Below are 228,768 nucleotides of genomic sequence, written 5' to 3' on the forward strand. Positions count from 1 at the left end.
CGGCACGGGCGCGGGCCAGGGCGCGGTCGCCGGCGCCGTACGCGGCCAGATCGGCGGAGCCGTGCACCAGGTCGGCCACCCGTTCGGCGAGGGCGGCTCTGGCGGGCGCGATCCTGGCCGACCAGCGACGCGCGGCGGCGGCCGTACCGGCGGGCAGCGCCACGCCCGCCACGACCAGCCCCGCCACCAGGACCAGCGCCGCGACGGGCAGCAGGGTGAGGCCGATGACGACGGCGGCCAGGCCCGCGAGGGCGGCGGCCGTCGCGGGCAGGAGGCAGCGCACCAGGAGGTCCTGTACGGCCTCCGTGTCGTCCACCATCCGGCTGAGCAGGTCGGCGCCGCCGTGCCTGGGCCGCTGCGGCGGGATGAGCGCCTGGTAGAGGCGTTCGCGGGTGCCGGCCTGGGCGCGTAGGGCGACATCGTGGCCGGTGAGCCGCTCGGCATAGCGGAACACGCCCTTGCCGGTAGCGAACGCCCTGGTGGCCACGATGGCGACGCTCAACGCGGCCAGCGGCGGCTGCTCGGCGGCCCGCGTGATCAGCCACGCCGCAGCGGCGATCAGGCCGAGCCCGGCCAGATCGGCCGCCGCTCCGGCCAGCACGGCCCAGGTGAGCCGGAGTCCCATTCGCCGGTTCATCTCTCTCCCCTGACAGCCGTACGAACAGAGTGGTCGGCGAGCACCCGGCCCTCGTGGATGCGGACGACCCGGTCGGCCAGGTCGATCATGGCGGGCCGGTGCGCCACGATGATCGCGGTACGGTCCCGGGCCAGGTCCGCGGTGGCCGCCACCACGGCCGCCTCGCTGCGGCCGTCGAGCCGGGCCGTGGGCTCGTCCAGCAGCAGGACCGAGGTGTCCGGGCGGCAGAAGGCCCGGGCCAGGGCCACGCGCTGCCGCTGGCCGGCCGACAGGTTCGCGCCTCGTTCGCCCACCTCTGTGTCATAGCCGTCGGGCAGGGACTGGATGAAGTCGGCCGCGTGGGCGGCCGTGGCGGCCTGGCGTACCCGCTCCAGGGAGGCGGACGGGGCGCCGAGGCGAATGTTGTCGGCGACCGAGGTGGTGAACAGGTGCGGGCGCTGCGGGACGAAGGCCAGTCTGTCGCGCCAGGCGGTCAGGTCCAGGGCCCGCAGGTCGGTGCCGTCGACGAGGACTCTGCCTTCGGTCGGCTGGATGAAGCCCAGGATGAGGTGCAGGAGCGTGCTCTTGCCGCCGCCGCTCTCGCCGACCAGGGCCACGCGTTCGCCGGGCTCGATGGTGAGCGAGACGTGTTCGAGCGCGGGGTCGTCGCGGCCGGGGTAGCGGACGGTGACGTCCTCCAGGCGGATCAACGGCGCCCCGGAACCCGGCGGCGACGCGGACGCGCCAACGGCGGCCAGGTCGGGCGCGAGGGCGGAAGGGGCCGAAGACGCGGGGCCGGCGGAAGGGTCCGAGTGGGCGGGGTCCAGGACGGCGAAGGCCGCGTCCGCCGCCGCCACCCCCTCCATGGAGGCGTGGAACCGGGTGCCCATGGCCCGCAACGGCAGGTACGCCTCCGGAGCCAGCAGCAGCACCAGCAGCGCCGTCGTCAGGTCCAGCGACCCGCCCAGCAGCCGCAGCCCGATCGGCACCGCCACCAGGGCCAGCGACAGCGACGCGCACAGCTCCAGCACCAGCGACGACAGGAACGCCACCCGCAGCGTGCGCATGGTGGCGGCGCGGTGCGCGTCGGCCACCTGCTGGATGACCGTCGCCTGGTAGCGGGCCCGGCCGAAGGCACGCAGCGTGGGCAGGCCGCGTACGACGTCGAGGAAGTGCCCGCCGAGCCGCGACAGCGCGCGGAACTGCTGCTCCGTGACGGCCTTGGTGGTCATCCCCACGAGGGCGCCGAACAGCGGGATCAGCGGCAGCGTGACCAGCACGATGACCGCGCTCGCCAGATCGGCGGCGAACAGCCGGACGAGCACCGCCACCGGCACCACCCCGGCGACGGCGATCGCGGGCAGGTAGCCGGTCAGGTAGGCGTCGAGCCCGTCGAGGCCGCGTCCCGTGAGCGTGACCAGCTCACCCGAGCGGTGGCCGGCCAGCCGGGCCGGGCCCAGTTCCTGCAGCCTGGCCAGCAGGCGGTGCCGGAGGGCGGACTTGACGCCCGTCGCGGTACGGCCGGCGAAGATGCCCTGCGTCCAGGCGAGCAGCGCGCGTACGCCCACCACGGCGGCCAGGCCCGCCAGCGCCACGACCGTGAACCGGCCCGACAGGACCCCGGCCAGCAGCTCCGCCTGCACGAGCACGAGCAGCCCGGCCGCCATCGCTGCCGCGAAGGTGACGGCCAGGTGGCGGCGTACCGACTGCTCGGCCCGCATGAGCCGCAGGAGATCTTTGTGCACGAGCCCTCAAAAGAACGACGGGATCCGGACGGCGTTCTTACCAGGACGGAAAGTGCGCCACACCCATACTTGCGCGGCGACCACGATCGGCGCGAACGGCAGCGCCATGACACTGAGCACATTCAGCGTCCCGGCCGGCGCGGTGTGCTCCAGCAGGTACGGCATGCTGCCCAGGAGCACCCCGGCAGCGGGGAGCGCGGCCACCGCCCCCGACAGGGCCAGCGAGCGGCCCGAGCGGGTGGCGCCGGCCAGCCCGGGGGAGCGCCAGGCCAGGAACGTCCAGCCGTGGAAGGCGAACAGCAACGTCACCACCACGCCCAGCATCAACCCCACCGGGTTCAGCAGGGACGAGCCGAACCCGGTGGCGGCCGCGTACAGGGCCACGCCCCAGCCGAACGAGAGCCCCAGCGAGCCGAGGGTGATCATCGCATCCCAGAAGCCCCGCCAGGCCGTGCCCTCGGCCCTGCGGCGGAACCACAGCCCGGTGTCCCGCAGGATCCAGGACAGCAGCATGGCCACCACCACCGGATACAGCCCGAACAGCACCTCGCCCTCGAGTGAGGGATAGACACCGAACAGCACTCCGGCGACCGCCACCAGCCACACTTCGTTGGCCAGCACGAACGGGGCCATGGCCGCCACCATGCGGTCCCGGCCGGAGACCGACCTGCCCAGCACCGGCAGCAGGAGCCCGACCCCCAGGTCGAAGCCCTCCAGCGCGAAGTATCCGGCCAGCAGCAGGGCGAAGCAGGCGAACCAGATCAGTTCCATCTCACTCCTAGTAGGTCAGCGCGGGTTCGCGGACGGCGCCGAGGTCGAGGTCACGTGGCCCGCGCCGGACCACCCTGGCGATGAGGACGTAGTCGACGAGCGCCAGCAGCCCCAGCACGGCCGCGAAGGCGACCAGCGACCCCGTGATCATCGGCGGGGTGAGGCCGGGCGTCATGGCGTCGGCGACGGTGAGTTTCTCCCAGACCATCCACGGCTGCCGCCCCAGCTCCCTGGCCAGCCAGCCCATGATGGCCAGCACGAACGGCAGCGGCGTCATCAGCATGAGCAGCGGATGCGTCCACCGCCAGCGTGGCAGGAAGCGGATCAGCGGCAGCATCAGGAACAGCACGACGAGTGCGAGCAGCTGCCCGATCTCGATCATGAACCCGAGCGGCACCGCCCCCGAGTCGCCCTTGAACTTGCCGTCCTGGATGCCGGCGAACTGCGCGTAGCCGAAGCCGATGGTCAGGAAGATGCCGATCGAGGCCATGGTCACGCCCGTACGCAGCGACTTGGTGAAGAACTCCACCTCGGACGTACGGCGGCGCAGCTGGTAGGCGCTCGCCCCGACCAGCACCATGGCCCCGGTGAACAGCCCGGCCCCGATCACGTGCGGGAAGGAGAAGACCAGCGTCTTGTTCGTGAACAGCGCGCCGACGTCGACCAGCTCCAGGTGGTCGCCGCTGACGAGGGCTCCGGCCGGGTTCTGCAGGAAGGAGTTGGCCGCCATGATGAAGAAGGCGCTGGCGTACGCGGTGAGCGTCACGAGCCAGATGCACGCCAGGTGCGCCCCTTTGGGCAGCCGCCCCCAGCCGAAGATCCACAGGCCGAGGAACGTCGACTCCAGGAAGAACGCCACCAGCGTCTCCATGGCCAGCGGAGCACCGAAGACGTCGCCCGCGTAATGGGACAGCCCACTCCACGAGAGCCCGAACTGGAACTCCATCACCAGCCCGGTGACCACGCCCAGCGCGTAGTTGATGACATAGATCTGGCCCCAGAACCTGGTCAGCCGCTCGTGCAGCGGTTTGCCCGCCAGCACCCAGCGCGTGTGCATGATCGCCACCAGCGGCGCCAGCCCGAGCGTCAGCACGACGAACAGGAAGTGCAGGCTTCCTGTCACCGCGAACTGCAACCGGGCCAGTTCCAGCGCTTCCATGCGCCGACCCCCTTCATTGTGTCTGTCTACCTATAGACAGTCTACATATAGACGGCCTACCTGTAGACTGGCTACTCAATGAAGCGTTATCTAGGATCGGAGCCATGAACCCCGACGCGCTGCGCGGCCATATGGACGCTCTGCTGCTCTCCGTGCTGGAGCGCGAGCCGTTGCACGGCTACGCCATCATCGAGGCCCTGCAAGAACGCAGCGGGGGCGCGCTCAACGTGCCGACCGGCACCGTCTACCCGGCGCTGCGCAGGCTGGAGCGGATCGGCTACCTGGCCAGCGAGTGGGCCACGGTCGGCGGGCGCAGGCGGCGCACCTACCGTCTGACCGATTCGGGGCGGAAGCAGTTGGAAGGGGAGCGGTCGGCCTGGGCCGAGTTCGCGAGTGTGATCGGTGGCGTGCTGCAGCCGGGGGTCAGGCAGTCCGGCTGACGCGCAGGCAGCGGGTCGCGCCGTAGAGCTGCAGGCCCCAGAAGGCCGCCGTCACGAGGTTCGTGAGGACGGCGGGCAGGAAGGTCTGGGCGCTCTCCTGCATGTCGGCCCCATAGGAGAGCAGCAGGCCCAGCCCCACGGTCACCGGCAGCATCAGCCAGACGATGATTCCCAGCCACTTGGTCACCAACTGTGGCCTGCGGATCCACCGGGTGCCCCGGCCCAGTGCGAACAGCGACAGCCCGCCGTACAGGCCCGTGGACAGTTGCAGGATGTCGAGCCCCCGCGAGGCGGTGTCGTACCAGTCTGGCCTGGCGACCCAGGCGGCCAGGGCGGTGGTGGGGTAGAAGCGCCAGACCACCGCCCACATCAGCACGATGATCGGCAGGCTGATGAGCATCAGCAGGCCCAGCCGCCGGCCGGCCGCGGCGGTCAGCTCCCGCTGGTAGCTCGGCACGATCTCGCTGATCGCGCCGAACTCCCGCACCGCCAGCCGCTCGGCCTCGGCCCGGGCCAGACCCTCGGCCTCCAGCGCGTCGGCGGTGTCGGTCAGGCTGTCGTGCGCCTCGACGACCAGGTCGCGCTTGTGGCCCGGCGGCCCGCACAGGGCCTCGCCCAGTTCGGCCACGTAGTCGTCGATCTGCATGCCCCTTATCTTACGGAGGGAGATCCTCCTGTGTAATCAGGGATCCCCCCGATGCCTTGATATGTAGGGAAATTCCTACGTATAGTGGCCGACATGCACATATCCGCCGACCATGTGTTCACCGCGCTGGCCAGCCCGGCCAGGCGAGAGCTGCTGCGCCTGCTGCTCGACGAGGGCACGCAGCCGGCCGGGCGGCTGGCCGAACGCTTCGACATGAGCCGCCCCAGCGTCTCGGAGCATCTCAAGGTGCTCAAGGACGCCGGCCTGGTGGCCGAGACCCGGCGGGGCCGGGAACGGCTCTACCGGCTGGAGGCCGCGCCGCTCATGGAGATCCGTGACTGGCTCACGCCGTACGAACGCTTCTGGAGAGAGCGGCTCACCAACCTGAACTCCCTGCTGGACGAGATGGAAGACGACGATGCCTGAACCCACGACGCAAGATCGGCGCGCGATCCGGATGGACCAGTTCCTCGCGCATCCGCCCGCGAAGGTGTGGCGGGCCCTGACCGAGCCGGAGCTGGTGGCCCGCTGGCTCATGCCCAACGACTTCAAGCCGGAGGTCGGGCACCGGTTCACCTTCACCACCAAACCCGTGAAGCAGACCGACTTCGAGGGCGTCGTCTACTGCCAGGTGCTGGAGCTGGAGCCGGAGAAGAGACTGAAGATCAGCTGGACCGACGGAAAGAACGCCGACTGGACCGTCACCTGGCGCCTGGAGCCCGAGGGAAAGGGCACCAGGCTCTTCCTCGACCACGAAGGCTTCGACCCGGACGACGCGATGCAGCAGCTGGCCCGCAAGATCATGGACGCCGGCTGGCGCTCCTCCCATTTCGCGGCGATCGCCGAGGTCCTCGACACGCTCTAGGGGTGTACGGCGAGCTAGTGGTGTACGGCGGGCGGTGGGTCGGCGGCGCGCTCCGCGTGCGAGGTCGACGTCCAGAAGAGGGCGCCGACGGTGAGCGCCATCAGCAGGGCGAGCCAGGCCGCCGCCCGGCCCATCCGCATGCCGTACCCCCACAAAAGCCACGAAAGCGACAACAGCCACCGGCGACCCGCCTGGCGGCGCATCTCCATCGCCGCGAACGCGAAGTCGGCCGAGGTGTCGACGTCGTCGACCTGGGCGCGTAGCCCGGTGTAGAGGGCGGCCAGCCGGTCGGGCGCCGTCAGCCGATCGGGCCCGGCGGGCGGATCGAGCGCCGTCGGACGGTCGTGCGCGGCCGGATGACGAGCAGGGCTGTCGCCGGGGGTGGTCCAGCCGCGCATCGTGTGCTCGTCGGCCAGCGCGCTGCGCCGGGAGAACCAGCGCAGCATCGGCCAGCGCAGGCTCACCCGCACCCCTCGCGGAGTCAGCGCGAACGTGCAGTTCTTGACCCGGACCGCGGCCGGGCGGGCCAGCCCGGCGAACCGGCACCCCGACAGGTCGAGGCCGAACAGCGCCAGGTCGGCCGCGTCGACGTGGCGCAGCGAGGTCAGCGTGGACCAGCCGCGCCCGGTCACCATCGCGGGCCCGCGCAGCACCGCGCCCTCCAGGTCGGCCTGGGAGTCGGTGAGCCGGATCGTCGCCCCGCCGGTGACCTCGATCCGCCGCAGGTCCACCCGGCCGGACGCGACGGCCACGTCGAAGGCGCCGTCGGCGCGCGCCCGCGAGGCGGACAGCCGGCCGGTGGCCGAGAGATAGGCGTCGGCCGCGAAGTGCGCCGTGTCGAACCTGGCGTGGCCGGTGACCTTGCGGAAGGACAGCGTCCGGCCGAACCTGGCGCCGCGGAAACTCGCGCCGTCGCCCAGCATGGCCCCGTCGAACGTGGCGTAGCCGTCGAACCTGGCCCGCTCGCACGACAGCCCGTGACCGAACACGGCCTGGCTGAACAGCGCGTCCCGCGACATCACCGCCCGGTCCAGTGACAGGTGGCCGCGTACTCGGACGCCGTGGAACGACAACTCGCGGGCGAATCCGGCCCCGGCCAGCGACACGTTGCCCTCGAAGCGGGCGCCGAAGAACGATGCCAGCCGCTCGAACCTGGCGCCGTCCAGCGACACGTCACCGGTGAACGTCACGCCGGACAGCCGCACGTCACCGGTGAACGTGACCCGGTCCAGCCGGGCCCGGCCGGGTCTGCCGCCCGTCGCCTCGATGATCCTGGCGAGCAGTGGGCCGTTGATCGGCGTGCCGCGCAGGTCCAGCAGGCGTCCGGGGGTAATTTCGTCGAGTGTCACGGCGACTTCGTCTGGTTGCAGGTGTGCCAGGCATCGGTCGTACGGCTGGCGGGCGATTCCCATGCAGGCTGCCGAAGAGGCGCAGGTGACCCAGTCCATGCAGTCCTCATACCCGGTAGCACCCAATGTCAAGGTTGGATGATTTAATGTTCTGGCCACTTTCATGTGGAAATATGTGACCGCAATTAGCTCTAAAGTGCCGGTCATGCATGTTTTAAGCCGAGCTTTTCTCGTCGCGTTCGTCGTGGCCGCCGCCCTCCCCGCCACGCCCGCGCTCGCCACACCGGCCACGGCGTGTGACACACCGCCGAGCCGGCGGATCGCGGAGGTGCAGGGCGACGGCGACGCCAGCCCGCTGGCCGGGCAGACGGTCACCGTCGAAGGCGTCGTCACCGGCGACTTCCAGCGCGGTGACCAGCTGAGCGGCTTCTTCTTCCAGGACTCGAAGCCGGACGCCGACCCGAAGACCTCCGAGGGGCTGTTCGCCTACGCCCGCGACACGCTCAAGGACGTCGCGGTCGGCGACCGGGTGCTCGTGACGGGCAAGGTGACGGAGTACAACGGGTGGACGGAGCTGTCTCCGGTCACCGCGGTCGACGTCTGCGGCACCGGGTCGGTGGCGGCTCAGCCGTACAAACTGCCGGGTGACGGGCGGGAGCCCGTCGAGAACATGCTGCTCACCTTCCCGCAGCCGCTGACCGTCAGCGAGCACTACAACCTGGGCCGTTACGGCGAGGTCACCGTCTCCTCCGGCGGGCGGCTGTTCCAGCCGACGGACCGGCCCGGCGTGGACGCGGCGCTGAACGCGCGCCGCTCGCTGCTCATCGACGACGGCTCCAGCAGGGAGAACCCGGCCACCCTGCCGCCCATCGTACGGACCGGCGACCTGGCCGTGGGCATCACCGGCGTGCTCGGCTACGGATTCGGCACCTACCGCCTGCAACCCACCAAGCCGATCAACTACCACAACACCAACCCGCGGCTGCCCCGGCCGTTCCCGGTCGTGGGCAACGTCAAGGTGGCCTCGTTCAACACACTCAACTGGTTCACCACCCTCGGCTCGCGCGGCGCCACCAACGCCGAGGAGCAGAAGCGGCAGCTCGCCAAGCTGGTGGCGGCCCTGAAGGGCCTCAACGCCGACGCCGTCGCCCTCATGGAGGTCGAGAACAACGGCCAGACGGCGCTCCAGGCACTCGTGGACGCGGTCAACGCCGAGGTCGGCGCGGGTACGTACGCGGCGCTCCAGCACCCGTACCCCGGCACGGACGCCATCCAGGTCGCGCTGATCTACAAGCCCGCCAAGCTCACACCCGTCGGCGCGCCGCAGGCGTCGCAGGACGCGGTGTTCAGCCGGCCGCCGCTGATCCAGACGTTCCGCCGGACGGCGGGGGGCCAGCCGTTCACCATGGTCGTCAACCACCTCAAGTCCAAGGGCACCTGCCCGTCCAGCGGCCCCGACGCCGACCAGGGCGACGGGCAGAGCTGCTGGAACGCCACCCGCGTCAAGCAGGCCGAGACGCTGCTCGCGCTGGTGAAGGACCTGCCGAACCCGGTGGTGCTCGGCGACCTCAACGCCTACGGCGAGGAGGACCCGATCCACACGCTGGAGGCGGGCGGGCTGACCAGCGTGACCAAGAAGTTCGTGCCGGCACCGCTGCGGTACAGCTACCTGTTCGACGGACTGGCCGGAGAGCTCGACCACGCACTGGTCGGCCGGCAACTGCTCAAGCGGGTCACCAGCGCGACGATCTGGCACATCAACTCGGACGAGCCGCGCATCCTCGACTACAACACCGAGTACAACCCGGCGTCCCTGTACAAGCCGGACGCCTTCCGCTCCTCCGACCACGACCCGCTCGTCCTCGGCCTCACGCTGCCGGGCCGCTGACCCCTTCGTCACGGGCGGCCCGCACACCGCGCGGGCCGCCACGGACGTGATCCGGTCTTCTATCTGGTCCAGCATGGTGAGAAGACGCGACAACCGGGTGATCCCGGGTTGACGGAGCTCGGGCTTCTGCAGGCCGAGCGGCCTCCTGGACCTCGCAATAGAGATCGCTTCGGTGAGCCATCTGCGATAGAAACGCGGTGGCTACGCGAAGGCGACAACGGCATATCTCTCGTCCTGGATGGACCGTCCCCACAGAGCGGGATCGAGCAGTGGCTCGACGCGCGAAGTCCGTACCATCGGTCGCAGCGCCTGCATGAGCCGCTCGGCCTCGACCCCGCCCATCCACGGCATCCCTGCGGTTTCTCCTGGATAGGAGTGGTCCTCACTCGGTTCGGCAGTTGCCCAGCGGCCCTCGATGAGCACCAGACGCCCGCCAGGACGCAGCAGATCGACCCATCGGCGCAGCGCCTTTTCGGGGGCGGGCAAGGTCCACAGCAGGTGACGGGACAGGATCACGTCGAAGGACGTTCCCGCCTGCGCGGGCGGGCTGCTCGCGTCGCCTACCATCATCACGGCATCGAAGCCGGCCTCCGTGAGCTTGTGGCGGGCCTGTTCGACCATCAGCGGCGCCAGATCCACCCCGATCGGCCGGTGGCCCTGCTCGGCGAGGAGCAAGGACAACGAGCCGGTGCCGCACCCCAGGTCCAGGACATCGGCGGGTGAAGGAGGCAGCCACGAGCGCATGCGTTCTGCCCACGCCGCTCGGACATGGGGCTCCCGAAGGCCGTGATCGGCCTCTTCGTCGAAGGAAACGGCGGAAGCATCCCAGAACGATGCGATCAAAGCACTGTTTTCCGTCATCGGCAGATCATGCCAGCCGACACCGACAAGCGCCGGTGCAGCGGGAGCGTCAGGCGTTGTCGATCATGGCGACGGACACCTGCCAGAGGCGGGCGGCGGCGTCGGGGTCGACGGCGTATGACGCGAAGCCGCGCCGGAGTCCGGGTGTGTGCGGAGCGGCCGGTCGGCAGTCCTCGAAGTACTGTCCGGTCACGCCTTCGACGAGGGGTGAGGCGGCCAGGAGGGTCGAGGTGGCCGCACCCTGGGCGATGTTCTTGACCGTCACGCCGTCGCTGGATTCGGGCTCGAATGATGCGGGTGGGGCGGACATGTGCCGCGACAGGCCGGTGCTCCAGATGCGGCCGGGGTTGAGCGCGTTGACCGCGATGCCATCGCCGGCCCAGCGCCTGGCGGCTTCGACGGCGAACAGGATGTTCGCCGTCTTGGATTGGCTGTAGGCCTTCCACTCGTCGTACGGGTGGTGCTCGAAGTTGATGTCGTCCCAGATGATGTCCCCGTTGACGTGGCCCACGGAGCTCACCACGACGACGCGGGCGTGCCCGGCGGCCGCGAGGGCGTCGTGCAGTCCGGCGGTGAGGGCGAAGTGGCCGAGATGGTTGGTGGCGAACTGCAGCTCCCACCCCTCGGCGGTGCGCCGCTCGGGGGTGGCCATGATGCCGGCGTTGTCGACCAGGATGTCGAGCGGACCCCGCCATGAGGCGACGAAGGCGTCGATCGAGTCGCGGGCCGACAGGTCCAGGAACGCGACGTGCACGCGCGCGTTGCCGGTGGACGCCACGATGCCGGTGGCGACTCTCTCGCCCTCGGCGGTGTCGCGGACCGCGAGGGTGACGTCGGCGCCGGCCTTGGCGAGCACCCGCGCGGTCTCCACGCCGATTCCCGACGACGCTCCCGTCACGATGGCCTTCTTGGCGGACAGGTCGACGCCCTCGACGGTCTCCTCGGCGGTCGTGGCCGGTCCGAAAGGGGTCGTGACGTGGTCGGTGTTCATGCGGATGTTCCTTCGCATAGGATTAAACGGAGTCGGGTCCGGTTAGCTCCACTATAAGCGGACCCGGCTCCGGTTACATACTCCCAGGAAGCGATCAATGGCCGCGAAGGACCCCAGACAGCCCCGAGCCGATGCCCGGGCGAACCGTGAACGGCTCCTGCGGATCGCGACCCGCGCCTTTGCCCGCGAAGGTCCCGGAGCCTCGCTGAAAGGCATCGCGAAAGAGGCCGGCGTGGGCATCGGCACCCTGTACCGGCATTTCCCGACGCGAGAGGACCTCATCGAGGCCGCGCACGCGAGCGAGCTCGCGCGGGTCTGCGATTCGGCGGACGAGGTGCTCGGCACGATGCCCGCGGACGAGGCGCTACGCCTCTGGCTCGGACGATGGGTGGACTACCTGACCGCCAAGCACGGCCTCGCGCAGGCTCTGCGGCGCGCAACGACCCCGCCGGCCAGGCCATGCGGCCCAAGCCGCGGTGCCACGGCGGCGACCGGCGCGAACGCCGTCGCCTTCCCGGGCGCCAGGGTCCGTGCGCTCGACGCGGTGAGCCGGCTCCTCGACGCAGGGGTACGGGACGGCCTACTCCGGCAGGGCGTTGAGCCACTGGACGTCCTGGTCGCCGCGCACGGTGCGGCCATGGCGGCCCTGGACGCCGATCAGGTCGAACGTCTGCTCAACTACCTGCTGGACGCCCTGCGCGCCGGAAGGCAGGAGGGCGCGGAGAGCATCGGTGCCATGTCGCCGGCGGGTCCGGCGTCAAGCGAGACGATGGAGCAGGCGGCCGAAGACGCCTGAATCATCACACTCGATGGAGTATCCGTAGGTGATCGGCTGCTTGCCGGTGTGCAGCCTCTTCGGGAATCGGCGCATGTTCGTGCCATGCCTGAAGTCGGCGGGGATCGTCGCCCCCATCAGGTCGAACAGCCGGGCCAGGTCGGTCTCCGGATGGATCAGCACCGCGATCACGTTCGACGGCGTGCGTTTCCGGTCGAGGTAGACGACTATGCCTCGGTCGGGTTGTTCCAGCTCGCAGTAGTACTTCACCACGTGCGTGAGCTGGAAGCCGTATTCGCCGGCGACGGTGACGAGAGATCTCTCCAGATCACTCAGCGGATGTCGATCGATGCCCACAGCGCTTCCTCTCCGGACGGACGAGCCGGTGGAGCTGTTCAGGGAATCGATCTTCTGGCAGAAAGCGTGTGCCCACAAGCCCGTTCAGGACAGGTCGGACAGGTCGAGCACGAAGCGGTAGCGGACGTCGTTGCGCTGGAGGCGGTCGAGGGCTTCGTTCACTCGCGCTGAGGGGAGAAGTTCGATGTCGGCGGTGATGCCGTGCTCGGCGCAGAAGTCCAGCATGGCGGCGGTCGCGGGCCGGCCACCGCTGCCCGCGGAGCTGAGTTTCTTACGTCCTACGAGCAGTTCGGTGATCTGCACGGTGACCGGTCCGAGGTGGCCGACGTGGCTGAGCGTCCCGTCCATGGCAACGAGTCGCAGGTAGGGGCCGAGATCGTGGGGGGCGGAGATGGTGTCGATGACGACGTCGAATCGTTCCCGCGCGTCGGCCAGTTGTGCCGGATCCGTGGAGACGATGAGGTCGTGGGCGCCGAGTCGACGGGCGTCGTCGGCTTTGTCCGCCGAGCGGCTGATGGCCGTGGTGCCGGCGCCGAGTGCCACGGCGAGTTTGACCGCGAGATGCCCCAGGCCGCCAAGCCCCGCCACGGCGACGCGGGTGCCTGGCCCCACGCCGAGTGCGCGCAGCGGCTCCCAGACGGTGATTCCGGCGCAGAGCAGCGGGGCCGCGGCGGCAGGGTCGAGGCCGGCGGGGAGGAGGTAGGCGAACTGGTCGCGGACGACGTACTCGCGGGAGTAACCCCCCAAAGTGGTCGATCCGTCGTGGCGGTCGGTGCCACCGTAGGTCAGGGTCGGGAACTCGTGGCAGAAGTTCTCCTGGCCGACCCGGCACATGGCGCACACGCCACACGAGTCGACGATGTTGCCGACCGCGACCGGGTCGCCGGCGGTGAAACGGGTGACCTCGGACCCGACCTCGGTTACCACTCCCGTGAACTCGTGGCCCGGCACCAGGGCCGCGTTGCTCTCACCGGTATGGGCGTGAACGGCGTGCAGGTCGGTGTGGCAGACGCCGCAGTAGTCCACGCGTACCGCGATGTCGTCAGGACGCAGGTCGCGCCGTTCGAGAGACATCCGCCGCAGCGTCGTCGCGGGGCCGTCCGCTCGCCAGCCCACTGTGGTCCTCATGTCGACTCCTTTAAACAGACTGTTCGGTCTATTTGAGACTAGCCATGGGCCGACCGCTAAGCAAACCGACTGTTCTGTTTGATAGCCTGGCCGCATGGTCGATCAGCCTCTGACCTCCCGTGGCGTCGCGACGCGCGGTCGCATCCTCGACGTCGCGACCCGGGAGTTCGCCGAGTACGGGATCGCCGGGGCGCGCATCGAGCGGATCGTGGCCGCCGCACGCACCAACAAGGCGCAGCTCTACGCCTACTTCGGCAGCAAGGAAGGGCTGTTCGACGCCATCTTCTTCGGTTCGCTGGAGCGGATCGTGAACGTCGTCCCGATCGACGCCACCGACCTCGCGGACTGGGCCGTGCGCCTCTACGACGAATACCTCCGCCGCCCCGACCTCATCCGGCTGGCCACCTGGGCACGCTTGGAGCGACGCCCCGCCGGTCACCTCGTCGAGGCCGACGGTCTCAACGACCACAAGCTGAACGCGATCGCCGAGGCGCAGGCCGCGGGCATCGTCAGACCGGGTGACCCGTTCGACGTGATGGCCATGGTCATCGCGATGTCCATGGCCTGGTCACCGGTCAGCAACGTCTACGCCGCCACCGCCGAGGAGCCCCCGGAGCTGCACGAGCGGCGTCGCGCCCTGCTCCGCGAGAGTGTCAGGCGCGCCGTGACGACCGGTTCATGACCGCGTGGGTGTGACGTGGGCCGCCCGGGCTGTGGACATGGAATGCTGGTGGCGGGTACGTGGTTGACAGGTTTGCACCTTGAGATGACATACCGACTTCACTCGACGATACGAGGAGCCACTGGTGGCGAGCATCGAGGTAACCGAGAAGAACTTCAACGACATCGCCGACAAGGGGATTGTCCTGCTCGACTTCTGGGCCGAATGGTGCGGCCCGTGCAAGATGTTCGGGCCGATCTTCGAGAAGGCGTCCGACAAGCACGAGGACATCACCTTCGGCAAGATCGACACCGATGCGGAGCAGGCGCTCGCCCAGGGCTTCGACATCAGCTCGATCCCGACGCTCATGGCGATCCGGGACGGCATCGTGGTCTACGCGCAGCCCGGCGCGATCCCGGCGCCCGCGCTCGAAGACCTGATCAGCCAGGTCCGCGCCCTCGACATGGAGGCGATCAGGGCCGAGCTCAATGAGGAGCTGAAGAGCGCCGAGCAGAACTGACCGCACCACGAAGCCCCGCCGCATCAGCGGGGCTTTTCTTGTGCGCCTGCTAGGGCTTGCGGCCGACGCCCGCGTAGCCGACGTTGGTGGCGGCCTCAAGCAGCGGTTCGTCGGTGTCGGGGCGCCACTCCTGGGGGTAGACCAGGCCGGGCTCGGCCAGTTCGTAGCCGTCGAAGAAGCGGGCGATCTCCTCGGGCGTCCGGAGGTTGAGCGCGGCCGTCGCGCGCTCGTAGATCTCCAGCGCCTGCGGGGTGGTGTCCGGCTTGGCGTCCACGGCGTGGCTGACGACCAGGTAACTGCCCGCCGGACCGGCGTCACGGAGCCTGCCGACGATCCCGTACGCGGCCTCGTCGGGGAGGAAGTGCAGCACGGCCAGCATCAGGAACGCCACCGGCCGGCCGAAGTCGATCGTCTCGCCCAGGACCTCCAGCAGCGCGCCGGTGTCCCTGATGTCGGCCTCGACGAAGTCCACCTGCGCGCCCGTCAGCAGGGCCCGCCCATGCGTGCACACCACGGGGTCGTAGTCGACGTAGACGACATGCGCCTCGGGTGCGATCTCATGCGTGTTGCCCTGGGTGGGCAGCCCCGCGCCCAGGTCCACGATCTGCTCGATGCCTGACTCGACCAGATGATGTACGGCCCGGCGGAGGAAGGCCCGATTGGCCCTGGCGGACTCCCGGGTGCCGGGGAACAGCGTCAAGATCTGCTCGGCCGCGGCCCGGTCGACGGCGAAGTTGTCCTTGCCATCCAGGAAGTAGTCATACATCCGGGCGACGTTGGGCACGCTCGGGTCCACGCCATCCGGGGCCCTGTCCACGATCTCTCCCGAGAGTTGAGGATTTTTCACCTTTATCAGGGCGATCCTAGGAGATGGCGGCCGGGCATGACCGAAGAATGCTCTGGCAGCCCCGGGTCAACCAGGGCTGCCGGTCGTACTCAGCTGGAGCGGTAGAGCTCAGCCACCCGGAACGCGAGGTCGAGCGACTGGCCGCGGTTGAGCCGCGGGTCGCAGGCCGTCTCGTAGCGGCGCGACAGGTCGTCTTCGACGATCTCGTGGCCGCCGCCCACGCACTCCGTCACGTCGTCGCCGGTGAACTCGATGTGGATGCCCCCGGGATGCGTGCCGAGCGAGCGGTGCACCTCGAAGAAACCCGTCACCTCGTCGAGCACGTCGTCGAGGCGGCGCGTCTTGTGGCCGCTCGGCGCCTCCCACGTGTTGCCGTGCATCGGGTCGCAGATCCAGGCGACCTGCGCGCCCGCCGCGGTGACCTCCTTGACCAGCGCGGGCAGGTGCTCGCGGATCTTGGAGGCGCCCATGCGGGTGATGAACGTGAGCCGTCCCGGCTCGTTCTCGGGGTTGAGCTTCTCGACCAGCGCCAGCGCCTCGGCGGGCGTGGTGGTCGGGCCGAGCTTGACGCCGATGGGGTTGCGGATGCGGGAGAAGAAGTCGACGTGCGCGCCGTCGAGCTGACGGGTGCGCTCGCCGATCCAGACCATGTGCGCCGACACGTCGTACGGCTTGCCGGTCCGCGAGTCGATACGCGTGAGCGCCCGGTCGTAGTCGAGGATCAGCGCCTCGTGCGAGGAGTAGAACTCGACCGTGTGGAACTCCTCCGGGTCGGCCCCGCAGGCGCGCATGAACGCGAGCGCCTGGTCGATCTCCCTGGCCAGCTGCTCGTAGCGGCGACCGGCCGGGGACTCGCCCACGAAGTCCTGGTTCCAGGCGTGCACCTGGCGCAGGTCGGCGTAGCCGCCCTTGGTGAACGCGCGGGCCAGGTTGAGCGTCACGGCCGAGGAGTGGTAGGCCTTCAGCAGCCGCCACGGGTCGGGGTTGCGCGACTCGGCGGTGAAGGCGAACCCGTTGACCATGTCGCCCCGGTAGGCGGGCAGCTCCAGGCCGTCACGCGTCTCGGTGCCCTTGGACCGCGGCTTGGCGAACTGCCCGGCCACGCGGCCGATCTTCACCACCGGCACCTTGGCGGCGTACGTCAGCACGATCGCCATCTGCAACAGCGTCTTGAGCTTGTTGCGCACATTGTCGGCGGTCGCTCCGGCGAACGTCTCGGCGCAGTCACCGCCCTGCAGCACGAACGCCTCGCCTCGCGCGACGGCGGCCAGCTGCTCCTTGAGCTGGTCGCACTCGCCGGCGAAGACGAGTGGGGGCAGGCCGCCGAGCTCGGCGACGACCTTCTCGAGCTCGCTGCGGTCGGGCCAGTCAGGCTGCTGGGCCGCCGGCAGGGCTCGCCAGGAATCGAGTTCCTCGGGATTGCTCAGTGCGCTCACGACATACGAGGGTATGCTACCGGCTCGCGGTCGCCGACCCCGATGTCCACGTTGTGAGAACGGACCCGCGCCCGGACGGGCCGAGCGGGGTCAGCGTTCGGGCGTCATCACGTGCTCCGGGCGCACTCCCAGACCGAGGAAGCGACGGACCACCCCGCCGACCAGCGGATTGCGCGGCAGGTTGGCCGGGATGCGGGGCGGCGCCACCTGACCGTTGATCGTCGGGCCGATCAGCCGGTCCTGCGCCACACGCTGCACGGCCTGCGTGACCCTGGTGGGCAGCAGGCGGCGGCGCTGCAGCCGGTGCAGCAGAGCCTCCGGGATGGGCAGGCCCGCCCCCAGCGGCGCCGCCAGCAGATTGGCTGTGGCGACCGCGTCCTGCACCGCCAGGTTGATGCCGACGCCGAACATCGGTGACATCGCGTGCGCCGCGTCGCCGATGGCCAGGAACCCGGGCCGATGCCAGCGGCGGAGCCGGTTGATCGCCACGGTGAGCATGCTGACGTCGTCATAGCTCGTGATCTGTCCGATGCGGTCCCCGAGCCACGGCAGCAGCCGCGCCGCCGGCTGGCGGAACGCGTCGATGCCCCGCTCGGCCAGCCGGTCGAAGCCGCCCTTGGGAATGATGTAGGCGAGCTGCCAGTAGGTCTCCCTGTTGATGCCGACCATCATGTGGCCGGTCGAGATCCGCAGGAACGTCTGGTCGGGGTCGCTCTCGACCCGCGGCAGCCGGAACCACAGGACGTCCATCGGCGCGCCGAACTCCTGTGGCACCAGCCCGGCCGCCGCGCGCAGGGTCGAACCACGGCCGTCCGCGGCCACGGTCAGCTCCGCCCTGATCTCATGCTCGCCCGATTTATCGCGATATCGCAGCCCGCGCGCCGCGCCGCCCTCGCGGATCAGGCCGGTCGCCTCGGACTCCATGAGCAGGCGGAACGTCGGGTACTTCTGGGCCGCCGACGTGATGAGCTTCAGGAAGTCCCACTGCGGGACGAACGCGATGTAGTCGTACTTACCCGGCAGCCCACGCAGGTTCGCGAGCTGGATCGGCCCGTCGTCGGTTATCAGGGCCGCCCCGTACGCCTTGCGGTGGGGGAGCTTCAGGAACTCCTCCACCAGGCCCAGCTCGTCCAGCACCTGAAGGGTCGATGGATGGATCGTGTCGCCACGGAAGTCACGCAGGAAGTCGGCGTGCTTCTCCAGCAGGGTCACCTCGACGCCTGCTCTGGCCAGCAAGAGGGCGAGCATCGCGCCCGCCGGTCCGCCGCCCGCTATTACACAGGACATATTTCATCACCCGATGAGATTGTAGCTCTCTGTGGAGAAATGCATAGACCATCCGCCATCCGAAACGCCCGAGACGCCGAAGTAAGGGCGTGAACCCCCGAGCGACGTGGAGTGCGACATGAGCAAGGAGCTCCACACCTTCTCCGGCGCCTATGCCGTGCACGCGCTGCCGGACAGCGACGGGGTGCTGTTCGAAAAGCACATGAAGGAGTGCCCCGCGTGCCGGGCGGAGGTGCGGCGCCTGCGCGAGACGGCCGCGCTGCTCGCACTCGCGATCGCCGAACCACCGCCCGCCGCCCTGCGCGCCCGCGTCCTCGCGGCCGTCGCCGGGGTGCGGCAGGAGCCCGCCGCCCGGGTACGGCCGCTACCTGCCGACGACGCCCCCACCGTCTGGCACCCCCGCCGCCCGGGACAGACCCCGGCCGTGTGGGAGGCGACCCACCCTGCCGACAGCCCGCCTCCCTGGGACCCGACCCTCCACGACACGACCCGGCCGCCGGACGAAGCGACCGACCGCGACGCGATGGTCTGGGAGGCGGGACAGCCGCGTGATGAGACGCGGGCCGTGAGACGGCGGCCGGACAGCGCGACCGACCGCGACGCGAGCCGCCCGCCGGACCGCACGCCGGACGGCGCGGCGGTCCGCGAGGCGGTGTCTGGGGGCGGGGGCGGGCGGTCTCAGGAGTGGGCCGGGTCCGGCGATTCGGCCACGATCCGGGTCCTGTCCGAGAGCCCGGTGGTCCCCGAGGTCGCTGCTTCGGCCGGGGCAGTGGTCGTGCCGCTGCGGCGCTGGCGGGGGCGGGTGGTGGCGGGGCTGGCCGCGGTGTCCACGGCGGCGGCCATCGCGCTCGGCGTCGTGGTGTTCGACGCCCGCCGCGATCTGGGCGATCTCCAGGCCAGGGACGGCGAGGTCGCCGCGGTCCTGGCCGCGCCCGATGTCACGACCGTACGGCAGTCGATCACCGCGGGCGGCAGCGGCACCGTCGTGGTCTCGCGCGCCCGGGGGCGGATGGTGTTCACGTCGTCGGGCCTGCCCGAACTGCCGAAGTCCAGGGTGTACGAGCTGTGGCTGATGGGCCGCGACGGCATCCGCCCGGCGGGACTCCTGAACCAGCGCCCGGACGGCGTCACCACGCCGATGCTGGCCACCGCGGCCAAGGGAGACGAGCACATCGGCCTCACAGTCGAACCGGCGGGCGGCTCCAAGCAGCCCACGACCCAACCGGTCCTGTTCGCCGAACTCCCCACGGCCTGACCGCACCGCACGGGCCGAGCTTCTAGGGTGACGCCCAGTCGTACGGCGGGAGGCTAGGGACGCCCAGCCGTATGGCAGGAGATTAGGGGCGCCCAGCCCGTACGGCGGTCGCATGGGCCGTCCGGTCCGGAGGTGGAGCGTCGTCCGGAAACGATCATCCCGAAGTTATCGGCGATTCGTATAAGACGCCGGCTGAACAACGGGCCGATAATGCGGGGCATGCGTAGATCCGCGGCCCTGGTTCTTGCCGCCGCCGTCTTATACGTCCCCCCACTCCACCCAGCCAACGCAGCCGATGCGGTCGCCGCGCCCGGCGCTGCCACCGTCGTGCCGGTCCAGGTCACCGGCGCGCCCGCCAAACGGTTCAACCTGGTCATCATGGGCGACGGTTACACCGAGTCCGAGCAGGCGAAGTTCCAGGCCGACGTCGACCGGCACCTCAACGTGATGTGGTCCATCGAGCCGTACAAGTCCTATCGCGCCTACATCAACGTCTACCGGGTGGACATCGTCTCCGGCGAGTCGGGCGTCAGCTGCGACCCCGCGCTCACCTCGCCGAAGAAGACCACCCCGCTCAGCATGGGCTTCTGGGGCCAGTGCAACGCGAACAGCGTCCAGCGGCTGATCACCATGGACAACACCGCCGCCACCCGCTACGCGAACCTGGTCACCGGCACCACCACGGCCAACCGGCAGATCCTCGCGCTGGCCAACAGCGTGACGTACGGCGGCGCGGGCGGTTCCTACGCGACCGCGTCCGGCAGCAACTCCATGTCCGCCCTGATCAGCCCGCACGAGCTGGGCCACTCTCTGGGCGGCCTGCAGGACGAGTACGACTACTACCAGCGCGGCGTCCCGGGCGGCGCCTACACGGGACCCGAGCCCGCCTCCGCCCACCACACGCTGCTGACCGAGCAGCAGCTGCTCGACCAGAAGAAGAAGTGGTGGCGCTGGCTCGGCGAGCCCAGCGAGTCCGGCGGCCCGATCGGCCGCTACGAGGGCGGCATGTACTCCACCACGGGCATCTGGCGGCCGAGCCGGCATTCGATGATGAAGACGCTCGGCTACTACTACGACCAGGTGAGCCGGGAGGTGATGGCGCAGCGGATCACCGCCAAGACGACGGTGATCCAGGACGCCACCCCGTCGGACACGCCCGTCGGCGCGGACCGGGTGCTCTGGGTGGAGCCGATGCGCCCGAACGGCCACGCGCTCACCGTCACCTGGAACGTCGACGGCACGGACCTGCCCGATGGCAAGCCGGCCGCGCTCGACCTGCGCACCCTCGGCCTCACCCCGGGCACGCACACGGTCAAGGCGACGGTCACCGACCCGACGAACTTCGTCAGGGACCCGGCGATCCGCGCCGCGATGAGCGCCTCCCGCTCCTGGACCGTCGACACTTCGCTGACCACCCCGCCCGACGGCGTCACGGCCGGCATCGTCTCGTCCACGCCGGTGGACCGGCCGCTGGGCCGTACCGGCGTCGTGTACGTGGAGACCACGCACCCGGCCGCGAGCGTGCCGGCGGTCGCGTGGGCGCTCGACGGGAGGCGGGTCGGCGACGGCGACAGCGACCTGGACCTCGGCGCGCTGAAGCCGGCGGACGGCACGCACACGCTCACCGCGACGGTCGGCGGCCGGACGCTGACCTGGACGGTCGACGCCACCTCGCCGAAGACCGGCTACGAGCTGTCGCGGCCGCTCGTCAGGTCCGGTGACACCTACGTCTACAACGGGCCGTTCACGATGAAGCTGACCGGGACCGACGATCAGGGCGGTTACGTGGTCTCGGAGTCGAGGGTCGACGGGGACGGCTGGTTCAACTACTTCGGCTGGCCGACCTCCTCCGAGCTGCCGTGGACGTTCACCGAGGACGGCACGGTCATCGACTCCCTCGTGTACGGCAAGCTGCCCAGGGGACGGCACGCGATCGAGTACCGGTCGATCGACGGCGCGGGCAACTACGGCAAGGCCGGCAGCTTCACGGTCACCACGATCGCGCCGCCGCCCGCCTGCACCAGGACCGTCACCGGCGTCCAGCGCGGCCCGCTGACCATCGCCGACGGTGTCACCTGTCTGGACCACGCGCAGGTGAGCGGCCCGGTGACCGTGCGGGCCGGGGCCTCGGTGGTCGTCACCGGCGGTCGCGTCGACGGCGCGCTCGTCGCCTCGAAGGCCGCCTCGGTGCAGGTGCTCGGCGCGCGGGTGGACGGCGCGCTGACGGTCGACCGCGCCGGGGCGCTGGCCGTCGTGGGCGCCGACATTCGCGGCGCGGCCCTGCTGACCTCGAACGCGGCGCCGATCCTGTCGGGCACCACGGTCAAGGGCGCGCTCGCCTGTACGGGCAACACGCCCGCGCCGGTGAACCTGGGCGTACCGAACAAGGTCACCGGCCTGAGCGCCGGTCAGTGCGGGAAGCTAGCCGCGGGTCCCGGGGGCAAGTCCTACGAGGCGGTCGAGGACGTCCATGAGTGAGCTGGTGGCCAGGTCGCGGATCCGCGCGTACTCCGCCTCGGGGTACTGCCGCGGCCCGTTCTCCACCAGCAGGATCAGGTAGAGGTAGGCGCGGTAGAGGTCGAGCCGGGTCCGCGCGGCGGGGGTGAGCTCCACCGGGGTCACCTCGCGGTACCCGGCCAGCAGCGGGTCGTCCTCGCGCAGCTCGCCGAAGATGGTCGGTGTGACGAACTCGGCCAGCGGGTCGCCCCAGAACGCCCGCTCGTGGTCGATGATGGCCTGGATCTTGGGCGTCCCCGTGAGGTCCAGGAAGACGTTGCCCGCCCAGACGTCGAAGTGGACGAGGTGCGGCGTGGTCACCTCGTCCAGGACGGGCGCGGCGGCGGCCAGCAGCGCGCCGATCTCCGCGGCGGGCAGGGGGAGCGGCGTCGGATAGCGCTCGGTGTCGGCGAGCAGCGCCCCCACCATGGCCAGGTACGCCTCGCGCCAGGTGCCGCCGGTGATGGCCGCGTGCGGGTAGCCGAACACCTCGCCCGTCACGGCGTTGAACCTGGCCAGGAGGCGGCCCAGCTCGCGGCGGAGGCCGGCTTCGCCGTCCGGCCGCACGTCGTTCCAGGACACGCCGTCGAGCGCGCCGAGCAGCAGGTAGTCGCCGCCCAGCACGGGGTCGTCGAACCCGGTGCCCAGCAACGTCGCCACCGGCACGCCGGCGGTGGCGGCCAGTTCGTAGGCCGCCGCCTCCATCCGCAGCAGGTTGCGCTCGTAGCTGAGCTGGTCCAGCTCGGGCGGCGGCGACAGCTTGAGCACCACCTCGCGGCCGTCGTCGAGGGACAGCCGCCAGACCGCGTTGGCGTAGCCGTCGGTGAGTTCGGTGGATGCGGTCACGCCCGCGCCGAGCGCGCGCCGGGCGAGGTCGTCGAGCTCGGTGGGCGATAAACGCCGTTTCGTCCTGCTGTCCACGAGTCCTGATTCTGGGGTCAGGCGGCGCTGATCGTCCAGCTCGCCGCGTGCTCGCCGCCGGGCTCCAGCACCACCACGTCGGTGCCGGAGTTGAACGCGTCGGGCGGGCAGGTCATCGGCTCCACCGCCACGCCCTCGTAGCCGAGCTGCCCGCTGGTGCAGACCTGCACCCAGGGCAGCACGGCCGGGTCCCACGTCATGCGCACGCCGCCGACCCGGGCCTGCCCGGCCGCCAGCCCGGTGAACGCGTGGTCGATCACGTCGCCGTCGAGCGGCCGGGCCCGCCGGAAGTCGTACGGGGAACCGGACACGTCGTCGAGGGACCGGGGCAGCAGCCCTTCGTCGGTGACCAGCACCTTGGCGGCGGGCAGCTCCAGATCGTCGCCGAGCAGCCAGGGGTGGGGGCCGCAGCCATAGGGGGCGGCGGCGTCGCCTTCGTTGCGGGCGGTGACCGTGGTGGTCAGGCCGTGCTCGTCGAGCCGGTGCAGCACCCGCAGGGCGAGCGTGAACGGGTAACCGGCTGTCGGGGTGATCGTGTGCGCCAGCCGTACGAGCGCATCCTGCTCTTCCTCGACCTGCCAGTCGACGCCCGACACCAGCCCGTGCAGGGCGTGGCCGCGCTCGGGCTCGCTCACCGCCAGCTCGTGCGTCCGCCCGCCGAACGGGTAGCGGGCCCCGCCCACCCGGTTCGGCCAGGGGGCGAGGATGGTGCCCGCGAAATAGGGGACCGGGCCGGCGGCGGGCCAGCTCGTGATCAGGTCGCGCTCGCCGTGCCGGAGCGTTCTGAGTGCGGCGCCACGCGGGCTGATCTGCGCGGTGTATCCGCCGACGGCGAGCTGGGGCACGGAGGGATCCTCTCTCAGGGGTCGAATGGAGCATATCTCCTGGTCAAGCCGACTCCCGGCGCACCAGGTGGGTGTCGAGGATGACCACGGGCTGGCGGAGCACCTCGCCATTGATGCGCGCCACCAGCAGCCGCGCCATCTGGCGGCCCATCTCCTCGGCCGGCTGGTGCATGGTGGTCAACGGCGGGTCGGTATGCATGGCGATCTTGGAATCGTCGAACCCCACCACCGCCACGTCATCCGGGATGGACCGGCCCTCGGCCTTGAGCACCCGCATCGCCCCCACCGCCAGCGGGTCGGAGGCGGCGAACACGGCGTCTAGCTCCGGCTCGGCGGCCAGCAGCTCGCACATCGCCGCCGCGCCGCTCTCCTCGGAGAAGTCGGCGCCATAGGCCACCAGCTCCCGTGCGCCCGAGGTGCGCAGCGCGTCGTGGTAGCCGGCCAGCCGGTCGACGCCCACGCCCATGTCCTGCGAACCGGCGATCGTGGCGATGCGCCGCCGGCCGAGACCCTGAAGGTGCTTGACCGCCTGCCGGGCCCCGGCCCGGTTGTCCATGTCGACATAGCTGTACGGGCTGAGGCCGACGGGCCGGCCGCCCAGCACGGTCGGCACGCCCATCGCCTCCAGCCTGCCGGGCAGCGGGTCGGCGCCGTGCAGCGACAGGAGCAGCACGCCGTCGACGTGCTGCCCCGTCAGGTAGTGCTCCAGGCGTTCGTGCTCCTCCTGCGACTGGGCCATGGCCAGGATCAGCTGGAGGCCCGTCTCGGCCAGCGCCGAGCCGATGCCCCTGATGGTCCCGGCGAAGTAGGGCTCGTCGAAGACGCGCAGCTCGGACTCGGACACCACCAGCGCCACCGTGTCGGTGCGCCGGGTGACCAGTGCCCGCGCCGCGCGGTTGGGCACGTAGCCCAGCTCCTGGATAGCCTGCTGCACGGCGTCGCGGGCCTTCTCGCTCACGTTGGGCGAGCCGTTGATGACTCTCGACACCGTGCCCCGGCCCACCCCGGCTAGAGCAGCCACTGCCTCAAGAGTCGGTCTGTTCATGGCGCCTATTCTGCCGGATGATCTCCGAGTACCAGAGGGCGCTGTCCTTGAGTACGCGCCGCTGGGTCTCGAAGTCCACGTGCACGAGGCCGAAACGCTTGCCGTAGCCCCATGCCCACTCGAAGTTGTCCATCAGCGACCAGGCGAAATAGCCCTCCAGCGGCACGCCGGCGTCGATCGCGTCGCGGCAGGCGCGCAGGTGCTCGTCCAGGTAGGCCACCCGCTCGGCGTCGTGCACCCGGCCGTGCTCCAGGACGTCGTCGAAGGCCGCGCCGTTCTCGGAGACGACCATCGGGATGGCCGGATAGTCCCGCGCCACCCTGGACAGGACCTCCAGCAGGCCGCCCCGGTCGATCTCCCAGCCCATCGCGGTGACCGGCCGGCCGCCGTTGACGAACGACACGTGCTCGCTGCCGACCCAGGGCGAGCCGGTGTCCGTGGGCGCCGCCGCCGCCGATGCTCTGCCGCCTGGTGCTCCCGAAACCGTGAAGCGGCTGTAGTAGTTGACGAGCAGCAGGTCGATCGGCGCCTTGATGGTCGCCAGGTCGCCGTCCCGGATGAAGTCCAGGTCCATGCCGAGGTCGTCGAGGACGTCCTGCGGATAGCGGCCGGTCATCAGCGCGTCGAGGAAGAACCGGTTCTGCAGCCCGTCGATGCGCCGTGCCGCGTCCTGGTCCGCCTCGCTGGCAGTGGCCGGGGTGATCGCGTAGAGGTTCACGCAGCCGCCGACCCGCCGCGCGCCCATCGCCTGTACGGACAGACCGTGGGCGAGGTTGAGATGGTGCGCGCCCCTGATCGCGTTCTCCGGCTCGCGGCGCCCCGGGGCGTGCTCGCCCGAGGCGTAGCCGAGGAACGCGGTGCACCATGGCTCGTTGACGGTGCTGAAGGTATGCACGTAGTCCTTCAGCGCTTCGTGTACGGTCGCCGCGTAGTCGGCGAAACAGTAGGCCGTGTCGCGGTTGGGCCAGCCACCCCTGTCCTCCAGCGCCTGGGGCAGGTCCCAGTGATAGAGGGTCAGCCAGGGGTCGATGCCGTGCCGGCGCAGCTCGTCGGTGAGCCGCTTGTAGAAGTCGAGGCCCTTCTGGTTGATCCGGCCTGACCCTTCGGGCTGGATCCGGGGCCAGGAGACCGAGAAGCGGTAGGCGGACAGGCCCAGCTCCGCCATGATCTGGGCGTCTTCCCGGTACCGGTGGTAGTGGTCGATGGCCACGTCCGCGTTGTCCCCGTTGAGCACGCGGCCGGGAGTCTTGGCGAAGGTGTCCCAGATGGAGACGCCGCGCCCGTCCTCGTCGACCGCGCCCTCGATCTGGTACGCCGAGGTGGCCGCCCCGAACACGAACCCCGTGGGGAAGCGCAGCCCGATACGCGTCTGTTCCTCTTGTGTCGTCACGCCTTGACCGCACCTTCCATGAGTCCGCCGACGATCTGGCGGCCGAATGCGACGAATACTGCGATGAGCGGAATGATGGACAGCGCCGTTCCCGCGAAGATCAAGGTGTAGTTCGTGGAGAACCTCGCGTTCAGCGACGTGATCGCGATCTGCACGGTTGGATTGTCCGGGGTGAGCACGATCAGTGGCCACATGAAGTCATTCCACATCAGCATGAACGTGTTGATCCCCAGCACCGCCATGCCCGGCCGCACGGCCGGCAGCACGACGTTCCACCAGATCCGCAGGGTGGCCGCGCCGTCGACCCTGGCCGCCTCGACCAGCTCCATCGGCACCGCCTGGCGGGTGTACTGGGCCATCAGGAACACCCCGAACCCGTTGAGCAGGTACGGCAAAATGACCGCTTTGAGGGTGCCTGTCCACTCCAGGCTCACCATCAGCCGGTAGAGCGGCACCACGCCCATCTGCTGCAGCGGCACGGCCATCGTCAGCAGGACGAGCAGCAGCAGCACGTTCCTGCCCTTGAACGTCAGGCTGGCGAAGGAGAAGCCGGCCAGCGTCGAGATGATGACCACCGAGACGGTGACGACGCTCGCCACGATGAACGAGTTGGTCAGGCCGAGCAGGAAGTGGGCGTCCTCGTTGTTCAGCACCGCCACGATGTTCTGGCCCAGGTTGCCGCCCGGCAGGAACGGCGGCGGCACCGCCACCGCGTCGGCGTTGGTGCGCGAGGCGATGACCAGCATCCAGTACAGCGGGAAGGCGGACAGCACGATGGCCAGCGCCAGCATGACCCGGGTGATGAGGGTCGGCGACCAGTTGGTCATTTGGTGCCCCCGATCCGGCGCACGAACATGAAGTTGATGAACGCTCCGATGAGGATGAGCAGGAACAGCAGCCAGGCCGCCGCGGCGGCGTAACCGTAGTCGAACTCGCGGAAGCCCTGCTTGACGACGAACATCGCCACCGTCTGGAACTGCCCCTGCGACCCGCCGTCGACGTTGCCGTTGTAGAACGTGGTCGGCTCGGAGAACAGCGTCAGCCCGCCGATCGTGGAGTTGAGCACCACGAAGATCATGGTCGGGCGGAGCATCGGCAGCGTGATCTGCCAGAACTGCCGCCGCCGCGAGGCGCCGTCGATCGCCGCGGCCTCGTACAGGTCGCGTGGGATCGTCTGCATCCCGGCCAGGAAGATGATCGCGTTGTAGCCGGTCCAGCGCCAGTCGACCATGGTGGCGATGGCCAGCCACGACGGGATCCGCTCGGCCCGCCAGTTGATGGCGTCCACGCCGAACCAGCTGAGGATCCAGTTGACCAGGCCCCAGTCGCGGGCGAAGAGCTGGGTGAACACGACCGCCACCGCGACCACCGAGGTCACCAGCGGCAGCAGCACGCTCATCCGGATGGCCAGGCGCAGCCGGAACCGCTTGTTCAGCGCGTTGGCCAGGAACAGCGCCAGCAGCAGCTGCGGGACGGTGGCCAGGAAGAAGATGCCGACCGTATTGGTGACGGCGTTCCAGAAGTCCTCGTCGGCCAGCAGCTTGGTGTAGTTGCCCAGTCCGGTCCACTCCGTGGTCCCGGCCAGGTCGTAGTCGTAGAGCGAGTAGTAGAGCGTGAACGCCAGCGGGAAGAGCCCGAAGGCGGCGAACAGGATGAAGTACGGGGACACCAGGGTGTACGGCATCACCTTGACGTCCAGGCGGGAACGCCAGCGGCGGCCGGGCGGGTGGTGCCGGCTGGGCCGCACCGCCCGCGGGAGGGTGTCGATACTCATGAGTGACCTTTCGGCGGCAGTAGCCCGGCCCGCTCAGTGCGGGCCGGGCAGGGAGATCAGCCCGCGGCCTTCACCGCGTCGTCGACCAGCTGCTGCCAGGCCTTGCCGTAGGGGACCGAACCGTCGTCCATGCCCTGGATCACCGACTCGATGGCGTTCTTGACCTGGGCGTGCTTGACGCCGAGGAAGACCGGCTGCAGGCTCGACGCCGACTTGGCGAAGATCTCGCCGATGGGAGCGTTGTTGAAGAACTCGTTCTTCGCGCTCTGCACGGCCGAGTCCTGCTGCGCCTGCGTGTTGCTCGGCATGTTGCCGAAGTCGGTGAAGATGCTCGCCTCGGTCTGCGCGCTGGTCAGGTAGTCCGCCACCGCGGCGGCTTCCTTCGGGTGCTTGCTCTGCTTCGGCACGGCCAGCCAGGAGCCGCCCCAGTTGCCGCCGCCGCCGGGAACCGCGGCTACGTCCCACTTGCCCTTGCCGCCGTCGCCCGCGTTGCCGCTGACCACGCCGAGCATCCACGACGGGCAGCCGACCGTGGCGAACGCGCCCTTCTGGGTGCCCGCCGCCCACTCGTCGGTGAAGTTACGCAGCTTGGCGGTCAGGCCCTGCTGGCTCATCTTCGTGGCGAAGTCGAAGCCCGCCTTCACCGCCGGGTTCTTGTCGACGATGAGGTTGTTGTCCTTGTCGAAGTAGGTGACGTTGCCGTTCTTGGCCGCCTCCTGGTACAGGACCACCTGGTAGAGCGTGTTCGTGCCGTCGGCGAACTTGGTGTCCTTCACCTTCGCCTGGAACTGCTGGCCGACCTTCATGAAGGCGTCCCAAGTGGGCCACAAAGCACTGACCTTGTCCCGCTCGCTGGGCAGCCCGGCCTTCTTGAACAGGTCCGAGCGGTAGCAGATGCTCATGCCGCCGATGTCGGTGCCCAGGCCGAACAGCTTGCCGTCGGCGGTGGCGCCGTTCTCCCACTTCCACGCGGGGAAGTCCGCCTTGCGGGACTCCAGGCCGTATTCCTTCAGGTCGGCCCACCACTCGGGGTGCGCCTTGGCCAGGCCCATGCCGCCTTCGTCGATGCCGACCACGTCGCCCGCGCCGTTGCCGGCCTGCAACCACTGGATCATCTGCGGCCAGTACTGCTGCTCGAACTGGTCGGTGAGGTGCTCTTCCTTGATCTGGACGTCCTTGTGCTCGGCGTTCCACTTCGTGATGGCGTTCTTGTAGCCGAAGTTCGAGCCGCCGCCGAAAGTCTGCACCCGGATCGTGACCGGTTCGGCGGCCGCTGAGGAGGCAGGTGCGTTGCTGGCCGCCGGAGTGCCACCGGAGCTGCAAGATGCGACGGTCAGCGCCGCCGCCGCCAGGGCCGAGGCCGCGGCGAGACCGCCGCGACGGTTGCGGATCATCATGGTGGACCCCTTCTCGGGTGAATGGGTGGGGAGGTGCACCGCGGCACACGCTCCGGGCCGCGGTGGGAAGTCCTTGGGAGCGCTCCCACAAAGGGTGCACTTGCGGCCCTTGCCCGTCAATGCGCTGAAACGCAACCGTTACCTATGGGGCTATTTCTCGGTCTAGAAAGGGATTTTTGGTGATGAAGGGCGCAAAGAGCCGTTTGGGAGCGCTCCCATCACAAGGGACTCGTTTGTGTTTGCTTTCTGGGCATGTCGCCCATCCACTGCGGGCTTTTCTCGTAGTCACGGCCCTTGAGACGGTCGTACGGCGGGCCGGGGGCGGGTCAGCAGGCGGCGGCGCGTTCCTGGAGCAGGGTGCGTTCCCGGGTGTTGCGGGTCATGGCCGCCGCCCGCTCGAACTCGGCCCGCGCCTCTTCCGGCCGCCCCAGCTTGACCAGCAGATCCCCGCGTACGCTCGGCAGCAGGTGGTAGCCCTTGAGCGCCGGCTCGTCGACGAGCTGGTCCACCAGCTCCAGCCCGACCGCCGGACCGTACGCCATGGCGAGCGCGACCGCCCGGTTGAGCTCGACGACCGGCGACTGCGACATCCGCGCCAGCGCCGCGTAGAGAGTGGCGATGGCCCGCCAGTCGGTCTCCTCGGCGGTGAGTGCCCGTGCGTGACAGGCGGCGATGGCGGCCTGCAGCACGTACGGGCCGAGGTCGCCACCGAGGTCCTCGGCCTGCTGGAGCGCGTCCAGGCCACGGCGGATGAGCAGGCGGTCCCAGCGGCCCCTGTTCTGTTCCAGCAGCAGGATCGGCTCGCCGGACGAGCCCACCCGGGCCACCGCGCGCGACGCCTGGATCTCCATCAGCGCGACCAGGCCGTGCACCTCGGGCTCCTTGGGCATCAGCCCGGCCAGCACCCGGCCGAGCCGCAGCGCGTCCGCGCAGAGCCCCGGCCGCATCCAGTCGTCACCGGCCGTGGCCGAGTAGCCTTCGTTGAAGATCAGGTAGATGACCTCCAGAACAGACGACAGGCGGCCGGTGAGCTCCTCGCCCTGCGGCACCTCGAACGGCACCTGCTTGTCGGCCAGTGTCCGCTTGGCGCGGACGATCCGCTGTGCCACCGTCGGCTCCGGGACCAGGAACGCCCTGGCGATCTCGTCGGTGGTCAGCCCGCCGAGCACCCGCAGCGTGAGCGCCACCCGCGCCTCGGTGGACAGCACCGGATGGCACGCCGTGAACACCAGCCGCAGCAGGTCGTCCTCGATCTCGTCCACGCCGGGCAGCTCGGCCTCGGCGTCCGGCTCGGCCAGCTCGCGGCCGAGCTCGGTCAGCCTGTGCGCGTAGCGTTCCCGGCGGCGCAGCAGGTCGATGGCGCGGCGCTTGGCGACGGTCATGAGCCAGGCTCCGGGATTGCGCGGCACGCCCGACTCCGGCCACTGCTCCAGCGCCGCGACCAGCGCGTCCTGGGCCAGCTCCTCGGCCAGACCGAGGTCGCGCACCAGCCCGGTGAGGCCGGCGATCAGCCGAGCCGCTTCCATCCGCCAGACCGTCTCGATCGCCCGGTGTGTATCGGAAGCCATCACCTGGTCATAAGACCAGCCGACCCAAGATCACGCAAGCTGCTAGTCTTCGGCGGATCGCAGCAGCCGCTCCCGCAACAGCGCCTCGCGCTCGGCCGCCTCGGGGCTCATCGAGTCGTCCGGCAGGTCGGACGCGTCGAACACCTGCCAGACGTCCAGCCCGATCCCCTCATGCCCACCGGGCACAGGCACCCGCAGCGCCCATGCGATGGCCTCGTCCCGGGACTTGACCTGGATCAGCCAGAACCCGGCGATCAGCTCCTTGGCCTCGGCGAACGGCCCGTCGAGCACGGTCGCCTTGCCATCCTTGGTATAGGCGATCTGCGCCCCGTGGGAGCTGGGATACAGCCCCTCGGCGGCCAGCAGTACCCCCGCCTTGGCCAGGCTCTCGTTGTAGGCGCCCATCGCGTCGACGAGCTCCTGGCTGGGCAGTTCCCCGGCCTCGGTCGCCTCGTTGGCCTTCCCTACGATCATGAACTTCATCTGGATTGTGGCGCGGAGACCTGGTCCTTCAGGACCAGGAGAAGCGCCACCCCTCCTTTCGAAAACAGTATGGAAAGTCTCGGTCGCGTTCGGTAATGTGTGCGGTGGGTGAGGGCGTTGTGACAGGAGGTGCGCGATGGCGATCCGCCGCTCCGCCGCCAAACGCCACGGCCTGCCCACCGTCGTGCAACTGCGGCTCACGCCCACCCCGGCCCAAGCTGAGGCGCTGGCGGTGGCGGTGCTGTTGTGTAATGAGGCGGCCACCATTGTCTCCCGGCTGGCCTGGCAGCACCGTGTGTTCTCTGTGGTGGAGTTGCATCTGCTGGCCTATTACGAGGTGCGGGCGCAGGTGGCGGGGTTGGGTGCGCAGGCGGCGGTGCGGGCGATCGCCCGGGTCGCCGGCGTCTACGCCAACCGGCGCGCCACCAAGAAACGCGCTCACATCTTCCGGCCGCACGGCGCCGTCCCCTACGACGCCCGGCTGCTCAGCTGGAACCGTGACGCCCGCACGGTGTCGCTGTGGACGCCCACCGGCCGCGTCACCATCTCCTACACCGGCCGGCCCGAAGACCTCAAAGCCGTAGACGCGCTGCCGCTCGGTGAGGCCGACCTGATCTGTCGCCGCGGCGTGTGGCTGCTGCAGGTCGCCCTCACCTTGCCTAAGCCGGCGGTGCGGGAGCCGGTCGGTGGCTTCGTCGGGGTGGATCAGGGCGTGGCGAACCTGGCGGTCACCTCCGATGGCGCGGTGCTGCCCGAACCCGCGCTGGCCGGGCCGATCGGCGGCAACGGCCACGTCCGCACGCTGCGGGAACGGCGGCACCGGCAACGCCGACGGCTGCAGAAGAAGGGCACGTCGGCGGCGCGTCGGGTGCTGCGCCGCCTGTCTGGGGCGAGATCCTCCGCAACGGCACCGACGGCGCCGTCCTGCTCGGCTCCCCTGAAGGCGGCGGACACAGCGTCGACCCCGGGACGGACCTCCTCATCGACATCCAGGTTCTCTACCCAGACGAAAGCCCCGCCTGCGAACGCCTCATCGGCCTGAACGCCCAGCAACTGGGCTGACCCGGCGAGCAGGCAACCCACGCAGAACTCCCCGCGAAGCCGTGGCCTCGCGGGGGGATCGGCCGGGTGGGGGCCGGTCTTGCGTCAGATGTGCTCGGCGGGGTTCGCCGGGAGGTAGAAGTTCCAGCTGCCGTGTCCCTCGTGGGCGCCACCCGCGGGGCAGTGCCCGTTGTCGGGGCGACCGTTCCACCAAAGGGTGTAGCACTTGTTACAGAACCGCCAGTTGTCCTGCTGGGTCGTCGGTGACATGTCCCCTCCTGCGGTATCGAGAACCGGCGCGTTGTCCGGCCATCGCCAGTGTTGGAGGTGACGGGCGGACCCGTACATCCCCAAACTTGGGGGGTTACGGCCGGATAATGCGGTGTTCGGTGGAACGTGATGGCCTTTCGGCTGTTCCGAAACAACACGCCCGGGAAGACGCCGACGAGCGCTCGCCCAAAGGACGCGCGCTCGTCGACAGGAAAGCTTGTGGGGGAGAGTCGGGCCGGAGGGCTCGGGGAGTAGCCGTCAGCCGGTGTAGTTCGGGTATCCGTAGCCGACCACCTGGGACTTCGGCCGGACGCGCTGGGCGACCGTGCCGTTGCCGGTGTTGCCCTCGATCGTGGAGATCGTACCGTTGCCGTTGTCCTTGACGACGAATCCGACATGCTGGATGTCGTCCAGGCTCTTGCTGCCGCTCCACGAGAAGAACACCACGGCGCCCGGCTTCGGGGCCTGGCCCCAGCGGTGGTTCTTGGCGAACCAGCGGGCGTGCTCGACGGTGTAGGCGTCCCAGCCGACCATGCTGCGCGCGCCGGTGTGCGCGCCGACCCAGGAGACGAACATCGAGCACCAGGCGGCGTTCAGGTACTCCTGCCTGCTGCCGCCGTCACGCTTGACGGTCTCCAGGGCGCGCGGCGTGTTCATGTACCACTTCTGGAACTTGGTGCCGCCGCCGGCGGCGTCCTCGGTGGTGCCGACCTGGGCCTTGGCCAGGGCCAGGACCTGCGCGGCCGAGATCTTGGCCTTGGCCTGGACCTTGACCTCCGGGTGGTCCGCGGGCGCGGCGGCGTGCTGCTGAGTGCCGGAACTGATGGTCTCCGCGTGGGCGGTGGACTGCCCGCCGATGGCGGCGGCCGCGACGGCCACACCGAGGGCGGCCTGGGCGAAGGTCAGTTTGGGGGCACGGGTAAGACGACTCATGGCCATCGAGGGGGTTCTCCTTGCTTCCATGCCGCTTACCGGGTTAGCTGACGGGTTCGGGCGTGGAAGCTGCCCTACGGCACTGACGTGCCGATTCACCCCAAAGGACATGGGTCCCCGGTTCCGCACGAGGCGGATTCAGCGGTCACAGGACGATCCTGTGATACTTGCGCGATGGTCAGGCAAAGAACCGGACAAACAGGTACGTATGCCTTAGATGTCGTACAAGGTAATACATGGGGCAAGAGGATTACAAATAGCAAAACTCCTGGTCAGGAGAGTTGCCCCCGTGCATCTGCCAGAAGCCCCATCATGGCAAGGCTTTCGTCAAGTGGCATGATCGCGGATTCTTTACTTCCCGCGGCCACGGCGGCCCGCACCTCGCGGACTTCGCCGGCGTATCCGTTGTCCGCCGGATCGAGCACGAGCTCCTCCGTCTCCATCGACGGCCCGCTCAGCACGACCCGCTCCGGCGCCCAGAACGGCGCCTTGATGTCCGCGCGCATGCCGGTCCCCACCACGTAGGCGTCGTTCGCGTACGGGCCCAGCAGCGAGCACTCCACCAGAGCCCGCCGGCCGCCCGAATAGACCAGCACCCCGCCCGCCTCCGCGTCCACCCCCGAGGGCGCCAGCGAGCCCGTGACGTGCGCCCGCTCCGGCATCCCGAGCAGGAGCTGCGCCAGCCCGAACGAGTAGACGCCCAGGTCGAGCAGTGCCCCGCCGCCCAGCTCCGGCGCCCACAGCCGGTGCGCGGGGTCGTACGGCAACGTGAAGCCGAACGACGCCTGGACCGAGCGGATCTCCTCGAACCGGGGATCGGCGGCCACCCGCTGAATCAGCGGGTTGAACCGCATCCACATGGCCTCCATCAGGAAGACCCCGGCCTCGCGCGCGAGGCGTACCATCCGCTCCGCGTCGGCGACGGACGCGGCGAGCGGCTTCTCGCACAGCACCGCCTTGCCCGCCGCGATCGCCGCCTCGACCACCTCCAGGTGCTGGGCGTGCGGGGTCGCCACGTAGACCGCGTCGACGGCGGGGTCGGCGCACAACTGCTCGTACGAGCCGTACGCCGACTCGGCGCCCAGTTCCGAGGCCAGTGCCCGCGCGCGGCCGAGGTCGCGGGAGCCGACGGCGGCCACCCGCATCCCCGGCTCAGCCGCGATGACCGTGCCGACCCGCTTGGCGATGACACCCGTGGCCGCGATACCCCATGCGAAATTCTTCATGGGGGGAGATCGTAGGGAATCAACCCATCCAGTGGAAAGTGTCCGGATCGGGACCGATGCGGCCATCCGTCGTGTTCATGGCGCCGATCGCCGCCATGTCCTCGGCGTCGAGGACGAAGTCGAACACCTCGAAGTTCTCCTTGATCCGGGCCGGTGTGACCGACTTGGGGATCACCACGTTGCCGAGCTGGATGTGCCAGCGCAGCACGATCTGCGCGGGCGTCCTGCCGTACTTCTCCGACAGCACGGCCAGCGCCGGGTCGCCGAGCAGGCCCTGGCCCTGCCCCAGCGGGCTCCACGCCTCGGTGAGGATGCCGTTGGCCTCGTGGAACTCCCGCAGCCGCCGTTGCTGGAAGTACGGGTGCAGCTCGATCTGGTTGATGGACGGCGTGATCTCCGCCTCGTCGATCACCCGGGTGAGCGTCTCGACGGTGAAGTTGGACACACCGATCGCCTTCGCCCGCCCCTGACGGTAGATCTTCTCGAGGCCGCGCCACGCCTGCATGTACGTGCCGTGCTCCGGCAACGGCCAGTGGATCAGATAGAGATCCACGTAGTCGAGCCCGAGCCGCGACAGGCTCTCGTCGAACGCCTCCTCGGCCCGGCCGTGGTCGGGATTGAAGAGCTTGGTGGTGACGAACAGCTTCTCGCGCGGGATCCCCGAGGCGCGCACGGCACGGCCGACGCCCTCCTCGTTCCCGTAGGCGCTGGCGGTGTCGACGTGGCGGTAACCGACCTCCAGAGCGGTCGTCACGACCTGCTCGGCCACGTCGCTAGGCACCTGCCAGACGCCGAACCCGAGCTGCGGCACCTGTACGCCGTCCGTATTGAGTAGTAGCGAGTTCATGGTCTCCATTGTTCACGTGTCGTTTCTGACGGCTTAAGGCGGGCGGGCTAGCTTGAAGCGGTCGTTAATGGGCCACACCACGCGGGGAGATCAGAGTGGGCAAACAGGCGTCGGCCTGGGTGGAGTCCCCGCTCCAGATGCTGTGCGCCATCGAGGCCCACCGCGCTGGGCTGCTCGGGCCGGTCACCGCCGTCGTCCCGCGCGCCGGGCTGCGGGCGCTGAAGGCCACCCGCCGGGCGCTGTCCGATCTGGCGCTGCCCGAGGGGCTGGAGCTGGCCGAGCCGCGCGAGCGCATGCCGCGTTCCCCGCACGCCGTCGGCGACGCCTTCTCCGGGCGGGTTCAGCTCCGCTGGCTCGTGTCCCTTCCGGGCCGGATCGTGATCGTCGATGACGGGCTGGCCACGCTCCGGCTGCTCGAACTGCTGGCCGCCGGGCCGTACAAGCCGCTGTTGCGGGCGCGGGCGCAGCCGGGGAAGCTGCGTGCGGCGCTGGGGCTGGCGGCGGGGATCAGGCTACGCGCGAGCCGGGTGTCGGTCTTCACCGCGCTGCCGGTGTCCGACGAGCTGGCGCTGGCCGTCCGCGCGGCGGGCGTCGACCTGGTCCGCCACGACTTCGGGTGGCTGCGCGAGCAGCCGCTGGGCGGTCCCGGACCGGTCGAGCGGACCGTCGTGCTCGGCACCTCCCTGGTCAGGAACGGGCTGGTGCGCCGCGACCGCTATCTGAGCTGGCTGACGGACCTGGCCACCGAGGAGCCGCTCGCCTACTTCCCGCACCGCCGCGAGGACCCCGCGGACGTGGCGCTCATCCGCGAGCGGCCCGGGATCACCGTGTACGACGCCGGCGTGCCGGCCGAGCTGACGTTGCGCGGCCTCGACCCCAGCCAGCGGGTGCTCAGCCTGCCGTCCACCGCGATCAGCTCGCTGGGGGTGCTGCTCACGCCGCGCGGCGTCGCGGTCGAGCCGGTGGACGTACCGGACGATTGGTGGACCAGCAGGGCGGCTCCCGCCCTGCGTTCGCATCTGACCGGTGTGGCCGGGTGACCGGCACCGACCCCCGTCTGACCGGAACGTCTTGATGACCGGCCGCAACCCCTACCTGACTGGAACAACCGGGTGACCATCGTCAACCCGTATCCGACTGGAGTGACCGCGTGAGAGTGCTGGCCGTGGCCGACTCCGACTCGTACCTGAAGTGGGCGGCCTGCCTGCTCGGCGACCTGCCTCCCGGCTCTGGGACGGAGCTCGTCGTGGTGCGCACGCCGATCGCGCCGTCGCCCGAGCAGATCGCCGCCGCCGTGGGCGACCGCCCCACGCCGCCGCTGATGTCGGCTCGGGCGGTGCGGCGGCTGGCGGAACGTACGCGGCCGGACGCGATCATCGTGGCCTGTACGGGGCCGGTCGTGGACGTGCTGGTGGCCGAGGCGTTCGCCGGGCTGCGGCCGCGGCCGGTGCTCGTGACCGGGCTGCCGGGCATCTCGGTGCCCGCGACGGAGAAGGCGTGGCTGTTCCGCAGCGGCTGCGACCTGTTCGTGGTGCACAGCGAGCGGGAGGTGGCCGAGTTCGCCGGGATCGCCGCCGAGCTCGGCGGGGGAGGGGCGGTCGGGCTGGCCCGGCTGCCGTTCCTGCGCCCGCGGGCCGTGCGCGGCGGCGGGAACCGGGTGGTGTTCGCCACCCAGGCGAAGGTGCCGCGTGAGCGCGAGGATCGCGAACGCATCCTGCTGTCGCTGGCCGAGCTGGCCGCCCGCCGGCCGGACCTGGACGTGGTGGTGAAGCTGCGCGCCTTGGAGGACGAACGGCAGACGCACAACGAACGCCACCACTACCAGCGGCTCTGGCGCGAGCTCGGCGAGCCGGGGCGGGTGGCGTTCGAGGCGGGCTCGATGCACGACCAGCTCGCTCAGGCGGCCGGGTTCGTGACGGTCAGCTCGACGGCGGCGCTGGAGGCCATCGCGCAGGACGTTCCGCTGCTGGTGCTGAGCGACTTCGGTGTGAGCGCGGAGATGATCAACCTGGTGTTCGAGGGCAGCGGGCTGCTGGGCACGCTCGGCGAGCTGGCCACGGGCGGCTTCCGCGCCGCCGACGCCGGGTGGTGCGCGGCCAACTACTTCCACTCGATGGATCGCAACGACTGGGTGGGCCTGCTGGGCGGCTTGGTGACCGGTGGCCCCCGGGTCCCGGCCAGGTCGTTGCTCGACGGGCCCGAGCACGCCGCCGCCCGCCGCCGCGCCAGGATGCGCCTGGACGTGCACCCCACCGTGCTACGTGCCGGTTACCGGGCAAAGCGGCGGATGCGCCGATATTTGCGGGCGCTGTCCTAAGGGAGTGCCCTCGGGATGGGCTGCCCCGGCAGGGCGGGGCGTGCAGGGCGGGGCGTGCCCCGGCAGGGCAGGGGCGGGGCGCCGCCCGCCCCTGCCGGGTGGCGCCCCTCAGATGGCCGACTTGATCTTCCGGCGCAGCCGCGTCAGCGCGGTGGGCTTGGCCGTCAGGTCGAGGGTCTCCAGCCGCTTGCGCTTGAAGTAGCGCGGGTCGAAGTCGAAGTCCACCGGCCGCAGCTCCGGATACGTCTCCGCCTGCATGCAGTAGCCCACCGCCCGCACCAGCTCCCGCAGGTAGCCGCGCGGCGCCGGCTCGATGGTGCCGTCCACCGACATGCGGGGCAGCAGGGCGTCGACGATCGTGGCGGGCACCCGGTTGCTGTTCTCGTACGGGGCCAGCCGCTCCAGCACCAGCTCGGTGCCGAACGAGGCCACCGGCAGCCCGAAGAACCGCCCGGCCGTGACCAGGCCGGTCGAGAAGCAGCCCACGACCAGCTCGGGCCGGAGCGCCGAGAAGCACACCTCGGCGGGGACGCTCTCATCGGCCACGGTCAGCCGCACGTTCAGCGGCTCGGCGGCGGCCCTGAGCAACTGGGCGTGCCTGCGGCCGGCCGCCGGGTGGGGCTTGAACACCACGCTCGAGAAGCCGCGGGCGACCAGGCCGCGCAGCATCGACTCGTGCAGCGCCGCCTCCTCCTCCGGCGTGACGATCTCCAGCGCCGACAGGTACTGCCCGAGGATCATCGCCTGCCCGGCCAGCATGTCGGGCGCGGTCGTCGCCACCTGCCGGAGCACCGACAGGAACGCCTCGTCCGGCAGGAGCGAGGCCGGCACGTCGTACTCGCTCAGTAAGAGCGGCTCCAGCCCCGGCACCAGGTCCAGGTGCAGCAGGCGGGTGATGCGGCGGAAGATCTCGGCGGGCAGCGGGTCGCGCGTCGGGCCGTAGCTCATCAGGCCGTCTGAGTAGACGGTGATCGGGCAGTCGCGCACCAGCCCGGCGATCGTCCGGGCGGGCGGCACCGCGATCGACTCCAGCACCAGCTCTTCCACGTCGTCGAGCGCGAGCTGGGAGCGGATCAGCCGCTCCATCATCGGCACCTCGATGACGCGGGCCTTCCACTCCGACGGGTGCAGCGGCGCGATCAGCTCGTTCCACGAGTGGATCGCGTCGAAGCGGGAGCGCAGCACGGCGAAGCCCGGTGTCCGGTCCAGGGGGACGGTCACCTCGGGGATCGCCGCGTTGTTCGACACGATGAGGACCCTGCGTCCCTCGGCGAACCGGCCGTCGTCGATCCCGGCCGCCAGCGACATCGCCCCGAACAGCGTCGAGGCGTAGAAGACCGTGGTCATGAGTCCTCCCGTTCACGGCGGAGCCGGACGTGGGGGCTTGGGGGGAGGTCGGGCAGCAGCGCCCGCAGCGTGGCCTCGCGGTCCACGGACATGCGCGCCACCGCGTCCGCCACCAGGGCGGTGGGCAGCGCCCGTACCATTTCCGCGCCGCGCTCCTCGAAGCGGGCGCGCAACTGCGGGGTGAAGCGGTCGGCGATCTCCAGGTGGTGCGCGAGCAGCGCGCAGAAGTTGCGTACGGCCTTCGGCAGGAACTCCTCCTCAAGGTCCTTGAACACCAGCTCGAAGGCGTCGAAGAAGTGCAGCTGCCGCTCGTCGCCCACCCGCGTGAGCGACCCCGACACCATCCGCCGGTAGAACACCCCGGCCAGCGACACCACCGCGAACGTGGCCGCCTCCCGGTGCAGCCGCCAGATCCACGGGCGGTCCTCGGCGGTGTGCAGCGAGCCGGGGAAGTGCAGCAGGTCCTGCAGCGAGCGCCGGTAGACGCCGGCCCACGCGTAGGGGTAGTCGACCATGGTCCGCACGTTCGCGGGCAGGATCGCGTCCCGGGGGTCGAGCACCGCGTCCCGCCGCGCCAGCGGGGCGCGGTGCACGACCCGCTTGCGGCCCTCGACCTGCACGTGGTCGGCGCGTACGAAGTCGCAGCCGAGCCCGTCGATGGCCTCGACGAGCTGGGGCAGATAGCCGGGGGCGAGCCAGTCGTCCCCGTCCATGAACGTGACGTACCGGCCCGAGGCGGCCGACAGCCCCGTGTTGCGGGCGTCCGCGAGGCCGACCGGCGCCGGATTGCGCAGCACGGCAAGACCGGGCAGGTCGGCGCGGAAGTCCTCGACGATGTCGCCGGTGGCGTCCACCGACCCGTCGTCGACCACGATGAACTCGAAGTCGGGCCGGGCGTTGCGGCGGAGCGAGGAGAGCGCGTCGGCGATGAAACGCTCGCCGTCACGCACAGGAACGATGACGGACAGAGTGATCAAGATGGCGCTCGTCAGACGGTGACGCGGCGCAGGCGGGCCTTGGGCGCCTCCTCGCCGGGGAAGACGCGCTTGACGCCGTCGCCCATCGCCTGCTCGATGATCCGGATGTCGCGTACCAGGTGCTCCAGGCCGGCGGGCTCCAGCGACGCGGCGTGGTCGGAGCCCCACATGGTGCGGTCGAGCGTGATGTGCCGCTCCACGCAGACCGCGCCGAGCGTCACCGCGGCCAGCGAGATCTGCAGGCCGCGCTCGTGGCCGGAGTAGCCGACCGGCACGCCGTAGCGCTCCTTGAGGGTGGTGATCGTGCGCAGGTTCGCCTCCTCCGGCGGGAGGGGGTACGTGGAGGTGGCGTGCATCATGATCAGGTTGTCGGTGCCGAGGATCTCGACGGCCTGGTCGATCTCGGAGAGCGTGGACATGCCGGTCGACAGCATCATCGGCTTGCCGGTCGCCGCGAGGGCGCGGAGCAGCTCGTGGTCGGCGACGCTGGCCGAGGCCACCTTGTGCGCCACGACGTCCATCTCCTCCAGGAAGTCGATGGAGGGCACGTCCCACGGCGAGGCGAACCAGTGCAGGCCGCGCTCGTCGCAGTACTTGGCGATCTGGCGGTACTCGTCGTGGCCGAACTCGGTCCGCTCCTTGTACTCCAGGTAGGTCATCTCGCCCCAGGGCGTCTGCCTGATCTGGCTCTTCTGCGCCTCGGGCACGCAGATCGCCGGGGTGCGCTTCTGGAACTTCACCGCCTGGCAGCCCGCGTCGGCCGCCACGTCGATGAGCCGGCGCGCGAGGTCGAGGTCGCCGTTGTGGTTGATGCCGATCTCGCCGATGACGTAGACGGGCTCGCCGTCGCCGACCAGCACCTCGCCGACCGCCACCGGGCCGAACCTGGGACGCGGCTTGACCTCGGGGGCGGCGGGCGTCTCGGGCCGGGCCGCCACGACCCGGTCGCACAGCTCGCGGACCGCTCCGTCGCCGCCCGGCCTGGACAGCACGACCCTGGCGGCCGCGCGTACCCGCGGGTGCGCGTCGGGCACCGCGATCGGCCAGCCCACCTCGGCCATCGGGCCCAGGTCGTTGACGTCGTTGCCCACGTAGGCGACGCGGGCCGGGTCCAGGCCCTCGATCGTCAGCCAGTCACGCAGGACGACCCGCTTCTCGGCCAGCCCCTGGAGCACGGGGACGCCCAGCTTGCGGGCGCGGGCCGCCACGACCGGGTTGTGCTCGGTCGACATGACCAGCACCTTCACCCCGGAGCGGCGCAGCAGCGCGATGCCCATCCCGTCGGAGCGGCTGACCAGCACCATCTCGCGGCCGTCGGAGTCGACGTAGGCGCGGTCGTCGGTGTGGACGCCGTCGAAGTCGGTGATGACCGCGTCGACGTCGATCGGCTCGGGCACGTCCACGAACGGGGCCAGCGCGCGGGCCAGCTCCAGGTCCTCGGGCTCGTCGATCTCGATCGCGTGGCGCACGGGCACCGGCTGTACGGCGACGGTGCCGAAGAAGCGGTGGCCGTGCTCGCGCAGCCCGGAGGTGCGCATGACGTAGAAGGCGCCGTTCTCGCGGAACTGCGGCTCGCGGTCCTGCCTGCGCTGCCTGATCGCGGGGTCGTGGTTGATCCCGCCGCCGGCGGCGGTCCAGAGGAACTCGTGCGTGGGCAGGCCGGACACGACCGTGTCGGCCTCGCCGTCCAGCACCTTGCGCACGGCCGCCGACAGGTCGTCGGAGTCGATGAACGCGCTGGTGCACTGTACGAGGACGACCACCTCGGGGTCCTCGCCGAGCGCGTCGAGCGCGTGCAGCACCGCCGACTCGCTGGAGGCGGTCGCGCCGCTGAGCTCCTCGGGACGGTCCACGACGAGCGCGCCGGCCTCCTTGGCGGCCTCGGCGATCCCCGCGTGGTCGGTGCTGACCACGACCCGGTCGATCAGCTCGCTGCGCAGCGAAGCGCGCACGGCACGGGTGACCAGGGGAATACCGCCGACCGGCGCGAGGTTCTTCAACGGAACGCCTGCGGAACCTCCGCGGGCGGGAACAACGGCCAGGACTCGCAACGTGACTCCTCAGTGCTAACGGGTGGCATCCCGAAGCTAGAGGCGCGGATTGAACTGGCAGCGTCCCCCTAATTAACTTTCCGGGGGGATCCGGTAGAGCAGTTCTGGACGGCCCACCGCTCCGTACTGCGGCATCCGGACCGCCACCCCCAGCTCCACCAGGTGTTCCAGGTATCTGCGGGCGGTCACCCTGGAGACCCCGGCAGCCGTCCCCACGGCCTGCGCCGACATCCCCGCGGGCCGGCCGCGCAGCTCGGCGGCGACCAGGTCGAGGGTGTCGCGGGCCATCCCTTTCGGCAGCTCGGAGCGGCCGCGCAGGGTGCCGAGCACCCGGTCCACGTCGCCCTGGCCGACGATCTCGCCGGCCTCCTCCTTGAACCGGGCATAGCCGGTCAACTTCTCGTTGAGTGTCGCGAAGGTGAACGGCTTGAGCAGGTACTGGGAGATGCCCAGCGACACGGCCCTGCGCACCATGGCCAGATCGCGCGCGGAGGTGACCGCGATCACGTCGCACAGCAGCCCGCCCGCCCGTACGGCCCGGCAGACCTCCAGCCCGTGCATGTCGGGCAGGTACAGGTCGAGCAGGATGAGATCGACCGGCGTGCGCCGCAGGAACCGCAGCGCCTCCCCGCCCGAGCGCACCACGCCCGCCACCTCGAAGCCCGGCACCCGGTTCACGTAGATGCGGTTGGCCTCGGCGGTGATCTCCTCGTCCTCGACCACCAGCACCGAGATCATCGGACCGGCTCCGCCACGGGCTGGGGCACGGGCAGCCGTACGGTGAACACCGAGCCGTCCACCTCGATCGTGCCGCCCAGCCGCCGCACCGCCTGCCCGACCAGCGCGAGCCCCAGCCCGTGCCCGTCGCCCTTGGTGGTCCAGCCCTTCCGGAACGCGTCGGGCGCGATCAGGCCGGGCCCGTCGTCGGCCACCCGGATGAGGAAGCCGTCACGGCCGCCCCGCAGCAGCACCTCGACCCGGGTGGCCGCGTCGATCGCGTTGTCGATGAGGTTGCCGACGATGGTCACCAGCTCTCCGGGGTCGAGGCCGAGGTCGTCCAGGTCGCTGTCGTGGCTGATCACCAGCTCGCTGCCGCGCTCGGCCGCCTCGGCGCTCTTGCCCAGTAGCAGCGCGGCCAGGATCGGCTCGCGTACCGCGCCCATCACTCGGTCGGTGAGCTCCTGCGCCGCCCGCAGCTCGGCGGTGCCGAACGCCACCGCCTGCTCGGTACGGCCCAGCTCCACCAGCGTGATGACCGTGTGCAGCTTGTTGGCGGACTCATGGGCGGCCGACCGGAGCGAGTCGGCGAAGCCGCGCTCGGCGTTCAGCTGCCCGGCCAGCGCCTGCAGCTCGGTGTGATCCCGGACGGTCACCACGGTGCCGAGCCTGCTGGCCGCTCCGTTGACGGCCAGCACCCGGTCGCCGACCAGGTGCACGCGCTCCTGATCCGTGTCGAACAGCCCCGACAGGCCCAGCTCGTCCAGGTGCCGCCCTTCGGCGTCGGCGGGCAGGTCGAGCAGTTGCCGCGCGGCGTCGTTGCAGAGCGTCAGCGTGCCGTCCCTGCCGACCAGCAGCAGCCCCTCCCGTACGGCGTGCAGGACCGCGTCGTGATGCTCGTGGATGCGGCCCAGCTCGACCGGGCCGAGCCCGTGCGTCTGCCTGCGGAGCCGGGCGGTCACCAGCCAGGTGCCGACGGCGCCGAGGGCGAGCCCGAGCAGGGCGATGAGCCCGGTCCAGACGAGCTGGCCGCGCAGCCTGGCGCTCACTCGGTCGACCTTGATGCCCGCGCTGACCAGCGCCCGTATCGGGCCGTTCGGGCCGCCCGCGTGGACCGGGGCGACCGCCCGCACGGACGGGCCGAGCGTGCCGGTGTAGGTCTCCGTGAACGTCTCGCCGCGCAGCGCGCGGTCGATGTGGCCGAGGAACCGCTTGCCGATCTCCGCCCGGTTGGGGTGCGTGTAGCGGGTGCCGTCGGGCTTCATGATGGTGACGAAGTCGACGCCCGACTCGGCTTCCACCCGGTCGGCGTACGGCTGCAGCCGCGTGGTGGGCGACGGCTCGTCCAGGGCGGCCAGCACGTCGGGCGAGGCCGCCACGGCGGCCGCCGCCGACCTGGCCGCGCCCGCCGCCTCGGCGGTGACGAGCTGGTCCGCCAGCACGGAGACGAGCGTGGCGGCGCCCACCAGCGTGACGGTGACCACCAGCAGTTGCAGGAGCAACATCTGCCCTGCCAGGCTCCAGCGGCGCATCGTGGACCTCTCAATGAACGAAACTTACGCAATAGTGACCTGGATCACCACGGACCGCATAGTCGCATGGTTAGGACTTTCACTCATAGCGACCGGAGACCCTCCATGCGTGATCGCACTCGCTATCTCTACCTGGCCGTCATCGCGGCGGTCCTGCTCGGCATCCTGGTGGGATTCGTCTGGCCGGACGTCGGCCAGGCGCTCAAGCCGCTCGGCACCGGCTTCGTCAACCTGATCAAGATGATGATCAGCCCGATCATCTTCTGCACGATCGTGCTCGGCATCGGTTCGGTCACCAAGGCGGCCAAGGTCGGCAAGGTCGGCGGGCTCACCATCGGCTACTTCCTCATCATGTCCACGGTAGCCCTCATCATCGGGCTGCTGGTCGGCAACCTCATCGACCCGGGCTCGGGGCTGCACCTCACCGACGCCGCCAAGAAGGTCGCCGAGGGCGAGGCGGCCAAGGGGGGCGCCACCGATTCGGTCGACTTCGTGCTCGGCATCATCCCCACCACGGTGGTGTCGGCGTTCACCGAGGGTCAGACGCTGCAGACGCTCCTGGTCGCGCTGCTCACCGGATTCGGGCTGCAGGCCATCGGGCCCAAGGCCGCGCCGATCCTGACGGCCATCGAGCACATCCAGCGGCTGGTGTTCCGCATCCTCGCCATGATCATGTGGGCGGCGCCGGTCGGCGCGTTCGGCGCCATCGCCGCGGTCGTCGGCGCCACCGGCCTCGACGCACTCAAGAGCCTGGCCATCATCATGATCGCCTTCTACACCACCTGTGTGCTGTTCGTCGGGCTGGTGCTCGGCCCGCTGCTCTGGGGGGTGGCCAAGATCGGCCTGTGGCCGCTGTTCCGCTATCTGGGCCGCGAGTTCCTGCTGATCCTGTCCACGTCGTCGTCCGAGGCCGCGCTGCCGAGGCTGATCGCCAAGATGGAGCACCTCGGCGTGAGCCGTACCGTGGCGGGCATCACGGTGCCCACCGGCTACTCCTTCAACCTCGACGGCACCGCGATCTACCTGACCATGTCCACGCTGTTCATCGCCTCCGCCAGCGGGTCGCCGCTGCGCTTCGGCGAGCAGCTCGCGCTGCTGGGGTTCATGATGATCGCCTCGAAGGGCGCGGCGGGCGTGACCGGCTCCGGCATCGCCACGCTGGCCGGCGGCCTGCAGTCGCACCGGCCCGAGCTGGTCGACGGTGTCGGCCTCATCGTCGGCATCGACCGCTTCATGTCCGAGGCCCGGGCGCTGACGAACTTCGCGGGCAACGCGATCGGCACCGTGCTCGTCGCCACCTGGACGGGCGAGTTCGACAAGGCGCGGGCGGCCGAGGTGCTCGCCGGCAACGTGCCGTTCGACGAGGCGACGTTGCTGGACGAGGACGTGCGACCCGAACCGCCCGCGGCGGACGAGCAACGGGAGATGACGACGGTCTAGGGCTTGCGGCCGATACCCGCGTAGCCCATCCGCGCCATCTCCTCATCGAGGAACTGCGTCTCCTGGGGGTCGTTGAACGGCCAGCCGATCTCCGGCCCCAGGCCGCTCGCCAGCCCCGGCGGGATCAGCTCGAAGTCACCGAAGAACCGGGCGATCTCCGTGCCGGGGCGCGGGCAGAACGGCGCGTTCGCCTTCTGGTAGAACTCGCTGATCTTGGCCACCCGCTCCGGCACGACGTCGTTGCCGACATGCGAGATGGCCAGATAGCTGCCCGGCGCCAGCGCGTCGCGGTAGGTGGCCACGAACTCCTGCGGCTCGTCCTCGTCGGGCACCAGGTGCAGGAAGAACATCATGAGCACCGCGACCGGCCGGTCGAAGTCCAGCACGGACAGCACCTCGGGATGCCCGAGGATCTTCTCCGGCTCGCGGCCGTCGGCCAGCACCATGGTGACCTTCTCCGGGTCGGCCAGCAGGGCGCGGCCGTGCGCGGCGACCACGGGGTCGTTGTCGACGTACACCACGCGCGCGTCCGGCGCGAACCGGTGGGCGACCTCGTGCACGTTCTCCGCGGCCGGGAGACCGGATCCCAGATCGAGGAACTGGGTGACGCCCTGACGGCAGAGGTATTCGACCACTCGCCCGATGAACTTGCGGTTCTGCCTCGTGCCCTCTCTGACCTCGGGTAACACGCTCATGACCAGTTCGGCGAGCTCCCGGTCGGCCTTGAAGTTGTCCTTGCCACCAAGGAAGTAGTCGTACATCCGCGCCGCGTTGGGGATGTGCGGGTCCACACCTTGCGGCGCTTGTTCCGTCATGTCCCCATGATCCCGGACAAAGGGCACGTAAATCCACCGGTTCATGTCACAAGGCGAACGACGGTAGGTGGATCGTGTCACACGGCAGGCAGCCGCAGGACGAAGCGGGCGCCGCCGCGGTACTCCTCGGCGCGGATCTCGCCGCGATGCGCCACCGCGACGTCGCGCGCGATGGCCAGGCCCAGACCGGTGCCGCCGGCGTCGCGGCTGCGGGCCGCGTCCAGCCGGGTGAAGCGGTCGAAGATGCACTCGCGGTCCGTCGGCGCGATCTCCACGCCGTCGTTCTCCACGGACACGACGGCCATGTCCCCGCATCTGGTGACGACCACCCTGACGATGCTCTCGGCATGCCTCTGGGCGTTGTCCAGCAGGTTCGTCAGCACCCGGGCCAGCTGCATCCGTACCCCGTCCACCACGACGCCCTCGTCCAGCGCCAGCTTGACGGGCAGCGGGTCCTCGCGGCACGACAGCTCGTCGCGGACCAGGGCCGCGAGGTCCACCCGCTCCTTCACCACGTCCACACGCGAGCCGATCCTGGCCAGCAGCAGCAGGTCGGTGATGATCGCTTCGAGCCGGTCGGTGTCGCGCAGCGCGCTGTCCACCAGGGCGACGAAGTCGGTGTCCTCCGGGTAGAGCTGGGCGCTCTCCAACTGCGCGCGCAGCCCGGCGATGGGGGTGCGCAGCTCGTGCGAGGCGTCGGAGGCGAAGCGGCGCTGCTGGCACGCGGAACGTTCCATACGGGCCAGCGTGCCGTTGACGGACCGCGCGAGCTCGGCGACCTCGTCGTCCCCCGGCGGCTGGGTCACCCGGCGGCTCAGGTCGCTGGCGTTGACCTCGTCGAGCTCGGCCCGCATCGCGCCCACCGGTTGCAGGGCCCGGCCCATGGTCAGCCAGGTCGTCCAGGTGGCCAGGGCCATGAGCATGACGATCTGGGTGAACACCACGGTCTCCAGGAGCCGCAGGTCCAGGAGGCCCGGCGTGGTGCGCCCGGCGTACACGACGTTCGAACTCGGCGCCGGCGACACGCGTACGGCCGTCAGATGGATGCACATCCTCGGGATGCAGTTCGTGGTGCTGATGACCCGGTTGTCGGGCGTGGGCCAGACGTCGCTCAGCCGCGGCAGGTTGCGGGCCGCGTCGCTCGTCCCGATCACCTGACCGCCCGGGGCCACGACCTGGATCAGGTCGACGTACGGGTCGGGCAGCGGCATCGCCGCGCCCAGGGGGAGGTCGCCACCGCGTGACTCGACCGCCACCTGTTCGGCGGCGTCCCTGGTCTCCTCCCACACGTGGGCCTCGATCACGGACCTGGCCACGACGACGCTGCCGACCCCCGCGGGAATCAGTACCGAGGCCGCCACGGCGGCCGCCACGAACGTGACGCGGCCACGCAGGGACCTCGCCCAGACGCGTGACATTAAACGAGGCTACTAACGGTAAGTACCGCGATGAGGCGATCAAAGGGAAAATTTCCCCCATGGTCCACCCGCGCGGGCCGTACAGCCCGCACAGCCCGCGAAGGCCGTACGGGCCGCAGCCGGCCTCAGCGCTGGAGCCACACCGTGGTGTCGGGCGGGAGGGTGCCGTCGGCGGTGAGCGGGCCACTCGACAGCAGCACCTCGCCGGTCACCTCCACCGGCTCGTCGCCGGTGTTCAGGACGACGACCAGGCCGGGCGAGCGCTCGATGGCCAGCACGTCCTTGGGGGAGTCGAGCCAGGCCAGCGTGCCGCCGCCGAGCGCCGGGTGGGCCTTGCGCAGGCGCAGCGCGGCCCGGTAGAGGTTCAGCGTGGAGGCGGGGTCGTCGTGCTGGGCCTCGGCCGACAGCGGCGCCCACGACTCGGGGATCGGCAGCCACGGGTCCCGCCAGCCGAAGCCGGGAGCGGTGGTCCACGGGATCGGCACTCGGCAGCCGTCGCGGCTCTCGCCGCTGCGCAGGAACGCCGGGTCCTGCCGCAGCTCGTCCGGCAGGTCGAGCACCTCGGGCAGGCCGAGCTCCTCGCCGTTGTAGAGGTAGGCCGAGCCGGGCAGCGCCAGCATGAGCAGCGTGGCCGCCTTGGCCCGGGCCAGGCCGCCGTGCCGGGTGACGTGCCGGGGCTTGTCGTGGTTGGACAGCACCCAGGTGGTCGGCGCGCCGACCAGCTCCGCCTCGGCCAGCGCCTTCTCGATGACCGCGCGGAAGGACTTGGCGTGGAAGTCGGCCAGCAGGAAGTCGAAGTTGAACGCCTGGTGCAGCTCGTCGGGGCCGACGTAGCGGGCCAGCCGCTCGGGCGAGGACACCCACGCCTCGGCGACGGCCATCCGCCCGCCGGGGTAGGAGTCGAGGATCGGCCGCCACTCGCGGTAGATCTCGTGCACGCCGTCCTGGTCGAAGTACGGCACGCGCTCGTCGCCGAGCATCTCGGCCTGGCGGCCCTCCTTCGGCCCCACGTCGGGCAGCCCGGCGGCCTTGACCATGCCGTGCGCCACGTCGACGCGGAAGCCGTCCACCCCGCGGTCCAGCCAGAACCGCAGGATGTCGCGGAACTCGGCCCGCACCTCCGGGTGCTCCCAGTTGAGGTCGGGCTGTTCGGGGGCGAAGAGGTGGAGATACCACTGCCCGTCGGCGACCTGTGTCCAGGCGGGCCCGCCGAAGATGGACTCCCAGTCGTTGGGCCGGTCCCGGAAGATGTAGCGGTCGCGCAGCCCCGCCTGGAACCACGGGTGCCGGTCGGAGGAGTGGTTCGGGACCAGGTCCACGATCACCCTGATGCCCAGCTCGTGCGCGTCGTCGATCAGCCCGTCGAGGTCGGCCAGCGTGCCGAACATCGGGTCCACGTCACGGTAGTCGGCCACGTCGTAGCCGCCGTCGGCCATCGGCGAGGTGTAGAAGGGGCTCAACCAGATGGCGTCCACGCCCAGCTCGCCGAGGTAGCCGAGGCGCTCGCGCACGCCCGGCAGGTCCCCGATGCCGTCGCCGTTGGCGTCGGCGAAGCTGCGTGGGTACACCTGGTAAACGACGGCGTCCCGCCACCAATCGTCGTTGCCGAGCATTGCGGTCCTCCGGGGGAAATGTCCGTGATGTCTGGTGCAGGATGGCCTGCGTGGTTCTGTGGGGTCAAGCGTAAGTTGCGGAAAGTTGCAGATAACACCGTACTTCTCCCAGGAGACCAGGTGGCGAGGTCAAGGGAGCATCCAGCGCATCTGGATCAGGTAACGCTCTTTCGCAAGTTCTTCCAATTCTTGCAAAGACTCGCTAACGTCCCGGAAATATAAGCCGCGAAAGCGGTCAATAGCTCCCTCCGGACCTCAGGAGGTCCCATGCGCAAGCGAGCCCTGGGTGTGGCCGCTCTCACGTCCCTGGCATTAGCCGCCACGGCGTGCGGCGGTTCGCAGCCCGGCACCCCCTCCGCCGCCCCCAGCGGCTCCGCCACCTCGGCCTCGGCCCCCGCCGCCAAGGGCGGCGGCAAGCTCGTGATCTGGGCCGACCCCAACCGGGTCAAGGCGCTCAAGCCCTTCGCCGATCAGTTCGGCACCGAGAACGGCGTGACCGTCGAGGTGAAGGAGATCAGCAAGGACAACCAGCAGACCTTCTTGACCGCCTCTCAGCAGGGCAGCGGCCCGGACATCATGGTCGGCGCGCACGACTGGATCGGCAACCTGGTGCAGAACGGCGCCATCGACCCGGTCAACCTCACCGACGCGCAGAAGGCGGCGTTCCCGGAGATCGCCATGAAGGCGGTCACCTTCGACGGGCAGGTGATGGCCGCGCCGTACGCGGTGGAGAACATCGCGCTGATCCGCAACACCAAGCTCGCGCCCGAGGCCCCCGCGACGCTGGAGGACCTGGTCAAGCAGGGCAAGGCGCTCAAGGCCGCGGGCAAGGTCAAGGAGGTGCTCTGCCTGCCGGTGGCGCAGAAGGGCGACGCCTTCCACGTCTACCCGCTCTTCGCGGCGGGCGGCGGCTCGCTGTTCGGCACCACCGCCTCCGGCGACCCGGACCCGAAGAAGGTGCTGCTCGGCTCGCCCGACTCGGTCAAGGCGTTCGGCAAGCTGAAGGAGCTGGGGGAGAAGGGTGACGGCGCGCTCAAGACGTCGATCACCAACGAGAACTACGTCGCGAGCTTCGCGGGCGGCAAGTGCGCGTTCCTGATCTCCGGCCCCTGGGCCATGGGCGACGTGAAGAAGGGCGGCATTAGCTACGACATCACGCCCGTCCCGTCGTTCAAGGACGGCAAGCCCGCCACGCCGTTCGTCGGCGTCCAGTCGTTCTTCGTGGCCTCCAAGGGCAAGAACAAGACCCTCGCGCAGGAGTTCGTCGCCAACTACGTGACCAACAAGGACGTGGCCAAGGCCCTGTACGCGGCCGACCCGCGACCCCCGGCGCTGACCGAGGCGCTGCAGGAGGTCGGCGCGACCGACCCCGACGCCGGCAAGTTCATGGACGCGGGCAAGAACGGCCTGCCGATGCCGGCCATCCCCGAGATGCAGGCGGTCTGGGAGCCGTTCGGCATCGCCGAGGCGGCGGTGGTCAAGGGCGGCGACCCGGCCAAGGCCGCGGCGGCCGCGCAGAAGGCCATCGACACCTCGCTCAAGAACTGACGCCATGACCCTGGACGTGCGTGAGGCCACGGGGGCTCATGCTCCCCCGCGGCCCCGCCGCGAGATCACCACGGCTTTCCTGGTGAGCAGGATCGCGGTGCTCGCGGTGGCGGCGGCGCTCCTGGTGTACGCGGCGCCGCCCCTGGTGGCGGCCGGGTCGTGGCCCGCCCTGGCGATCCTCGGCGGCGCCACCGCGGTGATCGCCTACCTCTACCTGACCCGCCGGTTCATCCCAGCCAAATACCTGATCCCCGGCACCCTCTTCCTGATCGCCTTCCAGGTCTTCCCGGTCCTCTACACGGTGAGCACGGCGTTCACGAACTTCGGCGACGGCCACCGCGGCGACAAGACGGCGGCCATCACGGCGATCGAGACGGGCTCCGTGCGGCAGGCGCCCGGTTCGCCCGAGTACAGCCTGACCAGCGCGCTGAAGGGCGACAAGCTGGTCTTCCTCCTGGTGGACCCGGCGACCAAGCAGGTCCAGTCGGGCGACCAGGCCGGGCTCGCACCTGTGAGCGGCGCCCAGGTGGGCGTGACGGGCAAGGTGCTGAAGGCGCCCGGCTTCACCGTGCTGACGGCCCCGCAGGCGGCGGCCAGGGCGCAGCAGATCGCGGCGCTGGCCGTACCGACCCGGGGCGGGCTGATCAAGGCGAACGGGCTGAGCCGCGCGGTCGAGGGGCGGGCGGCGCTCGTCTACGACGCGCGCTGCGACTGCGTCCAGGGCGAGGGCGACCGGTGGACGGCCGACGAGGGGCAGGGCTATTTCGTCAACGCCAAGGGCGCGCACCTCGCGCAGGGCTGGCAGGTCAGCGTCGGCTTCGCGAACTTTGCCCGGGTGCTGACGAACCCCACGATCTCCGGCTACTTCATCGGTGTCTTCGGGTGGAACGTGGTGTTCGCGCTGGTGTCCGTGGCGTCCACGTTCGCGCTCGGCATGGCGGTGGCGCTGGCCCTGCACCACCCGCGCATGCGCGGCACCCGCGTCTACCGGATCGCGCTGATCCTGCCCTACGCGATGCCCTCCTTCGCGATGCTGCTGGTCTGGCGGGACATGTTCAACCGCGACTTCGGGCTGGTCAACCAGCTCTTCGGGCTGGACGTCGACTGGATGGGGCAGCCGTCCACCGCCCGGCTGGCGGTCATCCTGGTCAACCTGTGGCTGGGCTTCCCGTACATGTTCCTGGTGACCACGGGCGCGCTCCAGGCGATCCCGCGCGAGCTGACCGAGGCCGCCTCCATCGACGGGGCGACGCCGTGGCACGGCTTCCGCAAGGTGACGTTGCCGCTGCTGCTGGTGGCGCTCACGCCGCTGCTGATCTCGTCGTTCGCCTTCAACTTCAACAACTTCAACGCGATCGCGCTGACCAGCGAGGGCGGCCCGTTCCCGGCGGAGAGCCCGCAGGTGGGGGCCACCGACCTGCTGATCACCTACACCTTCCGGCTGGCGTTCGGCACCTATGGCGCGCAGTTCGGCTTCGCCGCCTCGATCTCGGTGTTCATCTTCGCGATCGTGGCGCTCATCTCCGTGGTGGCCTTCCGCCGGACCCGCAAGCAGGAGGAGGTCTACGCATGAGACTCGCGCTGCGGCACGTGTTCGTGCTGGTGGTGTGCGCGTTCGCGGTGTTCCCGATCCTGTTCGTGATCTCCGCGGCGATCAACCCGCTGGGCACGCTGGCCTCCACCGACCTGCTGCCGACCGGGGCCAGCCTCGGGAACTTCGCCGATCTGTTCACCTCCGACCGGTATCCGTTCGCCAGGTGGTTCCTCAACTCGACGTTCATCGCGCTGTCGTCGTCGTTCGCCAGCCTGCTGCTGTCGATGTTCGCCGCCTACGCCTTCAGCCGGATGCGGTTCCGCGGGCGCCGGGTCGGGCTGCTGGCGCTGCTGCTCATCCAGATGTTCCCGCAGTTCCTGGCCATCGTGACGATCTTCATGATCTTCACCAGGGTGACCGAGCTCTACCCGGCGTTCGGGTTCAACACCGTGTGGGGGCTCATGCTGCTCTACCTGGGCGGCGCGCTGGGCGTGAACACCTGGCTGATGAAGGGTTTCCTCGACACCGTCCCCAAGGAGCTGGACGAGGCGGCCACCGTCGACGGGGCCACGCACGCGCAGATCTTCTGGCGGGTCATCATGCCGCTGGTCACGCCGATCCTGGCGGTCACGGCGCTGCTGGCCTTCATCGGCACGATGAGTGAGTTCATCATGGCCAACGTCTTCCTGCGCGATCCGGAGAGCAAGACGCTGGCCGTGGGCATGTACGGGATGATCGCGGGGGACCAGCGGAACGCCAACTTCGGCATGTTCGCCGCGGCCACGCTGCTCACCGCCGTACCCACCGTCGGCGTGTTCCTATGGCTGCAGAAGTACATCGTCTCCGGGCTCACGGCCGGAGCCGTCAAGGGATAGGTCTCATTGCGCTTCCTCGGCGAGCCGCATCACGACGGCTCCGCTCTGTACGTCTCCACCCAGGCGCCGTCACCCGGCTCGACGGTGACGGTCCGGGTGCGGGCGCCCCTGTCCGCCGCGATCACCGGCGTGCACGTGCGTACGGTCCGCGACGGCGAACCCCGCTTCACCGCCGCGTCGGCCGCCACCCCCGGCGCTCTGGGTGGGTACGGCGAGACCGACGTCTGGTGGCAGGCGGACATCGTCGCCGCCAACCCGGTCACCCCCTACCGGTTCCTCCTGCACACCACGGGCGGACAGGCGTGGCTGACCGCGGCCGGGCTCGTCACGCACGACGTCACCGACGCCACCGACTTCCGGCTGGTCTGCCACGAGCCGCCGCCCCCGTGGCTGGCCGACGCGATCGTCTACCAGATCTTCCCTGACCGTTTCGCCAGGTCCAGGCCGATGCGGGAGCTGCCGGACTGGGCGCTGCCGCGCGACTGGGACCGCGATCCGGTCATCCCGTCGGGCCCCGGCACGTCCCGGCAGTTCTACGGCGGCGACCTCGACGGCATCGTCCAGCGGCTGGACCACGTACAGGCGCTCGGCGTGGACACCGTCTACCTGACGCCGATCTTCCCCGCCCGCTCCAACCACCGCTACGACGCCGCCGACTTCGACCGGGTCGACCCGCTGCTCGGCGGCGACGAGGCGCTGGGCCGGCTGGCAGGCGCGCTGCACGCGCGCGGCATGCGGCTGATCGGCGACATCACCACGAACCACTGCGGCCGCACGCACCCCTGGTTCACCGCCGCGCTGTCCGACGCGGGCGCGCCCGAGCGGGAGATGTTCTACTTCGATCCCGGCACCGGCGACTACGAGTCCTGGTACGGGGTCAAGTCGCTGCCCAAGCTCAACTGGAGCAGCGACCTGGTGCGTGACCGGATGCCGGCCGTACTGAAGAAGTGGCTGGGCCCGCTCGATGGCTGGCGCGTCGACGTCGCGAACATGACCGGCCGGCGCGGCCCCGACGACCACAACCACGAGATCGCCGCCCTGCTGCGGCGGGAGATCGGCCCCGGCGCGGCGCTCATCGCCGAACACTGCCACGACGCCGCACCCGACCTGGACCGCGACGGCTGGCACGGCACCATGAACTACGGCGGCTTCACCCGGCCCGTGTGGGCCTGGCTGCGCTCGCCCGAGCTGGACCTGGCGAACTTCCTCGGCGTGCCCGGCGGCGTGCCGTCGCGTGACGGGCTCCAGACCCACGCGACGTTCCGCACGTTCGCCGCCCACCTGTCGTGGCGCTCACAGGCGAACTCATGGCAGCTCCTCGACTCGCACGACTCGCCGCGCATCCGCACCGTGACCGGCTCGGCCGACCGCCACCTCGTCGCGCTCGGGCTGCAGGCCACGCTGCCGGGCACGCCGATGGTGTTCGCGGGTAGCGAGTACGGCCTGACGGGCGTGAACGGCGAGCACTCGCGCACCCCGATGCCGTGGGACCGCCCCGCCGACCAGGACCTCGAGACGCTGGCCGCCTACCGGGAGTTGCTCGGGCTGCGCCGGGCCGAGCCCGCGCTGCGCCACGGCGGGCTGCGGTGGTTGCATGCCGATGCGGACTGCCTGGTCTTTCTCCGGGAAACCGCCGCAGAGTCACTGCTAGTGTGCGCGCGTAGGGCGCCGGGCCGTGCCCTGCCGCTGCCCACCCGGGCGGCGGGTGTTTATAACGCTTCTGACACCGATGTGTTGCCAGGTGATGGCCCTTCGCTCCGTGTCTGGCGCCTCACGAGCTGACGCGCTAGCGTGGGCGCCCCATCGTTCAGATTTAAACTAGATAGTGGTGTGTTCGCATGAGGTTGCTCTCCGTGGCCGTCATCGCTTCACTCGTGCCCGGCCTGCCGTTACCGGCTCTGGCTCGTGCCGGCACCACCTACTACGTCGACTCGCGCGCGGGCGACGACGACGCGGCGGGCACCAGCGCCACCAAACCGTGGAAGTCGCTCGACAAGATCGGCGCGGCCGACCTCAAACCCGGCGACGCGGTCAGCGTCAAACGCGGCAGCAGATGGACCGGCTCGCTCACCCTCACCGCCAAGGGCACGGCGGCCAAACCCATCGTCATCCAGCCGTACGGGACCGGCCCCATGGCGAAGATCTCCGGCATGGACGGCAACTGCGTCGTCGTCAGCGGCGACCACTGGCGCATCAGCGGCCTGCGTGCCTCCGGCTGCCAGTGGGCGGGGTTCGAGCTGAGCGGCGACGGCAACGAGCTCGTCGGCGTGCAGGCCGACCACAACATCGCCGGCGTCCTGGTCACCCCCAGCGGATCCCGCAACGTCATCAGGGACAGCAGGCTCACGGCCAACACCCGGATGAGCGTGAACGACTCGGAGCCCGACAACGACTCCGGGGCGTTCGGCGTCCTGCTGAACGGTGACGACAACACGGTCACGGGCAACACCATCACCGGCAGCTACGCGCCGAGCGTCGACTACGGCTTCGACGGGGCGGCGGTCGAGATCTTCAACGGCGACCGCAACCTGATCACGCACAACATCGCCCGCGACAACGAGGCGTTCACCGAACTCGGCGCCCGCAAGGGGAGCACGGCCGCCGGGAACGTGTTCGCCTTCAACGTGGTCACCTCCTCACACAAGAATGGATCGTTCCTGGTCACCCGGGGTCCCGAGCACGTCGTCGGCCCGGTCACCGGCACCCTCGCGGTGCACAACTCGGTCTATCTGCCCGGACGGGTGACGCTCGGCTGGTCCTGCCACGGTGGCTGCTCCCCGTCGATACTCAAGCTGCGCAACAACGCGATCTCGGTCGGCGGCCAGGCCGGGTACGAGGACGGGAAGGGCGCCGACGACGCGGGCGGCGTGTACCTGGGGCGGACGTACGGGTTCAAACTGGGGCCCAAGTCGGTGAAGGCGGACCCCCGCTTCGTCTCCCGTACGGACCTCCACCTGCGGCCCGGCTCTCCGGCGCTGGGCCACGGGGTCCGGCTCGGCCCGGCGTGGTTCGGCCGGAGGTCGGCTGGCGCGGGCGTCGCCGGCCTGCCCGCCGCCCCGAACGCCGGCGCCTACCAGCGCTGAAACCCTTGCGTGATCGAAGGCCCGGGCCCCCGCCCGGGCCTTCGATTCTCATTTCTGCGCGTCGTGCTTGTCCTGCCAGATCTCCACGCCCGCGTCGTCGTAGCCGACGACCTGGAAGCCCTCGCGGTAGATGTCGCCGGTACGGTCATACGTCCCCGCGAACAGCTTGACGTCGAGGTTCCACGGGTCCGGCTGGGTGACGGCCGACACGGACCGGCCGTCGGCGAAGATCAGGGTGACCCGGGCGGTCTTCGCGCTGGCGAGGCCGAACCAGCGCTTGCCGTGGTCATGCAGCTCCACGGGGTACTTGTTGCCGCCGAGGTCGGTCATCAGGTGGCCGGGGCTGACGATATCCAGGCCGACAGCCTGTCCGTCCAGCTTCCAGAGCAGCGTCTCGCCCGGCACCTTGTAGAGATCCACGGAGAGACCCTCTGGCATCCGCACGGCAGGACCGATCGGCTCGGCCTCGGTCTCGGGGAAGAAGGCGGGTTTTCTGGTGGACCGTGATTTCGTCCGGCCCTCGGCGTCCGCGAACTCGAACGTCGTCACCGCCTTGCCCGCGGGTGCGGACACGGTCCAGATGCCCTGAGGAGCCCCCTTCGGGCGGTGAATCGTCCCGGTGACGCGGCCGCCACCCTTGATCACGGCGGTGACGCGGGCGACGTCGGCCGGCGCGGTTCCGTAGTACAGCACCACGCCCGTGGACGGGGCTGGGAACGACTCGGTCGAGCCCTGCTCAGTGGCCTTCCGGCCGTCGACCGGCTCGCCGCACCACTCCGTGCCCCCGCCTGCCCTGCTCTTGACGGCCAGGCAGAAGACAGTCCCCGACTTCCCCTTGGCGTACCAGAGGGACATGGGCCGATTCTCGGACGGGTTGTCGATCACCAAGCGGTCACCCAACGGGGTCAGGTCGTCTATCGCCCTCCGATGGCCGGCGCTGGGGTCGATGGTCCCGGTGGCGACACCGTCACCCTCCTGCCCGCCGGCGGTCGTCAGCGTGAGCGGCACGGCCACCGCGACGACGGCCACCGCCGCGACGAGTGCCTGCCTGCGCGTCCTGCGCCGGCGCGACCGCGCCACGACGTGGGTACGCAACTCGGAGGGCGCCTTCGGCGCGTGCTCGGCGGCATGGCCGAGTGTCGTCCGCAGGCGGGATTCCAACTGATCGGTCACAGGGAGCTCCCGTCGATCTCTGAGGGATGGGGTACGGCGGAACGGAGCTTGGCCAGGCCCAGCGACGCGTGGCTGCGCACGGTGCCCCGGGAGACGCCGAGCACGTCGGCGATCTCCGCGTCGGTCAGGTCCTCGTAGTAACGCAGCACGAGCACGGCTCGCTGCTTGCGGGGCAGGGCGCCGAGGGCCTGCCACAGGTCCTCTTCGATGCCGGAGGGCAGCACGTCGAGCTGGGCGGTCTCGGGCAGCGCCCAGTCGAGCCGCTCGCGTCTGCGCCGCCGCCAGACGCTGATGTGCAGCCTGGCCATGATCATCCTGGTGTAGCCCTCCGGGGCCTGCTTCTGGCGCACCCGTGGCCAGGCGCGATGCAGCCGGATCAGCGCCTCCTGGGTGAGGTCGGCCGCGTCGTGCGGGTTGCCGCTGAGCAGGTATCCGTAGCGCAGCAGGGCATCGGCCCGTTCCGCGACGAAGTCCTCGAAGCGGGATATTTCATGCAATGGCCTATGCCTTTCCTTGGTCCGTCACGAGATAGACGGACCAGGCGCCCGAACTGTTGAACGCGGCTCGGGCGTTACGGTGCGTGCGAGAATAGTGAAGAAACGTTTTCTCGGCCAGTTGCGGGAGCTTTGGACTGATGGCAGACGACGCGGCCGGGCGGCTCACGTACCGCAATCCCATCCTCAACGCCGACTGGCCCGATCCCGACGCCATCCGCGTCGGCGAGACGTACTACCTCGTCACATCGAGCTTCAACCGCGTGCCGGGACTGCCCATCCTGCGCTCGCCGGACCTGCTGCGCTGGGAGCTGATCGGCCGCGCGCTGCCCGCCGTGCCGCCGGCGGAGCGGTTCCTGGTGCCCCGGCACGGCGGCGGGGTGTGGGCGCCCTCCATCAGGCATCACGACGGCCTGTTCTGGATCTTCTACCCCGACCCTGACCAGGGTGTTCACGTGCTGACCGCGGCGGACCCCGCCGGGCCGTGGTCGGAGCCCCACTTCCTGCTCCCCGGGCCGGGCGTGATCGACCCGTGCCCGTTCTGGGACGACGACGGGCGCGCGTGGCTGGTGTTCGGATGGGCGAAGAGCCGCAGCGGCATCAGCAACCGGCTGTCGCTGGTGGAGATGACGCCCGACGCTCGCGAGATCATCGGCACGCCTGTCACCGTGATCGAGGGGGACGACCTGCCCGGCTACTCGACGCTGGAGGGGCCCAAGGTCTACAAGCGCGATGGCTGGTACTGGATCTTCGCTCCCGCCGGTGGTGTCGCCACCGGCTGGCAGTCGGTGTTCCGGTCACGGTCGCTGGCGGGGCCGTACGAGGATCGCATTGTCCTGGAACAGGGTGACACGCCGGTCAACGGGCCGCATCAGGGGGCGTGGGTGACCTCGCCGGAGGGCGAGGACTGGTTCCTGCACTTCCAGGACCGTGGGGTGTTCGGGCGGGTGGTCCACCTGCAGCCGATGTACTGGGGGGACGACGGGTGGCCGGTGATGGGGGAGAACGGGCGTCCGGTCCTGGAGCACTTGGCGCCGGCGCGCGCATCGGAGCCTCAGCCGGGGGATCTCGTGGAGCCGCGGCGGGACGACGATTTCCGTGCGGAGGAGCTCGGGCCGCAGTGGTACTGGCAGGCGAATCCGGTGCCTGGCGTGCTACGCCTGGACGGCGACGGTCGCGCGAGGCTGCGTGCGGTGCCGAACGACCGGGGCAATCTGCGGGACCTGCCACAGGTGCTCGGTCAGCAGTTGCCTGGGGTGGCGGCGCAGTTCACCACCACCCTCCGGCTGGCGGCGGATGATCCGGGGACCAGGGCTGGAGTGGTCGTGCTCGGCGCCTGTTACGCGTACGTGGGGCTGGTTCGCGATGGCGACGGGGTCAGTGTCGAGGTGCGGACGTACGAGGCGGGTGACGAGGGTGAGATGACGCGGTTCAGCGCGCGGCTGCCCGATGAGGCCGCGACCGTCGGGCTGCGGATCGCCTCCGATGACGACGGGATCTGCGCGTTGCAATTCCGCCACTGTGCCGACGCCGACGCCGACGCCGACGGTAGTGGTGGTGGCGTCGGCGGTGCTGGTGACAGTGCCGGCGACGGCTGGGTCACTGGCTTCGAGGGGTTCCGGGCAGAGCAGGGGCGCTGGATCTCGGCGGAGCTCGGCCTGTTCGCCACCGCCCCACCCGGATCGGCGGGCGAGGGCACGGCCGTTTTCGGCCCGGTGACCATCCACCCCCGCTGAAGAGCACTCTCCACAAGCAGGCTCCACGCGTCAGGAGGCGGGAGCGGGCCCGGTGCTGCCGCGGATCTCGATGCGCGGGCGGAAGCTGAGGTCGTGATCCGGCCGCTCGCCGTTGAGCAGCGCGTGCAGCCGCTTCCACGCCTCCTCGCCCAGCTCGACGACCGGAACCGACGCGGTGGTCAGCGCTGGCGTCATGTACTTCGCGAAGGGGATGTCGTCGAACCCGGTCAGTGACAGCTGCTCCGGTACGCGTACGCCGCGCTCGTTCAACCCGCTGAGCAGGCCCATCGCCACAAGGTCGTTGAATCCGAGCACCCCGGTCGCCCCCGAAGCGATCACCGCGTCCGCCACGGCGTGCCCGTGCTCGAACGTGACGCCGCACGGGATGCCGATCACGTCGGCGTCGGGATGCTCGGCACGGAACCGGGTGAGCCCGCTGAGCCGTTGGGCGTTGGACGCGCTGTCGGGATTGCCCTCCAGGTAGGCGATCCGGCGGTGGCCGAGCTGGTGCAGATGCCGGGCGAGTGACTGGATGCCCGCCTCGTAGTCGGCGGTGAGGGTCGGCGCCAGGACGTACGGGCTCTCGCGGTTGATCAGCACGACCGGCGCCAGCTCGGGCAGCAAGGCCCTGAGCTGGTCCTCCGGCATCCTGGGCGCACAGAGCGCGATCGCGTCGCAGCAGCGGCGTGCCTCAGAAGCCAAGGTGCTCTCCTCGCCGGCCGTTTCCAGCGAGTCGGCCACCAGTACGTGGTAGTTGTCCTTGGCGGCGGCACGGGTCAGGCCGCGCAGCACGCTCTGGAAGGTCGGATTCTCCAGGTCCGGCACCATGATGGCGACCCGCTGGGTGCGACCCAGCACGAGCGAACGCGCCAGCGGGCTGGCCGAGTAGCGCAGCTCGGCCGCCACGGCGCGGACTCGCCCGGCGATCGCCGGGTCCACGTGGTGGTTGCCGTTCATCACCCGGGACACCGTCGAGATGGAGACTCCGGCCTGTTTCGCGACCTCGATAATGGTCACCGGCCGGCCGCTCGCGCTCCTGGCCATGCGCCAACCTTCTTCGGGCAACTCGCTGGAAGCGAAGGGAGAAAACCTTTTCCAACAGGGTATCCGCAGCCAGGGCGGTTCTGTCGCCGCATCCTGATCATTGTCCGTCCGCGCCTGGGGGCCTGGCGTCATGCATGATTTCCGGATGACGAGGATCGAGACGCCATGGGGGCCTTGGGAGGCTGCGCCGCTTGGCGAGGTCGTCGGGCTGATGCGGGGGCTGGCGGTGCCGTGGTGGGTGGCCGGTGGGTACGCGATCGAGCTGGCCGTGGGCCACGCGTATCGCGAGCATGGGGACGTGGACATCGCGCTGCTGCGCCGGGACCAGCTCGCGATGCGGCGGCTGCTGGACGGCTGGGACGTCCACGCCGCGGTCGTGCCCCAGACGCTGCGGCCATGGGCGCTGGAGGAGGTGCTGCCCGAGCAGGCGCACGACATCTGGGTACGCGAGCATCCGGACGGGCCATGGCGGTTCCAGCTCATGCTGGACGAGGCCGAGGGAGAGGAATGGACGTACCGGCGTAACCCTCGGATCCGGCGCCCGCTGGCCGGGCTGACCGTGGAGGAGGACGGTTTCCGCCGGCTTGCCCCCGAGGTGCAACTGCTCTACAAGGCCAAGGGCCCACGGCCGAAGGACGAGGCCGATTTCGAGGCGGTCCTCCCGGTGCTGAGCGACGAGCAGCGGCGCTGGTTGGAGGGGGCGCTGGAGATCGAGCACCCTACACATCCCTGGCGTGCGCGCCTGCGCCAGTGACGGTCAGCCTCGGGTGAGAACGGCGCGGGCGGCCGCGCCAGTGACGCTCAGCCTCGGGCGAGGACGGCGCGGGCGGCTGCGAGCTGTTGATCCTTGGTCGCCTGCAGCGCCTGGAACTCGGCAGGGTGTGCGCTGATGGCAGCGTCCTGGATGCGTTTCTCCGCGGCGGACCAAATGGAGACGAGGCCGGTCTTCACCTTGCACCGTACGTCCGCCTGTGCCGCCCGGATCTCATCCGGGGAAGCGGGGCCCTCCTTCATCCACCGCTCGTCTGTGATGGCGGCGAGCGGAGCGGCGTACTGCCAGCCTTGCTCCCGCATGCACGTACTCCAGGCCCGGAAGACCTGGACGACCTTGGGATCCTGCTGGGACTGGTTGAAGGTCTCCGAGATGAGCCTGTTGAACAGGGCCTCGTCGACCTGCGGAGTGCCCTGCTCGAGGTGGGCCCGCGCCTGCCCCAGGCAGCCGTCCTTCTCGGCGGACGCGGCCCGCTGTTCCTTCGCCGACAGGCTACGCGCACGGCTGTCGCGTGCGGCAGCGCGCTGGGCCACCGTGGGGCGGTCCGGAGGGGTGTGATAGCCGAAGAGGCGGGCTATCTCCGGTTCGACGACGCCGTAGCGGCGGCGGTTCTGCGGCTCCAGGTCCTCCGCCGCGCTCGGCGGCAGCTCCTTCCACGCCATGCCCCGTTGCCGCATGCAGTCGCCGACGAGGAGCTCCTCGGCGCGATCAAGGGTGCTGATGTCCGACGCGGAGAAGTTGTACCGGTCGAAGGGGATCGAGAGCTCGCGCGCCTCCACCCCCGGCGGCGGCACCGAAACCTGCGGCTCCGTCGCCGCCGCCGTCGAACAGGCGGCTGTCGCCGCGGTCAGGAGGACCCCGACCGCTCCCCACAGCCGAACAGACACTCTGATTCCCCCGGATCGGTCGACTTCGGGCTTACGGATGGACGTACTTGATGGAGCTGGTCTTGTTGTCGAACCCGTTGTTCGTCAGGTCGCCGTCCGAGGAACTCGGCTTGGCCGCGTAGCCGTACGCGCCGGAGCAGTTGGCGGAGTCGTAGAACTGCACCCTGGCCGCGGTGTTGTTCCACATGGAGCTCGCCGCGTTCTTCACCTTGAGCGCTTTGTAACACAGGTTCCAGCCCTCGAACATGAAGTTCTCTTCTGCGCCCTTGAACTTGTCGTGCTCGTACAGGCATAAGTCCAGCTCGCAGGGGCCCGACGCCCGGCTCGTCTCGGCCTGCGCGGTGGAGCCGACTCCCACCAGGCTGACCAGGACCAGCGCCACCATTCCGACGCTGCGCACCGTCGCTCGCTTCATGGACACCTCATTCTCGTGGCACCGAAATTGTTAAGATCATAGTCAGGTCCGGGCAATCCAGCGGTCAGCCGTGTGGATCCCGTCGGCGGGCCGACTTGACGCGATGTGCCTGGCGATCAGGACGTCAGGCGATCGCCTCCAGCCCCGCGACGATGCCGCCGGTCAGCAGGCCGACGACCGGGATCAACGGGCTGCCCTTGAGCGCCGCCACGGCGTGGAACCGCAGGTCCCGGTACTCCCGCATGTCCTCGGTGCCTGGTAGCACCAGCAGGCGGGGGCGCAGTCCGGCGAAGACGATCCAGTCGAGGACCACCAGGTCGTACAGGGACAGGGTGAGGAACATGAGCGCGCCCGCCACGGCAGCCGGACCGAAGCCCAGGTCGGTGCCGAGGTCCGCGCGCAGGCGCATCATCGCCGCGACCGTCAGGGGTACGCAGCACACTCCCCAGAAGAGCACTCCCACCCAGACCGCCACCCGGCGGCCGCGCGCGCTCTTGGGCTTGGCGTAACGCTCCTGGATGGCCGGGGGGTAGTCGTTCAGCAGGAAGTCGCGGCTGGCGAACGCCCCGGCGAAGATCGCAATGGTGAAGAGCACGCTCATCACCAGGCCGAACCCCACCCCGTATCCGACGACCAAGCACCACCGCATGGCGTTTCCTCCTTAGTAAGGGTCGGCTAAGTGTGATGGGGGAGCCGCCTTAAAGTCAACGGTGTGTGAAGTTCAAGGGATCCGGCTAGCATGGCCCGGTGCCCGCCCGCCGCCGACGCCCCGAAGCTCGCCTGGGCCGGCCGACGCTGACCAGGGAACGGATCGCCCGCGCCGCGCTACGCGTGCTCGGCCGGGCCGGTCCCACGGAGCTGACCATGCGCAACGTCGCCGCCGACCTCCAGGTCTCGCCGCGCGCGCTGTACAACTACGTGAGCGACCGCGACGACCTGCTGCGCGAGGTGATGGCGATCTGCCACGCCGACCGTCCCGAACCGCGCCTGGATCCGGGGCGGTGGCGTGAGAGCCTGCGTCAGTACTGCCTCGACCTGCGCTCCTGGTACCGAGCCCACCCCGGCCTGCTGGCGCTCGCCCACGCCGAGAACCTCACCCACCTGGCCGCCCCTGGCCTGCTCGACGCGGACGACGCGCTGGTGGGCTTCTTCCTCGAACTCGGGCTGAGCCCCCAGAACGCCTACCGCGCCTGGACGATCACCGTGCTCCAGGTGGCCGGCTTCGCCGAGATCTGGGACACCTGGCACGATCGCCCGCCCGCCGGGCTGGTCCCCGCCGCCGTGCCACTTGTTCCTCCACTACCACCCACGGACCGGCCCACCGACCGGCCGGGTGTCGAGGCCGCGCGTACCGACGAGTCGCCCGCTACGGAGCCGCGCGTGGGGGGATCGTCTGCGGAGAAGTCGAATGCCGAGAGGCTGGGCGGCGGAAGGCCGGACGTGGGTGGTCTGGCCGCCGAAAGCCACCCGCACCTGCGGCGGATCAGTGAGGAGGTCACGGTGGAGCCGCCGGACGTGCTGTTCGAGTCGATGGTGACGATGCTGTTGGCCGGTATCGAGGCCGCCCTTCTCCGTCCGGCCCGGAAGGCCGACGCTCCACTCTGACGTCGGTCAGCCGCCCCGGTGTCAGACAGTCCGTCTGGGGGCGCAGGTCAGTTGCCGGTGTAGCAGCTGATCTCCATGCCGTCCTCGACCGGAAAGGCGACGCTGACGTACCCGTTCGCCGGTTCGCGAACGTAGTCCAGGTAGTCGGCCATGGTGGGAAAGGTGATGTCGTCGGCCACCACCAGCGCACCTGGCGACAGCCGGGGCTCCAGCAATCGGAGGACCGGCAGGCACAGCTCCTTCCACCCGTCCAGTAGCACCAGGCCGATCGGCCCCGGTACGTCGGCGAGGGTGTCCAGGGCGTCGCCGGCCAGGACCGTCACCAGGCCGCCGAGCCCGGCCTCATCCAGGTTGGCCCGCGCGGCGGTGATCTTGGTCGCGCTCATCTCGGTGCTGAACACCTGGCCCGTGCCGTTGTCCGCGACCGCGGCGGCCAGATAGAGGGTGGAGATCCCGTACGAGGTGCCGAACTCCACGACGGTCTCCGGCCGACCGGCCCGGACCAGCGCGTAGAGCAGGTCGCCACCCCGCGCGGAGATCGGCAGGTAGTGGGCCGCCAGCGCGTCGGCGCGCTCCTGCGCGGTGGCGGTCGCCAAGGAGCCGCCGGGGATGGGTCCGTGCGGCGTGTCGTCATCGCGATCCGCCGCGGCGAACAGCCGGTCGAGCACGGTACGGACCAGCGGAGAGTGCAAAGTGTTGGACATGACCCAAAGACTAGACTGACCGTTGCGTCTTGTCTAGCAGAGGGGAGTGTGGTCGTACGATCGGGAATGTGGAGAAGCGTGAGCTGGGCAGGACAGGCAGGCAGGTCGGCGTGGTCGGCCTCGGGGCGTGGCAGTTGGGCGCCGACTGGGGTGAGGTCGGGGAGGACGAGGCGCTGGCGACGCTGCACGGCGCCGTCGACGCCGGGGTGACGTTCATCGACACCGCCGACGTGTACGGCGACGGGCGCAGCGAGCGCATCGTCGGTCAGCTGATCAAGGAACGGCCCGGCCTGACGGTGGCCACCAAGATGGGCCGCCGGGTGCCGCAGGAGGTGTCGGCCTACACCCTGGACAACTTCCGGGCCTGGAACGACCGGTCCCGGAAGAATCTCGGCGTGGACACCCTCGACCTGGTGCAGCTCCACTGCCCGCCGACTCCCGTCTATGCGAACCAGGCGGTCTACGACGCGCTCGACACCATGGTCGAGGAGGGCAGGATCGCCGCCTACGGCGTGAGCGTGGAGACCTGCGCGGAGGCGCTGACCGCGATCGCGCGGCCGAACGTCGCCAGCGTGCAGATCATCCTCAACGCCTTCCGGCTGAAGCCGCTGGAGGAGGTGCTGCCGGCGGCGATCAAGGCCGGGGTCGGGATCATCGCCCGCGTTCCGCTGGCCAGCGGGCTGCTGTCAGGCCGGTACGACGAGCACACCCGCTTCGCCGATGACGACCACCGCGCGTACAACCGGCACGGGGAGGCGTTCGACGTCGGCGAGACGTTCTCGGGGGTCGACTACGGCACCGGGCTGCGGGCCGTGGCGAGGCTCAAGCCGCTGGTGCCGGAGGGGATGACGACCGCCCAGTTCGCGCTGCGGTGGATCATCGACCAGCCGGGGGTCAGCGTGGTGATCCCGGGGGCCCGCGACGCGCGCCAGGCCGCCGCCAACGCCGCCGCGGCCGGGCTCCCCGCACTCACGGAGGAGACCCGGGTGGCGGTCACCGCCGTCTACGACGAGCTGATCCGCCCTCAGGTCCACCACCGCTGGTAACGAACCACCGCTCTCCGGAGGCCACCACCGCCCGGGTTACTGCTGGCCGGGCCTGCGGGCCGGGGTGGGGGTGGGGCCGGCTGTGCCGCCGGTGAAGCGGCCCGGCCGGAAGGTCGCCAGCAGCGCCGACTCCTCGCCGAACACCTCGCCCGACACCTCCTCCATCAGCAGCGGTGCCAGCGTGACCCCGCTGTGCGTGGCCACCGTGTAAACCCGCCGCGCCGCGTCCGCGAACCCGGCCACGGCCAGCCCGTCACCAGGCATCGCCCGCTGACCGACGACCGCGCGCTCCACCGTCGCGCCCTCGGTCGCGCGCAGCACCTTGGGAAGCAACCCCATGATCTCGTCCAGGACCTCGCCCGGCACGGCGGCCGCCGGGTCCGCCCGGCCGTCCAGGTGCAGGGACTGCAGCAGCACCCGGCCGCCGCCGTCGGGCCGCAGGTTGAGCCCGGCGGTGGTGAGCACCCGGGACAGCCGGGCGGGCAGCGGCGCGGTGGTGACCAGGAACCCGTTGGTGACCTTGCCGGACACCACCGGATCCAGCATCGGGATGTCGATCCCGGCCAGCGCCGCGACCCCCTGCGTCCAGCGCCCGGCACAGGTGACGACCACGTCACAGGCGAAGGTACGCCCGTCGGCCAGCGTCACCTTCGCGCCCGCCGCCGTCGTGTCGATGGCGGTGACCTCGGCCCCGCACTCCACCGTGGCCCCCCGGTCCCGCGCCTCGCCGAGCAGCCGCCCGAGCAGCCGCGTCGCCAGGACGTAGGCCTCGCCGGGGAAGAACACGTACTCGGTGCCGGCGGGCGGCGGCACCAGGTCGGGCTCCAGGGCCAGCGCCCGCCCGGCGGTCACCCGCTCGACCGGGTAGCCCATGCCGATCAGCCGCCGCACGCGCTGTTCGAGCAGCTCGCGATGGTCGCCACCCACCGCGTACTCGAGGTTGCCCGTCGGGAAGAACCAGTCGCCCGAGCCGCCCGCGAGCTGGTGGTGCGCCCACACGGCGGCGTGGTTCAGGTCGAAGTACTCCTTGGGCGTCTTGTTGTTGGCGTTGATCCACGCCACCGACGTGGAGGTCGTACCGGATCCCGGTGTACGTGCCTCCAGGACGGTGACCTGCGCGCCGCGCCGGGTGAGCCCGGCCGCGATCGCGGATCCGACCACCCCCGCACCGATGACGACGACTCGCACATTGACTCCTCTCGGTTGGGGACGGCTCAGCGGTTCTGTTCGGCGTCGGCGCCGAACAGCCGGGCCACGCCGACGAAGCGTTCGATCACGACGACCGCGACCGCGGCGAACAGCACCATGAGCGTGCCGATGGCCGTGACCGTGGGGTCGTAGTCGTACTGCATGTAGTTGAAGATCCGGACGGGCAGCGTCTGCAGGTCGGTGGTGACCACGAACAGGGCCACGGTGAGGTCGTCGAAGGAGGTGATGAAGGCGAAGAACGCGCCGCCGATCAGTGCCCCTCGTACGGCCGGCAACGTCACGTGCCAGAACACCAGGAACGGCGCCGCGCCCAGTCCGGCGGCGGCCTTCTCGGCCGAACGGTCCAGGCCCGCGAGCCCGGCGAGCACGAGCCGCACCGTGTAGGGGACCGTGAGCACCAGGTGGGCGAGCAGCAGGGTGAACGCGCTGGAGGCCAGCAGCCCGGCCCGCACGGCCTGGGCCTGCGGTCCGTCGTCGATCAGCGCGACGTCGATCTGCGGGGCGTTCTGCTGGGCCTTGAGCTTGGCCACCGTGTCGGTGGAGCTGCCGGCGATGTAGGAGACCTTGCAGCCACAGGTCTTCTCGAAGCCGGGGATCACCGACTGCTTGAACGCCTCCTCGTACGAACCGCCGTAGCCGGCCACGACCAGGGTGCCGGGGGCGGCGGACGGGACGGGGGCGCCGCAGGCGGTGAGGCCGAGGGTTCCGGCCAGGCCGACGGCGGCCAGGGAGCTGCGTGTCATGAAAACCTCCGGGAGGGGGCGAGATGGTCGATCTCGCGCGCCGTTGCGCCGGTTTCGACCAGGTCGGCGATGATGTCGCCGAAGACGGGGGCGAGCTTGAAGCCGTGCCCGCTGAACGCGGTGGCGAGCACGGTACGGCCGGTGGCGCCGTACCGGCCGAGCAGCCCGTGCCCGTCCGGCGTGAACGCCTCGCAGAACGTGGCGATGCGCACCGGATCGGGGCGCAGGCCGGGCAGCGTCCCGGCCACCGCGGCGGCGACCTGCGAGACGTAGGAGACGGGGACGGTACGGCTCAGCGACTCGGGTGAGCCGATCGGCTCCCACGGCACGTGCAGGTTGACCTTGACGCCGACGCCGTCGACCGAGGGGAAGCAGGAGTAGGCGGGTTCGCCGACCCGGATGGCGATCGGACACCGGTCCGGGGCGAACAGGGTCTCGTCGCGGCGCGGGAACCAGGTCGAGGTGATGGCCTTGGTGGTGAGCCGTCCGGCCACCGGTTCGGGGAGCAGGCCGGGCGCCCAGGGGCCAGGGGCGAGCACGGCGTGGGTGAAGCGGTGCTCGCCGTCCTCGGCCATGACCGTCACGCCGTCGGTGTCGGGTCGTATCTCGTGAACGGGTGTGTAGCGGGCGATCCGCGCACCGGCGCGCTCGGCGGCGGACGCGGCGGCGACGACCGGCGGAACGTTCCAGCTCGGCCCACAGCTCGCGGGCCTCGCGCAGCAGCGGGACGTAGGCCGGGCCCTCCTTGTAGGCGGTGCGGAAGGTCCGTGACTCGCCTCCGGCGGCGCCGCGGTCGTGGCCCGCGAAGGCATCGAACCCGACCGCGTGGATGCCGCGTCCGGCGAGCCGCCACAGGGCCATCGAACCGACGGTGCCGGTGCCGATGACGGCGACAGAGGTCATGAGCACTCCGATCCTGGGCATGGCGAAGCCCACGTATGGGGCTTGTAGGGGGGCGGAAAGGTCAGCTGTGGTCGGTGGCCCCGCGCAGGTCGGTCTCCACGTAGAAGCGCTCGGAACCGGTCGGAACGATCATTTCGAGGAGCTCGGCGATATCTCCCTTGCGGGTCCAGGTCTCGCGCAGCCACCGGAAGACGGGCGTGCCCGGGGCGAGGCCGAAGAGCGCGGCCTGGTCGTCGCCGAGCACGTACGGCTCCACGTACATCCGGGCCCGCACCAGCTCGACACCGCGGTCACGCAGGTAGGCGTGGGTGGTGAGGGGCTCCAGCGGCTGGTCGAGCAGGTCGGGCGCCAGCCGGAAGGGCAGCACGTGCAGCTCGGTGTTGAGCACGTGACCGTCCGCGCCCAGCTTGTGGCGCTCCATCTGGATGACGGCCTCCGCGTCCGGGACGCCGGGCAGCCGCAGGCGCGCTCCCTCGGCGGGGAGCACCTGAGCTGAGATGACCTGATGATCCCCGTGCGGCTCTGGGCCCTGGATCAGCAGGCCGGTGAAGCGCAGAAGGTTGTGCTGGCCGATGGCCTGGGCGACGAAGCTGCCGCGCCGACGGAACCGGACGATGAGCCCGGCGTCGGCGAGGTCCCGCAGGGCCCGCTGCACCGTGATGCGCGAGACCTCGAACTCCTCGCAGAGCTCGACCTCCGTGGGGATCCGGGTCCCGGGCCCCCACTGGCCGCCACGGATGCGATCTTCCAGCGCCTTGCGGATCCGCACGTGGAGGAGAAGCTCGCGTCCTGACATGCCAAAATACTGGTTGTCGCCATAAGTTATGTCAATAGACGATTAGACATAACTTTTCGGACGGTTGGCGTGTGCGCCGCAGGACACACAGGAAGCGTGCCCGGTACCGAAGGGCACCGGGCACGCGAGGAAGAGCTGCCGTCAGCCTGTACGGAGGGTCAGTCCGTACGTGCTGAGGATCTCGTTGACCGGCTGGAAGTAGGTCGTCCCGCCGCTGGTGCAGTTGCCGGAGCCGCCGGAGGTGACGCCCTGGGCCTGGCTGCCGGAGATGAACGGGCCGCCGGAGTCGCCGGGCTCGGCGCACACGTTCGTGCGGGTGAGGCCGGTGACGGTGCCCTGCGAGTACCTCACGGTGGCGTTGAGCTGCTGAACGGTCCCGCAGTGCCAGCCGGTGGTCGAACCGGAGCGGCAGATGGAGGAGCCGACGCCGGCCGCGGTGGAGCCGCGGACGGTGACGTTCGCGCCGCCGGAGCCGCGTACGTACGGCGTGGCGGTGTTACCGGGAGCCGCGACCCAGGAGTAGTCGTTGCCCGGGAACGAGTAGCCCTGGAAGGTGCCCGTCGGGTTGGTGGTGTTGGCGGCGACCCGGCAGTGCCCGGCGGAGACGAAGCCGGGGGTGGTGCCGCGGGTGATGGCGAAGCCGACGCTGCACCGGCTGGAGCCGATGTAGTAGGGCGCGCCGCCGATGATGTTGATGAAGGTCTGCGGCTGCTCGCTGGAGACGGTCACGCGGACCGCGTTCCGGTCGACGCCGGCGGCGGTGGCGAGCGTGTCACCGGCCGCCTGCTGGCCGGCGACGATGACGACGCTGTTGGTGGTCACGTCGATGTACCACAGGGACGCGCCGGCCTTGGCCTGGTCCGATGCCCGGTCGAGCTGGTCCTTGACCGCGGTGAGCTGGGCCAGCGTCCGCGTGACGAGTACGGGTTGCGCGCCCTTCGCCTCGATGGCGGCGGTGGTGGCGGGGTCGGTGGTGGCGACCAGGAGCTTGGAGGCGTCGCCGTTCAGCCAGGCTCCGCCGAAGGCGGCGCCGAGCGAGGAGGTCAGGGCGGCTTCGGTGGCGGCCGCGCGCTGCTCGTTCGCCAGGCGGGTGACGACCTGCTGCTCGGACAGGCCGAGGTCACGTTCCAGGGAGTCGATCACGGACGGCGGGGTCGAATCCGAGGGGACGGGAGAGGGCGAGGCCGCCGCGGCGGGGGTCAGGGGGGTGGTGGCCAGGCAGGCTGCCACGATGGTGGCGCCTAAGAGAGGCCAGCGCTTACTCCGCATGAGCACTCCTTTGTGGGGGTGCTTGTCAAGCTAGCGGTTGCTAGGGATTGGCATAGATGGCAAACGACCCCTATCACGGTGATATGGCCCCGGTTGACGTTGGTCAGCCGCCCAGGCCGCGGATGATGAGGTCGATCGCCGTTTCGAAGGTCCGGTCGGCCTCCGCGGAGTCCTGGCCCTGCCCGATGTGCCCGGTCGACTCGGCGAACACCAGGCCGGTCACGAACCCGTACAGCACATCCGCCGTCCGTCGCAGCTCGCTGTCCGGCACCCCCACCGTCACCAGGATCGAGAACAGCACGTCCCACAGCCCGCCCGTCCGGCTGGCGATGATCTCCGGATGCGAGTGGACGTAGCGCCACATGTTCGGGTGGTCGCGCGACAGCGAGCGGTAGGCGTGCGCCAGCAGGCGTACCCGTTCCCGCCAGGGGAGATCCTCCCCCGGCAACTCCATACGGAGCCCCTGCGAGGCGCAGATCTGCGAGATCAGCGCCGTCTTGCTCTCGACGTGGTGGTACAGCGACATGGGATTGACGTCCAGCTCCGCGGCCAGTTTGCGCATGGACAGCCCTTCCACGCCGACCTCGTCCACCAGGCGCAACGCCGTGTTGTAGATCTCCTCGGGGGTCAGCGGGGTACCCCTGCGCGCGCTCACTGCCATACACCGTATGGTAGCGTCAGCCATACGGTGTATGGCTACCCAACGGGAGTACGCAATGAGAGAGATCCCCGCCCCACGAGGGCTCCCGGTCTTCGGCAACGCGCTCCAGATCCCCTCGCATTCGCCCATCGCCTACTTCGAGCAGGTCGCACGGGCACATCCGGAGGGCATCTTCCAGCTCGACCTGCTCGGCCGCCGGATCGTGGTGATCCACGATCCGGACCTGGTGGCCGAGGCGTGTGACGAGACGCGGTTCCGCAAGGAGATCAACCCGCCCCTGTCGATCGTCCGCGACTTCGCGGGTGACGGGCTGTTCACCGCCCGGCCGGACGAGCCCGTCTGGGGCCATGCGCACCGGATCCTGATGCCGGCCTTCAGCCAGCGCTCGATGAAGGCGTACTACCCGCAGATGCTGGAGGTCGCCGAGCAGCTCGTCGAGTCCTGGGCGGGACGGCCGGGGCAGGATCTGCCGGTGGCCGACGACATGACCCGGCTCACCCTCGACACGATCTCGCTGACCGGGTTCGGCTACCGGTTCGACTCCTTCGACTCACCGGAGCTGCACCCGTTCCTGACCGCGATGGGCGGCGCGCTGACCGAGGCGATGCTGCGCAACCAGCAGCTCCCCGTCGTCACCAAGCTCAGGCGCAAGCAGGAGGCCGGCTACCGGGCCGACATCGAGCTGATGCGCGAGCTGGTCGACGACGTGATCAGGCGGCGCCGCGCGGAGGGCGGCGCGGCCACGAAGGACCTGCTCGGCCTGATGCTGGAGGCGTCCGACCCGCAGACCGGCGCCCGGCTGTCCGACGAGAACATCCGCAACCAGGTCCTCACCTTCCTGATCGCCGGGCACGAGACCACCAGCGGCCTGCTCTCCTTCGCGCTGTACAACCTGCTGCGCGACCCCCACACCCTCGCCCTGGCCTATGACGAGGTCGACCGGCTGCTGCCGGGCGACGAGCCGCCGACCTACGAGACGGTCATGAAGCTGGACGTGATCTCCCGGATCCTGGAGGAGACGCTGCGCTCCTGGTCCCCGATCCCGGCCATCAGCGTGAACGCCATCGAGGACACCACCCTGGGAGGCGAGTACGAGGTGCCGGCGGGCACGCCGGTCGTCATCCTGCTGCCGTCGCTGCACCGCAACCCGAAGGCGTGGGAGCGCCCCGACGAGTTCGACATCGACCGCTGGCTGCCCGAGAACAAGCGCCACCACCACCCCGCCGCCTACAAGCCGTTCGGCAACGGCGAGCGGGCCTGCATCGGCCGCCAGTTCGCGCTCACCGAGGCCAGGCTGGCGCTGGCGATGATCCTGCGCCGCTTCGCCGTCTCCGACCCCGCCGTCTACAAGATGAAGATCAAGCAGACGCTCACGCTGAAGCCCGACGGGTTCACCGTCCGGGTCCGCGAGCGCCGGCCCCACGAGCGCGCCGCCGTGCTCGAACAGCCGGTCGAGACGGCCGAGCAGCAGGACATCGCCGTCACCGGCGTCGCGCTCACCATCGCCTACGGCTCCAACCTGGGCACCTGCGCCGACATCGCCGAACGGCTGGCCGAGCGCGCCGGGCGGGCCGGCTTCGCGACCACGCTGACCACCCTCGACGAGCTCGACCCGCCCAGTGACGGGCTGCTCCTGGTGGTCGCCTCCTCCTACAACGGCAAGGCGCCGGACAACGCCCAGCGCTTCGACGCGCTGGAGGAGCTGCCCGACCTGTCGGGTGTACGGCTGGCGCTGCTGGGCTGCGGCAACACCCAGTGGCCCACGTACCAGGACTTCCCGCGCCGCGCCTTCGCCAAGCTGACGGCGGCCGGTGCCGTGCCGCTGATCGAGCGGGGCGAGGCCGACGCCGACGGCGACTTCGACGGCGACGTGTCGGCGTGGACCGCCAAGCTGTGGGCGGCGACGGCGGAGGAGTACAGCGCGTCGGCCGCCGACGCGGGGCCGCGCTACCAGATGGAGGTGCTCAGCGAGGCCGAGGTGCGGCCCTCGGTCGTCTCCGCGCGGGCGTTCCCGCTGACCGTGGTGTCCAACGAGGAGCTGACCGGCGACCCGGCCGGGCTGTGGGACTTCTCGCTGGAGGCGCCGCGTCCCGGCGTCCGGTCGATCGTGGCCAGGCTGCCCGAGGGCGTGACCTACTCGGCGGGCGACCACGTGGCCGCCTTCGCCAAGAACGACCCGGAGCTGGTGGAGTGGGCGCTGCGCTGCCTGCGCGTCCCCCGCGAGCAGGTGGTACGGCTGCGCACCAGCGGAGCCACGCACCTGCCCGTGGACACGCCGGTGACGGCCGGGCTGCTGCTGACCGAGTTCGCCGAGCTCCAGGAGGTGGCCACCAGGTCGGACCTTGCGGCCCTGGCCGCCCACACCTCGTGCCCGTGGACGCGCGGCCAGCTCGACGCGCTGACCGCCGACTACGCCGACGAGATCCTGGCCAAGCGGGTCTCGCCCCTGGCGCTGCTCGACCGCTTCCCGGCGATCGAGCTGCCGCTGCCGGTCTTCCTGGAGATGGCCGGGCCGATCAGGCCGCGCTACTACTCCGTCTCCTCCTCGCCGCTGGCCGACCCCGGGCTGGTCAGGATCACCGTCGGGCTGGTGGAGGGGCCCGCCTGGTCGGGCAGCGGCGAGTACCGCGGGATGTGCTCGGCCTACCTGGCCGGGCTGGCTCCCGGAGAGACCTTCTACGGCTACATCCGGGTGCCCGCGCCGCCGTTCCGGCTGCCCGAGGACCCCGCCACGCCGGTGGTCCTCGTCGGTCCCGGCACCGGGTTCGCGCCGCTGCGGGGGTTCCTGGAGGAGCGGGCGCTGACCGGGGCCACCGGGCGGGCCGAGGTGTTCGCCGGGTGCCGCCATCCCGCGCACGACTGGCTCTACCGGGCCGAGGTGGAGGACTGGGCGGCGGCTGACGGGGTGCACGTGACCATGGCCTACTCGGCGGTGGCCGGGCATCCGTACCGGTTCGTGCAGGACGCGGTCGCCGCGCGGGCGGACGAGGTGTGGGAACTGCTGGAGGCGGGCGCGCACGTGTACGTCTGCGGCGACGGGCTGCGCATGGCACCCGCGGTGCGGCGGGCGTTGCTCGCGATCCACCGGGACAAGACCGGCGCGGACGGAGCGGGATGGCTGGCGGCTCTCGAGGAGCAGGGCCGTTATCAGCAGGACGTGTTCGCCTGATCTCCACGCTCTTGGGCGCCGCCTGCGCAAAGCCGCAGGTGGCGCTGGGCGAACCTTTATCGTCAATGCCGGATTAGCGGTCCATCCTTGGATATAACCGCAGCATGCATGACATATGCGTGGAACATGCTGGAAACCTTCCGCGGGCACTGTGAGAGCCTCTTGGAAAGGGGGCGGGTCATGCTGCTCAGAGTGAGGGTGTCGCTGCCGGACCGGCCCGGAGGCCTGGGCCAGGTCGCGCGGGCGCTTGGCGCGCTGGGCGCCGACATTCTTCAGGTCACCGTGCTGGAACGGGAGACGGGCCGGGCGGTGGACGACTTCACGGTGTCCTGGCCGGGGACGGTGACCGCGGACGAGGTACGCGACCGGCTCTCCGCCGTGCCGGGCGTACGCGTCGAGGGCGCCTGGCCGACCAAGGACATCCCGGGCGCGGCACCCGACTACGACCTGCTGATGCACGTCGCGTCGGAGCCGTCGCGGGGGATCGCGACCCTGGTGGACGCGTTGCCGGGGCTCTGCGGCGCGGAGTGGTCGCTGGCGCTGGCGGGTGACGTCGTCCGCCATGCCAGCGTGTCCGCGCCCGCGGTGTTCGAACTGTCCGAACCTCCGCCGCTCAGGGCCGCCACGCGGGCGGCCGACGATCTGCGGCTGATGCTGCTGCCGGTGGCCACCCATGGGCTGCACGTGGTCGTCGCACGGGCGGAGGGGCCGCATTTCCACCGCGCCGAACTCGAACGTGCCGCCCGCATCGTCGCCGTCGTCTCCAAACTCTCCCCGGTGCTCCCCACACCGATCTCCGGAGCCGGCCGCTGACCGCTCGACAGACCTTCTGATCAGCGGCCGGCGACAGACCTCTTCTGTCGCCGGCCGCTGATCGGCTTCTTTCCTTTTCTGTACGGCCGGCCCGGTGGACCCCACCCGCCGTAAAGGGCTCAGGTCTGTCCAGGGAGACGCTCCTCCGGTGGGCGGGGCCGGGGTTTTCGACGCGCGTATTCTTGGCCCCGGCCGTGGTTTTTCTGAGGAGGAGCCGGTGGATTTCCAGCTGAACGATGACCAGAGGGCCTTCCGAGAGACTCTTCGGGCGTTCGTCGACAAAGAGATCATGCCCGTCGCCATCGAGTGGGAGCACTCCGGGCGCTACCCCACCGAGATCGTGGACAAGATGAAGGCGATGGGGCTCTTCGGGCTGACGGTGCCTGAGGAGTATGGCGGGCTCGGGGCGGACATGGTGTCGTTCGCGCTGGTCTTCGAGGAGATCGCCCGGGGGTGGATGGGGGTCGCCGGGACCATCGGGTCTCATTCGCTGGCCTGCTGGATGATCGCTCGGCACGGCACCGAGGAGCAGAAGTCGCGCTATCTCGCCGATCTGGCCACCGGGGCCCGCCGTACCGGGATCGCGCTCACCGAGCCCGGTGCCGGGACGGATCTGCAGGGGATCCAGACCCGGGCGGTCCGTGATGGCGATCACTATGTGGTGACCGGCACCAAGACATGGATCACCAACGCCCGCCATGCCGACCCGCTGCCCGTACTCGTGAAGACGTCCGTCACCGAGCCCGCGCACAAGGGCATGTCGGTGTTGCTCGTCGACCCGGCGGCCGAGGGGTTCGGGGTCAGCCGGGATCTGCCCAAGCTCGGCTACAAGGGGACCGAGACGTGCGAGGTCGTGCTCGACGGCGTACGCGTGCCCGTGGACGCGCTGCTCGGCGGGGTCGAGGGGCGCGGCATGCAGCAGGTGCTCGGCGGGCTGGAGATCGGGCGGATCAACATCGCCGCCCGCGCGGTCGGCGTCGCCCAGGCCGCCTACGACGCCGCGATCGGCTACGCCCGCGAGCGGAACGCCTTCGGCCAGCCCATCGCCGATTTCCAGGCCGTACAGCTCAAACTGGCCGACATGGCGACCGAGATCCAGGCGGCCAGGCTGCTGACCTACTGGGCGGCCTCGCAGGCCGACAGCGGGAAGCGGGTCGACATGGAGGCGGGGATGGCCAAATACTTCGCCTCTGAGGTGGCGTTGAAGGCGTCGCTGGAGTCGATGCGCATTCACGGTGGTTACGGCTATTCGCAGGAGTTCGTCGTCGAGCGGCTCTACCGGGACGCGCCGCTGATGGCCATCGGCGAGGGGACCAACGACGTCCAGCGGCTGGTCATCGCCCGCTCGCTCGTCTCCGGCAAGAACCACATCGGCTGGTGACGTCCGCGGGCTAGTCGTGCGGTGGCAGGCCGGAGACCTCGTGGTCGGCGTGGAAGAGGGCTTCGGCGATGAGCGCGCGGACGTGGCCGTCGCGGGCGCGGTAGAGCACGCGGCGGCCGTCCCTGCGGGTGTCGACCAGGCCCGCCAGGCGGAGCTTGGCCAGGTGCTGGGAGACCGACGGGCGGGCCACGCCGACCGCCTCCGAGAGCGAGTTCACGTCCAGCTCGCTTGACGACAGCTGCCACATGAGCCTGAGCCGGGTGGCGTCGCTGAGCATCCGGAACGCGTCGACGGCGCTGTTCACCTGCGCGGGAGTGGGTTGCTGTTGCGCTTGGGTGGCACCTGAGACGTTGTCGCGTGCGTACATGACTACATATAGTGGCTTGCGCGGATTCGTTGGGCAAGTGCGGAGTGAGGAGTGCTATGACCGATAAGCACGATTCCAGCCCTTCAGCCGAACCTGAGCACGGCTACGGCCACGGGCACGGGCATGGTCATGAGGGTAAGCGTGGGGTCGGCGGGATCAAGGGGCTGGTCTCGAAGGTCGGGCATGCCCTCGCGCCGCACAGCCACGACAGCGCCGACAAGACCGACGCCGCCCTGGAGGGCAGCAGTCGCGGGCTGCGCGTGCTGGCCGTCTCGTTCGGCGTGCTGCTGGTCACCGCCGCCGTCCAGGCCGTGATCGTCGTCATGTCCGGCTCCGTCGCGCTGCTCGGCGACACGCTGCACAACGTCGCCGACGCGCTCACCGCCGTGCCGCTCGCGATCGCGTTCTCGCTCGGCCGCCGCGCCGCCACCCGCCGCTTCACCTACGGGTACGGCAGGGCCGAGGACCTCGCCGGCATCGCCATCGTGCTGATCATCGCCGCCTCCGCCGGGCTGGCCGGGTACGAGGCGATCACGCGGCTGTTCGACCCGCGGGACATGCGGGCCGTCGGGTGGGTGGCCGCGGCGGCCGTGGTCGGGTTCCTCGGCAACGAGTGGGTGGCCCGCTACCGGATCGGGGTCGGCAGGCAGATCGGCTCCGCCGCGCTGGTCGCCGACGGGCTGCACGCCAGAACCGACGGCTTCACCTCCCTCGCCGTGCTCATCGGCGCGGGTGGCGCGGCGCTGGGCTTCCCGCTGGCCGACCCCATCGTCGGCCTGCTCATCACCGTCGCCATCTGCTTCGTGCTGCGGGACGCCGCCCGCGAGATCTACCACCGGCTGATGGACGCCGTCGACCCGGCCCTCGTCGACGAGGCCGAAGCCATCCTGGGCGGCGTCGAGGGGGTCGAACGCGTCGGCTCCGTACGGCTGCGCTGGATCGGCCACGCGCTGCACGCCGAGGTGGACATCCTGGTGAGCCACCACCTCTCGCTCGTGAACGCGCACGCGGTGGCGGTGGCGGCCGAACACCGCCTCATCCACGACCTGCCCAAACTACGCGCCGCCACCGTACACACCGACCCCCACGGCCCGGCCGGCGCCGACCACCACGCCCCGCTGACCAGCCACCGCTGAAAGCGGGGGCATCACTAGTTCGGGTCAGGGTAGGTTGGGGCGGGTGTCGATCGCCCCCGCCGCGACTCAGCCCAGTACGACCCACACCCCGAACCGCCTCGCCTGGCTCGACGCCCTGCGCGGCATCGGGGCGCTCGCGGTGGTGGCCGAGCACCTGCTGCCCTGGTTCCTGCCGGCTCTCCGGCCGTACTGGTTCAGTCTCGGCGTCTACGGCATCCTGGTGTTCTTCCTGGTCAGCGGCTACATCATCCCGATGTCGCTGGAGCGGCACGGCGATGTGCGGGCGTTCTGGGTCAGCCGGGTCTTCCGGCTCTACCCGCTCTACCTCGCCGTGGCCGCTCTGGTGCTGGCGGCGGCCTGGTGGGTGCCGGTGCGCGAGGAGGTGCCCCGCGACGGGACGGCCGTGGTGGGGCACGCGACGATGCTGCTCGACGTGGTGGGCGTCGGCGGTGTCGCCGACACCATGTGGACGCTCTCGTACGAGATGGTGTTCTACCTGATCGTCACCGCGCTGTTCGTGACCCGGCAGCACGAGCGGAGCGGCCTGTTCGCGGTGCTGTTCGCCGCGGGCTCGGTGATCGTCGGGCTGCTGCTCGCCGGGGCCGTGCTGGACGGCGGCTGGCTCGCCTACGCCTCGGGCGCCGTGTTCTTCGCCGGGCTGGCGTGCGTGATCTCCGGCAGATTCCGTACGCAGGCCGCCTGCGTGCTGGGCCTGATGGCGGTGGCGCTGCTGGTCCTCGGCGGCCGGGTGCCGTGGATGGGCGTGGCCGTGCTGAGCGTGATGTTCGCCGGGACCGCGATCCAGCGGTGGGAGCGTGGCACGGGCGGGCTGTGGCCGGTGGCCGCCACCGCGGCGCTGGTCGCGCTGGCCCCCGTCTGGGCGATCGAGTCCGGCTGGTGGTGGGTCGAGCCGGATGTGTGGATCACCACGATCGTGCTGGCCGGTGTGACGTTCGCGGGCGGGATGGCGTTGCGCGGCAGGCGGGTGCCGAGGGTGCTGACCTGGCTCGGGCTGATCAGCTACTCGCTTTACCTGGTGCACCATCCGCTGCTGAAGTTCTTCGTCGAGGTGAGCGGCGACCTGCGCCGGTCGCCGTTGCCGCTGCAGCTCGGCCTGGCCGTGCTGGCCATGGCGCTGGTCCTGCTGGCCAGCGCCCTGGCGTACCGCTTCATCGAGAAGCCGATGCAGGCATTCGGCCGCCGGAGGCGGTGGCGTTCCTCCGGGTCCACGGGGTGAAGGCGCGGCCGGTTACGAGCAGGGCGCGAACGCCGGGTTCAGGGCCGTGACGACGTCCGGGTGGTGGGCGAGCGCCTGCCGCACGACCGGGTCCTCGTCAACCAGGAAGGCCAGGTGCCGGATGGCGTGCGCGACGACGTTCGCCACCTCGATCCGGTCCGGTGCGGGCTTCGCGGGCGCGTCGCCGATGACGATCTCCAGGGCGGGCAGCTCGATGGCCGGCAACTCGGGCTCCGGATCGGGGCACACCGCGTACGTGAGGACGATCTCTCCCTCGGGCCGGTAGCGCCAGCTCGTGGAGTGCACGACGGTCGCGGGTGCGTCGGCCGCGACTCCGCAGACTCGCCGCGCTGCCTGGTCGGGAGCCTCTCCGGGGCGCGGCAAGGTGGTGGCACGCCGATACGCCCACTTACTGTCAGTGGTCGCCCTTAGCATGAGCGTCTCGACCGAGACCACGTGTCTTCCCGTCACCGCCCACAACTTACTGCCAGTCATATGCAAAAGCGATTACTTCGCACTGCTTGCGGTCGGTGGGGCGCGAAGAGAGAGGCGGACAGCATGTCCGGGTTGCTGGTGCTCATGGGGTCGGGCGAGACGAGCCCGACCATGGTGGAGGTCCACCGCTCCGCCGCGAAGCGGCTGCGCGCGGGCGCCAGGGCCGTGCTGCTCGACACGCCTTACGCGTTCCAGGAGAACGCGGCCGACATCTCCGCCCGGGCCCGCCGATACTTCGCCCGGAGCGTCGGCCTGGAGGTCGAGGTGGCGACCGGAGCAGCCGGCGCCGACTGGGTGTTCTCCGGTCCGGGCAGCCCCACGTACGCGCTCGACCGCTGGACGGCCACGCCCACGGCGGGCGATCTGCGGGCCCGCGTCCGCGCCCGCCAGGGCGTCACCGTGCTGGCCTCGGCCGCCGCCTGCACGGCCGGGCTCGCGACGGTGCCGGTCTACGAGATCTACAAGGTGGGCGCCGAGCCGCACTGGCGCGAGGGCCTCGACCTGCTGGCGGCGCTCGGCCTGCGCGCGGTCCTGATCCCGCACTTCGACAACGCCGAAGGCGGCACCCACGACACCCGCTACTGCTACCTGGGCGAGCGGCGGCTGTCCCGGATGGAACGCGAGCTGCCGCCGGGCACGGCCGTTCTCGGCATCGACGAGCACACCGCGGTCGTCCTCGACCTCGACGCCGAGACCGTCGAGGTCGCGGGCCGCGGCGGGCTGACCGTACGGTGTACAGGCTCGCAGGTCGTTCTGCCCGCGGGCACCCACATCGACCTGGGGGAGCTCCGCCACCTGGCCGAAGGCGGCCGTGCCGTGGCCGCTCCGCCGCCTCGCCCCGCGACCGCTCCGGCGCCGGCCCAGATCACCCTGGAGGAGACGGTCCGTTCGTGCGAGCGGCGCTTCCAGTGCGCCGCGGCGGAGCCCGACCTGGTCGCGGCCGCCCGCGCCGTGCTCGACCTGGAGGCGGAGCTGGTCAAGTGGGCGGCCGACACCGAGGAGGACGCGGGCGGCGTCGACGAGGCCAGAGAGCTGATGCGGCTGCTGATCGCCCGGCTGGCCGAGGTGTCCACCACCGCCGGCCTGCGCTCTCTCGTCGAGCCCCTCCTGTCGTTCCGCGACGACCTGCGCGGGCAGGGCCGCTACGGGGACGCCGACGCGCTGCGGGCGGCGATGCTCAGCGGCGGCGTGCTCGTCGAGGACACCCCCGACGGGCCACGGTGGACCACCTCGCCATGACCGGCCTACGCTCGATGCGGAAGGGACACCATCATGGTCAGCAGCATTCTCTTCGCCGTCATCGCCGTGATCCTGCTCTGGACCGCATTCAGCTTCGTCAGGGTGGTCAACCAGGTCGAACGAGGCATCGTCTTCCGCTTCGGCCGGGCTCAAAGACAGGTACGTCAGCCGGGGCTGACCTTCCTGATTCCCTTCGCGGACCGGATGAAGAAGATCAACGTACAGATCGTCACCATGCCGGTCCCCACCCAGGAAGGCATCACCCGCGACAACGTCTCGGTCAGGGTCGACGCGGTCGTCTACTTCCGCGTCCAGGACCCGCTGCGGGCGGCGATCGAGGTCCAGGACTACCTGTTCGCTGTCGAACAGGTGGCGCAGACCTCGCTGCGGTCGATCATCGGCAAGAGCGAGCTCGACGACCTGCTGTCCAACCGCGAAGAGCTGCACAGGGGCCTCGCCCTCATGATCGACAGCCCGGCGCTCGGCTGGGGCATCCACATCGACCGGGTCGAGATCAAGGACGTGCAGCTGCCCGAGTCGATGAAGCGCTCGATGTCGCGGCAGGCGGAGGCCGAACGCGAGCGCCGGGCCCGCGTCATCACTGCCGACGGGGAGTTCCAGGCCGCCCAGAAGCTGGCCGACGCCTCGGCCATCATGTCCGAGACGCCCGCGGCGTTACAGCTGCGCCTGCTGCAGACGGTGGTCGAGGTGGCGGCGGAGAAGACGACGACACTGATCATGCCGCTGCCGGTGGAGCTGCTGCGCTTCTTCGACCGGATGGGCCGTGACGTCGCGCCGGGGGAGGAGCCGGCTCCCGCCGTGACCTCCCAGGGGGAAACCGCCCGCGAAGCGCCTGAGCCTTCTCCTGAGGTGTCCGAACGGGAGGCTGCGGCTGCGCTGGGGTCTGCTCAGCGCGAGGAGCCCGCGCAGTTGCCGCCGCTCCACGACACGCGCGAGGTGATGCCGCCGTCCCCGTCGGAGGCGGTGTCCTCAGAGGGCACGTTCCAGGAGACAGCGACCCCGGCCACGACGGACCGCTCGAAGAACGTCAGTGGGAGGAGCGGTTAGGCGATCGTCAGGTGGAGGAGCGGTGCCACGGTGAGGGTCTCGGGCAGGCTGCGGCCGGCCGTGACGAGGGCCGCCACGCGGTCGGGGCCCAGTGCCCGCCCCGCGTTCGTGCGGAACTTCACCGCCAGCTCCTCCGGCGTCAGCGGATGTTCCGGGCCGCCGCGGGACGAGTCGACCCGGTGCTCCAGCAGCGAGCCGTCGCGGAGCCGTACCCGCAGCACGGCCGCGAACGCGCGCGGGAAGATCTCCGTCGCCCGCTCGTCCGCCACGCAGCGCACCCGCTCGGCCAGCGCCAGCCGTTCCGGATCGAGGGCGGCGAAGTCGTCCAGCGACAGCCCCAGCCCGCCGCCGCCGTGCAGCGCCGCCGCGACCGTGTACGGTCCCGAGAACTTCGCGTGGTACGGCGAGCTCGGCTTGACCTTGTCGGCCCGGGGTTCCGCGATGGTACGCAGCACCGGGGCCGCGACCCCCAGCTCGACGGACTCGATGTCGGCGGGGGACAGGTCGCCGGCGCGCAGGGCGAGGGCGCAGTCGATGGCCGGATGGGTGAAGTGGTTCGTCGGATACGGCTTGTAGACCGTACGCAGGAGTTCCCACCGCTCGCCCAGGTCCGACAGCAGCGCCTCGGCGTCGAACCGGCCGTCGAGCCACGCCTGGAAGAAGCCGAACCGGCCCTCGAGCACCGTGGGCGGCCCCGTCAGTCCCTCCAGCGCGAGCACGGCCGCCGTGACGCCCGAGTGGGCGGCCCAGCCGCAGTGCACCCGCTTGATCGTGCCGCCCGTACGGTTGGCCTCGAGCAGGCCGGCCCCCATGCTGGCCGCCACCCCGACGGCGTGCGCGATGCCGTCGGCGTCCAAGCCGTACAGGAGCCCGGCCGCGACCGCCGCGCCGAGCGTGCCGCAGATCGACGTGGCGTGCTGGCCCTTCTCGAAGAACAGCGAGTTTCCCGCCTCCGGCAGGTAAGAGGCCATGCCGAGCCGGTTGCACACCTCGACGCCCGCCGCCACGGCCGCGATCAGCCGCGCGCCGGACGCGCCCGTGGCCTCCGCCGCGGCCAGCGCGGCGGGCACCACGGGGGCACTCGGATGCAGTACGGACGGCAGATGCGTGTCGTCGTAGTCGAGCGCATGCGCCAGCGTGCCGTTGACCAGCGCCGCCGACGGCGCGGGCAGCCGGTCGCCGCTCCCGATCGCGGTCGCCTCCCCGTTCCCTTGCCAGCGCCGTACGGCCCGCAGCACGGCGGGGGCCGCGTCACCCTCCGGCTCCGCGTAGGCGGCCAGGCAGTTGCCGAGCACGTCGAGCACCCGGCCCGTCACGTCGTCGCGTACCCCGGCGGGCACGCCCCGATCACGACAATCCACCGCGAACTCCGCGAGCCGCTGAACATGAGTGGTCAACATCCGCTCCCTGATCAGGCGATGACGGCGAGTGGGCGGACCGGGGCGCCTGTGGCGCCGACGATCGGCAGCGGGTTCAGTACCAGCAGGAACTCGCGTACTCCCGAGTCGAGCAGTTCGGCCAGCCGCATCGTCTCCACGATGTTGATGCCCGACTCCACCAGCATGATCCGGTGCACGGGGAGCGTGGCATGCCCGCGGCCCGCCGCGATGTGCTCGAACGCGATCGTCTCGCCCCCCACGACGCGCGGCCCGCGGGCGGCCAGCCAGCGGGCGGCGTCGGCACCCGGACCCGGAACGCCGTTCCGCTGACCGGCGAAGTCGTCCCCCGATTCCCACAGCCGCGACCACCCGGTCCCGACCAGCACGGCGTCGCCCGCGCGGATCTCCAGCTCTCCGGCGGCCCGCTCCAGGTCGTCCGGGGTGACCTCGTACCCGGCGGGCAGCGTGGCCACCCCGTGCACGGCGGCCACGTCGAGCAGCACGCACCGGCCCACGAACGGCTCGAACCCGTCGATGCCCATGTCGCTGAACCCCGCGTGCGACATCACCTCGGCCGCGGGCCGCCCGCCGTACAGCAGACCCTCCTGGGAGACGTGCGCGAGCGCGTCGACGTGCGTGCCGACGTGGCCGCCCGTGACGATGATCTCGTTGGCGGCCGAGCCGCCGTCGGGCCTGACCAGGTCGCCGTGCCGGCGTTCCAGCGCCATCCGGAACGGCGGGTGGTTGGGGGATTGCGGCATGCCTTTGCGCATCGGCTGCGCCAGGTCCAGCACGCGCGATCCCTCCAGAGCCTTCCACAGCGACATTCGACGGCTCCTTGTGTTCCAATAGTAGGAATGCTGTTTCCGACAGTACACACGATTCGCCGCGAAAGGCGCACCATGCCCAGCCAGACCGCCGCCACCGTCGAACGGGCCGCCGACATCCTCGTCCGGTTCGCCGAGGCGGGCACGGACACGCTCGGCGTCACCGAGATCGCCGAGAGCCTGGGCATGTCGAAGGCGGCGGTGCACCGGGTGCTGGCGTCGTTCAGGAGCCGGGGGCTGGTCGTGCTCGACGAGGACAGCAGGCGCTACTCGCTGGGGCTGACGGCGATGCGGCTGGGTCTGGCCTACCTCGACCGCATCGACGTCCGCCGGCTGGCCGCGCCCGAACTGCCCGCCCTGTCGAGGCTGACCGGCGAGACCGCCACCCTGTCGATCAGAACCGGCGACACCCGCGTCTACATCGACCAGGCGACACCCGAGCGAGAGGTGATCATGTCGGTCTCGCTGGGCGTCCCGTATCCGCTGCACGCGGGCGGATCATCCAAGGCGTTCCTGGCGTTCCTCCCAGAAGCGGATATCGCCCGCTATCTCGACCGCTCCCTGGAGAGCCTGACGCCCGCCACGGTCACCGACCCCGCCCGCCTGCGTACCGACCTGACGCTCATCCGCCGCCGGGGGTACGCCATGTCGATCGCCGAACGACAGAGCGGCGCGGCCTCCGTGGCGGCCCCCATCCTCGACCACCATGGCCGGCCGGCGGCGGTCATCAGCGTCTGCGGCCCGGCAGAACGCTTCATGGCCGAAGCCGACGCCTGCGCCGCCGCCCTCCTACAGACCACCGACCGCCTCTCGGCCCACCTCGGCCACCTCTGACCGTTCCAAAGGACCTCCGCTTCGCTCCGGACGTCCTTCTGGGGGCGCCTTCGGCGCACAACGGGCTTCGGTTTGGGCGCTTCGCGCTTTGGGGGCTCAGACGTTACTTCCAGTCGGGCCAAAGCCCCGACCCCGAAGGACCTCGCTTCGCTCGGACGTCCTCCCCGTCGCAGGCTTCGCCTGCGACGACCTCGTTGACCTTCGGCGGGCCCCTGGCTGGATGGCAGGTGCGAACTCATGTTCTTGAGGCGCCGGGCAGTCGTTACCAAATAGCCCACTGGCAGTTTCTGCTGATGCCAGGCTCGCGAGATCTCTGCTGTGCGCAGATGCCGTACCGTGGCGATCGGCGCCTCCCGGGCCAGCTTTCGCCGCGCCGGCCAGCGTCCAGGTTTTGCCGCCGCGTTTCTTGGCCACTGCCGGACACCTCCGAACCGATGGTGACATGTTCCTGTGACATTGACACCGACCTCAGGTGAGACTCCTCCTCGGCGAAGAGCCGGCCGCGCGGGCCGCGTAGGGGTGGCGAGGGAAGGGCCTTGGCCGGTTAATTGTGCCCCTGGGAAGAAAGATGAAGACTTCGGGTGGTTCAAGGTTTACCCGGAACATTCGGGTCACGATCGAGCCGGAATTGACGCCGCGATCGGATGAGCTTGTGATGGCTCACATTGTTTGATATCCGACCGATATCGGCCATGAGGTGCTGCTGCATCGGGCATTTGATTTAACGGAATTAACAACCCAAGGGCCGTATACCGTGGTGTAGCTACCGCCGCTGTCCTGGCAGAAGAGCACGACCCGTGTCTGAGTCACTCCGGCACCGCTGCACATCGCCCAGCCAGTGCCGCCGATAGTGCCGATCTGCGCGTTAGTGCTGCAGGTCGCTGCCTGGGCGGGAGCGGTCGGTGACGTTAGGGTTGTCGCGGCGGCGATCGCGGCCACCGCGGCCGCCGAAACGCCGAACTTCTTGATACGGCCCATTAGTAACCTCCTTCGGTGTCGATGTTTACTGCTTGATGGTAGTCACAGCCTTGGTGGAGATCCATAGGGGAAAGGTATGCAATTTTAGTGAGCAGTTTACGGGCTGGCCGCAGGGCCGCAGATTGTAGTCCGGAATAGAGAAACAGTCTGTCTGTTTGAGAAGCTCAATCGGGCGTAGCTCTTCCTCAGTGGCTGGAGCGATCAAGCCGTGAGGGAGCATCCGTTCTGGTAGTCCCGTTCGTGTTGCCGGGCGCGGTGGAAACGCCAGTATTCGTCGAGATCACCGTTGGCGATCAGGGCGCGGAGTTTCAGGACGGCTTCGGCTCCGGCCAGGCCCCAGCGTGCCCCGGCGAGGTCGAATCTGTCGGCGATCAGATGGCGGCAGGCGCCTTCGATCACGCCGGTCGCGATCGGCCATCCCGCCTCCAGCGCCTGGTCGTAGCGCAGATACTCGACGTTGTTGGTGAGGTAGCGGATGCACGCCTCGATGCCGTCGCGGCGGTGGGCGGCCGTGGTGGCCGCCTGACCGGACAGCGCGGTGATGACGTGGCCGGTGTGCCCGGCCAGCAGGGCCAGAGCGTGACCGGCGACCCAGTCCTCGGCGGCCGGTGCCGCGGGAGGATGCAGGCTCCAGGCGGCAGCCCATAACTCTCCAGCACGTGAACGAAGTCGATGACGATGTGGACGCTGACGCCGCGGCGGGCGGCCTCCGCCGTGATCAGATCGAGCTGGTGGCGGGCTCCGTCGACGAGTACGACCCAGGGACGGACATTGCGGGATCACGGGCTTCGGCGTGGTCGTAGACCTTGGCGATCACTGCGGCGGGGCCGGTGATGATCGAGCCGCACAGCCACTTGCGCATCGCGAGGTCGGGGTTCGGTCCGGGCGCTCAGGGATGAGACAGGTGCTTGCCGCTCCGATGACCCGAACATGAGGTATTCGCCCACGTCGTGATGCTCGGCTGCGGGTACACCCGCTGAAGGAGCCTGCCGGGCACACCGTCCCGGTTCGCGGCCTGCGCGCCCGGTCTCGCAATACAGCGTCCCACAGAGCCGGGCACCACTCGGCCGAACGTCCCGCACTCCTTCAGACGCCACACGCACACGTGATCACACCTCCACCCAGGTACTCGGCTACGCAGAAGGAGATCGACCGATGGCCGCCAGCAACCTTGTTCTCATCGCCGGGGTCGGTGACGTGGGCCGCTCGGTCCTCGACCAACTGCGCGCGTGGGACGTGCCGGCGCGTGCGATGGTCCACCATGACGATGATCGTGCGGCTGAGTTGCGTGCGCTCGGCACGGAAGTGGTCGTCGGCGATCTGACCCGGCCCGAGACCGTCGCGCCCGCCCTGGAGGGGGGCGGGCGGATGTACTTCGGGATGCCCGTGTCGCCGGACCAGCTCCTGGCGGCGACTGTGGTGGCCACCGTGGCGCGGGAGCAGGGGGAACTGGCCTGCCTGGTCGACATGTCACAGATGACGGTGTCGCAGATGACCGCCACCAGCACCGCGGAGTCGCACCAGCAGCGGCTGCACTGGCTGACGGAGCAGGTGCTGAACTGGTCGGGCCTGCCGGTGGTACAGATCCGGCCGACGACGTTCCTGAACAATCCGCTGTTCACCACGCTGGCGGCGCGATCGATCCGGGAGAACGGCACGATCGCGCTGCCGTTCGGTACCGGGCGCACGTCGCCGATCGCCGCGGACGACGTCGCCCGGGTGGTCGCCACCGTACTCCGCGACCCGGCTCCGCACATCGGGCACGTCTACGAGCTGACCGGGCCACGTACGGTCGACATGACGGAGATGGCCGCGGAGTTCTCACGCGCGTTGGGGCGTCCGGTGTCGTACGTGGACGTGCCGCTGGACCAGTGGCGGGCCGAGGTGCTCGCGAAGGCGGGCCTGCCGCCGCACACCGAACAGCACATCGCCACCATGGCCCGGCTGCATCGCGAGAACCGCTACGACCGCGCGTCCGACGACGTCGAACGCGTGACAGGCGTACCTGCCCAGACGATCGAGGCGTTCGTGGCCGCTCGCAGGGACTTCTACCTGGGCTGAGCCACGTGGGATCTGATCATCCCTACCGGCAGGCGCAAGGGACGTGACCTGAGCTTTACCAGCATCGACCGAGCACGACAGGCGCCAGCGCTACCCCGAAGCCGTCGATCAGGCCCAGGACCCCTCCAGACGAATACCTGATCACCGGTCACGCCATATCCGCCCGCTTCCAGCGAGTACTACGGCAACCCCAGCGTGGCAGGCTCAGGGGGCGGTGGCGCGGATGAACGCCTCGGCGAATGTCCGCGCGACCGCCTCGACGGGGGGCAGGCCTTCCCCTAGCCCGTCTTGCAGGACGGGGCGCAGCAGCATGTGCCCTGCCATTGGGCCGATCATGAGCTGGATGAGGAGCGGCAGGGGGAGGGGCCGTAGTCGGCCGGCTTGGATCTGCGTGGTCAGCAGGGTGCTGAGACTGGCGAACATTCTGGGCAGGTTGGCCTTGAGCATCCGGGCGGCGGTGCCGTCGGGACGGGTGAACAGGTCGCCGAAGATGGCCGGCAACACCCGTGGCTCGCGGGCGAACGCCTCGGCCAGCGCGGCGTAGACGGCGTGGACCATGTCCTCGATGCGTTCGGGTGGTTCAGCGGCCAGCGCTTCCAGATCCGGCACGGGGACGTACCGGTCGAACATGGTGGCGAGCAGGCCGTCGCGACTACCGAAGACGGCGTGCAGGCTGGTCGGGGAGCAGTGCGCGGCGGTCGCGACGGCCTCCATGGTGACCGCGCCGAGCCCGTCGCGGGCGATCAGCGTAGCTGCGGCCTCGATGGCCCGGTCTCGGACCGGCGGGCGCCCCCCGGGGTCGATTCCGGCCTCCCGGACCGCCTCGTCCAGCTGGGCCCGTGATCCGTGGAGCCTTCTGATCAGGGTGCTGCGGGAGATACCCGCGGCGGCCGCGATGGCGCTCAGCGGCAGGTCGGCCACGTCTTTGCCATGCTGCTCGGCGGCTGCCAGGGCGGCCTCCAGGAGGTTTCGGTCCACGAGGTGTCATGGTATCGCTTCCGACATGACCCTCATGTGTGTATCGTCTACATAAGAGTTTCACCTTCTGATGAATTAGGAGGCGTGCGGATGATCAGCGTGATCGGCGCGGGACTGCCGCGTACCGGGACCACATCGCTGAAGGCGGCGCTGGAGCTGCTCGGCTTCGGTCCCTGTCACCACATGCAGGAGATCGGCACCCATCCAGAGCAGGCGCCGCGGTGGCGGCAGGCCCTCGAGGAGCAGGTCGACTGGACGGGCCTGCTGCGGGGTTACCAGGCCGCGGTGGACTGGCCCAGCGCCCACTTCTGGCGCCCGCTCACGCACACCCACCCCGACGCCAAGGTCATCCTGACCGTGCGCGACCCCCACGCCTGGTACGTCAGCCTCCGCGACACCGTCTTCGCGCTGCTGCACGATCCCAGTGCGGTGCCCCGCGAACTCCAGCCTGTGATCACCGGCATGCGGCCGCTGCTGGATCGCATCTGGCGCGACACCTTCGGCACGACACTGGCCGACCCGATGCCTGATGAGAGCCATGCCGTGAAGGTGTTCCTGCGCCACACGGCGGAGGTGACCGGCACGCTCCGTGCGGATCGCGTCCTGGTCTACGAGAGCGGGCAGGGCTGGGAGCCGTTGTGCGACTTCCTCGGCGTGCCCATTCCGGACGAGCCCTACCCACGCCTCAACGACCGGCAGTCCGCCCTCACCCGCCTACGGGAGTCGAGGTGAACCTCCGCATCCTGCTCACCCTTCATGCCCTGGTCACCTTGGCGGCGGGTGTCATGCTCATCGCCGCGCCCGGCCTGATTCCCGGCGCCGTAGGCGTGCGCATCATGCCAGACGGCTACCTGGTGTGCTACCTGCTGGGGGCCGCCGAACTGGCCGTGGCGTTCCTGTCGTTCGCCGGTAGAACCCTCCGGCAACAGGATGCGGTGCGTGTCATCACGTGGACCATGATCGTGTTACATGGCTGCACCGCCGCGGTCGAGACGTACGCGTTCACCCGCGCCGCGGTGGACCCGTCGATCTGGGCCAACGTAGCCCTGCGCCTGATGGTCATCGCCTTGTTCATCCAGTACGGACTGCGCGGGAAGGGACGGTCATGACGATCACCGAAAGCACCGGTGTCCTGGTGTGCGGCGGCGGCCCGGCCGGCATGATGCTGGGCCTGCTGCTGGCCCGGGCCGGGATCGAGGTCACCGTGCTGGAGAAACACGGCGACTTCCTGCGCGACTTTCGCGGGGACACCGTGCATCCCGCCACCATCCGGCTCATGGACGAGCTCGGTCTCGGCGACGGCTTTCGCGCCCTGCCGCAAAGCCGCCTGGGCAACCTGTCGCTCCCCGCGCCCGACGGGAGCATGGTGACCTTGGGCGACTTCGAGGCGCTGCCAAAGCCGTACAACTACCTCGCGATGGTGCCGCAATGGGACTTACTGTCCTTCCTGGCCAAGGCGGCCGACGAGGAGCCCGGCTTCACCCTGCGCATGAACACCGAGGCGACCGCGCTGCTACGAGACGGCGAGAAGATCACCGGGGTCCGGTATCGCACGGCGGACGGCCGCGACGGGCAGATCCGCGCCGAGCTGACGGTCGCCTGCGATGGCAGGCACTCCACGCTGCGCCGCGACGCGGGCCTGGTGCCCAAGGAGTTTCGCGTGCCGTTCGACGTCTGGTGGTTTCGCTTGCCCCGGCCGGTCGGCGAGCGGGAGGTGCCCGCCGGCGTGACGCCGGTCGCCCGGGGTCCTGAGGCACTGATCTCCCTCGCCCGCGACGACTACTACCAGGTGGCGTACTTCACCGCCAAAGGCTCTGACGCGCGGCTGCGGGCCGAAGGAATAGCGCGCTTCCGAGAGCGCATCGCCCACCTGCGGCCGGACTTCGCCGACCGGGTCGGCGGGCTGGCGAGCATGGACGACGTGCATGTACTCGACGTGCGGCTGAACCGGCTCAAGCGCTGGTACCTCGACGGGCTGCTGCTCATCGGCGACGCCGCGCACGCCATGTCACCGGCTGGCGGAGTGGGCATCAACCTGGCCATCCAGGACGCGGTGGCGGCCGGCACCATCCTGGCCGACCCGTTGCGTCGGCACACCGTCACCCTCACAGATCTGGCAGCCGTGCAACGGCGCAGGTATCGCCCCACCGTGATCGTGCAGAATGGTCAGCGGCTGCTGCAGCGGGTGATGTTCGAGAAGCAGTTCGCGGGCAAACGTTCCGGCCCGCCGAAGTCCATGCTCTTCCTCACCCGCGTGTTCCCGGGGCTTCGCAAGATACCCGCCCGCTTCGTCGGCTTTGGGCCCCGCCCCGAACATGCTCCGGCCTTCGCCCGTCCAGACCGTCCGTAACGTCGCCGGGCCGGCTGCTTGGAGCAGGCTTGACCGTGGCGGCGACATCATCGAGACCGGCACCGACTCCTACCGCCTGGCCCAGACCCAAGCCGAGCACCAAGGCCCCGGCGAAGACCCCAGCCCCGACCACCAACTCGACGATCGAGCGCGAGGTCGTACAGCGCACCACGTCGAGCGAGCCAAGGCCGGATGCAAGGCGCTCACCCACAACGCTTGAGTGGCCTCGCCTGGAAGCCTCTCGGGGGCTGAGTTCGGACCTGATGTGATCAGTCCGTGAGGGGGCCCCGGTGAGGTCGGCCCGTGCGTTGTCGTCGACAGGCAGGACCGGGACGACGCCGGCGGCCCGGAGGGCCGGCCTCCAGCGCCTCCGATAGGTTGACGCCCGCGCTACCGTCTCCTGAGCTCGGATCACTGGGCGGGCGCCTCCGCGAGAGACAGGCTGTTGCCGTCCGGGTCGAGGACTTCCACGTGGCGCACACCGTTGCCGTACGTTTCCACGGGCTCGTGCTCGATGCCGTGCGCGGCCAGCCGGGCCAAGATCTCGTCGAGATCGGTCACGCCGAGCGTGATCATGGTGCCGCCCACCCGCGCGGCCCGCATGTGGCGGTCGTCGATGACGACCCACGCGTTCTCACCGACCTGCCACAGGTACTCCTCGCCGATGATCTCGTCCGCCGGCCGCCCGAAGAACGCCTCGAACCACTTCTGCGATGTCACCCGGTCACGCACGCACACGACGCTGTACAGGTCCACCGGAACCACTCCTTCCAGTCGATTCAAGAGTGAGACCACTGCCCACCGAGGAAGAACCAGCGAGAACACCTCAACCGGGCCGTCTGAGTCTCAACTCACGCCACGCGCGGCAACTCGTCCAGGGGCGCTGGCTGCATATCATGTAGCCGTATCAGCAACTCCCGGCCAAGCGCGTGAGACATGTCGTAGTCATCGAACGTGAGCACCACGTTGCGCTCGTACGGCACCAGCGGCGGCAGGTAGGGCAAGAACACATCAGCTCGCACCCCGAACGGCGAACAGGCGCCTACGGTGAATACTGCGGCGTTACGCCGCAGGTGGGGACACTGCGTGATCGCCTCCGGGATACACCTCCGACATGTCGGCGGCGCGTTGGTGTAGCCATCTCCGCCATCACCGGAGTCGGATGACAGCAACCACCAGATCCGACTGGTCTCGGCGTCTACCGCCGAACAAGCACACACCTGGCATAGCCGATTGTCCATACAACGCCACTGCCTCCGGGTGTTCACCGACGTGAAGTCGGGCCGTCCCGTCATCTTCTTGCCTTGCCGCAACAGCAAGACGCCGTTGTTGTAGTCGCCACGACTCGGAATGGCGTAGCTGAGTTGCAGACCGCCACGGCGCGGTATCCACTTCAACGGGTCACTCTGGATTTCCCCCGTCCACCCGATCACGAACGGATAGCGAAAGCCGGTCTCGCCCGCCTCCGTCACCAGACTCACGGCCCCTCCCGGTCATAGCCAGGAATGAGCGCTGCCACCAGTTCGGGAGCCTGGACAGAAATGAGGTAGGGGTGGCTCTGCTGCGAAGGGACGGTCACGCAGAAGTGGTTCAAATCCACGCTCATCGTGACGGCAGCCACGATCTTTCCCTGCCGGTCCCAGACTTCGATGGCGGGCGTGTGGTACTCGGGGAACGTCAGCGGCTGCCGTTCCCACAACTCCAGGCTGATCAGCGACACCCTCAGACACGGGATATGTCGCCGCTTCAACTCCTGCTGCACAGGCCCGAGCGCCTCGTCCAGCCGGCTGGCCATATCGGCGGTTACCCCGTTGTGCTGGCCCTGGCGGGGCTCGGCAGCGCGTCTCGGTGACATGCCATCGACGCTAGGACCTGCACTTTCGCAACCTCAACAAGTGTGTACGAGTTTGTACGACGAATTTCAGTTCAGTGCGCGGATAGCGGCATTGATCAACGTCTGCGCCTTCGAGCCGAAGACGGCATCAGCGGTCAGGTCATTGAACAGTTGGACGTAGAGGGCGATCTCGCGAGGCTGCGTGATGGTCACCGCCGCCGTCAGTAGTTCGATGAACACCTGTGCCTCGTCATAGAGGTGGAAGTTCTCGGCGGGCTTCTGGACCCGTCGCCCCTCGATAGGCACTATGCCCAGGGAAATGTTCGGGCGTCGCATCGCGACCAGGAGGTGGTTCAACTGATCCCGCATCACCTCGCCGGGGAAGGGCTGAGCGCGTAGCGCCGACTCCTCCACAAGGATTGCAGCTCGGCGGGTGCCATCATCCAGCAGCCGTTGACGATCCACCCGTACTCGGATCGCATCCTCGATGTCCGGGGGATTTGAACGATGCAGCTCCGCGCCGCGCAGCATGAGCGCCCGCATGTAGCCGGGGGCTTGCGCGGGCCAGGGGAATGTGGTGGAGCTGTAGAAACGGTAAAGCCGAGTCTCCTCGTACAGTTTCCGCCGCATCTCGTTGAGATGCTTCTGACTACGCTGATATTGGCGCCATTCCATGTAGGCGCTCTCGACGTTGCGAGAGGCCGCGATCAGGTCAGGAATCTCCTCTGGCACGCCGCAGAGGCGGCACCAAATCTCGATGTCCGTCTCCGTCGGCGGGGTACGGCCGGACAAAAGGCGGGAGCACCTGGATTCCTCCCAGCCGGCCTGCCTCGCCAGGGCACGCGAGGTCAGGCCGGACTGTCGAAGGATCACCCGTAGCCGGTTGCCGATGGCCTTACGGGCTTGCTGAGCGTTGCTGGACGATGACGCGGGCACGGTACGAGGCGCGGTGACTAGGCGGGGTTGTACTCAGCGTGGTCAATGCCGCGCTCCCAGACGGCCTCAAAGGCCGAGCTGCACAGGCTGACCACTGCCGGATCGTCGGTCATCTCGTACCCGACGAGTTCACCGTCACCCGATGAGAAGATCAGCCGCACCAGCCCATCGTCGAACTGCCAGAAGTCACAGCCAGGCAGCGCCAAGTCGTAAGCACGTTGCCGAGACAGCCAACGAACCAGCTCCCCGGCCGCAAGGTTCGCGGCGGGGGTGATGGCGTGCTCGTACCGGATGTAGTCGCTGAACGGTTCGGAGACGACTCTCGCGCGACGGAAGGTGACGCCTCGCGCCATGTGCCGGCGGATGAGGTTCACCCAGGAGGACAGGTAGTCGTACTTGGAGATTTCTTCGATACGGACGCCCTCGCGCCATGCCCGGTAGCCCTCACCGCTGAGCCCATAGGTGTCCCGCATCTCGAGGTGAGTAACCGAGCGCTGGGTTTTGTTCAGCAGCTCAGCCAAAGTTGGGATTGTCGCCACCCAAAGCCTCCCAAATCGCCTTACGCAGCTCCGGAGGAATCCGGAAGGCACGCTCGTCCGGTGCGATGTGACTGTACTGCTCGATCTCGGATATCACTTCGGGGTCCTCGATTGGCCAGCCGACGAACACGAGGCTGAGGTCAGTCTCATCGACGGAGACCGAAGGGCAGTTCTCGGTGTCGCTGCCGCCTTTGCCGTAGAACCGTAGCGCCATGGTCCCTCCCAGTCTTCGAGTGTGTACGGACTGTCACCTGCGCAGCCTGAACGCCGGCTCTCAGGCCGTCAAGAAAGGGGGTCCAAATGGTCCTGGCCTCGTGGCTAATGTCGTCTTCACCAGGCACGATCGGCGGAAGTCGCTAGAAGCGCCTGGCGACCTCTCGGGCTCGCTCGTCGGCCTGCTTCCGCTCGTCCTCGTACGACCCGGTCAACGTCGGATGGTGCCGAATCTCCTGAACGTCGTCGATCCCGGCCCAGCGCAGCCACCCGCCGAAGAACGTCGACTGGAAGTCACTCCCGAACTCCGCCCCGACCCCCGGCCCCCAGACCGCGCTGGTGTAGACGACCGCGGCCCGCTTCCCGCGTAGCAGATGTTGGTAGCCGGTCTCCGGATCCACCCCGAACACCATGCCCGGCTGGCTGACCACGTCGATGAGCTGCTTGAGCTTGTACGGAACGCCCGAGTTCCACATCGGCACGCTGAACAGATACCGGTCATAGGCGTCGAACCACTCGAACGTCCGCACGGCCGCCTCCCAGGCCACTGCCTCCTCTCCTTCGGGCACACCCCCTCCGAACACGGTCATCTTGGCCTTCGCCGCGGCGGGCCCGAACTCCGGCAGACTTCCATCCCACAGATCGAAGTGGTCGACCTGCGCCCCGGGATGCGTGGCGCGGTACTCCTCGACGAAGGTCGAGGCGATGGCCAGCGAGATCGACTCCGCTCCTCTGGGGGAGGCGGAAATGTGCAGGATCGGCTTCATGATTGTCCCCTTCCGGACTGCGGTCCGCTTGTGCCGAGAACAATACGGACCGTGGTCCGGTTGGTCAACTGCGCGCCTCGGACCCGGTCATGTCCCGTTCGTGATCCGCTGGCCCGCACCCCGCCCCCGAGACCGACCATGTCGTTCACCCTGGCTCTGGTCCCCCGGGGAACCTGGTCACCTCCGATGCCCCTACTCTTTCGGTTGGCGTGCGGTACTCGGCAAACGCCCCGGCGTTGATCGACTTGGTGGCGTGCGCGTGGCCTAACCGGCCACGATCCGAACGATCTCGCGAGGCCGTACCTCGCGCTCGTCATAGGCCAGATCGAGGTCCGCCTCCTGTACGGCGGCCAGCGACGCGGCGAACGCCTCGTCCGACTCCCACTGCACGATCGAGATCACCGCGTCGTCGGACAGCCAGCATTCGGCCGACAGGCATCCTGGTGTGCCCCGGAACACCTCGGCGACCTGGTGCACCCGGGCGATGAACTCCTCCCGGTGCAAGGCGTGCGGATAGTGACTCGCGATCATTCCGATCTTCATGCCGCCCCCCTCTGCCAGCCGCGGCCGATCAGCCGGATCAATGCCGGGTCCACGATCAGGTGGCGGAAGGGCCTGATCGCGGCCATGTAAGCCCTGCCGAACAGGCCGTTCGGCTTGACGAGGACGGCCAGCTGCCCGTGGTGGCCGCCGGAGGAATCCGGCACCCAGCCGATGTGCATGACGGTGTGCACGGTCTTGTTGGCCAGCTCCGCCGCCCACTCAGTGTCGGTCAGATAGACCGAGGTGAGGGGCACCGCGACGGGGTCCGGCGCGGGCGGGCCGTCGCGCAGGTCGGCGGGCAGCCGGTTGCGCAACGTCTCCACGCGTACGCCGACGCCGGTGTCCGGCCGGTCCCAGCCGAGCAGCTCGCCGATCTTCCAGCGCAGCGCGAACAGGGCTCGGGTGGCGCCGGAGAAACGGCCATCGCCGGTGACCATCTGCCGCACCAGGCGTTCCAGGTCGTCGGGGCCGCCGGGAGTGGGCAGCTCCCATACGTCCTCGAGCCGGAAGTCGGGTGTCAGGGTGTGGATCCGCCAGGGGCGTGAGGTGTGGGCGGTGGCCGGGAGTCTCATGAGTGGGTGGCCTCCGTTTCTGTGTCGGCCAACATAGAATATGATTCATAGCATAGAGGAGGTGGCGTGACAACGCGACGAGAGCAGACCAGTAACGAGAGCCGCGAGTTGATCCTCGCCGCGGCGGCGGAGCTGTTCGCCGAGAAGGGCTACCGGCAGACGACCTTCATCGACGTGGCCCAGCGCTCCGGGATCAGCAGGGGCTCCATCCCGTGGCACTTCGGTAGCAAGGAGGGCCTGCTGCTGGCGGTGCTCGAACGTTCGGTGGCGATGGTCCGCGACAGCCTCGCCGAGCTCCCAGAGTCGAAGCTCGAAGAGCTGCACCTGGCGGCCGGCGCGATGTTCGCGCTCCCGACCACCAAGCTCTTCGTCACGCTCCTGGTCGAGGCGCTGGAGCCGGATTCACCCATCCGCGGGCGCTACGTCGAGATCCACGACACTCTGCGCGAGCACTGCCGACGCTGGCTGGAACGGCTGCCGCTTCCTCCGGGGGTGTCGGCCGAGGCGCTGGCCGTCGCGATCATCGGCGCCGGCATCGGCATCCACCAGCAGTGGCTGCTGGCGCCCGAGCGGGTCGATGCTCAGCAGGCGCTGGCCGCCCTCAGCGCACTGGTGGCCGGGATCCTGCCGCCCACAGGCGATCTCCACCGCACGGGAGAGGGCGCCGCCCACAGCTAACCGCCCGCACAGCTAACCGCCCCGCACAGCTAATAGTCCCGAGCGCCGCCACCGTGACGTCGTTCGAGGAGAACAGAATCCGAATCGTCGGAGTCACCGAGTTCGATAAGCCAGGCTTGGAACTCGCGCCGCTCTGGTGCGGCGCTGGAACCCGAGAGCGGCGATCGTCAGGAGGGCCGCCCAGATGGCGCAGTACCCGCCGAAGACCGCGCCCCCGCGGTCGCTGAGTAGCGCCCCTCCGAGCATGCCAATCGCCCCCGATCGCCGCGTAACCGGCCCATCGAGAAGTCCAGTAAGTCATGCCACCAAGCGTGCCGACGGCGGTGACAGGTGGCCTCCCCACCGTGAGCCATCGCTTTCCCCCGCCCGGGGGAGGTGTCAGCGGCGGGGTGGGTCGATGCGGCCGCCATCGGGAGTGAAGATCATCAGGCGCGCCTGGTCGACGGCCACCTTGGCCGGTTCGCCGGCCCGCCAGGCCGGGCGCCCGCCCAGGCGGACGATGATGTCGGAGCGCCGGTGGGTGCCGCTGCCGACGTTCTGCCCCACCTGTTCCTGCTGCTCCCGTTCCTCCTCGCGCTGGGAGAACATCCGGCGGACCAGCCCGCCGAGCCCGCCGGACCCGTTCTTGTCACCATTGGTCTTCGCGCGCCGGTCCGGCGGCTCGGGCACCGGTACGGCGGGCATGCCGCACTCGACGTAGGCGAGCCACTCATGACCGTGGTACTCCAGTGCCCGCACGCGGCCGAAGAACGACGGCCCCTCATACGATTCGGGCACCGGCGCCAGGCCGTCGGGGCGCATGCCGACCAGCACCTGGCCACCCGTGTGCTGCGAGATGGCGTACGCCCGGGGGTCGCTCCACGGGATCGTCAGCCGGTGCGGGCCGAAGTCGAGCAGGACGTACTGGTTCTGCGGCGTGTGCACCGTCGCGGCCAGGAGGTTCAGCTGCTGCGAGTTGAGGAAGGCCGCCACGAACGCCGTCGCGGGGTCGTTGTAGATCTGCGACGGGGTGCCCACGTCCTGCAGGACGCCGCGGTTGAGGATGGCGATGCGGTCGGCCAGCGTGAGCGCCTCGACCTGGTCGTGCGTGACGTAGATGGTGGTGACGTTCAGCGATCTGACCAGGGCGGAGATCTCCATGCGCAGCTCGGTGCGCATGCCGGCGTCGAGGTTCGACAGGGGCTCGTCCATCAGGAACAACTTGGGCTGGCGGACGATCGCCCGCCCCATCGCGACGCGCTGGCGCTGGCCGCCGGACAACGTGCCCGGGCGGCGGTCCAGCGTGTCGTCGATGTGCAGCGCCTTGGACAGTTCGGTGACGCGCTCGCGCACCTGCGCCGGGTCGGACTTGGCGATCTCCAGGGGAAAGGCGATGTTGCCGCGTACGGTCCTGTGCGGGTAGAGGGCGCCGTTCTGGAACACCATGGCGACGTCGCGGTCACGCGGGGCCAGATGGTTGGCCAGCTGCCCGTCCAGCCAGAGGTCCCCTTCGGTGATCTCCTCGAGGCCGGCGATCATGCGGAGTAGTGTGGACTTGCCACAGCCCGAGGGTCCGAGCAGAACGAGGAACTCGCCATTTTCGGCCTTCAGGCTCAGTCGGTCTACTGCCAGGTAGTCACCCGGGTACACCTTGGTCACTTTGTCGAGAACGACCGAGCTCATGGGCCCAACACCTTGCGCACGTGTCACCTGTGACGGGGCTGATTGAAGGGGTAGTACATCGCGCCTTAACGCTGCATGTCCACCCTTGTCATAAAAGATCTCCGCCCAATCGGGTTTCGGTCAGGGGTTTGGGACATCCGCTGGTGAAAAAGTCCGGAAAAACGGGGCCCTGGAAGGGCTTGCGTAAACTTGCGGCAAGGGCTTTCATGGTCGAGACCGTCTAGGGTTACGGAGCATGATCAGGGGGTGGCGCGAGGCCGTGGCCGATCACGTGCGCAGGCGCGGCTCCGCCTGCGGTGACGTCCTGTACGCGCCACATCCGGCGGCCCGGTGGAAAGTAAAGTGGCGGCCATGACCGGTCACGCGCGCCTCGCCGACATCGCCGCCCAGGCCGGGGTGAGCGAGGCCACGGTCAGCCGGGTGCTCAACGGCAAGCCGGGCGTCTCCGCCGCCACCCGCCAGGCCGTGATGGCCGCGCTCGACCTCATGGGCTACGAACGGCCGCCCCGGCTGCGGCAGCGCAGCAACGGGCTCGTCGGCCTGGTCACGCCCGAGCTCGACAACCCGATCTTCCCGGCGTTCGCCCAGGCCATCGAGAAGGCGCTGACCCAGCACGGCTACACGCCCGTGCTCTGCACCCAGCTGCCGGGCGGCGCGCCCGAGGACGAGTTCACCGAACTCCTGGTGGACCGTGGGGTGAGCGGCATCGTGTTCGTGTCGGGGCTGCACGCCGACACCACCGCCCGGATGGACCGTTACACCAGGCTCACCGACCGGGGGCTGCCGATCGTGCTGGTCGACGGCTACAGCGAGCACATCGACGCGCCGTTCATCTCGCCCGACGACCGGCTCGCCGCGCGGCTGGCCGTACAGCATCTCGTGGACCTCGGACACGAGCGGATCGGGCTGGCGCTGGGGCCGCGCAGGTTCGTCCCCGTGATCAGGAAGATCGAGGGGTACCGGCAGGCCATGGCCCAGCTCCTCGGTACGAGCGCGGTCGACGAGTTGATCGCGCACTCGTTGTTCTCCGTCGAGGGTGGGCAGGCGGCGGCCATGCAGCTCCTGTCCCGCGGCTGCACCGGCATCGTGTGCGCGAGCGACCTGATGGCGCTGGGAGCGATCCGCGCCTGCCGCGAGAAGGGGCTGGCCGTGCCGGGCGAGGTGTCGGTGGTCGGCTTCGACGACTCGCCGCTGATCGCGTTCACGGATCCGCCGCTGACGACGGTGCGCAAGCCGATCGGCGCGATGGCCACGGCCGCGGTGCAGACCCTGCTCGAAGAGGTCAACGGCGCTCCCGCCAAACACGTCGAGCTCGTCTTCCAGCCCGAACTGGTCGTCCGCGGCTCCACCGGCTCCGGCCCGCTGGTGAACCGATGACGGTGAGCCGTTGATCCGCGACGTCCTGGTCCTCGGCGGTGCCGGGGTCGACACCACCGTGTACGTGCCCACGCTGCCCCTGCCGTACGAGGACACCTACGCCGTGCCGCCCGTGATCGACCGGATCGGCAACACCGGCGCCGGTGTCGCGCTCGGTTGCGCGGCGCTCGGGCTCGACGTCGCGTTCGCCGACATGATCGGCGACGACCCGCAGGGCGCGCTGATCCGCCACGCGCTGCGCGGCCTCAACTTCGCCTGGGCGCCGGCGGCGGCGGGCACCCGGCGCAGCGTCCTGCTGGTAGGTCCGGACGGCCGCCGCACCTCGCTGTTCGACCCCAGGAGCACGCCCGGCGAGCGGCTCCCGCGCCACCTCTACACGGGTGTCGAGGCGCGGCACGCGCACGTGTCGATCACCGACTTCTGCCGTCACGTGTACCCGGACCTCGACATGCCCGTCTCCACTGACCTCCACGACTGGAACGGCGTCGACGACTACCACCAGGACTTCGCCTACCGCTCCGACCTCGTCTTCCTCTCGGCCGCCGCGCTCGCCGACCCGGCCGCGACCATGGCCGGCATCATCGACCGCGGCCGCGCCCACACGGTCGTCTGCACCCGCGGCGCCGAGGGCTGCCTGGTCCTCACCCGCGACACACCGCTGCGCGCCTTCCCGGCCGCGCCGCTGCCCGGCCCGATCGCCGACAGCAACGGCGCGGGCGACGCGTTCGTCTCCGGCTTCCTGTACGGCAGGCTCCGCGGGCTTCCGCTGGAGCAGTGCGTACGGCTCGGCGCCACCGCCGGAGCCCACGCCTGCACCGTCCTCGGCACCCACGAGTCCCCGATCACCGAGGCGGTCCTGCTGAGCCGCGCGTAGGAGCCGAGGCCCCTGGTGGAGACCGTCGAAGTCACCCGCGACCTGAACTCCCTTGACCCCGTCTCAGCGATACTCCGTGATCGCGTTCTGGCCGATCGCCCACAAGGGCTTCCCTGAGGTCATCCCGGTCACCGGGGCGGAGGGGGTGACCCGTGACCAACGTCCGCCCGCCTCCGCCAGGAGCCGGTAGCTGTCGTTCCCCGGATCGGGGTTGAACCGATGGGAGGCCACCCACACCACGCCGCCGCTGTCGCGGGCGATCCCGGTCAACCGCCCGCCGTCCAGGGCGACCGCCCGCCAGGCGGTGCCGTTCCACCGGTACGACAGCGGGCCGAACGTACCGTCCGGCGTCTCGTAGCCGCCGACCGCCCACACGTCGTCGGCGGCCACGGCCAGGACGGCGTCGAGCCGAGACTCGAACGAGCCGGGCGGCGACGGCGCGGGCAGCGGCATCCGCTGCCAGGTCCGGCCGTCGAAGTGCGCGACGGCGGGCTCCGACTGCGCGGAAGCGTCGTCCGGCATCGGGTCCGACTCCCCGACCGCCCAGATGTCCTGGGGCGAGCGCGCGAAGGCGGCGTGCGTGACGATGGGGATCGCCTGGCTGGTCCAGCGTTGCCCGTCGAAGTGCCGTGTCCACCCGTCGCCGAACGTCCACGCCTGCCCACCACCCAGGGCGATCACCTCGGACGGACTCGCGGCCTCGTCAGAGGTGTCCACCGGATCGGGGACGAACGACCAGCGCCGGCCGTCGAAGTGCAGCAGCCCGGACTCGCCTCCCTCTTTGTCCTCGGCGATGACCCATACATTGCCGGGGTCTGAGGCGTCCACTTTGGTGAGCGTGACGTACCGGGCCTGCTTCGGCAGCTCCTTCGCCAGTCGTCGCCAGCGCTTGCCGTCCCAGCGGACCAGCAACGCCTCGTGGCCGTCGGTGCCGAAGGTCCGCTCGCCGACCGCCCACGCGTCGCTCTCGCTCGTGGCCGTGATGTCCAGGAAGTCGGCCCCGTGGTCCAGGCCTTTCTGCCGGTAGACCACCCGCCAGCGTCCCTGGGGGCGGGTGGCGGCCGGGGTGCCGCTCGCCTTCACCGAGCGGGTCTCATCAGGGACTGGTTGCGAGCCGGCCGTACATCCGGCCAATGTCAGTACCGCCGCCAAGGTGACGAGTACCAGTCGCGGGCCCATCCTGCCTCCTCAAGAGGTGGGCCGGAAGACGGAGCCGGACCTCTCCGCACCCGCCAGGGCACCGACACACCGGTAGACCCGCAGGCCCTGATCGAACTGCGCCGACGAAGGCGGCATCACATCCGCGAGCCACTTGTCGCCGGCGATGTTCTTGGCCGCGCCGTACCGCGTGGCCAGCAGGACGGTCGTGGAGCAGACCTTCTTCACCAGGGGATGTCTCGCCAGATCACGCTGGTCGTAGGTGAGGGAGTCCGCCGGAAGCGGGGCGATCGCGAACGTCTCCCAGGAATGGGTCTCCTCGCAACCAAGCCGCCTCGCCGTCGTGTCGCCCGCGGAGACGACCAGGCCGGCCCAGCACTCGGAGTCCTTGACGCACGACGCCTTCGCCCCGGGTACGGCGGACGCGGGGCATCCCTTGGTGTAGGTCTCCACGCCGGCGATCCGGGCGGCCGCCGGGGACTTCCGCGCGGCCGCCCCGGTCGCTTGCGGGGCTTGCCCCGTCTCCGGCCCGCGGGTGAAGTGCTCATAGATGACCACCCCCGCGCCTGTCGCCAAGACCAGCGCACAGGCCGACACGATCACCAGGAACACCCTGGAGACGCCCCGGGGAGCGACCGGCTCAACGGTGTCGTCCCGCCGGACATCCCGGCCGCCGCTGCCACTCCGCCGTCTATGCCCCACGGGCCGGCTGACGGACCGGCTGTCGAACTGGCCGGCATGACCGGGCCCAGGCGGGCTGACCGGCTGCGATGCGGCGTACTGGTACGGGTCGGCCGGCCTACCGGCACCTGGCGCTCCCGACGGGACGCTGTTCGGCGATCCGGCCCATACCGGATCAGCGCCCTGCGACCTCGGATCCGAGCCCGACCACATCGGGCCCGAGCCTGCCCCCACCGGCTCGGCGTCGAGGCGCAGGGCGGTCAGCGCGTCGCGGAAGGCGGCGGCGCTCGGTGTCCGCTGGTGCGGGTCGCTGACGAGCGCCTGACGCAGAACCGCCGTCAGCGCCGGCGGCACACCCGGAATGTCGGGAACCGGCAGGCGATGCATCGCCAGCACCATCGCCAGGTTCGGCACCCCGCTCTCCGGGAAACGGGGCGGACGCCCGGACAGCAGCGCGTACAGCGTGGCCGCGAGTGAATAGACGTCACCGGCAGCGCTCGGCTCGGCGAGCTCGAACGCCTCCGGAGGAGCGTAGGCGGGCGTCAGCGACTCCCGCGTCACCGACGCGTCGGGTCCCGAGTCGGGCATCGTGGCCAGGCCGAAGTCGGACAGCGCCACGTGCCCGTAGCGGTTGAGCAGCAGGTTGGCGGGCTTGACGTCGCGATGAAGCACGCCTTGGGCGTGCGCCGCGGCGAGCGCGTCGGCGATCCGCACCCCGACGTCCCGCACCGCGTCCGGCCGCAGGCGCTGACCGGAGAGCGACCCGCCGGGACAGAGTTCGAGCACCATGTACGGCCGGCCGTCCGGAAGCAGCCCGGCATCGTAGACGGGGACGACATGGGGATGCCCCGACAGCGCGCCGGCCGCGGTGACCTCGCGCAGGAAGCGGCGCCTGTCGCGGTCGGAGAGCAGCACCCGGTTGTCCACCTTGAGCGCCACCTCCCGACCGACGGCGGACTGGAGCGCGAGGTAGACGATCCCGAAGCCACCCTGCCCCAGCACGCCCCGGATCTCATAGCCGGGAACCGATATTTCGGACACGCGCGAGAGCGTAGCGTGTCCGTGTACGCGTCATGCGGTGCCGGCGGAGCCGCCGCGTCAGGCTCGTATTGACACCAGCGCTTCCACCGTGTTTCGATGATCAACCTCTTCGCCGCCCGGTTGGAGCAAGCGACGATGGTGGAGATTCATCCGGCCACGCCGGATCTCGTCAATACGTGGCGCCTGGACTGGGAAAAACGACTCCATGCCAGATATGAGGCTTGGGGATATGGCGCCGGCGATATCGCCGAGGCCGTCGAAATCTCCGCCGTCAGCTGGCGTGAAGCGGCTGACTCCGCCCTTTTCGCCGTCATGGCTAACGGGTGCGCAGTGGGTTTCGTCGCGGTGGCGGCGGCAGCCGGCGAAGGATTCGTGCATGACATCTGGATCGCCGCCACCGATCGTGGGCGGGGGTACGGCACGACTGCTTTGAAGCACGCGGAGAATTGGTGTGCCGGTCGTGGCGTCAAGGTGGTCAATGCCGGTCTCGACGGCTCGGACCCGGCGCACCTGGCATTGTTCCGGGATTATTCCGTGCAGGTGCAGACCATGGCCAAAACCATCGGTGCCTGCTCTCCTCCCACCGATGGCCCGCTTGACCGGAAACCGCGAGCGGATGAGTTCCGGGTATGGCTGGAGCGCGAGGCGACCGACTACGCCAAGAGCCTGGAGGCCGAAGGCCTGGCGCCCGAGGAGGCGTGGGACGCGGCCCGCCTCGCCCTCGACCAGGAGCTGCCCAAGGGTATGGACACGCCCGGCCACTCCTTCCACGTGATCGAATCCGCGGGCGAGGTCATCGCGTCCATCTGGATTCAACTTGATCGCTGGGCGGGCCGCGCCTTTGTTTTCTCGGTGTGGGTCGAGGAAAGCCGTCGCGGCCACGGGTACGGTCATGCGCTCATGCGAGTGGGGGAGCGGGTGGCGGCGCGGCACGGCAATCACCTGCTGGCGTTGAACGTTTTCCCCGCCAACGAGGAGGCCGTTCAGCTGTACGCCACTCTTGACTACCGGGTCGAAGAGCAGATTCGCGGCAAAGCGCTTTAGCTACGGGCTTGGCGGCTCCTGCGGTCTCGTCCGGGGCCTGTTGGGCAGGCCGCCGGCCGAGGCGCTCTAGGGTCGGACTCGTGAACCTCATCGGCTTGTGCGCGCGGGTGGTGGCGGGCACGCGGCGCGTCCCGCCCGCCTACTCGGCCGTGGGCGGGGGAGCGGTCTCCCTGGCGATCACCGCCTACTATCCGCTGACGGGCACCCTTGGCGGCGCCACGTTCTGGCTGCTGATCGAGGTTCCGGCGCTGCTCGCCCTGACCATGCTCGCGGCCCGCCGCGCGCCTGTCGCGGCCTTCGTACCTGGTCTCGCGGTTTCGGTCATCCTGCTGCGCATGGTCTGGCCCGGGCCGCTCTCGTTGGTTCTGGCCGGCTGTACGGGCTGGTCGCTGGGGGCGGTCGGGGCCGCCGCGGCCGGGCTCTACCTGCGTTCGCTCGACGGGAACCGGCGCCGGGCGGTGGTGCGGGCCGTACGGGATCAGCAGCTCGCTCTGGCCCGTGACCTGCACGATTTCGTGGCGCACGATGTCAGCGGCATGCTCGTACAGGCCCAGGCGGCCCGGCTCGCGCCAGGGCTGCCGCCGCAGATCGAGGATGCCCTGCGGCGCATCGAGGAGGGCGGCCAGCGGGCCCTGGCCTCGCTCGACCGTACGGTCCACATGCTCAACGAACCCGCCAGAGGTCCCGCACCCGGCATCGACGGGCTGCGGGACCTCGCCGACGGGTTCTCGCCGACCGTCCGGGTGAATCTCTTCGTCGAGGCGGAGCAGATCTCACGCGAGGCGTCGGCGACCGCCTACCGGGTGGTGACGGAGGCGCTGACCAACGTACGCAGGCACGCGCCGCGTGCGACCACCGTCGACATCGCGGTGACGAGAGACGGGGACATGCTCCGTGTCCGGGTGGACGACGATGGCAGCGGTGGCCGGCCGGAGGCCGACGAACGCGGGAGCCGCTTCGCCGAGCACGGTCGCGACGGCGGTTTCGGCCTGGCGGGCCTCGCCGAGGTGCTCGAGTCGGTCGGCGGCTCCCTTTCCGCGGGTCCCCACGGCACGGGCTGGCGCGTCACCGCGGTCGTCCCCGTCTGAGTCCGGAGCCGCGGGCCGGAGGTGGGATTGTGGGGTGACGTACGCGCGGCTGGAGGGGGAAGGACCGTGACGACACGGGTTCTCATCGCGGATGATCAGGATGATGTACGGATCGGGTTCCGGCTCATTCTCGACTCGCAGCCCGATATGACGGTCGTGGGGGAGGCGGCCGACGGCCGGGCGGCCGTGGAGCTGGCCCGGCATCTCAAGCCCGACGTCGTACTGGCCGACATCCGGATGCCCAAGCTCGACGGGCTTGAGGTCACCAGGGTGCTCGCGCAGGAGACGCGGGTGATCGTGGTGACCACGTTCGACCTCGATGACTATGTGCACACCGCACTGCGCAACGGTGCTTGCGGGTTCCTGCTGAAGCGGTCGGGGCCGACGCTGCTCATCGAGGCCATTCGCGCCGCCATGGCCGGGGACACGCTCATCAGCCCGCAGGTCACCGTGCGGTTGCTGCGCCACCTGCGCGGCTCCAAGGCGGTGCCGCCGAAGGATCCGCTCACCGAGCGGGAGGTGGAGATCGCGCGCTTGGTCGCGCACGGGCATACCAATGCCGAGATCGCGGCCGAGTTGTTCATCAGCGCCGGCACGGTGAAGACACATGTGGCCAATGTCCAGCGCAAGCTCGGAGCGGCGAATCGGGTGGGGATCGCGGCCTGGGCGTGGAACTCGGGGACCGCTTGACGGGGTAGGGCAGTAGCCTCGATTTGTGATCAATTTAAGGAATCGTCGGCTCTCGCGGTGGAGCGCGGCGGTTGTGGTCGCGATCGTCATCGTGGCGGCCGTCGCCTGGTGGTCCAGCCGGGAGTTACGGCCATGTGAGCGGCTCGACCGCTGGCTGGATCGCAGCGGGTGTGTGGCCGTACATCACGTGCCGGGGTTCGTGGGGAACGAGGCCTTGAGGAGCTTTCCCGCGATCGCCTTCGCACCCGATGGGAAGCACCTGAGCATGGTCGGCACCGAGGTGCAGCGGACCGACCAACCGGAGGAAGACAAGCAGCCGCCGCCTCAGCGGACGGCGCTCGTGACGATCGACGCGACCAGCGGGGCGGTCACCGGTCACACCGCTGACGGCCCCTATCTTCGAGGCGGCCTGGTCGGCACGCTCGGCGTCTCCTGGACGGGCCGGTACGCCGCGGGGGTGTTCTTCGAACCCGCCTGGCGAGGCACCGCGTCCGAGGATGGCGGCACCTTGCCCAAGGGACGCGTCCGCCTGTGGCGTCTGGACGGTAGTCCCGGAGGCTGGGAATCACCGGTGATGGAGCTGCCCAGGACCCAGGGGATGATCTTCTCTCTCGATGAGACCGCGGTCGAGGCGGCCGGCCTGTGGTGGGACGTGCGAACGGGCAAGCGGCTGGAATCGCGGGACCAGGACGCATGGGGGCGCCGGTGGGGAGCACGGGAGGTGGCCAGCGCGGACGGCACGGTGAAGGCGGCTTGGGACGGTAAGGCCGGGCAGGTGACACTGTCGGACGCGAGGTCGGGAAAGGTGCTGCGAGCGCTGCCCGGCGACCTGGGGCCGGAGGCGGATGTGATCGGCCCATGGTTCCACTTCAGCCCGTCCGGCAAGCGGCTGTCCATGATCGCCACAGTACGGGGACGCGACGACGCGGCCCTGCGCGTCTGGGACATCGGATCGGGCAGCCGGCTGTTGAACCTCGCCTCGCCCCTGCTGCGCACCCGCAGCGCCTGGTCTCCCGACGAACGGGTGCTCGCGGTCGAAGCGACAGGTGACAGCCGCGAGGAAGGGGGCGGCGTGGCCTTGTTCCGGCTCCCGTGATCCTCCACTGGTTCCTGCCCTCAACCCGTCCGTGGGTTGGTCCCGTCCCACTCCGTCAGCGGTGCGCAGTGCCATCGCCAGCCTGTCTGCCGCTCCTGGCCCCACAGGTCGGCTCGTCCGTTGGCCCACAGCAGGGTCTCCCAGGCCCCGGCCAGCCCAGGAGCCCAGGGGAACAGGCGGCCCAGGGTCGCCAGAGCGAGCTCTTCGGAAGGGACGAAGTCCGGTTCCAGACCGAGCGAGGCGTCGTAGGTGTGGATGAGCAACTCGTCGCAGGCCATGGCGGCGAAGCCGGACGCGTCCGCCAGCCCGTACGGATGCCAGCCCCGGGCGTCCGGTGGTGCGCCTTCCACGACCCTGGCCAGCACGGTGGCGAACGTTCCCAGCGTGGCGATGAGGTCCTGAGGAGCGGTTTCCGGCCGTACCGCGAGGTCCATGGTGCTCAGTTCCCGGCCTCCGGCGGCGAGGTCGGTGGCATACCACAGGAGGCCGTCGGCCGTGTGGGCCACGGCCTGCGCCACGGTCCACCGCAGGCCGGGGATCGGGCCGGACCAGTCCTGGTCGGCGGCCGATTCCAGGAACGCCTGACACTCGGCCGCTGCCTTCATGATCATGTTTGTGTCGGTCATCGCCGATCATGTTGGACCCGTTCGGGGGTATGCGCAATCCTCTAGCGGTTGAGTCCGAAGAGGTCTCTCGTGGCTTGGACGGCGTCAGGCCTTCCTTGAACGTGGAGACGGCCGGTGGAGACGGCGGCGAGTGACGCGGCGGGATCGCGCCCGATCTCGGTGAGGGTCGCGGCATCGGCGAAGGTCAGGACGGCGTCGGGATCGTCGGCGTGGCCGGGGCAGGTGCGCAGCGCGCCGTCGGCGACGCGGGCGTGCATGGCGTCGGCGCCCACTCTGAACTCGACGGTGAGCGACAGGGCCTGGGCCCGCTCCGGCTGGAACATCGCCCACAGCGACGGCGTGATCCAGTGAACCTGGAAGGCGTCGTCGTCCTGCTCTCCGAGCAGGCGCATGCCGAACCGGGCCAGCTCGGTCATCGCCGGTTGCAGATCCCGGCCGAGCGGCGTCAGCTCGTACACCTTCGATGCGGCGGGCGCGGGAAGCGTGCGCCGGCTGACGATTCCCGCTTCCTCCAGCGTCTTCAGCCGGGCGGCCAGCATGTCGGTGGAAATGCCCACGAGCCCGCCAAGGAGATCGACGTAGCGTTTCGGGCCGTCCAGCAGTTCGCGGACGACCAGCAGGGTCCACCGCTCGCCGACCAGGTCGAGCGTTTTGGCCACCGCGCAGTAGTGACCGTAGGAACGCGATGCCATGACGGCAGCGTACCGCACGTCGTGCCAAGTCCAAGCTCTTGATCTGAAATTCAGAGCTATCACTTGACTTTTCCAAGTGATCGTTTCAAGGTGGTGCCACGGCAGGACTACCGGCTCCCGGAGGACCACATGACCCTTCTCGACACAGACCCAGCCATCACCGAGGTTGCGGTCGAGCGCCTGTGCGACTTCGCCATCACGTTCCAGACCATGCAGACCTTGTCCACCCCGCTGGGCACGCGCATGATCGCGGTCGTCGAGCGCGGCACCGTCGAGGGGCCGCGGCTGCGCGGCGAGTTCCTGCCCGGTGGCGGTGACTGGATCATGGTCGGCTCCGATCGCGTCGCCCGCCTCGACGTCCGGGCGACGATCCGCACCCATGACGACGAGCTGGTGTTCGTCACCGTCACCGGTCGCGCCACGCTCTCGGACGAGGCGATCGGCCGGCTGTGGGCCGGTGAGACCATCGGCTGGGACGAGATGCACGCACGATCCGTGCCGCTGTTCGAGACCGGCGCGGAGCGCTACGCGTGGCTGAACTCCACCGTCGCCATCGCGGTCAACGAGCTGTCGCTCAACCACGTCAACTACCGCGTCTACCGCATCAAGTGATCCGCCCAGCCAGTGACAGGAGAATGAGCCATGCCCCCCACCGCATCGCCCGCACAGAACGTCTTCGACACCTACGTCACGACCTTCGCCACCCGCGACGTGGACGCGATAGTCGCGCTGCACTCGCCCGCGACCCAGTTCTGGCTGCACAATGGCGAGCAGCCGGTCCACGGCCGGTCCGCACTTCGCGACACTTTCGCCGCCATGTTCGCCCAGTGGCCGGAGATGGGATTCGACGTCCACCGGACGATCATCGGCGACCGCCACTGGGTGCTCGACTGGGCACTCACCGCTGTCCTCGCCGACCCCGACGGCAACCGACGTCCGATCCGCTTCGACTGCCTCGACGTGGTCACACTCGACGAGAACGGGCTGGTCGAACGGAAGGACACCTTCATCGACCTTCCCCAAGCCCAGGCCGCGCTCACCGCCGCATAGGCGGTCGGACGGCTGCCGGAAAGCCCGAGTTGCGGCGACGAGACCGTAACGCGGTTCCTCGCAGGCGGCTTCCGACACCAGAAAGACACCACTTGTCGCTAACGATCTGACAAATCCCGTGTTCGTGTCCCGTGAGCCGGGTAGGCATCGCGCAAGCCGGGTGGCGTGTGAGCCGGATCACACTGGGAGTCCCGGTCCGGGCTGAGGAGGCGCAGGTGACGCACGATCACGGGTTACCAGCGGCGGAGTATCAATCCCAGGTGAGGAAGGCAGCGACGGCGAGCGTCGTCGGTACTGCCATCGAGTGGTATGACTTCTTTCTCTATGGCACGGCCGCGGCGACCGTATTCGCCGACGTCTTCTTCCCCAAGTCCAGCCCGTACGCGGGCACCCTGTCGGCCTTCGCCACGTACGCGGTCGGCTTCGCAGCCCGGCCGGTAGGCGCGGCGATCTTCGGGCACTGGGGCGACCGCATCGGGCGTAAGGCCACGCTCATCATCACCCTCGTCATGATGGGCGTCTCAAGCGCGCTCATCGGCGTGCTGCCCAGCACCGACTCGATCGGCGTGGCCGCGCCGGTCCTGCTGGTCGTCCTGCGCATCCTGCAAGGGATCGCGGTCGGCGGCGAGTGGAGCGGCTCGGTGCTGCTGTCGATGGAGTGGGGCAACCAGCGCAGACGCGGCCTGATGGCGAGCTGGCCGCAGGTCGGCGTGCCCATCGGCCTCATACTCGGCACGGGCGCGATGTCGCTGGTGGCCCTGGCGGCGGGCGACGCGTTCAAGGACTGGGGCTGGCGGATTCCGTTCCTGGCCAGTCTCGTGCTGGTCGCCGTCGGTCTGTGGGTGCGGCTGCGGGTCATGGAGACGCCGCTGTTCGCGCGGCTCCTGGAGACCAGGCAGGTGGCCAAGCTGCCGGTCGTCGAGGTCCTCAAGAAGCATCCCAAGGAGGTCGTGCTCAGCGCGCTCCTGCGCGTTTCCGAGCAGATGCCGTTCTACCTCTACACGACATTCGTGATCACCTACATCACGGCCCCGCACATCGGGATGTCGCGCACGTTCGCGTTCGCCGCCGTCAGCGCCGCGGCGGCCGTCGAGCTCTTCGCGATCCCGTACTTCGGGCACCTCAGCGATCGAATAGGCCGCCGCAGGATCTACCTCATCGGGGCCGCGCTGCTGGCGGTGATCGCCTTCCCCTACTATGCCCTGCTCAACACCGGCATCGCCGTCGTCATCCTGCTCACCATGATGATCACGCAACTCCAGCACTCCATGGAGTACGGCCCGCAGGCGGCGCTCATCGCGGAGAGCTTCCCGACCGGTCTGCGGTACGGCGGAGCCGGGCTGGGATACCAGCTGGCCTCGGTCATCGCGGGCGGGCCGGCACCGCTGATCGCCACCTGGCTGCTGCACGACTACGGCTGGCAGGCCATCTCCGTATTCATGATCATCGGTGCGGCGATCGGCTTCGCCGCGACGCTCGCACTGCCCGACCGTTCGAGGATCGACATCTCCGACCCCGCCGCCTACGGCACTAGTCGAGCCTGACCCGCACCCCGGTGCTCAGGCCGGAGTCGTGCAGCTCCAGCCCCGCGGGCTGGGCCTCCTTCGGCAGCTCGAACAGCAGCGCGCCGCTGAAGGACTGGCCCGGCCCGATGCGGACCGGTGTGACCTCCGAGCCCGCCTTGTCGAGCAGCTTGATGCCGCCGTGTAAGGCATCGTCCTCGTCGAGCAGTTTCTGCTGGCCCGGGTAGAGGACCCGGGCCTCCTGGCCGATGTTGTCGACCTTGACGCTCACCTGGCAGGTGCGCTGCTTCGCGCTCCTCGCCGGTTTGGGGCACTTGGTGCCCGTCACCGCGAACTTCAGCTTCCCGTCCTGCACCGGGCTGTCCGCGCCGACCGCGTCGGGCGACCTGAGCGCCCACGTCAGTACGGCCAGCAGCAACACCAGCAGCACGATGGCCACCACGATGGCGGTCAGGCAACTGGCGAACACGCTCCTCTTCGGCTTCGGCTTGGCCGGGAACGCCGGACCCCTCGGTCCGGGCTGCAGCGGCACCTGCCCCGTCTGATGGGCGGAAAGCGGCACCTGGCCTGTCTGCTGAGGAGACAGGGGTGCCTGGCGGGGTGGTGGCGGCGCCTGGGCGGCCGGACGGGGCACCGGCCCGCGTCCCGGCAGCGGCCCCGGGCCGGTCCGCTGATGAGCCTGAGGCTGGTGGGCTTGCGGCTGGTGGGGCTGGGCCTGGTGGGCCTGGTGGGCCTGCGGCTGGTGCGTCTGCGACGGGTGGGGCTGAGGCGGGTGCACCTGTGGCTGACGGGCCTGCGGCGGCGGGGTCCAGCCCGGCGGCGCCGGGCGTACCTGCGGATTGTGCGGGAACTCGGCCAGCGGCGGGAACTCCGACGGATTCCACGAGCTGCTGAGGTGGCGCGTCGCGGCGAGCTGGGCGGCCGGCTCGTCGGCCGCGCCGACGAGTTCGAGCAGGAGCTGCTTGGCCGCGGGGCGGCGCGCGGGGTCGGGATGGATGGCCGCGGCCACCAGCCGGTCGAGCGGCGCGGGCAGGCCGCGCAGGTCGGGCGGGGCGGTGCGGGCACGAGCCGCCATGACGTAGGCGTCGCCCTCGCCGAACGGGTGGCCGCCGAGCCCGGCGTAGGCGATCAGCGACCCCCACGCGAACACGTCGCCCGCCGGGCTGGTGCGGCCCTCGAAGACCTGCTCGGGAGCGATCCAACCGGGCGTGCCCATCACCATGCCCGCGTTGGTGTGGCGGGAGGAGACGTGGGTCGAGCGGGCCAGCCCGAAGTCGATCACCCGGGGGCCGCCCAGCGTCAGCATCACGTTCGCCGGCTTGAGGTCGCGGTGCACCAGGCCGACGGCGTGGATCGCGGTCAGCGCCGCCGCCACGCCCACGGCCGCCGAGTGCAGCACGGACGGCGTCAGCGGGCCGTGCTCGATCAGGTGGTCCTCGAGGGAGATGCCCTCGATGTACTCGGTGACCAGGTAGAGGACCCCGTCGTGCTCGCCGTGGTCCAGGACCCGGGCCGTACAGAACGAGGCGACCTTGCGGGCGTTGGACACCTCTTCGTGGAAGCGCGCCCGGTAGACCGGGTCGGCGGTGTAGTCGCGGCGGATCGCCTTGAGCGCGACCTGTACGCCGTCGGCGGCCTTGGCCAGATAGACGGTGCCCATGCCGCCTGAGCCAAGGCGGCTGATCAGCTCATAGGGGCCGATCGCCGGCGGGTCGTCCGACGTCAGCGGAGTGCCTGCGGAGCGCCCCTGCTGCCCCAACGTCGCTGTCCTCTCGCCTTCGTTGCCGCGTTGCCTCAACCGATGCGATCCTCCGCCCGGCATGCCCGTTCCCCAAGACTCTAACGGAGGAACGGGCTGCCTGGTGGCGACTGAGTTTGGACGGGTTGTGGCACCTTTGTAGCGGAACGCGCGGTGCGGCGCGCGCAGGCCCTCTGGTGCCCACTCGATGCGCTCGGCCTCCCATGCCTCGGTGGGCGCGGTCGTGTCCGGCTCGATGTGCTTCATAAAACCCGCACTCGATAAAATGATTGGGAATTCTTCGCTGGTCCCGCCAAACTGATCACGAACCAGTGAGGAGATTTCTTTCATGCCGAACCAGCCCGCACCGAACCTGCTGTCGTGGGCCAGCGAGATCGACGAAGGCGCGATCGCGCAGGCCGCACGCACTGCCCGCCTGCCATTCGTTTCCGGTCACGTCGCTCTCATGCCCGACGCGCATATCGGCATCGGTGCCACAGTCGGTTCGGTGATTCCCACGGAAAACGCCATCATTCCCGCCGCCGTCGGTGTGGACATCGGCTGCGGCATGGTGGCCACGGAAACGACACTCACGGCCTCGGACCTGCCCGACACCCTGGCCGCCCTCATGCCGATGGTGGAGCACCGCATCCCCGCCGGCGTCGGCAAGGGCCACCAGGACCCGTCGACGGACCGCGCCCTCGGCGACCTCGGACTTCCCTACACCGACCTGAACCCCAGGCAGTCCAGGAAGGTGGCCGACCAGTTCGGCACCCTCGGTTCCGGCAACCACTTCGTCGAGGTCTGCCTTGACGAGCGTGACCAGGTGTGGACGGTCCTGCACTCGGGTTCGCGCGGCGTCGGCAACCAGCTCGCCACGATGCACATCGTCGGCGCCAAGAAGCTGATGAAGAAGCAGGCCACCAGCCTGGAGGACCCGGACCTCGCCTACCTCGTCCAGAGCACGCCGGAGTTCACCGCGTACATCGAGGACATGCTGTGGGCGCAGCGCTACGCCATGGCCTCGCGGGCCCGGATGGACAAGGTTCTGATCAACGCCCTGTTCCGGGTCGTGGGCAAGGGCGAGCGGGTCCGTACGATCAACTGCCACCACAACTTCACGCAGCAGGAGTCCCACTACGGCAAGTCCCTCTGGATCACCCGTAAGGGAGCCATCAAGGCCGACACGGGAGATGAAGGAGTGATCCCCGGCTCGATGGGCACGTGCTCGTACATCGTGCGCGGTCGCGGAAATCCCGAGTCGTACAACTCCTGCTCCCATGGCGCGGGCCGCCGCATGTCTCGGACAAAGGCGAAGCGGGAACTGTCGGCGACCTCTCTCACCGCGGCCATGAGCGGCCGGATCTGGAATGCGGACAGAGCCGCCGCACTGGTGGACGAGCATCCCGCGGCGTACAAATCCATCGACCAGGTAATGGCCGACCAAAAGGACCTGGTGGAAATTCAGCACACCCTCCACCAGATTTTCAATTACAAGGGTTGATGCCCTTTATCCGCGTGCCCTGACGACCAGCGAGGTCGTCAGGGCGGCGACCAGGGGAATGAGCGTGAGGCCGACCAGGTACAGCAGCCCGACCGGCCAGAGCCCCTGCCCGCCTTCCCGGAGCTCCTTGATCACGGCCGGGGCGAAGGAGACATAGAACGGAGCGGCGGCCACCAGCCCCCACAGCACGCCCACTTGAGGGACGAACCAACCGGCCAGACCGGCCAGGACCGCCAGGACGAGGAAGGCGGGCAGCAGGTAGGGCGAGTCGAAGAAGTCGCGGGGGGCGTCGGCGGAGGCCACGGGTGAGGTGGCGATACAGATGGCCACGGCGACGGATCCCGCGATGACGAGGATCAGGGCCCAGGCGATGACGGAACGGGACATGTGACTCCCAAAGAGGTGTGAAGTCCATCCTGATCACCGACGGACCTTCCCGGCATCGGCCCTCGTACTCATCCCGCCTGAGTAGATCCGGAGAGAGCGTCCGCCTCCTGACGGGCCGCGGCGGCTGCCGGGAGGTCACCGGCGGCGGTATAGGCGTCGGCGAGGCCGGCCAGCGCGCCGGCCAGGAACTCCTGCCACCCCCGTGTGCGCCAGAGCCGGACCGACTCCTCCAGATGGGTGACCGCCTCGTCGATCCTGCCCTCCGCCAGGTCCACCTCGCCGAGCACCCAGAGCGCGTCGGCCCGGTGGTGGGCCAGGCGATGGGAGCTGCTCAGCAGCTCGGCCGCCTCGGCCGCGGCCCGCGCCCTCGGGTCATGGTGCCCGGCATAGAGCTTGGCCAGCGCGACCAGGCCCATCGCCTCCAGCAGCGGATCGCGGATCTGCCGGTAGATGGCCAGGGCCCTGACCAGGTAGTCCAGCCCGGTCTCGAACTCCTTCGCATGGGCGTGCGCCAGGCCCAGGAACTGCAGGGTCGTGGCCTCGAAGCGCGGATTGCCGAGCTGCTCGGCCAGTTCCAGGCCGCGCAGCAGGTGCGGGATGGCCATCTTGATGTTCCGGGTCCCGTGCGCCACCGCCATGCACACGTGCGCCCTGGCCTGCCCGCCCCGGTGGCCGCTGCCCTCCGCCAGGCTCAGCGCGATCTGCCCCGAGCGCAGGCCCTCCGCCGTGTCGCCTCTGGCCGCCTCACCCCAGGCGCGCAGCACGTACGCGTCGGACAGCCCCCGCTCCTCGCCCAGCTCGGCGAACAGGGCGATCAGCTGCTCGGCCCCCTCGTACTGCGCGGCCATGGCCGCGCCACCAGTCTCCGTCCACGTGGTGGCGTGCATGAGCCCGCGCCGGATCATCGCCTCGCCGAGCCGGTCGCCCGTCGTGAGGCAGACCTCCAGGACCCGCTCGTGCAGCCCGCGCCAGTCGTCGAACAGGCCGCACACGTCGAAATAACGCTCCACGCAGCAGGCCGTGTCCCAGGCGACCTCGGACAGGCCCAGCGAGCACGCCTGGCGGATCGCCGCGACCAGCGCCGCCCGCTCGGTGTCGAACCAGGCCGTCGGGTCCTGTACGGCCGGCGGCTCCCACGGGGCGCCGTCGGGGGAGTTCCAGCGCGGGGCGGTGCCGTGGATGATGGCCGAGGTGGTGCCCGGCAGGCGTTCCGTGGCGCGTTCGGACAGCGCGAGCCAGGCCCCGAAGGCTCTGCTCAGGGCCGCGGCCACGGCCGCCGGCTCCTCTTCGAGCTCGCCGCGCTCGCGGGCGTACAGGCGGACGAGGTCGTGGAAGCGGTAGCGGGGCTGCCCGGCCGGATCCATCCCGCTGATCAGCACGAGCTGCGTGTCCACCAGCACCTCGACCAGCTCCTCACCGGCCGCCACGGGAAGGTCGAGCAGCGCCCCGGCCACCCAGCCCGCGAAGTCGGGCACCTCCAGCGACCCGAGCAGCCGGAACGCCCGGCGCGCGGCGGGGTCGAGCCCCACATAGCTGAGCGCCAGGCTGGCCCGGACGGCCAGGTCGCCGGTGGCGAACTGGTCGAGCCGCCGCCGCTCGTCGGTGAGCTGCCCGGCCAGGCGGGTCAGCGGCCAGCGCGGCCGGGCGACGAGCCGGGCGCCGGCCACCCGGACGGCCAGGGGGATGCCGTCCGACAGCCGGACGAGTTCGGCCGCCGCCTCCGGCTCCGCGGACACCCGGCCGGGCCCGACGATCCGGGAGAGCAACTGGACGCCCTGGTCGAAGTGGAGCACCGACAGCTCGACCACCGCCGAGCCGGACAGCCCGGTCAGCCGGGTCCTGCTGGTGATGATGACGGCGCAGCCGGACGTACCCGGGAACAGCGGGCGGACCTGCTGTTCGGAGGCGGCGTTGTCGAGCACGATGAGCATCCGGCGGTCCGCGAGGCGGCTCCGGAAGACCGCGGCCCGCTCCTCGACGGTCTCCGGCAGGGTGGGACGCGGCACGCCGAGCGCGGTGAGGAAGGCCGCCAGCACCTGGCCGGGGTCGGCGGGGGAGGACTCCGCGCCGTGCAGGTTCGTGTGGAGCTGGCCGTCGGGGTAGTGCCGGGCGATCAGATGGGCCGCGTGTACGGCCAGCGTCGTCTTGCCGACCCCGCCCATCCCCGCGATGACGCATACACGCACCGGGCCCGGCCCCGGCGGCGGCCCGTCGCCGAGGAGATCGGTCAGCTCGGCGAGCTGCTCGACCCTGCCGGTGAAGTCCGAGATGTCGGCCGGCAGTTGCGCAGGACACCGGTCACCCGATGGAGCGGGGGCGGAGTCGGCGGGCAGGGCGCCGGTGAGGATGGCCTGGTGCAGATGACGGAGTTCGGCGCCGGGATCGAGACCGAGTTCGGTGGCGAAGACCCTGCGGGCGTCGCGGTAGGTGGCCAGCGCCTCCGCCTGGCGGCCCGACCTGGCCAGGGCGAGCATGAGCTGCCTGCGCGGCCGTTCCCTCAGGGGGTGCTCGCCGACGAGCCCACTCAGCTCGGCGACGAGCGCGGCGTGCATGCCGCGGGCCAGGTCCGCCTCGATCCGGTTCTCCAGCGCGGTCAGCCGCTCCTCCTCCAGCCGGTGCGCGTGGTCGCTGAGTGCGGTGGTGAGGTTCAGCTCCGCGTACGCGGGACCGCGCCACAGGTCCAGCGCCCGCTTGAGCAGCTCGGCGGCCCGTTCGTGGTCTCCGGCGGACAGGGCGATCCTGCCCTGCTCGGCCAGGGACTCGAACCTGTCCGCGTCGAGCTCGCCCGGATGGAGGGCGAGCACATAGCCGGTGCCGGTGCGGGTGATCCGGTCGCGGCCCAGCGTCCTGCGGAGTTGGTGCACGTAGAGCCGGAGGTTGTCCGCCGCGGTCCGGGGCGGGCTCTGGCCCCAGAGCGCCTCGATGAGCGTGGCGGTGGAGACGGCGCGTCCCGGGTGACAGAGGAGTTCGGCGAGCAGAGCGCGCTGCTTGCCCGCGCCGAGTGGTAGCGGCTGGTCATCGGCCGAGATGTGAAGCGGCCCCAGAACGGCGAACTCCATCGCGCTCCCGGACAAGACTGAAGTGCACAAAGAAGATCAAAGTCGCTTAAATGTGCACGATGGTTCTTGGCCCGTCAACCCATGGAACGCCGACACCGGCGGGAGCCAGGCTCCCGCCGGTGCCGATCCTGGGCGTCAGCCGAAGGCGAGCACCGCGAGGAAGTAGTTGTACGCGATGGACCTACAGGTTCCCTTCCAGAAGTAATGGGAGCAGACGCCCCAGTAGAGGACGTAGTAGAAGATGTAGTCCACCTGGTACTTGCTGTGGACGTATCCCATGTTGCGCAGGGCGTAGCCGTAATCGTGCATCATGCACGCCTGCCGGAAGTCGTACCCGAGCGGCTTGTCGGGGGCCTTGGTGCAGTAGTCGTAGTACACGCCGCGGACCCACCAGCCCGCGGGGGTCTTCTTCCAGTGCACGTATCGCCAGCTGCCGTGGTAGTAGGCGTAGTTGACGCCGCAGTGGTTGAAGGCGAAGTGCCAGAAGTTCGTGCACCAGTACCACTTCTTGCCGTCCAGGTCGGCGTTCGACGTGGGTGACTGGGCGGCGTAGTCGTAGGCGTTCGCGCTGCCGCCGTCCACCGGATCGGTCTGCAGGAAGCGCCCCAGCTTGGGCTGGTAGAGCCGGACGCCCATGAGGATGGTGCCGTCAGGGGTGTCGGTGGCCCGCTCGGCCGCGCCGTGCCAACCGTACCTCGTCGAGGGCTGCCCCGCGCGCGGGTTGCCGAACTCGTCGAAGTCCAGTGCCATCGGGACGCCGCCGGCCACCGTGTACACCACGTTGATGTCGTCGTGCAGGTTGGTCAGTTGCAGCCGGACGTCGCCGGTCGCCGACGTGATCGCCGACAGGCCGCCCGAGATGGAGTGGACGTTCCGGGTGATGGCTCCGGAGGTGGTGTCCTCCACGATCCACGCCGGCGTGTCGTCGTCGGCGTCGAAGTGCTCGACCCGCTTGCCGGCGCTGCTCCAGACTCCGCCGGTCTGCTGCTCCAGCGTGGTGGTGTCGCGCCGGAGTTGCGGGTCGAGCGTGTACGACTGCCGCACCGAGCCCGAGGTCATCGACTTGACCAGGTCGGTGTTGTAGTAGTCCACCGTCAGCCCCGCGGGCGTCGCCGTGGTGCGGCCGTAGGCGTCGTAGGTGTAGCCCGGGTCGGCCAGCCGGTCCCCGCCGTCGTAGGCGTGGTTCTCGGTGACGGACCCGGAACCGTCACAGCCGCTGCTGGTCAGCGAGGTCCTGTTGGAGTTGGCGTCGTACCCGTACGCCCGCCGCGCGCAGACCCCGCTCACGGTGTCGTCCACCGAGCCGATCCGGCCCAGCTTGTCGTAGGCGATCTTCTGGGCCGACATCCCGTTGTGCGTGACCTGCTGGCCGTGGACCGACCAGGTCACCGAGTCGTCGATCAGCTTCACACCGGCGGCGTTCTGGTACACGCGCGAGGTCGGCGCGCCCGACGGGTCCCTGGTGAGGCTGTAGGAGACGCCTCCGGGCAGGCTCTCGCGGACGATGGAGCCGTCCACGTTGTAGGCGGCGGTGAACGTGCCCGCGACCGAGTCGGTCATCGAGGTGAGCACGCCCCTGGGGTCGGCGGTGGTGTCGTAGACGTAGGTCACCGTGGACGGCGCGGTGTCGGTCTTCTTGGTCACCCGGTCGAGCGCGTCGTACTCCACCCGGGTCACGCCGCCGTCGGCGTCGGTGTAGGACGTCTGGCGGCCCAGCGCGTCGTACTCGCGCTTGATCACGGTTCCGTTGGACGCGGTGGTCTGCACCGCGCGCCCGGCCGAGTCGTAGATCGCGGTCACCTCGGGCACGGCCGTGCCCACACCGCCGGTGACCGTGACCTTCGCGATCTCGCCCGCGACGTTGTACGTGGTGGTGGTCGTCCTGGTGATCCCGTTCGCGGTCTCGGTCACCCCGGTCACCCGGCCGCCGGGCTCGTAGGTGTAGACCTTCGTGACCAGCTCGGCGGGCCTGGAGCCGCTGTCGGAGACGGCCGTCTTCGACTTGGTGCGGCACAGCAGCCCGGCCCACTCGGCCTTGCCGCCGCAGGTGCCCGAGCCGTCGGCGGAGTAGTACTCGCTGGTGGTGGTGCCGGCGTCGTCGCCCGACGACTTCGGCATGGTGGCGGTGATCACCCTGCCTTCGGAGTCGTAGCCGGTCGTCTTGGTGATCGCCAGGCCGCCGGGGTCCTGGACGGTCTTGAGGCTCTTGCCGGTGGCCCAGTCGTAGGTGGTCTTGCTCACCCTCAGGTCGGTGTCGGCCGCGCTGCCGGGCACCGAGGCGCCGACGGTCACGGTGGTGGTGAGGTTCGCCACCTTGGCGTCCGAGGGCCGCCCCTCGTCGAAGGTGTTGACCGTGTGCTTCCTGGCGGCGACCTGAGCGCCGTTCAGCGTGATCAGGTGCAGCGGGCCCAGTTCGGACTCCATGCGCTGGCCGTCGGCGCTGTAGACGGACTGCTCGGCCAGCAGCCGGGCCCGCTCCGCCGTCGGCGTGTTGAGCAGGCCGAGCCGGCCCAGGTCGGTGCCCGCCGACGAGCCCTGGCCCATGGCCAGCGCCAGGTTGCCCGCCGAGAGCGAGAGCACGGTGTTGCCCTGCGCGTCGTACTGGCTCACGGACACGCCGCCGCCCGGCTCCACGCGGTCGACCGTCTGCCCCGAGGCATTGAGGTAGGTGATCGTGGCGCGGCCGTAGTCGGAGGCGGCCAGGCCGCCGCGGCCGGTGTGGTTGGCGGGCACCTGGTCGACCGGGAAGATCGCGGTCGCGTCGGTGGGCGCGTCGCTCTGGCCCCAGGCCGCGGTGGCGGCCTCGGTCAGCGTGTACGGCGCGCCGGCCCCGCCGGTCGGGACGTCGTAGACCACCGAGGTGGTCGCGGTGCCGTTCGTCTCGCTCGGTGTCCCCGGGCGCAGCGTCGGCCTGGAGGCGCTGAGCAGCATCCCGTCGGCGGCGGTGTCGGTGTTGCCGGCCTTGCCGTAGGTGAAGGTCCACGGCAGCTCGCCGGGCGGGGAGTACCGGTTCACCCGGCCGCCGAGGTCGTAGTCGTAGCGGGTCTTGATGTCGGGGGTGTTGGGGTTCCACTGCTCGCGCAGGCGGCCCAGGTCGTCGTAGCGGTACTCGGCCAGGCCCTGGGGCGCGCTCGCCCCGCCCTCCCAGAGGCTGATCTGCTTGACCTGGCCGGCCACGTCGCCGAGCTGGGCGCCCGCGGTCGTCGTGGTGGCGTACGTCAGCCTGATCAGCCGGCAGCCCTGGGGCAGCCCGGCGAGGGTGTCCACGTCGCAGTCGCCCTGCGAGGCGACCGACCAGGACGGAGCGATGATCTTGAGCGGTCTGGCCAGCGCCTTGCCGTCGGTGCCGGTCACCGACTCCCAGACGAAGGCCGTGCTGCTCTTGCCGCTCGCCGGATAGACGGCGCGGACCAGGTAGGCCGTCGCGTCGGTGGTCACCTTGGCGAAGACCGTCCGCTCCGCGGAGTTGGTGTCGGCCAGGGTGTAGCGGTCGGTCGTCGCGTCGTAGGTCAGTTTCAGGTTGGCGGCGTCGGGCTGCGCGGCGAAGGAGCCGTCGGTGTTCTTGGTGAAGGCCACCGACGAGCCCTCGCCGCTGAGCTCGACAGAGGTGGGGGAGGTGAGGCGGAGCTGGGCGAAGGTGCCCTGCCCCGACTGGGCGAGCCCGGTCGGCGTCCACTCGGTGCCGAAGATGGCCGCCACCCCCGGCAGCGAGGAGCCCTTGCGCGGGTCCCGCGAGGAGAAGGAGCGCATGAGCCCGACGCCGAACACGTTGGCGTCGGTGGCCGCCATCCTGAAGTCACCGGTGAGCACGTTGACCGAGCCAGGCCCGACGGGCTGGCTGGAGGCGCCCTCCGCGTCGCGGTCGACGATCAGCTCGACGGGCTGGGACGCGGCCGTTCCCGAGGAGGCGGTGAACTCGGCCCTGATCTGGATCACGCCGTCCTCGGTGAGCGTGTGGGTGGCGTCCCAGACCAGCTCGGGGGAGACGCCGGAGGCCATCGCCACCGGCCAGGTGATCGCCGAACCGTCGGCCTTCTTCCGCACGTCGGCGGCGGGAACCTGGTGCCAGTCGTCGGCCTCGCCGCGCCGGTAGGCGAACGTGACCGCGGTCAGCCCGCTGCTGCCCTCGGCGGTCAGCACCGTACGGCGGGCGGTCGAGCCGCCGTCCTTCGGGGAGGTGACGGCCGAGCGGCCGACGTTGAAGGCGTAGGTCGTGGCGTCGGACAGATTGCCCGCCTTGTCCTTCACCCAGGCCTGCAACGTGTGCGGACCGTCGGCGGCCGGGGTCCAGCTCACCGTGTACGGCGTGCCGGAGTTCGCGGCCGACTGCTGGGCGGCGCCGTCGAAGGACCAGACCACGGCCGACACATCGGTGCCGGTCGGCGTGATGGTGAACTGGCCCGCCTGGCCGGAGCCCTTCGCCCACGCGTCCTCGGGATAGTCGGCGGAGGAGACGTCAGGGGCGGGCGGCGGGGCCGCGTCCACGGTGAAGGTGAACCAGCTGGACCACGCGCTGTAGTCGGTGGCGTCGTAGGAGCGGACCCGCCAGTGGTAGGTGGTGTTGGCCAGGGCCGTACCCACCTTCCACGAACCGGTGGCGCCGGAGGCGACGCCCGAGACGGAGCCGCCGGTGACCTTGGTGACGTGGTCGGGCGTCCACACCTCGAAGTCGGCCCGCTGCGCCTGCGCGTCCGTGTCACTGACCTTGGCCGACAGCGTCGGCTGCGCGGACGACACCAGCGCGGGGCTGGCGCAGGTCGTGCAGGGCGCGATCGCCAGGCTCGACGGCGTGGCCGGGATCGTGTTGTAGGTGATGGAGACGTTCGGGTTGTTCGCGAACCGCTTCCAGTAGTAGTTGTCCGTCTCGCTGCCCGCCTTCACCATGAACGTGATGGACGTGCCGCCGGCGGTCACGATGCTCTGCAGGGCGCTGGTCACGTCCCAGCCGATCCAGGCCGCGGGGCAGGACGAAGCCCCGCCGGCGCCGCTGGACGACCAGCCGTAGGCGACGTTCTTCGCGCCGATGGACAGGTTGGAGGCCGGCTGGTTGTTCCACGTGGTGGACGAGGTCACCGCGGCGGTCCGGTGCAGCTCGACGTTCCTGGCCGAGCAGGACCAGGCCCAGGTCTCCTTGATGTTGAAGGTCGCGGAGATGATGTGCTTGCCCGTGCCCAGCCCCGACAGGCTCATGTTGAAGAACGAGCGCCGCTTGTAACCGCCGGAGTCGGCGGTGCCGGCCGTGGCGTCGTTGCTGGAGTTGTAGTAGGAGCTGGTCGGGTACGCCGAGTCGACGTACGTCCAGGCCGACTTGGCGGCGGTGAAACTCGGGTCGATCGTCACGGGGAAGACCGTGGCGGGATCGGCCAGCAGGGCGGCGTCCGGGACGACCTCGATGGCGCGGCCGGACAGCTTCACGTCCATCCTGGCGCGCTTGCCCGCCCGCGCGGCGATGGCCGGGGTGGCGGGGTTGCGCGTCATGGCGGTCTCGGTGGCGGCGTCCCACATCTCGGGTGCCGAGGAGGCGAACACCGGCTCGCCCTTGGCATCGACGATCATGACATTGCCGGATTTATCGGCTTTTGAGGTGCCATGCTTCAGGGCGGTGGCGAACTTCAGCGTCTTCAGCTTGGGATCGGCGGCGGCTTCGCGGCTCTTGACGACGAGCTTCTCGGCGAACCCGTCCACATCGGCGGTGAGCACCAGGTCGACGCCGGGCAGCACCTCGGGGTAGGTGGCGCTCGCGCCGTTCAGCACCGGCTTGGGCAGGGCGCCGAGGGGCGAGCCCAGGCTCAGCTCGGTGCCCTTCTCGGTGGCGGTGACCAGTGGGCCCGCGCCGCCGCCCGAGAAGCTGTAGGCGAGGGAGGCGGCCTTCGGCGTGACCGACCCGTCCGGGTTCGCGACCAGTGTCGAGTCGGCCGCCACCCACTGCTCGCCCCGCTTCACCCGGACCGGGCGGTAGCGGTGGTCCTGGGTGACGGTGCCGTTGGGATTGAGGAAGTACTCGTCGGTCTCGGACGTGAGCGACGTCGCCTTGATCCGCTTGCCGCAGACCTGGGCGGCCAGGCGGGCGGAGATCTCGGTCGGCATCTCGTCGGGACAGGCGGCGGCCGGAGCCGGCGCCTTGGCCGAGACGGGCTCCGCCCCGGCCGGGAGCGATATCACGGCACTGGATGTCAGTAGCAGGGCGACGAGGGGCGGTAACGCGATGAGCCCCCCAGGTTTGTTGAACACCGTCTACCTCCGCTGCAACGCGATGAGCCAGTCGGGCTCAGGCTGATCAGCGGTTGTATAGGTGCCGTATAGAACGCGTTGGGGGCATGGGGCGCGGCGGCCGCTCGCCATCGGCGGCCTCGGCAGGACGCCGCCATCGGTGGGCGGCGGCCTCGGTGGGGCGCCGCTAGCGGAGGGCGGCCGCCTCGGCGGCGAGCTTCTCCACGCGGCCCCAGTCGCCCGCCGCCAGGGCGTCGGCCGGGGTCAGCCAGGTGCCGCCGACGCAGCCGACGTTCGGCAGCGCGAGGTAGTCGGGCGCGGTGGCCGGCCTGATGCCGCCGGTCGGACAGAACCGCACGTCCGGCAGCGGTCCCGCCAGCGCCTTCAGGTACGGTACGCCGCCCGCGGGCCCGGCCGGGAAGAACTTCAGCTCCTTCAGACCCCGCTCGGCCAGCGCCATCACCTCGGTGGCGGTAGCCGCGCCCGGCAGGTACGGGAGCCCGCTCGCCGCCATCGCGTCGGCCAGCGCCAGCGTCGTCCCTGGCGATACCAGGAACTTCGCCCCAGCCGTCAAACACGCCGCAATATCATCAGAAGTCCGGATTGTCCCGGCGCCGACCACGGCCTCCGGCACCTCGGCGGCGATCCTGGCGATGGCCTCCAGCGCGTCAGCCGTACGCAAGGTCACCTCGATGACCGGCAGACCGCCCGCGACCAGCGCCCGCGCCAGCGGCACGGCCGTCTCCACGTCGTCGATCACCACGACCGGGATCACGGGGGCGAGATCGAGCAGGCTCATGAAAGTTCTCTCCTCATCTTTGGCCTATCGGGGGAAGCTCAATACGCTCGCGCGCGGACCCCAACTCCCTTGTCGCGCGCTGCGCCAGCCAGGCGGCGGCGCCCGTCAGCGCCGGTTGCGGGGCGACGATGAGCGTGGTCGCGATGGCCGACAGGTAGCCGGCCATGTCCGGGTTGTCGGCGAATCTGGCGCGGAAGTCGCTGGTACGCACACGCTCCACGATACGGGGCAGCACTCCGCCGCCGAGATAGACGCCACCCCTGGCACCGAGGGTCAGCGCCACGTTCCCGGCGAAGCTCCCCAGCATTCCGCAGAACACCTCGACCGTCTCCGCGCACAGCGAGTCGTCCATCCGCGCCACGATGTCGGAGACCGACAGGCTGGGCGGATTGACGCCGTTGACCTCGGCGAGCGCCCGGTGCAGCCGTACCAGGCCCGGTCCCGACAGGACGTGCTCGGCCACCACGTGGTCCAGGCCCCCGGCGTGGAGCGCGCGGACGATCTCCCGTTCCCGGTCGTCGAACACCGGCACCGTGACGTGCCCGCCCTCGCCGGGGACCGGCGTCCAGCCGCCGTCGGCGGGCACCAGCCCGGCGACACCGAGCCCGGTGCCGGGGCCGAGCACGGCCTTGACGCCGTGGGCGGGTTCCGGGCCGCCCAGGGACGCCAGGTCGCCGGGCTCCAGATGAGGCAGCGACACGGCCAGCGCCTCGAAGTCGTTCAGCAGCACCGCGTACGGCAGGCCGAGGTCGCTCGCCGAGCCGCTCCAGGCCGAGTTCGTCAGCGTGTAGCGGTCACCGTCGACGGGCCCCGCCACGGCCAGGCACGCCGCCCCCGGCCGCACTCCGCCCGCGTGTTCCGCGAGGTAGGCGGCTACGGCTTCCGGGAGGGTGTCGTAGTCGGCCCCCGCCAGGACCGCGACGTGCGACGGCCGCGCCCCCGGCGAGGTGACCAGCCCGAACCGGGCGTTGGTACCCCCGATGTCGGCGACCAGCCACGGCAGATCGAACGCGCTCACGGCGCACTGTCCGACGAGCGGAACGCGGCGTGTGGAACGTGTCGTGCGGTGTGCTCATACGGCGTCTGGAACGCGGTCATCCCGCGACGCCCGCGGGCTGGCCGAGCGGGGTGCCGGACTCCAGGTGGGAGGCGCCCGCCTCGGCGGGGAAGCCCAGGCCGGGGCCGTGGTCCGGGGACTCGGCGCCGCTGATGCCGAAGATCCCCGCGCCCTGCTCCGCGTGCCCCGCCATGCGGCGGAACGTCGCGAACAGCTCGCGCCCCGTCCCCACCCACTGCGCGTCGCTCAGCGGCCGGCCGCCGGGCGTGCGCCGGGCCAGCTCCTCGGCCGGGACCAGCACTTCCAGCGTCCCGGCCGCCGAGTCGAGCCTGATCACGTCGCCCTCGCGGACCAGCGCGATCGGCCCCCCGTCCGCCGCCTCGGGCGACAGGTGGATGGCCGCGGGCACCTTGCCGGACGCGCCGGACATGCGGCCGTCGGTCACGATCGCCACCCGCTGCCCCCGATCGAGCAGCACGGCCAGCGGCGGCGTGAGCTTGTGCAGCTCGGGCATGCCGTTGGCGCTCGGCCCCTGGTAGCGGATGACCGCCACGAAGTCCTGCCCGTCCAGCTCGCCCGCCTCGAACGCGCGCAGCAGGTCGAGCTGGTCGTCGAACACCTTGGCCGGAGCCTCGATCACCAGGTGCTCGGCCTTGACCGCCGACACCTTGCTGACGGCCCGGCCCAGGTTGCCCTCGAGCATGTGGATGCCGCCGTCGGCGGCGAACGGCGCGGCCACCGGCCGCAGCACGTCGAGGTCGGCGCTGCCGTCGGACAGCTCCGACCAGGTCAGCTTCCCGTCGGCCAGCGTCGGAGCCGAACGGTAGTGGTCGAGGCCGCGCCCCGCCACGGTCAGCACGTCGGCGTGCAGCAGACCCTCGTCCAGCAGGTCGCCGATGAGCACCTGCATGCCGCCGGCGTCGCGGAAGTGGTTCACGTCCGCCTGGCCGTTCGGGTAGATCTTGGTCAGCGACGGCACGGCCTTCGACAGGCAGGCCAGGTCGTCCCAGGTGAGCACGATGCCCGCGGCGGCGGCCATGGCGACCAGGTGCAGCGTGTGGTTGGTGGAGCCGCCGGTGGCCAGCAGCGCCACGCAGGCGTTCACGATCGACTTCTCGTCGACCAGTTCGCCGACCGGGGTGTACTCGGGGCCGTGCGCGGTGATCTCCACCGCGCGGCGCCCGGCCGCCTCGGTCAGCGCGTGCCGCAGCTCGGTGTGCGGGTTGACGAACGTCGAGCCGGGCAGATGCAGCCCCATGACCTCCATCAGCGCCTGGTTGGAGTTGGCGGTGCCGTAGAAGGTGCAGGTGCCGGGGGAGTGGTACGACTTGGCCTCGGCGTCGAGCAGCTCGTCGCGGCCCACCTTGCCCTCGGCGAAGAGCTGCCGTGTGCGTGCCTTGACCTTGTTCGGCAGTCCCGAGGTCATCGGGCCGGCGGGCACGAAGATCGCGGGCAGGTGCCCGAAGTGCAGCGCCCCGATCAGCAGGCCCGGCACGATCTTGTCGCAGACGCCCAGCAGCAGCGACGCGTCGAACATGTCATGCGACAGCGCGATCGCGGCCGCCATGGCGATCACGTCGCGGCTGTAGAGCGACAGCTCCATGCCGGCGCGGCCCTGCGTGATGCCGTCGCACATCGCGGGCACGCCGCCCGCCACCTGCGCGACGCCGCCGGCCGCGCGCACCGCCGCCTTCAGCTCGGCCGGGTAGGTCTCGTACGGCTGGTGGGCGGAGAGCATGTCGTTGTAGCTGGTCACGATCGCCACGCCGGGCTTGGCCGTACCCATCAGGAGGGGCTTGTCGGCGGCGGGCGCGGCGGCGAAGCCGTGGGCCAGGTTCGCGCAGCCGAGGTGCGCGCGCGCCGGGCCCTTGGCGCGGGCGGCCTCCCCGTCGCGCCGGATCCGCGCCAGGTAGACGGCGCGGCTGGCCTGGCTGCGTTCGGTGATCCTGTCGGTGATCTCCTGGATGACGGGGTTCACAGACCCTCCTTCGTCGGGTCCTCAAACCCAGAATCGCGGTGTTCGGTGGGGCGCTCGCTCACGCCTGGTCCTCTTCGTGCCACACGCGCCCGCTGCGGGCGAGCAGTTCGTGGGCGCCCGCGGGGCCGGTGGACCCGGCGGGGTAGGGCTCGGGCAGCTCGGCCGACGACTCCCAGGAGGCCAGGATCGGGTCGATCCACTGCCAGGCGGCGGCCACCTCGTCACGCCGCATGAACAGCGTCGGGTTGCCCGCCAGCACGTCCGTGAGCAGCCGTTCGTAGGCCTCGGGTACGCGTGTGGTGAACGTCTTGCCAAAGCTGAGGCTCAGCGGCACCGGCTTCAGCGCCACCTCGCCCGCTCCCGGCTCCTTGGCCATGATGTGCAGCTCGATGCCCTCTTCCGGCTGCAACCGCAGGACGAGGCGGTTCGGCGAGCCACCCGGGAAAATGGAGTGCGGCACGTCCTTGAACTGCACCACGATCTCCGACGCCCGGCGCGGCAGCCGCTTGCCGGTGCGCAGGTAGAACGGCACCCCGGCCCACCGCCAGTTCTTGACCTCGGCGCGGATCGCGGTGAACGTCTCCACCCGGCGCGAGGCCTCGGTGGGCGCGGTGGAGCCGGGCTCGTCCAGGTAACCGGGCATCCCGTCCGCCTCGGTGTACTGGCCGCGCACGGTGAAGCGGTCGACCTCGGTGCCGGTGATGGGCCGCAGCGCCTGGAGCACCTTCACCTTCTCGTCGCGGATCGCCTCGCGGTCGTTGCGGGCCGGCGGCTCCATCGCGGTCATGCAGAGGAGCTGGAGCAGGTGGTTCTGCACCATGTCGCGCAGCGCGCCGGCCTGGTCGTAGTAGCCGCGCCGGCCGGGGGTGCCGACGGTCTCGGCGGCGGTGATCTGCACGTGGTCGATCCAGAGGGAGTTCCAGATCGGCTCAAGGAAGGCATTGGCGAAGCGGAGCACGAGCAGGTTCTGCACGGTCTCCTTGCCCAGGTAATGGTCGATACGGAAGATCTGCGCCTCGTCGAAGATGGCGCCGACCTCCTCGTTGATCCGCTGCGCGCTGGCCAGGTCGCGGCCGAGCGGCTTCTCCAGCACCACCCGGGAACTCGGCGTCACCAGGCCGGCCTTGTCCAGCTCGCGGCAGAACGGGCCGAACGTCATCGGCGGGCTGGCCAGGTAGAACACCCGGTCGCGCTGCTCGTGCCCGCCCAGCAGCGCGGTCAGCGCGCTCCAGCCGGACCGGTTCTCGCCGCCCACGTCGACGGACACGTGGTGCAGGCGGCCGAGGAAGCGCTGCCACGCGCCCGGGTCGGCCGGGACCTGGTCGCGTACCTCGGCGTCCACCTTGCCGCGGAAGTCCTCGTCGGTCAGCCCGCCCCTGGACATGGCGATGATCCGCGTCTCGGGGGAGAGGCGGCCCTCCACGTCGCTGTGGTACAGCGCCGGGAGCAGTTTGCGCATGGACAGGTCGCCGGTTCCGCCGAAGACGACGAGGTCAGCGGTGTAAGCGGCGGTGGGAGCTGAGGTGGGGGACACGGCTGGGAACTCCGATGATCAACCAAGCGGGGACAGAACGGACACTAGCCAGAGTTGCGTACCTATGCAAGCGTAGTTTTGCTATTTGAGATGCAAAAGTCATGACTTTTCATTACCTAACCTCCTGTGATTCACTTGGCGGATGCCTCGACGTACCGCCGCGACCCTCGCCACGAGTGGCGAGGTGCTCCGCCTCATCCGCACCGGTGAGGCGGTGACACGGGCGGACCTCGGCCGGGTGACCGGCCTGTCCCGACCCGCGGTGCAACTGCGCGTCGGCGAGCTGCTCGACCGCGGCCTGGTCGTGGAGCGGGCCGACGCGCCGTCCACCGGTGGCCGGCCGCCGGTCCGGCTGGAGTTCAACGCCTCAGGCGGCGTGGTGCTCGTGGCCGCCCTGGGCGCCAGTCGTACGCGGGTGGCGGTCTGCGACCTCGCGGGCCGTGAGCTGGTGGGCCGCGACTTCGCCATCGACGTCGAGCAGGGCCCCGACGTGGTGCTGCCGCTCGTCATGGACACCTGGGACGAGCTGCTCGGCGACCGGCCGCGCTCGCTGCTGCGTGGTGTGGGCATGGGCGTGCCCGCCACGGTCGAGTTCGCGCAGGGACGCACGGAGAGCGCCAGGGTGATGGCCTCGTGGACGGGCGTGGTGATCCCGCCGCTGGTCCACGAGCGCTTCCCGGTGCCCGTACTGATCGACAACGACGTCAACCTGCTGGCCATCGGCGAGCACCGGGGCGCCTACCCCGAGCTCGGCGACCTGATGTTCGTCAAGGTGTCCACCCGGATCGGCGCGGGCGTCATCGCGGGCGGTGAGATCCTGCGGGGCGCGCTCGGCGCGGCGGGCGAGATCGGGCACATCCCGGTACGCGAGGGCGGCGGCGTGCTCTGCCGCTGCGGCAACACCGACTGCGTCGACTCCGTCGCCAGCGGCACCGCGCTGCTGCGCGACCTGCGGGCCGCGGGCAAGGACGTCAAGACCATCGCCGATGTGACCACCCTGGTGCGCGCCGGAGACGCCGAGACGATGGCGATCGTCCGCGAGGCGGGCCGCCGGATCGGCGAGGTCCTGGCCAGCGCCGTCAACATCCTCAACCCGGCGGTCCTGGTGCTCGGCGGCGACGTGGCCGAGGCGTTCGGGCCGCTGGTGTCGAGCATCCGCGAGGTCGTCTACCGCCGCTCCACCGCGCTGGCCACCCGCCGGCTTCGCATCGAGCCCAGCAGGCTGGGGGCCGGGGCGGGCATCAGCGGGTGCGCGGTCATGGTCCTCGACCACGTGCTCTCGCCCGACGCCGTCGACGACAGCATGACCACCCGCCTCAAGATCAGCTCCTGACGGTCAGCGCCGGACGAAACTGCCGCGGCTTGGACGACGAGGGCGTCAAGGGCGCTTGCCGGGCCAGGGTTTCCTCGTCTTGCGCGGCGGCGGGCTCTGGCTCTGGGGAGTGCCGCTCGGCGTCGGAGTGCGCCCCGTGGCCGCCTCGGACAGTACGGGTCCCGGGGTGGGCCTGGCGCCGCGATGGGGCGACGGAGCCGGTGACAGGCCGCTGCTGGGGCTCACGCGGGTGCCGGTGGGCCGGGAGGAGGTGGGGGTGGCCGTCGGCGTGGCCTTGACGGTCTTCCTGGCGCGGAGAGTCGGCGCGGGCTCCGCGGAGGGCTGCGTGGTGCGGACCGGACGCGTGACCGGGACGCGGTAGCGGGCCAGTTTCGACTCGATCACCCCCGGCTCGCGCCCGCGCGGGCCCGGGTGGCCGTGGTCGGGCAGGCCGGCCAGAGTGAGCTGCGTGCCGGTGAAGGCGCCGCCGACCAGGATCGCCGCGATGGCCAGCATCAGGCAGCCGGCCAGTAATCCGGCGACCATCAGAATCCGCCTGCGCCGCTCCGTATGATCCACAGGCGCCGATGATAGTGATCCGGCGCCCGGTCCCGGGTGACTCCCAGCGAATCGTGATCAAGTTCCCGTGGCGTCCGGATCCGTGACGATCAGCACGCGCACAGCAGGCCGCGCAGCGCGGTCTCCAGGCAGAGCGCGGTGTGCGCGGGCGTCGGCCAGGGGAAGCGCAGGAGCTGGTCGTCCACGCGGACCGTCGCGCCGTAGCGGTCCAGCTCCCACAGCCACACGTCACCGGCGTCCTCGCCCAGGGCCTTGGACACCCCGCCCGCGAGCTGGGCCCGGTGCGAGTCGTTGATGTGGGCCAGCACGCGCTCGGCGGTGGCGGCCAGCGGATCGGGGGCGGCTTCGAGGTAGTCGTCGGCGTCCAGCACCCCGGAGTCGCGCCCGGTCAGGTACACCACCTGGCCGATGTCGAGCCGCAGCAGCCGGGGCGCGTCCGGCCGGCCGTACCTCTCCAGCGCGTCGAACAGGGCCTCGTCGGCCGTGTGCGCCGCGACCGCGACGGCGGCCCCGCGCGCGTCGCTCTCGGGTACGGCCTGCGCCCACCCCTGCACCTCGATCAGCCCGCGGGGATGCTCCACCTTGCCGAGCATGCGCATGGCGGTCAGGTTCACTGCCACGACGGCGTCGTCGCGCAGCCCGTGCAGCGTCTCACCCGGCCGCACCAGCAGCACCGGGCGGCCACGCTCGTCGACCCCGCCGCGGGCGGGCGAGGGGGTGCCGTCGACGGACAGCCGGGCGACGCTCGCCGACGCGGCGAGGGTGCGGATCCGCTCGGGGATCGTGAGCATGGCGCCTCCTTGAGATCACAGCCAGCAGTAGGTTAGCCTTGCCTAAGTAAGGACTACCTAACCACATGAGGTGAACGTGCGCTACACCGGTCCGAAGGTGCGACTGTCACGTCGCGCGGGCGTCCCGCTGACCAAGAAGGCCGTCCGCTATTTCGAGCAGCGCCCCTACCCGCCGGGCGAGCACGGCCGCAAGACCAACCGCCGCACCACCGGCGACTACGGGCTGCGGCTGCTGGAGAAGCAGAAGCTGCGCTGGTACTACGACGTGTCGGAGCGCCAGCTCCGCCGCTACTGGGACCTCGCCCTGCGCAAGCCGGGCGCGTCGGGCGCCGAGCTGGTCACGCTGCTGGAGAGCCGCCTGGCCTCCCTGGTGCTGCGCGCCGGGCTGGCGCCGTCGATCTACGCGGCCAGGCAGTACGTCAACCACGGTCACATCGCCGTCGACGGCCGCAAGGTCGACATCCCGAGCTATCTGGTCAAGCCCGGCCAGGTCGTCAGCGTGCGGCAGCGCTCGCGCGGGATGCAGCCGTTCGTGGCCGCCAAGGAGGGCGTGCACGCCGACGAGCGGATCGCGCCCTATCTCTCCGTCGACCACTCTGATCTGCGGTTCACGCTGGTCAGCAGGCCCCTGCGCGAGCAGATCATCGTCCCGGTGGACGAGCAGCTGGTCGTGGAGTTCTATTCTCGTTAGCCGTGAGTGATGCGGGTGAGCGGCACGCCAGCTGGCTGGAATTGTTCTTCGACCTCGTCGTGGTGGTGGCGGTCGCGCAGCTGGCGCACCGCCTCCAGCATCCGACCTGGGGCGACGTGGCGTTATTCGCCATCCTCTACTACGCGGTGTGGAGCATCTGGACGTCCCTGACGCTCTACTCGAACGTCCGCGCCGAGAAGACGCACCTGCGCAGCATGCTGATCGGGATGTTCGGCATCGCGGTCATGGCGGCGGCGGCCCCCGACGTCGCGCACGCGATCCCCGGTGTCGGCACCCACGACCAGTGGTTCATCGCCGCCTACGTCACCTGCCGGATCAGCGCCTCCCGGTCGATCCAGGCGGCCGGCACGGTGATGACCTCCTGGCCCGCGGCCCAGCTCGGCGCGGGCCTCACGCCCTGGATCGCCTCGCTCGGGATGCAGGACGAGTGGCGCTACTACCTGTGGGGCATCGGCATCGCGCTCGACATCGTCTTCTCCATCGCGCAGAGCCGGCGGCCGGAACGCCTGGTCAACGAGCTCAAGGCGCAGGCGGAGCGGCTCAGGGCGCGCGAGCTGCGCCGGGCCGCCAGGGCCGGGCGCCTCCTGGAGGCGCGCTATCTGGAGGACCCGAAGGCCGCCGTGCTCGACCCCGGGCACCTGGGCGAGCGGCTCGGGCTGTTCGTCATCATCGTGCTGGGCGAGGCGGTCATGCAGGTCGTGATGGCCTCCTCGGGGCTCAGCTGGGACCGGTACCTCGGCCTGGCCGCCGTGGCCGGGTTCGGGCTGATCGTGTCGCTGTGGTGGCTCACCCTCCAGTACGGCCTGAGCGCCGTGCCCGAGATCCACGAGCGGGGGCTCAAGCCGTTCGTCGCGCTGCCCGCGCACTACGCCATGACGGCGGGCATCATCGCGACGGCGGCGGGGCTCGGCGCGGTGGCCGCCAAGCCCGCCGAGCACCTGCACGGCGGCGTCCAGTGGGTGCTGTGCGGCGGCCTGGCCGTCTACTTCGCCGCCTCCACCGTGCTCGGCCTGGCCAGCGGCGCCGGGCGCCGCTGGATCTGGGGCTGGGCCGTACCCTCGATCGTGCTGCCGCCGGCGATCGCCGGGCTCGCGGGGCTGGTGCCGGCGTGGAGCGTGGTGGCGCTGCTGCTGACCGTCACCCTCTGGCGGGTGGCCTACAAGCCCAAGGCGGCCGCCGGGCAGCCCGCCTAGTCGAGCACCCGCTGCTCGCGCAGCTCGGCGATCTCTTTGCGGAGCGCCGTCAGCTCGGCCAGGATCAGCTCGGTCGAGCCCGCGTTGTCGTCCTGCTGCTCCGCGCGCTCGGCGGCCGACTCCTCGTCCATCGCGCTCACCACGACGGCCATGAACAGGTTGAGCACGACGAACGTGCAGACCAGGATGAAGATCGTGAAGAAGACCCAGGCGCTGGGGTGGTTCCGCATCACCTCTCTCGCGATGTTGCCCCAGTCGTCGCCCGTCATCGTCTGGTAGAGGGTGAACAGCGAGGTGGGCAGGCTGCCGAAGCGGGTCGGCGCCGTGTCCCCGTACAACTTGGTGGCCATGACGGCGGCCACGTACAGCACCAGGGAGAGCAGCAGCACGATCGAGCTCATGCCGGGCATCGCGCGCAGCAGGGCCGAGACGACCCGGCGCAGGCTGGGCACCACCGACAGCAGGCGCAGCGCCCGCAGGATGCGCAGCGAGCGCAGGACCGACAGGCCGCCCGCGAAGGGGGCCAGGGCGACCCCCACGATGACGGTGTCGAAGATGTTCCACGGATCGCGCAGGAAGCGCGACCGCTCGACGTAGATCTTCGCGAGCAGTTCGGCCACGAAGACGTAGAGCGCCACATGATCGACCGCGGTCAGCAGGTGACCGTAGTGCTCGACCACGGCGGGCACGGTTTCGAGGCCGAGTGTGGCCGCGTTGAGCACGATGACGCCGACGATGAACTGCTGGAAGCGGGGGTGCTCAATGAAGGCTCGGGTGCGTTCACGCACGGGCAGGGGCTCCTCAAGATGGAAAAGTTGCCCCACCATGATGACGCAGGCTGATCAGCGCGCCGGCGTCAGGCGGAAGACCCGCAGCTCCCGTCCGGACTTCTCCGTGTAGCGGTCGAAGAGCGGCCACCGCTCGATCAGGGACGGCCACGCGGCCTCCCGCTCGGCGCCCGTCAGCAGTGCGGCGGTGACGGGGAACTCGTGGCCCCTGAAGCTCACCGTGGCCGTGGGCGTCTTGAGCAGGTTGCCGCTCCACGCCGGGTGGTGTGCCTGGCCGAAGTTGCTGCCCACCACCAGGAGGGTGCCGTCGGGCTCGGGCAGGCAGGCGAGCGGCGAGCTGCGCGGCAGGCCGGACTTGGCGCCCGTGGTGACCAGGACCAGCGTGGGGATGACCGGGTTGTTGCTGAGCAGTCGTCCCCGGGTGAGCCGGTGCACGGTCCGATCGAGCTGCGGCATGAACTTGGGGCCGGCTCTCATGAACCACTCGGCCGCCGCCAGCCGTTGTAGGAAGAGCCTCAGAACCCGGAGCATGCGGCGAGTGTAGCAAGCGTTTGGTCAACTGCGACCCAGGGCCGGCCTGTGGTATAAAAAGCGGCTGAAACGATAAGCGGGGGCGAGCACTGATGTCCTATCCCAACTACGGTCCCTCCTATTACGGGCCGCCACCTCAGACGCACCCCAACGGCACCTCGATCCTGGTGATGGGCATCCTCAGCCTGGTCATCTGCTCGATCCTCGGTCCGTTCGCCTGGTCGATGGGCAACAAGGCGCTGCGCGAGATCGACGCCAGCGGCTACGTCTACGAGAACCGCGGCATGGTGCAGGCCGGACGCGTCTGCGGCATCGTCAGCACCTGCCTGTTCCTAGGGACGCTCGGCTTCATCGTGCTCTTCGGCGGCTTCGCCCTCCTGAGCAGTCTCAGCCACTAGCGATCGGCGGCCGTAGCCGCCGATCCCCGACTCCAGCAGGTCGAACGCCCCCGCCGCCTGCGCGCGCACGTCCGTCCAGATCTCCGGCCACTGCTCGCCCGCCATCTTGCGCCGTATCGCGTGCCGGGCCAGCAGTCGCGTCGTGCTCAGGATCTGGTCCGCCACGAGCTGCGGAGTGAGGTCGTCGGGCCCGGCGCCGGTCTCCTCAGCGATGACGGCCGCCAGGTTGGCGCCGGACAGGTGCTCCACCTCGCGCATCCTGGCGATCAGCGCCGGGCTCTCCTCGACCACCCGGCCGAACACCTCGGCGCCCTCGCCCATCCCGTACCGCCAGTCTCCGGTCTCCAGCGCGTCGATGAAGTCGCGCCGGAAGGCGGCCACGATGCTCTCGCCGGGCCGCCGCTCGCGCACCACCCTGCTCGACAGGTCCACCACCTCGTTCTGCCGGTCGGCGAACAGGTCCTCCTTGGTGCCGAAGTAGTTGAACACCGTGTTGACCGACACGTCGGCGGCCCGCGCCACCTGCGCGACGGTGACGTTGTCGAACCCGTGGATCATGAACAGCCCCATCGCCACGTCGGCGATGCGCTGCCTGGTCTCACGCTTCTTCCGCTCGCGCAGCCCCTCTTCCATGCCTCTATGCTACCAATATTGCAGTCACACCAAAATTGTGGCTACTCTATTTTTGGAGGCGATGAAAATGATCAGAACCGCAGGTCTGAGCAAGACCTTCGAAGGCGGCGTCGAGGCCGTCAAAGGCGTGGACATCTCGGTGGGGCCAGGTGAGATCGTCGGGTTCCTCGGCCCGAACGGCGCCGGCAAGACCACGACCATGCGCATGCTGACCACACTGCTCCAGCCCACGTCGGGCACCGCCACGGTGGCGGGCCATGACCTGGCGGCCGACGCCCGCGAGGTGCGGCGCCGCATCGGCTACGTGTCGCAGGGCGGCGGGATCAACCCGGCCGCGCCGCTGGGCGAGGAACTCGAACTCCAGGCCATGCTGTACGGCCTGCCCCGCGCCGAGGCCAGAGCCCGGGTGATCGAGGTGCTGGCCCAGCTCGACCTGGAGGGCCTGGAGGCGCGGCCGGGGGCCGCCCTGTCAGGCGGTCAGCGCCGCCGCTTCGACATCGCGTTCGCCCTGCCGCACCGGCCTGCGCTGCTCTTCCTGGACGAGCCCACGACCGGGCTCGACCCGCAGAGCCGGGCCAACCTGTGGGACCACATCCGGGCGCTGCGCGCCGAGCACGGCGTGACGGTCTTCCTGACCACGCACTACCTCGACGAGGCCGACGCCCTGTGCGACCGGCTGCTGATCATCGACCACGGCCGCATCGTGGCCGAGGGCACCCCGGCCGAGCTCAAGACCGGCGGGCGCACGCTCGACGACGTGTTCCTGGACATCACCGGCAGGTCCCTGCGCGAGGAGGCGGGCGTCTGATGCTGCGCGACACCTGTCTGCTGTTCCACCACCATCTCCGCATCACGCTGCGGCAGAAGGTCAGCCTCATCTTCGGGGTCATCCAGCCGCTGCTCTTCCTCGTCCTGTTCGGGCCGATCTTCGCCACGATCGGCACCTGGGAGACGCTGGTGCCCGGCCTGATCGTCCAGCTCGGCCTGATGAGCACGGGCATGGCCGGGTTCGGGGTGGTCTTCGAGAAACGCTCGGGCGTGCTCGAGCGGATGCGCGTCACCCCGGCCAGCCGCCTGGCCCTGCTGCTCGGCCGGGTGCTCAACAACGCGGTCACGCTCATCCTTCAGACCGTGCTGCTGGTCGCGGTCGGCTACGCCTTCGGTCTGCGCGCCCCGGCCGCCGGGGTGCTGGCCGGACTCGTCCTGGTGATCGTGCTCGGGCTCAGCCTGGCGGCGTTGTCGTACGCGATCGCGCTGACGCTCGACGACCAGCTCTTCGCGCCGGTGATGAGCACCGTGGTGGTGCCGCTGGTCCTGCTGTCGGGCGCGTTCCTGCCGATGTCGATGGCGCCCGGCTGGCTGGACGCGCTCTCGCACCTCAGCCCGTTCCGCTACGTCCTGGAGGCGCTGCGCGAGCTGTTCGCCGGGCACTACGCCACCGGCACGGTCGGCCTCGGCGTCGCGGTGACCGTGGTCTTCGCCCTGGTCAGCATCACGGTCGGGACCCGGGTGTTCAACCGGGAGAACGCCTGAGGCGCCGGCGGCGGGCGCGGCCACGGCCGTGCTCGCCGCCACACGTGTCGATCCGCTAGGCGTCAGGACACGCCCGGGCCCGGCGCTGGAGCGCGGCGATGATCCCGGCGGTGTCGACGATCCCGTAGCCGTAGTCGTAGTCGAACCCCACCTCGCTGCGGTCCTCGCCCGTACGGCGGAGCAGGGCGCGCAGCTGCGCGGGCCGCAGTCGCGAGGCCGGCCAGAGCGTACGGATCGCCGCGACCAGCCCGGCGGCGACCGGGGTCGCGGCCGACGTGCCCGAGTCGGCCTCGGCATCGCCGAACGCCTTGGACCCGGAGAAGTGGGTGTAGGCGCAGATGTCGGGCTTGCGGGCGGTCAGCCGTCCCGGTCCCTGCGAGGAGTAGCCGACCCGTTTGCCGCTCACGTCGACGCCGCCGATCGACAGGACCCGGGGATGTGAGTTCGCGCCGGCGATCGGCCGGTTCGGGTAGGCGCACCGGCCGTCCCTGCACTCGCGCCCGCAGTTGCCCGCCGCGAACAGCACGTCGGCGCCCGCGTTGTCGAGGCTGGCGACCATCAGGTTGAACGGGTGCGCCGCGTTGTCCGAATAATTGCCCGGATGGCCGACAGGGAAGTCCCATTCAGGGGAGAACGACCCCCACGAGCTGTTGATCACCAGTGCTCTCGACGCCTCGGGCTGCATGGCGAGCACGATGCGCAGGTGCGCGAACGCGGCCACGGCGTCGGACAGCAGCCCGTCGAGCGCCGTGCCCCCCGGACGGGTGGAGCGCAGCACCGGGATGTCGATCAGCGACGCCTGCGGCGCGCCGATGAGGGTGTCGAAGGCGCACATCGTGCCGTGGTCGACCTCGAACTCGCCCGGCCGGCCGTCGACGCCCGAGGGGTTCCAGCTCCGCTGGGCGTCGAGCGTGACGCCCCGGCCGAGTTGACGGGCGACGTGGGCGGCGTTGATGCCGGTGTCGAGCACGGCCAGGGTCACCCCCGTGCCGTCGAGTCCCTCGGCGTGCAGCCCGGGGACGTTGAGCAGCCGTTCGACGTCATGCCAGTCGCCGAACGGCGCGTCGCCGCCGCAGGTGAGCGAGGACTCGACGACCGGATCGGAGTAGACGCCGACGACGTCGGGCCGGAGGGTGGGCAGGAGGGCCACGCGGGTCGTCAGCTCGTCGTCCGAGATCGTGCCGCGGACCAGCACCGAGGCGTCCTCGGCGGCCAGGGAGAAGTCCAGCGGCTGGTTGAGCGACAGCGGGTCGCCGCCGGCCGCGGGGACGGGCCGGGGCAGCGCCACGGGCGTGAAGGCGGTGTCGAGCTCGACTCCGGGCAGGCCGTCCGCGACGTCGGCAGTGGTGGCGGTCTGGCCGGGATCGGCGACGGCCGTGACCAGATCGGGGGAGGGGCGCAGCTGGATCAGAACGCGCATGGGGCACCACCGGGATGTTCGGAGGGAATTGAACCTCCCAAGATTCCTTCATCTGTCCGGGCGTGTCCAGCACATCTCATAGGCTTTGACCTGCTGAAATGCCGTAAAAAGGGCCAAGGGGACGATATTCATTCCCGTCGTCAGGCTTCCTTGATCCCCGTTCGTTCACTAGCGTGAGGCGGCATGACGCTCCAGGCACAGAAGACGGTCGCAGGCGAGGACGGCGGCCACTGGCTGGCGGTACGACCGAGGCTCATTCTCGCCAGCGCGTTCATGCTCTTCCTGGAGCTGGCGCTGATCCGGTGGACCGGATCGAACATCGTGCATCTCAGCTATTTCACGAATTTCGTGCTGCTCGGCTCGTTCCTCGGCATCGGCCTGGGGTTCCTGCGCGTGGGGCGGGCGCGGCGGCAGCCGTACTATTCGCCGGTCATCCTGTTCGGCCTGGTCTTCGTCGTGCTGACCTTCCCCGTGACCGTCGACCGCAACACCGAGGGCGTCCTGTACTGGACCAGCCTGTCGACCACGGGACCGCCCGCGTGGCTGATCCTGCCGGTGATCTTCGGCGCGGCCGCGCTCGTGCTCATGGGCCCGGCCGAGCTGGTCGGGCGCTGCTTTCCCGAGCTGCCCCGCCTGGAGGCCTACCGCTATGACCTGATCGGCAGCCTCTCGGGGATCGCGCTCTTCACCGCGCTGTCGTTCCTGAGCGCGCCGCCGGTGTTCTGGGGGCTGGTCGCGGCCATCGCCTACGGGGTGCTGCTGGTGCCCCGGCCGCGGGTCATCTACCTCGGGCTCGTCACCGTGCCGTCGCTGGCGGTCGTGGGGCTGCTGCTGGCCGAGACGCTGACCGCCGGGGCGTTCTGGTCGCCCTACTACAAGGTCACCTACAAGCAGTTCCTGCAGCTCGGCGTACCCGTCACCGACATCTCCGTGAACGGCATCCCGCACCAGCAGGCCGTGCCCGCCGCCGCCCGGCTGCAGTGGGAGCGCCAGTACGGCCTGCCGTACGAGCGGGCGAGCACGCCGCCCAAGAACGTGCTCATCGTCGGCGCGGGCAGCGGCACGGACGTGGCGATCGCCCTGTCCAAGGGCGCCGCCCACGTCGACGCCGTCGAGATCGACCCCAAGCTCCGCGAACTGGGCGGCTCCCTGCATCCCGACCGGCCCTACGACGACCCCCGGGTGACCACCCACGTCACCGACGGCCGCGCCTTCCTGGAACGCACCGGCGACAAGTACGACCTGATCCTGTTCGCCCTGCCCGACTCGCTCACGCTCGTGTCCGGGGCCAGCTCGCTGCGGCTGGAGAGCTACCTGTTCACCGAGGAGGCCATGCGGGCCGCCCGCGCGCACCTGAAGCCCACCGGGACCTTCTCGATGTACAACTACTACCGCGAGAGCTGGCTCGTCGACCGGCTCGCCTCGACCGTGCAGAGCGCCTTCGGGCACAAGCCGTGCGTCGACGTGGTCAGCACGGCGGGCCAGCAGGCCGTGATCACGGCGGGCGCGACGCCGTCCGCGCAGCGGTGCGCGGGGGAGTGGGCGGGCGCCGCGGCCGGCACCCCGCCGCCGACCGGCGACGACCGGCCGTTCCTCTACCTGAAGGACGGCGACATCCCGTCGCTCTACCTCATCACGCTCGGCCTGATCCTCGCGGTCAGCCTGATCGCCGTCCGCGTCGTCGCCGGCCCCTACCGGCGGATGCGCCCGTACGCCGACCTGTTCCTGCTCGGGGTGGCGTTCCTGCTGCTGGAGACCAAGAGCGTGACGGGCTTCGCGCTGCTGTTCGGCACGACGTGGGTGGTCAACGCGATCGTGTTCGCCGGGGTGCTGGTCGCCGTGCTGGCCGCGGTCGAGATCACCCGCCGCTTCCGCACCCCGCCGCTGCCGGTCATGTACGCGGTGCTGTTCGGCGGGCTGCTGCTGGCCTGGCTGGTGCCCAACACCTGGCTGCTGTCACTGCCGCTCCCGCTGCGGGCGGTGGCGGCGGTGACGGTGGCGTTCCTGCCGATCTTCGCGGCGAACGTGGTCTTCGCCAAACGGTTCTCGGACTCGGCGGACGCCACGACGTCCTTCGGCGCGAACCTGCTGGGGGCCATGGTGGGCGGCTGCCTGGAGTACCTGGCGCTGGTGATTGGCTACAAGGGCCTGCTCATCGTGGCCGCCGTGCTGTACCTGGGCGCCTTCCTGCTGCTGCCGCGCAAGGCGGCGGTGACGTAACGGCGGTCAGCCGGGTTCGTCGCCGGGGGCGGGCGGGGCGGGGCGCCGGTGCAGTAGACCGAACTTCGACCACATGCCCTCGGCCCGCTCGATGGACGCGCTCGTCCGGGCCGGATCCACGGTGGCGAGCTGCGTGACCAGCGCCTGCGCGACGGCCATGCCGGCGGTCAGTGACGGGAAGAACGCCACCCCCTCGGCCGGGACCATCACCACCACCTCGGCCGGGTTCGCCAGGGCGGGGACGGCCACGTCCGTCAAGGCGAAGACACGGGCGCCGCGGGCCCGGGCCTCGTTGGCCGCCAGCACGGTGCTCTCGTACAGGCGCCAGAAGCTGATGGCGATCAGCACGTCACCCGGGCCGATCGCCGCGACGGAGTTCGCGAGCTCGGCGTCGCCGCCGGTGATCGCCGCGACGGGGTAGCCGGCCAGGCGGGCGTTGTGCGCGAGCGCGATGCCGACCGCCGCGTAGCTGCCGTCCGCGACGATCATCGTGCGCCCCGCGGCGGCGACGGCCTCGGCGATGGTACGGAGCGCCTCCTCGTCCAGGCGCCTGCTGAGCTGCGCGAGGCTGTCCAGGTCGTGCCGGAGCGATCGGGAGCTGGGCGAGCCCTCGCCGCTGTGCTCGGCCGCGACCTGGGGCGCGCTCAGCGAGGACAGGTAGCGGGCGCGCAGCTCCTGCTGGAGCGCCGGCCACCCGGCGAAGCCCAGCGCCTGCGCGGTGCGGGTCACGGTCGCCACGTTCACGCCCGCGAGCTGGGCCAGCTCCGCGGCCGAGCCGAACGACGCCCGGCGCGGCTGCGACAGGAGCATCCTCAGCACCGCGGCCGCTTTGGGGCGCAGCCCGCGCTCGGGCGCCCGCTCGCGCAGCCAGTCCTGGAAGCCGTCGGCGGCCTGCTCTGTCACGTGTTCCTCTCCCATGGCTGGCAGACATGCTACGCGGGTGCGACCGGAAGAATGCGCAAAGAACATTGCAATTTTGGTGATTTGCACTATACGTTGCCAGGCAATCGTTCTGCAGGGCTGTGACCTTGGGAAGGTGCGTTGGCATGACCTTGTTGGCCCGTCTGGACAGGCTCCCCCTGAGCCGTCCGCACTATCTCCTGCTTCTCATCGGCGGACTCGGCTACACCTTCGACGGCATGGACTCCGCCGTGGTCGCCTTCCTGCTGCCCAGCGCCCGGACCGAGTGGGGCCTCGACCCCGGCCAGCTCGGGCTGATCGGGTCCGCGACCCCGTTCGGGTTCCTGTTCGGCGCGATCATCGCGGGCATGCTCGGCGACCGCATCGGCCGCAAGAAGGTCATGATGTACGCGCTGGCCTTCTACGCGGTCTTCTCCGTGGTCGCCGCGTTCGCGCCGAACTACGAGGCGTTCCTGGGCGCCAGGGTCCTGGCCGGGGCGGGGGCCGGTGCCGAGAGCGCGATCATCGCGCCGTTCCTGTCCGAGTTCGTCCCCGCCAAGCGGCGCGGCTGGTTCATCGGCGCGCTGGCCGGGTTCTTCTCCTTCGGCTTCGTCATGGCCGCGCTGATCGGCCGCTTCGTGGTGCCCACGATGGACGACGGCTGGCGGATCGCGCAGCTGATCACCGCGCTGCCGATCGTGATGCTGCTGTGGTGGCGGCGCTCGCTGCCCGAATCGCCGCGCTTCCTGCTCCAGCGGGGCCGCCACGCGGAGGCCGAGGCGGTGGTCGTCGATCTCGAACGCCGCGTCGAGCGGGCCACCGGCCAGGTCCTCCCGCCCGTGCCCGAAGGCACCGCGCAGCCCGCGACGGCCACGCCGAAGGTGAACCTGCTCAGCGCGCTGCGGTTCCTGTGGAGCCCGGTCATGGCCAAGCGGACCGCCGTCATCTGGCTGATCTGGTTCGTGATCACGTTCTCCTTCTACGGATTCTTCTCCTGGATCCCGACCCTGCTCGTGGATCGCGGCATCACGGTGACGAAGAGCTTCGAGTTCTCGATCATCATCTATCTGGCGCAGATCCCCGGCTACTTCTCCGCCGCCTGGCTGCTGGAGCGGCTGGACCGCAAGAACACCATCGCGCTCTACCTCACGGGCGCGGCGATCAGCGCGCTCTGGCTGTCCCAGGTGGACACGCCGGTCGCCATCACGACCGCGGGCGCGGTGCTGTCCTTCTTCCTCAACGGGACGTACGCGGGCGTCTACTCCTACACGCCGGAGATGTTCCCGACCTGGATCCGGGCCACCGGCACCGGCCTGTCCAGCGCGTTCGGCCGCGTCGGCAGCATCCTCGCGCCCACGATCATCGGCCTGACGGCCGCGAGCTGGGGATTCGCCGGGGTGTTCGGTCTCACCACGGCCGTGCTGGTGACCGGCGTGATCTGCGTGGTCGTCTTCGGCCTGGCCACGGCCGGGCGGTCGCTGGAGGACCTGACCGAGCGGGGCGATCCCGCCGACACCGCGGGGGAGATGGCGAAATGACCGGTCTGGCGGAGCTGGAGGAGAAGGTCCGGGAGTCGCTGGGCGTGCGGCTGTTCACGGTCCTGGCCTGGATCCCGGAGCGGCAGGCGCTGCGCCGCGTCCACAGCAGCGATCCCGCGCGCTATCCCGTGGGCGGGGAGAAGACCGTCGAGGTCGCCCGCGGCTGGCTGGCCCGCTGCATCGAGGCGGGGGAGCCGTTCTTCGGCCCGGACCGGGCCGCCGTGCGGGAGGTGTTCGCCGACCACGAGCTGATCGAGAGCCTCGGGTGCGGGGCCATCATCAACGTGCCCGTGGTGGAGGGGGAGAAGGTACTCGGGGTACTGAACATCCTGGACGCCGAGGGGCGCTACGACGAGGAGTCGGTCGTCGTCGCCCAGTCCCTGGCCCCGCTCGCGGTGCCGGCCCTGCGCGCCGCCGTCCATGAAGCCGAATGAAAGGAACCAAGTGAGTCTGCTGCTGCGTAACGCCCTGATCCTCGACGTGGTCACCGGCGAGTACGCCGAAGGTGACCTGCGCTGTGCAGAGGGCCGCGTCGTCGAGGCCGGGCCCGGGCTGACCGGGCCCGCGGACGGGCGGGTGATCGACGTGGGCGGCAATGTCGTCGTTCCTGGGCTGATCGACGCGCACGTGCACGTCACCGCCTCGACCGCCGACCTGGGCAGCCTGTCCACCATGTCGCCCTCGTACGTCGCCGCGCACAGCGCCCGCCTGATGGGGCAGATGCTGGACCGCGGCTTCACCACGGTCCGCGACGCCTCCGGAGCGGACTACGGGCTGTGCGACGCCCAGGAGGAGGGGCTGATCCGCGGGCCGCGGCTGCTGTTCTGCGGCAAGGCGCTGAGCCAGACCGGCGGCCACGGCGACCAGCGCGGACGCGGCCAGAACGGGCGCGACGACCACCCCTGCTGCGCCGGTGTCGGCCGGGTCGCCGACGGCGTGGACGCCGTGCGCGCCGCCGCGCGTGACGAGCTGCGCAAGGGCGCCCACCACATCAAGGTCATGGCCTCCGGCGGCGTCGCCTCGCCCACGGACCGCGTCGACTCCACCCAATACTCCATGGACGAGCTCCGCGCGATCGTCGAGGAGGCCGAGGCCGCCAACCGCTACGTCGCCGCGCACGCCTACACGGCCCGCGCGATCAACCGCGCCCTGGAGGCAGGGGTACGGTCGATCGAGCACGGCAACCTGCTCGACGACCGCAGCGTGGAGCTGTTCCTGCGGCACGACGCCTACCTGGTGCCCACGCTGGTGACGTACTGGGCGCTGAAGGAGGAGGGCCGGAGCTTCGGCCTGTCGGAGCCGAACTGGCGGAAGGTCGACGCGGTGCTCGGCGCCGGGCTCCAGGCGCTGGAGCGGGCCGCCCGAGCCGGCGTGCGGCTGGCCTACGGCAGCGACCTCCTGGGCGGCATGCAGCGGCACCAGAACCAGGAGTTCCGGCTGCGCGGCGAGGTGCAGCGGCCGATCGACGTGCTGCGCGCCGCCACGGTCAACGCGGCCGACCTGGTCGGGCTGGCCGGCGAGATCGGCACGCTCGCGGTGGGCGCGCGGGCGGACCTGCTCGTGCTCGACGGCGACCCCCTGCGGGACCTCGGGGTGCTCGCCGAGCCCAAGCACATCCGCCACGTCGTCCAGAGCGGCCAGGTCGTCTCCGGCTGAGTTCATTTCGCGAAGGCTCAGCCCTTCAGTCCGCTGGAGAAGCCCTTGATCACGTAGCGCTGCAGCAGCAGGAAGATCACCACGATCGGCAGCGCCCCGAGCACCAGCCCGGCGAAGACGAGACCGTGGTCGGAGACGTACTGGCCGACGAAGGCGAAGACGCTCACCGGCACGGTCTCGAACCCCGATCCGCCCAGGTAGAGCAGGGGGGTGAAGAAGTCGTTCCAGATGAAGACGGCGTTGAGGATCAGCACCGTGCCGGTGATCGGCCGCAGCAGCGGGAAGACGACCCGGGTGAACGCGGTCAGATGCGAGGCGCCGTCGATCTGGGCGGCGTGGGCGTAGTCCCGGGGCAGCGCGCGGATGAACCCGGTGTAGAGGAACACCGTGAACGGGAGCTGGATCCCCGTGTAGAACAGGATCATCCCCGCGTGCGTGCCGATCAGCCCCAGGTCGGTCACCATCTGGTAGAGCGGGATCATCCCGAGCTGGAAGGGCAGCACGATGCCGAGCAGGAACAGCACGTACATCCCGTAGCCGAGCCGGCTCTTGGCCCTGGCCAGGTAGTAGGCGGCGAAGGAGCCGAGGGCGATCAGCGCGACCAGGCTGACCGCGGTGATCACGGTGCTGTTCATCAGGGACGGGCCGAGCGCGGCGGCCGACCACGCCTTGGTGAAGTTGGCCGTCGTGGGCGGGGCGGGCAGCGCCAGCGGTGTCTGGGAGATCTGCGCCGGGTCCTTCAGCGACAGCGTGATCAGCGCGTACACCGGGAAGAGGAACGCCACCGCCACCAGGATCATGACGATTTCCAGCAGGAACGTCCGCCTCATTGGGCCACCTCCCGGCCGCGCAGGTAGTAGACCTGCACGAGCGACACCGCGGCCACGAACAGGGCGAGCACCAGGGCGATCGCCGTGCTGTAGCCGAACTTGCCGAACACGAACGCCTGCTTGTACAGCACGGTCGACAGCGTCTCGGTGGCGTAGCCGGGGCCGCCGTTGGTCGCCGCGAAGATCTGGTCGAACAGCTTGAGACCGCCGATCGTGGAGAGCATCAGGTTGATCGTCAGGGCCGGGGCGAGCAGCGGCCAGGTGACGTACCTGAAGCGTTGCAGCGTTCCCGCGCCGTCGATCATCGCCGCCTCGTGCAGCTCGCGCGGCACGCCCTCGAGCCCGGCCAGGAAGATGACCATCGAGTAGCCGGCGTACTGCCACACGACCGTGGCCGCGATCGACCACAGCGCGAGCGACGGGTCGCCCAGCCAGTCGACCTGCAGGCCGAGCAGCCCGTTGAGCCCGGCGGACGGGTCGGGGTTGTAGATGTACTTCCACAGGAAGGCCACCATGACCGGGCTGACGACGACCGGCGCGAAGAAGACCACCCGCAGCAGCGCCCTGCTCTTCAGCTTGGCGTGCACGCCGAGCGCGAGCAGCAGCCCCACGCCGTTCTGCACGACCACGATCGCCACGGTCAGCAGCAGCGTGTTGCCGATCGAGTCCATGGCCTGGTCGTCGTGCAGGAGCTTCTGGAAGTTCGCCAGCCCGACGAACGACTTGTCCGCGCCGATGCCGCTCCAGTCGGTGAAGGCGTAGAGCATGCCCGCCAGGCTCGGGTAGAGCACGACGGCGGCGTACACCACCAGGGCGGGCGCCGCGAACAGCCACGAGGGCGAGAGCGAGGCGAACCGCCGCCGCGACCTCCCGGCCGCGGCGGTGTGTCGTCCGACAGGCGTCGCTGTCGTGGTCATCTGCCGGGTCATTTGGCGTAGGCCTCGTCCATCTTCTGCAACGCCTCGTCGATCTTGATCTTGCCGGCGAGCAGGTCCTGGATGACCGCGAAGTGGACCGGCTGCACCTCGGCGTTCGGCCAGCGCTGGTCCATGAACGGCACCGCCTTGTCCTTGGTGAAGGGCAGGAACGACTGCACCGCGGGGTCGATGCTGGAGGAGGCGTCCTGGGTGAGCGGGATGGCCGCGATCGCCTTGGCCCAGCGGTTGATGTTCTCCTGCTTGCCGAGGAAGTCGATGAACGCCTTGGCCTCGGCCAGGTTCTTGCCCTTGGCGGCGGCGCCGAGGCCGACCACCACGCCGGCCGGGATCCACACCTGGGCCGCGTCGTCCGCGCCGGGGACCGGGAACATCGACAGGTCGTCGGGGCTGGCCGCCGCCTTGCGGAAGTCCGGCAGCACCGCGGACACTTGGATGGCCATGCCCGCCTTGCCGGTGGCCACCATCGAGATCTGCTGCTCGAAGGTGGTGCCGTTCGGCTTGTCGTTGAAGAAGCCGCGCTTCTGCAGCTCCAGGTACATCTCCATCGCGTCGCGCCAGCCGGACTTGGCGAAGCTGGTCTGGCCCGCGGCCTGCTTGTCGTCGAAGGTGGGGTCCTTGGCGTACACGGTCGAGGGGACGAGGGCGTACGTGATGAGCTGGGTGACCCACGGCGTCTGCGCGCCCAGCGCGATCGGCGCCTTGCCGGCCTTCTTCAGCTTGTCGCAGACCGCCAGGAACTCCGTCCAGGTGGTCGGCGGCGCGTCGACGCCCGCCTCCTGGAACACCTTCTTGTTGTAGATCGCGCCGATGACCGAGGAGCCGGCCGAGTAGATGTAGGTCTTGCCGTCCTTCTGGAAGGCGGGCTTGAAACCGGTCGGGATCGTCTGGGTCCACGCCTGGTCGGACAGGTCGGCCAGCAGCCCGGCCCCGGCGATCTGGTCCATCGACATCGCGCTGCCGCTGCCCGGGTAGACCACGTGCAGGTCGGGCGAGTTGCCCGCGCCGAGCTGGGTGCGCACCGAGGTCTGCACCTGGTCGGTAGGGGCGAACGAGGTGGCCAGCGTCACGCCGGGCTTGGCCTGCTTGTAGGCCGCCACCAGCTCGTCCATCGGCGCCTTCTGGTCGGCCACACCGACGAATCTCAGCTCGACGGCGGACGCCTGCCCTTGACCGGTGGAGGCGGTGGTCTGCGGCTTGGTCGAACACGCGGTCGCCGCGGCGGCGACCGCGAGACCACCCATCATGCGGAAGAACTGGACGCGGCTCATCCTGGCATCGCGCAGCTCGGTCATGCTCTGTCTCCTCGGTCTAACTCGAAATGGGGGGTCCCCCGAGGGCACCCGGCGGGGCAGATCTGATCGCCGGACTCGAATGCGAACGTTTTAATAACGGACGTCGTGAAGTACGTTATATCTAACGTTAAATCGTGTGAAGTTGTGAAGGTGCGAGGAGACTACGAGTCGTTCCGCAGGGGTGTCAAGAGTGTGGGCCGCGCTACGATGCGCTGGCGTCGACATGGGGAGAGCGCAGGTGAAGTCACGTCAGCACGCGGACAGGGGAGTCGCCAGGCGCCAGGCGATGGCCGAGCATCTCATGCGGCACGGCTCCGCCTCGGTGAGCGAGCTCGCGGAGGTCTTCCACGTGAGTGTGATGACCGTGCACCGCGATCTCGACGAGCTCGAACTCCAGGGCATGGTGCGCAAGTACCGCGGCGGCGCCAGCGCCCAGGCGTCGAGCGTCTTCGAGAGCAACATCGCCTACCGGCTGACGGCCCAGGTCACGGAGAAGGAGGCGATCGCCCGGCACGTGGTGGGGCTGATCGAGCCGGGTAGCTCGGTCATGATCGACGATTCCACGACCGCGCTGGCCGTCGCCCGGCATCTCGCCGAGGTGGCCCCGCTGACCGTGGTGACGAACTTCCTCGAGGCCATCAAGCTGCTGGCTCCCGTGCCCGGCATCCGGCTCATGGCGCTGGGCGGCGAATACCATCCGACGCACGACTCGTTCCTGGGCGTCGGCTGCGTCGACGCGGTCGAGGCGATGAACACCGACACGGTGATCGTCTCCACCTCGGCCATCTCCGACCGGCACGCCTTCCACCAGGAGCAGGAGATCGTGCTGGTGAAGCGGGCCATGGTGGCCGCGGGGACGCGGTGCGTCCTGGCGGTCGACCACACCAAGCTCGACCGGGTGGCCCTGCACCGGGTGGCGCCGCTGGAGAAGTTCGACGTCATCGTGGTCGACGCGCAGGCGCCGGCCGAGGCCGTCAAGCGGCTGCGCGAGCGGCGGTACAACGTCGAGGTGGCCGGCTAACGGGGTCCGCTGGTTCTTGGACACCCCGGGAGTCGCGGTGCCCGTCGGCCGGATCAAGGAACTGGCCGAGGCGGCGGTCCGCGCCTGATCAGCGGATGATGCGCGCCCGAGCCCGGAGCAGGGCGGCCACGATCGCCTCCTCGCGGTCGGGGTCGAGACGGACCATGGGGATGGAGCAGCTGAGGGCCTCGTTCGGGGGCGTGGCGAAGCCGAGGGCGACGGCGAAGCAGCGCAGGCCGATGGTCGACTCCTGGTCGTCGATGGCGTAGCCGCGCCCGCTGATCTCCTCGAGCTCGGCGCGCAGGGCCGCCCGGTCGGTGAAGGTGTGGACGGTGCGCGCCTCCAGAGTCTCCGGCAGGAGCGCGTCGACCTCGTCCCACGGGCGCCCGGCCAGGATCACCTTGCCGAGTCCGGTCGCCCATGACGGCAGGCGCCGACCGGGCCGGCTGACGACGGTGAGGGAGTGGCGGGAGATGTTGGTGGCCAGGTAGACGATCTCCGCGCCGTCGAGGCGGGCCAGGTGGATGGTCTCACCGAGCTGGTCGTTCAGCTCGTTCATCACCGGCTGCGCCTGCTGGACGACGTCGTCCCGCTCGACGTACGAGGCCCCGGCGCGGAGCGCGCGGATGCCGATGCGGTAGCTGCCGGCGCCGTCGGTCTCGACCCAGCGCGTGCTCACCAGCGTGGTGAGCAGCGCGTAACCGCTGGCCCGAGGCAGGCCCAGGGCGGTGGTCAGCTCGCGCAGTGAGCACGCCTGCGTGGCGGAGCTGAGGTATTCGAGCACCGCGATGGTCCGCTCGGCCGATTTGACGCTGCGGACGCCTCCGCCGGTCTCGGCGGACGGATGCGATGGCTCCAGAACGGGTTGCGTCATCGACCACCTCTTGACGTGTACGGAAACACAGACTTAATGTCTCGGCTACAAATATAGACGCCGTCTCCATATGTAGACAAGAGGTTTGCTGTAGATGTCCCCTGCTCCCACGCGAGTCGCCGCCTCCCTGTCCGGCTTGCTCGCCTTCCCCGTCACACCGTTCACGGAATCGGGGGACGTGGACCTGTCCCGCTTCAGGACGCACCTCACCGACGTGCTCGCCGCGAAGCCCGCCGCGATCTTCGTCGCCTGTGGGACCGGGGAGCTGGCGTCGCTGACGGGCACCGAGCACCAGGCGGTGGTCAGGGCCGCCGCCGAGCACGTGGCCGGCGCGGTGCCCGTGCTCGCCGGGATCGGCGGCGGCACGCGGACGGCCGTGGAGTTCGCTCGTGCGGCGCAGGACGCCGGGGCCGACGGGCTGCTGGCTCTGCCGCCGTATTTGCAGGTCGGGCCGCCGGCCGGGCTCGTGGCGCACTACCGCGAGGTGGCCGCCGCCACGGAGCTGGACGTGATCCTCTACCAGCGGGGCACGGCGGTCTTCACTCCCGCCGCGGTGGTCGAGCTCGCCGAGGTGGACACCATCGTCGCCCTGAAGGACGGGCACGGCGACATGGAGCTGCTCCAGCTCATCCAGACCGCGACCGGCGGCCGGCTCCCCCTGCTGAACGGCATGCCGACCGCCGAGGTCTTCGCCCGCTCCTACGCCGGTCTCGGGGCGCGCGCCTACTCCTCGGCGGTGCTGGCCTTCGTCCCGGAGGTCGCCGTCGCGTTCTTCGAGGCGTTCGAGAATGGCGACGACGCGACCCAGCAGCTCCTGCTGCGCGAGTTCTACGCCCCTCTCGCCGAACTGCGCCGGACGACTCCCGGTTACGCCGTCTCCCTCGTCAAGGCCGGTCTGGACATCCGCGGCCGCTCCGCCGGGCCCGTCCGCTCGCCACTGGCGCAGGTCACCCCGGAGCACCGCGAGCAGCTCGCCCGCATCATCGACCGCGGCCTGGCCGCTCTCAGCGCGACGCCTGTCGCCTAGCACCTCGCCTGCCCGGCACCCGGAGCAGGCGATCTCGGAGGAACCATGATCACCACCCCCCGCCGCCGTCAGGCGGCGTCCGCCCTCTTGGCTCTCGGCACGCTGCTGTCGGCCGGCGCCTGCTCGGTCGCGAACAGCGGCCCGGAGCCCAAGTCGTCCGGCGCGGCGGCGAACACCGTCCGCATCGTGTTGCCCGAAGAGCCCCCGACCCTGGAGCCGTGCGACGCCTCCCTCACCGCGACCGGGCGCGTCACCCGGGCGAACATCACCGAGGCGCTCACCGAGCGTGACCCGAGCTCCGGGCAGCTCCAGCCGGCGCTGGCCACGGAGTGGAAGCAGGACTCGCCGACCGAGTGGACCTTCGCCCTGCGCAAGGGCGTGAAGTTCCACGACGGCACCGCGTTCGACGCCAAGGCGGCCGCCTTCGCCATCGACCGCGCCGTCGGCTCCAAGATCGACTGCAACGTGAACGGGTACGTCTTCGGCGGCATCAAGCTCACGGTGACGGCCGTGGACGACGCGACCCTCAAGGTGAAGACGGCCAAGCCGGACCCGATCCTCCCGCTGCGGCTGTCCTTCGTCGAGATCGTGCCGGCCACCACGAGCGCGACCGGCAAGGTCCGCGAGCCCATCGGCACCGGGCCTTACAAGATCGCCAAGTGGGACGCCGGCCGCAGCCTGCGCCTGGAGAAGTTCTCCGGGTACTGGGGCAAGGCGCCGGAGTTCGCCGCCGCGGAGTACGTCTGGCGCGGCGAAGGCAGCATCCGCGCGGCGATGGTCAAGAGCGACGAGGCGGACCTCGCCGTCGGCCTCGCCCCCGAGGACGGCGCCGGTGATTCCGCCGTGCAGTTCCCCAACAACGAGACCTCCTACCTGCGCATCGACGCCGCCAAGCCGCCGCTCAACGACCTGCGCGTGCGCCAGGCGATCAACTACGCCATCGACAAGGACGGGCTCGTCGCCTCGGTCTTCGCCGGGCTCGGCAAGCCGGCCGGTCAGCTCGTTCCCGAAGGCGTGACTGGTCACAGCGCGGCCATCCAGCCCTGGCCGTTCGACATGGCGCAGGCCAAGAAGCTGATCGCGGAGGCCAAGGCGGCCGGCGTCCCCACGGACACCGCCATCACGATCATCGGCCGGAACGGGATCTACCCCAAGGCCGCCGAGGCGATGGAGGTCGTGCAGAACTCGCTGAACGAGGCCGGGCTCTCGGTGAAGATCCAGATGCTCGACGTGAACGCCTGGCTGGAGTACCTGCTGCGCCCGTTCCCCAAGGACGCCGGACCCACCCTGCTGCAGGCCCAGCACGGCAACCAGGCCGGTGACGCGGCCTTCACCATGGGCCAGATCTACGGCAGCAAGGGCGCGCAGAGCAGCTTCGGCACCCCCGAACTGGACGACCTCATCACCGCCGGCGAGCAGGCCTCGGGCGAGGCGCGCCAGACGGCGTTCGCCAAGGCGCTGGACTACCAGAACAAGGACGTCGTACGGGACGCGGTCATGGCGCACATGACGGGCATCCTCGCGCTGTCGAAGAAGGTCACCTACAAGCCCAACGCCGCCACGAACGACGAGATGCGCCTCGCCGACATGCACCCGGCTGGCTGAAAGGAACAGGTGTGCTGACCTTCCTGCGGCGTCGCATCACTTCCAGTGCGATCCCGCTGGTCGTCGTGATCCTCGGCGTGTTCTACCTGGCGCGCCTGACCGGCGACCCGTCGAATCTCTACCTGCCGCTCAGCGCCACTCCGGAGATGCGGGCGGAGTTCGCCGCCCGGCACGGGTTCGACCAGCCGCTGCTCGTCCAGTTCGGCGACTACCTGGCCCAGGTGTTCCGGCTGGACTTCGGCGAGTCCCTGCGGACCGCCGAACCCGCCGCCGACGCGGTGCTGCGGGCGTTCCCCGCGACGCTGCAGCTGGCGGGCGCCACGATGATTCTGGCGATCCTCGGCGCGATCGTCGTCGGGAGCTGGGCGGCCTACAGCCCGAACTCCCTGGCCGATCGGGTCGCCAGCTTCACCTCGACGACCGCGGCCAGCATGCCGGACTTCTGGTTCGCCATCATGGGCGTCCTGGTCTTCGCCGTGGCCCTCGGCTGGCTGCCCACCTCGGGCACGGAGGGCGCGGCGGCGTGGGTGCTGCCGGTGCTCACCCTGCTGATCCGGCCGTTCGGCGTGCTCGTGCAGGTGGTGCGCGGTGCGATGGTCACGGCGCTGTCCGCGCCGTACATCAAGGTCGCCCGGAGCAAGGGCGCGGGGGAGCTGCGGGTGGTCTTCGGCCACGCGTTGCGCAACGCCGCGCCGCCGGCGCTCACCGTGGCCGGCGACCTGACGGTCGGGCTGGTCAACGGGGCCGTGGTCGTCGAGACCATCTTCGGCTGGCCGGGCATCGGCAAGCTGATGATCACCTCTATCCTGCAGCGCGACTTCGCGGTGCTGCAGGCCGCGGTCCTGGTGACCGCGATCACCATCTTCGCGCTCAACATCGTCATCGACGCCTGTTACGCGCTTCTGGACTCTCGGGTCCGCCAGGGGGTGACGACATGACTCCCGTTGACGCTCCTGCCGCCTCGCGGGCTACTTGGTGGCGGCTGCTGCTGCGGGACCGGTTCGCCTGCGTGGCGGTGGTGATCCTGCTGCTCGTGGCCGTCTCCGCCCTCATCGGGCCGCTCCTGCTCGGCGATCTGGCCGTGAAGCAGAACCTGCGGGCGGTCAACCGGCCGCCGTTCAGCCTCGACGACGGCTGGGCGTTCCTGCTCGGCAGCGACTCGCTCGGCCGCAGCCTGCTCGCCAGGCTCATCGTGGCGAGCCGCACGACACTCTCCGTCGCCGTCCCGGCGGTCGTGGTCTCCCTCGTCGTCGGGTCGATCTGGGGGATGTGGGCGGGCTATCACCGAGGCTGGCGGGAGAACGTCTCCATGCGCGTCGCCGACGTCATCCTCAGCTTCCCCTCGCTGCTGCTGGCCGTGGTCGTGCTGTACGTCTTCTCCCCCAGCGCCGGGAACATCGTCCTGGTCCTGGCGATCGCGCGGATCCCGATCTACCTGCGCGCCGCCCGGGCGGAGTCGGCCGAGCTGCAGAGCCGGCTGTTCGTCGACGCGGCGCGCACCTTCGGCGCCAAGAGCTGGGCGATCATCGCCCGGCATGTGGCACCGACCGTGCTGCCCACCCTGTTCACCGTCGCGACCCTGGACTTCTGTTTCGTGATGCTGACCGAATCGTCGCTGAGCTTCCTGGGCATCGGCATCCAGCCGCCGGACATGAGCTGGGGCCTGATGGTCGCCCAGGGCCGGCAGGTACTGCAGAGCGCCTGGTGGATCGCCGTCTTCCCGGGACTCGCCATCGTGGTGACCACCGTCTCGGCGACCGTCCTCGCGTCCTGGGCGCGCCTGGCCATGGACCCCGGCCAGCGGTGGCGGCTCACCCTGCGCCGCCCGCGCCGGGAGAACCGCCGCGAGAACAAGGAGGTGCGGGCGTGAGCGAGTCGAACGGGTCCCCGGTGCTGGAGGTGGATCGGCTGTCGGTCGACATCCGAACCCCCGCGGGGACGGTACGCGCCGTGCGCGAGGTCAGCTTCTCCGTCCGCTCCGGTGAGACGCTGGCGCTCCTGGGCGAGTCGGGCTGTGGCAAGAGCATGACGGCGCAGGCCATCGTCGGCCTCCTCGACCCGGTGGCCCATGTGGCCGGTGGCGCCGTACGCCTGGACGGGACCGACGTCCTCACCCTGTCACCGGCGCAGCGCAGACGGCTGGCCGGTCCCGGCCTGTCCATCGTCTTCCAGGACGCGCTCACCGCGCTGAACCCCGTCCAGACGGTCGGCGCCCAGCTCGCCGAGCCGTTCAGGATCCACGAGCGACTTTCGCGCCGCGCGGCGCGAAAGCGGGCCGTCGAGCTGATGGAACGGGTCGGCATCCCCGAGCCCGCCGCCCGCGTCGGCGCCTATCCGCACCAGTTCTCCGGCGGCATGCGCCAGCGGCTGCTCATCGCGCTGGCGATGGCCCTGCACCCCAAGGTGCTGCTCGCCGACGAGCCCACCACCGCCCTCGACGTCACCGTGCAGGCCCAGATCATGGAGCTGCTGCGCGAGCTGCGCACCGAGCAGCAGACCGCGCTGATCCTGATCACCCATGACCTCGCGGTCGTGGCCGAGCAGGCCGACCACGTGGCCGTCATGTACGCGGGCAACATCGTCGAGACCGGCCGGGTGGCGGACGTGTTCGCCCGGCCCCGCCACCCGTACACCCAAGGGCTGCTCGACTCGGTGCCGGCCGAGGTGGCGCGTGGAACCACCCTGAAGTCCATCCCGGGCAGCCCGCCCGACCTGCACTCGATCCCCTCGGGCTGTGCCTTCCGCGCGCGCTGCCCGATGGCCCGCGACGTGTGCGCGGAGCAGCGCCCCGTCCTCGTAGAGTCCGGACCCGGGCGCATGTCCGCCTGCCACCATTGGAGGGAGCTGAGCGATGACTGAGCCCGCCACGCCGACCCTCGCCACGAAGGAGACGGCCGTTCCCCTGCTGGACGTGGCAGGGCTGAGCAAGACCTTCCACGTGGCCCGCAGCCCGTCCGGTCGCAACCGCCTGCGCGCGCTCGACGGAGTCGACCTGCGGTTGGCGCGCGGCGAGACGCTGGGCCTGGTCGGGGAGTCCGGTTGCGGCAAGTCGACCCTCGCCCGGGTGCTCCTCATGCTGGAGCGCCCGGACCAGGGCCACGTCAGGTTCGAGGGCACGGACCCGTTCGCGCTGCGCGGCAAGGAACTGCTCAAGTGGCGCCGCCGGGTCCAGATGGTCTTCCAGGACCCGTTCGCATCGCTGAACGCCCGCCTGTGCGCCGAGGACATCATCTCCGAGCCCTGGCGTACGCACCGTGACCTGGTGCCGGCGAAGGAGCGCGGCCGGCGGGTGGCCGAACTGCTGGAGATGGTCGGGCTGCGGGCGAACGACGTCCGCCGTTACCCGCAGGAGTTCTCCGGCGGCCAGCGTCAGCGCCTGGGCATCGCCCGCGCGCTCGCCCTCGAACCGGACGTCATCGTCTGCGACGAGCCGGTGTCGGCGCTCGACCTGTCGGTCCAGGCGCAGGTGCTCAACCTCCTCACCGACCTGCAGGCCAGGCTGGGCGTGTCGTACGTGTTCATCTCCCATGATCTGTCCGTCGTCCGCCACGTCGCCGACCGGGTCTCGGTCATGTACCTCGGCAAGATCGTCGAAACGGGCCCGACGAAGCGGGTGTTCGATCAGCCGCGGCACCCCTACACCGCCGCGCTGATGTCGGCGGCGCCGGTGCTCGACGTCACCTCCGGGGCGCGGCCCGACCGGATCCTGCTCAAGGGCGAGGTGCCCTCCCCGCTCGACCCGCCGTCGGGGTGCCGGTTCCGTACCCGCTGCTGGAAGGCGCAGGACATCTGCGCCCAGGAGCCGCCGCCCCTGGAGCCGTCCGGCGAAGAGCCGCGGCACGCGGCCGCCTGCCACTTCCCCCTCCAGGAGCCGGCTGTCCGGTGAAGCGTCCAGGATGCGCCGCCGAGCGTCGGCGCATCCTGGGCTACAGGTGTTTGGTCGGTATAGTTATATAGCCGATGAAATTGACGCCGCATCGCGTCAACTGATCGAGGTCGAGCCCGCTGTCGCTCTTGTTCGCGTCGGACAACCTCTCCAGGCAGGGCAGGTCCGAGTCCGAGATCAGGCCGTAGTAATGGCGGAAGGTCAGTCCCTGGGCGCCCGAGTATCCGAGTTTTCTGCGCAACTGAGACCAGCATCCATTGTCATCGGGGAAAATCTGATTGCTCTGCCCCCAGTAATATAGGCCGTTGCCCGTATGGTGCTGCGACGTGCTGTCTGTGGTGGCCGGATCAGACCAGCCGAACGGATACAGGTGCTGGCGCGGAGGGATACGGCCAGATATCTGACCGGAAACCTCGATGTGCGCGAAAGGGCCCTCGCTGCCACGGCTGTAGGTGACGCTGTAGTTGATGAAATTGATGCCCACGCCGGGGTAGGAGATTTTGACGTACTTGTCGCTGGTCACCGGCTCGGGCAACTGTCGGCATGGCGCTCCGGACGGGCTGGTGTGGGGAGTGGCTCCCGAGGTGGCGGAGCGGGTTTGGGAGGGAGGAGTGGTTGGTTTGTCGTCCGTTTTGCTGACCAGGCTATTGACCACTCCGAAGATCCCGGCGATCACCGCCGCCAATACGGCTCCGACCACGGTGATCAGCGCCACCGTTACCTGAACGTTCCGCTCCTTGGGAGGGTCCGCATCTTGCTGTGCCGGGCCTTTCGGTTTTCGGCTCACCATCGCCTCCCACGCATCAGATGCCCACTGAACTGACGGTCCGCATGTTCTTGAGGTTTGCGCGGTACGGCCACAAATGGGTCACGGAAGCTGCCAGGAAAGCCGCGTCAGCGATGATCGATAGGTGATTTATAGATATTGTCCAGATATTCCCAGTTAAGAACCGCACGCCGAGCCCGTAGCCCGTCGCCCGGGAGTGCCCGTTCTGGGCGCATCACCCGACTGTTACGATTCAGCCCGGAGCCGTACGGGACGCCTGGGGGGTTGATGGCAGCCAGGCCGCGCCGCATCACCTCGATCGATGTGGCCCGGGAGGCCGGGGTCTCGCAGACCACGGTCAGCTACGTGCTCAACAACGTGCCGCACCAGAAGATCTCCGAGGCGACGCGGCGCCGGATCTTCGCGGCGGTCGACAAGCTGAATTACGCGCCCTCCGCCGCCGCGCGCACCCTGCGCCGGGGCCGCAGCGACCTCGTGCTGGTCGTCCTGTCCGACGTGCCGCTCGGCGCCGCGCTGGCCCAGATCGTCGAGCACCTCACTGACGACCTCGAACGCCACGGCCTGACCGCGATCACCCGCCGCGAACGCCGGCTGCCCGTGACGGCGCTGGCCCGCGAGCTCGAACCGGTGGCCATCGTCTCGTTCACCCCCATCTCCGCGGAAGACCAGGCGAGCTTGCGGGCGGCCGGTATCCGGGTCGTCAGTACCCGGCTGGACGGTGGCGGGGAGAACATCCTGACCGTTCCTCAGAACGAGATCGGCCGGCTGCAGGCCGGGCACCTGGCCGCCACCGGTCGCCGTCGCATCGGCTACGCGGCGCCGGACGACCCGCGCGTACGCGAGTTCTACGACCTGCGGCTCGCCGGCGTCCGCCAAGCCTGCGCCGAACTGGGGCTGGAGCCGCCGGACGTACAGGATGTGCCGCTCGACACGGCCACGGCCGCCGAGGTGGCGAGGGCCTGGCACGCCGCGGGCGTCGACGGGGTCTGCGCCTACAACGACGAGACCGCGTTCGCGCTGCTGGCCGGGATGCGGACCGCCGGCCTGACCGCTCCCGGCGACCTCGCGGTGATCGGCGTGGACGACATCCCGCTGGCACCCTTCGCGGTGCCGCCCCTGACCACGGTCAACCAGCACACCCAGACCTTGGCCGGGCACCTGACGGAGATGATCCTGCGGGCGGATGACGCGCGGTCGCCGCAGTCTCCGCGGACCGAGACCGCGAGCCTGGTGATCCGCGAGTCCGCCTGACCCGGGCGCGATGATCGGCGAGTCCGGTCTGGTCGCTTCGCGCACCGCCGGCTTCGACCCGGCATCCAGGACGGCAGGTCGCCGGGCCGGCGAGCTCAGGCTGCCGCGGCTTGGAGCGCGGCCAGGAGTCTGGCGAGCGGGAGGTGGGCCGCCGACGTCTCCCGAATCGCCGCCTGAATCGTCCGTACGGGCTGCGGCCCGCGTACCCGGCGAACCACGACGCCGGAATGGCGGTTGGCCAGTCCCATCCTCGGGATCAGGCAGACCCCCAGGCCGGCGGCGACGAACCCCTGTGCCGTGGGGTAATCGTCGCTTTCGACGACGACCCGCGGGGCGAAGCCGGCCGCCGCGCAGCCGGCCAGCAGGACGTCCAGGCAGGGCCCGGGCGACTCGCTGCCCACCCACGACTCGTCCGCCAACTCGCCCAGCTCTATGATCTGTCTGCCCGCCAGCCGGTGCCCCCTGGGCAGGACGGCGCGGTACGGGTCGTCGAGCAGGGGGACCAGGCGGATGCCCGCGTGGACGCGGTCGCGGGGAGCGACCACGATGGCCAGGTCGGCCTCGCCCCCCGCCACCTCCGGCAGCGGGTCGGCGGGGTCGGTCACCCGCAGATCGACCTGTACGCCAGGGTGTTCCCGGCGGAAGCGGGCCAGAGCGGGCGCCATCAAGGTCGCGCCCGCGGTGGCGAAGTAGCGGATCGCCAGCCGTCCGGTCCGCCCGGCGCGCAGGTCGGCCAGCGCCGTCTCGGCCTCCGCCAGCTGCCGGCCGATGACGGCCGCGTGCTCGCTGAGCAGCCGCCCGGCCGCGGTGGGCCGGATGCCGCGCCCGGCCCGCTCCAGCAGCACCGTTCCCGCCTCCTTCTCCAGCGCGGCCATCTGCTGACTGACCGCGGAGGGGGTGTAGCCCAGGTTGGCGGCCGCCGCGGTGACCGATCCGCTGGTGACGACCTCGCGCAGGAGTTGCATCCGTCGAACGTCGAGCATGTAGTCCACCTTAAAGGTTGGCCACAAATCTTCACTTGTCCTATGAGGTGGCCTTCAGGCAGCCTTCCTCGTGGAAAGGGGGGACTACAGTGACCAGAGGATCGTCGGCGCGGATGGCCGTACTCGCGCTGCTGTGGGGTTCGGCCTTCCTGTGGATCAAGCTCGCGCTGGACAACGGGCTGACCCCGGCGCAGATCACCGTCATCCGCGCCGCGCTCGGCGCGGTCGTCCTGCTCGGCCTGGCCCGCCTGGCCCGGCAGCGCCTGCCACGGGACCGCACGACCTGGGGACGCCTCGTCGTGGCCGCCTTCTTCTGCAACGCGCTGCCGTTCTTCCTGTACGCCGTCGGAGAGCAGAGCGTCGACTCGGGAGTGGCCGGGGTGCTGAACGCGACCACCCCGTTGTGGTCCCTGCTGATCGGCCTGATCATCGGCACCGAGCGCGGGCTCCACCGGCTGCGGCTGGCCGGGCTGCTGATCGGGTTCGCCGGCACGTTGCTGATCTTCGCGCCCTGGCACGAGAGCGGCCTGCTGAGCTGGGGAGCGCTCGCCCTGCTCGGGGCGTCGGCCAGTTATGCCGTCGCGTTCGCGTACATGGGCCGCAAACTGACCGGACAGGGCACCGAACCGCTCGCCCTGTCCGCGGCCCAGCTCATCACCGCGACCGGGCTGAGCGTCCCGGCTCTGCCCGTGACCGGCACAGCTGCGACGAGTCCCAACTCGACCGCTGTGCTCGCCGTCGTCGTGCTCGGCATCTTCAGCACCGGGATCACCTTCTACCTCAGCTACCGGCTCGTCGCCGACGAAGGCGCCACCAGCGCGGCCACGGTCGGCTACCTCCTGCCGATCGTCTCCGTCGCGCTGGGGACGATCGTCCTGGACGAACGACTCGACCTGCGCGTCCTGACCGGAATGCTGGTCGTCCTGGCCGGTGTAGGCCTGGTCCAGCGACACAGACGCCCCATCGTCGCAGAGGACGTACCAGTCAAGTGATCACGAGTTCCCCCTGGCGGATGCCCGACTTCCGTATCCTGTTCACCGCGACGGCGCTCAGCCAGCTCGCCACCAACATCGGCTACGTCGCCATCCCGCTCATCGCCGTGACCGCCCTCCACGCGGGACCCGGCCAGGCGGGGGCGCTGGCCGCGTTGAGTACCGCCGCCTTCCTCCTCATCGGCCTACCGGCGGGGGCGTGGGTGGACAGGATGCGCCACCGCCGCGTGCTGATCCTGGCCGACCTGGCCCGGGCCTTGCTGCTCGCCTCCATTCCCCTCGCCTGGTGGCTGGACGCCCTCACCTTCGGGCAGCTCTACGCTGTCGTCCTGCTGACCGGCTGCGCCACCGTCTTCTTCGACGTCGGCTCCCAGAGCGTGCTGCCGCAACTGGTCGGCCGCGACGGCCTCGTGCAGGCCAATGCCGCTGTCATGACCCTGATCGCGGCCGGCAACGTGGCCGGGCGGGGAGCGGGCGGCGGGCTCGTCCAACTGCTCACCGCGCCCGTGGCAGTGGCGTGCGCGGCGGCCGGCTACCTGGCCTCGGCCCTGCGGCTGTCCGCCATACGCGGCACCGCGGGCGCGCCCGCCGCCGAACGGCCCACCCGGCTGGGCGCCCAGATCGCGGAAGGGCTGCGGCACGTCCTCGGCAACGCCGAACTACGCGCCCTGGCTCTCACCGGGACCCTGACCAACCTCGGCTCGCAGATCGTCAACACAGTGCTGCCGATCCTGTTCGTCAGCGAGCTGGGGCTTCCGCCGGGTGCGCTCGGGCTGTTCTGGGCGGCGGGTGGAGCCGGTCTGCTGCTCGGCGCCCGGTGCGCGCGCCCGATCGGCGCGCGTCTCGGCCACGGCCGCACGCTCGGCCTGGCCGGCCCGCTGCTGGCGCCGGCGGGGCTGCTGGTGCCGCTCATCGACCGCGGCCCAGGGCTGTGGCTGGCCGGGGCCGGTTGGCTGCTGGCCATGACCAAGACGGGCATGGACAACGTCCTCGGTGTCAGCCTGCGCCAGCGGATGACGCCCGACGGCCTGCTCGGCCGCATGAATGCCACCTTCCGCTTCCTGCTCACCGGCGCGCTGGCGGTCGGCGCCGCGGTGGCGGGCCTGATCGGCGAACTGACCACCGTGCGCGTCACCCTCTGGGTGGGTGCGGTGTTACTGGCGATCGCCTTCCTGCCCGTTTTCCTGTCCCCACTCCGCGCCCGCCGCGAACTGCCGGCCGGGATCCCGGCCGCGAGCGGCTGATCGCGAAGGGCCGCGTGTAAATCGTTTCAATGGCCTCTTGTGCTCGCCTCAGGGCTGCGACTACGTTTGCGGACACGTCTTACTTCTACGTATAAGTGATGGAAATCAAGGACGTCCGCACCGAGCTCAGGGACCCCCTCATGAACCTGGAAAGCCTTGTCGCCGCGCTCTCCCTGGAGCAGAAGGTGAGGCTGCTCACCGGCGCCGACTTCTGGTCGCTCCACCCCGAACCGGCCGTGGGCCTGCGCCGGTTGGTCGTCTCGGACGGGCCGGCCGGCGTCCGTGGCGAGATCTGGGACGAGCGCGACACCTCCGTCAACGTGCCCTCGCCCACCGCGCTCGCCGCCACCTGGGACGAGGCCCGCGTCGAGGCGATCGGCCGCCTGCTGGCGGCCGAGGCTCGGCGCAAGGGCGTGGACGTCCTGCTCGCCCCCACGGTCAACCTGCACAGGTCCCCGTACGGCGGGCGCCACTTCGAGTGCTTCAGCGAGGACCCGCTGCTGACCGCCAGGATCGGTGTCGCGTACGTGCGGGGCGTGCAGAACGGGGGAGTGGGCGCGACGGTCAAGCACTTCGTCGCCAACGACTCCGAGACCCAGCGGATGACTCTCGACGCCCGGGTGGACGAACGGACGCTCCGCGAGCTCTATCTGGCGCCCTTCGAGGCGATCGTCGGGGAGGGCGAGGTATGGGCGGTGATGGCCGCCTACAACGGGGTGAACGGCGCGACCATGACCGAGAACCCGCTGCTGCGTGACGTCCTGCGGGACGAGTGGGGATTCGACGGGGTCGTGATGTCCGACTGGTTCGCCACCAGTTCCACGGAGGCGGCCGCCAACGCCGCGCTCGACCTGGTGATGCCCGGGCCGTCGGGTCCATGGGGTGCGGCGCTGGTGGCGTCGGTGCGGGCGGGCGCGGTGCCGGAGGCGGAGGTTGACGAGAAGGTGCGGCGAATCCTCCGCCTGGCCGCCCGCGTCGGCGCCCTGGACACCGCCCCCGACACCGGTGACAGTCCCGCTGCCTCGGCCGTCGCTCTCGATTCCGCTCAGGTCGCCGGCTTCGCGGGGGCTCCCAGGGGCGGGGAAGCGTACACGGAAGAGCGAGTCGCGGCGGAGGTGCGTGCGGCTGCGGCGGCCGGGTTCGTGCTGGTCCGCAACGAGGGCGGGGTGCTGCCGATCGACCCCGCCGGGTTGCGGCGGGTCGCCGTTCTGGGGCCCAACGCGGAGGTCGCCAGGACCCTGGGGGGTGGGAGCGCCACCGTGTTCCCGCCGTACACGGTCTCGCCGCTGGACGGTCTGCGGGCCGCGGTCGGTGACGGCGTCGAGGTGACGCACGCCATCGGCGTCGTCGCGCACACCCGCACGCCGATCGCGCGGGCCCCCTGGCTCGCCCTGCCTGACGGATCGGGCGTCGGCACCCACGGGTCGGGTCACGGCGCCGAGGTGCGCTACCTCGACGGCGACGGGTCCGTGCTCGCCGTGGAGCCGCGCGACGGGGGCGCGTTCAACTGGGTGATGGGCTCCTTCCCCGAGGCCGTCCCGCGCGAGCGGCTCGCCACGATCGAGGTCCGCGCCCTGATCAGGGCCACGGAGGCGGGTACGTACCTGATCGGCTCCTCGGGGCTCGGCCGTCACCGGCTCATCGTCGCGGGGCAGGAGGTCTACGACGTCGTGCTCACGCTGCCGCCGGGCGCCGACATCGTCGAGGGCATGCTGACGCCGCCGCAGCGGACCCACCCCGTACGGCTCGCGGCGGGTGAGAGCGTCGAGGTCACGCTGGTACATGATCTCGGCCGGGCGGAGGGCATGCTGCCCGGCCCCACGCTTCAGCTCAACCTGGAGCCGCCGCACGGCACGGACGAGGAGGAGATCGAGCGGGCCGTCGCGCTGGCCCGCGATGCCGACGTCGCCGTGGTGGTCGTGGGCACCAACGAGGAGGTCGAGAGCGAGGGGTTCGACCGGACGAGCCTGGCTCTGCCGGGACGCCAGGACGAGCTCGTCCGCCGCGTCGCCGCCGCGAACCCGCGCACCATCGTCGTGGTCAACTCCGGCGCCCCCGTCCTGCTGCCCTGGCACGACGAGGTCGCCGCGGTCCTGCTCACCTGGTTCCCGGGGCAGGAGTACGGCAACGCGCTGGCCGACGTGCTGCTCGGGCGGGTGGAGCCCGGCGGGCGGCTGCCCACCTCGTGGCCGCTCCGGGAGGGGGACCACGCCGCCACCCAGCCGGTCGACGGCGTGCTCACCTACGACGAGGGGCCGGCGATCGGCTACCGCGGCGAGGTCGAGGCCCTCTACCCCTTCGGTCATGGCCTCGGCTACACGACCTGGGAGTACGGTCCCGCGAAGGTTCGCCAAGACGATGCGACGGCCGAGGTCACCGTCCTGGTGCGGAACACCGGTGACCGGCCCGGACGCGAGGTCGTGCAGGTGTACGCGAGCCGCCCCGACAGCGCCGTCGAGCGTTCCCCGCGCTGGCTGGCCGGGTTCGCCACGGTCGACGCCGCGCCCGGCGAGGAGGTGGCGGTGACGGTGACCGTCCGGCGGCGGGCCGTCGAGCACTGGGACGTCGCGGCGGGCCGCTGGGCCGTCGAGCCGGGCACCTTCCGGCTGGAGGTCGGCTCCTCCTCGGACGCGAAGACCCTCTCCGAGGCGCCGGGCCTCATTTTCGATCCTCGGCGATCGTGATCAGGAAGAGGTCAGGCCGACCAGCTCGGCGCTCACCTGCCAGAGCCGCGCCGCGGCCGCCTCGTCGTAGCTGAGCTGGGAGGACCTCTTGGGTTTGCCGTTGGCGAAGTAGCGGCCCGTCACGTGTTCGAGCTCGGGAGCCTGGCCCCGACAGCCCATGAACCGGGCGCCGTGACTTCGGTCGTCTGCGGTGATGACTTTGGTTGCTTACGCACGGGTCGGTGGCGGGCTAGCATCTGCGGTCATGTTCGTGGCCAGCGTGGAGGACGTTCGGCCCGGTTGGCTGCGGTCGCGGCGTGACTGGGCGGTCGGGGCGGGCGGTTTCGTGCTCGCGCTCGCCGGGGCGGTCGCGGTCGTCTGGGGGGATCTGACGGGTGGCACGCCGGGCTGGTACCTGGTGGCCGACGTGGCGGGGGGTGCGCTGGCCTGCGCGGGGTTGTGGTTGTGCCGCAGGTGGCCGGTGCCCGTGGGGCTGGCGATCATCGCGCTGTCGGTGCCCGCGGCGGCCGCCTCGGTGGCGGCCGGGATCGCCGCGCTGATCGCGGCCCTGTATCGGCGGCCGCCCGCCGCGATCGCCGTGGGGGTCGCGGGGGTGGTGGCGACGCTGGTCAGGTTCGCCTGGCGGCCGCCGGGGGTGGCGCCCTATCCGGTGTGGGCGCTGGTGGGCCTGCTGTTCGGTGGGGCACTGACCGGCTGGGGCATGCTGGCGCGTACCCGGCGGGAGCTGGTGCTGTCGCTGGCAGAACGGGCCCGGCGGGCCGAGGCCGACCAGCGGCTCCGTGCCGAAGAGGCGCGCCGGGCGGAGCGGGTCGGCATCGCGCGGGAGATGCACGATGTGCTCGCGCACCGGCTGTCGCTGCTGGCGGTGCATGCCGGGGCGCTGGAGTTCAACGCGGGTGCGACGCCGGGCGAGGTCGCGGAGGCCGCGGGGGTGATCCGGTCGAGCGCGCACCTGGCGCTGGAGGAGCTGCGCGCGGTCATCTCGGTGCTCCGCGACGCGCCGCCGTCTGATGACGGCTCGTTGACGCGTGACCGGCCGGATCTCGTGCCGCTCGTGGCGGAGTCCCGGCGGGCGGGGATGCGGGTCGAGCTGTACGACCAGGGGCTGCGGTTGGCGGACCTGCCGGACGCCACCGGCCGTGCCGCCTACCGCATCGTCCAGGAAGGGCTCACCAACGCCCGTAAGCACGCGCCCGGCCAGCCGGTCACGGTCCTCCTGTCCGGTACGGCGGGCGCCGAGCTGCGGGTCGAGGTACGCAACCCGTCGCCTGGCGAGACGGGCACCGAGCCAGGCGGTGGAGTGGGGCGGTTCGGGGAGGATGCCGGGCTTGCCGGTGAGACCGGAGGACTCGCGTCCGGGGCCGATCTCGGGCTGACGGGTGCGGGGGCGGGGTTGGCAGGGTTGGCGGAGCGGGCGGTGCTGGCGGGTGGGCGGTTGGCGTGCGGGCCCGTGGTGGGCGGCGGGTTCCGGCTGGTGGCGTGGCTACCATGGCCGGTGTGAGTGACTCGCCACCGATCCGGGTGCTGATCGTCGATGATGACGCGCTCGTCCGTGCCGGTCTGACGCTGATGCTCAAAGGCGCGGCCGACCTCCTCGTAGTGGGCGCGGTGGCCGATGGTGGTGAGGTGCAGGCCGCGGTCGACCAGTACGCGCCCGATGTGGTGCTGATGGACATCCGGATGTCCGGGCTCGACGGCATCGAGGCGACTCGGCGACTGCGCGGCCGCCCCGAGGCGCCCGAGGTGGTCGTGCTCACCACGTTCGACGCCGACGAGCACGTCTTCCGGGCGTTGCGGTCGGGGGCCAGCGGGTTCCTGCTCAAGGACACCCCGCCGGAGGGGATCGTCGATGCCATCCGCCGGGTCGTGGGCGGCGAGCCGATCCTGTCGCCGAGCGTCACCCGGCGGTTGATCGCGCACCTGGTGCCCGAGGAGGAGAACCGCCGTCGCGCCGACGCCCGGACGGTGCTGGCGCGGCTCAGCGAGCGGGAGCGTGAGGTGGCGCTGGCGGTAGGCCAGGGCAAGCCGAACGCGGTCATCGCCGCCGAGCTGCACATGAGCGTCGGCACCGTGAAGGGCTACATCTCCCGCATCCTCACCAAGGCGGCCCTGGACAACCGGGTCCAGCTCGCCCTGGTCGTCCATGACGCCGAGAGTCCGTCATGAGGTGGAGGCTCGCAAGGTGAGCTCGATGGGGTGGATGCGTTCCGTCCCCGCCGGGCTCGTACCCCTCAGCAGGTCGAACAGCAGCTCCGCACACCGTACCCCGGCCTCCCTGGGCCGCAGGTCGATGGCGGTGATGGGCGGGTCGGCCTGCTGCATCGCGGGGCTGTCGACGCAGGAGGCGAGCAGCAGGTCGCGGCCCTCCTCGCGGAGGAGCGGCAGCAGGTCCGTGGCCGACCCGGCGGGACCGCAGACCAGTGCGTCGACGCGCGGCTCCAGCGCGAGCAGGTCGCGGGCGGCCTGGTGGACCTCGCCCGCCGAGCAGTCGAAGGGGACCGTGCGGACCAGCGGATCCACGCCGTGGCGCGTGCACCAGTCGCGGAAGCCCCGGTGTACGGAGGCGGCCCAGTCGCTCATGTCGCCGGCCACGATGAGCGCGGGGCGGGTCGCGCCGGAGGCCCGCAGATGGTCCATGAGCCGGCCCAGCATCTCGGCGTGCTCGGAGCGCACCACGCCGTCGGCCCGCCCGGTGCCGGTGAAGCGTTCGCAGGTGACCGTGGGCAGGCCGGTGTCCATGAGCTTGGCCACGATCGGGTCGTCCCCGAGCGGGTCGCCGAGGACGAGGCCGTCGACGCGCGGGGTGCGGCGGCCCGAGGTGATCAGCGTGACGTCGTAGTCGTTGTCGGCCGCCCCCTGCACGACCCCGAACACGAATGACATGTAGTAGGACGAGCGGGTGAGCACCTCGGGCACGTGCAGGCCGATGGTGCCGGTGCTCGCGCGGCGCAGGTGCCTGGCCGAGCCGTTGGGCACGTAGCCGAGCGCGTCGGCCGCCTCCATCACCCGGGCCCTGGTCTCTTCCGACACCCTGCCGGAGCCCCTGAGCGCGTCGGACGCGGTCGTCTTGGAAACCCCTGCCGTCTTGGCGACCGTGAGGATAGTGGCCGGCTCGTCTGCGCGCACGCCCCGATGTTAGCGCCACCGTTGTTCTGTTTCCGCCATGTATCGACCTGCCCAAAGGTCTTGTCCTCGCCCTGACACGGAAGTATGTTGACCCGCATGCCGGAACGTTCCGGCAGTGTAATGAGAGGGGCGAAAGCCGGATGGCAGCTGGACGGCGGGTTCTCGGCGTCGGGGAGCGGTCTCATCCGCTCGACCCGCTCAGCGCGCAGGAGATCGAGGACGTCAAGCGGATCATGGCGGACGACGGCGTGCTGGCCGTCACCGGCCGGGTGGCCTACCTCGGGATCGAGGAGCCCCCGAAGGAAGCCGTGCTCGGAGAAGGCCCCACGGACCGGCGGGCCCGCGCCCTCGTACTCGATCTGGCGACCGAGCAGGCCCAGGACGTCGTCGTCTCGATCACCGAAGGACGGGTGGCGGAACGCCGGCCGATCGACCCGGTCACCGACGGCCAGGTTCCGATGCTGGACGAGGAGCACGAGCTGGTCAGGCGGGTGCTCGGCGCCGACGCCGGGTGGGCCGAGGCGCTGGCCAGGCGCGGCCTGGACGACACGGCTCTGGTGTGGCTCGCGGCGCTGTCGGCGGGCAGCTACGGCCTGCCGGGCGAGGAGGGCAGGCGGATCGCCCGCGTCCTGGCCCACCTGCGGCCCACCGAGGAGAGCCTGCCCTGGGCGCACCCCATCGACGGCCTGGTGGCCTTCGTCGACCTGCTCAAGGGCGTGGTGATCGAGATCGTCGACACCGGCGCGCAGCCCATCCCCGCGGAAGCGGGCGACTATCATCTGGAGCGCGAGCACCGCACCACCCAGCGGCCCATCCACATCACCCAGCCGGACGGCCCCAGCTTCGGCATCGACGGCAACCTCGTCACCTGGGAGAAGTGGAACGTCCGCCTCGGCTACGACATGCGCGAGGGCCTGGTCCTGCACCAGATCGGCTTCGACGGCCGGCCGATCGTCTACCGGGCGTCGGTGGCCGAGATGCTGGTGCCCTACGGGGACCCGAGTCCGATCCGGTTCTGGCAGAACTACTTCGACACCGGCGAATACCAGCTCGGCAAGCTGGCCAACTCGCTGGAGCTGGGCTGCGACTGCCTGGGCGAGATCACCTACTTCGACGTCACCGTCACCGGCGGCGACGGCTCGCCCCAGGTGCTGCAGAACGCGATCTGCATGCACGAGGAGGACTTCGGCGTGCTGTGGAAGCACACCGACCCGGCCAACGGCTCCCGCGAGACCCGCAGGCAGCGGCGGCTGGTCATCTCCTTCTTCGTCACCGTCGGCAACTACGACTACGGCTTCTACTGGTACCTCTACCTGGACGGCACCATCGAGCTGGAGGTCAAGGCCACCGGCATCGTGTTCACCGGCGCCTACGACGAGCGGGCCGCGCCGTACGGCTCGCAGGTGGCTCCGGGGCTGGCCGCACCGTATCACCAGCACCTGTTCTCCGCGCGGCTGGACATGATGGTCGACGGCCCGGCCAACGCGGTGGACGAGGTGGAGGTCGTACGCCTGCCCATGGACGAGGGCAACCCGTACGGCAACGCCTTCGGCCGCAAGGTCACCAGGCTGCGCACCGAGTCGGAGGGCCGGCGCGACGCCGACCTCGCCACGGGCCGGACCTGGCACGTGGTCAACCCGGCGGTGACCAACCGTCTGGGCGAGCCCGTCGGCTACGCGCTGTACCCCGAGGGGCTGCCCACCCTGCTCGCCCACGAGGACTCCTCGATCCGCGCCAGGGCGGAGTTCGCCACCAGCCATCTCTGGGTCACCAGGTACCACCCCCGGGAGCGGTATCCGGCCGGTGACCTGGTCAACCAGCATCCAGGTGGCGCCGGTCTGCCCGCGTACACGGCGGCGGACCGCGACATCGACGGCCAGGACATCGTGCTGTGGCACACGTTCGGGCTGACCCATTTCCCCCGTACCGAGGACTGGCCGATCATGCCCGTCGACACGTGCGGATTCACCCTGAAGCCCGCCGGGTTCTTCGACCGCAACCCCACGCTCGACGTCCCGCCGAGCAGCCAGGGCTCCTGTCACTAGAGATGAGGCGTCATGCGATACAGACTGGCCGGTAGCGTCGCGGCACTCGCGTTGGCCACCACCACCGCCGCCTGCGGCGGCGGGACGGCGGCGGCCCCGCCGGGCACCGCCGCGACCGGCTCGACGGCCGCCCCCGGCTTCCTGGCCGTGGCCGACGACAAGCTGCCCGCGGGCGGCGCGCTCAACGTCGCGGTGCACATCGACAGCGGCGCGGCGACCGGGCTCGACCCGCAGCTCGCCGACGTGGCCACCTCCTGGCAGCTCATGTCGCTGGTCTACGAGACGTTGGTCACCGTGGGGCCCGACTTCAGCCCGCAGCCGCGGCTGGCCGAGAGCTGGGACAACCCGAACCCGACCACGTACGTGTTCCACCTGCGCAAGGGCGTCGCCTTCTCCAACGGCAGGGAGATGACCGCCGACGACGTGGTGGGCAGCCTGAAGCGGCTGCTGGCCGCCAAGTCGGTATGGCGGGGGCAGCTCGGCCCGGTCGAGAAGGTGGCCAAGGTCGACGCGGCCACGGTCAAGATCACGTTGGCCAAGCCGTACACGCCGTTCCTCGCGGCGCTGGCCAACGTGCCCGCCGCGATCCTGCCGATGAAGGAGATCGAGGCCAAGACGCTCGACCCGGCCAAGGAGATGCTCGGCACCGGGCCGTTCAAGGTGCAGGCGCACCGCCAGGACGTGTCCTGGAATTTCGCCCGCAACGAGCATTACTGGGACAAGGGGAAGCCGGCCGCCGACAGCCTGACCGTCACGATCGCGCCCGAGGAGGCCGCCCGCGTGGCCGCCGTGCAGAACGGCAGCTCCGCCCTGGCCGCGCTGGGCAACGTCGACTCCGCCGCGATGCTGGCCGGCGCCGCGAACGTCAAGGTCGCCACCCAGGCCACCACCGACTTCTACTACCTGATGCTCAACTCCAAGAACCCCAAGTTCGCCGACCCCCGGGTCCGGCAGGCCCTGAACATGGCCCTGGACCGCAAGCAGATGGCCGAGGTGGCGCTCGGCGGCCAGGGCAAGCCCACCGGCGTCACGCCCGCCGGCCTGCCCGGCGCCTGTGACCCGGCCGCGCTGCCCTCGGCCACCGGAGGCGGCGCCGCGAAGGCCAAGGAGCTGCTGGCCCAGGCGGGCGTCGCGAACCTGTCGTTCACGCTCAGCATCTACTCCACCGAGCCGGCCCCCGCCGTCGCCCAGGTGATCCAGCAGAACCTCCAGCAGGCCGGCGTCACCGTCAAGATCGAGCAGATGGACGAGGCGAGCTGGGCGGGCAAGGTGTACGGCAAGGTGCCCGCGACGTTCGACGCCGCGCTGTCGTGGTTCGCCGGGTACGCCGACCCCGGCATGGTCACCACCTGGTGGAACCCCGACGTCGCCGGCTTCAACGTGGGCTTCATGCAGGCCGACAAGGACCTCAACAAGCTGATCGCCGCCGCGGCCGAGACCCCGTCGGGCGCGGAGCGCGACAAGGCGCTGGCCGCGGTGTGCGCCAAGGCGGACACCGACGCGCAGATGATCCCGCTGGTCACCCGCCCGGCCACGGTCGCCTACCGCGCCGACGCGGTCAGCCCGAGCCTGTACGCCACCGAGGGCTACGGCAACCTGCTGCGGCTGGTCGCCGACGCCCGGGCCAAGAAGGGCTGACGATGCGGCTCCTGCTGTGGTGGGCGGGCCGGGCGCTGAGCTCGGCCGTCACCCTCCTCGGCATCTCCGTCCTGATCTTCGCGGCGCTCCGGCTGATGCCGGGCGGGTTCGCCGAGACGATCCTGGGCCCGTTCGCCACGCCCGAGCAGAAGGCCGAGCTGGCTGCCAGGTACGGGCTCGACCAGTCGGTGTTCGCGCAGTACGGGCACTGGATGGCGGCGGTCGGCACCGGGGACTTCGGCACCTCGATGATCAGCAGGCAGCCGGTCGCGGCCGAGCTGTGGGCCCGGCTTCCGGTGACCGCCCAGCTCACCCTGCTCGCGGTCGGCGCCGCCCTGCTGGCGGGGGTGCCGCTCGGCGTGCTGACCGCGCTGCGCGCCCGCCCGGGAGGCGGCGGCGCCGCCGGGCGGCTGCTGAGCGGGCTGGGCGTGAGCGTCCCCGAGTTCGCGCTGGGCAGCCTGGTGGTGTTCGTGGTCTCCCGGTACGGCCTGCAGACCAGCGGCTACCTGCTGCCCGCCGCGGTGCTGTCGATCTTCGCCATCTCGGCTACGGCCAGGACGACCCGTGACGCCGTGCTGAACGTGCTGGTCGAGCCGCACGTCACCGCCGCCGTCGCCCGGGGCGAGACGCCGTGGTTCATCGTCAGGCACCACATCCTGCGCAACGCCGCGGGGCCCGTGCTGACGCTCACCGCGACGATCACCGCCTACCTCCTGGGTGGGGCGCTGATCGTGGAGTACCTGTTCAACCTGCCGGGCATCGGCTCGTACGTCGTCCAGGCGGTCGGACGCAGGGACTACGCGGTCGTACAGGCGGGCGTGCTGCTGGCGGCCACCGTGTTCATCGTCATGAACGTCCTGATCGACCTGCTCGTCGGGCTGGTCGACCCGAGGCTCGGGAGGCGCGCGTGAACAGACCCGGACAGACGCGGGTCGAAGTGCGGCGGGCACGGCGGCTCGATCCGCTGTCGATGACCGGCCTGGGCTGCCTGCTGCTGCTCGTCCTGGTCGCGCTCGGCTCGCTGGTGCACGCCGGCGGGGACCCCGACGCGATCGTCGGCCCGCGGTTGCGGCCGCCGGGGCCGGGCTGGTGGCTGGGCACCGACAACCTGGGCCGCTCGATGCTGCCGCGCGTCATGGAGGGCGTCGGCACCACGCTGCTGCTCTCCTCGGCCGCCGTTCTGGTGACCGCCGCGCTCAGCGCGGGCTTCGGCATCCTGGCCGGATACCGCGGCGGCTACCTGAACGAGCTGGTCATGCGGGTCGTGGAGCTGCTCTACTCCTTCCCCGCCATCGTCCTGGCGATCCTGGTGGCGGCCGTCGCCGGGCCCGGCCAGCTCGCGGCGGTGGCCAGCATCGTGCTGGTCACGATCCCGCTGATGATCCGGCTGGTACGAGCCGCCGCCGTCGCCGTGGCCGAACGCGACTACGTGACCGCGGCGGCCATCAGCGGTGCCGGACTGCCCCGGATCCTCGGCCGCCACATCCTGCCGAACGTGGCCGGCACCATCGCCGTGCAGGGCACCTACGCGTTGTCGGTCGGCATCTCGGTCGAGGGCGGGCTGAGCTTCCTCGGCTTCGGCGTGCAGCCGCCGCAGGCGTCGCTCGGGGTGCTGATCCGCCAGGGCGGCACCTACATGATGGCGGCTCCCTGGCTGATCATCGGGCCCGGCGTCGTGCTGGTGCTCGCCATCCTGTCCATCAACGTGCTGGGCGACGGGCTGCGCGACCGGTTCGAGCCGAGGGAGACGAGGGCACTGATATGAGCGCGCTGCTCGAAGTGGACGGCCTGGAGGTCGACTACGGAACGGCCCGCGCCCTCGACGGCGCCGACCTGCGGGTGGCGGCGGGCGAGGCCGTCGGGGTCGTGGGCGAGAGCGGGTCCGGCAAGTCCACGCTCGGCGCGGCGATCGGCCGCCTGCTGCCCCGCCAGGCGGTGGTCAGCGCGGGCACGGTGCGCGTGGCCGGCGAGCCGGTGCTGGACCTGCCGCCCGCCGCGCTGCGGCGGCTGCGCCGGCACCGGCTCGGCTTCGTCTTCCAGGACCCGATCGCCTCCCTCGACCCGACCATGCGGGTCGGCAATCAGCTCCGGCTCGTCTTGCGACAACAAGGCGGCAATGGTCGCGACGGCCGTGACAGCGGTCGGGACGGCGGCCACGGTGGTCGGGACGGTGGTCGCGGTGGTCGTGGCGGCGGGATTGACGCGGACGTGGCCTTCCACCTGAAGCGGGTCAAGCTCGACGACCCGCGCGTGGCGGCCGCCTACCCGCACCAGTTGTCCGGCGGCATGGCCCAGCGGGTGGCGATCGCGCTGGCCATGGCCGCCTCGCCCGAGCTGCTGGTCGCCGACGAGCCGACCGCCTCGCTCGACAGCCAGGTGCGCGAGGAGGTGCTGAACGTGGTGTTCTCGCTGGCCCGCGAGGAGGGCACGAGCATCGTCTGGCTCAGCCACGACCTGCCCGCCGTCGCCCGCAGATGCGACCGCGTGGCGGTCATGTACGCCGGGCGCGTGGTGGAGAGCGGTCCCGCCGCCGAAGTGCTCGGCAATCCCGTCCACCCCTACACCGCCGCCCTGGCCAGATCGGCCCCCGCCGCGGCCACCCCCGGGGTGCGGCTGGAGCCGGTGCCGGGCCGCCCTCCGGTCCTGACCGGCCCCTCGGCCGGCTGCGCGTTCGCGCCCCGCTGCCCCTTCGCCGAGGACCGCTGCACCACCGAGCGCCCCGGACCGGTCCGCGTCGGCGCCCAGGACGTGCTCTGCCACCGGGCCGCCGAGCTGGAGGTGATCGCGTGATCCTCGATCTCACCGACGTCACGGTGTCCTTCATCACGGGCCCGCCGCTGCGCCGTACCCGGCTGGACGCCATGCGCGGGGTCTCGCTCTCCGTCGCCGAAGGAGAGACGCTCGGCCTGGTGGGTGAGTCGGGCTCGGGCAAGACGACCACCAGCCGGGTGGCGCTCGGGTTGCAAAGGCCCACCTCCGGCACCGTCAGGTTCGACGGCCGCCCGTTCCCCCGGCGGCGCAAGGACCTGGCCGGGCGGATGCAGGCCGTGCTCCAGCACCCGCACTGGTCGCTGAACCCGAGGATGCGCATCGGCCAGAGCGTCGCCGAGCCGCTGGCCGTACTCGGAAAAGCCGCCGGAGAGCGGGTCCCCGAGGCGCTCGAACAGGTCGGCCTGGAGGCCGGCTTCGTCGACCGCTACCCCCACGAACTGTCCGGCGGCCAGCGGCAGCGGGTGTCCATCGCCCGCGCGCTGATCACCCGGCCGAGCTTCATCGTCTTCGACGAGGCCGTCAGCGCCCTGGACGTCTCCGTCCAGGTGCAGATCCTCAACCTGCTCAAGGACCTGCAGGCGGAGTACGGTTTCGCCGCGCTGTTCATCTCCCACGACCTCGGCGCCGTCCGCTACGTGGCCGACCGGATCGCCGTCATGCGCGGCGGCGAGGTCGTCGAGACCGCCGACGCGGTCACCTTCTACACCGCACCCGAACATCCGTACTCGCGACAACTCCTGGAGTCCCTGTGACCCTCGCTCCCGTGTCGGCCTTCACCGCCGGCGTGCCCGGTAACTCCGACCTCACGCTGACCCCGCAGCCCAGCCCGGGACGCGGCTCGGTCGCCTTCGACCTGCCCGGCGTGTACGTCGGCACCGCGGAGTACGGCGAGGGCCCCACCGGCTGCACCGTCGTGCACGTCCCCGCGGGCGCGCGGACCGCCGTGGACGCCCGCGGCGGAGCGGTCGGCCTGAGCGGCGGCTACGACTACAACCACGCCATCTGCCTGACGGGCGGCTCGGTGTACGGGATGTCGGCGATCGCCGGGGTAAGCGAGGAACTGCTGGCCCGCCGGAGCAACCGGACCAAGTGGGATGAACTCCAACTCGTCTCGGGCGCGGTGATCTACGACTTCTCCACCCGGGACAACGCCGTCCACCCCGACGGGCAGCTCGGCCGCGCCGCGCTGCGCGCCGCCGTCGAGGGCGAGTTCCCCGTGGGCAGGTGCGGCGCCGGCCGCAGCGCCAGCGCGGGCAAGGTCGAGTTCGCCAGGGCCGAGTTCGCCGGGCAGGGTGCCGCCTTCGGCACCTTCGGGGCGGTCAAGGTCCTGGTGGCGACGGTGGTCAACTCCGTCGGCGTGGTCGTGGGCCGCGACGGGACGATCCTGCGCGGCAACTACCACGCCGACGAGGACACCAGGCGCCACCCGAGTGTGGACTACGCGATCACGTCGGACGCCCCCGCCGTCATGGGCAACACCACGCTGACGGTGCTGATCACGAACGTACGGCTGGCCGACGTCGAGCTCACCCAGCTCAGCCGCCAGGTGCACGGCTCCATGCACCGGGGGATCCAGCCCTTCCACACTCAGAACGACGGCGACGTGCTGTTCGCGCTGACCACCGACGAGGTGGACCTGGGCGGGCTCAAGCCGGCCGGACTGGGCGCGCTGGCGTCGGAGATCGCCTGGGACGCCATCTTGAGCAGTGTGGAGTAAGTGAAATGTATAGCTTCCCCCGTTTTGCGGCGCCGGATTGCACGCACGTGGCGCGGCTGGTGCGGGAGAACCCGTTCGCGCTGGTGATCACCGCGACCGGCGGCGCGCCCGTGGCCACCCACGTGCCCGTCATCGTCGAGAGCGGCGGCGAGTCCACGTTCGTGGGGGCGACGCTGCTCGGCCACATGGCCAGAGTCAACCCGCACTGGCGGGCCTGGGACCCGGCTGCCACCGCTGACGGGTCCGCGCCCAAAGCGCCCGAGTCAACGGCGCCCGAGGTGCTCGTGGTCTTCTCCAGTGCGCACGGCTACGTCTCGCCGACGAGCTACGCCGTCGACCCCGCGGTGCCGACCTGGGACTACGCGGCCGTCCACCTGACCGGACTGATCGAGCCGCACCCCGACCCCCTGGACGTCGTGCGGCGCACCGTGGAGGCGATGGAGTCGCCGCGGACGCCGAGCTGGCGGCCCAGCCCGGCCTCCGAGGAGGTCTTCGCCAGGATCGTGTCCGGCGTGGCGGCCTTCCGCGTGCGGGTCACGGCCGAGCAGAGCGTGTTCAAGCTGAGCCAGGACAAGGACGACGAGCAGCGCCACCGGGTCCACCGCGACGCGGGCGCCGCCGTCGCGGCACTGATGGACGAGGTGGACCCCAGATGACCTTTCCCTCCTATACCTCCACCTGCCTTGACGCGGCCGGACGCGGCAGGCAGTTCGGCGCCCGCTGGCGCGAGGCCGTACACGCCAATCTCGACGGCTACCTGCGGCTGTTCGAGGTGAGCGGCGCGCACGCCGGACGGGTCAGGGAGCTGGGCGAGCGGGCGCTCGACAGCACGGCCGCGTGGGCGCCGGAGCTCGCCGAGGAGATCGGCGGCATCGCGACGGGGTGCGGCCTGGAGCCCTGGCAGGTCGCCGTCGTCAACGCGCGCACCGAGATCCTGGCCGCGCTGCGCCACGATGGGGAGGGCGAGTGCTCCACCGCCGTGGTGCTCGGCGGCGGGCTGCCGCCGCGCACGACGCAGACCTGGGACTGGCACGACCACCTGCGCGACGCGCCGCTGCTGTGGGCGTACGAGCTGCGCGAGGGACACAAGGTACGGACCTTCACCGAGTTCGGGGTGCTGGCCAAGATCGGCGTGAACAGCGCGGGACTGGGCGCGCACTTCAACATCCTGCGCCACGAGTCGGATAACGCGAACGCCGGCGTGCCCGTGCACGTGGTCGCCCGCCGGATCCTGGACGAGGCCGCCACCCTGGAGCAGGCCACCGAGATCGCCAGGTCGGCCAGGACGTCGGCGTCCACCGTGATCACCGTGGTCACCGTGGAAGGGGCCAGGTCGCTGGAGATCTGCCCGGACGGCGTCGCGGTCGTCGAGGCGGACACCGCCGGCGTCCTGCTGCACGCCAACCACTTCCTGGACGGCGCGCTGAGCGCGGGGGAGCGGCTGGGCACCGAGCGGCCGGGCACCTACGCCAGGCTCGAACACCTGGAGGAGCGGACCGGCGAGCTGGGCGACCCGGACGCCACGGCCAGGGCGCGGGCGATGACCAGCCACGGGCCGGTGGCGCCGGTCTGCGCGCACGCCGACCCCGCGCTGCCGCTCGACCAGCGCTGGGAGACGCTCGCGGTGATCAGCCTGGACGTGGCCGCGGCCGAGATGCGGGTGCACAAGGGCAGGCTCTGCCAGGTCACCGATGCGACCTGGCAGACCTTCTGAGCCCGTCAGTGGAACGCGGGCACCCCGGTCAGCGCCTTGCCCACCACCAGCGTGTGGATCTCCGAGGTGCCCTCGTAGGTCAGCACGGACTCCAGGTTGACCGCGTGCCTGATCACCGGGTACTCCAGGGTGATGCCGCTCGCGCCGAGCAGCGTGCGGCACGTCCTGGCGATGTCGATCGCCTCGCGCACGTTGTTCAGCTTGCCGACGCTCACCTGCTCGGGGGTGAGCTCGCCCCGCTCCTTCAGTCGCCCGAGATGCACCGCCAGCAGCAGCCCCTTGCCCAGCTCCAGCGTCATGTCGGCGAGCTTCTCCTGGGTGAGCTGGAAGGAGGCGAGCGGCCGGGCGAAGATCTCCCGCTCGGCCGCGTAGGCGAGCGCCGTCTCCAGGCAGTCGAGCGCCGCGCCCATCGCGCCGAACACGATGCCGAACCGGGCCTCGTTCAGGCAGCCGAGCGGCCCGGACAGGCCGCGGGCGCCGGGCAGCATCGCCTCTTCAGGAAGCCGCACCCCGTCCAGCACCAGCTCGCTCGTCACGCTCGCGCGCAGGGAGACCTTCCGCTTGAGATCGTGTACGGCGAAGCCGGGCGTCCCCGCGGGCACCAGGAAGCCGCGGATGCCCTCCTCGGTCCGCGCCCAGACCACGGCCACGTCGGACACCGAGCCGTTGGTGATCCACATCTTGGTGCCGTTCAGCACCCAGTCGGAGCCGTCGCGCTTGGCCGTCGTCCGCATGCCCGCCGGGTCGGAGCCGAAGTCGGGCTCGGTCAGGCCGAAGCAGCCGATGCGCTCACCGGCCGCCATCGCGGGCAGCCACTCGTGCTTCTGCTCCTCGCTGCCGTACTTCCAGATCGCGTACATGGCCAGCGAACCCTGCACCGAGACCAGGCTGCGCAGGCCGGAGTCGGCCGCCTCCAGCTCCAGGCAGGCCAGGCCGTAGGCGACGGCGCCGAGGCCCGCGCACCCGTACCCGTCGAGGTGCATGCCGAGGACGCCGACGGAGCCGAGCGACCGGGCCAGCTCGCGGGCGGGCAGCGCGCCCGCCTCGAACCAGTCCGCGACGTACGGCCGGATCTCCCGGTCGCACACCTGGCGGACGGTCTGGCGGATGTCGTGCTCCTCGTCGGTGAGCAGACCGTCGATGGCGAAGAGGGCGGAGGGGTGCATGTCCACGCTCCCTGTATTTTGGATCCAATATTGATTATCCAATATGACACAGTTAAGGTGCGTTGACCATGGACATCCTGAACCTCGTAGACGGCCGCTGGATCGAGGGATCCGGCGCGGAGTTCACCGACACCAACCCCGCCAGGCCGGATGAGGTCGTCGCCCGCGGCCACGCCGCCTCATCCGAGCAGGTGGAGCTGGCGATCCGGGCGGCCCGCGCCGCCGCCCCCGGCTGGCGGGCCACCCCGCACCACGAACGCGCGGCCGTGCTCTCCGGGGCCGCCGCCCTGATCGACGCCGCCGCCGAGGAGTGGGGCCGCGAGCTGAGCCGCGAAGAGGGCAAGACCCTGCCCGAGGGTGTGGCGGAAGTACGCGGCGCGGCCAGGATCCTGCGTTACTACGCCGCCGAGGCCGACCGGGAGAGCGGCGAGATCTACGCCTCCCCCCGCCGCGGCGAGAACCTCCTCGTCATGCGCAAGCCGGTCGGCGTGGCCGGGGTGATCACCCCGTTCAACTTCCCGATCGCGATCCCCGCCTGGAAGCTGGCGCCCGCCCTCACCTACGGCAACACGGTCGTGTGGAAGCCGTCCTCGCTCGTCCCGCTGCTCGCCGCCCGCCTGGCCGGCGCGCTCGTCGACGCCGGCCTGCCCGCCGGCGTGCTCAACCTCGTGTACGGCGAGGCCGACGCGGGCGCGGCGATCATCGGCCACCCCGGCGTGGACGTGGTCTCCTTCACCGGGTCCACCGAAGTGGGCCGGGCCGTCATCGCGCGCTGCGGCGAGCTGGCCAAGCCGGTGCAGACCGAGATGGGCGGCAAGAACGCCGCCGTCGTCCTGGCCGACGCCGACCTCGACCACGCGGCCGAGCAGGTGTGCGCGGGCGCCTTCCGGTCCACCGGGCAGAAGTGCACAGCCACCTCCCGGCTGGTCGTCGAAGAGTCCGTCGCCGACGAACTGCTGCGCAAGGTGGCCGCCAGGGCGGCGGAACTCGTCGTCGGCGACCCACTCGGCGCCGGGGTGGACATGGGCCCGCTGGTCAGCGCCGCGGCCAGGGACCGGGTGTGGGCGGGTGTGCGCGACGCGCTCGGGCAGGGCGCCACCGTGCTGGCGGGCGCGCGGCCGTACACCGAGGGTGACCTCGCGGCCGGCTGGTTCACGCCGCCGACCGTGCTCGCGCTGCCGGGCACCGATGTGGACGTGTGGAGCAGGGAGCTGTTCGGCCCCGTCGTGGGCGCCGTGCGAGCCTCAGGTCCCGAGGAGGCGCTGCGGCTGGCCAACCACAGTGAGCACGGCCTGTCGGCGGCGATCTTCACCAGGGACCTCGGCGCCGCCCTCCAAGCCGTCGAACACCTGGAGGTCGGCGTGCTGCACGTCAACTCCGAGTCGGCGGGCACCTTCCCGTGGGTGCCGTTCGGCGGGACCAAGCTCAGTGGCTTCGGGCCCAGGGAGCAGGGGCGGGCGGCCCGCGAGTTCTTCACCCAGACCGTGACCGTCTACCTGGGGGCGCCGGCGTGAGCGAGCGCAGTGAGCGAACCGGCGAGCACAGCGGCGGCGCCTTGTCCGGGCTGCTGGTCGCCGACTTCAGCCGGGTGCTGGCCGGCCCGTACGCGACCATGCTGCTGGCCGACCTCGGCGCCGACGTCGTCAAGGTGGAACGCCCCGGCGCCGGCGACGACACGCGCTCGTGGGGGCCGCCGCACGCCGGGGGAGTGGCCACCTACTTCCTGGCCGTCAACCGCAACAAGCGCTCGATCGCCCTCGACCTGCGCGACCCGGCCGACCTGGAGGTGGCCCGCGCGCTGGCCGCCCGCGCCGACGTGCTCGTCGAGAACTTCAAGCCCGGCACCATGGACCGGCTGGGCCTCGGCTACGCCGAATTGAGCGCCGCCAACCCCAGGCTGGTCTACTGCTCGATCACCGGGTTCGGCGCGGGCAAGGGCGCGGAACTGCCCGGGTACGACCTGATCGCGCAGGCCGTCGGCGGGCTGATGAGCGTGACGGGTGAGCCGGACGGTCCCGGCACGAAGGCGGGCGTTGCCCTCGTCGACGTGATCACCGGGCTGCACGCGGGGCTCGGCGTCCTGGCCGCGCTGCGCCATCGCGACGCCACCGGGCAGGGACAGCGGGTGTCGGTGTCGCTGCTGTCGTCGCTGCTGTCGGCCCTGACCAACCACGCCTCCGGGTACGCCGCCGCCGGGGTGGTGCCGAAGGCCATGGGGAACCGGCATCCGAGCATCGTGCCGTACGAGGTGTTCCAGGCCGCCGACCGGCCGATCGTCATCGCGGCCGGGAACGACCGGCAGTTCCGCGCCCTGTGCGAGGTGCTGGGCCGGGCCGACCTGGCCGAAGATCCCCGGTTCGCCGCCAACAGCGGCCGGGTCGCCTGCCGGGAGGAGCTCGTGGGCGAGCTCGACCGGGCGCTGGCGGCGCGCACGGCCGACGAGTGGTTCGCCGCGCTCACCCCGGCCGGGGTGCCGTGCGGGCCGATCAACACCCTGGACGCGGCGTTCGCCTTCGCCACGGAACTGGGGCTGGAGCCACTGGCCGGCGATCAGGTGGCCAACCCCATCGGCCTCGGCGCGACACCGCCCGCGTACCGCCTCCCGCCCCCCTCGCTCGGGCAGGACGCGGACTGGGTCCGTGAGATATTGGGGCAATGACCTCGGTAGAAGGGCACCGCAGGCCGCCCACGGCCCAGCAGTTCGTCCTGGAGGAGCTCAGGCGGGCGATCACCACGGGCCGCCTGCGCCCGGGCGACCCGATCAGGCAGGAGGCGCTGGCCGAGGAGTTCGACGTCAGCCGGGTCCCGTTGCGCGAGGCGCTGAAGACGCTGGAGGGCGAGGGGCTGGTCACGTACAAGGCGCACCGCGGCTACTGCGTGCAGCGGCTGTCGCTCGACGACCTGCGCGAGGTCTACCTGATCCGCGAGCTGCTCGAGGCCGAGGCGGTCCGCCGCGCGGTCGAGCGCCTCACCGACGCCGGCCTGGAGGCGGCCGAACGCGCGCAGGCCGAGGTCGAGCGGGCCGCGGCGGCCGGCGACGTGCTGGAGATGGCCGAGGCCAACCGCCGCTTCCACATGACGATCTTCGAGTGGTCGGCGCTGCCGCGGCTGGTCCGGCTGATCAGGACACTGTGGGACTCCACCGACGCCTACCGCTCCCTGTACTACGGCGAAGAGCCCAACAGGCAGCGGGTCATCGAGGAACACCGCGCCACACTCGACCTCCTGCGCCGCCGCGACGCGGAGGCCGTGGTGCGCGTGCTGGCCGCGCATCGTGCCCACGCGGTGACCGCCATAGAGGCGCAACTGGCTCCCGGTACGGTCGGCTGACCGGCGGGTTCGGCGCGGCGGACTTCTCATCCGACGGTCGCAGACATCCGATCTGCCTAAGGTGTCAAGCCGTTGCCCTCGAACGCGGCGGGAATGGCACATGTTCGTTGTAGGTCACGCCGTTGTGCAAGCAGCCGAGCATCCGGTTGAAGGTGTTGCGTAGCGCGCTGGAGTGTCGATCGCCTTCGGCGCGTCGCCGGTCATAGTGGGCGCGTAACCGCCCTGGCGGATGCGCTGCCGCCGCCCGTCCAGGCTGCGTAGCCGCACCGCGTAATACCAGCTGCTGTGCTCGTCATCCACCGACAGGCGCGGACCCTACGTCCCTCGCTGACGTCCGGTCTCGGGATCGACACAACCGCATCTCCTGCTGACCCACACACGAGCCATTGCCAGCTGCGCCACCTCCACATCCCACCGTCAACGACGGCAGGAGCAGCCGCTATCGGTCTCGCGCCCCGAGGCTGGCCTGATCGGCGGCGGTACGGCCGGCCGCCCAGCCCTCCCGGTCCCAGGACGTGCGGACCGCGTGCGAGACCAGGTTCGGGAACATGCGCTCGACCGCCTGCTCCACCTCCTGTTCGCGGGCCGCCAGCACCGGCACCAGGTCGGTGCCCCGGCTGGCGCTCTCCTGCGAGACCGCACCCGCCGTGGCCTCGGCGAGCCGCTCCCCGATCCTGGAGGCGAACGCCGACAGGAACGACTGGCGGAACGTCTTGTTCCTCGACCGGCCGGTGCCGTGCTTCTTGGTGCCCGAGTTCACCAGCGCGGTCTGCGCCTGCACCAGCAGCGAGGTGAACAGCACCTCCACCCAGGACAGGTCCGCCCAGAACCCCAGCACGGTGGCGAACCCCAGCTCCTTCGACCAGATCACCCGGCACCTGTTGGCCTCGGCGATGAGGTCGAGCAGCACGGCCTTGGGCTGCTCGTACGGCGCGTCGATGCCGATCCGGATGCCCGCCGGGGCCTCACCTCCGCCTGGCTGCGCGTCCAGCATCGCCGCGTCGATGCTGTACTTCGCCATCAAGCTCTGCGCCGCCGACGTGAACGTCTCCGCCTCCGCCGGGTACGTCGTCGACTCCGCCTTGGCAAGCAGCGCCCGCACCCGCGCGAACGTCTTCTCGCTGACCGCGTGTGAGCGTGCCTGGACCGTACGGCGAGCGGCCCCGGGCCGCGGGCTCAACGACTCCAGCCGCGGCAGCCCGGTCAGCAGCCCCAGCAGCTCCAGCCCACCGGAGACGGTCACCAGCCGGCTGGCCCCGTCGCGTGCCTGCCGCGCCGCCAGGTAGCCGCCCTTCCACCACACCGCGGCCTCCAGGCCGGCGAGTTGGTCGCGCCAGCGCTCATCCACCGTGGCCGGCGCGTAGTCCCGCATCTCCCAGGCGATGAGGTCAGCCGCCGCCCGCCCGTGCCAGTCGGTCAGCCGCCTGGCCGCGATCCTGACCACGTCGGCGGGCTGCCAGCCGTTCCGCCACAACCCCGAGATCGTACGGGTCACAACCTCCACCAGCACGCGATCGGCGTCGTCCCGGTCGGCCAGGAAGGCGGCGGCGGAGTCGAAGGCTGCCTCATCCTCGCGGGCAAGGGCCTCCATCGCCGCGCCGATCAGCTCATCAGCCTTACTCACACGTGCCGTCCACCTTGAAGAAAGTCCGCCAGAACCCTACCGCGACGGAACCTCGTCGCCGGCGCGGTGGAAGGCGGCGAGGTCCTGACCGACCCCGGCTGACCCTGTATCCCGTCAAAACGCAACCACGACGGCTCGCAGCTCAGCCTTCCGCCGCGACCTGTTCGATCATGGGAGCTTGTACGGCGGCCAGCACGGCGGCGGCGAAGGGCAGGGAGTGATGCGTGGCTCCCCAGCCAATGCCGAACACGACGGAGGCGGGATCGTTGTTGGGGTTGGAGAGGGCCTGGTGCCCACGGATGCGCAGCCGCAACGACCCGCGAGCGTCCTCCAGTGCATTCCACTCGACGCCCTCGATCTCGGTGATCGGGTAACGCCGGTCACCTGCCGTGTACTTGGCCGGGGAAGCTCCGGACGAGAACCAGGTGAAGGTGACAGCCTGCCCGTCGAAGGCGGCCTCACCGTCCCATGCCTTGAAACTACGCGGCACCGAAGGGCCGGCGATCAGGAACCGCTCAGCCGGACCGCGCTCGGACAGGGCTGCGCGCATCTCGTCGGCATACTGATCGGCCAGCGTCTTCGTGGCGGCGGGCAGCACCAGCCGGTACGGATCGAGCGACTCCTGGAGCTGCCCCGTTGCCGCGGACATGACCGGATCGGCTCCCTCCCGGGGAACCACCCGCAACACCACCCTGCCGCGTGCACCAGGCTCCAGCATGACATCGGCCAGCGCGACGTACGGCACGAACCGCTCACCGAGCTCCATGCTCAGTTTCGACGCCTTACCCGGCTCAGGCGTAATGCGCAGCCCTCCGTCCTCGAACTCCCACGCGCAACCTCGCCCCTTCAGTACGTCACCCATGCGAGCAAGGATAGGTGCCCGAACACTGGCGGCTGCGCAGACGGGCGGCCACCGCCGGGATCTTGGCCTGCGTTGGAGCCCTCCCGCCGGCGCACGCTGGCGCCGGCCGGACGAAGTAGTGGGGCGGACAGACCGCCGGCGATGCCGAGGGCCGTGTATGCGCTGAACAAGATCAAGCCAACTGTTGGTGCGACCGCACGTGTCGCGTGCCGCCGCGTGCCCTCGTCGGGCGAGGCTGCCGTCCGGCGCCGGTGCCGGTTTTCCCGGCCCGGTGGCTGAAGGCAGTTCTCCGCGACGAGAGGAACATCATGATGAGGCACATCCGAGGGATGTGTTACCCGGTCGCCGCCCTCGCGGCGGTGGCCCTTCCGCTGACGCTGTTCGGCGCGGTCCCGGCCGAGGCCGCACCTGCCGTCACCGCCCCGGCGGTTCCGCGGGTCGCGCCGGATCCCGCCTCATGCCCCGACCAGGTGTCGCTGGTCAACGGCGGTTTCGAGCAGCCGGTCGTCAGCCGCGGGACGTGGGCCTCGTTCCCCGACGCCTCGCAGACCGGCGCGCCGAACCACGTGCCCGGCTGGCTCACCACCGCCACCGACCACATGATCGAGCTGTGGGCCAGCCCGCCGAACCCGGCCAACACCCCGCCCAAGGAGGGCAGGCAACTCGCCGAGCTGAACGCCAACCAGGTCTCGACCCTGTACCAGGACCACGCGACCACCCCGGGGACGAAGCTGTACTGGCGGCTGTCCCACCGCGGTCGGCTGGGGGTCGACACGATGGCCTTGGACATCGGCGCTGTGCAACAGCGGGTCATGTCGGACGGCACCGGGAGCTGGGGCACCTACTCCGGCACCTACATCGTGCCCGCGGGACAGACGACCACCAGGTTCGCCTTCCGTTCCGTCTCGGCGGCCGGAGGGAACCCCACCTTCGGCAACCTGCTCGATGACATCTCCTTCGCGACCGCACCGTGCGTTGTCCTCACCAAGACCGCGAGCCCGCAGGGACCGGTCGACGTCGGCGACGTGATCACCTACCGGGTCACCGCGGTCAACAAGGGCGGCGCCCCGGCGGAGAACGTGCGCCTCACCGACACCGTCCCGGCCGGGACCACCTACGTGCCCGGCTCGCTCCGGGTGGCCGACGGCCCGGGCAGCGGGACCAAGACCGATCAGATGGGCGACGACCAGGGCGAGTTCGACGCCGGCAAGGTCTCCTTCACCCTGGGGAACGGCGCCACCCCCACGGCTGGGGGCTCGCTGCCCAACGCCGCGAGCCTGCCCGGCGGCACCACCGTGGAGTTCAAGGTCAAGGTCGGTCGGGACGCCGCGGGCGGCAAGGTGACCAACCAGGCGACGGCCGACTACGAGAACCGGCTCGGCCCGGAGCCGGAGCAGCTGACCTCTACCAGCGGCGACGCCGTTACCGAGGTCAATCCGGCCGTGGACCTGAGCGTGGTCAAGTCCGCCGATTCGACCAAGGTGACCGTGGGCCAGACCGTCACCTACCGCGTCACCGTACGCAACGCCGGCCCGAACGGCGCGACGGGGGTCATGGTCAAGGACATGCTGCCGTCCAACCTCACCTTCATGTCCGCCATGGCCTCCACCGGGACCTACGCGCCGGCGAGCGGGATGTGGATGGTCGGCGCGCTGGCCAGTGGCGCCTCGGCCACGTTGACCGTCCATGCCAAGGCCACAGCGGTCGGCGAGACGACCAACACGGCCACCGCCGACGGCAAGGAGCTGGATCTCGATCCCGCCAACGACTCCGACACCGTCAAGATCTGCGTCGACCCTGAACCCTTCTGCCCGTACTGCATCAAGGAAGCGAAGAGCTAACAACAGGCCGCCGGTCGACGCATTCGACCGGAAAGCGTCCCTGCCACCGTTTGCCCCGTGGCAGGGACGCGGCCGTCCAGGCCGGGCGACACGTCTTCGGCCTTGGTGACGATCCAGGTGATGCACAGGATCGCGTTCGCGCAGGTCAGTGCCGAGCGCCTCGTCCAGGAAGCGACTCGGTGATCATGTCGTCGTGGTTGACGTTCAAGTCTGATGTGTCACGCGGCGGCCGACCGTCGGCGCGGGCCGATGGTGGCCTCGGGTGCGTCGAGCCAGAGCTGTTGGCCGTCGGGGGTGACGGTCATGCCGAACCGATCGAGGCCCGGCTCACCCCTGCTCACCCACTCGAAGTAGGCGTTGGTGGCCTCTTCCCAGAGGTGACGGTCGCCGAGCTCATACACCCACGGTTCGCCGTCGGGCTCATGGATGGCGGCGCCCCACCGGCCAGGGTCGCCAGGGTCGACGAGGAACACCCTCTTCTCATCGTCGAGCCGCATACGCAAACCGGTCAGGGCTGACATGACCAGGCCGGCGCCGGCCGGCGCGTACGTGATCGTGCGGGGATCCACGGCGGTGGTGAACCGTCGGCCGCTACCGTCGTCCGGATCTCCCGGCGTAGCGGCCTGGGAGCGCATCATCATGTACGAGGCGTAGCCCGGGAACCTCCCGACGGCGCTGCCATCCGGCAGGACGACGAGCCGTAGCGAATGGTCGGTGTCGAACCCGGGCGAGTACGGCGTGACGATGACCGCGCCGGGACGGCATTGCTCGATCCAGGTGTACGGAACGGTATGGACGGCGCACGTGACGTGCACGCGGTCGTACCGGGCTCCCTCTGGCCAGCCGGCCGCCCCATCGCCAACGATCAGGTGCGGGTGCACGCCGGCTGCGGCCAGAGCCTTTCCCGCCTGCTCGCCGACTGCCGGATCGATCTCCATCGATGTCACACGAGCGGCGTCGCCGACCAGGTGGGACAACAGCGCGGCCGTCCACCCGGTACCGGTGCCGACCTCGAGTATGCGGTGCCCGGGATCGGGATCGAGCAGCGTGAGCAGGTCGACCACTGTGCCCGGGGCCGAGTTGGAAGAGGTGTAGCGCCCTTCCACGTCGCGGATGTCCGTTGCACCCTTGTCCAGTTGCGTCACGATGGCGGATGGTCCGTACACAGCCGCCCACCATGCCTCTGGGTCGCGGCGCCGGTCGATCAGCTCGGGGCCTGCGTGGGTCAGAGCCACTCCCAACGAGGGCACGAACAGGTGCCTTGGCACCGCATGTAGCGCGTTGGCGATCGTGCCGCGGATCGGGGCCCGAGTCCCGCTGATCGCAGCGATCATGCCGTCGATGCTTGCCTCGAGGTCGGGCATCACCTTTGTTTTCCGTCCCCCTCATGCTTGCCACCACTGCCGTCCCCATCGCCCGTGTTCTTGTCATGCTTCGGGAGCTCGAGCGGTTTCGACTTGGGCTTTTCGCCTTCGTGCTTGCCCACGCGGAGAGCCTTTCCTCGCCTAGAAAAGAACCGTCTCCGCGACCATATGACTACCGTCCGTTATCGACAAGAGGTCATCCAGTTAGATGAGGTAGACCCTCGAGCTCAGTGTGACGGTGCCCGGTACCGGGCACCTGTCGGCTCCCACCTACCACTGAGAGGACCATGATGACGCTGGTGCCGTTGGCGTCGCTCTCGATGGTCAGGCGGTCGACCCATTGCCGGGCCAGCCACAGCCCCCGGCCGCTGCTGCTGCCGGGTGGCACGGGAGGCAGGCCGTGCTTGTACGGCCGCGGCAGGCCGGGTCCGCTGTCGGTGACCCGGCAGTAGAGCCGGCCGTCGGCCTGCCACGATCTCCGCTCGGTAGGCAATGGGAAAGATCCAAATGTCCTGATCAAGCCATGAAATCGCACACTCCGTCAAGATCGGCAGTCGGTGGTCGTCCCGGCTGAGGCGATCAGGTCTCCCGGGTCAGGAACCGGTGGAGGCTCCGGCAGGCCCGGGTCAGCGAGGACGAACCGCGCTTCTTCGCGTGGGCGGCCACCTCGTGGATCTCGCCCCGCGCGCCGGCCCACGTGGCGATGTCGGTGGCCAGTACGACGGCGTCGGTGTGCGGACGCTGGGCCCGCTCGCCCTCTCTCGGGAGGAAGACGGCCAGGAAGTGGCGCATGATCGTCCATACCTCGGCGTGCGCGCCCTGCTTGGCGGCCAGCTCCAGTGAGGGCAACGCGGGGCCGGCCTCGTAGCGGGTGCGCCGGCCGAGCAGGCCCAGCAGGCGGCCCGTCTCGGCGGCGGGGAGCGCGCCCCTGGCCGCCAGCTGAAGCAGTGGGGGCACCGCTTCGTCGCTCTCCATGGTGAGGAAGTAGGCCAGGACCAGGGCTGTCGCCGGGCCGGACGCGCCTTCGGCCAGGGTCAGGTCGCGGAGGTCGTCGATCGCGATGTCGGGCGGGTCGAAACGGTCGATCAGGCCGATGGCCAGATGAGTCGCCGCGAGCTCCCGGTGGTGGGGCATCATGCCAGGCCAGAAGGGACGTGACATACGCCGGAACGGGCGCATCTCGGGCGCGGTCAGCAGGGCGTCGAGGTGGGTGAGACCGGTGGGCTCCACGGGTTGCCAGCTCACGTTGGCGATGCCGCGCTGGTCGAGGACCTGGTCGTCGTAGGGCACGACGCGGGAGCCGAGGTCGAGGGTCCAGGTCAGCTCCACCTCCGGAGGTGGGGGCGCGCCGTGCTCGAACCAGCGGGCCACCATCGCGGCGGCCGCCGAGCCGATGCTCTTCGCGCGTTCGGCCAGGTCGGGGGCGGGATGGGGCGGGAGGCGTAACAGGGCCTGTTCCACGTCCAGCGGGAGCGGTTCGCAGCCGGAGTCCGCGCACACGGCCAGGCGGTTGAGCAAGGTCTCGGGGTCGAGGTGGCCGTCGGCGCGGGTGGGGGTGGCCAGCAGGATCGGGGGCAGGGCTCCGGCCTTCGCCGCGCGCAGGAGTTCGTCGAGGCGGGACAGGAGGAAGGCGTGGGGGCGGGCGCACTCCCGCAAGTGGGGGAGGCGGTTCCAGGGGGCGGGCGCCGGTCGCGCCTTCGGGTCGTAGAGGTCGGTCTGGACGTCGGTCGTCCGCAGAATGTCCTCCTGTACGTAGTCGGGCATCTCGTGGAGCGGGACGATCGTGCGGAGGCCGGGGAACAGCTCGAAGGCCGTGGCCGCGAGGTTCACCATGCCGTCGTACAGGGCCTGCCCGAGATCGCCGGACAGGCCGGGGACGGCCCGCTGCTCCTCGGAGATCATCCTCCGGTACGACGGGCGCTGCCTCGGCGGACGGGACGCGGGCGGCCCCGGATCTTCGCCGGGGTTGACGAGTTCCCTGGCCAGCGCGGTGCACCAGTCACGCGGGGACTGCCACGTCGGCGCGTCGTAGAGCACCGGCCGCAGGTGTTCGCCGAAGCGCCGGGCCAGCGTTTCCTTCAGGGATTCCGGGTTCGCATGTGCCTCCCGCGTGACCGCCGCCAGCCACGCCTCGACGTCGATCCAGCCGATCTCCTCCGGCGGGCCGCTCTCCAGGCCGGAGGTGGGGAACGGTCCGGGGACGGTGGCCTCGGGCCGGCGGCCGGGGGCGAAGTCGCTGGTCCAGCCTTCGATGAAGCGCTCGAAGAGCTGCCGGGCCGAGGCTGGGGGCAGTAGTTCGGCCGCCTCCAGGATCGGGGCGGGGTCGGTGAGGTGGCCGGCGTGCTTGAGGGTGAGGGTGACGGCGCGGTCGCGCACCTCGTGAGAGGCGTGCGCGTACGCGTTGGTCAGCGCGGTGACGTGGTCGGCCACACGTTCCGGGTGGTGGCCTAGGTCGCGGTCGAGCCAGGTCAGGCCCTTCACGGCGAGCTTGGCCTCTTGGCGGAAGGTCATCGCCTCGATGGCCTCGGCGACGTCCGCCGGGTCGAGCCGCGCCTGGCGCACCTGCTGCCAGGCCAGCTCGGCTACCGGGCCCGGCGCGGTGGGCAGCAGACGCAGGTAGTCGCGCAGCCGTCCGGCCGACTCCTCTGGTGTGGGTGCCACGAGCGTGTGCAGCCGGACGAAGAAACGCAGGTCCCGCGCGTCGCCGCCGAGCAGGAAACGGCGTACGCAGCCGGTGATGATCTGCTCGCGCGGCAGCGTGCGGGCGGTCAGGGCCAGCCAGCGGGACGGCTTCGGGGTGAGCGTCTCGTTGACCAGCGCCCGGCCCGCGCCGGGCGCCTCGAAGATCTTCGGAAGCAGGTGGGGCGTCAGCGGGTCCTTGGCCACGCCCACCGCCGAGAGCCAGGCCGTCACCAGCGGCTCGTGGTCGGGTGGGGTGGCCTCGCCGTCGCGCAGCAGTGCCAAGGCCAGCGGTACGATCCGGTCGTCGGGACGGCGGATGCGGCGCGCGAGCCGTACCGCCAGATCGGCACGCCAGGCCACCGGGCGGCCGGAGACCGCCTTCACCAGCCGGTGCGGGCTCGGCGCGCCGGACCAGCGGGGATTGAGGTCGCGCTTCATCAGCCAGGTGGCCACCCCGGCCGGGCCGGGAATGGTCGCCGCGCCGACCATCATCAGCACCTCGGACGAGCCGGTGACCTGGTCGCCGGCGGTCCAGTCGAAGGCGTCCCAGCCGACGGTGGCGGCCAGTAGCGGGTTCGCGCGGAGCTCGGCGAGCAGGCTCGGCAACTCGGCGGCGACGGCGCCCCGCTCGGCGTCGGTGAGCTTCGGCAACCGCGACGCCAGACCCTCGGCGTCGTGGTTGAGCACGAGATTCCTGATCTCGGTACGGATGTCGTCAGAGGTCATGACGTGGCTCCGGTGAGCTGGGCGTGCAGGCGCTTGCACTCGTGGACGAAGCGGATCGTCCGGCGGCTCCGCGCGAACTCGCCGACGATCGGGATCTCCCCGCGCGCGCCGGTCCAGCGGGCCACGTCGGCGGCGAAGGCGACGAGTTCGGCGTGGGTGACGGTGATGCGCTGCCCCTCTTGCGGCAGCATCCCGGGCAGCAGGGCGCGCAGGATGCGCCACACCTCCTGGTGGCCGCCGGCGTCGGCCAGCTCGGTCAGGGCCGCGATGGCGGGGCGGGTCTCCTGCCAGGTGCGGCGCAGTATCAGCGCGAGCTGGCGGCCGATCGCCTCGGCGGGCAGCTCGCCCCTGGCGGCCATGCTCAGGACCAGCGGGATCACGCTGGGCATGCTGTCGGCCAGGAGGAAGGCGAGGATCACCGCCGTGGACTCGCCCATCGGGCCCTGGGCGATCTCCAGGCCGGTGATGTCCGCCGGAACCATCCCCGCGCCCCAGTGGCCGCGCAGCAGGAAGGGCAGGAAGTTGACGGCCACGACCTCGCGGTGCGAGGGCACCATAGCGGGCCACGCCCTGAGCGCGCCGCCGAACTTGTCGGTCGTCCAGTCGAACGGCTGGCGCAGCAGCACCTCGTCGATCAGCCGATGCCCGCTCGGGGCCGTCACCCGCAGCACGGGCTGCAGCCTGACCTGGGTGAAGTGTTCCGGTTCGCCGTCGCCGAACTCGACCATGGACGCTTCGACCATGTGGCGCCACACGTGGCCGCACTCGGGGTCGGCCATGCCGTCGCCGACGAGCCAGCGGGCGGCCGAGCGTGCCGCCGCCGAGTCGATTTCGGCGGCCCGGTCGGCCGCGGCCGGGTGGCCGCCCCGGGGCAGCCGCAGCAGCGCCTGCGCCAGGTCGGCCGGGGGCGGCTCCACGCCGGCGGCGGCGCAGGTCTCCAGCCGGTCGATCAGTACGTCGGGGTCGAGGTGGCCGCTCATCCAGGTCGGGGTGGCCAGCAGCACCGGCGGCAGGGTGCCGTCGCGCAGGGCCTCGGTGAGTTCCGCGTAGCGGTGCAGCAGGAAGTCGTGGGGCGGGGAGACGTGATCGGGGTGGGGCAGCTGGTTGCGCCGCCGCCACTCGTCGTGCTCGGGCAGCGCCTTGGGCATGAAGGAACGCAGCCGGGGCGGCACGAAGACGACGGTCGCCTGTACGAGCGGCTCGCCCGGGTTCGGTGGGGGCACCTGCTCTCCCGCCCGCATCGCCGCGATCCGGTCGGGGTCCACGCCGAGTTCGGCCATGCGCTCGTAAGCGTGGTCGAGGATGGAGGACGGCATGGCCTCCTCGGAGTCGTCGTACAAGACGCCGGGCCTCGGCCGCGCCGGACGGAGGTGACCCGGCAGTCCGTCGTCGGTGGGGGAGCCGTTCAGGTGGATCCGGCCTCTGACGAAGGGGATCTGCCGGTCGCCCTCGTGGGCCACCGCCCCGGTCGGGCCGTCGTCGCTGGTCCAGGTGATGAAGAAGGCGCGCAGCGGGGTGTCGTCGTCGAGATGGCGGCCGGGCCGATAGGCGCCGCCCACCATGATCCGCCGGGGCGACGGCTCCGCGTCGGGCTCCTCGCCACGGGTGAGGGCGCGCACTTCTACGGAGTGGTTCGCGCTGTCCCAGAACGTCTCCGGTTCGATCGGCGGTAGCTCCGGCACGCTGCCGGGGGTGACGAGCTCGGCGGCCAGCGCCGACTGCCAGTCGTCGGGGTCGAGGCGCACCTTCCTGGACCGCCAGTGGCGCTGGTTCTGCTCGACGTGGGGCTCGAGCGTGCGGCGCAGTTTCGCCCGGTCGTCGGCGATCCCGGCGACGAAGGCCGCCAGCCAGCGTTCCTGGCCGATCCAGCGCTCGTGGTGGTCGGGGAAGATCGACGGCTCGGGGAACCGCCGCGCGTCCGGCAGCTCGGGCAGCGGCGGGAACTCCTTCCGCGCCGGCAGCTCCTCGACCGGGGCCTCCCCGCCGAACCGTTCGGCCAGCTTCGCGCCCAGGTCGGCGGGGAGGTGGCGGACGCCGTCGAGGATCGCCTCGGCGTGGTCGGCGAACAGGCCGGCGTGTTTCAGGGTCAGCCCGACCGCGCGGTTGCGGACATCGAAGGACTTGTGCGCGTACGCCGTGGTCAGCGCGGTCACGAAGTCGGCGGCCACCTCGGGCTTGGCCCGGATCGCCTGGTCGAGCCAGCGCAGGCCCGTGGCGGCGAACTTGGCCTCGTCCCGGAAGGTGAGCGCGTCGACCGCCTCGACCAGGTCGGCGTGGTCCAGCGGCATCGCCCCGCGCACCTGCCCCGCGGCCAGTTCGGCGACCGTGCCCGGAGCCGACGGCAACAACCGCAGGTAGTCGCGCAGGCGGGGAGCGGACTCCGCGGGCGTGGGGTCGAGGAGCGTGTGCAGCCGTACGAAGAAACGCAGGTCCTGCGCCTCGCCGCCGCGCAGGAAACGGCTCACGCAACCATCGAGCACCTGCTCCCTGGGTAGTTCGCGGGCGGTGGCGGCCAGCCAGCGGGTTGGCCGGGGCTCCAGCCGCTCGTCACGGAGGGCGCGGCCCGCGCCGTCGGCGGTGAAGACACGAGGCAGCAGCACGGGGGTCAGCGGGTCACCGGCCACGCTCGGCGCGGCCAGCCAGGCGGCCACCAGCGGGTCGTGGTCGGGCGGCACGGCTCCGGACTCGCGCAGCAGCGCCACGGCCAGCGGCGCGATGCGGTCGGCGGGACGGCGCAACCGCTGGGCCAGCCGGACCGCGACATCGCGACGCCACTCCCAGGGGCGGGTGGCCGCCACCCGGCACACCTGGGCGACGTCCAGGTCCTCGGCCCAGCGGCGGTTGACGTCGCGGCTGGTCATCCACGTCACGGCGGCCGCCGGACCGGTGATGACGCCGACACCGGTCAGCAGCAGCGCGCCGGCCACTTCGTTCAGCAGGTCGCCGAAATCCCAGAAGACCATCTCCTCCAAGTCGTGGGGATGCTGGGCGCGCAGCTCCTCGGTGAGGGCGCCGCGCAGCTCCTTGACGAGGCCGGGCAACCGCCCGCCCAGCTCGGCGCGCTCCTCTTCGGTGAGCGTGACCAGCCGGTCGGCCAGGCGGGTGACCTGGTTGCCGGTGATCAGATCGCAGATCTCCGTCCAGAGGGTCATCAGGAGACCTCCACGGCGGCGCGGGCGACGATCCGGGCGGCCAGCACGTGTTTGCACGGCCCACGGGAGCCGCGATGGTCCCACCACCACTCGCAGGTGCAGGAGCCGTCGGCCAGCGAGACCCGGCGCGCGCCGCCCGAGGTGCGGACGGTGGCCGACTCGCCTTCGAGGTGCACGGCGCCCGCGTCGACGAGCTTGCGCGCCTTGGCCAGCCGCGGGTTGAGCAGGATCACGTTGTCCTTGTCATAGGGCAGCTCACGGTGGAAGTGGGCGGCCTCCGACAGGTCGTAACCGACCCGGCCGGCCACGCCGAGCTGCGTCAGCGCGGTCCGCACCCGGTCTGCGGGGATGCCCGCGCGGTCGGCCAGCAGGCCGATCTCGACCTCGGGCTCGAAGTTGAGCAGCATGCCCACCACGTCGGCGTCGTTCTCGGCCTCGTCGGTGGCCAGATCGTCGAGCACCGCGCCCTCGCCGGAGAAGCCGCGCCAGCGCTCGGGCGAGAGGGTGAGCGTGTAGCGCATGCCCGGCAGCTCCAGCTCCCAGGCGCTGGAGGCGGCGTCGGCCGGGCCGTACACCCGCAGGGACTTCGCGAAGCGAAGCAGTGGCAGGAGGGTGCCGAGCCGGTTGGGGCCGGCGAGCTGGACCGAGCCCGGAACCTGACGGTCGGAGACCTTCAGCTCACGCCCCGCCTGCGCCACCCACACCGTGCCCTTCCTGGGCAGCCCGCGCAGGAACCGCACCGCCGCCATGCCGGCCAGCTCACCGCGCTGGTCCATGCCCGAGGCGATGACCTGCACCTCGGCGAATCCGCGCAACCAGCGTTCGGGCAGCGGCACCTTCTTCTCCACCACCGCGCCGTCCATCGTGGTCACGACCAGCTCGTCGAGGCCCACTCCCAGGTGCAACGGGTCACGCGCGCCGATGCGCGCCAGCGCCTCCCGGAGCGCCGCGTTCACGTCGACGTTGGTGGTGCCTCGGTCGAACACCTCGCCGTCGAGCGTGCCGTTCAGCAGATCAAGCCGGGCGTACACGCCGCCGCAGGCCGAGAACGACTCGAACCGCAACCGGTCTCCGTTGCACGTCACCACCGGGTCCCGCACCCAGCCGGGCCGCGCCTGCGGCTGGTGGTAGCGGGCCAGTGCCACATCGGCGACGCCGAGCAGGCCCGCCGCGGCGGGGGCCGCCTGGGTCACCACGCCGCTGAAGAACCGGGGAGCCACGGCCGGGCCGGACAGGGCCCGGCCGCCGGAGGTCGCCAATCCGAGACGACCGTCGACAAGGGAGGAGGGCGCGGCGTACGTGTACGCCTGCGTCGCTGAAGTCATGGCCGGGACAATAGATCGCCCCACCGACAAACCGGCGCGGCAGCTGTCGAGGAGATGAAAGAACCTGTGAACATTCACCCCCTCTGCCGGGCGAACTGGGTAATTTGTCGAGGAGAGTGGCCTTCAGTCGCTCATGGGACCAAAGGAGGCTGCGGCCGCACTTCTTCCCGCGCGGTGTTCGGGCCGCGTACGGGTCCCGATGGCGGCGCAACCCCCTTGCCCACCGAAATACGAGCCCGCTGACCACTTGCCGTTAGATGGTTTATCAGCGTCAAGTGGGACAACAGGGGTCGATAACTTACATAACAACTCATATGGGTTATCTGATCGCTAGTCCTGTCGCGGGATTGCGTATCCTCAATACAGGCTATTCGCGAAGGAGGAGCCATGGTTCGTTCCAGGCCCCAGGTAATCGTGATAGCGCTGCGCGGGGTCGTTGACGACCGTGTAGCGAAGGAGGCTGCGCGATTGCTGGGCGCGCGCCTGGAGCAGAATGAGCGCTGGCTGGTCTTCGACCTGTCCGGCGCCGAACGGATCACTCCGGGCGGCTGGCGGTTCATACTGCGCGCGTGGCTCGACGCGCGTGCCGCGGGCGGAGGCGCGACCCTGGCGGGCGATGCGAAGATTTCGCGAGATGTGACTCGCCAGATCGGGCTGCCGACCTCACCTGACGTGGATCACGCCCTGGCGGCACTGAATCCGGAGCGCCGGATATCGGAGCTCGTGCCGGCACCGGACGAGGTGCGGCCTCGGCTGGGAGCTCGGCCTGTCGACGGGTATGAAAGGGCCTTCCTCGCCTTCTTCGGCTACCGGCCGTCATCCGATCCGTTGAAAGACGCGTTCTCCCGGGCGTTGGTCATGCAGGCGCTCGCCGACGTCAGGCGGGATGCGGTGGAGCCGGATCCGGCTCTGGAGATGATGCCGGCCGGGCCGGACGACGACGTGCTGGACGCACTGCGCGAGTCGCTGCTGCCCAGAGGCACCCAGGAGGGCTTCGCCTATCTGGGGGACGCGGAGAGCGCGCCGGCGGTGGAGAAGGCGCTGCGGCAGTTCGGTGAGGCGTTCGGATGGGAGGTGACGCCGCGTTCTGAGCCGCTGGAGGGCTCGTGGTTCCGCCGGTTTCGCCTGAAGGCCACGGACCTGGCGATGTCCTCGGACGCCAAGGAGATCGCCGAAGAGCTGCGCCGGGCCGCCGAACTTCGAGCGCTGCACAGCGTACAGGCCGAGAACGACAGCAAGCAGGCACAGGCCGCGGCGACGCTGATCCAGGCACTCGACGGCACAGAGCAGGCGGTGGTACTGGTCGGGTCAGTCCTGGTCATCAAGGACGCGGGCCGCTTGGCGGTGCGTACGCTGACCCAGCGTCAGCTCATCTACCTGGAGCGCAGCGCTGACATGACGCAGCCGAGCAATGTGCTCGAGGCGCTGGAGCGGTGCGGTGCCGCTGACGATCCGCCGCCGACGCGGGTGCGCTCCCTGCCGCCAGGCGAAGATGATGACTGATGTGGACAGCGCGCATCGATGCCGTCTTTCGCGGCGATGTAGGTCGTCAGTCTGATCTTCGTCGCCGACAAATCATCACCAAGCCCACCCCGCTCAACTGAAGGATCCTACTCAGGGGTGGTTCGGTTGCGTAGCGGAGGCCTCCAGAGTGACGGTGGTGCCGTCGGCGCCGGTGTCGATGGTCAGGCGGCTGACCCACTGCCGGGCCAGCCACAGTCCCCGGCCGCTGCTGCTGTCGGCCGGTACGGGATCGTGGCCGTGCTCGTCCGGTCGCGGCAGGCCGGGGCCGTTGTCGGTGACCCGGCAGTAGAGCCGGCCGTCGGCCTGCCACAGGCTCAACCGCCCGCCCCCGCCGCCGTAGCGCACCGCGTTGGTGGTGATCTCGTTGACCGCGACCACGAACCGGTACAGGTCCTGCCCGGTGAGACGGTGCCGCTCGGCGTACCGCTCCACCAGTCGCCGCACCGTGACGAGCGTGTCGAAGTCGAAGTCGTACTGGAGCTCCAGGGCTTCGTCGGGCTCACTCATCGGCGCCTCGCCCCCGAGCGGACACCATGGTGGTATTCAGCCGCCCTCAGCCCAGCCCGAACGCGGTGAGCAGCCCCGTTATGCGCAGTTGGTCGAACACCCGGGGAGTGGGATGCTCCACGCTGAAGGCCGCCTCGACCTCGGCGGACGCCTTCATCGCGTCCACGAGCACGCCGATCCCGGAGGAGTCGAGGAAGGCCACCTCGCCCATCTCGATCCGCACCACGGAAGGACGCTCGTCGATCACGGCGGAGGCCACGGTCTTCCGTACCCAGGCCGCGTTGGTGAAGTCGATGTCCCCGCGCAGCACCACCTCCAGCAGACCGTCGGTTACGGTGCCGACCGACACCACGTCCATGCGCATTCCTTCCTCTGCCGAGCACGGCGGGCTCACCCCGTGACGCACTTCGGCCCGCCGGTCGGGTATGGCCGGCTGCTCGCACGAACCATTGTCCCGGTATATACGGGTATCTATCACCGGCTCGCCCACCACGCCACCCACGGGACGGTTCTCAGCGGCCTGTTCACGCGCCTGAGCCGGGCACATCGGCGGTCTGCCGGGCTGTTGATTCGTGCTCGCCTGCCCCGGGCGGAGTGACTCACCGCCGTTTCTGGCGCTGTCGCCGGTGGTCAACGGGCGGCGGTCGCGCGGCCTCTCGCGAACCAGACGGAACCACGGTCCGTCCGGCTGCCTACGGGCGGGCGGTCGGGCCAGGTGGGCCGTGGGTCCGTCCGGCAGACGATCCGTGGGCGGCCGAGTCCGGCGGAGTCGGCCGCCCGGCAGACGATCCGCGAGCGGCCGAGTCCGGCGGAGTCGTGGTTCGGGGCGGCATACCATGTGATCGTGAGTTTCAGCCCCCGGCGTGAGCCGCGCTCCGGCGCCCGCAGAGGGGCCGTGCCCAGCATCCGCGACGTCGCGGCCGCCGCGGGCGTCTCCTATCAGACCGTTTCGCGGGTGCTCAACGACTCGCCCCGGGTGCGCCCCGACACCAGGGCCGCGGTGCTCGCGGCCATCGAGACGCTGGGGTTCCGCCCCAACCGGGCCGCGCGGGCACTAGGTCTCGGGCGCGCTCCCGGCATCACCGTGGTGACCGCCAACACCATGCTGTACGGCTACGCGTCCACGCTGCAGGGCATCGAGGAGGCCGCGCGGACCGAGGGCCTGGCCGTGGGGGTCAGGGTCGTGGAGTCGGACTCGCTCGCCGAGGTCAAGCAGACGGTCGACTACGTGAGCGACCCGAGCGCGGGCGGCCTGATCATCATCGCGTTCGACCCGGCGGGCACCGCGGTGCTGGCGGCGTTGCCGCCGGACATCCCGGCGATCGCCGCGACCGAGCCGGTGGCGCCCGACACGGGCAGGGTGGCGATCGCGCTGGACGAGCGGGGGGCCGCCGCCGACGCCACCGAGCACCTGCTGGCGCTGGGCCACCGGACCGTGCACCACGTGGCGATTCCGTCCGAGGGGCGCTCCAGCGGCAGGCAGGCCGGCTGGTGCGACGCGCTGTCGCGGGCGGGCGCCGAGATCCCCGAGGTGATCGGCTCGGGCTGGGACATCCGCGCCGCCTACCTGGCCGGGCAGCGGCTGGCCGCCGAACCGGACGTCACGGCGGTGCTGTGCGGCAACGACGACATCGCCCAGGGGGTGCGCCGCGCTCTCTACGACGCGGGCAGGGACGTGCCCGGTGACGTGAGCATCGTCGGGTTCGACGACATTCCCGGCTCGGCGTTCTGGATCCCCGCGCTGACCACCGTGCGGATGGACTTCGTCGGGCTGGGCCGGGCGTGCTTCCTGGCGGCGGTGGCCGAGCTGACCGGGCAGCCGCAACCGGAGACCGAACTCACACCGCCCCGCCTCATCGTGCGCGAATCAACCGCCCCGCCGCGCCGCCGGTCCTGAAACCCGCGCCGTAACGGCGCCTCCGTGCGCCAGGCCGAGACCGAGGCTGAAATCAGCACGTAACAATCCGGCAAAGGGCCCTTCCGCTCCTGGCATGTGACCGCTCACACTCCATGTGACCGGTCACATGACCGCCCCTCTCCCGGCAGGAGGTACTCCCGTTGACATCGCTCCGGCTCCTGGGTGTCACGACCATCGTCTGCACGCTGCTCTGCGCCGCCGCCCCCGCGCAGGCCGCGTCCCCCGCCCTCGTCGTCGACCTCGCCTCGGACACGGGCCCGCTGAAGTACGGCGCGACCGGCTTCCTGTACGGCCTGGGAAACGACGGGATCCCCACCGAAACCATGCTGGCGGCGCTCAAGCCCCAGGTCACCGCGCAGAAGGCGCCCGACGGCCTCCAGCACCCCAACGGCGACGCGCTCCAGGTCGCGCCCATGTTCAAGCGCGCCGGCGGCCGTGACATCCAGGTCTACATGCAGGACATCTACCGCGAGTGGCCGTACGAGAACCTCGGCATCGACGACTACCTGGCCAAGGTCGACACGATGACCCGCAAGATCGTCGCGGATCCGTACCGGACGTCGTACGTGTACGTCCCCTTCAACGAGCCCGACCAGATCTGGTACCAGGGCAACCTCAACGGCCTGCTCGACGCCTGGAAGCGCGTCTACCAGAAGATCCGCTCGATCGACCCCGCCGCGCGCATCGCGGGCCCGAACTTCGCCTCCTACCGCGCGGCCGACTACCGCACGTTCTTCACCTACGCCAAGGCCAACAACGTGCTGCCCGACGTCACCACCTGGCACGAGCTCGGCAACGACTTCTTTACCGGCTGGTACGACCACCACGCCGACTACCGGGCCATCGAGACGAGCCTCGGCATCAGCCCCCGGCCCATCGCGATCAACGAGTACGCCCGCTTCTCCGGCGACCTCGGCGTGCCCGGCAACCTGGTCCAGTACGTGACCCGGTTCGAGAACAGCAAGGTGGACGCCTGCCTGGCCTACTGGACCACGGCCGGAGCGCTCAACGACCTGGTGACCAGGAACAGCCAGGCGACCGGCGGCTGGTGGCTCTACAAGTGGTACGGCGAGCTGACCGGCCACACGGTCACCGTCACCCCGCCCACCAAGAACGGCTCCCTCCAAGGACTGGCCGCCCTGGACCCGGCCAGGAAGCAGGCCCGGGTGATCTTCGGCGGCTCGCTCAACGTGACCGACACCTACTCCGCCGACGTCGTGGTCAAGGGCATGAGCGCGGCCTCCTACCTCGGCAGTTCGGTCCACGTGACCGTGTGGGGGGTGAACAGCACCGGCCTCAACGCCTCCCCGGGCCCGGCCCTGATCCACGAGGGCGACTACACCGTCTCGGGCGGCCAGATCACCGTCCCGCTCACCGGCCTGAACGGCGCCGCCGCGTACCAGCTCATCGTCACCCCGAACACCGACCTGACGCCCGCCGGCCCGGCCACCCGCTACCAGGCCGAGTACGCGGCGCTCGGCGGGACCGCCCGCGTCACCTACGGTCCCAACACCGGCTACTCCGGCACCTCCTTCTCCGAGGGCTACGGCGGCAGCAACACCGCCGCGACCACGTTCGTGGTGACCGCGCCCGGTGACGGCTACTACAACCTGGGCCTGCGTTACTCGGCGGGCCCGTACACCGGCGCGCCGCAGAGCCGGGCCGCCCGCCTGGTGCTCAACGGCACCGCGCTGACCGACCTCACCCTGCCGGGAACCGCCGACTGGAACACCTGGAACACGGTGACGACCAAGGTGTTCCTGCAGGCCGGGGTCAACCGGATCGGCGTGCACGCCTTCACCACCGACGACCGCGACGCCGTCAATCTCGACTACCTGGACGTGACGGCCACCACCGGCACCATCACCGCCTACGAGGCCGAGAGCGGCGCCAACGTCCGTGGTGGCACGGCCGTGATCGGCGCCAACAGCGCCGCGTCCGGCGGCTCGTACGTCGGCTACATCGGCAGGGGCGCCGCCAACATCTTACGTTTCACCGGCGTCAACGCCCCGGCCGCCGGGCGCTACCGCGTGGTGATCACGTACGCCAACGGGGAGCTGGGGGAGGGCGCGACCAACTACAACTCCAACATCGTGGACCGCTACGCCGACGTCAGCGTCAACGGCGGCGCGGCCACCCGGGTCTACTTCCGCAACACGCTGGGCTGGTCGAACTTCCGCACCACCGTGATGACCGCCGACCTCAGGGCCGGCGCCAACACGATCGAATTCGGCAACACCACCGCGTACGGCCCCGACATCGACCGAATCCAGATCGCCGCGGCACTCGGCTGACACCCCCGTCCGCGCCCACAGCGACGCGGGCGATCACCGCCCGAACCCCCAACCCCTAACCCCGACCCGCCCGACCCGGCGGACCTGCCCGACCTGGCGGACCCGCCGGACTCGCCAGGTCCGCCGATCCCCGCCCCCGCCCCCTGACCCCTGGACCTCCGGACCCCCGGGACCTGGATCTCCCGGACCGGCCCCTTGGGACCGACGCCCCGGACCGGGCCCTTGGGACCGGCTCCGGACCGGATCTCGGGACCGGCCCTGGACCGCCTTTCGGGACCGGTCCCAGGGCCCGACCTCCTGACCGACCCCCGCCCGACCCACGGGACCGGATCTCCCGGCCCCCCGAAGATCCCCGTAGATCGCGGCCGACCTGGCTGCGAGCCCTGCGGACACCCGCACAACCGAAGGAGATTTCTTGATGCCTGTCGACGTGGTCAAGACCCTGCGCTGGGGACATGACGCCCTGGCGGCGGTGGTGGAGATCCACCCGGATCGGCCGGTGGCGCTGCAACGGCTGGGGCCGCCCGGCGAGCAGCCGCGCCGGTTGTCGCAGCCGCTGGTCGAGGTGCTGATCCCCGGCGAAGGCCGGGCCAAGGCGTCGCAGCGCCTGTCGGAGACGGCCGTCGGCTGCCGGTTGCGGTACGCGGGTGCCGAGCAGGGCCGCGACGGCGACTGGCACACGCTGCGGATCGCGCTCAAAGACGAGGTGTCCGGGTTGGCGGCCGAGGTGACGTTGCGCTCGTACGAAGGGGTCGCCGCCTGTCAGATCCAGGTCAAGGTGACCAACCAGGGCACCGGCCCGGTGCTGCTGCTCGCCGTGTCCTCCTTCGCAGCCGGGTTCCTCGGCCGTCCCGTGAGCGAGCTGGACGTCCTGTCCGCCGACAGCGAGTGGCTGGGTGAGAGCAGGTGGAGCAGGCGGCCGCTCGGCGACCACATCGCCGACCTCAACCTGGCCGCGCACGGCCAGCACGGGCGCGGCCGGTTCGCGCTGAGCAGCACCGGCACCTGGTCCAGCGGGCGGCATGTGCCGATGGGCGGCCTGGCCGACCGGCGTACCGGCCAGACCTGGCTGTGGCAGATCGAGCACAACGGCGCCTGGGGGTGGGAGACCGGCGAGCGGCTGGACGGCGTGTACGTCGTGGCCACCGGCCCCACCGACGTCGACCACCAGTGGAGCCAGACCCTGGCGGCGGGGGAGTCCTTCACCACCGTCCCGGTCTCGGTCGCGGTCTCCGCCGGAGCCGGAGCCGAAGCCGAAGCCGGAGCCGAAGCCGACGGCCTGGAGGGCGCCGTCGCCGCGCTCACCGCGCACCGCCGCGCGCTGCTGCGCCCGCACCCCGACAGGTCGGCGCTGCCGGTCGTCTTCAACGACTACATGAACACCCTGATGGGCGACCCGACGACGGCCAAACTGCTGCCGCTGGTGGACGCCGCCGCCGCGGCCGGGGCCGAGATCTTCTGCATCGACGCCGGCTGGTACGACGACGACGGCGCCTGGTGGGACAGCGTCGGTGAGTGGGAGCCGTCCCGGACCCGCTTCCCCGGCGGCATCCAGGAGGTGCTCGGCCACATCAGGGAGCGCGGCATGACACCGGGGCTGTGGCTGGAGCCCGAGGTGATCGGCGTACGCAGCCCGATGGCGGACAAACTGCCCCCGGAGGCGTTCCTCCAGCGCGGCGGCCACCGCCTGACCGAGCACGGCCGCCATCACCTGGACCTGCGCCACCCCGCGGCCGTCGCGCACCTGGACCAGGTGGTGGACCGGCTGGTGGAGGAGCTCGGCGTCGGCTACTTCAAGCTCGACTACAACATCAACCCGGGCACCGGCACCGACCTGGACGCCGACAGCGCCGGCGCCGGGCTGCTGGCCTGCAACCGGGCCCACCTCGCCTGGCTGGACGGCGTCCTGGACCGGCACCCCGAGCTCGTCCTGGAGAACTGCGCCTCGGGCGCGATGCGCATGGACTACGCGTTGCTGTCGCGGCTGAACCTGCAGTCGACCAGCGACCAGCAGGACTTCCTCCGCTACCCGCCGATCGCCGTGTCCGCGCCGCTGTCCATGCTGCCGGAACAGGCCGCGAGCTGGGCGTACCCGCAGCCGGAGATGACGGACGAGGAGCTCGTCTTCACCATGTGCACCGGCGTGCTGGGGCGGCTCTACCTGTCCGGCAACCTGCACGCCATGAGCGCCGCCCAGCTCGACCTGGTGCGGGCGGGCGTGCGCGCGCACCGCGACCTGCGCGCCGACCTGGTGCGCGCGGTCCCGTGCTGGCCGCTCGGCCTGCCCGGCTGGGACGACCCCTGGCTCGCCCTCGGCCTGCGCGCCGGGGACACCACCCATCTCGGGCTGTGGCGCCGCCCCGGCGCCGCCGAGACCGCGGTCCTGTCCCTGCCGCACCTGGCCGGGCGCCGCCTGCGGATCGAGACCGGCTACCCGGGGTACGCGGAAGGCTGGGGGCACTCCTGGGATCCGTCGACCGCCGAGCTGTCCGTGACCAGCGCCATCACCGGCCCGACCGCCCGAATCCTGAAAGTCACCCCCCAATGAACCAAAGGAAGCACACCGTGAAACTCACCGCGATCACGGCCGCGGCCGCCACCGCGTTCCTGGCCCTCACCGCCTGCAGCGACCCGGCCTCCGGACCCGCCGCCACCCCGGCCGGGAGCGGGCAGCCCGCCGCCTGGGCCGCGCCCACCGGCAAGCTCGACGGCACCACGCTCACCATCTGGGCCGCGCAGAACAGCAACACCGTGCCCAAGCAGGTCATCGACGGGTTCACGAAGGCCACCGGCGCCAAGGTCGACGTCGTCACCATCCCCGACCCGTACGAGCAGGGCGTGCAGACCAAGGTGGCCACCGGCGACAAGCCCGACCTGGCCTTCTGGCAGCCGACCGCGTCCATGCTCACCGCGCTGAACGCCAGGACCAACCTGCAGCCGCTGGACGGCGCCCCCTGGCTCGCCTCGATGACGCCCGAGCTGCGCGACATCACCGGCCTGCTGGACAAGACCCGCTACGCCGCCCTCATCACCAGCCCGGCCGTCGAAGGCGTCTACTACAACAAGGAGGTCTTCGCCGCCAACGGCGTCACCGCGCCGCCCAAGAACTTCGACGAGATGGTGGAGATCGCCCGCAAGCTCAAGGGCAAGGGCGTCACCCCGTTCTTCGAGATGGCCGGCGACAAGTGGGCCACCCAGTGGTGGGTGCAGGTACAGCTCGCCGACGCCGCCCGCGACGGCCTGTGGGACCGGGTCAACACCGGCAAGGAGACCTTCGCCGACAAGACCATCCTGGACGCGATCAAGAAGTACAAGGCGCTGATCGGCGAGGGCCTGTTCAACTCCGACATCAAGACGGCGACGTTCGAGGACCAGGGCGCGGCGCTGCTGGCCGGGAAGGCGGCGATGGCCGTCCAGGTGAACTCGTTCTTCGGCCAGCTCCAGGCCAAGGCCGACACCGCGACGCTGGACAAGAAGATCGGCTTCTTCCCCATCTCGCCGTCCGGCAACGTCGGCACGTTCATCCCCGACCAGAGCAACGCGCTGGTGGCCTTCAGGACCGGCGACGCCAAGCGCGAGGCGGCGGCCCGCCAGCTGCTGTCGTACTGGATGGGCCCCGGCTACCAGAGCTTCATCGCCGACCGGAAGACCGTCTCGCTGCGCGCCGACGTGCCCAGCCCGGCCGGGGTGCCGCAGGCGCTGCTCGACGTGCACAAGTCGCTCGGTGACGCGGTCGGGTCGATGCAGGCGCTCGCCGTGGCCAACCCAGACCTGTACCTCAACCTGGCCGACATGATCACCGGCAGCCTGACGCCCGAGCAGGTGGCGGCCGCGACTCAGAAGCAGTTCGCCCAGCTCGCGAAGGCTGCCGGCGCCTCCGGGTTCTGACCACATGACCGACACCAGCGCGCGCCGTACGCATCCGATGTGGTTCCTCGGCCCGGCCTTCGCGATCCTGTTCGTCTTCTTCTTCCTGCCGACCCTGTTCAACTTCATCTACGCCTTCACCGACTGGTCCAGCTTCAAGAGCGAGATCCGCCCGGTGGGGCTGGACAACTTCACCGACCTGTTGTCGGACGGCACGCTGTTCGCCGCGCTGCGCATCACGGTCGTCTACGCCGTCCTGGTGGCGCTGTTCCAAAACCTCTTCGGGTTCGGCCTGGCCGTGCTGCTGGAGCGCGACACCTGGCTGAACCGGGTCGCGCGGCTGTTCTTCCTGATCCCGGTGCTGATGTCCGCCCTGGCGGTCGGCTACGTCTTCCAGGCGCTGCTGAAACCCAACGGCAGCCTGAACGGCCTGCTCGGCGGCCTGCTCGGCCATCCGGTCAGCATCGCCTGGCTCGGCGACACCACCTGGACGCTGGTCGTGGCCTCGGTCATCCACGCCTGGAAATGGATGGGGCTGTCCATGCTCATCTACCTGGCGGGGCTGAAGACCGTGCCGGAGGACATCACCGAGGCGGCCAGGATGGACGGCGCCTCGCCCTGGCAGGCGTTCTGGTCGATCCGCTTCCCGCTGCTCGCGCCCGCGGTGACCTTCAACGTCGCCACCGCGCTGCTCGGCTCGATGAACGGCTTCGACATCGTCCAGGCCACCACCGGGGGCGGGCCGGCGCGCAGCACCGAGATCCTCAACATCTTCATCTACCGCACCTTCGGCCAGGGCCTGTTCGCGCAGGCCACGACCATGAGCCTGGTGCTGTTCCTGCTGGTCGGGCTGCTGGCCTTCCCCGTCATCCGGACCCTGCGCAAGCGAGAGGAGATCCTGTGACCATCCCCGCGTACGGCGTCCGGGACCGCCGGGTCCGGCCGCCCCGGGCGACCGGCCTGGCGGCGCGGCTGCGGCCCTTCGCCGTCGTCGCGCTCGTCGTCACCGTCATGGGCGTGCCGCTGTGGCTGATCGTCTCGACGGCGGCCAAGTCGCAGGCCGAGGCGCTGTCGCCGAATCTGTCGCTCCCGTCGCGCTGGCGGCTCTGGGAGAACCTCTCCCAGGTGTGGACCCAGGGCGACATCCCGGCCGCGTTCCTCGGCAGCGTGCTGATCGTGGTCCCGGCCGTCGCCCTGGTGCTGACGTTCGGCTCCATGGCGGCGTGGATCCTGGCCCGCCGGGCGAGCCGGCTCACCGCCGTCCTGTACGCGCTGGCCATCAGCGGCATCGTGCTGCCACCCGCCGTGGTGACGATCGTGCTGCTGCTGCGCCAGCTCGGCCTGGCCGGGACCCTCACCGGCATGATCGGCGTGTACGTCGGCATCTACCTGTCGACCGTCGTCTTCTTCGTCACCGGCTTCGTCCGTACGGTGCCGCTGTCGATCGAGGAGGCCGCGCGCATGGACGGCGCGGGCCCGGTGCGGGTGTTCGTCTCGGTCATCCTGCCGATGTTGCGCCCGGTGCTGGCCACCGCCACGATCCTCATCTGCCTGTACGTGTGGAACGACGTCTTCTACGCGTTCTTCGTCATCGGCGGACGGATGGACACATTGCCCCTGAACCTCTTCCAGGTGGCCAACGCCGGGCTCTACCTCAACAACTGGCACTTGATCTTCGCTTACATCATCCTGATGAGCCTGCCGCTGCTGGTCGTCTTCGCCGTGGCGCAGCGCAAGATCATCTCCGGGATCACCGGGGGCGCGGTGAAGTGATCATTGGGGGACGTTCCACTTCTGCGGGTCGAGGCCGTTGCAGTCATAGATCTGCAGGCGGGTGCCGTTGGCCGTGGCGCCGCCCGGGCTGTCGAGGCAGCGGCCCGACTGCGGGTTCAGCAGCGAGCCGTTGGCCTGCCGGCGCCACTGCTGGCCGCCCGCGGTGTTGCACTCCCAGAGTTGGACCTTGCTGAAGTTCGCGGTGGCGTTGGCGTCGATGTCGAGGCACTTGCCGAACGCCCGGATCGTGCCGTTCGGGTGCATGGACCAGCGCTGGCCGGTGGCGGTGCCGCAGTCCCAGAGCTGGACGGCGTTGCGGTTGGTGTTGGTGTTGGTGTTGACGTCCAGGCACTTGCCGGCCGTGGCCGGGCCGGTGATCTGGCCGACCGGGCCGCCCAGCGTGCCGATGCCGTAGCGGACCTGGCACTGGTCGCCGGTGAGCAGGGTTCCGGCCAGGTAGAGGAAGCTCGTGCCGTCGGCGGAGGGCACGATCGGGGAGCTGTAGCCGGGGCAGGCCGGCGCCCCGGCGGCGTAACCGCCGGTGGGATTGATGTTGACCGGGGCCTCGATCTCGGTCCACGCCCCGGTGCCCAGGTTGGTGTTGGCGAACACGACCTGGCCCGACTCTCCGTTCACGGTCTTGTTCCCGGTGGGGCCGGCGACCACGCGCTGGCCGGACATCAGCAGCGTGCCGTTGGGGCCGCCGCCGGGCAGCCAGGCGACGTAGGGGGTGTGCAACAGCTCCCGGCTGTCGGAGGTGCGGACGATGGTCCCGGCCGCGCTCCAGTTGAGGCCGTCCGGGCTGGTCTTGGTGTACACCTCGCAGGCGTGGTCGGGGTCGGTGGCGTCGCGGCACAGCTCGTACGCCATCAGGAACGTGCCGTTCGGCAGCGCCGTGAGGATGGACATGCCGGGCCGGGCCAGATTGTCGGCGGGGAAGGCCACGTCCTGGGTGAGAGTGGGGCTCCAGGTCTGGCCGCCGTTGGTGGAGGTGTAGTGGCCGATGACCTGGTTGTTGGTTGGGGTGCCGGCGGGCCGCTCGTCGGAGATGAAGCAGGCCAGCGTGTTGTTCGGGGCGAGCAGGAACCACGGCTCCCAGGTGCCGTGCCCGACCGTGTTGGGCTGGCCGCTACTCTGCGTGCAGTTGGACAGGTACGTCCAGGTCACGCCGTGATTGGTGCTCTTGAACACCTCGACCTTCTGCGCGGTGAAGTCGCCGACGTGCCAGGCCGTGCCCGCCGCCAGCAGGTCGCCCTGGTTCAGCCCGTTCGCGGTGCGCGGCACCTCGTACAGGACCGGTGCGCCCAGGTCCCAGCCGGCGGTGTGCGAGGTGATCGTGGAGATGGGGTTGGCGGTCCAGGTGCGGCCGCCGTCGGTGCTGCGGTAGACCGGGAACGCGTTGGGCGCGTTGTGGTTGTTGCGGGCGAACGTGGCCAGCATGGTCTCGTTCGGCGAGCCGTCGTAGTCGAGCCGGACGGCCCTCGGGTAGCTGGCGTCACCCTGCGGATAGGTGGTCAGGTTGGGGGAGTAGAGAACCTGTCCGGCCGGGGCGGCCGAGGCGGGACCGGTCAGGGCCACGAGCAGCCCGGCGATCAGGGCGAGCGCCATCACCAGCGGTAACGGACGCCTGAGGGGTGGTGCGAACTGCACGGTGTCTCCTGGGGTGCGGGCCCGGCGAGCGAATCTCACCGGGACGTTTCAGGGGCGGGCGCGCGGGTCGTCGCCGATGACGGGGGCGGTGTGGGTGTCCACGTCCACGGCCGAGCGGGCCAGGACGGCGCCGCCGGACACCAGGGCGAGGTGCAGGCGGCCGCTGGTCCACCCGTCGGGCAGTTCGGCGTGGACCTCGGCGGGCTCGCCGAGCAGGAACGGCTTGGCCTCGGCCGGCGCCCCGGCCGTCCCCGGCCCCACGGGAGCGGGCCCGAAGACGGGAGACCAGGCGGTGTGCAGGTGACCGCTGACGGGCTCCGTGCCGTGGTGGGAGATCCGGACCGGGACCGTGACCCGCCCGGTGTCGCTGAGCAGGTCGCGGCCGGGGGCGACGGGCACCACGTCCAGGACGAGCGTCGTCGTCGCGTTGACGTGCGCCGGATCCACCCCGGCCAGGTCCTTGGCCCGGCGCTCGAAGTCCAGCAGCCCGGCCGACTCGTGCTCGATGTCGTACAGCTCGGTGTAGACGTACCCGGCCAGCCGGTCGTGGCGGCGCATCTCCTGGGTCTGCCAGCGCAGTTGCCAGCCCCGCTCCACGGAGGTGAAGCCGGTCCCGTACTCGCTGTTGAGGTTGGGCAGGCCGCGCAGCGGCTGCGCCGGCGTCCCCGCCAGCTTCTTACGGACCACGAAGTCGGGGCCGAGCGGCACGGGGAAGTCGTCCTGCCCGCCGTCGAGCAGCGCGGCGATCGTCCTGCCCCAGGAGGCGGCGGACTCGTCGTAGTAGTGCCAGTCGAGCAGGTCCGTCTTCACGTGCGCCCAGCCGGAGTTGTCGACCGCGGGCCGCGACGGGTCGAGGGCCTTGAGCAGGTCGTATGCGCGGGCGACGGCTTCCTGCTTGGCCGGGTCGCCGGGGATGTCCCAGTCCAGGCCCCACTCCTCGTTGTACAGGCCCCAGATGACGATCGCGGGGGAGTTGCCGTCGCGCTCGGCCATCGGGGCGATCTGCGCCTCGAAGGCGGCGACCGACTCCGCCGAGAACCGGCCGGTGGCGGCGGGCTCGGCCCAGACCAGCATGCCGAGCGTGTCGGCGTGGTGGACGAAGCGCGGGTCCTCCAGCTTGAGATGCTTGCGCACCAGGTTGTAGCCGGCCGCGGCGGCCAGCTCGATGTCGTGGCGCAACGCGGCGTCGTCGGGCGCGGTGATGCCGGTACGCGGCCAGTAGCCCTGGTCGAGCACGCCGCGTACGAACAGGCGGCGGCCGTTGAGATACAGGTCCTCGCCGGACACCTCGATCCGGCGCAGCCCCGTGTAGCCGGTGACCCGGTCGGTGCCGTCGGCCGAGACCAGCTCGGCGTCCACGTAGTAGAGGTGCGGGTCGTCCGGCGACCACAGCCGGGGCTCGGCGACCGGCACCACGGCCCGCGCGACGCCCCCGTCGGCCTGGTCATCGGTCTGCGGTCCGGCGGAGGTGGAGACCGTCGCGTCCACCGTCGTTCCGGTGCCGCGCAGGGTCAGCCGGAGCGTGGCCGGAGCCGGTCCCTCGACGCGGGCCTCGACGGCGATGCCGTCCAGCCCCTCGGCCGGGCGCAGCTTCAGCGCGGCCAGGTAGGTTGCGGGCCGGGTCTCCAGCCAGACGCTCTGCCAGATGCCTGACGACGGGGTGAAGCACACGCCGTCGAAGTCGTCGCGCGGCACGCTGCGCTGCTTGCCGTGCGCGATCTCCCTCTTGTCGGCGGGGGAGGAGACCCGGACCACGATCTCCTGCTCGCCGTCGCGCAGCGCGTCGGTGATGTCCGCCTCGAACGGCGTGTAGCCGCCCACGTGCCGGGCCACCTCGGTGCCGTTGACCCAGACGGTGGCCTCGTGGTGCACGGCCCCGAAGTGGAGGACGATCCGCTGCCCCGACCATCCGGCGGGTACGGCGACCCGGCGGCGGTACCAGGCCACCGGCAGCCAGTGGGCCTCGATGCCGGACGCCGGGGTCTCCCAGGCGAACGGCACGGTGATGGTCCGGTCCCAGTCCTCGTCGGCGTCGGCCCGGAAGTCCCAGTCGCCGTTCAGGCTCGACCAGGTGTGCGACCGGTCGAAGTGGGGCCGGGGGTATTCCGCACGCGGCGTCATGGTGCTCCGATCATGAGTGAGAGGTGTCCGGTCAGCCCTTGACGCTGCCGGCGAGGATTCCGCTGATGAAGTGGCGCTGCAGCAGGATGAAGATCACCAGGAGCGGCAGCATGGCGATGCTGCCGGCGGCGAGCAGCTCACCCCAGACGGTGGCGAAGTCAGCGCCGACGCGATTGCCGGTGACGTTCTGCGCCAGGGTCGACAGCACCACCTGAAGGGTCTGGTGCTCGGTGTCATTGACGGCGACGACCGGCCAGACGAAGTCGTTGTAGATGTTCATGGTGGTCAGCACGGCCAGCGCGGCCAGGCCGGGCCGGATCACCGGGATGACGACCCGATAGAAGACCCCGAACTCGCTCGCGCCGTCCACCCGGCCGGCATCCAGCAGTTCGTCCGGGATGGCGGCGATGACCTGGCGCATCCAGAAGATGCTGAACGCGTCGACGCTGCCCGGCAGGATCAGCGCCTGGTAGGTGTTGACCCAGCCAAGCGCGCTCATCTCCAGCAGCAGCGGGATGATCAGCACCAGGGTGGGCAGCATCAGCGTGAGCAGCACCACCCCGAACAGCGCGTTCTTGCCGGGGAAGGTGTACTTGGCGAAGGCGTACCCGGCCAGCGGGCAGAACACCATCGTCATCGCGCCCTTGACCGCCAGCACCAGCGCGGTGTTCACGAAGCCGGTGCCGATCGGCACGTCGGCGAACATCGCCCGGTAGTTGTCCAGCGTCACGGCGCCCACCGACAGCGGGCTGGTGATGATCTCGGCGGCCGGCTTGAGCGAGGAGCTGAGCGCCCACCAGATCGGGTACAGGAACGCGATGGCGAGCAGCACGAGCACCGCGTACTGCACCGGGCCGGGCCTGGCCTGCTTCATGAAACCTCGTCTTTCGGGCGCAGCAGCCGGACCGCGCCCAGCGACAGGCCGAACACGAGCAGCACCAGCAGGAAGGAGTTGGCGGCACCGGTGCCCAGGTCGGATGCCGAGATGTGGTCATACAGGTAGAGGCCGGCCGTGGTAGTGGAGCCGTACGGGCCGCCTTCGGTGACCACGTACGGCTCGGCGAACATCTGGAACACCGCCAGCGTCTGCACGACCACCAGGAAGGCGATGCTCCGCCGGACCAGCGGGACGGTCAGCGACCAGAACTGCCGCCACCGAGAGGCGCCGTCGATCGAGGCGGCCTCGTACACGGCGCCGGGCACGGCCTGCAGCCCGGCGAGCAGGATGATGATCGCGAATCCGGTGGTCTTCCACAGGAACAGCAGCGCGAGCGTCGGCTTGGCCCACGCGGTGGCGGTCAGCCAGCCGACGGCGGGCAGGCCCACCAGGCCGAGCACGTGGTTGACCAGCCCGTAGTCCTCGTCGAACACCACGATCCACACCTGCGCCATGGCCACCAGCGGGGTCACGAACGGCGCGATGAACGCCACCCGGAACAACCCGCGCAGCCGCAGCCGCGCGTTGGCCAGCAGCACCGCCGCGCCCAGCCCGGCGACCACCTGGATCGGCACGATCAGCAGCCACATCACCGCGCTGTTGCCGAGCGAGGCCCAGAAGTCGGGGTTGGTCAGCAGGTAGACGTAGTTGCCCACGCCGACCCAGGTGGCCTCGCCGGCGCCGCGCCAGCGGGTGAAGCTGAGCCGCAGCGCGTAGACCAGCGGATAGACGCCGAAGGCCGCGAAGACCGCGAAGAACGGGGCGATGAACAGGTACGGCGACAGCCGGGGCAGACGCCGGGACCCGATGGCGGCCCGCCTGGCCGTCGTGGCGGTGAGTTCCGCCATCAGGAGCGGTCGATCAGGTTGCGCTGGATCTTCTTGGCCGACTCGGCGATCACGTCGTCGGGGGACATCTTCCCCTCGATCAGGCGCTGGGTGTTGTCGCCGAGGTAGTCGACGGACTGGGCCCACCACACGGGGATCGGCGCGGCGGCCGGGATGGTGGCGGCGGCCTCGACGGCGACCTTCCACAGGTCCTGGCCGCCGAGCGCGTCGATCGGCTTGAACAGCGGCTTGTCCGGCTTCAGCGCCGGGGTGAAGGAGGGCACGGAGGTGGACAGGCCGCCGGGGTAGATGCTGTTGGGGCCGTACACGGCCGTGCAGCCGGGCTCGGTGAAGCACAGGAACTCGTACAGCAGCCAGGCCAGCTCCGGGTTCTTCGCCTTGGCGGGGATGACGAAGCTGCTGCCGCCCATGGCGCCGCTGCGGGCGCCGCCGGGCGTCCACGCGGGCAGCGGCGCGGCCCGCCACTTGCCCTTGGTGGCCTTGAGGAGCTGCTGCGGCGCGAATGACCACCAGATCGCCCACGGGACGAACACCTGCTGCCCGCTGTCGAGGGTGTTGATGTCGGCCGCTTCCAGGTAGGGCGCGTGGGTGACCAGCCCGCCCTTGACCGCGTCCTGGATCCAGCCCAGAGTGCGCCGGTACTCGGCCGTCTCCAGTCGCAGCTTGCCCTGCGCGTCGGTGAGGCTCGTGCCCTGCTGGTTGGCCAGCATCTCCAGCCAGAGCTGGCTGAGGAACGGGTTCTTGTCCAGGTGGATGGGCCTGGTCTTCGGGTCCTTCTCCTTGATCGTCCGGGCGGCGGTCAGCAGGTCGTCGTAGGTGCCGATCCCGGCCGGGTCGACCCCGGCGTCCTGGAGGATGTCCTCGCGGTACCAGAGCAGCCCGGGGTCCAGATCCCACGGCACGCCGTAGATCTTGCCGCCGACGGTGTTGACGGACAGCTTGTACGGCGCGATCTTGTCGCGGTGCGGGGAGATCAGGTCGGTCAGGTCGTACAGGTGCTCGGACTGGCCGCCGATCTTGGCGTCGTCCCAGAAGCTGCCGTCCGGCACGTCGGTGCCGCTGATCAGGGTGTTGGCCAGTTTGGCGTCGATGTCGACGGCCTGGTGGTTCACCTTGACCCCGGGATAGGCCTCGCGGAACTTCCCGATCGCCGCGTCGAACACCTTGTACAGGTCTCCGGACCGGTTCCAGATGGTGATCTCGCCCTTGGCGGACGTGGACGCGGTCGTGGTCGGCTTGGCCAGCTTGCTCGGCGCCGCGCTGGTGCCGCCGCCGGGAGCGCAGGCGCCGGCCGCGGCCAGCGCGCCAATCCCGAGCGCTCCCTTGAGGAAGCCGCGGCGGGCCATGGCGGGTGTGGACATCTCTAACTCCTCCGGCGGGGGTACGGCACAGCATCGGGTAAATGCTCTGCAACGATGCAGACATCATGCATACTCCTCTGCAACGATGCAAGTGTGAGTTATGATCGATAACGCCAACCGAGGAGGAACATGGCCGGCCCAACGCTGCGCGACGTCGCCAAACGGGCGAATGTCTCGATCCGCACGGTGTCCAACGTGGTCAACGGCTACGCGCCGGTCTCTGATGAGTTGCGGGCCCGGGTGCAGGTTGTGCTGGACGAGCTGGGCTACCGCCCCAACCTCATCGCCCGCAACCTCAAGCAGGGGCGTACCGGGATGATCGCCCTGGTCGTCCCCGAGCTGGACGTCCCCTACTTCGCCGAGCTGGTGCGCGAGGTGATCACCGCGGCCCGCGCGCACGGCTACGTGGTGATGGTCGACCAGACCGACGGCGACGCCGAGCGGGAGCGGGAGCTGCTGGCCCGCGACTCGCGGGCGACGATGTTCGACGGCCTCCTGCTGAGCCCGCTGGCCATCTCCGCCGAGGACCTGCGCGGGCGGGGCAACCGGGTCCCGATCGTGCTCCTCGGCGAGCACATCTTCAACGGCAGCTTCCACCACGTCGCCATCGACAACGTCGCCGCCGCCCGCGAGGCCACCGCGCACCTGCTGGAGCAGGGCCGCCGCCGCGTCGCCGCGATCGGCGACCAGCCGTACGCCACCGGCGAGACCGCCCAGCTCCGCACGTCGGGCTACCGCCAGGCCCACGCCCGCCTGGGACTGGACGTGGACGAGCGGCTCATCGTCCCGACCCCCCGCTTCCACCGGCGCCTGGGCCTGGAGGCGATGGAGCACCTGCTCGCGCTGCCCGACCCGCCCGACGCCGTGTTCTGCTACAACGACCTGCTCGCTCTGGGCGCGATGCGGGCTCTGACCAGGGCCGGCCGCCGGATCCCTGACGACGTCGCGGTGATCGGCATCGACGACATCGAGGAGGGCCAGTACAGCACGCCCAGCCTCACCACGATCGCCCCGGACAAGGCGGAGATCGCCCGCAGAGCGGTGGACATCCTCCTCCAGTCGATCAACGGCACGGCCACCACCCCGTCGGAGACCGTCGTCCCGCACCGCCTCATCGTCCGGGAGAGCACCGCGACCTGACCGACCCCTCCTTCACGTGCCTGTATTCACGGCGTAAAGCCCGGCTGGGGGATACCCGGCCTGGGTCTCGGCATGGGCCCAGGTGGTAAAAATCCAGGTCAGAAGCCCTCTTGGGGGGCAGGATGGGGGCATCCGATGGGTTGTAGCCGTGGAGAGCGGGGTCAGTAACCATCCCCGCTGACACCAGAAATTCCACGGAGACCACTGTGTCTATTTTGCGTTATCTCGGCATGACCCGCCCGCCGGTGCCTATGCCTCCGGATATCTTCTCAGGCGGCAGCTCTGGTGCGGAACTTGCGCGCCGTCGTCGCCGTCACCGCCACTGATTCAAGGCTCAACCCAGAAAGACGCTCGGCGGGGAGACCTCGCCGAGCGTTTCGCTGCAATGGCATCGATCTTCGGCCGGCCGGTGGCCTCCGAGATCAGTTCGCGCTCAGCGTCGCGTTCAGACGCCGGCTTGGTACCACCCCAAGCCAATATCGGGCCGCCACCCCGTCGGACCAGCGCAGCAGTTGATGATCTCGGCGCGTTAACCCGCACCCGAGGCTGCTGCTAGCGTGTGCTCGTGCCGAAGACAGACAAGGTGCGCCGTCGCTGAGAGCGACGGCGCAAAACCCCCGTTCTCGCCGTCGCTCCTGACCCTTGGCCAGGAGCGCCTTCGTGGCGCTCGGATGTCCCTTGTTCCGGAGCGCACCCATGTTCGCCTTGTCTTCTCGTCAACGTCGGCGGGTCCTTGTCGCCGACCTCATCTCCACCGCGGTGTTCCCCCTCGCCATCACCGGCGCGACAGCGGCTGTCCCCGCTGCGGCCGCGCAGTTGCCCGGTGCGGGTGGCCTGGGTCCGTGGATCGTCCTCGCCTACAACGGGCTCTTCGCCGCGGCTCTGCTGCTGGCGGGGGCGATGGCGGATCGTAGCGCCCGCACCCGGTTCTTCGCCGTCGGCAACATCGTCGTCGCGGCCACCGGGGTCTTGTCCGCCTTCGCCACGGACCTGTCGTCTCTGGTGGCCCTGCGCGCGGTCGGCGGTGTCGGGGCGGCCATGTGCGCCGCCGGTGGGTCGTCGATGGTCTTGGCCGTGTACCCGCCTTCGGAGCGGCGGCGGGTGTACGGCTACGCGGGCGCCGTGCTGGGCAGCAGCCTGGCGCTGGGACCGATCGTCGCCCAGGCCCTCATGGCCGTCGGAGGCTGGCCCCTCGTCTTCGTCGTGCCAGGGGCTGTGGCCGCCATCGCGGCCTTGGTCACGCTCGGGCTTCCGGGTCTTCGCAGCCCCGAGGTGTCCGATGACTTCGATCTTGCCGGCGCCGTCCTGTTCGGGGTGACCATCGCCGCCGTGGTGACCGCACTCGGGCTTGGCCTCGGGCCCGGCGTCCCGTGGTGGGCGCCGGGTGGACTCGTCCTGGTCGCGGCCATCAGCGCCACCGGGCTTATCCGCGTGGAGCGGCGCGCGGCTGATCCCGCGATCCCCGTGGACTTGTTGCGGATCCCCGCCTATCGCGCGTACGCCGTGGCGACGGGTGCCTTCATGGGGATGCTCGTGGTGGGATTGACCGTGCTCCCGCAGCTCGGCGCCGTCCAGAACATGGGTCCGGGCGAGGCGGCGATCATGCTCAGTCTGCTGACCGTGCCATCGACGGTTCTTCCGCTTCTCGCCGCTCGGCTCGCGCGCCGGCTGGCACGGCAACTGGTGACGACCGGCCTGTTCGCCTGCGCCGCCACCGCCGTCGCCCTCCAGGTGACCGACCATCCTGCCGCCCTTCTCGTCGCGGCCGGGGTCATCGGGCTGTGTCTTGGGCTGACCGAAGGCGTCCCGGACGGGCAGGCGCTCACCTATGTGCCCTCCCAGCGCGGAGGGGCGGGCGCCGCACTGTTCAGTACGACGCGGATGAGCCTGGAAACACTCACCCTGGCCGCTGCCACTGGGGTGATGGCGGCTCTCGGCCCTTCCTCCGGGATGGCAGTCGCTGGAGCCGTGTGCCTCACCGCCGCCCTCATCGTTCAGCAAGCCGTCCCCTCCCGCGACACATAGTCCCGCGATGCACCTCTCAGCTCGCGGGAGCGAAGTCGGCGAACCTTGGGGTGTTCGGCTCGTGGGGCACGCGTGCCGCGGTGGCGGCGAAGCTGATCGCGTGATACCAGCCGCAGAGCAGGAGGAGATCGAGGAGCTGGCCGTCGTCCATGACCTCCGCGAGCCGGGCCCACAGCGCGTCGTCGATGTCGCAGGTGGCGTGCAGGGCGTCGACGGCCTCGATCAGCAGGCGTTCCCGCGGGGACTCCCAGCACGGATCGTCGGGCGTCCCGTGCGTCACCGAGACGATCTGCGCGGTGGTCAGCCCGACCCGCTCGGCGAACATCGCCACATGGACGCCCCATTCGTACTCGCAGCGGCACCGCGCACACGTACGGGCGATCGTGATCTCCCGCTCCCGCATGGTCAGTGTCAGCTGACGTCCCAGCTCGTAACGGCCCCATCCGTGCATCGCACCGGTCATCGGAAGATTACGCACGAACATCCTGAACAGCCCGATCGGCGGAACACCCGTCGGCATCATGCTCTCCAGCTGCGCCCCGACCTCGGGCTCGTACGGCGGTTCCACAAGCGCTATGCGCGACATCCACCCTCCTGAGGTGTTTCGGAAATCGAAACGGTCGCCTCGATGCTAATGTTTCGAAAAACGAAACACAAGGAGGGGTATGTCCACGAATCGGACTCCACTTCCTGGCCGGCCTGTCCGTGGCTCCACGACCGGTCGGCCGTTGATGGCCGCCATGGACCTGCTGAGCCGTCGCTGGGCTCTGCGGATCATCTGGGAGTTGCGAGACGGCCCGCTCGGCGCGCGCCCTCTGCTCGCCCGCTGCGAAGGCCTGTCCTCCAGCGTCCTGTACCAGCGCCTCGACGAACTGACGACCGCCGATCTGGTCGCCCCCAGCGAGGCCGGCTACACGCTGACCGTCGTGGGGATGTCCCTCAGCCCCGCCCTCCAGGAGCTCAACGTCTGGGCCGACACCTGGGCCGAGGCCGTCCATGCACGCTCACCCGAACAGCCCCACTGAGCCGACTCCAGATCGGGTCGAGCACCGGCGACCTCGGCTGCGGGCGAGAGGCATTGCCGGAATGCGCAGCGATGTCACGGGGTGGAACGTGCTGTCACGCCCTTAGAGCACGGGGCCGTCCGGCTCCGGCCGCGTTGAGCGCGGTTCGGCGCGCCCAGCCGTCCGGGAGACGGATGAATCCGGCTGGACGTCGACACCTCGTGCGGTGCGATCCTTTCGAAAGAGAACATCACGATGTTCAGCTCACGATCATGTGGGAAGGCGCCGGTTCGGGACGGGGCGGCCCGCTCCCAGCGCCGACGGCCGGTGTCCACCCTCCTGGCCCTGGCGTTGGCCGCCGCCTCGGCGACGACGATGGTGGCGGCCGCAACGCCGGCGCTCGCCGATCCCACCGACCAGATCCTCACCGTCGCCTGGGGCCACAACGAACAAGGCCAGCTCGGCGACGGCACCACCCAGCAAGCCAACACCCCGGTCACCGTGGCCGGGCAGATCGCCTTCACCAAGGTCGAGGCCGGCACCTCCCACACCCTGGCCATCGCCGCCGACAGCACCATCTGGTCGTGGGGCACCAACGGTTTCGGCGGGCTGGGCGACGGCACCACCACCCCCAGCCGCACCCCTGTGCACGTGCCAGGACTGACGGACATCATCGACGTCTCCGCGGGCGCGGGCAGCAGCTTCGCCATCGACTCCAGCGGCAGACTGTGGGCCTGGGGCTTCAACGGCTCGGGATTCGGCAACCTGGGCCTGGGCGACAACGTGCCCGCGACCAACCCCGTACCCAAGCAGGTTCTCGGCCTGCCGCCCATGGCCGATGTCGAGACCAGCCAGCGCTCGGTCGTGGCGCGTGACGTCAATGGCGAGGTGTGGACCTGGGGCAGCAACAGTGACGGCCAACTGGGCAACGGAACGGTCGGCGGCTTCCGCGCCACTCCGGCCAAGCTGGCGGGCCTGACCACCATCATCGACGTTGCCGCCGCCGACTTCGACGGTCTGGCCCTGCGCGCCGATGGCACGGTGTTCGGCTGGGGCGACAACGGCGTCAGCCAACTGGGCCCTGGCGGCCCCGGCGACCGCCCCACCCCGGGATTCACCGCCGGCATCGCCGGCCTGACCCAGATCGGCATCGGCTCGGGCAACGTCAGCGCGCTACGCAACGACGGAACGGTGTGGAGCTGGGGCATCAACAGCCGCGGCGAGCTGGGCATCGGAACCATCTCCACCCCGGTCTATCCCCCTGTGGCCACCGCCGTCAGCGGCGCCACCCAACTCGCGGTCGGCGCGGTGAACGGCTACGCGCGCCGCGGCGACGGCACGGTGCTGGCTTGGGGCGACAACACCCTGGGCAGCTTGGGCACCGGATCGACCGCGCCCAACAACCCCAACCCCAGCCCCGTCTTCGGGGTGAGCCACGCCACCTATCTCGGCTCGGGCGCGACCGCCCTGCACGCGCTGGCGATCCAGGCGATCCCCACCGACTTCTCCATCACCCTCGACCCCAAGCTCGGTTCGGTCCAACCGGGCGGCTCGACCACCACCGTGGTTTCCCTCATCCCGTCGAAGGGCTTCACCTCCACCGCGGCGGTCAGCGTCACCAACCTGCCGCCCGGGGTCACCGCCACCTTGTCCGCCCCGAAGGTGAGCGAGGACCACCCGGTCACCATCACGCTGCACACCTCGATCAGGACCCCGCGCGGCCAATTCCGCATCCTGATCACCGCGGCGGCCGACTCGATCACCAAGGCGGCGCCGTACACCCTCACCATCGGCAACATCACCACATCCTGAGCACCCTGGCCTGGAGCTTGCTCTCCAGGCCAGGTGGTCAGGCGTCGAGGTGAACGATTGGGTGCCGTCAAGGGCGACCTGCGCGCCGCCGGACGTGCTCTCGCGATGGATCACGCGGCCACGGGTTTTCCGGCTCCAGGTGCAAGCGTTCGACAGGACAGGACAGGACAGGAGTGGCGTATCAGGTGCCGGTGCCGGGGCGGTTGTTGTCGCCGAGCTCGTGGGCGAGCCGGCGCAGGAGCGGCCCGTACTCGGGGTGGGCCAGGGCGGAGGCGAACTGGGCAGTGAGGTAGTCCGCTGGGTTGCCGGTGTCGTACCAGCGGCCGGAGATGACCTGCCCGTATACGACGTGGCCGGCGGCGTAGGCGTTGATGGCATCGGTCAGGTACACCTCGCCGGTGCGGTGCTCATACCAGCGGTTGGTCTGCTCGCGCAGCTCGTCGATGATGGCGGGGGTGACGACGTAGCCGCCGATGGCGGCGTACGCGGAGGGCGCGTCGGCGGGTTTGGGCTTCTCGACCAAACCGGTGATCCGCAGCAGCCGTCCTCGAGGTTCTCTTTGACCACGGGCACGCCGTAGCGCGCGGAGTCCTTCCTGTCGATGGGCATCAGGGCCAGCACCGGGCAGCCGGTCGCCTCGTAGGCGCGGATCAGCTGCTGGGCGCGGGGCACCTCGGCCACGAACACATCGTCGGGCCACAGGACGAGCATCGGCTCATCGCCGATGCCGTGCGCGGCGTTCAAGACCGGGGTGCCGTTGCCGTACGGGCCGTGCTGGTCGAGGTAGGTGATGTGGCCTTGCCGGGAAAGCTCGGCGACCTCCTCCACCGCGTCGGCGTAGGCGGTCTTGCCGTCGGCGCGCAGCTGCTGCACCAGCGCGGGGTTGGGCCGGAAGTGGTCCTGGATCAGGGACTTCCCGCCGGACACGACGATGGTGATGTCCGTGATGCCAGATGCGACCAGTTCGCGGACGGTGTGCTCGATCACCGGCTTGTCACCGACCGGCAGCATCTCCTTGGGGATGGCCTTGGTCAGCGGCAGGAGGCGGGAGCCGAGTCCGGCGGCGGGGATCACTGCCCTGCGGATCGTCGGGCGCATCAGGTCTCTTTCTGTTGAGCGGCACACCGCGCCGACCAGCACGGCATGGTCCGACGCTAGCAAGGCTCCGGCCAGGGCTTTGCCGATCTCTCACTCGTCTCCTCAGCCGCCTCGGCGCGCAGTCGCTGTTCGTACTTGCGCGCGTTCATGCTCAGACACCGCGAAATGTGCGACTGGGAAGACGAATGTGGTCTTCGGCGAATACACGAGAGGAAGATCGCTCTCCTACGTCTATGAGGTAGCTCATGACTTTAGGCAAGTCGCTCATCGCCGCTCTCGCGGCGGGAGCCATCAGCGCCACACCGGCGTCGGCCTTGCAGGCCGCGCCTCAGCAGGACAACGGGGTGACTCTGATCACCGGTGATCGGGTGGTGGTCACCGGGCGGGGGCACCTGGTGAAGCCCGGTCCCGGCAGGCAGGTGGATTTCACGAGTCAGGTGCTCGGAGGCCACCTGTACGTGATTCCCGCCGACGCCACCCCGCTGATCGCCCAGGGCGTGCTGGACCGGCGGCTGTTCGACGTCACCCAGCTCCTGGCCTGGAAGTACGGCGACGCCGACACCCCCGACATCCCGGTCATCTCTCAGGCGATCGCCGGGCAGGCCATCGCGCCGCAGGGCGCCCAACGGGTCCGGCAGTTATCCGGTCTCGGCATGAGCGCGGCCCGCGTGCCAAAGGCGAACGCCGCCCAGACCTGGAAAGACCTGACCGGCGGCAGCACCCGCGCCCTGGCCGCCGGACGCACCAAGCTATGGCTGGACGGCCGCAGAACGTACCTGCTGGATGAGAGCGTCAAGCAGATCGGCGCCCCGCAAGCATGGCAGCAGGGCATGACCGGCAAGGGCGTCACCGTCGCGGTCCTCGACTCCGGTTACGACCCCGGCCACCCCGACCTGAAGGACGCGGTCGCACAGGAGCGCAACTTCAGCGACGACCCCGACATCCGCGACACCCTCGGCCACGGCACCCATGTCGACTCGATCGTCGCAGGCCGGGATGAGAAGTACCGAGGCGTGGCACCGGAGGCGACGCTGGCCATCGGGAAAGTGGGCGACGCCTCGGGCCCGACCGATTCGGCCATCCTCGCCGGCATGGAGTGGGCGGCCGTCGAGGTCAAGGCCAAGGTCGTCAACATGAGCTTCGGCGACACGGACGGCCCCGATCTGGACCCGCTGGAGCAGGCGGTCAACACGCTGTCGGAGCAGACCGGCACGCTGTTCGTCGTGTCGGCGGGAAACGGCGGCGCTGACAGCAAGGTGAGCAGCCCCGGTAGCGCTGAGGCGGCGCTGACCGTGGGCGCGGTGGACAAGAAGGGCCTGCTGGCCGAGTTCTCCAGCCCGGGGCCGCGAGTGAGCGACCACGCGATCAAACCCGAGGTGACCGCACCGGGCGTGAACATTGTTGCCGCGGCCGCCGCGGGCACCGCCAGTGGCCTCCACCGGGCGCTCAGCGGCACCTCGATGGCCAGCCCGCACGTGGCTGGGGCGGCGGCCATCCTGGCGCAGCGCCATCCGGACTGGACGGGCGCGCAGCTCAAGGCCGCACTGATCGGCAGCGCCGCGCCCGCCCAGGGCCCGACGCTCTATCAGCAGGGAGCCGGGCTGATCGACCTGGTACGCGCGCTGAAGCAGCAGGTCGTGGCCGCGCAGGGCAACGTCTGGGCGGCCTTCCCCTGGAACGCTTCCGGCGAGCGGGTGGCCACCAAGACGATCACGTACGCCAACGCGGGCGACACCCCGGTCACCCTGAACCTGTCAGCGCAGGGCGAGGGGCTGAAGCTGCCGGCCGATCAGGTCACGGTCCCGGCCAAGGGCGAGGCCTCGGTCACGCTCACCATCGACGCCACCGGCAAGGCCCCGGGCGACTACCCGGGAACCGTCACCGCCAAAGCAGGCGACACAGTGATCCGCACGCTCGCCGGCGCCTACGTCGAGCCCGAGTCCTACGACGTCACCCTCACCGTCATCGGCAAGCAGGGCCAGCCGATCAACCCCAGGGACAGCCAGATCTACGACGCGAAGACCGGCACCATCCACCAGCCGGCCTTCCGGAACGGTGTGGCCAAGGTACGACTGCCCGAGGGCGACTGGAACTTCTACACCGAGACCTTGGAGAAGATCGACGGGAACTGGTTCACGACGATCGCCGACCCCGCGCTGAAGATCGACGGCGGCGACCAGCAGCTGACGGTGGACGCGCGCCAGGGCAAGGCGGCCAAGATCACGCTTGACGATCCGAGCGCCGAACTTCAGCGCGGTTACGCCCTCGGGCTGACCCACGGCGCGTGGAACTCCTGGTGGTGGACAAATGGCAACGTCAACACCGAATTCTTCGTCGTTCCCAGCCACCGGGCAGGTCTGACCTACGGTCTGGAGACCACGTGGCTCAGCAAGGACACTTCCCCCAGCCCGTACGTCTACCAACTCGTCGACCATCGCACCGACGGCTTCCCCGAAGATCCTGCTTACAACGTCAGGCAGAAGGACCTGGCGAAGGTCACCGCGACCTACAGGGCCTCAGGAGTGGCGGCTACGGGTGCGCCGCTGAGCGGCCTGCGCGACCCTGATTTCCCCGGCGCGACACTGACGCCGTTCGTCGGCGACATCGCCCTGCCCGGCACGCTCATCTACTACCGCACCCCCGGGCTGACCTTCGAGAGCGGGCTCGAGGTCGGCACCTCGCTGATGTTCGACGGCGGCCGGCTCGCCAAGCGCGGCCAGACCAGCGAGGTCTGGAACACCGCGGTCACCGGGCCGTCGTTCCTGCTGCCGGGCGGTAACCGTACCGGCGACAAGCTGACCTTCTCCGGAGTGGGGCTGTTCTCCGACGGGGGCGCGAGCAAGACGGGGTCGGACACCGCCGCCACCGGCGGAGCCACCCTCGCCAAGGACGGGCAGGTGCTGGCCACCGCCGACCTCGCCGGCTGCTGGATCTACGAGCCGGAAGGGTGTGAGCTGCGCGCCGACCTTCCCTCCGGGCGCGGCTCGTACACGCTGACCGCGTCGATGCGCAGGCAGGTCCCGCACTCGGCGCTGTCCACCGGCGTGGAGTCCGTGTGGACATTCCCATCCGCGACCACCGCCAGGGAGCAGCCGCTGCCGCTGACCGCGGTCCGCTACAGCCCCGAGGGTCTGGACACCTCGAACCGTGCCAAGCCGGGCAGCGTGACCCGCGTGCCCGTCCGGATCGAACGCAACCCCGGCTCCGCGAAGGCGGAGGCGAAGTCGATCCGGCTGGAGATGTCCACCGACGACGGCGCGAACTGGCGCAAGATCCCGGTCGTCCGCACCGGCTCGGGCTGGACCGCCACGGTGCCGAACCCGGCTACGGCCGGATTCGTCTCACTCCGCGCGGTGGTGACCGACACGGCGGGCGTCGGGGTGACCCAGACGATCACCCGCGCCTACGCCGTCGGCTGACCGGCGACCACACCCACCCGGGCCCGGCCCTTCACCGGCCGGGCCCGGGATTCCGGCCCGTTCCTCGCGGACAATGCTCGCCGCGCTGGGGCCTTGATGGGCGTACACCATGTCCGTGGGCGTGACCTCCAGCATCGGCGGCGTGGCAGGTGGTGAGCCTGCGGACTAGACTCCACCGCCGAACATTTTCGCGGTCTGCCGGCCTGTCGCCTGGTTCTCCGCGACGTAGGGCCGCAGTTCCGCCTCGTACGTGGCAAACGCGGTCGCATGGTCGCCGCCCGCCGAGGCCAGGTTTCGGGCGAGGGTACGCGCGCCGATCAGCGCCTGGGAGGTGCCCATGCCGCTGGTCGGCGCCGCACAGTACCCCGCGTCGCCGACCAGCGTGATCCGGCCGCGTGACCAGTGCTCCAGGTGGACCTGGCAGGTCGAGGAGAAGTAGTAGTCGTCCGCTTCGCTCATCGCCTCCAGCAGCCTGGGCGTCTCCCAGCCGTGCCCGGCGAAGGCGGCGCGCACCGCCTTCTCCTGCTCGTCCCGGCCGCATCGGTCCAGCGCGGGGGAGGCGGTGGCGAAGGAGAGGCTGACCGTGAGCCGCTCAGCCGCGCCGCGACTGAACAGGTAGATTGCCGTGTCCGGGGTCTGCCGCAGCAGTCCGTTGCGGCTCAGGCCGAGGTAGTTGGCGGTGCTGAAGCCGACGCCGGAAAGACCCAGGTGCCGCAGCGCGTCGGCGTGCGGGCCGAAGGCCAGCTGCCGAACCTTCGAGTACACGCCGTCGGCTCCGATCACCAGGTCGAACTCGCCGGCGGCGCCGCGCTCGAACTCGACCGTCACGCCGGACTCGTGCTGGGTCAGCGCGCTGATCGAGTTGTCGAACACGTACCGCACGCCGTCGGCGGTGATCCGGTGCAGGATCCGGGTCAGGTCCTGCTTCGGCACCTCCAGTTCGCCGGCG

Annotated in this window: 203 protein-coding genes, 1 pseudogene and 1 riboswitch (2 of these 205 running past the window's edge); of the genes and pseudogenes, 93 read left to right on the forward strand and 111 right to left on the reverse strand. The window is 70.4% G+C overall.

The annotated features are described in order from the left end of the window. The 4 genes in view from cydC to AB0B91_RS29895 are tightly spaced (at most 7 nt apart) and all read right to left on the reverse strand, a layout consistent with a single transcriptional unit that may run on beyond the window. Positions 1–637, reverse strand: the 5' portion of a protein-coding gene (gene cydC / locus AB0B91_RS29880) for a thiol reductant ABC exporter subunit CydC (RefSeq protein WP_358326540.1). It extends 1,124 nt beyond the left edge of the window; the window shows 637 of its 1,761 coding nt (coding positions 1–637); the start codon lies at positions 635–637; its stop codon lies beyond the left edge, outside the window. Further along, a complete protein-coding gene (gene cydD / locus AB0B91_RS29885; protein ID WP_358326543.1) occupies positions 634–2,361 on the reverse strand; it encodes a thiol reductant ABC exporter subunit CydD in 1,728 nt (575 codons plus the stop codon). Before cydD ends, cydC begins: the two co-directional genes overlap by 4 nt. A 6-nt stretch (positions 2,362–2,367) precedes the next feature. Beyond that, positions 2,368–3,132 carry a cytochrome d ubiquinol oxidase subunit II gene (locus AB0B91_RS29890; RefSeq protein ID WP_358326546.1) on the reverse strand — a complete coding sequence of 255 codons (765 nt, stop codon included), beginning with the start codon at positions 3,130–3,132 and terminating at the stop codon, positions 2,368–2,370. Positions 3,133–3,139: 7 nt separating this feature from the next. Continuing rightward, positions 3,140–4,291 (reverse strand): cytochrome ubiquinol oxidase subunit I, encoded by a 1,152-nt coding sequence (locus AB0B91_RS29895; RefSeq protein WP_358326549.1) that lies wholly within the window; start codon positions 4,289–4,291, stop codon positions 3,140–3,142. A gap of 104 nt (positions 4,292–4,395) precedes the next feature. On the opposite strand from AB0B91_RS29895, the gene AB0B91_RS29900 reads away from it, so the two are divergent. Further along, complete coding sequence (locus AB0B91_RS29900) at positions 4,396–4,731, forward strand: helix-turn-helix transcriptional regulator (RefSeq protein WP_219534206.1); 336 nt, start codon at positions 4,396–4,398, stop codon at positions 4,729–4,731. Here AB0B91_RS29900 and AB0B91_RS29905 read toward each other — a convergent pair. Beyond that, positions 4,715–5,377: a permease prefix domain 1-containing protein gene (locus AB0B91_RS29905; RefSeq protein ID WP_358326552.1), complete on the reverse strand. Its 663-nt coding sequence runs from the start codon at positions 5,375–5,377 to the stop codon at positions 4,715–4,717. The two genes, AB0B91_RS29900 and AB0B91_RS29905, sit on opposite strands and share 17 nt — an antisense overlap. A gap of 93 nt (positions 5,378–5,470) precedes the next feature. Between AB0B91_RS29905 and AB0B91_RS29910 the strand changes: the two genes are divergently transcribed. Together AB0B91_RS29910 and AB0B91_RS29915 are read left to right on the forward strand one after the other, a co-directional pair. Continuing rightward, a complete protein-coding gene (locus tag AB0B91_RS29910) occupies positions 5,471–5,803 on the forward strand; it encodes a metalloregulator ArsR/SmtB family transcription factor (protein ID WP_358326555.1) in 333 nt (110 codons plus the stop codon). Next, positions 5,796–6,242 carry an SRPBCC domain-containing protein gene (locus tag AB0B91_RS29915; RefSeq protein ID WP_358326557.1) on the forward strand — a complete coding sequence of 149 codons (447 nt, stop codon included), beginning with the start codon at positions 5,796–5,798 and terminating at the stop codon, positions 6,240–6,242. The genes AB0B91_RS29910 and AB0B91_RS29915 overlap by 8 nt, the downstream gene beginning before the upstream one ends. A 14-nt stretch (positions 6,243–6,256) precedes the next feature. Here the strand turns inward: AB0B91_RS29915 and AB0B91_RS29920 are convergent, their stop codons facing one another. Further along, positions 6,257–7,591, reverse strand: coding sequence for a pentapeptide repeat-containing protein (locus tag AB0B91_RS29920; protein ID WP_358326560.1), 1,335 nt, complete (start codon positions 7,589–7,591; stop codon positions 6,257–6,259). 205 nt (positions 7,592–7,796) lie between these two features. On the opposite strand from AB0B91_RS29920, the gene AB0B91_RS29925 reads away from it, so the two are divergent. Further along, positions 7,797–9,479 (forward strand): ExeM/NucH family extracellular endonuclease, encoded by a 1,683-nt coding sequence (locus tag AB0B91_RS29925; protein ID WP_358326564.1) that lies wholly within the window; start codon positions 7,797–7,799, stop codon positions 9,477–9,479. Positions 9,480–9,680: 201 nt separating this feature from the next. On the opposite strand, the gene AB0B91_RS29930 is transcribed toward AB0B91_RS29925, so the two are convergent. Both AB0B91_RS29930 and AB0B91_RS29935 read right to left on the reverse strand, forming a co-directional pair. Continuing rightward, complete coding sequence (locus tag AB0B91_RS29930; RefSeq protein WP_358326566.1) at positions 9,681–10,340, reverse strand: class I SAM-dependent methyltransferase; 660 nt, start codon at positions 10,338–10,340, stop codon at positions 9,681–9,683. 49 nt (positions 10,341–10,389) lie between these two features. After that, positions 10,390–11,331 carry an SDR family NAD(P)-dependent oxidoreductase gene (locus AB0B91_RS29935; RefSeq protein ID WP_358326569.1) on the reverse strand — a complete coding sequence of 314 codons (942 nt, stop codon included), beginning with the start codon at positions 11,329–11,331 and terminating at the stop codon, positions 10,390–10,392. Positions 11,332–11,428: 97 nt separating this feature from the next. Between AB0B91_RS29935 and AB0B91_RS29940 the strand changes: the two genes are divergently transcribed. Further along, the gene (locus AB0B91_RS29940; RefSeq protein ID WP_358326571.1) at positions 11,429–12,127 is read left to right on the forward strand and encodes a helix-turn-helix domain-containing protein; all 699 of its coding nucleotides are present in this window, start codon (positions 11,429–11,431) and stop codon (positions 12,125–12,127) included. On the opposite strand, the gene AB0B91_RS29945 is transcribed toward AB0B91_RS29940, so the two are convergent. Then, positions 12,089–12,463, reverse strand: a complete 375-nt coding sequence (locus tag AB0B91_RS29945) for a hypothetical protein (protein ID WP_358326574.1) — start codon at positions 12,461–12,463, stop codon at positions 12,089–12,091. The genes AB0B91_RS29940 and AB0B91_RS29945 overlap by 39 nt on opposite strands. Before the next feature lie 84 nt (positions 12,464–12,547). Then, positions 12,548–13,591, reverse strand: a complete 1,044-nt coding sequence (locus AB0B91_RS29950; protein ID WP_358326577.1) for an NAD(P)-dependent alcohol dehydrogenase — start codon at positions 13,589–13,591, stop codon at positions 12,548–12,550. A 94-nt stretch (positions 13,592–13,685) separates the two neighbouring features. On the opposite strand from AB0B91_RS29950, the gene AB0B91_RS29955 reads away from it, so the two are divergent. Together AB0B91_RS29955 and trxA are read left to right on the forward strand one after the other, a co-directional pair. After that, on the forward strand, positions 13,686–14,273 hold the full coding sequence (locus tag AB0B91_RS29955; protein WP_358326580.1) for a TetR family transcriptional regulator: 588 nt from the start codon (positions 13,686–13,688) through the stop codon (positions 14,271–14,273). Between the two features lie 124 nt (positions 14,274–14,397). After that, a complete protein-coding gene (gene trxA / locus AB0B91_RS29960) occupies positions 14,398–14,772 on the forward strand; it encodes a thioredoxin (RefSeq protein WP_358326583.1) in 375 nt (124 codons plus the stop codon). A gap of 49 nt (positions 14,773–14,821) precedes the next feature. Here trxA and AB0B91_RS29965 read toward each other — a convergent pair whose 3' ends face one another. The 3 genes from AB0B91_RS29965 to AB0B91_RS29975 all read right to left on the reverse strand — a co-directional run bounded on the left by AB0B91_RS29965 (position 14,822) and on the right by AB0B91_RS29975 (position 18,342). After that, positions 14,822–15,589 (reverse strand): SAM-dependent methyltransferase, encoded by a 768-nt coding sequence (locus tag AB0B91_RS29965; protein ID WP_358326585.1) that lies wholly within the window; start codon positions 15,587–15,589, stop codon positions 14,822–14,824. 119 nt (positions 15,590–15,708) lie between these two features. Continuing rightward, positions 15,709–17,055 (reverse strand): class II 3-deoxy-7-phosphoheptulonate synthase, encoded by a 1,347-nt coding sequence (locus AB0B91_RS29970; RefSeq protein WP_358326587.1) that lies wholly within the window; start codon positions 17,053–17,055, stop codon positions 15,709–15,711. A 90-nt stretch (positions 17,056–17,145) separates the two neighbouring features. Continuing rightward, entirely contained in the window at positions 17,146–18,342 is a 1,197-nt protein-coding gene (locus tag AB0B91_RS29975) for an FAD-dependent oxidoreductase (protein WP_358326590.1), read from the reverse strand. Between the two features lie 118 nt (positions 18,343–18,460). Here AB0B91_RS29975 and AB0B91_RS29980 point away from each other — a divergent pair, with 118 nt between their 5' ends. Both AB0B91_RS29980 and AB0B91_RS29985 read left to right on the forward strand, forming a co-directional pair. Continuing rightward, a complete protein-coding gene (locus AB0B91_RS29980; protein WP_358326593.1) occupies positions 18,461–19,597 on the forward strand; it encodes an anti-sigma factor in 1,137 nt (378 codons plus the stop codon). A 219-nt stretch (positions 19,598–19,816) separates the two neighbouring features. Then, a complete protein-coding gene (locus AB0B91_RS29985; protein WP_358326596.1) occupies positions 19,817–22,075 on the forward strand; it encodes a M64 family metallopeptidase in 2,259 nt (752 codons plus the stop codon). Here AB0B91_RS29985 and AB0B91_RS29990 read toward each other — a convergent pair. The 9 genes from AB0B91_RS29990 to AB0B91_RS30030 all read right to left on the reverse strand — a co-directional run bounded on the left by AB0B91_RS29990 (position 22,019) and on the right by AB0B91_RS30030 (position 31,507). Beyond that, on the reverse strand, positions 22,019–23,014 hold the full coding sequence (locus AB0B91_RS29990; protein ID WP_358326598.1) for an aminoglycoside phosphotransferase family protein: 996 nt from the start codon (positions 23,012–23,014) through the stop codon (positions 22,019–22,021). The genes AB0B91_RS29985 and AB0B91_RS29990 overlap by 57 nt on opposite strands. 17 nt (positions 23,015–23,031) lie before the next feature. Continuing rightward, the gene (locus tag AB0B91_RS29995; RefSeq protein WP_358326600.1) at positions 23,032–23,859 is read right to left on the reverse strand and encodes an aldose 1-epimerase family protein; all 828 of its coding nucleotides are present in this window, start codon (positions 23,857–23,859) and stop codon (positions 23,032–23,034) included. Positions 23,860–23,902: 43 nt separating this feature from the next. Next, positions 23,903–24,904, reverse strand: coding sequence for a LacI family DNA-binding transcriptional regulator (locus tag AB0B91_RS30000; protein ID WP_358326601.1), 1,002 nt, complete (start codon positions 24,902–24,904; stop codon positions 23,903–23,905). Next, positions 24,885–26,294: a GH1 family beta-glucosidase gene (locus AB0B91_RS30005; RefSeq protein ID WP_358326603.1), complete on the reverse strand. Its 1,410-nt coding sequence runs from the start codon at positions 26,292–26,294 to the stop codon at positions 24,885–24,887. Before AB0B91_RS30005 ends, AB0B91_RS30000 begins: the two co-directional genes overlap by 20 nt. Beyond that, positions 26,291–27,121, reverse strand: a complete 831-nt coding sequence (locus AB0B91_RS30010) for a carbohydrate ABC transporter permease (protein ID WP_358326605.1) — start codon at positions 27,119–27,121, stop codon at positions 26,291–26,293. The genes AB0B91_RS30005 and AB0B91_RS30010 overlap by 4 nt, the downstream gene beginning before the upstream one ends. Then, complete coding sequence (locus AB0B91_RS30015; protein WP_358326608.1) at positions 27,118–28,068, reverse strand: sugar ABC transporter permease; 951 nt, start codon at positions 28,066–28,068, stop codon at positions 27,118–27,120. Before AB0B91_RS30015 ends, AB0B91_RS30010 begins: the two co-directional genes overlap by 4 nt. A gap of 56 nt (positions 28,069–28,124) precedes the next feature. Next, entirely contained in the window at positions 28,125–29,465 is a 1,341-nt protein-coding gene (locus tag AB0B91_RS30020) for an extracellular solute-binding protein (protein ID WP_358326611.1), read from the reverse strand. A 326-nt stretch (positions 29,466–29,791) separates the two neighbouring features. Then, positions 29,792–31,033 (reverse strand): RNA polymerase sigma factor, encoded by a 1,242-nt coding sequence (locus tag AB0B91_RS30025; protein WP_358326613.1) that lies wholly within the window; start codon positions 31,031–31,033, stop codon positions 29,792–29,794. Positions 31,034–31,075: 42 nt separating this feature from the next. Further along, a complete protein-coding gene (locus AB0B91_RS30030; RefSeq protein WP_358326616.1) occupies positions 31,076–31,507 on the reverse strand; it encodes a YciI family protein in 432 nt (143 codons plus the stop codon). 145 nt (positions 31,508–31,652) lie between these two features. On the opposite strand from AB0B91_RS30030, the gene AB0B91_RS30035 reads away from it, so the two are divergent. Next, positions 31,653–32,558 carry a hypothetical protein gene (locus tag AB0B91_RS30035; protein ID WP_358326619.1) on the forward strand — a complete coding sequence of 302 codons (906 nt, stop codon included), beginning with the start codon at positions 31,653–31,655 and terminating at the stop codon, positions 32,556–32,558. 104 nt (positions 32,559–32,662) lie between these two features. Here AB0B91_RS30035 and AB0B91_RS30040 read toward each other — a convergent pair whose 3' ends face one another. The 4 genes from AB0B91_RS30040 to AB0B91_RS30055 all read right to left on the reverse strand — a co-directional run bounded on the left by AB0B91_RS30040 (position 32,663) and on the right by AB0B91_RS30055 (position 35,833). After that, positions 32,663–32,827, reverse strand: a complete 165-nt coding sequence (locus AB0B91_RS30040; protein WP_214641500.1) for a hypothetical protein — start codon at positions 32,825–32,827, stop codon at positions 32,663–32,665. Positions 32,828–33,085: 258 nt separating this feature from the next. After that, positions 33,086–33,766 carry a CHAP domain-containing protein gene (locus tag AB0B91_RS30045; protein ID WP_358326622.1) on the reverse strand — a complete coding sequence of 227 codons (681 nt, stop codon included), beginning with the start codon at positions 33,764–33,766 and terminating at the stop codon, positions 33,086–33,088. A gap of 11 nt (positions 33,767–33,777) precedes the next feature. Further along, a riboswitch (cyclic di-AMP (ydaO/yuaA leader) is annotated at positions 33,778–33,914 on the reverse strand. A 118-nt stretch (positions 33,915–34,032) separates the two neighbouring features. Then, positions 34,033–34,986, reverse strand: a complete 954-nt coding sequence (locus tag AB0B91_RS30050; RefSeq protein WP_358326625.1) for a Gfo/Idh/MocA family oxidoreductase — start codon at positions 34,984–34,986, stop codon at positions 34,033–34,035. 19 nt (positions 34,987–35,005) lie between these two features. Beyond that, on the reverse strand, positions 35,006–35,833 hold the full coding sequence (locus AB0B91_RS30055; RefSeq protein WP_358326628.1) for an aldo/keto reductase: 828 nt from the start codon (positions 35,831–35,833) through the stop codon (positions 35,006–35,008). A 95-nt stretch (positions 35,834–35,928) separates the two neighbouring features. Here AB0B91_RS30055 and AB0B91_RS30060 point away from each other — a divergent pair, with 95 nt between their 5' ends. Beyond that, positions 35,929–36,873 carry a hypothetical protein gene (locus AB0B91_RS30060; RefSeq protein ID WP_358326631.1) on the forward strand — a complete coding sequence of 315 codons (945 nt, stop codon included), beginning with the start codon at positions 35,929–35,931 and terminating at the stop codon, positions 36,871–36,873. Positions 36,874–36,983: 110 nt separating this feature from the next. After that, complete coding sequence (locus tag AB0B91_RS30065; RefSeq protein ID WP_358326635.1) at positions 36,984–38,150, forward strand: DUF6716 putative glycosyltransferase; 1,167 nt, start codon at positions 36,984–36,986, stop codon at positions 38,148–38,150. 108 nt (positions 38,151–38,258) lie between these two features. Here AB0B91_RS30065 and AB0B91_RS30070 read toward each other — a convergent pair whose 3' ends face one another. The 5 genes from AB0B91_RS30070 to AB0B91_RS30090 form a co-directional block, all read right to left on the reverse strand. Further along, entirely contained in the window at positions 38,259–39,497 is a 1,239-nt protein-coding gene (locus tag AB0B91_RS30070) for an alpha-2,8-polysialyltransferase family protein (RefSeq protein ID WP_358326638.1), read from the reverse strand. Then, complete coding sequence (locus AB0B91_RS30075) at positions 39,494–40,474, reverse strand: glycosyltransferase family 2 protein (RefSeq protein WP_358326641.1); 981 nt, start codon at positions 40,472–40,474, stop codon at positions 39,494–39,496. Before AB0B91_RS30075 ends, AB0B91_RS30070 begins: the two co-directional genes overlap by 4 nt. An 11-nt stretch (positions 40,475–40,485) precedes the next feature. Next, the gene (locus tag AB0B91_RS30080) at positions 40,486–42,525 is read right to left on the reverse strand and encodes an N-acetylneuraminate synthase family protein (protein ID WP_358326643.1); all 2,040 of its coding nucleotides are present in this window, start codon (positions 42,523–42,525) and stop codon (positions 40,486–40,488) included. 72 nt (positions 42,526–42,597) lie between these two features. Beyond that, positions 42,598–43,263, reverse strand: coding sequence for a response regulator (locus AB0B91_RS30085; RefSeq protein ID WP_358326646.1), 666 nt, complete (start codon positions 43,261–43,263; stop codon positions 42,598–42,600). Continuing rightward, positions 43,260–44,774, reverse strand: a complete 1,515-nt coding sequence (locus AB0B91_RS30090) for an ATP-binding protein (RefSeq protein ID WP_358326649.1) — start codon at positions 44,772–44,774, stop codon at positions 43,260–43,262. Before AB0B91_RS30090 ends, AB0B91_RS30085 begins: the two co-directional genes overlap by 4 nt. A 105-nt stretch (positions 44,775–44,879) precedes the next feature. Between AB0B91_RS30090 and AB0B91_RS30095 the strand changes: the two genes are divergently transcribed. Then, positions 44,880–46,214, forward strand: coding sequence for a cation:dicarboxylase symporter family transporter (locus tag AB0B91_RS30095; protein WP_358326652.1), 1,335 nt, complete (start codon positions 44,880–44,882; stop codon positions 46,212–46,214). Here the strand turns inward: AB0B91_RS30095 and AB0B91_RS30100 are convergent. From AB0B91_RS30100 to AB0B91_RS30110, 3 genes are all read right to left on the reverse strand, one after another. Further along, complete coding sequence (locus AB0B91_RS30100; protein ID WP_358326655.1) at positions 46,211–47,029, reverse strand: SAM-dependent methyltransferase; 819 nt, start codon at positions 47,027–47,029, stop codon at positions 46,211–46,213. The two genes, AB0B91_RS30095 and AB0B91_RS30100, sit on opposite strands and share 4 nt — an antisense overlap. Before the next feature lie 77 nt (positions 47,030–47,106). Continuing rightward, positions 47,107–48,447 carry a HAMP domain-containing sensor histidine kinase gene (locus tag AB0B91_RS30105; RefSeq protein ID WP_358326658.1) on the reverse strand — a complete coding sequence of 447 codons (1,341 nt, stop codon included), beginning with the start codon at positions 48,445–48,447 and terminating at the stop codon, positions 47,107–47,109. A 125-nt stretch (positions 48,448–48,572) separates the two neighbouring features. Next, the gene (locus AB0B91_RS30110; RefSeq protein ID WP_358326661.1) at positions 48,573–50,060 is read right to left on the reverse strand and encodes a glycoside hydrolase family 13 protein; all 1,488 of its coding nucleotides are present in this window, start codon (positions 50,058–50,060) and stop codon (positions 48,573–48,575) included. A gap of 267 nt (positions 50,061–50,327) precedes the next feature. Here AB0B91_RS30110 and AB0B91_RS30115 point away from each other — a divergent pair, with 267 nt between their 5' ends. From AB0B91_RS30115 to AB0B91_RS30135, 5 genes are read left to right on the forward strand one after another with little or no spacing between them, the layout of a single operon-like run. Then, entirely contained in the window at positions 50,328–51,608 is a 1,281-nt protein-coding gene (locus AB0B91_RS30115; RefSeq protein WP_358326664.1) for a maltose ABC transporter substrate-binding protein, read from the forward strand. 4 nt (positions 51,609–51,612) lie between these two features. After that, positions 51,613–53,181 carry an ABC transporter permease subunit gene (locus AB0B91_RS30120; RefSeq protein WP_358326666.1) on the forward strand — a complete coding sequence of 523 codons (1,569 nt, stop codon included), beginning with the start codon at positions 51,613–51,615 and terminating at the stop codon, positions 53,179–53,181. Next, on the forward strand, positions 53,178–54,017 hold the full coding sequence (locus tag AB0B91_RS30125) for a sugar ABC transporter permease (RefSeq protein ID WP_358326669.1): 840 nt from the start codon (positions 53,178–53,180) through the stop codon (positions 54,015–54,017). The genes AB0B91_RS30120 and AB0B91_RS30125 overlap by 4 nt, the downstream gene beginning before the upstream one ends. Positions 54,018–54,023: 6 nt before the next feature. Further along, the gene (locus tag AB0B91_RS30130; RefSeq protein ID WP_358326671.1) at positions 54,024–55,799 is read left to right on the forward strand and encodes a glycoside hydrolase family 13 protein; all 1,776 of its coding nucleotides are present in this window, start codon (positions 54,024–54,026) and stop codon (positions 55,797–55,799) included. A gap of 56 nt (positions 55,800–55,855) precedes the next feature. After that, positions 55,856–57,100 carry a right-handed parallel beta-helix repeat-containing protein gene (locus tag AB0B91_RS30135; RefSeq protein WP_358326675.1) on the forward strand — a complete coding sequence of 415 codons (1,245 nt, stop codon included), beginning with the start codon at positions 55,856–55,858 and terminating at the stop codon, positions 57,098–57,100. A gap of 48 nt (positions 57,101–57,148) precedes the next feature. Here AB0B91_RS30135 and AB0B91_RS30140 read toward each other — a convergent pair whose 3' ends face one another. Both AB0B91_RS30140 and AB0B91_RS30145 read right to left on the reverse strand, forming a co-directional pair. Continuing rightward, the gene (locus AB0B91_RS30140) at positions 57,149–58,273 is read right to left on the reverse strand and encodes a hypothetical protein (protein ID WP_358326677.1); all 1,125 of its coding nucleotides are present in this window, start codon (positions 58,271–58,273) and stop codon (positions 57,149–57,151) included. Beyond that, entirely contained in the window at positions 58,270–58,770 is a 501-nt protein-coding gene (locus AB0B91_RS30145; RefSeq protein ID WP_358326679.1) for a SigE family RNA polymerase sigma factor, read from the reverse strand. The genes AB0B91_RS30140 and AB0B91_RS30145 overlap by 4 nt, the downstream gene beginning before the upstream one ends. Positions 58,771–58,907: 137 nt before the next feature. Between AB0B91_RS30145 and AB0B91_RS30150 the strand changes: the two genes are divergently transcribed. Then, on the forward strand, positions 58,908–60,503 hold the full coding sequence (locus AB0B91_RS30150; RefSeq protein WP_358326682.1) for a family 43 glycosylhydrolase: 1,596 nt from the start codon (positions 58,908–58,910) through the stop codon (positions 60,501–60,503). A 30-nt stretch (positions 60,504–60,533) separates the two neighbouring features. Here the strand turns inward: AB0B91_RS30150 and AB0B91_RS30155 are convergent, their stop codons facing one another. Next, on the reverse strand, positions 60,534–61,547 hold the full coding sequence (locus AB0B91_RS30155) for a LacI family DNA-binding transcriptional regulator (RefSeq protein ID WP_358326685.1): 1,014 nt from the start codon (positions 61,545–61,547) through the stop codon (positions 60,534–60,536). Positions 61,548–61,692: 145 nt separating this feature from the next. Between AB0B91_RS30155 and AB0B91_RS30160 the strand changes: the two genes are divergently transcribed. Continuing rightward, positions 61,693–62,301: an amino acid transporter gene (locus tag AB0B91_RS30160; RefSeq protein WP_358326688.1), complete on the forward strand. Its 609-nt coding sequence runs from the start codon at positions 61,693–61,695 to the stop codon at positions 62,299–62,301. A gap of 47 nt (positions 62,302–62,348) precedes the next feature. Here the strand turns inward: AB0B91_RS30160 and AB0B91_RS30165 are convergent, their stop codons facing one another. From AB0B91_RS30165 to AB0B91_RS30175, 3 genes are all read right to left on the reverse strand, one after another. After that, positions 62,349–63,206, reverse strand: coding sequence for a hypothetical protein (locus AB0B91_RS30165; protein ID WP_358326691.1), 858 nt, complete (start codon positions 63,204–63,206; stop codon positions 62,349–62,351). A 31-nt stretch (positions 63,207–63,237) separates the two neighbouring features. Then, entirely contained in the window at positions 63,238–63,621 is a 384-nt protein-coding gene (locus AB0B91_RS30170; RefSeq protein WP_358326694.1) for a peptidase inhibitor family I36 protein, read from the reverse strand. A 124-nt stretch (positions 63,622–63,745) separates the two neighbouring features. After that, positions 63,746–64,270: a hypothetical protein gene (locus tag AB0B91_RS30175; RefSeq protein WP_358326697.1), complete on the reverse strand. Its 525-nt coding sequence runs from the start codon at positions 64,268–64,270 to the stop codon at positions 63,746–63,748. A gap of 98 nt (positions 64,271–64,368) precedes the next feature. Between AB0B91_RS30175 and AB0B91_RS30180 the strand changes: the two genes are divergently transcribed. Further along, positions 64,369–65,226 (forward strand): TetR/AcrR family transcriptional regulator, encoded by an 858-nt coding sequence (locus AB0B91_RS30180; protein ID WP_358326699.1) that lies wholly within the window; start codon positions 64,369–64,371, stop codon positions 65,224–65,226. 47 nt (positions 65,227–65,273) lie between these two features. On the opposite strand, the gene AB0B91_RS30185 is transcribed toward AB0B91_RS30180, so the two are convergent. Then, positions 65,274–65,930: a class I SAM-dependent methyltransferase gene (locus tag AB0B91_RS30185; protein ID WP_358326702.1), complete on the reverse strand. Its 657-nt coding sequence runs from the start codon at positions 65,928–65,930 to the stop codon at positions 65,274–65,276. A gap of 68 nt (positions 65,931–65,998) precedes the next feature. On the opposite strand from AB0B91_RS30185, the gene AB0B91_RS30190 reads away from it, so the two are divergent. Then, positions 65,999–66,976, forward strand: a complete 978-nt coding sequence (locus AB0B91_RS30190; protein WP_358326705.1) for an aldo/keto reductase — start codon at positions 65,999–66,001, stop codon at positions 66,974–66,976. 36 nt (positions 66,977–67,012) lie between these two features. On the opposite strand, the gene AB0B91_RS30195 is transcribed toward AB0B91_RS30190, so the two are convergent. The 6 genes from AB0B91_RS30195 to AB0B91_RS30220 all read right to left on the reverse strand — a co-directional run bounded on the left by AB0B91_RS30195 (position 67,013) and on the right by AB0B91_RS30220 (position 72,557). Further along, on the reverse strand, positions 67,013–68,164 hold the full coding sequence (locus tag AB0B91_RS30195) for an FAD-binding oxidoreductase (protein ID WP_358326707.1): 1,152 nt from the start codon (positions 68,162–68,164) through the stop codon (positions 67,013–67,015). Between the two features lie 26 nt (positions 68,165–68,190). Continuing rightward, on the reverse strand, positions 68,191–68,928 hold the full coding sequence (locus tag AB0B91_RS30200) for an ABC transporter permease subunit (protein ID WP_358326709.1): 738 nt from the start codon (positions 68,926–68,928) through the stop codon (positions 68,191–68,193). Continuing rightward, positions 68,925–69,740: an FAD-dependent oxidoreductase gene (locus AB0B91_RS30205; RefSeq protein ID WP_358326712.1), complete on the reverse strand. Its 816-nt coding sequence runs from the start codon at positions 69,738–69,740 to the stop codon at positions 68,925–68,927. The genes AB0B91_RS30200 and AB0B91_RS30205 overlap by 4 nt, the downstream gene beginning before the upstream one ends. Before the next feature lie 152 nt (positions 69,741–69,892). Next, complete coding sequence (locus AB0B91_RS30210; protein WP_358326715.1) at positions 69,893–70,627, reverse strand: GntR family transcriptional regulator; 735 nt, start codon at positions 70,625–70,627, stop codon at positions 69,893–69,895. Between the two features lie 141 nt (positions 70,628–70,768). Then, the gene (locus AB0B91_RS30215; protein WP_358326717.1) at positions 70,769–71,896 is read right to left on the reverse strand and encodes a S1 family peptidase; all 1,128 of its coding nucleotides are present in this window, start codon (positions 71,894–71,896) and stop codon (positions 70,769–70,771) included. A 103-nt stretch (positions 71,897–71,999) separates the two neighbouring features. Then, positions 72,000–72,557, reverse strand: coding sequence for a TetR/AcrR family transcriptional regulator C-terminal domain-containing protein (locus AB0B91_RS30220; RefSeq protein ID WP_358326719.1), 558 nt, complete (start codon positions 72,555–72,557; stop codon positions 72,000–72,002). A 55-nt stretch (positions 72,558–72,612) separates the two neighbouring features. Between AB0B91_RS30220 and AB0B91_RS30225 the strand changes: the two genes are divergently transcribed. The 3 genes from AB0B91_RS30225 (at position 72,613) to AB0B91_RS30235 (ending at position 77,920) form a co-directional block, all read left to right on the forward strand. Then, a complete protein-coding gene (locus tag AB0B91_RS30225; protein ID WP_358326722.1) occupies positions 72,613–75,726 on the forward strand; it encodes a cytochrome P450 in 3,114 nt (1,037 codons plus the stop codon). A gap of 180 nt (positions 75,727–75,906) precedes the next feature. Continuing rightward, complete coding sequence (locus tag AB0B91_RS30230) at positions 75,907–76,539, forward strand: ACT domain-containing protein (protein ID WP_358326725.1); 633 nt, start codon at positions 75,907–75,909, stop codon at positions 76,537–76,539. A gap of 217 nt (positions 76,540–76,756) precedes the next feature. Beyond that, positions 76,757–77,920, forward strand: a complete 1,164-nt coding sequence (locus AB0B91_RS30235) for an acyl-CoA dehydrogenase family protein (RefSeq protein ID WP_358326728.1) — start codon at positions 76,757–76,759, stop codon at positions 77,918–77,920. A gap of 10 nt (positions 77,921–77,930) precedes the next feature. Here AB0B91_RS30235 and AB0B91_RS30240 read toward each other — a convergent pair whose 3' ends face one another. Further along, positions 77,931–78,287: a metalloregulator ArsR/SmtB family transcription factor gene (locus AB0B91_RS30240; protein ID WP_358326731.1), complete on the reverse strand. Its 357-nt coding sequence runs from the start codon at positions 78,285–78,287 to the stop codon at positions 77,931–77,933. A 56-nt stretch (positions 78,288–78,343) separates the two neighbouring features. Between AB0B91_RS30240 and AB0B91_RS30245 the strand changes: the two genes are divergently transcribed. Then, positions 78,344–79,423: a cation diffusion facilitator family transporter gene (locus tag AB0B91_RS30245; protein WP_358326734.1), complete on the forward strand. Its 1,080-nt coding sequence runs from the start codon at positions 78,344–78,346 to the stop codon at positions 79,421–79,423. Between the two features lie 43 nt (positions 79,424–79,466). Further along, on the forward strand, positions 79,467–80,660 hold the full coding sequence (locus AB0B91_RS30250; RefSeq protein WP_358326737.1) for an acyltransferase: 1,194 nt from the start codon (positions 79,467–79,469) through the stop codon (positions 80,658–80,660). 12 nt (positions 80,661–80,672) lie between these two features. Here AB0B91_RS30250 and AB0B91_RS30255 read toward each other — a convergent pair whose 3' ends face one another. Beyond that, a complete protein-coding gene (locus AB0B91_RS30255; RefSeq protein WP_358326740.1) occupies positions 80,673–81,131 on the reverse strand; it encodes a hypothetical protein in 459 nt (152 codons plus the stop codon). An 87-nt stretch (positions 81,132–81,218) separates the two neighbouring features. Here AB0B91_RS30255 and AB0B91_RS30260 point away from each other — a divergent pair, with 87 nt between their 5' ends. Together AB0B91_RS30260 and AB0B91_RS30265 are read left to right on the forward strand one after the other, a co-directional pair. Then, positions 81,219–82,394 carry a hypothetical protein gene (locus tag AB0B91_RS30260; RefSeq protein WP_358326743.1) on the forward strand — a complete coding sequence of 392 codons (1,176 nt, stop codon included), beginning with the start codon at positions 81,219–81,221 and terminating at the stop codon, positions 82,392–82,394. A gap of 33 nt (positions 82,395–82,427) precedes the next feature. Then, a complete protein-coding gene (locus AB0B91_RS30265; protein ID WP_358326746.1) occupies positions 82,428–83,462 on the forward strand; it encodes an SPFH domain-containing protein in 1,035 nt (344 codons plus the stop codon). Here AB0B91_RS30265 and AB0B91_RS30270 read toward each other — a convergent pair. Further along, entirely contained in the window at positions 83,459–84,859 is a 1,401-nt protein-coding gene (locus AB0B91_RS30270; RefSeq protein WP_358326749.1) for an MmgE/PrpD family protein, read from the reverse strand. The genes AB0B91_RS30265 and AB0B91_RS30270 overlap by 4 nt on opposite strands. A 14-nt stretch (positions 84,860–84,873) precedes the next feature. Further along, positions 84,874–85,668, reverse strand: a complete 795-nt coding sequence (locus AB0B91_RS30275) for a cyclase family protein (protein WP_358326752.1) — start codon at positions 85,666–85,668, stop codon at positions 84,874–84,876. Positions 85,669–85,743: 75 nt separating this feature from the next. Between AB0B91_RS30275 and AB0B91_RS30280 the strand changes: the two genes are divergently transcribed. Beyond that, on the forward strand, positions 85,744–86,502 hold the full coding sequence (locus AB0B91_RS30280; RefSeq protein WP_358326755.1) for an IclR family transcriptional regulator: 759 nt from the start codon (positions 85,744–85,746) through the stop codon (positions 86,500–86,502). 660 nt (positions 86,503–87,162) lie between these two features. On the opposite strand, the gene AB0B91_RS30285 is transcribed toward AB0B91_RS30280, so the two are convergent. Both AB0B91_RS30285 and AB0B91_RS30290 read right to left on the reverse strand, forming a co-directional pair. Then, positions 87,163–87,480 carry a hypothetical protein gene (locus AB0B91_RS30285; RefSeq protein ID WP_358326758.1) on the reverse strand — a complete coding sequence of 106 codons (318 nt, stop codon included), beginning with the start codon at positions 87,478–87,480 and terminating at the stop codon, positions 87,163–87,165. 201 nt (positions 87,481–87,681) lie between these two features. Continuing rightward, the gene (locus AB0B91_RS30290; RefSeq protein WP_358326761.1) at positions 87,682–88,263 is read right to left on the reverse strand and encodes a hypothetical protein; all 582 of its coding nucleotides are present in this window, start codon (positions 88,261–88,263) and stop codon (positions 87,682–87,684) included. A 372-nt stretch (positions 88,264–88,635) separates the two neighbouring features. On the opposite strand from AB0B91_RS30290, the gene AB0B91_RS30295 reads away from it, so the two are divergent. Next, complete coding sequence (locus AB0B91_RS30295) at positions 88,636–89,541, forward strand: NAD(P)H-binding protein (RefSeq protein ID WP_358326764.1); 906 nt, start codon at positions 88,636–88,638, stop codon at positions 89,539–89,541. Positions 89,542–89,745: 204 nt separating this feature from the next. Here the strand turns inward: AB0B91_RS30295 and AB0B91_RS30300 are convergent, their stop codons facing one another. Further along, on the reverse strand, positions 89,746–90,519 hold the full coding sequence (locus AB0B91_RS30300) for a helix-turn-helix domain-containing protein (RefSeq protein ID WP_358326767.1): 774 nt from the start codon (positions 90,517–90,519) through the stop codon (positions 89,746–89,748). A 90-nt stretch (positions 90,520–90,609) separates the two neighbouring features. Between AB0B91_RS30300 and AB0B91_RS30305 the strand changes: the two genes are divergently transcribed. Genes AB0B91_RS30305 through AB0B91_RS30315 form a run of 3 tightly spaced genes read left to right on the forward strand, consistent with a single transcriptional unit; the run spans position 90,610 to position 92,869 of the window. Then, positions 90,610–91,251, forward strand: a complete 642-nt coding sequence (locus AB0B91_RS30305; protein ID WP_358326769.1) for a sulfotransferase family protein — start codon at positions 90,610–90,612, stop codon at positions 91,249–91,251. After that, positions 91,248–91,628: a hypothetical protein gene (locus tag AB0B91_RS30310; protein ID WP_358326772.1), complete on the forward strand. Its 381-nt coding sequence runs from the start codon at positions 91,248–91,250 to the stop codon at positions 91,626–91,628. Before AB0B91_RS30305 ends, AB0B91_RS30310 begins: the two co-directional genes overlap by 4 nt. Continuing rightward, the gene (locus AB0B91_RS30315; protein ID WP_358326775.1) at positions 91,625–92,869 is read left to right on the forward strand and encodes an FAD-dependent oxidoreductase; all 1,245 of its coding nucleotides are present in this window, start codon (positions 91,625–91,627) and stop codon (positions 92,867–92,869) included. Before AB0B91_RS30310 ends, AB0B91_RS30315 begins: the two co-directional genes overlap by 4 nt. Before the next feature lie 411 nt (positions 92,870–93,280). On the opposite strand, the gene AB0B91_RS30320 is transcribed toward AB0B91_RS30315, so the two are convergent. The 10 genes and pseudogenes from AB0B91_RS30320 to AB0B91_RS30365 form a co-directional block, all read right to left on the reverse strand. After that, complete coding sequence (locus tag AB0B91_RS30320) at positions 93,281–93,625, reverse strand: VOC family protein (RefSeq protein ID WP_358326779.1); 345 nt, start codon at positions 93,623–93,625, stop codon at positions 93,281–93,283. A 95-nt stretch (positions 93,626–93,720) separates the two neighbouring features. Beyond that, a complete protein-coding gene (locus tag AB0B91_RS30325; RefSeq protein ID WP_358326782.1) occupies positions 93,721–94,350 on the reverse strand; it encodes a hypothetical protein in 630 nt (209 codons plus the stop codon). Then, positions 94,347–94,724, reverse strand: a complete 378-nt coding sequence (locus tag AB0B91_RS30330) for a hypothetical protein (RefSeq protein ID WP_358326784.1) — start codon at positions 94,722–94,724, stop codon at positions 94,347–94,349. Before AB0B91_RS30330 ends, AB0B91_RS30325 begins: the two co-directional genes overlap by 4 nt. 66 nt (positions 94,725–94,790) lie before the next feature. Further along, entirely contained in the window at positions 94,791–95,435 is a 645-nt protein-coding gene (locus tag AB0B91_RS30335; protein ID WP_358327081.1) for a DUF5753 domain-containing protein, read from the reverse strand. Next, positions 95,436–95,639, reverse strand: a pseudogene (locus tag AB0B91_RS30340) (helix-turn-helix transcriptional regulator); the annotation flags it as partial. Between the two features lie 17 nt (positions 95,640–95,656). After that, positions 95,657–96,160, reverse strand: coding sequence for a DUF6879 family protein (locus AB0B91_RS30345; RefSeq protein WP_358326787.1), 504 nt, complete (start codon positions 96,158–96,160; stop codon positions 95,657–95,659). Continuing rightward, entirely contained in the window at positions 96,153–96,392 is a 240-nt protein-coding gene (locus AB0B91_RS30350) for a hypothetical protein (RefSeq protein ID WP_358326789.1), read from the reverse strand. The genes AB0B91_RS30345 and AB0B91_RS30350 overlap by 8 nt, the downstream gene beginning before the upstream one ends. A 142-nt stretch (positions 96,393–96,534) precedes the next feature. Beyond that, positions 96,535–97,158, reverse strand: a complete 624-nt coding sequence (locus AB0B91_RS30355) for an NAD(P)H-dependent oxidoreductase (protein WP_358326791.1) — start codon at positions 97,156–97,158, stop codon at positions 96,535–96,537. A 264-nt stretch (positions 97,159–97,422) separates the two neighbouring features. After that, complete coding sequence (locus AB0B91_RS30360; RefSeq protein WP_358326794.1) at positions 97,423–97,701, reverse strand: antibiotic biosynthesis monooxygenase; 279 nt, start codon at positions 97,699–97,701, stop codon at positions 97,423–97,425. Continuing rightward, positions 97,698–98,273 (reverse strand): DUF2867 domain-containing protein, encoded by a 576-nt coding sequence (locus tag AB0B91_RS30365; RefSeq protein ID WP_358326797.1) that lies wholly within the window; start codon positions 98,271–98,273, stop codon positions 97,698–97,700. The genes AB0B91_RS30360 and AB0B91_RS30365 overlap by 4 nt, the downstream gene beginning before the upstream one ends. A gap of 66 nt (positions 98,274–98,339) precedes the next feature. On the opposite strand from AB0B91_RS30365, the gene AB0B91_RS30370 reads away from it, so the two are divergent. Then, complete coding sequence (locus AB0B91_RS30370; RefSeq protein ID WP_358326800.1) at positions 98,340–98,951, forward strand: TetR/AcrR family transcriptional regulator; 612 nt, start codon at positions 98,340–98,342, stop codon at positions 98,949–98,951. 378 nt (positions 98,952–99,329) lie between these two features. On the opposite strand, the gene AB0B91_RS30375 is transcribed toward AB0B91_RS30370, so the two are convergent. Next, entirely contained in the window at positions 99,330–100,613 is a 1,284-nt protein-coding gene (locus tag AB0B91_RS30375; protein ID WP_358326803.1) for an ATP-binding cassette domain-containing protein, read from the reverse strand. 351 nt (positions 100,614–100,964) lie between these two features. On the opposite strand from AB0B91_RS30375, the gene AB0B91_RS30380 reads away from it, so the two are divergent. Both AB0B91_RS30380 and AB0B91_RS30385 read left to right on the forward strand, forming a co-directional pair. Then, on the forward strand, positions 100,965–101,990 hold the full coding sequence (locus tag AB0B91_RS30380) for a LacI family DNA-binding transcriptional regulator (protein ID WP_219535195.1): 1,026 nt from the start codon (positions 100,965–100,967) through the stop codon (positions 101,988–101,990). Between the two features lie 10 nt (positions 101,991–102,000). Continuing rightward, positions 102,001–102,864, forward strand: coding sequence for a PfkB family carbohydrate kinase (locus AB0B91_RS30385; protein ID WP_358326807.1), 864 nt, complete (start codon positions 102,001–102,003; stop codon positions 102,862–102,864). Positions 102,865–102,927: 63 nt separating this feature from the next. Here AB0B91_RS30385 and AB0B91_RS30390 read toward each other — a convergent pair whose 3' ends face one another. Together AB0B91_RS30390 and AB0B91_RS30395 are read right to left on the reverse strand one after the other, a co-directional pair. Further along, positions 102,928–104,043 (reverse strand): hypothetical protein, encoded by a 1,116-nt coding sequence (locus AB0B91_RS30390; protein ID WP_358326810.1) that lies wholly within the window; start codon positions 104,041–104,043, stop codon positions 102,928–102,930. Positions 104,044–104,052: 9 nt separating this feature from the next. Next, on the reverse strand, positions 104,053–105,744 hold the full coding sequence (locus AB0B91_RS30395; protein WP_358326813.1) for a serine/threonine-protein kinase: 1,692 nt from the start codon (positions 105,742–105,744) through the stop codon (positions 104,053–104,055). A gap of 96 nt (positions 105,745–105,840) precedes the next feature. Here AB0B91_RS30395 and AB0B91_RS30400 point away from each other — a divergent pair, with 96 nt between their 5' ends. The 4 genes from AB0B91_RS30400 (at position 105,841) to AB0B91_RS30415 (ending at position 109,662) form a co-directional block, all read left to right on the forward strand. After that, entirely contained in the window at positions 105,841–106,788 is a 948-nt protein-coding gene (locus AB0B91_RS30400; RefSeq protein ID WP_358326815.1) for a GNAT family N-acetyltransferase, read from the forward strand. Positions 106,789–106,868: 80 nt separating this feature from the next. Then, positions 106,869–107,876, forward strand: coding sequence for an ATP-binding protein (locus tag AB0B91_RS30405; RefSeq protein ID WP_358326817.1), 1,008 nt, complete (start codon positions 106,869–106,871; stop codon positions 107,874–107,876). Between the two features lie 66 nt (positions 107,877–107,942). Continuing rightward, positions 107,943–108,566: a response regulator transcription factor gene (locus tag AB0B91_RS30410; protein ID WP_358326819.1), complete on the forward strand. Its 624-nt coding sequence runs from the start codon at positions 107,943–107,945 to the stop codon at positions 108,564–108,566. 73 nt (positions 108,567–108,639) lie between these two features. After that, entirely contained in the window at positions 108,640–109,662 is a 1,023-nt protein-coding gene (locus AB0B91_RS30415) for a hypothetical protein (RefSeq protein ID WP_358326821.1), read from the forward strand. A 20-nt stretch (positions 109,663–109,682) separates the two neighbouring features. Here AB0B91_RS30415 and AB0B91_RS30420 read toward each other — a convergent pair whose 3' ends face one another. Both AB0B91_RS30420 and AB0B91_RS30425 read right to left on the reverse strand, forming a co-directional pair. Further along, positions 109,683–110,288, reverse strand: a complete 606-nt coding sequence (locus AB0B91_RS30420; protein WP_358326823.1) for a maleylpyruvate isomerase N-terminal domain-containing protein — start codon at positions 110,286–110,288, stop codon at positions 109,683–109,685. 41 nt (positions 110,289–110,329) lie between these two features. Then, a complete protein-coding gene (locus tag AB0B91_RS30425) occupies positions 110,330–110,980 on the reverse strand; it encodes a helix-turn-helix domain-containing protein (protein WP_358326825.1) in 651 nt (216 codons plus the stop codon). A 129-nt stretch (positions 110,981–111,109) separates the two neighbouring features. On the opposite strand from AB0B91_RS30425, the gene AB0B91_RS30430 reads away from it, so the two are divergent. The 3 genes from AB0B91_RS30430 (at position 111,110) to AB0B91_RS30440 (ending at position 113,574) form a co-directional block, all read left to right on the forward strand. Beyond that, a complete protein-coding gene (locus tag AB0B91_RS30430; RefSeq protein ID WP_358326827.1) occupies positions 111,110–111,592 on the forward strand; it encodes a DUF3237 domain-containing protein in 483 nt (160 codons plus the stop codon). Between the two features lie 30 nt (positions 111,593–111,622). After that, positions 111,623–112,030: a nuclear transport factor 2 family protein gene (locus AB0B91_RS30435; protein WP_358326829.1), complete on the forward strand. Its 408-nt coding sequence runs from the start codon at positions 111,623–111,625 to the stop codon at positions 112,028–112,030. Between the two features lie 260 nt (positions 112,031–112,290). Continuing rightward, positions 112,291–113,574 carry an MFS transporter gene (locus AB0B91_RS30440; protein ID WP_358326831.1) on the forward strand — a complete coding sequence of 428 codons (1,284 nt, stop codon included), beginning with the start codon at positions 112,291–112,293 and terminating at the stop codon, positions 113,572–113,574. On the opposite strand, the gene AB0B91_RS30445 is transcribed toward AB0B91_RS30440, so the two are convergent. Beyond that, the gene (locus tag AB0B91_RS30445) at positions 113,561–115,312 is read right to left on the reverse strand and encodes a serine/threonine-protein kinase (RefSeq protein WP_358326834.1); all 1,752 of its coding nucleotides are present in this window, start codon (positions 115,310–115,312) and stop codon (positions 113,561–113,563) included. The two genes, AB0B91_RS30440 and AB0B91_RS30445, sit on opposite strands and share 14 nt — an antisense overlap. A gap of 328 nt (positions 115,313–115,640) precedes the next feature. Here AB0B91_RS30445 and AB0B91_RS30450 point away from each other — a divergent pair, with 328 nt between their 5' ends. After that, positions 115,641–116,795 (forward strand): RtcB family protein, encoded by a 1,155-nt coding sequence (locus tag AB0B91_RS30450; protein WP_358326835.1) that lies wholly within the window; start codon positions 115,641–115,643, stop codon positions 116,793–116,795. A 6-nt stretch (positions 116,796–116,801) separates the two neighbouring features. Here the strand turns inward: AB0B91_RS30450 and AB0B91_RS30455 are convergent, their stop codons facing one another. From AB0B91_RS30455 to zwf, 7 genes are all read right to left on the reverse strand, one after another. Beyond that, on the reverse strand, positions 116,802–117,182 hold the full coding sequence (locus tag AB0B91_RS30455; RefSeq protein ID WP_358326837.1) for a hypothetical protein: 381 nt from the start codon (positions 117,180–117,182) through the stop codon (positions 116,802–116,804). Positions 117,183–117,250: 68 nt separating this feature from the next. Continuing rightward, positions 117,251–120,241, reverse strand: coding sequence for a BTAD domain-containing putative transcriptional regulator (locus tag AB0B91_RS30460; RefSeq protein ID WP_358326838.1), 2,991 nt, complete (start codon positions 120,239–120,241; stop codon positions 117,251–117,253). Positions 120,242–120,376: 135 nt separating this feature from the next. After that, complete coding sequence (locus AB0B91_RS30465) at positions 120,377–126,403, reverse strand: phospholipase A2 (RefSeq protein ID WP_358326839.1); 6,027 nt, start codon at positions 126,401–126,403, stop codon at positions 120,377–120,379. Between the two features lie 235 nt (positions 126,404–126,638). Then, positions 126,639–127,250: a bifunctional 4-hydroxy-2-oxoglutarate aldolase/2-dehydro-3-deoxy-phosphogluconate aldolase gene (eda, locus tag AB0B91_RS30470; protein WP_358326840.1), complete on the reverse strand. Its 612-nt coding sequence runs from the start codon at positions 127,248–127,250 to the stop codon at positions 126,639–126,641. Positions 127,251–127,263: 13 nt separating this feature from the next. Continuing rightward, the gene (glk, locus tag AB0B91_RS30475; RefSeq protein WP_358326842.1) at positions 127,264–128,268 is read right to left on the reverse strand and encodes a glucokinase; all 1,005 of its coding nucleotides are present in this window, start codon (positions 128,266–128,268) and stop codon (positions 127,264–127,266) included. Positions 128,269–128,344: 76 nt separating this feature from the next. After that, positions 128,345–130,285, reverse strand: a complete 1,941-nt coding sequence (gene edd, locus AB0B91_RS30480) for a phosphogluconate dehydratase (RefSeq protein ID WP_358326843.1) — start codon at positions 130,283–130,285, stop codon at positions 128,345–128,347. 58 nt (positions 130,286–130,343) lie between these two features. After that, the gene (gene zwf, locus AB0B91_RS30485; protein ID WP_358326845.1) at positions 130,344–131,819 is read right to left on the reverse strand and encodes a glucose-6-phosphate dehydrogenase; all 1,476 of its coding nucleotides are present in this window, start codon (positions 131,817–131,819) and stop codon (positions 130,344–130,346) included. A gap of 142 nt (positions 131,820–131,961) precedes the next feature. Between zwf and AB0B91_RS30490 the strand changes: the two genes are divergently transcribed. After that, a complete protein-coding gene (locus tag AB0B91_RS30490) occupies positions 131,962–133,152 on the forward strand; it encodes an ROK family transcriptional regulator (RefSeq protein ID WP_358326847.1) in 1,191 nt (396 codons plus the stop codon). A gap of 45 nt (positions 133,153–133,197) precedes the next feature. On the opposite strand, the gene AB0B91_RS30495 is transcribed toward AB0B91_RS30490, so the two are convergent. Then, entirely contained in the window at positions 133,198–133,710 is a 513-nt protein-coding gene (locus AB0B91_RS30495) for a hypothetical protein (protein ID WP_358326849.1), read from the reverse strand. Positions 133,711–133,799: 89 nt separating this feature from the next. Further along, positions 133,800–134,501, reverse strand: coding sequence for a DUF2470 domain-containing protein (locus AB0B91_RS30500; protein WP_358326851.1), 702 nt, complete (start codon positions 134,499–134,501; stop codon positions 133,800–133,802). A 76-nt stretch (positions 134,502–134,577) separates the two neighbouring features. On the opposite strand from AB0B91_RS30500, the gene rpsD reads away from it, so the two are divergent. Next, on the forward strand, positions 134,578–135,192 hold the full coding sequence (gene rpsD, locus AB0B91_RS30505; RefSeq protein ID WP_358327083.1) for a 30S ribosomal protein S4: 615 nt from the start codon (positions 134,578–134,580) through the stop codon (positions 135,190–135,192). A gap of 2 nt (positions 135,193–135,194) precedes the next feature. Beyond that, entirely contained in the window at positions 135,195–136,406 is a 1,212-nt protein-coding gene (locus AB0B91_RS30510; RefSeq protein ID WP_358326852.1) for a low temperature requirement protein A, read from the forward strand. Here AB0B91_RS30510 and AB0B91_RS30515 read toward each other — a convergent pair. Both AB0B91_RS30515 and AB0B91_RS30520 read right to left on the reverse strand, forming a co-directional pair. Beyond that, complete coding sequence (locus AB0B91_RS30515; RefSeq protein WP_358326854.1) at positions 136,403–137,194, reverse strand: ion transporter; 792 nt, start codon at positions 137,192–137,194, stop codon at positions 136,403–136,405. The genes AB0B91_RS30510 and AB0B91_RS30515 overlap by 4 nt on opposite strands. 54 nt (positions 137,195–137,248) lie before the next feature. Continuing rightward, entirely contained in the window at positions 137,249–137,725 is a 477-nt protein-coding gene (locus AB0B91_RS30520; RefSeq protein ID WP_358326855.1) for a nitroreductase family deazaflavin-dependent oxidoreductase, read from the reverse strand. Between the two features lie 92 nt (positions 137,726–137,817). Between AB0B91_RS30520 and AB0B91_RS30525 the strand changes: the two genes are divergently transcribed. Further along, positions 137,818–138,123 (forward strand): DUF4190 domain-containing protein, encoded by a 306-nt coding sequence (locus AB0B91_RS30525; protein ID WP_358326857.1) that lies wholly within the window; start codon positions 137,818–137,820, stop codon positions 138,121–138,123. Here AB0B91_RS30525 and AB0B91_RS30530 read toward each other — a convergent pair. Continuing rightward, the gene (locus tag AB0B91_RS30530; RefSeq protein WP_358326859.1) at positions 138,058–138,756 is read right to left on the reverse strand and encodes a TetR/AcrR family transcriptional regulator; all 699 of its coding nucleotides are present in this window, start codon (positions 138,754–138,756) and stop codon (positions 138,058–138,060) included. The genes AB0B91_RS30525 and AB0B91_RS30530 overlap by 66 nt on opposite strands. Before the next feature lie 67 nt (positions 138,757–138,823). Here AB0B91_RS30530 and AB0B91_RS30535 point away from each other — a divergent pair, with 67 nt between their 5' ends. Both AB0B91_RS30535 and AB0B91_RS30540 read left to right on the forward strand, forming a co-directional pair. After that, positions 138,824–139,564, forward strand: a complete 741-nt coding sequence (locus AB0B91_RS30535; RefSeq protein WP_358326861.1) for an ATP-binding cassette domain-containing protein — start codon at positions 138,824–138,826, stop codon at positions 139,562–139,564. Continuing rightward, entirely contained in the window at positions 139,564–140,289 is a 726-nt protein-coding gene (locus tag AB0B91_RS30540) for an ABC transporter permease (RefSeq protein WP_358326863.1), read from the forward strand. Before AB0B91_RS30535 ends, AB0B91_RS30540 begins: the two co-directional genes overlap by 1 nt. A 55-nt stretch (positions 140,290–140,344) precedes the next feature. Here AB0B91_RS30540 and AB0B91_RS30545 read toward each other — a convergent pair whose 3' ends face one another. After that, complete coding sequence (locus tag AB0B91_RS30545) at positions 140,345–141,709, reverse strand: S8 family serine peptidase (RefSeq protein ID WP_358326865.1); 1,365 nt, start codon at positions 141,707–141,709, stop codon at positions 140,345–140,347. A gap of 183 nt (positions 141,710–141,892) precedes the next feature. Here AB0B91_RS30545 and AB0B91_RS30550 point away from each other — a divergent pair, with 183 nt between their 5' ends. Beyond that, entirely contained in the window at positions 141,893–143,929 is a 2,037-nt protein-coding gene (locus AB0B91_RS30550; protein ID WP_358326867.1) for a spermidine synthase, read from the forward strand. 6 nt (positions 143,930–143,935) lie between these two features. Here the strand turns inward: AB0B91_RS30550 and AB0B91_RS30555 are convergent, their stop codons facing one another. After that, on the reverse strand, positions 143,936–144,832 hold the full coding sequence (locus AB0B91_RS30555) for a MurR/RpiR family transcriptional regulator (RefSeq protein ID WP_358326869.1): 897 nt from the start codon (positions 144,830–144,832) through the stop codon (positions 143,936–143,938). 143 nt (positions 144,833–144,975) lie between these two features. On the opposite strand from AB0B91_RS30555, the gene AB0B91_RS30560 reads away from it, so the two are divergent. From AB0B91_RS30560 to AB0B91_RS30570, 3 genes are read left to right on the forward strand one after another with little or no spacing between them, the layout of a single operon-like run. Then, positions 144,976–146,367, forward strand: a complete 1,392-nt coding sequence (locus tag AB0B91_RS30560) for an MFS transporter (protein WP_358326871.1) — start codon at positions 144,976–144,978, stop codon at positions 146,365–146,367. After that, positions 146,364–146,801, forward strand: coding sequence for a GAF domain-containing protein (locus tag AB0B91_RS30565; protein WP_358326873.1), 438 nt, complete (start codon positions 146,364–146,366; stop codon positions 146,799–146,801). Before AB0B91_RS30560 ends, AB0B91_RS30565 begins: the two co-directional genes overlap by 4 nt. A 10-nt stretch (positions 146,802–146,811) precedes the next feature. Beyond that, on the forward strand, positions 146,812–148,023 hold the full coding sequence (locus tag AB0B91_RS30570) for an amidohydrolase family protein (RefSeq protein WP_358326874.1): 1,212 nt from the start codon (positions 146,812–146,814) through the stop codon (positions 148,021–148,023). A 17-nt stretch (positions 148,024–148,040) separates the two neighbouring features. Here AB0B91_RS30570 and AB0B91_RS30575 read toward each other — a convergent pair whose 3' ends face one another. Genes AB0B91_RS30575 through AB0B91_RS30585 form a run of 3 tightly spaced genes read right to left on the reverse strand, consistent with a single transcriptional unit; the run spans position 148,041 to position 151,083 of the window. After that, positions 148,041–148,853: a carbohydrate ABC transporter permease gene (locus tag AB0B91_RS30575; RefSeq protein ID WP_358326876.1), complete on the reverse strand. Its 813-nt coding sequence runs from the start codon at positions 148,851–148,853 to the stop codon at positions 148,041–148,043. Further along, positions 148,850–149,770, reverse strand: coding sequence for a sugar ABC transporter permease (locus AB0B91_RS30580; protein WP_358326878.1), 921 nt, complete (start codon positions 149,768–149,770; stop codon positions 148,850–148,852). The genes AB0B91_RS30575 and AB0B91_RS30580 overlap by 4 nt, the downstream gene beginning before the upstream one ends. A gap of 8 nt (positions 149,771–149,778) precedes the next feature. After that, positions 149,779–151,083: an extracellular solute-binding protein gene (locus AB0B91_RS30585; protein WP_358326880.1), complete on the reverse strand. Its 1,305-nt coding sequence runs from the start codon at positions 151,081–151,083 to the stop codon at positions 149,779–149,781. Between the two features lie 238 nt (positions 151,084–151,321). On the opposite strand from AB0B91_RS30585, the gene AB0B91_RS30590 reads away from it, so the two are divergent. Beyond that, positions 151,322–152,104, forward strand: a complete 783-nt coding sequence (locus AB0B91_RS30590) for a DeoR/GlpR family DNA-binding transcription regulator (protein ID WP_358326881.1) — start codon at positions 151,322–151,324, stop codon at positions 152,102–152,104. An 88-nt stretch (positions 152,105–152,192) separates the two neighbouring features. Here the strand turns inward: AB0B91_RS30590 and AB0B91_RS30595 are convergent, their stop codons facing one another. Further along, a complete protein-coding gene (locus AB0B91_RS30595) occupies positions 152,193–152,978 on the reverse strand; it encodes an IclR family transcriptional regulator (RefSeq protein WP_358326883.1) in 786 nt (261 codons plus the stop codon). Between the two features lie 94 nt (positions 152,979–153,072). Here AB0B91_RS30595 and AB0B91_RS30600 point away from each other — a divergent pair, with 94 nt between their 5' ends. From AB0B91_RS30600 to AB0B91_RS30625, 6 genes are read left to right on the forward strand one after another with little or no spacing between them, the layout of a single operon-like run. Continuing rightward, positions 153,073–154,005, forward strand: coding sequence for a 5-dehydro-4-deoxyglucarate dehydratase (locus AB0B91_RS30600; protein WP_358326884.1), 933 nt, complete (start codon positions 153,073–153,075; stop codon positions 154,003–154,005). A gap of 45 nt (positions 154,006–154,050) precedes the next feature. Beyond that, positions 154,051–155,610, forward strand: coding sequence for an ABC transporter substrate-binding protein (locus AB0B91_RS30605; RefSeq protein WP_358326886.1), 1,560 nt, complete (start codon positions 154,051–154,053; stop codon positions 155,608–155,610). Between the two features lie 11 nt (positions 155,611–155,621). After that, positions 155,622–156,548: an ABC transporter permease gene (locus tag AB0B91_RS30610; RefSeq protein WP_358326888.1), complete on the forward strand. Its 927-nt coding sequence runs from the start codon at positions 155,622–155,624 to the stop codon at positions 156,546–156,548. Continuing rightward, a complete protein-coding gene (locus AB0B91_RS30615; RefSeq protein WP_358326890.1) occupies positions 156,545–157,480 on the forward strand; it encodes an ABC transporter permease in 936 nt (311 codons plus the stop codon). Before AB0B91_RS30610 ends, AB0B91_RS30615 begins: the two co-directional genes overlap by 4 nt. Continuing rightward, positions 157,477–158,469: an ABC transporter ATP-binding protein gene (locus tag AB0B91_RS30620; RefSeq protein WP_358326892.1), complete on the forward strand. Its 993-nt coding sequence runs from the start codon at positions 157,477–157,479 to the stop codon at positions 158,467–158,469. Before AB0B91_RS30615 ends, AB0B91_RS30620 begins: the two co-directional genes overlap by 4 nt. Beyond that, the gene (locus AB0B91_RS30625; RefSeq protein ID WP_358326894.1) at positions 158,462–159,496 is read left to right on the forward strand and encodes an oligopeptide/dipeptide ABC transporter ATP-binding protein; all 1,035 of its coding nucleotides are present in this window, start codon (positions 158,462–158,464) and stop codon (positions 159,494–159,496) included. The genes AB0B91_RS30620 and AB0B91_RS30625 overlap by 8 nt, the downstream gene beginning before the upstream one ends. A gap of 40 nt (positions 159,497–159,536) precedes the next feature. Here the strand turns inward: AB0B91_RS30625 and AB0B91_RS30630 are convergent, their stop codons facing one another. Then, complete coding sequence (locus AB0B91_RS30630; RefSeq protein WP_358326896.1) at positions 159,537–160,283, reverse strand: hypothetical protein; 747 nt, start codon at positions 160,281–160,283, stop codon at positions 159,537–159,539. A 267-nt stretch (positions 160,284–160,550) separates the two neighbouring features. Here AB0B91_RS30630 and AB0B91_RS30635 point away from each other — a divergent pair, with 267 nt between their 5' ends. After that, positions 160,551–161,534 (forward strand): LacI family DNA-binding transcriptional regulator, encoded by a 984-nt coding sequence (locus AB0B91_RS30635; RefSeq protein WP_358326898.1) that lies wholly within the window; start codon positions 160,551–160,553, stop codon positions 161,532–161,534. Positions 161,535–161,629: 95 nt separating this feature from the next. Here the strand turns inward: AB0B91_RS30635 and AB0B91_RS30640 are convergent, their stop codons facing one another. Continuing rightward, a complete protein-coding gene (locus AB0B91_RS30640; RefSeq protein ID WP_358326899.1) occupies positions 161,630–162,517 on the reverse strand; it encodes a LysR family transcriptional regulator in 888 nt (295 codons plus the stop codon). A gap of 89 nt (positions 162,518–162,606) precedes the next feature. On the opposite strand from AB0B91_RS30640, the gene AB0B91_RS30645 reads away from it, so the two are divergent. From AB0B91_RS30645 to AB0B91_RS30655, 3 genes are all read left to right on the forward strand, one after another. After that, entirely contained in the window at positions 162,607–163,509 is a 903-nt protein-coding gene (locus AB0B91_RS30645; RefSeq protein WP_358326901.1) for a DMT family transporter, read from the forward strand. After that, on the forward strand, positions 163,506–164,753 hold the full coding sequence (locus AB0B91_RS30650) for an MFS transporter (RefSeq protein WP_358326903.1): 1,248 nt from the start codon (positions 163,506–163,508) through the stop codon (positions 164,751–164,753). The genes AB0B91_RS30645 and AB0B91_RS30650 overlap by 4 nt, the downstream gene beginning before the upstream one ends. Before the next feature lie 98 nt (positions 164,754–164,851). After that, positions 164,852–167,437 carry a glycoside hydrolase family 3 C-terminal domain-containing protein gene (locus tag AB0B91_RS30655; protein WP_358326905.1) on the forward strand — a complete coding sequence of 862 codons (2,586 nt, stop codon included), beginning with the start codon at positions 164,852–164,854 and terminating at the stop codon, positions 167,435–167,437. Here the strand turns inward: AB0B91_RS30655 and AB0B91_RS30660 are convergent, their stop codons facing one another. Further along, complete coding sequence (locus tag AB0B91_RS30660; protein WP_358326907.1) at positions 167,438–167,596, reverse strand: hypothetical protein; 159 nt, start codon at positions 167,594–167,596, stop codon at positions 167,438–167,440. Between the two features lie 85 nt (positions 167,597–167,681). On the opposite strand from AB0B91_RS30660, the gene AB0B91_RS30665 reads away from it, so the two are divergent. Both AB0B91_RS30665 and AB0B91_RS30670 read left to right on the forward strand, forming a co-directional pair. Next, positions 167,682–168,938 carry a histidine kinase gene (locus tag AB0B91_RS30665; protein WP_358326909.1) on the forward strand — a complete coding sequence of 419 codons (1,257 nt, stop codon included), beginning with the start codon at positions 167,682–167,684 and terminating at the stop codon, positions 168,936–168,938. Beyond that, positions 168,926–169,603, forward strand: a complete 678-nt coding sequence (locus tag AB0B91_RS30670) for a response regulator transcription factor (protein WP_358326911.1) — start codon at positions 168,926–168,928, stop codon at positions 169,601–169,603. Before AB0B91_RS30665 ends, AB0B91_RS30670 begins: the two co-directional genes overlap by 13 nt. Here AB0B91_RS30670 and AB0B91_RS30675 read toward each other — a convergent pair. Further along, positions 169,598–170,563 (reverse strand): LacI family DNA-binding transcriptional regulator, encoded by a 966-nt coding sequence (locus tag AB0B91_RS30675; protein WP_358326913.1) that lies wholly within the window; start codon positions 170,561–170,563, stop codon positions 169,598–169,600. The genes AB0B91_RS30670 and AB0B91_RS30675 overlap by 6 nt on opposite strands. Before the next feature lie 140 nt (positions 170,564–170,703). Between AB0B91_RS30675 and AB0B91_RS30680 the strand changes: the two genes are divergently transcribed. The 9 genes from AB0B91_RS30680 to AB0B91_RS30720 are packed head-to-tail and all read left to right on the forward strand — an operon-like array spanning position 170,704 to position 180,449. Beyond that, positions 170,704–172,608 (forward strand): primary-amine oxidase, encoded by a 1,905-nt coding sequence (locus tag AB0B91_RS30680; RefSeq protein WP_358326915.1) that lies wholly within the window; start codon positions 170,704–170,706, stop codon positions 172,606–172,608. A gap of 12 nt (positions 172,609–172,620) precedes the next feature. Further along, complete coding sequence (locus AB0B91_RS30685; protein WP_358326917.1) at positions 172,621–174,246, forward strand: ABC transporter substrate-binding protein; 1,626 nt, start codon at positions 172,621–172,623, stop codon at positions 174,244–174,246. A 2-nt stretch (positions 174,247–174,248) separates the two neighbouring features. Beyond that, positions 174,249–175,157 (forward strand): ABC transporter permease, encoded by a 909-nt coding sequence (locus tag AB0B91_RS30690; RefSeq protein ID WP_358326919.1) that lies wholly within the window; start codon positions 174,249–174,251, stop codon positions 175,155–175,157. Beyond that, positions 175,154–176,011 carry an ABC transporter permease gene (locus tag AB0B91_RS30695; protein WP_358326921.1) on the forward strand — a complete coding sequence of 286 codons (858 nt, stop codon included), beginning with the start codon at positions 175,154–175,156 and terminating at the stop codon, positions 176,009–176,011. Before AB0B91_RS30690 ends, AB0B91_RS30695 begins: the two co-directional genes overlap by 4 nt. After that, positions 176,008–177,036, forward strand: coding sequence for an ABC transporter ATP-binding protein (locus AB0B91_RS30700; RefSeq protein WP_358326923.1), 1,029 nt, complete (start codon positions 176,008–176,010; stop codon positions 177,034–177,036). Before AB0B91_RS30695 ends, AB0B91_RS30700 begins: the two co-directional genes overlap by 4 nt. Next, positions 177,033–177,770 carry an ABC transporter ATP-binding protein gene (locus tag AB0B91_RS30705; RefSeq protein WP_358326925.1) on the forward strand — a complete coding sequence of 246 codons (738 nt, stop codon included), beginning with the start codon at positions 177,033–177,035 and terminating at the stop codon, positions 177,768–177,770. The genes AB0B91_RS30700 and AB0B91_RS30705 overlap by 4 nt, the downstream gene beginning before the upstream one ends. Then, the gene (locus AB0B91_RS30710) at positions 177,767–178,735 is read left to right on the forward strand and encodes a P1 family peptidase (protein WP_358326927.1); all 969 of its coding nucleotides are present in this window, start codon (positions 177,767–177,769) and stop codon (positions 178,733–178,735) included. Before AB0B91_RS30705 ends, AB0B91_RS30710 begins: the two co-directional genes overlap by 4 nt. A gap of 5 nt (positions 178,736–178,740) precedes the next feature. Continuing rightward, a complete protein-coding gene (locus tag AB0B91_RS30715) occupies positions 178,741–179,391 on the forward strand; it encodes an FMN-binding negative transcriptional regulator (protein WP_358326929.1) in 651 nt (216 codons plus the stop codon). Beyond that, positions 179,388–180,449, forward strand: a complete 1,062-nt coding sequence (locus AB0B91_RS30720; RefSeq protein WP_358326931.1) for a C45 family peptidase — start codon at positions 179,388–179,390, stop codon at positions 180,447–180,449. The genes AB0B91_RS30715 and AB0B91_RS30720 overlap by 4 nt, the downstream gene beginning before the upstream one ends. A gap of 5 nt (positions 180,450–180,454) precedes the next feature. Here AB0B91_RS30720 and AB0B91_RS30725 read toward each other — a convergent pair whose 3' ends face one another. Then, positions 180,455–181,615, reverse strand: a complete 1,161-nt coding sequence (locus AB0B91_RS30725) for an acyl-CoA dehydrogenase family protein (RefSeq protein ID WP_358326933.1) — start codon at positions 181,613–181,615, stop codon at positions 180,455–180,457. Positions 181,616–181,683: 68 nt separating this feature from the next. On the opposite strand from AB0B91_RS30725, the gene AB0B91_RS30730 reads away from it, so the two are divergent. Genes AB0B91_RS30730 through AB0B91_RS30740 form a run of 3 tightly spaced genes read left to right on the forward strand, consistent with a single transcriptional unit; the run spans position 181,684 to position 184,945 of the window. Then, a complete protein-coding gene (locus AB0B91_RS30730; RefSeq protein ID WP_358326935.1) occupies positions 181,684–183,129 on the forward strand; it encodes an aldehyde dehydrogenase family protein in 1,446 nt (481 codons plus the stop codon). Next, positions 183,126–184,274: a CoA transferase gene (locus AB0B91_RS30735; RefSeq protein ID WP_358326936.1), complete on the forward strand. Its 1,149-nt coding sequence runs from the start codon at positions 183,126–183,128 to the stop codon at positions 184,272–184,274. Before AB0B91_RS30730 ends, AB0B91_RS30735 begins: the two co-directional genes overlap by 4 nt. Next, complete coding sequence (locus tag AB0B91_RS30740; RefSeq protein ID WP_358326938.1) at positions 184,271–184,945, forward strand: GntR family transcriptional regulator; 675 nt, start codon at positions 184,271–184,273, stop codon at positions 184,943–184,945. The genes AB0B91_RS30735 and AB0B91_RS30740 overlap by 4 nt, the downstream gene beginning before the upstream one ends. A 439-nt stretch (positions 184,946–185,384) precedes the next feature. Here AB0B91_RS30740 and AB0B91_RS30745 read toward each other — a convergent pair whose 3' ends face one another. After that, the gene (locus AB0B91_RS30745; RefSeq protein ID WP_358326940.1) at positions 185,385–186,569 is read right to left on the reverse strand and encodes a DUF2786 domain-containing protein; all 1,185 of its coding nucleotides are present in this window, start codon (positions 186,567–186,569) and stop codon (positions 185,385–185,387) included. 142 nt (positions 186,570–186,711) lie between these two features. Beyond that, entirely contained in the window at positions 186,712–187,431 is a 720-nt protein-coding gene (locus AB0B91_RS30750; protein ID WP_358326941.1) for a DUF4429 domain-containing protein, read from the reverse strand. Between the two features lie 308 nt (positions 187,432–187,739). Between AB0B91_RS30750 and AB0B91_RS30755 the strand changes: the two genes are divergently transcribed. Continuing rightward, positions 187,740–189,272 carry an isopeptide-forming domain-containing fimbrial protein gene (locus AB0B91_RS30755; RefSeq protein WP_358326943.1) on the forward strand — a complete coding sequence of 511 codons (1,533 nt, stop codon included), beginning with the start codon at positions 187,740–187,742 and terminating at the stop codon, positions 189,270–189,272. A gap of 218 nt (positions 189,273–189,490) precedes the next feature. On the opposite strand, the gene AB0B91_RS30760 is transcribed toward AB0B91_RS30755, so the two are convergent. From AB0B91_RS30760 to AB0B91_RS30780, 5 genes are all read right to left on the reverse strand, one after another. After that, positions 189,491–190,606 (reverse strand): methyltransferase domain-containing protein, encoded by a 1,116-nt coding sequence (locus AB0B91_RS30760; RefSeq protein ID WP_358326945.1) that lies wholly within the window; start codon positions 190,604–190,606, stop codon positions 189,491–189,493. Positions 190,607–190,832: 226 nt separating this feature from the next. After that, positions 190,833–191,171 carry an ATP-binding protein gene (locus tag AB0B91_RS30765; RefSeq protein WP_358326947.1) on the reverse strand — a complete coding sequence of 113 codons (339 nt, stop codon included), beginning with the start codon at positions 191,169–191,171 and terminating at the stop codon, positions 190,833–190,835. Between the two features lie 44 nt (positions 191,172–191,215). Continuing rightward, positions 191,216–194,044, reverse strand: coding sequence for a hypothetical protein (locus AB0B91_RS30770; protein ID WP_358326949.1), 2,829 nt, complete (start codon positions 194,042–194,044; stop codon positions 191,216–191,218). Continuing rightward, the gene (locus AB0B91_RS30775) at positions 194,041–197,196 is read right to left on the reverse strand and encodes a DUF6493 family protein (RefSeq protein ID WP_358326951.1); all 3,156 of its coding nucleotides are present in this window, start codon (positions 197,194–197,196) and stop codon (positions 194,041–194,043) included. The genes AB0B91_RS30770 and AB0B91_RS30775 overlap by 4 nt, the downstream gene beginning before the upstream one ends. Then, positions 197,196–198,521, reverse strand: a complete 1,326-nt coding sequence (locus AB0B91_RS30780; RefSeq protein WP_358326953.1) for an SWIM zinc finger family protein — start codon at positions 198,519–198,521, stop codon at positions 197,196–197,198. The genes AB0B91_RS30775 and AB0B91_RS30780 overlap by 1 nt, the downstream gene beginning before the upstream one ends. A 387-nt stretch (positions 198,522–198,908) precedes the next feature. Here AB0B91_RS30780 and AB0B91_RS30785 point away from each other — a divergent pair, with 387 nt between their 5' ends. After that, complete coding sequence (locus AB0B91_RS30785; protein ID WP_358326955.1) at positions 198,909–200,024, forward strand: hypothetical protein; 1,116 nt, start codon at positions 198,909–198,911, stop codon at positions 200,022–200,024. Between the two features lie 111 nt (positions 200,025–200,135). Here AB0B91_RS30785 and AB0B91_RS30790 read toward each other — a convergent pair whose 3' ends face one another. Both AB0B91_RS30790 and AB0B91_RS30795 read right to left on the reverse strand, forming a co-directional pair. Next, on the reverse strand, positions 200,136–200,552 hold the full coding sequence (locus AB0B91_RS30790; RefSeq protein WP_358326957.1) for an ATP-binding protein: 417 nt from the start codon (positions 200,550–200,552) through the stop codon (positions 200,136–200,138). 46 nt (positions 200,553–200,598) lie between these two features. Continuing rightward, on the reverse strand, positions 200,599–200,910 hold the full coding sequence (locus tag AB0B91_RS30795) for an STAS domain-containing protein (protein WP_358326959.1): 312 nt from the start codon (positions 200,908–200,910) through the stop codon (positions 200,599–200,601). 486 nt (positions 200,911–201,396) lie between these two features. Between AB0B91_RS30795 and AB0B91_RS30800 the strand changes: the two genes are divergently transcribed. The 6 genes from AB0B91_RS30800 to AB0B91_RS30825 all read left to right on the forward strand — a co-directional run bounded on the left by AB0B91_RS30800 (position 201,397) and on the right by AB0B91_RS30825 (position 210,404). Beyond that, positions 201,397–202,449 carry a LacI family DNA-binding transcriptional regulator gene (locus AB0B91_RS30800; RefSeq protein WP_358326961.1) on the forward strand — a complete coding sequence of 351 codons (1,053 nt, stop codon included), beginning with the start codon at positions 201,397–201,399 and terminating at the stop codon, positions 202,447–202,449. Between the two features lie 161 nt (positions 202,450–202,610). Continuing rightward, positions 202,611–204,764: a CBM35 domain-containing protein gene (locus AB0B91_RS30805; RefSeq protein WP_358326963.1), complete on the forward strand. Its 2,154-nt coding sequence runs from the start codon at positions 202,611–202,613 to the stop codon at positions 204,762–204,764. Positions 204,765–205,182: 418 nt separating this feature from the next. Continuing rightward, positions 205,183–207,312 (forward strand): glycoside hydrolase family 36 protein, encoded by a 2,130-nt coding sequence (locus AB0B91_RS30810; protein ID WP_358326965.1) that lies wholly within the window; start codon positions 205,183–205,185, stop codon positions 207,310–207,312. 17 nt (positions 207,313–207,329) lie between these two features. Next, the gene (locus AB0B91_RS30815; protein ID WP_358326966.1) at positions 207,330–208,652 is read left to right on the forward strand and encodes an ABC transporter substrate-binding protein; all 1,323 of its coding nucleotides are present in this window, start codon (positions 207,330–207,332) and stop codon (positions 208,650–208,652) included. A 4-nt stretch (positions 208,653–208,656) separates the two neighbouring features. Beyond that, positions 208,657–209,535: a sugar ABC transporter permease gene (locus tag AB0B91_RS30820; protein WP_358044062.1), complete on the forward strand. Its 879-nt coding sequence runs from the start codon at positions 208,657–208,659 to the stop codon at positions 209,533–209,535. After that, a complete protein-coding gene (locus AB0B91_RS30825; RefSeq protein WP_358326968.1) occupies positions 209,532–210,404 on the forward strand; it encodes a carbohydrate ABC transporter permease in 873 nt (290 codons plus the stop codon). The genes AB0B91_RS30820 and AB0B91_RS30825 overlap by 4 nt, the downstream gene beginning before the upstream one ends. Here the strand turns inward: AB0B91_RS30825 and AB0B91_RS30830 are convergent, their stop codons facing one another. The 5 genes from AB0B91_RS30830 to AB0B91_RS30850 are packed head-to-tail and all read right to left on the reverse strand — an operon-like array spanning position 210,405 to position 217,321. Beyond that, the gene (locus AB0B91_RS30830; protein ID WP_358326970.1) at positions 210,405–212,054 is read right to left on the reverse strand and encodes a ricin-type beta-trefoil lectin domain protein; all 1,650 of its coding nucleotides are present in this window, start codon (positions 212,052–212,054) and stop codon (positions 210,405–210,407) included. It lies immediately after the preceding gene. 48 nt (positions 212,055–212,102) lie between these two features. Then, positions 212,103–214,175, reverse strand: coding sequence for a sugar-binding domain-containing protein (locus AB0B91_RS30835; RefSeq protein ID WP_358326972.1), 2,073 nt, complete (start codon positions 214,173–214,175; stop codon positions 212,103–212,105). A gap of 31 nt (positions 214,176–214,206) precedes the next feature. Further along, positions 214,207–215,049, reverse strand: a complete 843-nt coding sequence (locus tag AB0B91_RS30840) for a carbohydrate ABC transporter permease (protein ID WP_358326974.1) — start codon at positions 215,047–215,049, stop codon at positions 214,207–214,209. Then, the gene (locus AB0B91_RS30845; RefSeq protein ID WP_358326976.1) at positions 215,046–215,960 is read right to left on the reverse strand and encodes a sugar ABC transporter permease; all 915 of its coding nucleotides are present in this window, start codon (positions 215,958–215,960) and stop codon (positions 215,046–215,048) included. The genes AB0B91_RS30840 and AB0B91_RS30845 overlap by 4 nt, the downstream gene beginning before the upstream one ends. Then, on the reverse strand, positions 215,960–217,321 hold the full coding sequence (locus AB0B91_RS30850) for an extracellular solute-binding protein (protein WP_358326978.1): 1,362 nt from the start codon (positions 217,319–217,321) through the stop codon (positions 215,960–215,962). The genes AB0B91_RS30845 and AB0B91_RS30850 overlap by 1 nt, the downstream gene beginning before the upstream one ends. Positions 217,322–217,450: 129 nt before the next feature. Between AB0B91_RS30850 and AB0B91_RS30855 the strand changes: the two genes are divergently transcribed. Together AB0B91_RS30855 and AB0B91_RS30860 are read left to right on the forward strand one after the other, a co-directional pair. Continuing rightward, positions 217,451–218,461, forward strand: coding sequence for a LacI family DNA-binding transcriptional regulator (locus AB0B91_RS30855; RefSeq protein ID WP_358326980.1), 1,011 nt, complete (start codon positions 217,451–217,453; stop codon positions 218,459–218,461). Between the two features lie 696 nt (positions 218,462–219,157). Then, positions 219,158–220,486 carry an MFS transporter gene (locus tag AB0B91_RS30860; protein ID WP_358326982.1) on the forward strand — a complete coding sequence of 443 codons (1,329 nt, stop codon included), beginning with the start codon at positions 219,158–219,160 and terminating at the stop codon, positions 220,484–220,486. Positions 220,487–220,502: 16 nt separating this feature from the next. Here the strand turns inward: AB0B91_RS30860 and AB0B91_RS30865 are convergent, their stop codons facing one another. Next, positions 220,503–221,072, reverse strand: a complete 570-nt coding sequence (locus AB0B91_RS30865) for a carboxymuconolactone decarboxylase family protein (protein WP_358326984.1) — start codon at positions 221,070–221,072, stop codon at positions 220,503–220,505. Positions 221,073–221,151: 79 nt separating this feature from the next. Here AB0B91_RS30865 and AB0B91_RS30870 point away from each other — a divergent pair, with 79 nt between their 5' ends. Next, positions 221,152–221,511: a helix-turn-helix domain-containing protein gene (locus tag AB0B91_RS30870; protein WP_358326986.1), complete on the forward strand. Its 360-nt coding sequence runs from the start codon at positions 221,152–221,154 to the stop codon at positions 221,509–221,511. Positions 221,512–221,817: 306 nt separating this feature from the next. Further along, complete coding sequence (locus tag AB0B91_RS30875) at positions 221,818–223,302, forward strand: hypothetical protein (protein WP_358326988.1); 1,485 nt, start codon at positions 221,818–221,820, stop codon at positions 223,300–223,302. A gap of 181 nt (positions 223,303–223,483) precedes the next feature. On the opposite strand, the gene AB0B91_RS30880 is transcribed toward AB0B91_RS30875, so the two are convergent. Both AB0B91_RS30880 and AB0B91_RS30885 read right to left on the reverse strand, forming a co-directional pair. Next, positions 223,484–223,777, reverse strand: a complete 294-nt coding sequence (locus AB0B91_RS30880; protein WP_358327085.1) for a hypothetical protein — start codon at positions 223,775–223,777, stop codon at positions 223,484–223,486. Next, the gene (locus tag AB0B91_RS30885; protein ID WP_358326990.1) at positions 223,684–224,400 is read right to left on the reverse strand and encodes a sugar phosphate nucleotidyltransferase; all 717 of its coding nucleotides are present in this window, start codon (positions 224,398–224,400) and stop codon (positions 223,684–223,686) included. Before AB0B91_RS30885 ends, AB0B91_RS30880 begins: the two co-directional genes overlap by 94 nt. Before the next feature lie 245 nt (positions 224,401–224,645). On the opposite strand from AB0B91_RS30885, the gene AB0B91_RS30890 reads away from it, so the two are divergent. Further along, a complete protein-coding gene (locus tag AB0B91_RS30890) occupies positions 224,646–227,819 on the forward strand; it encodes a S8 family serine peptidase (RefSeq protein ID WP_358326992.1) in 3,174 nt (1,057 codons plus the stop codon). A gap of 165 nt (positions 227,820–227,984) precedes the next feature. Here AB0B91_RS30890 and AB0B91_RS30895 read toward each other — a convergent pair whose 3' ends face one another. Then, on the reverse strand, positions 227,985–228,768 hold the 3' portion of the coding sequence (locus AB0B91_RS30895) for an FAD-dependent monooxygenase (protein ID WP_358326994.1). It continues 275 nt past the right edge of the window; only the last 784 of its 1,059 coding nucleotides appear in the window; its start codon lies off the right edge, out of view; it ends in the stop codon at positions 227,985–227,987.

It is taken from the genome of Nonomuraea sp. NPDC049141, assembly GCF_040648415.1.
In the GTDB taxonomy this organism is placed as follows: domain Bacteria; phylum Actinomycetota; class Actinomycetes; order Streptosporangiales; family Streptosporangiaceae; genus Nonomuraea.

Bases quoted from the DNA above. Each gene is read 5' to 3' on its own strand.
- AB0B91_RS30720 (WP_358326931.1), top strand. From the start codon at position 179,388: ATGACCTTTCCCTCCTATACCTCCACCTGCCTTGACGCGGCCGGACGC.
- AB0B91_RS30715 (WP_358326929.1), top strand. From the start codon at position 178,741: ATGTATAGCTTCCCCCGTTTTGCGGCGCCGGATTGCACGCACGTGGCG.
- AB0B91_RS30000 (WP_358326601.1), bottom strand. From the start codon at position 24,904: ATGAACAGACCGACTCTTGAGGCAGTGGCTGCTCTAGCCGGGGTGGGC.
- AB0B91_RS30285 (WP_358326758.1), bottom strand. From the start codon at position 87,480: ATGGGCCGTATCAAGAAGTTCGGCGTTTCGGCGGCCGCGGTGGCCGCG.
- AB0B91_RS30635 (WP_358326898.1), top strand. From the start codon at position 160,551: ATGGCAGCCAGGCCGCGCCGCATCACCTCGATCGATGTGGCCCGGGAG.
- AB0B91_RS29900 (WP_219534206.1), top strand. From the start codon at position 4,396: ATGAACCCCGACGCGCTGCGCGGCCATATGGACGCTCTGCTGCTCTCC.
- AB0B91_RS30210 (WP_358326715.1), bottom strand. From the start codon at position 70,627: ATGTCAGGACGCGAGCTTCTCCTCCACGTGCGGATCCGCAAGGCGCTG.
- AB0B91_RS30585 (WP_358326880.1), bottom strand. From the start codon at position 151,083: ATGACCGAGCTGCGCGATGCCAGGATGAGCCGCGTCCAGTTCTTCCGC.
- AB0B91_RS30050 (WP_358326625.1), bottom strand. From the start codon at position 34,986: ATGAAGAATTTCGCATGGGGTATCGCGGCCACGGGTGTCATCGCCAAG.
- AB0B91_RS30870 (WP_358326986.1), top strand. From the start codon at position 221,152: ATGTCCACGAATCGGACTCCACTTCCTGGCCGGCCTGTCCGTGGCTCC.
- AB0B91_RS30565 (WP_358326873.1), top strand. From the start codon at position 146,364: ATGACCGGTCTGGCGGAGCTGGAGGAGAAGGTCCGGGAGTCGCTGGGC.
- AB0B91_RS30490 (WP_358326847.1), top strand. From the start codon at position 131,962: ATGCCTCGACGTACCGCCGCGACCCTCGCCACGAGTGGCGAGGTGCTC.
- AB0B91_RS30230 (WP_358326725.1), top strand. From the start codon at position 75,907: ATGCTGCTCAGAGTGAGGGTGTCGCTGCCGGACCGGCCCGGAGGCCTG.
- AB0B91_RS29980 (WP_358326593.1), top strand. From the start codon at position 18,461: ATGAGCAAGGAGCTCCACACCTTCTCCGGCGCCTATGCCGTGCACGCG.
- AB0B91_RS30295 (WP_358326764.1), top strand. From the start codon at position 88,636: ATGGCCGCCAGCAACCTTGTTCTCATCGCCGGGGTCGGTGACGTGGGC.
- AB0B91_RS29905 (WP_358326552.1), bottom strand. From the start codon at position 5,377: ATGCAGATCGACGACTACGTGGCCGAACTGGGCGAGGCCCTGTGCGGG.
- AB0B91_RS30455 (WP_358326837.1), bottom strand. From the start codon at position 117,182: ATGTCCCGTTCCGTCATCGCCTGGGCCCTGATCCTCGTCATCGCGGGA.
- AB0B91_RS30240 (WP_358326731.1), bottom strand. From the start codon at position 78,287: ATGTACGCACGCGACAACGTCTCAGGTGCCACCCAAGCGCAACAGCAA.
- AB0B91_RS30330 (WP_358326784.1), bottom strand. From the start codon at position 94,724: ATGTCACCGAGACGCGCTGCCGAGCCCCGCCAGGGCCAGCACAACGGG.
- AB0B91_RS30750 (WP_358326941.1), bottom strand. From the start codon at position 187,431: ATGGGTGACGTACTGAAGGGGCGAGGTTGCGCGTGGGAGTTCGAGGAC.
- AB0B91_RS30885 (WP_358326990.1), bottom strand. From the start codon at position 224,400: ATGCGCCCGACGATCCGCAGGGCAGTGATCCCCGCCGCCGGACTCGGC.
- AB0B91_RS29950 (WP_358326577.1), bottom strand. From the start codon at position 13,591: ATGAGGACCACAGTGGGCTGGCGAGCGGACGGCCCCGCGACGACGCTG.
- AB0B91_RS30665 (WP_358326909.1), top strand. From the start codon at position 167,682: ATGTTCGTGGCCAGCGTGGAGGACGTTCGGCCCGGTTGGCTGCGGTCG.
- AB0B91_RS30245 (WP_358326734.1), top strand. From the start codon at position 78,344: ATGACCGATAAGCACGATTCCAGCCCTTCAGCCGAACCTGAGCACGGC.
- AB0B91_RS30070 (WP_358326638.1), bottom strand. From the start codon at position 39,497: ATGACCACGGTCTTCTACGCCTCGACGCTGTTCGGGGCGATGTCGCTG.
- AB0B91_RS30575 (WP_358326876.1), bottom strand. From the start codon at position 148,853: ATGAGGCGGACGTTCCTGCTGGAAATCGTCATGATCCTGGTGGCGGTG.
- AB0B91_RS30150 (WP_358326682.1), top strand. From the start codon at position 58,908: ATGGCAGACGACGCGGCCGGGCGGCTCACGTACCGCAATCCCATCCTC.
- AB0B91_RS30135 (WP_358326675.1), top strand. From the start codon at position 55,856: ATGAGGTTGCTCTCCGTGGCCGTCATCGCTTCACTCGTGCCCGGCCTG.
- AB0B91_RS30035 (WP_358326619.1), top strand. From the start codon at position 31,653: ATGGCGATCCGCCGCTCCGCCGCCAAACGCCACGGCCTGCCCACCGTC.
- AB0B91_RS29940 (WP_358326571.1), top strand. From the start codon at position 11,429: ATGGCCGCGAAGGACCCCAGACAGCCCCGAGCCGATGCCCGGGCGAAC.
- AB0B91_RS30215 (WP_358326717.1), bottom strand. From the start codon at position 71,896: ATGCGGAGTAAGCGCTGGCCTCTCTTAGGCGCCACCATCGTGGCAGCC.
- AB0B91_RS30835 (WP_358326972.1), bottom strand. From the start codon at position 214,175: ATGACGCCGCGTGCGGAATACCCCCGGCCCCACTTCGACCGGTCGCAC.
- AB0B91_RS30560 (WP_358326871.1), top strand. From the start codon at position 144,976: ATGACCTTGTTGGCCCGTCTGGACAGGCTCCCCCTGAGCCGTCCGCAC.
- AB0B91_RS30355 (WP_358326791.1), bottom strand. From the start codon at position 97,158: ATGAAGCCGATCCTGCACATTTCCGCCTCCCCCAGAGGAGCGGAGTCG.
- AB0B91_RS30545 (WP_358326865.1), bottom strand. From the start codon at position 141,709: ATGCGCGTTCTGATCCAGCTGCGCCCCTCCCCCGATCTGGTCACGGCC.
- AB0B91_RS29910 (WP_358326555.1), top strand. From the start codon at position 5,471: ATGCACATATCCGCCGACCATGTGTTCACCGCGCTGGCCAGCCCGGCC.
- AB0B91_RS30770 (WP_358326949.1), bottom strand. From the start codon at position 194,044: ATGACCTCTGACGACATCCGTACCGAGATCAGGAATCTCGTGCTCAAC.
- AB0B91_RS30820 (WP_358044062.1), top strand. From the start codon at position 208,657: ATGACCGACACCAGCGCGCGCCGTACGCATCCGATGTGGTTCCTCGGC.
- AB0B91_RS30600 (WP_358326884.1), top strand. From the start codon at position 153,073: ATGTCCCCTGCTCCCACGCGAGTCGCCGCCTCCCTGTCCGGCTTGCTC.
- AB0B91_RS30595 (WP_358326883.1), bottom strand. From the start codon at position 152,978: ATGACGCAACCCGTTCTGGAGCCATCGCATCCGTCCGCCGAGACCGGC.
- AB0B91_RS30780 (WP_358326953.1), bottom strand. From the start codon at position 198,521: ATGACTTCAGCGACGCAGGCGTACACGTACGCCGCGCCCTCCTCCCTT.
- AB0B91_RS30725 (WP_358326933.1), bottom strand. From the start codon at position 181,615: ATGCACCCCTCCGCCCTCTTCGCCATCGACGGTCTGCTCACCGACGAG.
- AB0B91_RS30025 (WP_358326613.1), bottom strand. From the start codon at position 31,033: ATGGCTTCCGATACACACCGGGCGATCGAGACGGTCTGGCGGATGGAA.
- AB0B91_RS30275 (WP_358326752.1), bottom strand. From the start codon at position 85,668: ATGTCGCTGTGGAAGGCTCTGGAGGGATCGCGCGTGCTGGACCTGGCG.
- AB0B91_RS30680 (WP_358326915.1), top strand. From the start codon at position 170,704: ATGGCAGCTGGACGGCGGGTTCTCGGCGTCGGGGAGCGGTCTCATCCG.
- AB0B91_RS30110 (WP_358326661.1), bottom strand. From the start codon at position 50,060: ATGCTCGGCAACGACGATTGGTGGCGGGACGCCGTCGTTTACCAGGTG.
- AB0B91_RS30125 (WP_358326669.1), top strand. From the start codon at position 53,178: ATGAGACTCGCGCTGCGGCACGTGTTCGTGCTGGTGGTGTGCGCGTTC.
- AB0B91_RS30685 (WP_358326917.1), top strand. From the start codon at position 172,621: ATGCGATACAGACTGGCCGGTAGCGTCGCGGCACTCGCGTTGGCCACC.
- AB0B91_RS30840 (WP_358326974.1), bottom strand. From the start codon at position 215,049: ATGAAGCAGGCCAGGCCCGGCCCGGTGCAGTACGCGGTGCTCGTGCTG.
- AB0B91_RS30690 (WP_358326919.1), top strand. From the start codon at position 174,249: ATGCGGCTCCTGCTGTGGTGGGCGGGCCGGGCGCTGAGCTCGGCCGTC.
- AB0B91_RS30305 (WP_358326769.1), top strand. From the start codon at position 90,610: ATGATCAGCGTGATCGGCGCGGGACTGCCGCGTACCGGGACCACATCG.
- AB0B91_RS30225 (WP_358326722.1), top strand. From the start codon at position 72,613: ATGAGAGAGATCCCCGCCCCACGAGGGCTCCCGGTCTTCGGCAACGCG.
- AB0B91_RS30280 (WP_358326755.1), top strand. From the start codon at position 85,744: ATGCCCAGCCAGACCGCCGCCACCGTCGAACGGGCCGCCGACATCCTC.
- AB0B91_RS30160 (WP_358326688.1), top strand. From the start codon at position 61,693: ATGACGAGGATCGAGACGCCATGGGGGCCTTGGGAGGCTGCGCCGCTT.
- AB0B91_RS30040 (WP_214641500.1), bottom strand. From the start codon at position 32,827: ATGTCACCGACGACCCAGCAGGACAACTGGCGGTTCTGTAACAAGTGC.
- AB0B91_RS30795 (WP_358326959.1), bottom strand. From the start codon at position 200,910: ATGGACGTGGTGTCGGTCGGCACCGTAACCGACGGTCTGCTGGAGGTG.
- AB0B91_RS30200 (WP_358326709.1), bottom strand. From the start codon at position 68,928: ATGACACGCAGCTCCCTGGCCGCCGTCGGCCTGGCCGGAACCCTCGGC.
- AB0B91_RS30625 (WP_358326894.1), top strand. From the start codon at position 158,462: ATGACTGAGCCCGCCACGCCGACCCTCGCCACGAAGGAGACGGCCGTT.
- AB0B91_RS30170 (WP_358326694.1), bottom strand. From the start codon at position 63,621: ATGAAGCGAGCGACGGTGCGCAGCGTCGGAATGGTGGCGCTGGTCCTG.
- AB0B91_RS30500 (WP_358326851.1), bottom strand. From the start codon at position 134,501: ATGCTCACGATCCCCGAGCGGATCCGCACCCTCGCCGCGTCGGCGAGC.
- AB0B91_RS30100 (WP_358326655.1), bottom strand. From the start codon at position 47,029: ATGACGGAACAAGCGCCGCAAGGTGTGGACCCGCACATCCCCAACGCG.
- AB0B91_RS30740 (WP_358326938.1), top strand. From the start codon at position 184,271: ATGACCTCGGTAGAAGGGCACCGCAGGCCGCCCACGGCCCAGCAGTTC.
- AB0B91_RS30175 (WP_358326697.1), bottom strand. From the start codon at position 64,270: ATGCGGTGGTGCTTGGTCGTCGGATACGGGGTGGGGTTCGGCCTGGTG.
- AB0B91_RS30015 (WP_358326608.1), bottom strand. From the start codon at position 28,068: ATGAGTATCGACACCCTCCCGCGGGCGGTGCGGCCCAGCCGGCACCAC.
- AB0B91_RS30265 (WP_358326746.1), top strand. From the start codon at position 82,428: ATGGTCAGCAGCATTCTCTTCGCCGTCATCGCCGTGATCCTGCTCTGG.
- AB0B91_RS30605 (WP_358326886.1), top strand. From the start codon at position 154,051: ATGATCACCACCCCCCGCCGCCGTCAGGCGGCGTCCGCCCTCTTGGCT.
- AB0B91_RS30865 (WP_358326984.1), bottom strand. From the start codon at position 221,072: ATGTCGCGCATAGCGCTTGTGGAACCGCCGTACGAGCCCGAGGTCGGG.
- AB0B91_RS30850 (WP_358326978.1), bottom strand. From the start codon at position 217,321: ATGTCCACACCCGCCATGGCCCGCCGCGGCTTCCTCAAGGGAGCGCTC.
- AB0B91_RS30105 (WP_358326658.1), bottom strand. From the start codon at position 48,447: ATGTCACGCGTCTGGGCGAGGTCCCTGCGTGGCCGCGTCACGTTCGTG.
- AB0B91_RS29985 (WP_358326596.1), top strand. From the start codon at position 19,817: ATGCGTAGATCCGCGGCCCTGGTTCTTGCCGCCGCCGTCTTATACGTC.
- AB0B91_RS30790 (WP_358326957.1), bottom strand. From the start codon at position 200,552: ATGAGTGAGCCCGACGAAGCCCTGGAGCTCCAGTACGACTTCGACTTC.
- AB0B91_RS30220 (WP_358326719.1), bottom strand. From the start codon at position 72,557: ATGGCAGTGAGCGCGCGCAGGGGTACCCCGCTGACCCCCGAGGAGATC.
- AB0B91_RS30670 (WP_358326911.1), top strand. From the start codon at position 168,926: ATGGCCGGTGTGAGTGACTCGCCACCGATCCGGGTGCTGATCGTCGAT.
- AB0B91_RS30450 (WP_358326835.1), top strand. From the start codon at position 115,641: ATGCCGAACCAGCCCGCACCGAACCTGCTGTCGTGGGCCAGCGAGATC.
- AB0B91_RS30095 (WP_358326652.1), top strand. From the start codon at position 44,880: ATGCGTGATCGCACTCGCTATCTCTACCTGGCCGTCATCGCGGCGGTC.
- eda (WP_358326840.1), bottom strand. From the start codon at position 127,250: ATGAGCCTGCTCGATCTCGCCCCCGTGATCCCGGTCGTGGTGATCGAC.
- AB0B91_RS30315 (WP_358326775.1), top strand. From the start codon at position 91,625: ATGACGATCACCGAAAGCACCGGTGTCCTGGTGTGCGGCGGCGGCCCG.
- AB0B91_RS30085 (WP_358326646.1), bottom strand. From the start codon at position 43,263: ATGATCTCGGTGCTGGTGGTCGAGGACGAGGAGATCACCGCCGAGGCC.
- AB0B91_RS30550 (WP_358326867.1), top strand. From the start codon at position 141,893: ATGACGCTCCAGGCACAGAAGACGGTCGCAGGCGAGGACGGCGGCCAC.
- AB0B91_RS30540 (WP_358326863.1), top strand. From the start codon at position 139,564: ATGCTGCGCGACACCTGTCTGCTGTTCCACCACCATCTCCGCATCACG.
- AB0B91_RS30090 (WP_358326649.1), bottom strand. From the start codon at position 44,774: ATGCGCCGCTGGAGCCTGGCAGGGCAGATGTTGCTCCTGCAACTGCTG.
- AB0B91_RS30760 (WP_358326945.1), bottom strand. From the start codon at position 190,606: ATGATCGCTGCGATCAGCGGGACTCGGGCCCCGATCCGCGGCACGATC.
- AB0B91_RS30375 (WP_358326803.1), bottom strand. From the start codon at position 100,613: ATGAGCTCGGTCGTTCTCGACAAAGTGACCAAGGTGTACCCGGGTGAC.
- AB0B91_RS30420 (WP_358326823.1), bottom strand. From the start codon at position 110,288: ATGACCGACACAAACATGATCATGAAGGCAGCGGCCGAGTGTCAGGCG.
- AB0B91_RS29890 (WP_358326546.1), bottom strand. From the start codon at position 3,132: ATGGAACTGATCTGGTTCGCCTGCTTCGCCCTGCTGCTGGCCGGATAC.
- AB0B91_RS30535 (WP_358326861.1), top strand. From the start codon at position 138,824: ATGATCAGAACCGCAGGTCTGAGCAAGACCTTCGAAGGCGGCGTCGAG.
- AB0B91_RS30460 (WP_358326838.1), bottom strand. From the start codon at position 120,241: ATGGAGTTCGCCGTTCTGGGGCCGCTTCACATCTCGGCCGATGACCAG.
- AB0B91_RS30730 (WP_358326935.1), top strand. From the start codon at position 181,684: ATGGACATCCTGAACCTCGTAGACGGCCGCTGGATCGAGGGATCCGGC.
- AB0B91_RS29930 (WP_358326566.1), bottom strand. From the start codon at position 10,340: ATGACGGAAAACAGTGCTTTGATCGCATCGTTCTGGGATGCTTCCGCC.
- AB0B91_RS29975 (WP_358326590.1), bottom strand. From the start codon at position 18,342: ATGTCCTGTGTAATAGCGGGCGGCGGACCGGCGGGCGCGATGCTCGCC.
- AB0B91_RS30185 (WP_358326702.1), bottom strand. From the start codon at position 65,930: ATGTCCAACACTTTGCACTCTCCGCTGGTCCGTACCGTGCTCGACCGG.
- AB0B91_RS30155 (WP_358326685.1), bottom strand. From the start codon at position 61,547: ATGGCCAGGAGCGCGAGCGGCCGGCCGGTGACCATTATCGAGGTCGCG.
- AB0B91_RS29955 (WP_358326580.1), top strand. From the start codon at position 13,686: ATGGTCGATCAGCCTCTGACCTCCCGTGGCGTCGCGACGCGCGGTCGC.
- AB0B91_RS30400 (WP_358326815.1), top strand. From the start codon at position 105,841: ATGATCAACCTCTTCGCCGCCCGGTTGGAGCAAGCGACGATGGTGGAG.
- AB0B91_RS30260 (WP_358326743.1), top strand. From the start codon at position 81,219: ATGTCCGGGTTGCTGGTGCTCATGGGGTCGGGCGAGACGAGCCCGACC.
- AB0B91_RS30205 (WP_358326712.1), bottom strand. From the start codon at position 69,740: ATGCCTTCGCGGGCCACGACCGCGGCGCCGCCGGAGGCGAGTCACGGA.
- AB0B91_RS30525 (WP_358326857.1), top strand. From the start codon at position 137,818: ATGTCCTATCCCAACTACGGTCCCTCCTATTACGGGCCGCCACCTCAG.
- AB0B91_RS30785 (WP_358326955.1), top strand. From the start codon at position 198,909: ATGGTTCGTTCCAGGCCCCAGGTAATCGTGATAGCGCTGCGCGGGGTC.
- AB0B91_RS30640 (WP_358326899.1), bottom strand. From the start codon at position 162,517: ATGCTCGACGTTCGACGGATGCAACTCCTGCGCGAGGTCGTCACCAGC.
- AB0B91_RS30115 (WP_358326664.1), top strand. From the start codon at position 50,328: ATGCGCAAGCGAGCCCTGGGTGTGGCCGCTCTCACGTCCCTGGCATTA.
- AB0B91_RS30120 (WP_358326666.1), top strand. From the start codon at position 51,613: ATGACCCTGGACGTGCGTGAGGCCACGGGGGCTCATGCTCCCCCGCGG.
- AB0B91_RS30755 (WP_358326943.1), top strand. From the start codon at position 187,740: ATGATGAGGCACATCCGAGGGATGTGTTACCCGGTCGCCGCCCTCGCG.
- AB0B91_RS30365 (WP_358326797.1), bottom strand. From the start codon at position 98,273: ATGAGACTCCCGGCCACCGCCCACACCTCACGCCCCTGGCGGATCCAC.
- AB0B91_RS30660 (WP_358326907.1), bottom strand. From the start codon at position 167,596: ATGGGCTGTCGGGGCCAGGCTCCCGAGCTCGAACACGTGACGGGCCGC.
- AB0B91_RS30425 (WP_358326825.1), bottom strand. From the start codon at position 110,980: ATGGCATCGCGTTCCTACGGTCACTACTGCGCGGTGGCCAAAACGCTC.
- AB0B91_RS30655 (WP_358326905.1), top strand. From the start codon at position 164,852: ATGGAAATCAAGGACGTCCGCACCGAGCTCAGGGACCCCCTCATGAAC.
- AB0B91_RS30855 (WP_358326980.1), top strand. From the start codon at position 217,451: ATGGCCGGCCCAACGCTGCGCGACGTCGCCAAACGGGCGAATGTCTCG.
- AB0B91_RS30380 (WP_219535195.1), top strand. From the start codon at position 100,965: ATGACCGGTCACGCGCGCCTCGCCGACATCGCCGCCCAGGCCGGGGTG.
- AB0B91_RS30860 (WP_358326982.1), top strand. From the start codon at position 219,158: ATGTTCGCCTTGTCTTCTCGTCAACGTCGGCGGGTCCTTGTCGCCGAC.
- AB0B91_RS29895 (WP_358326549.1), bottom strand. From the start codon at position 4,291: ATGGAAGCGCTGGAACTGGCCCGGTTGCAGTTCGCGGTGACAGGAAGC.
- AB0B91_RS30700 (WP_358326923.1), top strand. From the start codon at position 176,008: ATGAGCGCGCTGCTCGAAGTGGACGGCCTGGAGGTCGACTACGGAACG.
- AB0B91_RS30030 (WP_358326616.1), bottom strand. From the start codon at position 31,507: ATGATCGTAGGGAAGGCCAACGAGGCGACCGAGGCCGGGGAACTGCCC.
- AB0B91_RS30775 (WP_358326951.1), bottom strand. From the start codon at position 197,196: ATGACCCTCTGGACGGAGATCTGCGATCTGATCACCGGCAACCAGGTC.
- AB0B91_RS30055 (WP_358326628.1), bottom strand. From the start codon at position 35,833: ATGAACTCGCTACTACTCAATACGGACGGCGTACAGGTGCCGCAGCTC.
- AB0B91_RS30390 (WP_358326810.1), bottom strand. From the start codon at position 104,043: ATGGGCCCGCGACTGGTACTCGTCACCTTGGCGGCGGTACTGACATTG.
- AB0B91_RS30010 (WP_358326605.1), bottom strand. From the start codon at position 27,121: ATGACCAACTGGTCGCCGACCCTCATCACCCGGGTCATGCTGGCGCTG.
- AB0B91_RS30045 (WP_358326622.1), bottom strand. From the start codon at position 33,766: ATGGCCATGAGTCGTCTTACCCGTGCCCCCAAACTGACCTTCGCCCAG.
- AB0B91_RS29935 (WP_358326569.1), bottom strand. From the start codon at position 11,331: ATGAACACCGACCACGTCACGACCCCTTTCGGACCGGCCACGACCGCC.
- AB0B91_RS30360 (WP_358326794.1), bottom strand. From the start codon at position 97,701: ATGAAGATCGGAATGATCGCGAGTCACTATCCGCACGCCTTGCACCGG.
- AB0B91_RS30435 (WP_358326829.1), top strand. From the start codon at position 111,623: ATGCCCCCCACCGCATCGCCCGCACAGAACGTCTTCGACACCTACGTC.
- AB0B91_RS29915 (WP_358326557.1), top strand. From the start codon at position 5,796: ATGCCTGAACCCACGACGCAAGATCGGCGCGCGATCCGGATGGACCAG.
- AB0B91_RS30520 (WP_358326855.1), bottom strand. From the start codon at position 137,725: ATGCTCCGGGTTCTGAGGCTCTTCCTACAACGGCTGGCGGCGGCCGAG.
- AB0B91_RS30845 (WP_358326976.1), bottom strand. From the start codon at position 215,960: ATGGCGGAACTCACCGCCACGACGGCCAGGCGGGCCGCCATCGGGTCC.
- AB0B91_RS30430 (WP_358326827.1), top strand. From the start codon at position 111,110: ATGACCCTTCTCGACACAGACCCAGCCATCACCGAGGTTGCGGTCGAG.
- AB0B91_RS30530 (WP_358326859.1), bottom strand. From the start codon at position 138,756: ATGGAAGAGGGGCTGCGCGAGCGGAAGAAGCGTGAGACCAGGCAGCGC.
- AB0B91_RS30615 (WP_358326890.1), top strand. From the start codon at position 156,545: ATGACTCCCGTTGACGCTCCTGCCGCCTCGCGGGCTACTTGGTGGCGG.
- AB0B91_RS30890 (WP_358326992.1), top strand. From the start codon at position 224,646: ATGACTTTAGGCAAGTCGCTCATCGCCGCTCTCGCGGCGGGAGCCATC.
- AB0B91_RS30810 (WP_358326965.1), top strand. From the start codon at position 205,183: ATGCCTGTCGACGTGGTCAAGACCCTGCGCTGGGGACATGACGCCCTG.
- AB0B91_RS30350 (WP_358326789.1), bottom strand. From the start codon at position 96,392: ATGGCGCTACGGTTCTACGGCAAAGGCGGCAGCGACACCGAGAACTGC.
- AB0B91_RS30580 (WP_358326878.1), bottom strand. From the start codon at position 149,770: ATGACCACGACAGCGACGCCTGTCGGACGACACACCGCCGCGGCCGGG.
- AB0B91_RS29925 (WP_358326564.1), top strand. From the start codon at position 7,797: ATGCATGTTTTAAGCCGAGCTTTTCTCGTCGCGTTCGTCGTGGCCGCC.
- AB0B91_RS30020 (WP_358326611.1), bottom strand. From the start codon at position 29,465: ATGATGATCCGCAACCGTCGCGGCGGTCTCGCCGCGGCCTCGGCCCTG.